Origin of the sequence: Neisseria sp. P0006.S009 (assembly GCF_051962915.1) — a bacterium.
Lineage (GTDB): Bacteria > Pseudomonadota > Gammaproteobacteria > Burkholderiales > Neisseriaceae > Neisseria > Neisseria subflava_E.
This window is the reverse complement of record NZ_JBQCUV010000001.1, coordinates 115343-303722: the sequence shown is the minus strand read 5'-3', so window position 1 is coordinate 303722 and position 188380 is coordinate 115343. Positions and strand designations below refer to the sequence as shown.

Here is a 188380-nt window from a genome sequence, read left to right as displayed (position 1 = left end):
GGGGAGTCGTCAAGCGGTTAAGACACTGGATTTTGATTCCAGCATGCGAAGGTTCGAATCCTTCCTCCCCAGCCAAATAAAAGCGTGTAAGTTTTCTTACACGCTTTTTTACGCTCAGAGCGAAATAACGCTGAAAAACTTTTTTTTACCCGTCTTTACGCGTATAATCGCGTGATTAGTGTCTTAGACATAGGGCGAAGGGAAGCGTAATGTTTTCTGCGCGTAAATCAAATCTAGAATCAGGTGAAGATATGGCTGCTTATGACAGTTTAATGGTGTTTACCGGTAATGCAAATCCGGAATTGGCGCAACGTGTTGTCAAACATTTGGATATTTCACTCGGTGAAGCCACTGTTTCCAAATTCTCTGATGGCGAAGTAGCCATTGAATTGTTGGAAAATGTGCGTGGTCGCGATGTGTTTATTTTGCAACCTACCTGCGCGCCTACCAATGACAACCTGATGGAAATTTTGACTATGGCTGATGCACTCAAACGTGCTTCTGCTGGTCGTATTACTGCCGCGATTCCTTACTTTGGCTATGCGCGTCAAGATCGTCGTCCTCGCTCTGTTCGTGTACCGATTTCTGCTAAATTGGTAGCAAATATGTTGTACTCAGCAGGTATCGACCGCGTATTGACTGTTGACTTACATGCCGACCAAATTCAAGGTTTCTTCGATATTCCGGTAGATAATATTTACGCTACCCCGATTTTATTGAACGATATTAAACAACAGCGCATTGAGAACCTGACTGTTGTCAGCCCTGATATCGGTGGTGTTGTACGTGCACGTGCTGTTGCTAAATCTTTAAATGCTGATTTGGCTATTATCGACAAGCGTCGTCCTAAAGCCAATGTGGCTGAAGTGATGAACATCATTGGCGATATTCAAGGCCGTACTTGCTTGATCGTAGATGATATGATCGATACGGCAAACACCTTGTGTAAAGCGGCTGTTGCCCTGAAAGAGCGCGGTGCAGATCGTGTACTGGCATACGCCAGCCATGCAGTATTCTCCGGCGAAGCAGTGAATCGAATTGCTTCTTCTGAAATTGACCAAGTAGTTGTAACAGATACGATTCCGTTGTCTGAAGCAGCTAAAAAATGTGAACGCATCCGTCAAGTTACCATTGCCGGTTTGCTGGCTGAAACGGTACGCCGTATCAGCAATGAAGAATCCGTCTCATATCTTTTCAATGAAGATGTGATGACTGGCGGCATGTTGCTGCCATAACCCGATGTCGTCTTAAGCTGGTCGCGGCCGATGACGACGATTTTATCTAAATTGGAGTATTAAACATGACTTACGAAATTCAAGCCTCTGTTCGCGAAGCCCAAGGCACTGGTGCGAGCCGCCGCCTGCGTCGCGAAGGCCAAATCCCTGGCATTCTGTACGGTGAAGGTCAAGAGCCTGTTGCTATCGCTGTAGACCACAAAACTGTATTCTACGCATTGGAAAAAGAATCTTTCCATACTGCTTTGATTAAACTGTCTTTGAACGGTGAAACTAAAGACGTTATCGTGCGTGACTTCCAAATGCACCCATTCCGTCGTGAAGTTCAACACATCGACTTCCAAGCTGTAAAAGCTGACCAAGTTGTACGTATCCGTGTTCCTCTGCACATTGTTAACGCTGAAAACTCTCAAGCTGTTAAATTGCAAGGTGGTCGTGTATCTCTGTTGAACACTTCTGTTGAAGTAGTTGCTTTGCCTACAAACATTCCTGCTTTCTTGGAACTGGATTGTGCATCCGTAGTTGCCGGCGACATTCTGCACTTGTCAGATATCAAATTGCCAGAAGGTGTTGAAAGCGTTTCTCTGAAACGTAACGAAAACCTGGCTGTTGCTACTGTTACCGGTAAAAAACGCTAATAGGTAGTTAAGATAAGAAAACCGTATCAGATAAATCTGATACGGTTTTTGTTTTACATATAAAATTATTTGCTATAAAACTTAGGTAAATGTAACAGCAATGTACTTTATAAGATTGAAGCAATCTCATTGCGAAGTTTATTAAGAAAGCGCCCATGCCGCACCCATTGTGCGGCTGATTCATAATCCTGTTGTTCAAATGCTTGTTGCAAATCTTGATATAGGTTGCTTTGTACTTCTTGGATTTCTTGATCCAGTGCCCGGATGGCATCATGGTTTTGTTCCATTTGAGCATCCATCAATGTTTCCCGCCATTCCATCTGCTGCATGAGGAATTCTGGTGAAAACGAAGTGTGTTCAGGTGCATCAGCATCGATATTTTGGCTTTTCAAGAGATAAGCAGCCCGATCAATAGGACTTTTTAATGTACGGTAGGCATCATTAATTGTAGAAGACATCATAACGGCTTGTTTCTGCTCAAAAGCTGAAGCAGAAGCAAATTTATCGGGATGAAATTGGGCAGCTAAAGCTCGATAGGTCTGTTCGAGTGCTTCGGTATCAATATTGAAAGATGGCTCAAGCTGGAAGAGGTTAAAGTATTGAGACATGATATTAAAGGAAAAAATCTAAAGAAGAGGATTGTTTTACGATATAATCCGGAAACTGTTTATACGAAAGGAAAACAATATGACCGGTAAGGTGCAACACAATAAAGGCAAAATACGAGACAATGCCTTAAAAGCCTTAGTCAAATCTGATTTGTTCCGACACAAAGTAGAACGAAAAAGAAAAGGCAAGGGTAGCTATAATAGGCAAGAAGCCAAAAAATGGCGGGATGGTTTTGATACTTTCCCGCCATTTTTTATATTTTAAACGTGGAAGCTCTCGCCGCAGCCGCAAGAGTCTTTGACATTCGGATTTTCAAATTTGAAACCTTCCTGCAAACCTTCTTTGGTGTAATCGACTTGCGTGCCGTCCAGATAAACCAAACTTTTCGGGTCGATATAAACGCGCGCGCCGTGTTCTTCAAAAATCAGGTCATCCTCGTTCACTTCATCGACAAATTCCAGGTTGTATGCCATGCCCGAGCAGCCGCTGGTTTTCACTCCCAAGCGCACGCCTAAGCCTTTGCCGCGTTTGGTCAGGTAGTTATTGATGTGTTTGGCTGCGTTTTCTGTGATGGTAATCATGCTTTTTTCCTCATTTCGCAATCATTTTCTGTTTTGCCTGCTTTTTTATTTCAGACGGCATCTTGATTATCAGGCCGTCTGAAAGCGCTGTTTTGCCCACTCTATCGCGGCGGTAATGGCAGCTTTTGCCTGCGGACTGTTTTTCCAACAGGTCGAGCCGGTCAATTTTGCCCCTAGTTCCAAAACATCGTCCAAATCTGCCGCCGCCAGCTTGGCAACATCATCCAAACCCATTTGCTGCAAACGCTGCAATATGGTTTTACCTATGCCTTTGACAGCAAGTAGGGATTGGATTTCTTTATCGGTAAAAGGCATTTTGCTTCCTTTGATTTTGCAGGTACTGGCGCATTTATATGGCAGTTGGTGCCTATCAAGCCGATTTAGACATTAATGTCTGCAAACTAAGTATCTGGGAAACAAGATTATTTGTTTTCCTGACGTTTACGATAGTCGGCAACGGCTGCTTTTACCGCATCTTCAGCCAAGATGGAGCAGTGGATTTTAACTGGAGGCAATTCCAACTCTTCGGCAATTTCGCTGTTTTTGATTGCCAGTGCATCATCAAGGCTTTTGCCTTTGACCCACTCGGTAATCAGGCTGGAAGAAGCGATGGCAGAACCACAACCGTAAGTTTTGAATTTTGCATCTTCGATAATACCTTCATCGTTAACTTTGATTTGCAGGCGCATGACGTCGCCGCAGGCCGGCGCGCCGACCATGCCGGTGCCGATAGATTCGTCGTTTTTGTCGAAAGTGCCGACGTTGCGGGGGTTTTCATAGTGGTCGATTACTTTATCGCTGTATGCCATGATGTGATTTCCTTTGTGTTTTTAGTGGTGTAAATGGTTTGTTTACGAATATTCAGACGGCCTGAAGTTTAGATTTTGCACGCGCCGCCTTCGCAGCCGTCATCATTCTCTGAATCAACGCCGCCTTCTACGGTAACGTCGTCAAAATCTTCGAGCAGGTTGTCGAGATTGTCGAGGTCGAGTTCTTGTTCGTCCATGGGTTTGTATCCTTAATTAGAAGGTTGTGGCTTTTAGGTCGTTTGAAAAGGTTTTTTTTAAGGTTTCAGACATCCTTTTTAATGTCTAAGTTGATTGCCTATTACAGTTGTTTTATCAGCCATTTATAAAGGCACATTCTAAAATTGTTAGGGGTTTTCCGTTAACATTAATCGGTTTTAGTTTTGCTTGCAGGGTTTCGTATTCTTCTAAAATCAAACTGTATTTTCGAATAGGACGGTATTTTCCTTTTAACACCTTACGTGCCTGTTCCAAAGGTACATCCAACAATAAACGGGTGTAGCTGTAACCTGCGGTTTCTAATTGGAACGTCTGGCTGATATGAACCACAGGCAAGCCATAGTAAGTACCGCTGAGTTTCAAACGGGTTTGATCAAGAATAAACGGTTTCCATCTTCACTAAATTCCGCGCGGTGCAAAGTCATCGGAGGGTGCGCAAGATCGCGGTAAGCCTTTGGCAGCTTGACTCTATTGGGATAATTCAAACGCAGGTTTTGATATTTAGAGTCTTTATCGTTCCAGTCATAGCTTACATCACTAAATGGATCCAACAGGTTTTCCAAATGTTTATCGAATTGGCAGCCATTTTCAAATGATTTGAATATAGTTGACCAATCAGGTTGTGTCTGTGCTGAAACCAGCGGGGCCGAGCATAGAATCAGACAAGAAAGTAAGTGGCGTATTTTATTTTTTATTATCGTCATTTTTAGTATTTTTCTTGATGAGGTCGTCTGAAAAGGTAAAGGCCTTGGGGATTTTTCAGACGACCTTTTCTCTTGATTAATGCGCCGCCCATTCAATCGAGTTCAAATCGATACCTTCTTTAAACATTTCCCACAGCGGCGACAGTTCGCGCAGTTTGCCGATTTTGGATTTGATCAGCTCTGCCGCGAATTGCACTTCTTCTTCGGTGGTCATGCGGCCGAAGGTGATGCGTAGGGAAGAGTGCGCTAATTCGTCATTGCGGCCGAGCGCGCGCAGGACATAGCTTGGCTCAAGGCTTGCGGAAGTACAGGCGGAGCCGCTGGATACGGCGAGTTCTTTCACTGCCATAATCAGGCTTTCGCCTTCGACGAAGTTGAAGCTGACGTTCAGGTTGTTTGGAGCGCGGTGTTCGAGGTCGCCGTTGATGTAGACTTCTTCGATGCCTTCGATACCTTTGAGGAAGATATCGCGCAGTTTCAGGTAGTGCGCAGTGTCTTGTGCTAATTCTTCTTTGGCGATGCGGAAGGCTTCGCCCATACCGACGATTTGATGGGTCGGCAATGTGCCGGAACGGAAACCGCGTTCGTGGCCGCCACCGTGCATTTGGGCTTCGAGGCGGACGCGTGGTTTACGGCGTACATACAGGGCACCGATGCCTTTAGGACCGTATACTTTGTGGCCGGACATAGACAGCAAATCCACTTTGGCTGCTTCAACGTCAACAGGCACTTTGCCGCATGCTTGTGCTGCATCAACGTGGAAAATGATTTTGCGTTCGCGACAGATTTCGCCGATGGCAGGAATATCTTGAACCACGCCGATTTCGTTGTTTACCCACATTACGGAAACGAGGATGGTGTCTTCGCGGATGGCGGCTTTCAGTACGTCTAAATCAACCAAACCGTTTTCTTGTACGTCCAGGTAAGTTACTTCGTAACCTTGGCGTTCGAGTTCGCGCATGGTATCGAGTACGGCTTTGTGCTCGGTTTTTACGGTGATGAGGTGGTTGCCTTTGGATTTGTAGAAGTGTGCCGCGCCTTTGATGGCGAGGTTGTTGGACTCGGTCGCACCGCTGGTAAAAACGATTTCTTTGGAGTCGGCGTTAATCAGGGCTGCGATGTCTGCGCGTGCTTTTTCCACGGCTTCTTCCGCTTCCCAGCCGAAGCTGTGGCTGTTGGAAGCTGGGTTGCCGAAAATATCGGACAGGTAGGGAATCATTTTTTCAGCAACGCGGCGGTCAACGGGAGTGGTGGCGGCGTAGTCGAGGTATACGGGGATTTTGACGGTCATGGTTTGCTCTTTCGTTTGGTCATCTGCCTGCGGTCTTTGCCGCAAGTCGGTTTAATGAATGTGTGTAAAGGTAACGACATGACTGCTGTCGCTGCAGTTTTTTTGTTCAATGATGCTTTGCAGCGTAACGCCGCTGAGGTAATCATTGATGGTTTTGTTTAAGTTTTCCCAAAGGTCGTGGGTCAGGCAGGGGGCGCCGTGGTTGCAGTTTGCTTTGCTGCCGCACTGCGTGGCATCCAGTCGGTCTTCAGCTGCGGAGATGATTTGTGCAATATTGATTTGCTCGGCGGGAGCGGCAAGGATGTAGCCTCCGCCGGGGCCGCGTAGGCTTTCAACCAATCCGGCACGGCGCAGCTTGCTGAATAATTGTTCGAGGTAGGAGAGCGATATGCTTTGTCGTTCGCTGATGGCACTGAGTTTGACAGCACCGGTTTGCGCATTCATCGCCAAATCTATCATGGCGGTTACTGCAAATCGCCCTTTGGTAGTCAGTCTCATGGTGTGGTTGCCTGTGTGGGCGTTTTTATTAGTGGAGGGAATTGTCTAATATCTGAGTGTTTCAGTCAAGTATGTGGCGGCTCGGTTTGATTGTTTGTTTAAATGGTGGCATTGGCTGATTTTTAAATCGGAAAATATTTTCTTTATTTTTCTGTAATTTGGACTTAAGGCCGTCTGAAAAAAGGCTATCAACCCTACAAATATCAGGGTTAAAATGTTTTGATTTAATATTGATACTGATATAGATTATCAAAATTATTCTTAAAATTTAGTTGTTTTGATGGAGTAAAATAATGAGGTGTTTGAAATGTTCAGACGGCCTTGACCATCCATCTTTACCTTAACAGAGGCAATCGACAATGAAATGTGATTTAAGCAAAATAACCTGTATCGAAGACTTGCGCCTTGTTGCCAAACGTAAAATGCCGCGTATGTTTTATGACTATATTGACTCAGGCTCTTGGACGGAAACTACTTATCGTGAAAACACTTCGGATTTCAAAGACATCCGTTTCCGCCAAAAGGTATTGGTTAATATGGAGGGACGCAGTCTCGAAACCAAAATGATTGGGCAGGATGTGAAAATGCCGGTAGCGATTGCGCCGACAGGTTTCACAGGTATGGCGCATGCTGATGGGGAAATCTTGGCGGCGCGGGCGGCGGAAAAATTTGGTATTCCGTTTACGCTGTCAACCATGTCTATTTGTTCGATTGAAGATGTGGCTGAAAACACCAGCTCGCCGTTTTGGTTTCAGCTTTATGTGATGCGCGACCGCGAGTTTATGGAAAACCTGATTAAGCGTGCGAAGGATGCCAAATGTTCGGCTTTGGTATTGACAGCCGATTTGCAGGTTTTGGGTCAACGCCACAAAGACATTAAAAACGGCCTGTCTGCGCCGCCGAAACCAACCATCGCCAATTTAATCAATTTGGCGACCAAACCAGAATGGTGTATGAAAATGCTGAACACGGAACGCCGCACTTTCCGCAATATTGTCGGTCATGCGAAAAACGTGGGTGATTTGTCTTCGCTGTCTTCATGGACTTCCGAACAATTCGACCCGCGTCTGAGCTGGGACGATGTGGCGCGCATTAAAGATTTGTGGGGCGGCAAGCTGATTATCAAAGGCATTATGGAACCTGAAGATGCGGAAAAAGCAGCGAAAAGCGGCGCGGACGCATTGGTCGTTTCCAATCATGGCGGCCGTCAGCTTGACGATACTGTGTCTGCTATTAAGGCTTTACCTGATGTGGTCAGCGCGGTGGGCAGCGACATCGAGGTTTGGATGGACAGCGGCATCCGCAGCGGTCAGGATATTTTGAAGGCTTGGGCTTTGGGTGCGAAAGGTACAATGATTGGCCGGGCGTTCCTGTATGGTTTGGGTGCGTATGGTGAAGAAGGCGTAACCCGTGCGTTGGAAATCTTGTATAAAGAAATGGATATTTCCATGGCGTTTACCGGTCACCGCAATATTCAAGATGTGGATTCCAGCATTTTGCGTTCTACGCGTTGGGCTCAAGATGAATTTTAATTTTTAAACATAAGAAAAGGCCGTCTGAAAATCTGTTTTCAGACGGCCTTTTTATAGACGGCTATTTCTCGTTTTTGCGATACCATTCAATGAATGCATCGGGTTTGACAAAGCCTAATAAGGGTTCGCTATGACTGCCGTCGGCGTGGACCACAAACACGCCCGGAGGGCCGAAGAGGCCGTATTCTTTCAGTAAGGCCTGATGGTCGGGAGTGTTGGCGGTTACGTCGATTTGGAAGAAGCGCTGCATATCGACTGCTTCGTGTACCTGCGGTTGGTTGAGCGTGTAGGCGGCCATTTCTTTGCAGGATACGCACCAGTCAGCGTAGAAATCAATCAGCACGGGCTTGCTTGGATCGGCTTTCAAGGCGGCATCCATAGCGGCTTTGAGTTCGCCGACATCGGTAAACATTTTACCGTGGTCGGTTTCTTGTCCGGCTTCGGATGGCGGAACCAGCGTTAAGAAGTGGTGCAGGGCGGTGGTTTGTTTATTGAAGCTCTGCCAGCCAAACCATGAGCTGCCAATCAGCAGTAAAAAGCCCAATACGGCGGCAACCGTTTTCAGACGGCCTTTTTGTTTGCCGGATTTCGCCAAAAGCATCAGGGCGGGAACAATCATCAGTAAGGTGTAGAGACCGACTACTGCGAAATAAGGCAGATGCGGTGTGGCAAGGTATACGGCAACGGCCAGCAAGATGAAGCCGAATGCATATTTGATGCCGTTCATCCAGTCGCCTGCTTTAGGCAGGATATGGCCGCCGAATGTACCGATGATGATGAGCGGTACGCCGGTGCCGAGTGCCAAGACATAAAGCGCCAGACCGCCCAATACGGCATCGCCGGTCTGACCGATATAGCCCAAAGCAAATGCCAGCGGAGGCGCAACGCAAGGGCCGACAATCAGGGCGGATAAAATACCCATGATGAAGACGGAAATGATTTTGCCGCCGGAGAGTTTGTTGCTTTGGTTTTGGAAATAGGATTGGACGGAGTTGGGCAGCTGGATATTGAAGAGGCCGAACATGGACATTGCCAGTACTACCATCAACGCGGCGGCGGCAAGCACAACCCAAGGCTGTTGCAGCCATACAGTCAACAGCGCACCGGTCAAACCGGCAATCACGCCGACCAAGGTATAGGTCAATGCCAAGCCTTGTACATACACCATCGACAAGGTGAACGCGCGGCCTTTGCCGGCTTTTTTATCACCCACGACAATGCTGGAAACAATCGGCAGGAGCGGATACATACAGGCGGTAAAGCTTAAGCCCAAACCTGCGACAAAAAACGCCAACAGGTTGGCGTTTAAAGTATCCCAAGAGAGCTTGAAGCGGCTGCTGTCGGGATTGTTTGTACTGGGTTGCGTTGGCATTTGGCCGTCTGAAGAGGCGGACGGTTGCAAAAAGCGGTCTTTGGCAGAAACCGGCTCGTCGCTTTGCGGCTGGTAAACCCCGTTGCCTTTTACGTCAAACTCGGTATCCACAGGCGGATAACACACACCGGCTTCGGCACAGCCTTGATAAGTCAGCGTCAGTTTGTATTGCGGCGCGGCTTGTTTGTAAGGCAGGTCAACCTGTGCGGTATGGTGGTAAACCGTTTGTTTGCCGAAGAATTCGTCTTCTTTTTCTTCGCCTTTGCTGAATTTGGGTTCGGCCAAGACTTTGTCAGGATTGGTCGCTGCAACGATTTTGGACTGGTACATATAGTAGCCGTCAGCGATTTTGAACTGCACGCTGATGCCTTGGTCGGATACATTGACTTGAGGTACAAAGGCTTGCTCGGGGGGCAGTAAATCATTGGCATCTACTGCGAATGCGAAGCTGCTCAAGCCTAAAAATGCAATGAGGAAATAAAGGAATTTTTTCATAATATCCACGGATATGCCGTTGAGAAACCGTCATTATAAATGATGGGGAAAACAATCGGCTTAATTTATGTTAAATATTGCGAGAGAAATCTAATGCTTTTGAATTATATCGAAATAGGGTTGCCCATATATGACCGATAGTCTCATGTTATCGTTCAATCTATGCCAAAGGCCGTCTGAAATGTTCAGACGGCCTTTGTTTCTATTCGGCTCGGCTTTTAAGGATAAGCGATATAAGCGTAAGCGGAATGGTTGTGTATCGATTCGAAGTTTTCGCTTTCGACGACGAATGATTCGATGCGTTTGTCTGCAATTAACACCGTGGCCACATCACGAACCATGTCTTCGACAAACTTCGGATTTTCGTATGCTTTTTCCGTTACATACTTTTCGTCAGGGCGTTTGAGCAAACCGTAGAGCTGGCAGCTTGCTTGTGCTTCAACGTAATCGATGATTTCTTCAATGCCTACATCCGCATTCGCAATCAGACTGACCGTCACATGCGAACGTTGGTTGTGCGCGCCGTATTGGGAAATTTCTTTGGAACACGGACACAATGAAGTAACCGGAACCATCACTTTCAGGCTGTGGCTGTATGTACCGTTTTTAATTTCGCCGGTCAGGGTAACATCATAGTCAAGCAGCGATTGGATGCCGGAGACAGGTGCACTTTTCTTGCGGAAAAATGGGAAGGTAACGCTGATTTTGCCGGAATGCGAATCTAGCAGGGCAACCATATCGGCGGTCAGCTTGTGCAGCGTATCGAAATCCAAAGCATCGGTTTGTTTTTCCATCAGAGCGACAAAGCGCGACATATGCGTGCCTTTTTGGTCGGCAGGCAGGAAAACCGTCATGGTCAGGCGGGCGACGGTGGATTGTTCACCCTCTTTGCTTTTGAGCGAGATTGGAAAGCGCAGGTCTTTGATGCCGACCTGATTAATCGGCAGGTTGCGTAAATCGCGGCTGGATTGCACGTCTGCAATGGCGTTCATGCGTGGTATGTCCTTCATGATAGGATTGTTGAGATGCGTGTGGAGGGAATCGGCTCGTGTCGGCCGATTTGCAAATGCGAGATTATATCACTTGCTTTATCCGCCTGCATTGATTGTTTCTATTTTTCAGATAGTGATAAAATCTTCGATTATTCACATCTATGATAGGCAGAGACCAAATGAAATTCGCCACGAAAGCCATCCATTCCAGCTACGATTGCGACGAACACAACCGTGCGCTGATGCCGCCGATTTATCAAAACAGTATGTTTGCGTTGCACGAGATTGGCGAAAATGTGCCTTACCGCTACTCGCGCCTGAGCAACCCGACCCGTCAGGTCTTGGAAGACACTGTTGCCGATTTGGAGCATGGTGCGGCCGGTTTTGCGTTTTCCAGCGGCATGGCGGGGATTGATGCCGTGTGGCGCACTTTCCTGCGCCCGGGCGATACCATTGTCGCAGTCGCCGATATTTACGGCGGCGCTTATGATTTATTGGTCGATGTTTATCAAAAATGGGGTGTAAACGTTGTTTTTGCCGATTTGGGCAATCCGGATAATCTGGACGAGCTGCTCAAAGCACACAATGTCAAACTGGTTTGGCTGGAAACGCCGTCCAATCCGCTTTTGCGCTTGGTAGACATCAAAGCGCTTGCCGCAAAAGCCAAAGCGGCCGGTGCGCTGGTCGGCATCGACAACACCTTTGCCACGCCGTATCTGCAACAGCCGTTGGATATGGGTTGCGATTTTGTATTCCATTCCGCTACCAAATATTTGTGCGGCCATTCCGACGTATTGATGGGTGTAGTCGTTGCCAAAACCAAAGAGCTGGCGCAGCCTTTGCACGACATGATGGTTCATACCGGCGCGATTGCAGGTCCGATGGACTGCTGGCTGGTGTTGCGCGGTATTAAAACGTTGGCCTTGCGCATGAACGCCCATTGCCAAAACACACTCGAAATCGCGCGCCGTTTGGAAGCCCATCCTGCCATTGAAAAAGTGTTCTATCCTGGCCTGCCGTCGCACGAACATTACGAACTCGCCCAAGCACAAATGCCCAAAGGCATCGGCGGCGTGGTTACGGTTTATCTCAAAAACGATACGCGTGAAGCGGCCAATAGCGTGATTAAAAACATGCAACTGGTCAAAATGGCTTCCAGCCTCGGCGGTGTGGAAAGTCTGGTCAACCATTGCTATTCCCAATCCCACAGCGGCGTGCCGCATGATGTGAAAATGGAAATGGGCATCAAAGTCGGCCTGCTGCGTTTCTCTGTCGGTATTGAAGACGTTGACGATATTTGGAACGATATTTCCAAAGCATTGGATACGACTTTGTAAATAAGGCTTAAAGGTCGTCTGAAGATGAATGGTTTTTCAGACGGCCTTTAGCAATAACAAAGGAATAGATATGAAAACATTATTCGGTGCATTGATGAGTATGGTAGTTTTGGCAGCTTGTACATCTCCTTCAGCATCTCAGCCTGAACAAGCCTCTAAAGCGCAGGTACAAACTCAACAAGCTGCGCAACCCACTTTAGCCGCCAAATGGCGTGTTGTTGCTTTCAATAAATTCACCGAAAAAGATTTGGCCGGTACTGATGCCTATCTGGATTTGAGCGAGATGCCTAAGGCGTATGGCAAGATGGGTTGCAACGGTATGATGTTCCAAGCCAATACGATTGGTTCGGACAAAATTGATTTTGGTCATATTGCGGTAAGCATGATGCTGTGTGAAGACATGAAGCTGGAAGATGCGTTTTTGTGCAAACAAAGCGTATGGAACTATCGTTTTGACGGTAAAGATTTGATTTTGGAACAAAAAGGCATCAGCATCCGTTTGCGCCGTGAATAATCTTAAAGGCCGTCTGAAAATAAATATTTCAGACGGCCTTTTGAATCTTTATAATAAGCCCTATTTGAAACTGATACCGAATATCAAGGAAACCTATTATGGCAGCTTCTCCAGAAGCCAAGTTTACCGAAGAAAAAGTCTTGTGGATCAAACACCATACGCCTAAGTTGATGACTTTTGCCATCAGCCGCCCTGAGTCCTACCGTTTTTCGGCAGGGCAGTTTTCTCGCCTTGGTTTCCGTGACGGCGAGGGCTTTATTTGGCGCGCGTATTCTGTCGTGTCTGCCGAATACGCCGATACGCTTGAGTATTTCGCGGTGTTAATCGAAGGCGGCCCGATGTCGGCGCGTTTTGCTGCAATGAAAGAGGGCGATACCATTTTGCTGGATAAAACGGCTACCGGTTTCCTCTTGCCCGAGCGTTTCCTCGATGGCAAAGATTTGGTCATGCTCTGCACGGGTTCAGGCATTGCGCCTTTCCTCTCCATTATCGAGCAGCCTGAAATTTGGCAGCGTTTCGACCGTTTGGTTTTGGCGCATTCCGTCTCTTACGCCGATGAGTTGATTTTCAACCAGCGCCTTGCCGATTTAAAAGAGCATCCGCTGATTGAAGAATATTTCCATAAATTCACTTTTGTTCCGGTTACCACGCGAGAGGAAACGGAAGGCGCATTGAGTGGCAAACGGATTCCTGAATTGCTGAAGAATGGCGGCTTGGAAGAAAAAGTCGGCTTCAAGTTCACCAAGGCCGATACGCGCTTTATGGTCTGTGGCAATCCGGCAATGGTCAAAGATACTTTCCAAGCCCTGATGGATTTGGGCTACGCTATGCACCGCAACCGCATCCCCGGCGAAATCATGATGGAAAATGGTTTTTAACAGGTAAATGGTCAAAGGCCGTCTGAAAGTTTCAGACGGCCTTCAATATTAAATATAAACCGAAAATCAGAGAAAATATGAATATCAAACAATTTATCCAAGCCCTGCCCAAAGCCGAGCTGCACGTCCATATCGAAGGGACGTTTGAGCCGGAATTGATGTTTGAAATCGCCAAGCGTAACCATATAGCGATTCCTTATGAAAATGTCGATGCGGTACGGCAGGCTTATGATTTTCACAATTTGCAGTCGTTTTTGGATATTTATTATGCCGGTGCCGGCGTATTGCTGCACGAGGCGGATTTTTACGATTTGACCCGTGCGTATCTTGAGCGTTGCCGCGAAGACAATGTCGTGCATACGGAAATATTTTTCGATCCGCAAACCCATACTGCGCGGGGCGTAGCGTTTGAAACCGTGATTAACGGCATTGTCCGCGCCTGCCGTGAAGCCGGACAGCAGTGGGGCATAAGTACGCGTTTGATTATGTGTTTTCTGCGTCATTTGTCGGAAGAAAGCGCATTTGAAACCTTAAATCAGGCTTTGCCTTATAAAGAACTCATCATCGGCGTAGGCTTGGATTCGAGCGAATTGGGGCATCCGCCGTCTAAGTTTGAGCGCGTGTTTGCACAGGCGCGGGCGGAGGGTTTGTTGACGGTGGCGCATGCCGGAGAAGAAGGCCCGCCGGAATATGTTTACGAGGCTTTGGACTTACTGCATGTCTGCCGTATCGATCATGGCGTACGGGCGGAAGAAGATGAGGCCTTGATGGCGCGTTTGATTAAAGAACAAATGCCGTTGACCGTTTGCCCATTGAGCAATTTGAAATTAAAAGTGTTCCCTGAGATGGCAAAACACAATTTGCGCCGTATGTTGCAACGCGGCGTGTTGGTAACCGTCAATTCGGACGATCCGGCGTATTTCGGCGGCTATATGAACCGCAATTTTGAAGCGCTTGCCGAGGCTTTGGATTTGAGTGCGGAAGAAATCAAAACCTTGTGCGCCAATTCGTTCCGCGCTTCGTTTTTGAGCGAGGCGGAAACGGAAGAATGGATACGGAAAATTGAAAGTTTTAATGTTGAATAACAATAAAAGGCCGTCTGAAAAAGTTTCAGACGGCCTTTTATCATGACAGTTAATAGTCGACTTTGATTTTAGGCGTTTCCTGCGCGGCTTTGTATTCTTCTTCCAATTCAAAGCGCAGCGGATACAAATTCAATTTTTCCATCAGCAGGCGGTCGCCGTCTTCGTCCGGATTGCCCGTAGTCAGCAGCTTGTCGCCGTAGAAAATCGAGTTTGCGCCAGCCATGAAACACATGGCCTGCATGGATTCAGGCATATTGCTGCGGCCAGCGGACAGGCGGACGTAGCTGTGCGGCATGGTAATGCGCGCGACGGCGATGGTGCGGACAAATTCCGTCCAGTCCAAATCTTCGGCATCGGCCAGCGGCGTGCCTTCTACTTTAACCAACTGGTTAATCGGCACGCTTTCGGGCTGAGGGTCTAGGTTGGCAAGGCTGGCAATCAGGCCGGCGCGTTCGGCACGGGTTTCGTTCATGCCGACGATGCCGCCGCAGCAGACTTTCAAACCGGCATTGCGGACTTTGCCCAAAGTATCCATGCGGTCTTCGTGTTTGCGGGTGTGGATGATGTCGTTGTAGCGTTCGGGGTCGGTGTCGAGGTTGTGGTTGTAGTAGTCCAGGCCGGCTTTTTTGAAGTCTTCAGCCATGCCGTCCTCAAGCATGCCGAATGTGCCGCATACTTCCATGCCCAAGCCTTTCACCGCGCTGATGATTTCGGAAACGACGGCCACGTCTTTGGGCTTAGGGCCGCGCCATGCCGCGCCCATGCAGAAACGGCTGGCGCCACGAGATTGGGCAATTTTGGCTTTTTCGACGATTTCGTCCACATCCATCATCTGCTCTTTGCCTAGATTGGTGTTGTGGTGTGCCGATTGCGGGCAGTAGGCGCAGTCTTCAGGGCAACCGCCGGTTTTGATGGAGAGCAGGGTGGAAAGCTGGATTTCGCGCGGGTTGAAGTTTTGGCGGTGGATTTCGGCGGCTTGGAAAACGAGGTCGAGGAAAGGCAGTCCAAACAAAGCCTCGACATCGCATTTTTTCCAATAACGTGCAGTCGGATGCGGCTTGCGCTCGGTTTGACGGCGCAAGGCTACGGGAGATACGGTCATAGTGTGTTCTTTCGTGTTTACAGCGACGCAGTGTCACTGACGGCTTGACTGACGGCGCAATGACGGCAGCAGCAGGTTTGAAATCAATATAAAAGGCCGTCTGAAACGGCGCAGCAAGTGTAACGCTTTTGATAATGTAGGGCAAATGTTTCAGACGGCCTGAAATATGGTCTGCACGGGTTTGCTATAATTGCATTTTTAATTTTTCCGTTTTCTTATGAACGCGCTCAAAGCCTTCGCCGTACTCGGCCCGACCGCCGGCGGTAAAACCGCACTGGCCTTAAATATTGCCCAATCTTTGCCGGTGGAAATCATCAGTTTGGATTCCGCACTGGTGTATCGCGGCATGGACATCGGCACGGCCAAGCCGACTGCCGAAGAGCTTGCCGCCGTACCGCATCATTTGATTGATATTATCTCGCCGCTGGAAAGTTACAGCGCGGCGGATTTTGTCGGCGACTGCGTGCGCTTGGTGAACGAAATACATGCGCGCGGTTGCTATCCGCTGATTGTCGGCGGTACGATGATGTATTTCCACGCGCTGACGGAAGGTTTGAACGACTTACCTAGCGCGGATGCGGCAGTGCGCGCACAGCTTCAGGCAGAAAAAAACGAACACGGTCTAGCAGGCCTATATCGCCGTTTGCAGGAAGTTGACCCGATTACAGCAGGCCGTCTGAAAGCCAATGACAGCCAGCGTATTGAACGCGCTTTGGAAGTCTATCTTCTGACCGGTAAGCCTTTGAGTGAACATTTTACGGAGCAGAAGCAGGCTGCGCCCTTATTGGATTTATGCACGGTTGCCCTGATTCCCGAAGACCGTCATTTGTTGCATCGCCAAATCGAAAAACGCTTTTTAAATATGCTGGAACACGGTTTCCTTGATGAAATGCACGCCTTACGCCGCGATTATCCGCAACTGCATGCTGATATGCCGTCTATGCGCTGCGTGGGCTACCGTCAGGCTTGGGATTATCTCGAAGGCGAAACCGATTATGACACCTTTGTCGAAAAAGGCATTGTCGCCACGCGCCAGCTTGCCAAACGCCAGTTGACCTGGTTGCGGAAAATTCCTTTGGCGCACACGTTAGATCCTTACGCAGACAGCGATTATGTTCAGACGGCCTTAGCCTTGGCGCGTCAGCATTTTCAGGAATAATCCATGCTGACTACGCCACCACTTGCCCCTAAAACATTGGCCGCGCTAAAAGAATTGGGTATTTGTTCACTGGAAGATTTACAGGAAATCGGCGCAGTCCGCGCATTTCTATTGCTGAAAGCATCTGGTTTGACCGTAACCAAAAGCACCTTGTGGCAACTGGATGCGTTAGTTTCAGGAGTGGATGTCCGGCATATTTCCGAGGAGAGAAAGACGGAGCTGGGCAAGACCTTGAAAAACCATCCGCCTGTTGCCGTTTTTCCTTCGCAAAACGATATGGAAACCTTTATGCGGCTGGCGATAGAACAGGCCAGACAATCGGCGGCATTGGGCGAAGTCCCCGTTGGCGCGGTCATCGTATATCAAGGCAAGGCAATCGCAACGGCACACAATACCTGCATTGGCGACCACAATGTCAGCCATCATGCCGAAATCAATGCGCTTGCCGCTGCCGGCAAAGCCTTACAAAACTACCGTTTGGAAGATTGTGACGTGTACATTACCTTAGAGCCTTGTTCCATGTGCGCATCTGCCTTGATACAGGCACGGGTCGGGCGCGTGATTTATGGTGCAGCCGAAGCTAAAACCGGTGCGGCAGGCAGCGTGGTCGATTTGTTTGCCGACAAACGTTTGAATAAGCATACCGCAATTTTAGGCGGCATATTGGCAGGAGAATGCCAAAGCGTATTGCAGGATTTCTTTGCGGCCAAACGTAAGGCCGTCTGAATTTCAGACGGCCTGTCAGCAAAAACATTTTATTTAAATTTTCGGATTCCCCATGTCAGTCAATCATTACGAAAACTTCCCTGTCGGCTCCATTGTGCTGCCGCGCCGTTTGCGCAAGCCGATTCACGCCGTTTACGCTTTTGCACGGACGGCGGACGATATTGCCGACGAAGGTAATGCCGAAGCAGCCGAACGCCTGCGCCAACTGGATGAGCTGAAGGCAGAGTTAGACCGCATTGCACAAGGCGGGAAACCGCAAACGGCATTGATGCAGCGTTTGTACAACGAAGCGATTGAGCCGTTTCAATTGCCGTTGCAGCCGTTTTATGATTTGCTGGCGGCGTTCAGTCAGGATGTGCTCAAAACCCGTTATGAAAACTTTGGCGAATTGATTGCCTATTGCCGCTTGTCCGCCAATCCGGTGGGGCGCATTATGCTGCATTTGTACGGGCAAACCGATGAAGTGAGCATGGCGCAAAGCGACGGCATTTGTACTGCCTTACAGCTGATTAATTTCTGGCAGGATGTGGCGGTAGATTGGCAGAAAGGTCGCGTGTACATCCCTCAGGAAGATTTGCAGAAGTTCAAAGTCAGCGAAGAGCAGATTGCGGCCGGCAAAGCCGACTTTGCTTTTCAACGACTGATGGCGCACGAGTGCCAACGTGCTTTTCAAATGCTGAAGGCCGGATCGCCGTTGGGCAAAACCCTCAAAGGACGAATCGGTTTTGAGCTGCGCATGATTATTGTCGGCGGTCAGTTGATTTTGCAGAAGCTGGACGGTTGCAAATATGATGTGTTTAACCAGCGGCCGCTGTTGGATAAGAAAGACTGGATGATTATCATCAAACGGGCTTTGATGAAGAAATAAAAAAAGGCCGTCTGAAATGGATGTTTCAGACGGCCTGATATTTTTCGATTAGCGGTTTTTCAAATGGCTGATGCGGTTATCCAAAGAAGGATGGGTACTGAACCAAGAGTCTTTGGCATCGCTGGCAATGCCCATTGCCGTCATGGTTTGCGGCAAATCGCTGGGGTTGCCTTTCAAGCGTTGCAGGGCGGCAATCATTTTCGGCGCGCCCACCAGTTTTGCAGCACCCGCATCGGCGCGGTATTCGCGTTGGCGGCTAAACCACATCACGATGATGCTGGCGAGGAAGCCGAATACGATCTGCAATATCATGCTGACCATGAAATATGTACCTTGCGACGTATTGCCGTCATTGTTGCGCGCCACCATGCTGGAAACAATACGCGCCAAGAAGACAACAAAAGTATTCACAATACCTTGAATCAGTGTCAGCGTTACCATATCGCCGTTGCCGACGTGTGCCATTTCATGCGCCAAAACGGCTTCGACTTCATCGCGGGTCATGTGGTCGAGCAGGCCGGTGCTGACAGCGATGAGCGAGCTGTTTTTGGTCGCGCCGGTTGCAAAGGCATTAGGATCTGGGGAGTCGTAAATGGCTACTTCGGGCGTTTTCAGATTCCATTGGCGGGCTTGCGCTTCAACAGTTGCCAACAGCCAAGCTTCTTCTTCGCTTTGGGGCTGGTCGATGACGACGGCGCCGACCGAATGTTTGGCGATGGTTTTCGACATCAGCAAAGAGACAATCGAGCCGCTGAAGCCGACTACTGCGGAATAAGCCAACAGGCTGCCGACTTGGTCGGTACTGTTGATACCCAAGATGGCCAAAATAATACGGATGACAACCAGAACTGCGATATTGGTTGCGATAAATAAGAAAATGCGTTTCACCGATTATTCCTTTTTAGTGTGGTTTGTGAGGTGATTTTTATATGGGCGCATTGTCTCAAAAACTCTATAGAGATGAAACAGCATGATAGGCAAAGGTATGCAAATTCAAAGCAATTGAAGCAAAGGCCGTCTGAAAAGGTAGTCTCAACCAGTGAGAATCGCTTTTCAGACGGCCTCTTATAGGTAAAACTATCTGCCGGCTTCTTCCAGCCAGTTGCGCGGTATAAGGAATTGATTGAGGCGTGCTTCGGGTGAACCTTCTTCCGGCACATATTGATACTCGAAGCGTACCAAAGGCGGCATGGACATCAAAATGCTTTCCGTACGGCCGCCGCTTTGCAGGCCGAACAGCGTGCCTCTGTCCCAAACCAAGTTAAACTCGACATAGCGTCCGCGACGGTAGAGTTGGAAATCTCGTTCACGTTCTCCATAAGGTGTGTTTTTGCGTTTGGCCACAATCGGCAGATACGCTGCGATATAGCCTTCCCCGACTGCCTTGATAAAGTTCAAGCAGGTATCGAAATCCCAACGGTTTAAATCGTCAAAAAACAGGCCGCCCACGCCGCGTGTTTCGTTACGGTGTTTCAAATAGAAATATTCGTCACACCATTGTTTGAATTCAGGATAAACCGATTCGCCAAATGGCGCGCATACGTCCCGCGCCACTGTGTGCCAATGCACAATATCTTCTTCAAAAGGATAAAACGGCGTCAAATCAAAGCCGCCGCCAAACCACCACACAGGCTCGGCATTTTCAGGATAGGCAATAAAAAAGCGCACATTGGCATGGCTGGTCGGGACATAAGGATTTTTCGGATGAATGACCAGCGACACACCCATGGCTTCAAACGCCGCGCCTGCCAATTCAGGACGATGGGCCGTGGCAGAAGCCGGCATTTTTGTTCCCTTTACATGCGAAAAATTCACACCGGCCTGCTCGAATACTGCGCCGTTTTTCAATACGCGGGTTTCGCCGATGCCCAGTTTCCCCGTCCATGCTTCATGCACAAATTTGGCTTCGCCATCTTCTTGCTCCAGCGCGGCGCAGATTTGGTTTTGCAGGGTTTTGAGGAGGGTGAGAACAGATTCTGTGTGCATGATATATCCTTGATGGTTTCGTACTTACAAAATGACAGGGCGAAAGATGATTTAAGCTTTTAAAACTGAGTGTTATTTTACTATTGCTTTGTTATGGGTAAATTTTTGCATGGGCTTATCTTGTAATCAAGCTTGACTCATCAGCAATAGATTGAAAGGTATCGATGATGTAGCGATACCTTTCAGACGGCCTTGATTTATTCAGTAAAAAAAGTATGCGCACCCAAATAGTTTTTGGCGTAAAACGGAGTGGAAAGTTTTTCAGTTTTGATGGTTTTGCCGCTGCTGGGGGCGTGGATGAATTCGCCGTTGCCGATGTAGAGGCCGACATGGGAATATTTGTGTGCGCCGCCGGTATTGAAAAAGACCAGATCGCCGGCTTTTAATTTGTCATCGGAAATTTTACGGCTGGCTGCGGCCATATCGCGCGCGGTGCGTGGCAGATTGACGTTGAGGGCGTTTTTATAGACGAATTGGATCATGCCGCTGCAGTCAAAGCCTGTGGCTGTGGTGCTGCCGCCCCATTTGTAGGGCGTGCCGATCAGGCCTAGGCTGTGAAGCATCAATTCCTGCGAACCTTGGGTGCGGTCGATATGGGAAATACGGACGGGTTGGACTTTTCTGGCGGTTGTTTGCGGCTTGTGGGATTTGTGTTTGCCGGTGGTGCCGCAAGAGGCCAACAATAGGCAGGTAGTACAAACAAATAGGGTTTTGCAGATGAGTCGAGACATGATGAATTCCTCCGGCCGCATGATTTATGTTTTCAGACGGCCTCTATAATAATCCTTCTATGGGCAGGATGGACAGGATTTTTGAAGTAACCCGTTTCCAGAATTTGGCTTCTGGTTCTTGTGCGTAAGTTCGTTTTTCGCTTGGGTCATACCAGTATAGTTTATTGTAATTGCCAAGCGTTACCTGATAGGCGTAGTTTGGGGTGGTCGTAACGAGGGTTCGCTGCATTTGGCCTGCGATTTCGGGGCTTTCGATGACAACACCCATTTCGGTATTGAGCCGTGCGGAGCGTGGGTCGAGGTTGAATGAGCCGATGAAAATTCGTTTCTCGTCCACGATGAATGTTTTGGCATGCAAGCTGGTGGCGGAGCTACCGGTCAAGCCGCGGTCTTTGGAGGTCGGAACGGCGTGGTTTGGCTGGAGCTCGTATAGTTTGACCCCGGCTTTAAGCAAGGGCTTGCGGTATTTGACGTAGCCGGAATGGACGGCGGCAACGTCGGTCGCCTGGAGGGAGTTGGTCAGGACGGTAACGTCTACGCCGTTGTGAATCAGCTTTTTTATGGCCTTAACGCCCGATTTTGTGGGTACAAAATAGGGCGAGACAAGGTAAACGCTTTTTTCGGGTTGCTTGAGGGCATCTTGCAGGCGTTCGGAAATAGGCGGTTTATGCCGGTCACGGTCTAAGCCTTTGGCCGGGTCGTCGCTGATCAAGCGTGTGCTGACGCTTTGCCATTCCATAAGGTTGCTCTGCATTTTTTGATAGAGGTTGGAGTGTTCGATGCTTTGACGGTAGCGTATAAGCGTTTGGTTTTTATCTTGGTCGGTGTAATCGAGTTCTGCCAATCCTTTTTGCAGGTTTCCTCGTTTGATGATGCTGGTCGCGTTGTAGGCGGAGTGGCTTGCCCAATAGCGGTCGAAGTCTTGGGACACTTCGGTTACGACGCGGCCTGTGGCGAGGATATCGAGGTCGGCAAAAATGGTATCGTCGTTAACCTTAAAATATTCGTCGCCGATATTGCGTCCGCCTAAAATGGTGGCACGGTTGTCGGCGGTAAACGATTTGTTGTGCATTCGGCGGTTAAGCCGCGGAAAGTCGGCAACGTAGCCGAGTGCACGCCATTTTCTGAAAATAAAGGGATTAAACAGACGAACTTCGATATTGGGATGATTGTCGAGTGCCAACAGGAGATCATCCATGCCGTTGGTGTTGTTGTCGTCCAGAAGCAAACGCACACGGACGCCGCGTTCGGCCGCGCGATGAATCAGGTTGAACAAAAGCTTGCCGGAGATGTCGTTGTGCCAGATATAGTACTGCAAATCAAGAGTATGGTCGGCGGATTCAATCAGGGCGGCACGGGCGACAAAGGCTTCATGGGCATCGTTCAGCAGATAGATATGGGAAATATCGGCCTTGGAGGGGGTAGAAGGAATACCTAAGGCACTGTCCAGTCGCGGCGTTGAAGGGATGTCAAGATAACTGCTTTGGGTGCGTTCGTCCAATGATGGCAAAAACGCGGTGCAACCGCCCAATAGCAGGGTATAAAGAAGAGGAAGATGAAATTTCATGGGAAACCGGTGCAAACAATCCCTACCTAAATGACATTTAGGCAGGGATTGAATTGAAATTAGGTTGCTTGAATCAGCTTAGAAGGCAACATAATTTGCCGGATTGACCGGTTTGCCGTTTTGACGGATTTCAAAGTGCAACTGGGTACGAGATGCATCGGTATTACCCATATGCGCAATGGTTTGACCGCGTTTAACGGTTTGGTTTTCATTGACCAGCAGGCGTTGGTTGTGGCCGTATGCGCTCAAGAATGAGGAGTTGTGTTGGATGATGACCAAGTTGCCGTAACCACGCAAGCCTGAGCCTGCGTAAACGACTTTACCGTCTGCCGCTGCAACAACAGGCTGACCTTGCGTACCGGCGATATCCACACCTTTGTTGCTGCCGCCGAAGTTGGCGATAACGTTACCGGTAGTCGGACGCTGCCATGTGATGCCGCTGACGTTGCGGCTGCTGCCGGTAGACACGGTTGGTGTATTGGCAGGAGTGCTTGGAGTCGGAGCAGTAGTTGTTGGCGTAGAAGGTTTGCTTGCAGAAGCTGCAGGTGCAACGTAGCCTTCAGGTTTCACGCGCAGGGTTTGACCAATGCTGATGGTGTTGTCGGCCAAGTTATTCCATGCACGCAGATTGTCTTGGGTAATGTTGTAGCGTTTGGAGATGTTGTAAACGGTATCACCACGAACAACGGTATGTGTCGCTGCATTTATATCAACAGGCGCATAAGAAGGCGTGTAAGTGCCGGTGCTGCCGCTGTTGTACGTTGGAGCAGGTGTACTTGCCGGCGGAGTGTATGGAGCATCTGCCGCTGGGCTGGTGTTGGTATTGTAAGGCGCTGCACCGTAAGGATTGTCAGCGGTAGAGCTTGTTGTTGAACCACCGCTTTGTGTGCCGACGACTACAGGAGCCGGTTGTTGGCTGGCACAGGCTGCAAGTAATAAAACCAAAGCTGCCGATCCGGCATAAGATACACTTTTTTTCAACATGTTAATGACTTTCGTATTCGGGTAATTGTTCTCGTCGGGGCATATCATAATAAAAATATGCTTGTTTCTCAAGTGTTCGGCTGTTAGGGACTGTTAAGGCGCAGGGATTTCTGACCAAAAGGAAGCGGTTTGCTCCATTTGTCCGTAGGCAGTCAAATCGACTTGCAGGGGGGTAATCGTGATGAAGCCGGACGCGCATTCGCCAAAGTCGGTACCTTCTTCGCTGTCGGAAACATCGCCTACCGGCCCAATCCAATAAATTTGTTCGCCACGTGGATTATACATGGGAACAATGCTTTGTTCATGATGACGGCGGCCGAGCCGTGTAATTTTTATGCCTTGGATATCCTCAGGTGCGACGGCTGGGATATTGATATTCCATAAGATGGGTTCGGAAATAGGGCGTTTGAGAAAGTAGGAAAGCAGTATCCAAGCGGCTTTTTCCGCAGTTTCCCAATAACGGCCGCTGGAATCTGCGAGCGAGAAAGCAATAGCGGGAATGCCCATTAAATAGGCTTCCGTCGCGGCGGCAACCGTACCGGAATAAAGCGTATCGTCGCCCATGTTCGCGCCGTTGTTAATGCCGGATAAAACTAAGTCGGGTTTGAAATCGGCAAGGGCGTGTTGGCCGACATGAATACAGTCGGTGGGCGTACCATTCACATAGTAAAACCCGTTTTCCGCCTGTTTCAGTTGTAAAGGACGGTCTAAAGTCAGGGAATTGCTGACGCCGCTACGATCGCGTTCGGGCGCAACCACCCTGACATTGGCAAATTCTGCACACACTCTTGCCAAAACTGCCAAACCGGGCGCAAGATAACCATCGTCGTTTGAGATTAATATGTTCATGTGACAATATTGTGTCTATCGGTAAGATGGGCGGTATTGTACTGGTTTGCTTGAGCGATTGTCCACGAATCGGCAACGTTTGGGCGGAAAGGATAATAATGAAACATTATGAGTTAGACCCCAAAGCTTTATTGGGCGGCGTGATTGCTTCAGACGGCAATCAGGAGATTGTTCAGCTTTCACTGCAGAAGAATAATGAAATTCCGGCATATGAGGCGGATGCGATTATTTTGCTTTTGGTTTTAAACGGCAAAGCTGAAATCAAAACGGTGGACGAAGTTTTGCAAACCGAAGGCTTACAAGTTATCCGTTTTGAGCCGATGGAAGCACACAGCATTCGCGCCTTGGCCGATAACACCAATATTTTGGTTATCAAACAATTGATTCACGAAACCGGTCTCAGCAAACGTTTGAGATTTGGAAGTTGCTGTCTGTAATGGCAATAAAGGCCGTCTGAAAAGTTTCAGACGGCCTTTTTAAAATCAACTAGGTTTATTTCAAACCTTTTTTCACCAAGTCTTCATAACCGCCATGGTTGGTTACGTTGGTGTAGCCGGCTTTTTTCAGCTCAGTCAGCGCGGCTTCTGCACGGCGGCCGCTGCGGCAGTAGAGGTTGACCGGTGCGTTTTTATCCGGGCTAACGGATTTGATGCGGTCAACGATTTGATCGTGCGGAATATTGAGTGCACCTTGCAAATGGCCTTCTTTAAATTCTTCGGCAGAGCGGACATCAATCCAAACGCCTTTTGCTTTTGCAGGTTGTGCCGCGCTTTTTTCAACTTTTAGCATAGAGGCTGCGGAAGCGGCCAAAGGAGTGGCAATAGTGGCGGCAAAAAGTACGGCGGTCAGCAGTTTCTTCATGGTTCAATCTCCTATTAGACAGAAAACAATATGATAACTTTATCAGTTTAGCATTTCATCAGGCCGTCTGAAAGGGGAGTCGGCTTTCAGACGGCCTGATTTTACAAACCGATTAGCGTTGGGTTTCTACTGCTTCCAAAGCGCGTAAAGCGTAGGTATAAGCGGCACCAGCGTTCAGGGCGATAGCAGTGGCCAATGCGCCGGCGATTTCACTTTCGGTTGCCCCAGCTTTGGCTGCGGCGGCTGCATGCACGCTGATGCAGCTTTCGCAACGCGTGGTAATGGCAACGGCAATGGCGATCAGTTCGCGTGTTTTGGCATCCAGTGCTTCGGCAGCGGCTGCTTGATCCAGTGCGCCGTAGGCTTGCAGCATTTTAGGATGGTTTTTGCCCAGTTCGCCGAATGCTTTTTTTACCAAGGCGGTATGTTCAGGCCAGTCTTTAAACATGATATGTCCTTTCTTAATGTGAGTGGATAAGATAAAAAATCCTATCCGTTTGTGTTTGGTGTGTGTATTATTGCAATAATTGGAAGAATAAAATCGTCAAAACATCTCATTTATTGGTAAAAAACACTAACACTATGGATATTTTGGATAGGCTGGTCGAATTGGCGCAGGTAAAAGGCAGTGTGGATGTTCAATGTCTTTTTCGGGGGGAGTGGTATGTGCGGCATGAGCCAAAGCGTGCGCATGGTTTGGTACATATCGTAACTGCCGGTTCAGGTTATATCCAAATTGATGGGGAGCAAGAGGCCAGGCTGCTGAGTGCGGGGGATGTCATTTTTTTCCCGCGCAGCGTAGGGCATACTTTGAGCAGCGACAGCAGTTGTGAAAATTTCAGTGTCAGCGTGCTGACGAGTAAAAAAGGCGCATTTAAAGTCAAGCAGAGTCATGCAGGAGGAGATGCGGCTTTGCATCTTTTCTGCGCGCGGTTTGAATATGAAGCTCAGGCGGATATTATGGCAGGGCTGCCTGACACAGTTTTGCTGAATATCAACGATCCTTCTTTACAGTATTTGGTGGCATTGTTGCAATATGAGAGCGGTCAGGCTTTGTCCGGCTCGGTAGCGGTTGTGAACGCATTGGCTTCGGTGTTGTTGGTATTTCTACTTCGAGCCAGCCTGGAGAAAAATGGGGAAGCGCAATTAAGCGGTTTACTGAATGGTTGGCAGGACAAACGTTTGCGGAATTTGCTTCAGGCAGTAGTGGATAAGCCGGAAGAGGAATGGAATATCGAGAAAATGACCGTGATTGCCAACTTATCTCGCGCCCAGTTGATGCGAGTATTTAAGCAGCAGACGGGAACAAGCCCGCACGCCTTTGTTAACAGTATTCGCTTGCAACATGGGGCATTATTATTGAAACAGACGGCGGATTCGGTTTTATCGGTTGCGCTCTCGGTCGGTTTTCAATCGGAAACGCATTTTGGCAAGGCATTTAAAAAGCAATATGGGATATCGCCGGGGCAATATCGTAAGAATGATCGCGCTGATGAAGCAGCAGTACAAGCGGAAGAAATGCCGATTTACTTTATTTGAACAGATGATAAAAGGCCGTCTGAAAGTGTAAAAATGAAATCTAGGATTTCTAAAACACTTTTCAGACGGCCTTAATTTTAAAATGCGTCAATCAAACAGAATCAGTCCAGTTTTTTGAAATGACGGCGACGTTCCAATTCGCTCAGGTAGCGTTTACGCAGGCGGATGGATTGTGGCGTGATTTCAACCAGTTCGTCATCGTCGATGAACTCAACTGCACCTTCCAAAGTCAATTTGATCGGCGTAGTCAGGCGTACGGCTTCATCTGTACCGCTGGCACGGACGTTGGTCAGTTTTTTACCTTTCAGAGGGTTTACCACCAAGTCGTTGTCACGGCTGTGGATACCGATAATCATACCTTCGTAGACTTTGTCGTTTGGAGAAACGAACATACGGCCGCGGTCTTCCAAGTTCCACAGGGCGTAAGCAACGGCTTCACCTTGCTCTTGAGAAACCAGTACGCCGTTGTGACGGCCGGGCATATCAGGTTTAACCGGAGCATAGTCGTCAAAAACGTGGCTCATCAAGCCGGTACCGCGGGTCAAGGTCATAAATTCACCTTGGAAACCGATCAGACCGCGTGCAGGAATGTGGTATTCCAGACGGGTACGGCCATTACCGTCGCTTTCCATATTGGTCAATTCGCCACGGCGACGGCCAAGTTCTTCCATGACCGCGCCTTGGTTTTCATCCGGCACATCCACAGTCAGATTTTCGTAAGGCTCGCATTTTTGACCGTCAATTTCACGGAATACCACGCGCGGTTTACCGACTGCCAATTCAAAGCCTTCGCGGCGCATGTTTTCCAACAAAATGGTCAGGTGCAATTCGCCACGGCCGGAAACGCGGAATACATCAGCATCGGCTGTATCTTCAACACGCAGGGCAACGTTGGTCAGCAATTCTTTTTGCAGGCGGTCGCGGATTTGGCGGGAAGTCACGAATTTGCCTTCAGTACCGGCCAAAGGAGAAGTGTTAACCATAAAGTCCATGGTCAGGGTCGGCTCGTCCACGCTCAACATAGGCAAGCCTTTAGGATTGTCTTTGTCGGTAATGGTTACGCCGATGCCGATGTCTTCGATACCGGAAATAATCACGATGTCGCCGGCTTCAGCTTCTTCCAAAGGTACGCGTTCCAAGCCTTGGAAACCCAACAGTTGGTTGATACGGCCTTGGGCAACTTGTTCTTCATGATTCATGACGGCAACGACTTGGCCGGGTTTGATGCGGCCGTTCAGAATGCGGCCGATACCGAGGCGGCCGGTGTAGTTGTCGTAGTCCAGTTGGGAAATTTGCAGTTGCAGCGTTTCGTCCGCGCTGCCGCTTGGTGCAGGCGTGTGTTTCAAAATGGTCTCGAACAGAGGACGCATGTCGCTGCTCTCGTCGTTCTCATCTAGTTTGGCAAAGCCGGACAGGCCGGAAGCATAGACGATAGGGAAGTCCAATTGTTCGTCGGTTGCGCCCAAGTTGTCGAACAATTCGAATGTTTGGTCGATAACCCAGCTTGGACGGGCAGACGGTTTGTCGATTTTGTTGATAACAACGATAGGTTTCAGACCCAAAGCCAAGGCTTTTTTGGTCACGAAACGGGTTTGCGGCATAGGGCCTTCTTGTGCGTCAACCAACAGTACGACGCAGTCAACCATGCCCAATACACGTTCCACTTCGCCACCAAAATCGGCGTGTCCCGGGGTATCTACGATGTTGATATGGTAGCCTTCGTATTCGATGGCGGTATTTTTAGCGAGAATGGTAATGCCGCGTTCTTTTTCAAGATCGTTGCTGTCCATGACGCGTTCTTCTACTTGCTGGTTGGAACGGAATGTACCGGACTGGCGCAGCAATTGGTCAACTAATGTGGTTTTGCCATGGTCGACGTGGGCGATGATGGCAATATTGCGGATTTGTTTCATGATAATTTATAAGGTTTAGCTGGTTGCTTAAAAAAAAGATAACTGACAATTATAGCACGATTCGCAAGTGATGACGGAATGGGTGATTCAAAAAAATCAGGCAAAAGCAGTTGAGAATAATTCATAATTAAATTTGATTGATTTTGTTGGATTATTTGCTTTTATTTATGGTTAACGAATGTAAATGTTTTTGAATAATGCAATGGATTCTTAATACCAATGTCAAAAAATTGTTATTAAAAACAGGGGATTAATTTTTCAGACGGCCTTTTAGGCAGGTTAAATTTTTTGATAATTGTTTGTATTTTAAATAGAAAATTTGTCAAAAGTGCTACTTGTGCATACAATTACCTCATTCCATAACAACACACGAATCTTCATTCGTGATTATCAACTTTTAAAAGAAAGAGAAAGAATTATGCAAGGCAACCAAGCAGTTATTGATTACATGAACGAATTATTGTCTGGTGAGTTGGCTGCTCGCGACCAATATTTTATCCACTCTCGCCTGTACTCTGAATGGGGTTACACCAAACTGTTTGAACGTTTGAACCACGAGATGGAAGAAGAAACCACTCACGCCGAAGATTTCATCCGTCGTATCCTGATGTTGGGCGGCACTCCTAAAATGACCCGTGCCGAACTGAACATCGGTACTGACGTAATCTCTTGCCTGAAAGCAGACTTGAACACTGAATACGAAGTACGCGATGCGCTGAAAAAAGGCATCAAATTGTGCGAAGAAGCTCAAGACTACGTTACCCGCGATTTGATGATTGCCCAACTGAAAGACACTGAAGAAGATCACGCTCACTGGTTGGAACAACAACTGCGTCTGATCGAATTGGTCGGCGAAGGCAACTACTACCAAAGCCAACTGTAATCTAGCGTATAACGTATAAGGAGCTGAATATGAAAGGTAATATCTCAGTTATTCGCGAGCTGAACAAAAACTTAGGTTTGTTGCTGATTACCATTAACCAATACTTCCTGCATGCCCGTATTTTGAAAAACTGGGGCTTTGAAGAATTGGGCGAACACTTCTTCAAACAATCCATCCGCGAAATGAAATCCGCAGACGATTTGATCGAGCGTATTTTGTTCTTGGAAGGCCTGCCTAATCTGCAAGAATTGGGCAAACTGTTGATCGGTGAATCTACCGAAGAAATCATTGCTTGCGATCTGAAAAAAGAGTATGAAAAACATGATGCTCTGGTTGCAGCCATCGCTCTTGCAGAAGAGCAACAAGACTATGTCAGCCGTGATTTGTTGGAAAAACAAAAAGACATCAACGAAGAACACATCGACTGGCTTGAAACTCAGCAGGAATTGATTGGCAAAGTCGGTTTGCCAAACTACCTGCAAACAGCGGCGCAAGAGGACTAAAACACAAACCACTGCCAAATATAGCAGTCCCTGCTCCCATCAACGGCATATCTTTACAGATATGCCGTTTTCTTTTGTGGAAATGCTTAAAGGCCGTCTGAATGTTCAGACGGCCTTGATTTTATATCGCTTTCAAACGGTATAGATAAGTAGTTTCCTTGTTTCTGGCAAACGCCAAAGGATCGGATTCATCTATTGCTTTTTTGTGTTGAGGTTTGGTTTTCAGAATATCGACTACATTGAGTGAGGCCGTCTGAAAGCATTGGTTTAGAAAGTCTTTATCGCGCAAATGCAAGTGTTCTGCCAAATCTGAAATAATCAGCCAGGCTTCACCGTTTAGATTTAAGTGCTTGCGTACGCCATTGAGGAACGCAGTCAGCATGGCATGATTGGGGTCGTAAAGGGCAGTCTCAATAGCGGAGGTCGGTTTTGCCGGCAGCCAAGGCGGATTGCAGACGATAAGGTCGGCGTAACTTTTGGGAAATAAATCAATCGATTGGATGTTGACGGCTTTATCCAAGCCTAGGCGTTTGAGGTTTGCTATGGCGCAGGCAATTGCTTTGGGGTTGGTGTCTGTGGCAATGATGTCGGGTATGCCTCGTTTGGCCAAAATAGCGGCAATAACACCTGAGCCGGTGCCGATGTCAAAGGCCGTCTGAATATGGGGAGCGAGTGGGGCTTGTGTGATTAAATCCAAATACTCGCCGCGCAGTGGAGAGAATACGCCGAAAGGAACATGGATTTTTCCATCAAGCTGAGGAATGTCTATGCCTTTTTTGTGCCATTCGTGTGCACCGATAAAACCCAATAATTGATTCAGCGGCAAAAGAAACGGTTTGTCGTTTAGTGTGTCGTAAACATCGCACAAGGCGGCGTAGATGTCGGGTGCGCGTGCATTGTCCAGTTGAAAATTAGGTTGGATTTCGATGGCAAGCATATTGAGCAAACGGCTTTGTTGCGCCTGTTTCATACGGTGGGCATGAAAGGCTGTCTGAATATCGGCAGGTGCGCCTTTCTTTTTTTCAGACGGCCTGCGGATACGTTTTTTCATTGCAGATAAGACTTGCTTGGCATTGTGAAAATCGCCAGTCCAAACAGTTGCAGTTTGCGCGTGGGCATTTTTTAAGATTTCTGTTGCGCCTGCTTCTTGTATGTAAACCGCCTGCTTAGGCAGCTTTTGTGTGCTTTCGTTGCGCCATTCGATGTCGGAGCGGTTGGTAGGGATGGTATGGGGCATAATGTGTTTCAAATCGGGGAAATAGGGGATTAGTTTACTATATTTAGGATGTGTTCGGTTTGAGAGGAGCTTTTAATAGTCCAAATTAGACAAAATGTATAAAAATTTCTCAAGTTTTAAAATTTATACCAATATTTTGATAAAAATAGATTGTCGTTTTGTCTAAAATGAGTATAATGCAAAACCAGAACACAATAATCTTAATCAGATTTGGACAAGGAACATCATGCAATTAGACATTGACCGTTTGGTTGCCTATTTTGGCGGCGTAAACGCGCTGGCCGAAGCCCTGAAACAGCACGACCCGGAAAATGCTGCGACCACAGCGGCTATCTACAAATGGCGTACACGCGGTTCTCTGCCTTTGGCTCAGTTGCAAAAACTGACCGCTTTGGCGGAAGCGCAAGGCAGACCGCTTGATTTGAATGCTTTTTTACAAAAAAATGAATCTCTGGAGAGAACAGAAATGACACAGACCAATCGTGTAATTATTTTCGACACTACCATGCGCGACGGTGAGCAGTCCCCCGGTGCGTCCATGACCAAAGAGGAGAAAATCCGCATTGCCCGCCAGTTGGAGAAAATGGGTGTCGATGTGATTGAGGCGGGTTTTGCCGCCGCCAGTCCGGGCGATTTTGAATCGGTTAATGCGATTGCCAAAATCATTACTAAATCTACAGTTTGCTCATTGGCGCGTGCCGTTGAAAACGATGTGCGCAAAGCAGGCGAAGCTGTTTCCCCTGCGCCGAATAAACGTATTCACACTTTTATCGCCACCAGCCCCATCCACATGGAGCACAAACTGAAAATGAAGCCGCAGCAGGTCATTGATGCGGCGGTCAAAGCGGTAAAAATTGCCAAAGAATACACTGATGATGTGGAATTTTCTGCCGAAGACGCAGTGCGTTCGGATTTAGACTTCCTTGCCAAAATTTTTACGGCGGTTATCGAAGCGGGGGCGACTACTATCAACATTCCCGATACTGTCGGCTACTCCATCCCTTCCGTGTGGTACGAGCGTATCAGCAACATCATCAAAAGCGTGCCCAACGGCGACAAAGTAGTCTGGTCGACCCACTGCCATAATGACTTGGGTATGGCGGTTGCCAACTCGCTGGCCGCTGTTCAGGCAGGCGTGCGTCAGGTGGAATGTACCATCAACGGCTTGGGCGAACGCGCGGGTAATGCCAGCCTTGAAGAAATCGTGATGGCGTTGAAAGTGCGTCATGATTTGTTCGGCTTGGAAACTGGCATCGATACCACGCAAATCGTGCCGGTATCCAAACTTGTGTCCACCATTACCGGCTATCCGATTCAGCCAAATAAAGCAGTAGTTGGTGCAAATGCCTTTGCACACGAATCAGGCATCCACCAAGACGGCGTGTTGAAACACCCTGAAACCTATGAAATCATGACTGCCGAATCAGTTGGCTGGTCAACCAACCGCCTGACTTTGGGTAAACTCTCCGGCCGTAATGCTTTCAAAACCAAGCTGGCAGATTTGGGTATTGAGTTGGAAAGCGAAGAGGCGTTGAATGCGGCATTTGCACGCTTCAAAGAGCTGGCGGATAAGAAACGCGAAATATTTGATGAAGACCTGCACGCTTTGGTGTCTGACGAAATGGGCAATATGAATACCGAAAGCTACAAATTCATTTCCCAAAAAATCAGCACTGAAACCGGCGAAGAACCGCGCGCCGATATTGTGTTCAGTATTCGCGGTGAAGAAAAACACGCTTCCGCTAGCGGCTCAGGCCCTGTTGATGCCATCTTCAAAGCCATTGAAAGCGTAGCACAAAGTGGCGCAACCTTGCAGATTTACTCTGTCAATGCGGTAACTCAAGGTACCGAAAGCCAAGGCGAAACTTCCGTCCGCCTGCAACGTGGCGATCGTGTGGTCAACGGTCAAGGCGCAGATACCGATGTGTTGGTGGCGACTGCCAAAGCCTATTTGTCTGCACTGAGCAAATTGGAATTCGGCCAAGCCAAGCCAAAAGCGCAAGGCAGAGGCATGATTTAACGCTTTGAACAAGTAAAAGGCCGTCTAAAAACGTTGTAATACGTTTTGGACGGCTTTTTTATTAGGCTGAGACCTTTGCAAAATAGCCCTTTTCTCAACAGCCGAAGTCCAAAACAGGATTTCGGCTGTTTTTCGTTCCAAATTCCCCTTTTTTTCTCTTCAGGTACCCGTGATACCTGATAATCAGGCATCCGGCCACCTTTTAGGCAGCAACAGGCGCACTTAGCCTGTTGGCGGCTTTCAAAAGGTTTAAACACATTGCCTTCAGATGGCTTTGTGCACTCACTTTGAGCAGCCCGAAATAGGCTGCCCGGGCGTAGCGGAATTTACGGTGCAGCGTACCGAAGCTTTGTTCGGCCACATAACGGGTCTTCGACAAATATCGGTTGCGTTTGGTTTGCGCTTCCGACAGCGGATGTTTGCGGTGGGCTTTGCGCATAATACCGTCCTGCAGCCGATGCTCTTCCAGATGTTGTCGGTTTTCCTCACTGTCATAGCCTTTGTCGGCATAGACGGTCGTGCCTTCGGCTATACCTTCCAACAAAGGCAACAGGTGTTTGCACTCATGGGTATTGGCGGGAGTGATGTGCAGTTTCTCGATATAGCCTTCCTCATCGGTACGGGTATGTTGTTTGTAACCGAGTCTGTATAACCCGTTTTTCTTTGTCCAGCGGGCATCTTTATCTTTACTCGGTGTGGTTTGGCCGCTGACTTGTCCTTTGTTATCGACTTCTATAGCCTGGCGCTGTTTGCTGCCGGCGGTCTGAATAATGGTGGCGTCAACGACAGCGGCGGATACTTTTTCTATTTTTAGGCCTTTTTCGGTCAGTTGGCGGTTAATCAGTTCCAGCAGTTCGGACAGGGTGTCGTCTTGCGCCAGCCAGTTGCGGTAGCGGCATAAGGTGCTGTAATCGGGGATGCTCAGTTCGTCAAAACGGCAAAACAGGTTGAAATCAATGCGGGTGATGAGGCTGTGTTCTAGTTCGGGATCGGAGAGGCTGTGCCATTGTCCAAGCAGGACGGCTTTGAACATGGACAACAGGGGATAGGCGGGACGGCCGCGGTGGTCTCGAAGGTAACGGGTTCTTTGACAATTCAGGTATTGTTCGATCGGCTGCCAATCAATCACTTGATCCAACTTTAATAGTGGGAAACGGTCGATGTGTTTGGCGATCATGGCTTGTGCGGTTTGCTGGAAGAAGGTGCTCATGAGAAATTCCCTAAATGTCTTGGTGGGAATTTAGGGGATTTTGGGGAATTTTGCAAAGGTCTCAGGCTAAAGAACCAACTCGGTTATTGAAGTTTCAGCAGCCTATCTTGTTCGACGGACAATACGCCGTTTACCTTTTTGAAATAGGCAATGGCATCTTCAATCTTGGTCTTGGAAGATGGACGGATAGCAATACCGTGCAGGTTTTTGTATTCGTAAATCAAAGTTGCACCTGAGGTTTTTACTGCTTTTAGCAATGGCGCGGAACCGGTTTGGGCATCATAGAAGATAATCAGATTGCCGGTTGTATCTTGGGCTTGTTGCTGAGATGGAATGGCAGTTGATTGAGTAGGAATGCTTGGGCTTTGGCAGGCACAAAGCATGGTGGAGAGTAGGACGAATGCTAGGATTTTCATGGCATTAATTCAATTTGATAAAAGAAAAAAGGCCGTCTGAATAATCGTAAAACGAAATCAAAGTTTCTCTTTACAACTTTCAGCCGGCCTTAGTTCCTTATGCTTCAGGCAATTCCATGGCTAGAACGGTTTGTTCTTGTTTGGCACGGAAAGCCGCCAGTTTTTCAGCCAATTCAGGATTTTCGTTGGCCAAAAGTGAAATGGCAAACAGCGCTGCATTGGCCGCACCGGCTTCGCCAATGGCAAATGTGGCAACAGGAACGCCTTTGGGCATTTGTACAATCGAAAGCAGGGAGTCTTCGCCGCGCAGATATTTGCTGGGAACGGGAACACCCAAGACGGGCACCGTGGTTTTGGCAGCGACCATGCCTGGCAAATGCGCTGCGCCGCCCGCGCCGGCAATGATGGCTTTGATGCCGCGTTCGCGTGCGGTTTCTGCGTATTCAAACATCAAATCAGGCGTACGGTGTGCAGAGACGACACGTGCTTCGTATTCAACGCCGAATTCTTTGAGAAATTGTGCTGCCTGCTGCATCACCGGCCAATCGCTGTTGCTGCCCATAATAATGCCGACTTGGATCATGAGGAGTTCCTTTTGCTTGAATGGATTAAGGGTAAAAAAATATTCAGACGGCCTTGGGGATGACAAGGCCGTCTGAACGTTTATCTTTGTTTGAGACTGATGGAAGCGCGTTTTGCCGCTTCGCTGTTGGGGAAGCTTTGTATCAGTTTGCGCCATGTGCTGCGGGCGATGTCTTTTTGTTGCAGTTTGTATTGGCATTGGCCGATGCTGTACATAGCATCGGGAGCTTGCGGGCTGTTGCGGAATCGGTTGGCGTAGCGGTTGCCGATTTCGATAACGGATTCGCAGTTGCCCAGACGCTGTTGGCTTTGCAGAAGTAGATACATATTGCGGCGGGCAATTTCGCTGCCGTTGCCGCCGTCGGCTTCTTTCAAAATGGCTACTGCAGCGGAGAAATTATTGCGCTGATAGTATTTTTGTGCCTGGTTATAAAGGCGCAGCTCGTTTTGTGCGGCTGAGTCTGTTTCAGACGGCACGCCGCCGTCATTGGCCAAATAGTTCATTTTCAGCTTGTGGTCGTCCAAACGCTGGGCTTTGGGTTTGGGAGCCAAAGGGGTTGGGCGTTTGATGGTTCGCTGTTTTTCCAGTGTTTGCAGGCGTTGATTTAATTCTTCAACGGTGCGTTCCAGTCGGGCGATTTGTATGCCCAAGTGGTCAATCTGGGTTTGTTCGTCCAAGCGCGGATAGGGAATATTTTTTTCAGGCAAAGGCTCGCGCGGAATATCCGGCAGGACAAAGTTGGGATTGTCGGCAGGTTGGGGAGGATGGGAAACGGCGCATGATGTGGCCAATAGAGTAAGCGGCAAAAGAAACAGGGAATGTGATAATGTTTTCATCGGATTGTGTCGTTTTATTTTTTTAGTAGCAGTGTCAAACCGTCGCCGATAGGCAGGGTAATGGGAATAATACGTGTATCGTGTGGCAGATTTTGGTTGAAATGGCGCAGGATATCCAAGCTGGGCGGATCGTTTTCGGTAGCTTCATTCATGACACGCCCACCCAGCAAGATATTGTCGATGGCAATCACGCCGCCACTCCGTACCAGTTGCAAACAGCGTTCGAAATATTTCGGCGTAGGCGGTTTGTCGGCATCGATAAGTGCCAAGTCGTAGCTTTCCGATTCGCCTTGAGCAATCAAATCGTCCAAAGTCAGCAAAGCCGGCTGCAGATGAAGCGAGATTTTATGCGCTATGCCTGCTGCCTGCCATGTTTCGCGGGCAATATCGGTAAAGGTTACATTGATGTCGCAAGCCGTGATTTTGCCATCTTCGGGTAGGGCGAGCGCCATGGCAGTGCTGCTGTAACCGGTAAAGACGCCAACTTCCAAATATTTTTTAGCATTCAATAACTTGGCCAACCATACCAACATGGCTGCCTGTTCTTGGGCGATGGCCATCTTCCCCAGACGATGTGATTGGGTACGCCTACGCAATGCGGTCAAAACGGGATGTTCGGATTGACCGATGCTGTTGAGGTAATGTTGTAATGCCGGATCGGTATTATGCGTGTTGGTCGTCATGCCGATACGGGTTAGTCTTGATAGTAGGTGTAGGGTTTTTTGTTGACTTTGGCCGCTTCAAACTCGGCCTGCTCTGTCGGGTTGAGGGTAACATCCCACAGCAAATGGCGGTTTTCGAGGCGTTGCGCTTCCATTTCGGGATTGTCTTCCATGAGTTTGTCGAGGAATTGGGTAGCTTCGGATTTGTAGTGGTACATGATGTTCTGCCTGAATCGTTGTCAGGCTGTCATTATAGCCGATATTTTTTGCCAATACGCTAATTAATCGAACTTCCATAAGGTATAATGGCACGTCTTTTTTAGGCCGTCTGAAGCCTTTGCTCAATGTTTTGCCCCTTCTGCGGCAGAATATTGTGCAAAGGCTTAAGCCAGACAAGTTTCAGACGGCCTTTTTATTGTGAAAAGAGCTGCTTATGTTAAAAAAATGGCTGCATAAGGTGTTGCCTAAAAAACACGTCAAGTCGTTGCCCGAAAAGGAGATTATTCCGCTTGAGCAACACGGTATCCATGCGGATATGTTGAGCTTTGCCGCTGAGAAAATTGCCAAACGCCTGCATGAAGCCGGTTTTCAGGCTTATGTTGTGGGCGGTGCTGTTCGGGATTTGCTGCTCGGGGTCGAGCCCAAAGACTTTGATATTGCAACCGATGCCACGCCGGAGCAAATCCGCAAAGTATTCCGCCGCAGCCGCATTATCGGCCGCCGCTTCCAAATCGTTCATGTGATGATCGGTCCTGAAACCATTGAAGTCACGACGTTCCGCGGTGGCGATAAGGTTCAGCAAAATGCGCAAGGCCGCATTATGAAGGACAATACTTACGGCAGCATTGAAGAAGATGCCATGCGTCGCGACTTTACTTGCAATGCGCTGTATTACGACCCGATTAAAGAGGAGATTTGGGACTTCCATCAGGGCGTGGCTGATGTTGCCGATAAAAAATTGGTGATGATAGGCGATCCTGCCGAACGCTATCAGGAAGATCCTGTCCGTATTCTTCGCGCCGTCCGTTTGTCGGGTAAATTGGGTTTTGAAGTGGAAGAGCAAACGGCTTTGCCGATTGCTGAATATGCAGGCCGTCTGAAAAATGAGCCTGTGGCCCGTCTATTTGATGAAATTTTGAAAATCCTGTTTTCCGGTTATTCTCGTGCCTGTTTGAAACGGTTGAACGAGTTGGGTATTCCCAAAGGCATCCATCCGCTTTTAGATGCCTTGAAAACGGCTGAAGCAGCCGACAAACGTATGATTATGTTGGCCTTGAAAAATACCGATGAGCGCCTTCGTGCGGATAAGTCCGTTTCCGTCGGTTTTGTATTGGCGGCGGTATTGTGGCCGACACTAAACGCCATTTGGCAACGCAATCAAAGCCATGGTCAAAAACCTGTCCCTGCGTTGATGGATGCGATGAACACCATGCGCGATACGGTAGAGAAAGGTTGGGGCGTACCGCAACGATTTTCTGCAACCATGCGTGAAATTTGGCAATTTCAGCCGCAATTCGACAATATGCGCGGCGCACGCCCATATCGTCTGCTATCACAAGCCCGTTTCCGAGCTGCTTATGATTTCCTGATTTTGCGTAGCGAGGTTGGCGAGGTTGATAAAGAGATGGCTTCTTGGTGGACAACTTTCCAACATGCCGATGAGGAAGCACGCCAGCAAATGACTGCGGCTAATGATCACAAACGTCAGAAACAAAGTGGATCAACTGATGGCAAACCCAAACGTCGCCGCCGTCGTCCGAAAAAGAAAACCACTGAGGCTGAATAAATTATCAAAATTAGTTTAAGGCCGTCTGAAACGATTAAATCTTTTGAGATTTGGTTTTCAGACGGCCTTCGTATTTCAAAAAAAACCGCAGGTCTTTCAACCTGCGGTTTGCTTTTATGATTTGTTTTCTTCGCTGTCGAGGAAGCTGCGGAGACGGTCGCTGCGGGTAGGGTGGCGCAGCTTGCGCAGGGCTTTGGCTTCGATTTGACGGATACGTTCACGGGTTACGTCAAATTGTTTGCCGACTTCTTCGAGCGTGTGGTCGGTATTCATATCGATACCGAAACGCATGCGCAACACTTTGGCTTCGCGCGGGGTCAGGCTTTCGAGGATTTCTTTGGTTACTTCGTGCAGGCTGGTGTACATCGCAGCTTCTGCCGGCGCAATGTTGTTGGCATCCTCGATGAAGTCGCCCAAGTGCGAATCGTCGTCATCGCCAATCGGTGTTTCCATGGAAATCGGCTCTTTGGCGATTTTCATGATTTTGCGGATTTTGTCTTCCGGCATTTCCATCAGCTCGGCCAGTTTGGCGGAATCAGGTTCTTCACCGGTTTCTTGCAGGTATTGGCGCGAGATACGGTTCATTTTGTTGATGGTTTCAATCATGTGAACCGGAATACGGATCGTACGCGCTTGGTCGGCGATGGAACGGGTAATCGCTTGGCGGATCCACCATGTGGCGTAAGTCGAGAACTTGTAGCCGCGACGGTATTCGAATTTGTCCACCGCTTTCATCAGACCGATATTGCCTTCTTGAATCAAATCAAGGAACTGTAAGCCGCGGTTGGTGTATTTTTTGGCAATGGAAATAACCAAACGCAAGTTGGCCTGAATCATTTCCTGTTTGGCGGCTGAGGTTTCTTTTTCGCTCAACACCATGTTTTTGTTGATTTCTTTCAACTCTTCGATGGAAATGCGGGTTTCAGCTTCCATGTTTGCCAACTCTGTTTGTTTTTCGAGGATGGCGTGGCGGAAACGATCCAACGCGTTTGCCCATACACGGCCTTTGGCTACTTCTTCTTCTACCCATTCCAAATCGGTAATGGCAGGCAGGAAGTTTTTGATGAAGTAGTCGCGCTCCATACGGACGCGGTCGATACAGATGTCACGGATTTCGCGTTCGAGTTTGCGGATGTTTTCAACGCGGCTGCGCAGGCTGCTGCTCAGGTTTTCGATTTGACGTGTGGCAAAACGGACTTCTAACAGTTTGTTGGCAATGGCATCTCGGTGTTTCAGGTAGTTGGCGTGTTGGCTGCCGTGTTTTTCTAACTGTTTGATCATTTTGCCGTATTCGCTCTCGATAAAGGCGAAGTGTTCTAAAACTTTTTGTTTCAGTTCGGCCAAATGGGCAGCGGATATGGCTTCAGAGTCGCCGCCGGAGTCGTCTTCATCTTCCTCGTCGCCATCTTCATCATCGCTATCGGTTTCGCCTTCTTCGTCATCAGGTTTGGCATTTTCCAAATGACCCAAGCCTAATTCGTTCAATAAGACTTCATTAGGGTCGATGATCGCTTCAACCACTTCATCCACACGGATTTCGTCGTTGCGGACTTGCTCGATCAACGCCAGAATTTCGGCAATCGAACCTGGGCAGGCGGAGATTGCCTGCACCATGTTTTTCAGTGCATTTTCGATTTTTTTGGCGATGATGATTTCGTCTTCACGCGTTAACAGATCGACTTGCCCCATTTCACGCATATACATGCGCACAGGGTCGGTTGTACGGCCGAATTCTGAGTCTGCGCTGGAGAGTGCTGCTTCGGCTTCTTCAACGGCATCGTCGTCAGTCATAGCGGCGGCGTTGTCGCTCAAGAGGATGTCTTCAGCATCGGGGGCTTGTTCGGTTACTTGGATACCCAAGCCGGAAATCATGCTGACGATGTTGTCGATTTGCTCGGCGTCGGACATATCGTCGGGCAGGGCATCGTTAATTTCAGAATAAGTGATGTAGCCGCGTTCTTTACCCATGATAATGAGTTGGCGCAGACGCGCGCGCTGCTCTTCGATACTCAAGGGACGGTTGTCGTCTTGGTCTTGGTATTCTTCGTAGTTTTGGTTTTTAGACATGGATTGCTCTCTAGGTTGATAGGATGCCGACGGTTTACGGTGATGTGGCCGTACCTGAAGGCGGAGCAGAGCTTTTTGTTGTGAAATCAGATTTCACTTTAATACTCTGAGGCCGTCTGAAAATATTACAGATGGAGTGTTCTGCGTGTCATGTTTCGCAGCGTGTGTTTAGATTGTTCAGACGGCCTGAGGGGTTAGTTTTGCTTTGCCGTCAAAAGCGACAGCAAAAGTCTTTTTTCATTTTCGGTCAAACCAGTTTGAATACTTTTTTGCTTTAAAGTTTCGATTTGACTGTATTTTAATTCATTTAACAACTTTTTCATGCCGATTTGGAAACTTTCGCAATCTTCTTCGTTATCCCCTTCCATTTCTTCAGAGTGAAGGGTCGATAAAAAGATTTGATTGACGGTTTCCTCATAGGGTGAACCGCGCATATATTCAAGCACTTGTGCAGTTGCAGGAGTTGTATCGTGATGCTTGATGGTTTCGGCCAAATTGGCAAGGCAGGCAAAATCGCCGCTTAAAGCAAGATAATCGGGCAGGTCTATATATGAAGCCCAAGCCGGATTTATCAAGAGGCTGCGTATCTGTCTTTGAACCAGCGTCAGCATGGTTGGCTGTTTGACAGAAATAGGCGGCAGTTTGTAACTTTTTTGTTTGACGTGCCGTTTTGGCGCTTCTTGTCCGAGTAATTGGGCGAGGTTGTCCGGGTCAATGCCTACGAGCTCGCTGAGTTTTTGTTTCAGAAGATAGCCCAATGCCGGCGCGGTAATCTGAGCCAAGAGCGGAGAACTGGTTTTGACCAATTCTGCTTTGCCTTCTTGCGTATTGAGGTTGAGGCCGTCTGAAAGATGTTCCCAAAAGTATTCCGATAGGGGCTTGCTTTGGTTTAACAAGGCATCTTCAAATTGCGTCTTGCCGTAGGCGCGGATGTAGCTGTCTGGGTCGTGTTCTTCAGGCAGGAATAGAAAATGCAGCGATTTATCGTCTTTTAATTGCGGCAACGCATTTTCCAGCGCGCGCCAAGCCGCTTTACGCCCCGCGCTGTCGCCATCAAAACAAAAATAAATACTGTCTGCCTGACGCATCAGGATTTTGACGTGTTCCGCCGTGGTTGCCGTACCCAAAGCCGCTACGCCGTAGCCGACGCCGAACTGCGCCAATGCGACCACGTCCATGTAGCCTTCGACTACCAAAATTCGTCCAGCCTCTTTTACGGCAGCACGCCCTTCATATAGCCCGTAAAGGTTTTTCCCTTTGTCAAACAAAGGCGTATCGGGCGAGTTCAGGTATTTGGGTTTGGAGTCGTCCAATACGCGACCGCCAAATCCGATAACCTGCCCACGCGGATTACGGATAGGGAACATAATCCGATGGCGAAAGCGGTCGTAATGTTTGCCTTCGTTATCAATGACCATGCCCGTATCTACCAACGCAGTATTCGGATAGGGTTGGAACACTTGTGCCAAAGGTTGCCAACCGTCAGGCGCATAGCCCAAACCATAATGCGCGATGACTTCCGCACTCAAGCCGCGTTTGTCCAAATAAGCCTTTGCTGCCGGATTGAATTTCAACTGTTGCGCATAAAAATCTGCTGCCGCTGCCGTCGTTTCTTCCAAAGTTTGTTGCTTTTTTTTACGTTCGGCACGGATTTCGGGATTGTCTTCCTGCCCGCGAACTTTAGGCACCGTCATACCGACGCGATCAGCCAAAAACTGCACCGCCTCCGGAAACGACAGCCCCTGATGTTCCATCACAAAACCAATCGCCGAACCATGAGCCCCGCAACTGAAGCAATGGTAAAACTGCTTGGTCGGGCTGACCGAAAACGAAGGCGTCTTTTCCTTGTGAAATGGACAGCAGGCCATATAGTTCGCCCCGCCTTTCTTCAGCGGAACCTGCTCGTCGATAATATCGACAATATCGACTTTGGACAAAAGCTCGTCAATGAAATCAGATGGAATCATGGTTCAGCAGAAGAGGATGGACGGAAAACATTTCAGACGGCCTTATAAACAGACAAAGGCCGTCTGAAAATGGAATTTTGGATGAGGGTTGAGATGAGTTTTGTATTATAGCAAATTGTTGTAATACATGTGTCTTATCCTTTTGAGGTAGAGTATTAATCATCGTATTTCATTCATTATTAAGATGGATATAATGTCGTTAAAGCAAAGGCTGTCTGTAAGATATTCAGGCGGCCTTTGCTGTTGGTTTATTTTTCGAATTAGTTGCGCTTTCATGGTATGAATATGATAATGAACACATATTCCAGATTTTAGAAAGCTAGTTTCTTATGAAAGATTTTGCCCGTTTGCTCAATCATCCCGATATTTCCTTTTCTCCGATTCCAGATGCCATTAAAGTTGATAACCCTGCAACAGGTGAGGCTTTGGGTTTTGTCCGTAAGACTGATTCAGACGACCTGAAGCTTTTGATTCAAAAGGCAGAGACGGCACAAAAATTATGGGCGGCAAAAACTGCGTTGGAGCGGGCCGATGTGTTGTGGCGCTGGTATTTTTTGATTAAAGAAAACAAAGAAGAACTGGCGCGTATCATGACGATGGAGCAGGGCAAAAGCCTGACTGAGGCGCGTGGTGAAATTGATTATGCGGCTTCGTTTGTGCGCTGGTTTGCTGAAGAAGCGCGGCGGATTGACGGCGATGTGCTGACAAGCGTGAAAACGTCGCAAAAAATGGTCGTGTTGAAACAGCCCGTCGGCGTTACAGCCGCGATTACGCCTTGGAACTTCCCGTCTGCGATGATTGCACGTAAGGCCGCACCTGCTTTGGCGGTGGGTTGCGCGATGATAGTCAAGCCCGCGTCGCTCACGCCACTGAGCGCGTATGCGCTGGCGCTACTGGCTTACGAAGCTGGCGTGCCACACGATTTGCTTCCCGTCGTCAGCGGTCGCGCTTCGGAAATCAGCCATGAATTTGCCACGAACCCGACCGTGCGCAAAATTAGTTTTACCGGTTCGACCGAAGTCGGCGCGAAAATTTTTGCCGACAGCGCGGCAGACATTAAAAAACTCAGTTTGGAACTGGGCGGCAACGCGCCGTTTATCGTGTTTGACGATGCCGATTTGGACAAAGCCGTCGAAGGCGCGCTGGCGAGCAAGTTCCGCAACAGCGGACAGACCTGCGTCTGCACCAACCGCGTTTACGCTCAATCCGGCATTTACGACGAATTTTGCCGCAAATTAAGTGAAAAAGTAGCCGCGCTCAAATTGGGCAACGGCTTGGAAGATGGCGTAAACCAAGGGCCGTTGATTGAGGAAAAAGCGGTCGAAAAAGTCGAGGAGCACATCGCCGACGCATTGGCTAAAGGCGCAAGTTGCCTGACCGGCGGCAAACGTAGCGCGTTGGGCGGAACGTTTTTTGAGCCGACTGTTTTAAGTGGTGTTACGGCACAAATGGCGGTAGCTCGCGAGGAAACCTTCGGGCCTTTGTGTCCGGTGTTCCGTTTTGAAACCGAAGCCGAAGTCATCGCGGCCGCCAACGATACGGAATACGGTTTGGCGGCCTACCTCTTCACTTCCGACACCGCCCGCCAATGGCGCGTCGGCGAAGCTTTGGAATACGGTATGGTCGGTATCAATACGGGCTTAATCAGCAATGAAGCGGCACCTTTTGGCGGCGTGAAACGCAGCGGTCTGGGACGCGAAGGCAGCAAATATGGCGCGGATGAATATTTGGAATTGAAATATTTGTGCATTGATGTAGCGGAATAAAGCTGCACAGTAAAGGCCGTCTGAAATTTGGTTTTCAGACGGCCTTTTTTAAACGCAGAAAAGGTATTGGATAATTTTCATATTATGAGAACGAGCGCTTTATAAAGAAGCAAAACCATAAGAAACAAAGTTGCAAAAGTTTTGTCACATGTATATAAAATTATTTTGATAATTTTTTTATGTTTTTAATCTTGCAAGGTGCTTATTTCGAGTTTCTAGCAGTGGTTTTTCTTTGAGTGATGGCAGCGGGAATTTTGGATAATACAACCGTGAGCAAGGAAGGATTGTTTTTTGCTCACATAGTGTGGCTCATATCGATAGCGTGGGAACTTTATCCAGGCTGCAATGTTTGAAAAAAAGGTGATGTGAATGTTGAAGAAATTTTTAATTCTGTTTTGCGTAGTTTTCACCGGCGCATGCAGTTCATTTGATGGGGATGGTTTGACAAATGGCTCATATTCTCAAGGAAAACATCTTGATCCGAATTGTGATCATTATGCTGTCGGCGGTAGTGGTGGCGGTTGTACACCGTCAGGTCAATGGCATATTAAAGATAAGCAAGGACAAAGAGTGCCATTCTAGCTTTTAAAAATGATTGTAGAATGGGCATTTAATTATTTAGGCCGTCTGAAATTTGGTTTTCAGACGGCCTTTGTTTTAGAGTAGATCCTGGATGGCTGAACGTTCTTCTTCCAATTCGGCCAGCGTGGCGGCAATACGTTTTTGGCTAAATTCGTCCGACAAATCTAAGCCTTGGACGATGCGGTAGCTGCCTTCGTCACAAATGACGGGGAAGCCGAAAATCAAACCTTCGGGAATGCCGTAAGAGCTGTCGGATGGAACGCCCATGGTTATCCATTTACCGCTGCTGCCGAGCAACCAGTCGCGCAGGTGGTAGATGGCGGCATTGGCGGCGGAAGCTGCGGATGATGAACCGCGTGCGGCGATAATGGCTGCACCGCGTCCGGCGATTTTTGGCATGAAGACTTCGGTGTTCCAGTCGGGTTCGGTAATCATGTCTTGGACGGACTCGCCGTTGCTGGTGGCGTAGCGGTAGTCGGCATACATGGTCGGGCTGTGGTTGCCCCAGACGCACATTTGCTCGATGGAAGTAATCGGGCGGTTGATTTTTTCGGCAATTTGGCTGACGGCGCGGTGATGGTCAAGACGCATCAGGGCGGTGAAATTTTCCGGCGGGATGTCGGGTGCGGATTTCATGGCGATGTAGGCGTTGGTATTGGCCGGATTGCCGACGACGAGGACTTTAACGTTGCGATGGGCAACTTTGTTCAACGCCTCGCCTTGTACTTTGAAAATTTCGCCATTGGCATGCAACAAGTCGGCACGTTCCATGCCTTGCGTGCGCGGACGTGCACCAATCAAGAGGGCGATGTCGGCATCTTTGAAGGCGACTTCGGGGTCGTCTGTGGCGAAGATGTCGGCAAGGAGCGGGAAGGCGCAATCCTGCATTTCCATAATCACACCGCGCAAAGCCTGTTGCGCCTGCGGCAAGTCGAGCAGCTGCAGGATAACGGGTTGGTCGCGTCCGAGCATGATGCCGCCGGCGATACGGAAGAGGGTGGCGTAGGCGATTTGGCCTGCCGCGCCGGTAACGGCGATTCGAACGGGTGGCTTGAGGGTCATATTTTTCCTTTTGAAGTCGTTGTTTTACTTGGTTTTCGGATTATAGCAGTATTATGTGGCAAATGATGTAAGAAGGCCGTCTGAAGTTTGATTTTCAGACGGCCTTGAGTGTTTGAAAAGATTATTCGCCACTTTTCTTTTCAGCTTGTTCTTCTGCTGCTTCATAGGCTTCGACGATTTTCTGTACCAAAGGATGGCGGACGACGTCTTCGCTGGTGAAGGTGTGGAAATACAGGCCTTCTACATCGCGCAGTTTTTCGCGTGCATCTTTCAAGCCGGATTTGATGTTGCGTGGCAGGTCGATCTGGCTGATGTCGCCGGTAATGACTGCTTTGGCACCAAAGCCGATACGGGTCAGGAACATTTTCATTTGTTCGGGCGTGGTGTTTTGCGCTTCGTCCAAAATGACATACGCGCCATTTAAGGTGCGGCCGCGCATATAGGCCAGCGGCGCAATTTCAATCAAACCTTTTTCCATCAGTTTGGTGACGCGGTCGAAACCCATCAAATCATACAGTGCATCGTAAAGCGGTCGCAGGTAGGGATCGACTTTTTGCGCCAAATCGCCCGGCAGGAAGCCTAATTTTTCGCCTGCTTCGACTGCGGGGCGAACCAAAACGATGCGTTCGATTTGATGTTTTTCCATGGCATCGACTGCTGCGGCAACGGCAAGATAGGTCTTACCCGTACCGGCAGGGCCTAAGCCGAACACGACATCGTGGTTGAGCAAGGCACGGATATAGCCATTTTGGCGCGGGGTACGGCCGCCGATGCTGCCGCGTTTGGTGCGGAAATAGTATTGTTGGTCGTGGTGTTTTTCTTCGTGTTTTTCATCTGCGGTTTTTGCTTCAACGGCTGCGAGGCTGATGGCGTTGTCGTCCAAGTCGCCTTTTTCTGCGGCTTCGGCGAGCGACAGCAAGGCACGGCGGCCAGCGTGTGCCAGTTCGCCCATGAAGGTGAAATGTTCGAAGCGGCGGCTGATTTGGATATCAAGGGCTTTGCCTAAGGCTTCGAGATTGCTGTCGAGCGCGCCGCACAGGCGTTGCAACACGGTATTGTCAATTTCTTCAAACTGCAGATGGACGGTGTGGGTCATATTGGTTTCCGTAAATAAATCTAATTTTTCCGTATTATACCCTTGTTCAGACGGCCTGCTTTATAATACGTCGCTTCTTTTTAATAAACCGTTTCAATCAAAATGAATCACACTGCTTCTCCTCAATCGGAATTTCTGCGCGGTATCAAAGAATGTTCCCCCATGCTGATCGGCTTGTTGCCGTGGGCGCTGATTTTGGGCATGCAGGGTGGGCAGAAAGGCATGAGCTGGCTGGAAATGCTGCTGATGACGGGTATGAACTTTGCCGGAGGTTCGGAATTTGCCGCAGTCAATTTGTGGGCAAATCCTTTGCCGATTCTGCTGATTGCAACGGTAACGTTTATGATTAATTCGCGCCATATTCTGATGGGTGCGGCGATTGCGCCGTATATGAGGGATATGCCGCTGAAAAAGGCAATGCCCGCGCTGTTTTTTATGTGTGATGAAAGCTGGGCAATGGCATTTGCTGAAATTCAAAAGCGTAAGGCGGCAGGTTTGCCAGCGTTCAATATGCCGTTTTATGCCGGTGTGTGCTTTATTTTGTATGTAACGTGGATTGGTTTTGCAGCATTTGGTGCAGCAGTCGGCCCAATGTTCGGCGATGTAGCGGCTTGGGGCTTCGGCATGGCGTTTCCTGCGGTGTTTTTGGTGTTGCTGCGCGGGATGTGGAAGAGCTTTGCGGCTTCACGCCCTTGGTTTGTCAGCCTGATTGTGGCGTGCACAACCTATTTGACCGTGGATGGCGCATGGTATGTTCCGGCCGGAACGTTATCGGGTTTGTTGGCGGCGTATGTGTGGGGAGAGCAAAAATGAAGGATTTGTTGTCGCTGCAATCGTTTTTGCTGTTTTTAAGCATGTTGGCCGTTACCTATTCAACCCGATTAATCGGCTTTTTTGCATTGCGCAACCGTACGTTGAGCCGTCGCGCGCAAGTGGTCATGGAGGCTGCGCCGGGCTGCGTGTTGATTTCCGTGATTGCGCCTTATTTTGTGTCGGACAAACCGCATGAGCTGATAGCCATTGCTTTGACGGTATTGGCAGCCAGCCGGTTTTCGATGTTGGTAACGGTATTAATCGGGGTCGGTACTTCGGGTATACTCGGTTATTTGATGAAATAAAAAATTTTCAGACGGCCTTACTTGTTATAATGGCCGTCTGAATTTTTTGATAAAGCAAAAACATGGCAAACCAACGACTCATCTATGGCTTTCACGCCGTCAATGCCCGTTTGTGGCAAAACCCGAAATCGATTACCGAACTCTATATCCAAGAGGGCAAATCCGATGCACGCACCCGCGATGTATTGGATAAAGCGGCCTCTGAAAACGTACGCGTGCATTTTGCCGATGCCGACCGCCTGAATGCCATCAGCAAAGGGGCGCGTCATCAGGGCGTGGTCGGGTTTATCGATGCTTCCAAAAACCATGTTCACTTGGAAGATGTGTTGGAAAACCTGAGCGAACCGCCGTTTTTGCTGGTATTGGACGGCATTACCGATCCGCACAACCTCGGCGCGTGTCTGCGTACTGCCGATGCGATGGGCGTGCATGCCGTGATTGCGCCCAAAGACAAAAGTGCCGGCCTGAATGCGACCGTCAGCAAAGTTGCCTGTGGCGCAGCGGAAACTGTGCCGTATATTACCGTAACCAATCTTGCCCGTACCTTGCGTGAATTGAAAGAATACGGCATTTGGATTGTTGGCACGGACATGGGCGGCGACTCCGACCTTTACCACTGCGACCTGCCCGACAGCGTAGCTTGGGTAATGGGCAACGAAGGCGAAGGCATGCGCCGCCTGACGCGCGAACATTGCGATATGCTGGTATCGATTCCGATGTTTGGCACAGTCGAAAGCATGAACGTTTCCGTCAGCGCGGGCATGGTGTTGAGCGAAACGCGCCGTCAGCGGGTGTTGAAAGCGGAAAAATAGGATTTAGTTTTATGAACGGAAAACGTCGTCTGAAAACCGAATTTCCAGTTTTCAGACGACGTTTTACTTAGAGGCAATTCTATTTACCCGACCAATTCATCGACTTTGCGTTGATAGCTTTTCAACAGCTCCGCCGAGCGGGCAAAGCGTTCGGCTTCGTCGTCTGAAAGTTGCAGGTCGATGATGCGGACCGCGCCTTGGCGGTTGACGACGGTCGGTACGCCGATATACACGCCGTTTTGTCCGAACTCGCCTTCAAGCAGGGTGGAAACAGGCAGCACGACGCCTTGATTGTGCAGGATGGCGTTGGAGATGCGGCTCAAGCCCATGCCGATGCCGTGGCTGGTCGAGCCTTTGGCGGTGATGACTTCGTAGGCGGCATTGCGCACGGTGTTATAGATTTTGTCCATACGCGCCTGCCCGTCTTCTGATTGTTCCAACATCTTCTGAACGGACATACCGGCGATGTTGGCGGTACTCCAAAGCGCAATGATGCTGTCGCCGTGTTCACCGATCATCATGGCATCGACGCTCCAAGGCGCGACGTCGAACTCGTTGCCCAGACAGACGCGGAAACGGGCGGAGTCAAGGATGGTGCCTGAGCCGATAACGCGCTCTTTGGGCAGCCCTGAAAAGCGCAGGACGGCATAAGACAGTACGTCCACAGGATTGGAGGCAACCAAGAAGATGCCGTCAAAGCCGGAAGCCATGACTTTCGAAACGATGTCGCGGAAGATGCGCAGGTTTTTGTCGATTAAGTCCAGACGGGTTTCGCCGGGAGCCTGCGCCGCGCCCGCGCAAATACACACGATGTCCGCATCCGAACAATCATCGTAATCGCCGACGTAAATGCGCGCAGGCGAGGCGGCATAAGGCATTCCGTGGCGGAAGTCGCGCGCTTCGCCTTCCGCGCGCGTGCGGTTGATGTCGATTAAAACCATATCGTCGCACAAGGCTTGGTTGAGCATGGAATAGGCATAGCTGACACCGACCGCGCCCAAGCCCACAACGACCACTTTATTACCAACTTTTTTCATATTTATTCCTGTTTGTTTGTGAATAGGAATTATTAATAACACCAAGGCAGGGTGGCGTCAAATTTCAGACAACCGAGGCCTTGAAATGCTAAAAAAAATGGGCGGAAACAGGCGTGCAAAACGACACTTACTAAACCGTGCAAACCGACCTTATCCAGAAGACAGCGGTTTGGTGCACATCTGGCCATGTAGCAAAAGCCAAATCTTACACCTATTCAACTATTAGGATAATACCTTCAAGCTATTTAGTTTGGATATCGGGCTGCTTGCTGCACCAAGCTTTTGGGATGCAGAGATCCCGTTTGAAAGAAATCATATTCTCACTGAATTCAAAGGCACACCAACTGAACAATGTGTCTTACAAAAACTGATTGATACGATACTAAAGACAATCCAGTCCTATACCAGGAAATCGGAAAAGACACGGTAGAATTGGATTTTGCGCTGCAACACGGGCAAAATGTTGTGTCAAGTGAAGTGGAAAGTAGATGAGAATTTGAAAACAAAGAGCTTGAAAGTTTATGGGAAACAAACAGTTTGCACCCAAAGAGGCATTACACTTTCAATGGCGGATTGTTGTGATTAGGATTGGATGGTAAATATCCATTATATGTTGTGAATTCAATATAATTAATCAAGGAATAATGATGAACTTTTTATTATTAGATAGAAATGAAAGACTTCCTTCTAATGTTAGAAATTTAGTCTGTTTAACTTACGATAATTGGAATGACTATTATTATATTACTATGTTTTTTATGAATTATATCGATGAATATGGAAGTGTTCATCCTATTGGTAATATTAAAATTGGATTTAAAGGTCAAACATCTGAAACTTCTACTTATAAGAAAATCATAGAAATATGCCAGGGGAAAACTTTCAAATCTCTACCTGAAAATTTTTTCTCTTTAGCTGAGGATGTTGAGTTCTACAAATCAATTATGAAACTTCCAAAAGAATCAAGAGAATATATATTAGGAAATTTAAATGATGTTGCTTATAAATCTAAATTATTTGAACAATTTGAGAATGAGGTTGTTTTCCAAACCTCATTAATGAGAGATATAAGAGAAACAACAGTTAAAGAACAATTTAGAAGAGTTTTAAATGGTAAATCACCTTTAACTGATTTTAGGTTTTCTTTCATTCGTCCTGAAAAAGAGAACATGGGAAATATCGAATTAGATTTTAATGTAAGCGCAAACTCAACACCGAGTACCAATATTCATGCGATTATTGCTAGAAATGGTGTAGGAAAAACAACATTATTGAACGGAATGATTAAATCATTCACAAAACAAGATTATGATGATGGTGGATTTTATACTTCAGATTTTTTTAAGAAAAAAATTGACAATGATTATTTTAGCTATTTAGTAGCAGTATCTTTCAGTATTTTTGATCCATTTGTGCCAAATCATGATGATCTAAAATATTATTCTTACATTGGGTTAAAAGAATCAGACACACGATTAAAAACGTCAAGAGAGTATTTTGAAAAGGATTTTTGGAAATCTTTTTATGAATGTAGGAGCTTTTTTGCCAAGAAGGAACGTTGGCTTAATGCTATTAATAATCTTGAGTCGGATGATAATTTCGCAGAAATGCATCTAAGTAATTTAATAGATGAGAAGATCTCTAAAGATAAGGTTTTAAAAACGATTGGAAGAATGAGCTCTGGACATGCATCGGTTTTACTAATTATTACCCAGCTAGTAGCTAAAGTTGAAGAAAAAACATTGGTTCTGCTTGATGAACCTGAAAGCCATCTTCATCCACCGTTATTATCTGCTTTTGTTCGTGCTTTATCCGATTTATTGGATAACCGGAATGGAGTAGCCATTATTGCTACACATTCTCCTGTCGTCTTGCAGGAAATACCGAAATCTTGTGTTTGGAAAATTGAGCGAACAGGAAAAGTTACAAATCCTTATAGACCTAATATTGAAACATTTGGGGAAAATGTTGGTGTTTTAACGAGAGAAGTCTTTAGTTTGGAAGTGATTAAATCAGGCTTTCATAAATTATTAACTGAAATAGTAGCCACAGGAAAATCATATGATGACATAGTATCTGAATTTGGTAACCAGTTGGGAACAGAAGCGAAGATTTTATTAAAAACTTTAGTACGGATTAGAGATGATAGAGATGGAGGGAATCGCCAGTGATTCGCATAAGATTACCTGCTGATCTCCTAAGTTATTCAGAGATAATTGACGTGTGCTGCAGTCGAAATACCCAATACAGAAGTGATGTATTATCTAATAAACAATATCTATTGGATATAGGGAATGATTACGAAGAATATGCACGATTAAATAATTTATACAGTTTTGATACAATTCTTCCTATTGAACCAAATGGACTAATTCATAATACATTGAGTAATTCTCATATGGTTGAATTATATAATTATTGTTTACGTAATACCCGTAGTGGAGATGTATATGATAAGATCCTTGCTTTTGCCCAAAATCCTGAAATAAGATGTCCATTTTGTGGAGGAATTACTGATCCATCAGAAATAGACCATTTTTTACCAAAATCAAGATATGGACATTTTTCGGTATTTCCCTATAACTTAATTCCTATATGTAAAGACTGCAATCAAAAATTTAAAGGTGATTTTTTCCCCACAGTAAAAAATGAGCAATTTATTCATCCTTATTTGGATGAAGATTGTTTTTTTGATGAACAATGGTTGTATGCAGAATATATTGATAATGGGCCCGGTGCTGGGACAGTTCGTTATCTTATTGATCCACCAAATGGATGGTCAAGTGATAAGAAAGGAAAAATTAAATTTCACTTTGAAACATTTCATTTGGCAGATAGATTTTCTGCATATTCAGTCGGAAGTTTGTCTGATATTTTAGTGCAAATGAAAAGCTATAAAGCAAAGGGGGTGTCTATGAAAGATTTTGAAGAATGCAGTATAGATTCTGTTATTGAAAGCGAAAGTAGGGCTAATCATTGGAAAAAGGCACTTTTCCAAGCAGTTAAAGCTAAACTTTTAGTGATTTGGAGAATAATATAAAAAGATTTTCCTTATGATTAAAAATACAGCTCAATGGGTTTAGCTTCAGCACTTTCAAGAAGTGAACTAAGGTCGTCTGAAACCATTTTCAGACGACCTATTTTTAACTTTGCAGCAAAGCCAAAGAATATTTCATCATTTCCTACTGGGAAAATATGTTGTTCATAAATTGAGATTTATTGCTTAATCATTTATCCGTACAATCCGCCTCATCAGATATTAAGGAGGCAACGATGAAAAAATGCCTGTATTATTTGTCGGACATGGCAGTCCGATGAATGTGTTGGATAAGGAAAATCCTTTCAATACCCACTATTTTTATGACTTAGGCAAGATTTTGTCGGGCTGAGACGATTTTGCAAAAGTCTCAGCCCCGATTTATCTTACATTAACTTTTCTTCCGGCGACGTTCGCCAGGCAGCAGCATATCTGCCCATTTGATAATGTTGGCGACTTCTGCCGGATTGAGTTCGTAGAACTGGCCGCGTTTGAGGCGGTTTGGCAGGCCGATGGGGCCGAAGCCTACACGGACGAGACGGCTAACGGTGAGACCTTGGCTTTCAAAAATGCGGCGTACTTCGCGGTTGCGGCCTTCTTTGATGACGACGTTGTACCATTTGTTTGCGCCTTCGCCGCCTTGTTCGTAGATACGTTCGACTTTTGCTAGACCGTCTTCGAGCATCACGCCTTCTTCGGTCAGGACGCGCATTTGTTCGGTGGTCAACTCGCCCAATACGCGCACGGCGTATTCGCGTTCGACTTCAAAGCTAGGGTGGGCAAAGCGTTGAACGAGTTCACCTGAAGTGGTCAGGATCAAAAGGCCGCTGGTATTGATGTCCAAACGGCCGATGGCCACCCAGCGGCTGCTGGCTGCTTGCGGCAGGCGGTCGAAAATGCTGACACGGCCTTGCGGGTCGTCGCGGGAAACGATTTCGCCTTCTTGTTTGTAGTAGAGGATGATGCGTGGCAGGCGGTCTGCCCATTTGAGTTTGATGATGCTGCCTTTGACGGTAACGTGGTCGTCGGGTGTGACTTTTTCACCCAGTTGGGCTACGCGGCCGTTGACCGTTACCCAGCCGTTGCTGATCCATTCTTCCATTTCGCGACGTGAGCCGACGCCGGAGGCGGCTAGGACTTTTTGCAGGCGCTCGGGTTCAAAGCGTGAAAGGTCGCTGCGGCGTTCTTTCAAATCGCGGGCGTGCTCCATGATTTTTTGATTTGGGTTGCGGACAACCAGTTTTTTGGCTTTGGCGGCACGTTGTTTGGGGGCGGTATTTTGAGCTTTGGGACCGTCTGAAACTTTTTGGCCGTAAGGTTTGCCTGATGTTTTGCGTTCGTCGTCTGGACGTTTTTTATTGGCAAAGGATTTGGCCAGTTTGGAAGGTTTTTTGGCGGTAGATGATACGCCGTCGCGCCATTGGCGTTTGCTGGAAGGCTGTTTGGACATGATTTTTCCTAACTCGCTTGAAAAAGCGGTTCTTCTGCGGCATTTGCGGCAGGGGTTGGGTTGGGGGAAAAGGCCGTCTGAAAATCAGATTCAGACGGCCTGCTGATGAAAAGCTGTATTGTAACTCAACCAGTAAATTTTTGTTTGAAAAACCGAAAATTATGGCGAAAGGCGTTCGCGTATCCAGTTGCCGTCAATCAGGCGGTATTGGATGCGGTCGTGCAGGCGGCTGGGGCGGCCTTGCCAGAATTCGATGCGGTCGGGAATAACGAGGTATCCACCCCAATGCGGCGGGCGGGGAACATGTAGGGGGTGTTTGACACCGACGGCCGCGGCCTTGGCCACCAATACGGCTTTGCTGGAAATCACTTCGCTTTGTTCGCTTGCCCATGCGCCGATACGGCTGGTGTAGGGGCGGCTTTCGAAATATTCGTCCGAAGCGGCGGCGTCGAGTTTTTCGATGCGTCCTTCAATGCGCACTTGGCGCTCGAGTTCCGGCCAGAAAAAAGTCATGGCGGCAAAAGGGTGTGCCGTATAGGAGCGGCCTTTGCGGCTGTGGTAATTGGTAAAGAAAACAAAGCCTTTGGGGTTGACTTCTTTCAGCAGCACCATGCGGCTGTTGGGTCTGCCGTCTTCGCCTACGGCGGCAACGTTGACCGCAGTCGGCTCGTTGACTTCGGCGTGAATCGCTTCGTTCAGCCATTGCTCGAATTGGACAATCGGGTTGGCATGGCACTCGGCTTCAGAAAGCTCGCGTTTGCTGTAATCTTCGCGGATATTGTGCAGATCCATGATTTTTCTCCTTAGGTCTGACTGAATCATACTCCGTTTTTTCAGACGGCCTCAAGGGCATTGTGTATAATCGTAGCCCTTTCTAATTTAGAACCATACGGAGTCCTGTCATGCAAACCGAAGTCGAACTGAAAATCTTAAATCCGAAAATGGCCGATTCCCTGCCTGCTTATGCAACGCCCGGTTCTGCCGGTTTGGACTTGCGTGCCTGCTTGGATGAAGCTGTTGTGTTGCAGCCGGGCGATGTGTATCTTGTGCCGACCGGTTTGGCGGTGCATTTGGCCAACCCTGCGTATGCAGCCGTTTTGCTGCCGCGTTCGGGCTTGGGTCATAAACACGGTATTGTTTTGGGTAATTTGGTCGGTTTGATTGACTCGGATTATCAAGGCGAATTGAAGGTTTCTTTGTGGAACCGTGGTAAAGAAGCGTTTACCATCGAGCCGATGGAACGTATCGCGCAAATGGTGATTGTGCCGGTTGTCCAAGCTGCGTTTAAGGTTGTGGACGAGTTTGCCGCCAGCGAGCGCGGTGAAGGCGGATTCGGCAGTACCGGCAAAGCCTGATGATTTAAAAGGCCGTCTGTAACAGGATAAATTAAAATATTTGATTTCGGTTTGCTATTGTTCAGACGGCCTTTCTGTTGTGCCAACCTTTGCATAATCACACACAAGATTGCATTTTTATATCTTGTCTGTATGACCGACGCACCCAATAATACAGGCCGTCTGAAACCTTTACGGAGCGTTGTTATGTCCCGTCCCTCACTTTTTCTGCCTTTATTTTTGATTATCTTTGGCGCGATTTGGTTTTTACGCGCTACGGATATTTTGCCTGCGACATCGACAATGATTGCCGGTGCATTAATTATTTTGGGCTTTGCCGTGTTGATTATGGACGGCATCAACAAACAGTCCATCGTTTCCGGCCCGATGCTGGTTTATATCGGTACAGCCATTTATCTGCACATGAGCTACTGGATTTACCTCTCGCCGTTGCTGGCCATCGGCATGGTTGTGTTGGGTTGCCTGCTGTTGCTCTCGCGCAGCGATATGATTCCTGAGAAACACACAAAATAGAAAGATGAGAGATTTGGGTTTTGCCCTATAAAGGCCGTCTGAACAATGGTATAATCCGCCGATTCAGACGGCCTTTTTTATTGTGGTTTAAATTTGAAATTTACCCTTACGGCCGCACCGTTTTCTTACATTTTGCAAAGTTTCCGCCATGACCCAAGACAAAATCCTTATTCTCGACTTCGGCTCGCAAGTTACCCAGCTGATCGCCCGACGCGTGCGCGAAGCCCATGTTTACTGCGAACTGCATTCTTTTGACATGCCTTTGGAAGAAATCAAAGCCTTCAACCCGAAAGGCATCATCCTCTCCGGCGGCCCTAATTCCGTTTACGAATCCGATTATCAAGCCGATACCGGTATTTTTGATTTGGGCATTCCGGTTTTGGGTATCTGCTATGGCATGCAATTTATGGCGCACCACTTGGGCGGCGAAGTTAGCCCGGGCAACCAACGCGAATTCGGTTATGCGCAAGTTAAAACCATCGACAGCGAGCTGACACGCGGCATTCAAGACGATGCGCCTAATGCGCTCGACGTCTGGATGAGCCATGGCGATAAAGTTTCCAAACTGCCTACCGGCTTCTCTGTCATCGGCGACACCCCGTCTTGCCCGATTGCCATGATGGAAAATGCTGAGAAACAATTCTACGGTATCCAATTCCACCCTGAAGTGACCCACACCAAACAAGGCCGCGCGTTGTTGAACCGCTTTGTCTTGGATATTTGCGGCGCACAACCAAGCTGGACCATGCCGAACTACATCGAAGAAGCCGTTGCCAAAATCCGCGAACAAGTCGGCAGCGACGAAGTGATTTTAGGTTTGTCCGGCGGCGTGGACTCTTCCGTAGCGGCCGCGCTGATTCACCGCGCCATCGGCGACCAACTGACCTGCGTGTTTGTTGACCACGGTTTGTTGCGTTTGAACGAAGGTAAAATGGTGATGGACATGTTTGCCCGCAACTTGGGCGTACGCGTGATTCACGTTGATGCCGAAGAGCAGTTTTTGGCGAAACTTGCCGGCGTGACCGATCCGGAGAAAAAACGCAAAATCATCGGTGCGGAATTTATCGAAGTCTTTGACGCTGAGGAGAAAAAACTCACCAACGCCAAATGGTTGGCGCAAGGTACGATTTACCCTGACGTAATCGAATCTGCAGGTGCAAAAACCAAAAAAGCCCACGCCATCAAATCCCACCATAACGTCGGCGGCCTGCCTGAAAACATGAAGCTCAAGCTGCTTGAGCCTTTACGCGACTTGTTCAAAGACGAAGTGCGAGAATTGGGCGTTGCTTTGGGTCTGCCGCGTGAAATGGTGTACCGTCATCCGTTCCCGGGCCCGGGTTTGGGCGTGCGTATCTTGGGCGAAGTGAAAAAAGAATACGCCGACTTGCTCCGTCAGGCAGACGATATTTTCATTCAAGAATTGCGCAATACTACCGATGAAAACGGCACATCTTGGTACGACCTGACCAGCCAAGCCTTTGCCGTATTCCTGCCTGTGAAATCCGTCGGCGTGATGGGCGACGGCCGTACTTACGATTACGTCGTAGCTTTGCGTGCCGTGATTACCAGCGACTTTATGACTGCGCACTGGGCAGAACTGCCATACTCGCTGCTTGGCCGCGTGTCCAACCGCATCATCAACGAAGTCAAAGGCATCAACCGCGTGGTTTATGATGTCAGCGGTAAACCGCCTGCCACGATTGAATGGGAATAATCCCTAAATAATAAAGGCCGTCTGAAAAGATATTGTTCAGACGGCCTTTATTATTGAGGGATTAAGCCCAATTAAAATTGATTTTTCAATTCACGCAAAGCGGCGAAGACTTCGAGTTCGCTGTTTAATTTTCGTCCGCTCAATTCTTCGGCGCGTGCCTGAACTTGGGGTAGGTGAACGCGTAAAAAAGGGTTGACTTTGCGTTCGTGCGCCAGGCTGACAGGCAGCGTCGGCGTGTGTTCGGCTGCGGCCAAGGCCGTCTGAATGTCGGCATTGTCCGGCTCGATATGCTGAGCAAAGCGTAGATTGGAGGCTGTATATTCGTGCGCCGGATAAAACAGCGTTTCTTCGGGCAGCTGGTTGAATCGGTGGAAACTGTCGTAAAGCTGCTCGATTGTGCCGGTAAATACGCGGCCGCAACCGGCGGAGAACAAGGTATCGCCGCAGAAAACGTGCAGGCCGTCTGAATTTTCCAACAGATAGCTGATGTGGCGGTCGGTATGGCCGGGGGTTGCCCAAACGGTAACCAAGCCTTCGCCAAACGGGAACTGCGTACCTGCGGCGACGGTATGCGTCGCTACGTCGATGTCGCTTTCGCCATAGATTGGGGATTCTAAAAAGCCGTGGAACAAGCTTTTTGCGCCGCCGGTATGGTCGGGGTGTGGATGGGTAATCCATGTTTGCGCCAGCATCAGGCGGTTGTGGACGAGGAATTTCAAAACGGGCGTGGCATCGGACGGATCGACGCAGGCGGCATGGTTGCCTTCTTGAATCATCCAGATGTAGTTGTCGTTTAGGGCTTGGATTGGCGTGATTTTCATATACTTTCTTCTGGTTAGGGGTTTCAGACGGCCTCTAAATAATCTTTGATATTCGGGCTTTGGCCGAATACGGCTTCATGGGCTTGATGGATGCACAGTCGGTTGAACAGCAATCTTTGGGTTTGGTCGCCGTCGATAATCCGCACTTGGCCTTGCAGTTTGGGCGCGTCGTGATGAAAGGTATTTTTAAACGCGTGCCAACGGTCGGTTTGCAGATGGACGACGGCAAACATATCGTGCGAAATATTGACGCCGACGCTGAATAGCTTGGCCGAGGCTTGCAGGCAGAAACTGCTGTCGCCAAACAGGCACAGCCCTGTGTTTTCCGGATAGCGGAACAATTCGATTTTCACTGCTTCGGGTTCGGCAAAGATGTTGCAAAACAGCCGTTCAAACAACGACGGTTGCGCCACGCCTTCGCTCAACATACCGTAAAGCCCGCCCAGCCAATCGACATAGCCGAGAAAGGTGAAACGGTAAGACTGCATAATGGCTTCGATGCGCTTGGGGTCGCGTTTGCTGATCAAGCGGACAAATTCAAAACCGACTTCCGGCAGCCGTGCCCGAAGTGTTTGGTGCAGGCGGTGGGCAAACAGGTTTTTATGGTTGTGCGGATTGCGCAGAATACCGAGGAATTTCAGCCGCAATATCCGCCACAAGACATCCGGTACTTTGACGGTGTCGGCATTTGCCGTAGGTGTTTTCAGACGGCCTGCAGGCAGGGTGCGCAGATGGTTGCAGGCATCTTCGTAGCCGCTTTCATGACGGTTGAACCAGCTTTCCAAATTGTATTGGTTGGCGGAGTCTTCGACAAAGGTCAGCGTATAGAGGTTTTTCGCTGTCAAGTTGCCGATGATGTTGACGCTTATCGCTTCGCTGCGGTTTTGTTCTTTGCCGCGGGCTTTTTCGCCAGTATGGAACATTGACAAGGGCAGCTTGTAAACATTCTGATTCTGCGGGCTGACCTGCGGATTATGCGCATGTTGCCGCTGCTCGGTTTGAGCGATGAAGTGGTGTTCCTTCGTCGGATTCGCGGTCAACAGGGCGTAAGGCTTTTCTCCGCATTCGGAAAATTCGCAATCGCTGAGGATAAAGGCTTGTCGAGTCATAATGTCGGGAAAGGCCGTCTGAATATGTCGATTATAGCTGATGGGGAGCTAAGGGGGATTATGATTATACGGAATGATGCTTCTGCTTGCAGAACACGCTAATGGAATGCCGATAATGGGAATCCAAAAAAACACTTCGCCACCGTCATTCCCGCCTACGCGGGAATGACGATGGTCGGTTTGGTCTTTATATGCAAAAGGACGCAAAAAGGTCGTCTGAAAACAGGTATAGAGTGGTTCGCTAAATCGTTTTCAGACGACCTTAAATCAACAGACTGTTCAACCCATCTATTCTTCTTTTTGGAAGACATGGTTGCGGTGATACTCGAAATATTTTTCGCTTTCCGGTCGAATTTTTAATTTCATATCGGGAGAAATTCCCAACCGCTTTTGATTTTCCGAATCGATTGTCGGGCTGATTTTTATCGTACCGTCGGTATCAAACGTAATCAGTCCATTATCGAATAATCTGTCGATATTGGGTGCGAGCATCAGACCATTGAAGCGACATAAACGCTCGTTATCATCGCACACGCTCCAAGGTTTAATATGGCTGGCAATGAGTAAAGGCTCGATATCTAGACCGGTCAGCGGGCAGCTTGGATACAGTTTGAGTAGTTTTTGTCGGAAACTGCCTTGCCCTTGACGGGCTTTTATCAAAGTCTCAATTTCGGTTCGTTTTGCTGAATTGGTCTCAGATACTAAACATTCTTTGAGTTCGTCTATATCAGATTTTAAGGACAGGGCAGAAGCCGCCTGAAGATTTTTTATTTCTGCGTACCATGCCACTAATAATCCTCTTTTCTTACAGGTTCTGCATGGAGTTAGTTCTTTGTTGTATGTGTTCAAGCTCCATCGTTCAAGTTCTTCGATTGAGTTTGAGCAAACTTTGAAATATTTTTTAGTTGTGCGCCCCGGCCTTTTATTTAGTTGGCCACAATTAGCAAAATGTATTTTGGGATAATCTTTATAAATCTTAGAAGGGTCTTTAGTTTGATCTATATTTAATACAAATCCATTTGAGTTTTCTTCAATCCATTTAATATATTCATCATCATTCGGCTTGTTTTTAAAAATTACTTTGTCAGACATAAGCTTCTCCAAATCTTTCTATAAATTCAATTAAGTTTTTTTGTATATAGGTTCGGGATAAAAAATCTAGGCCGTCTGAAACAGGTTGGAGCGAAGTCCGATGTGCCTATTTCAGACGACCTTTTCTTTAAAGCCGAATCAAATCAGCCTGGTTAACCCAAAGCTTTTCTTGCGCCGGCAAAGAGGCGGTACCAGCCGGACAATTCCGTCCAGTCTTCCGGTTTCCAGCTCATTTGTGCGGCGCGGTACACGCGTTCCGGATGCGGCATCATGATGGTAACGCGGCCGTCGGCGTTGGTCACACCGGCAATACCTTGAGGCGAGCCGTTAGGGTTGAGCGGATAAGTTTGGGTCACTTGGTTTTGACCGTCTACATATTGTAGCGCAATGCCCAAATCGGCAGAAATGTTGCCGCCGTGAAGTGCGAAGTCGGCGCGGCCTTCGCCGTGGCTGACCACGACAGGCAGGCTGGAGCCTTGCATTTCGTTCAGAATCAGCGACGCGGATTTCGGAACATGAACCATACTCAGGCGCGCTTCAAACTGTTCGCTCAAGTTGCGTTTGAACTTCGGCCATGTTTCTGCGCCCGGGATAATTTCGGCAAGGTTGCTGACCATTTGACAGCCGTTGCACACGCCCAATGTCAGCGTGTTCGGATCGGCAAAGAAGGCGGCAAATTGATCGCGCAGAGCAGGGTGGAACAGAATCGATTTCGCCCAGCCTTCGCCTGCACCGAGTACATCGCCGTAGCTGAAGCCGCCGCACGCCGCCAGCATTTTGAAGTCGGCAAGGTGGACGCGGCCTGCCATCAGGTCGGACATATGCACGTCGTAAGCATCGAAACCGGCGCGGGTGAAGGCGGCGGCCATTTCAATTTGCCCGTTTACGCCCTGTTCGCGCAGGATGGCGATTTTGGGTTTCGCGCCGCTGTTGATGAATGGCGCGGCGATATCTTCGTTTACATCAAACTTCACGTCGGCAAACAATGCGCTGCGTTCGTTGTCGTCAATCAGGGCAAACTCGCTGTCGGCGCAGGCAGGGTTGTCGCGCAGGCGTTGGATGGCGTGGCTGGTTTCCTGCCATGCGCGTTGTAGGTCGGCGCGGTTTTGTTCCAATACGATGCCTGCTTGGTTACGGATAACGATTTTCTCGTCAGTACCGATGGTCGCAACGGTATGCAGTGCCAAATCAGCTTCTTTAAACAAGGCTTCTACGGCCGCTACATCTTGTTTGGCAATTTGAATCACTGCGCCCAGCTCTTCATTGAATAATGCGCAAATGCTGGCTTCGTTGGCATCGGCTTGGTTGGTAACCAGCGAGGTCAAATCCACATTGACGCCGATGCGGCCTGCAAACGCCATTTCTACCAAAGCGGCAAACAAGCCGCCGTCGCTGCGGTCATGGTACGCCAAGAGTTTGTCTTCGGCGACAAGCTGTTGAATCACGTTGTAAAACGCTTTCAGACGGCCTGTATCGTCTAAATCAGGCGCGTCGCCGGTCATATTGTTGTAAACCTGACCGAATGCAGAGCCGCCCATGCGCGCTTTGCCGTTGCCCAAGTCAACCAGCAGCAATACGCTGTCTTCGACGTTTTTTAATTCAGGCGTAACAGTCTTGCGTACGTCTTCCACCGGCGCAAACGCCGAAATAATCAGGCTTAAAGGCGAAACCACGGATTTTTGTGCGCCGTTATCCTGCCATACGGTTTTCATCGACAGGCTGTCTTTACCCACCGGAATGCTCAAATCCAATGCCTGACAGGCTTTGGAAACGGCTTCGACGGTGCGGTAGAGTTTTTCGTCTTCGCCTTCGTTACCGCACGCAGCCATCCAGTTGGCGGAGAGTTTGATGTTGCCGATGTCGCCGATATTGACCGCAGCGATGTTGGTGATGGCTTCGCCGACGCACATTCTGCCCGAAGCAGGCGCGTCAAACAGGGCGACGGTTGGTTTTTCGCCCATAGACATCGCTTCGCCGCGATAGGTATTGAAGCCCATCATGGTTACGGCGCAGTCGGCTACGGGGGTTTGGTATTTGCCGACCATTTGGTCGCGGTGGGTCATGCCGCCGACGCTGCGGTCGCCGATGGTAATCAGGAAGTTTTTGGCGGCTACGGTAGGCAGGCGCAAAACGCGGTAGGCGGCTTCGGTAATGTCAATATCGCCGGCGTTAAACGGTTTTTCAGACGGCGTAACTGTTTTGTCGGTACGCGTGGTTTTGGGCGGTTTGCCGAGCAAAACGTTCAACGGCAAATCGACAGGATTGTTGGAGAACAAGTCGTCGCGCACTTTCAAATGGCCGTCGTCGGTCGCCGTGCCGATTACGGCAAACGGGCAGCGTTCGCGTTCGCAGATGGCGCGGAAGGTCTCCAAATCTTTTTCCAAAATCGATAACACATAACGTTCTTGCGATTCGTTACACCAAATCTGCAACGGATTGAGGCCATGTTCTTCCAGCGGTACTTCACGCAGCTTGAATACCGCGCCGCGTCCGGCATCGTTGACGAGCTCGGGGAAGGCGTTGGACAAGCCGCCTGCGCCGACGTCGTGAATGGAGATAATCGGGTTCTTATCGCCGAGCTGCCAGCAGCGGTCGATCACTTCTTGCGCGCGACGTTCGATTTCGGGATTGCCGCGTTGGACGGAGTTGAAGTCCAAAGACGCATCGTTCGTGCCGGTATTCATGGAAGAAGCCGCGCCACCGCCTAAACCGATAAGCATACCCGGGCCGCCCAGTTGGATCAGCAATGCGCCTTCGGGGATTTCGTCTTTGTGTGTTTGCTGCGCCTGAATGCTGCCCAAGCCGCCGGCAATCATAATCGGTTTGTGATAGCCGCGAACCTGACCGTCGAACTTCTCTTCAAAAGTGCGGAAGTAGCCCAAGAGGTTCGGGCGGCCGAATTCGTTGTTGAATGCCGCGCCGCCGATCGGGCCTTCAATCATGATGTCTAAAGGAGAAGCAATATGGCCGGGTTTGCCGTAGGCTTGTTCCCAAGGCTGCTCCAGGCCCGGAATATTCAGGTTGGAGACGGTAAAGCCGGTCAAGCCTGCTTTCGGACGTGAGCCTTTGCCTGTTGCGCCTTCGTCGCGGATTTCGCCGCCCGCGCCCGTCGCCGCACCCGCAAACGGCGCGATGGCGGTCGGGTGGTTGTGTGTTTCCACCTTCATGATGATATGGGTGTCTTCTTCGTGGAAACGGTAGCCTTGGTTTTCCGCCGCATTCGGATAGAAACGCTCGACTTTTGCGCCTTCGATCACGGACGAATTGTCTTTATAGGCAACGACTGTGCCTTCGGGATGCGCATTGTGCGTATCGCGTATCATGCCGAAAAGGGATTTCGGCTGTTTTTCGCCGTTGAGGATGAAGTCGGCGTTGAAGATTTTGTGGCGGCAGTGTTCGCTGTTTGCCTGAGCGAACATCATCAATTCAACATCGGACGGATTGCGGTTTAAAACTTGGTAGTTTTCGACCAGATAATCGATTTCGTCGGCTGAAAGTGCCAAACCCATTTCGGTATTGGCTTTGACCAATGCCTCTTTACCGCCGCCCAATACATCTACGCTGGAGAAGGTTTCCGATTGGATGTGGTGGAACAGTTGCGCCGCTGCATCGATGTCGGTCAACACGCTTTCGGTCATGCGGTCGTGCAATAGGGCTGCCCATTGTTGTTTTTGCCCGTCGGTAAGCGCACCTTCCAACCATACGGCCATGCCGCGTTCAATACGCTCAATGCCTTCCAAACCGCAGTTTTCGGCGATATTGGTCGCCTTGGAAGCCCACGGCGAAATCGTACCCAAACGGGGCGTTACCAAAAATAAATGCAAGCCCTCGCGCGCTTTGGGCGTTTGTTCAACGCTTTGCGCTGCCAGTAAGGCTTGCAGTTTTTCGACTGTCGCGGCATCAAGTGCTTTTTCGCTACCGACAAAATACCAAAATTCGCTGCTTAATTTGACTTCGGGCAGGCCGAGTGCGGCTGCTTTTTGAAAGAGTTTTTCAACACGGAAATCGGAAAGGGCGGTTACACCGCGCAAGGGCAGAACAACAGACATGGATTCAGCTCACAAAATGCAGTTGGGGAATCCATTATTATACCTGAAAAATGCGATTTTGCTTGTGAATTTATACTTCAAGTGTTGACAATTTTTGCTTATAAATTGAAGGGAAATGGAGCAATCGTGTCGCTTGATTTTTTTATTTTGTACCTGATTATTCGATTATTTTTGTTTATTTTTGAAGAATCGGGAGGAATGGGAATAGATGGGCATAAAGGTATAAAGTAAAAAATTATTTTATTGTTGACTTTGACATTTTGCTGACAATAAGGCCGTCTGAAAGGTTGCTTTCAGATGGCCTTGCTTTATCCTTTTCTTTTGTTTCCCAGCATATCCAGCAAACCCGCCAGATTGCTTTTCCCTTCTTCCTTGCTCACAATCGGCTCGCCGCCTTTGCGGCCTAAAATCTTGATGTCTTCCTGCGGCATTTCGTCTATGAAGCGGCTCGGCTCGGGGAACTGCCATGTGCCTTGCTTTTTGCGTTTGAGGCAGTGGGTCAGTGTAAGCTGGCGTTTGGCGCGGGTAATGCCGACGTACATCAGGCGGCGTTCTTCTTCGACATTGTCTTCTTCTATGCTGTCATTATGCGGCAAGATACCTTCTTCGCAACCGACAAGGAAAACGTAGGGGTATTCCAAACCTTTGGAAGCGTGCAGGGTGGAAAGTTTGACGGCATCGACTTCTTCTTCACTTTTGCCTTCCAAAAGCGTCATCAGGGCGATGGTTTGGGCAAGCTCGATGATGTTTTTGCCGTCTTGCTCGCCTTTGCGTTCCAGCCAGCCAGTCAGGTCGGTAACGTTGCGCCATTTGATTTCGCCTGCTTTGCCTTCTTCGTTTGCCAACAGGTGGTTTTCGTAGTCGATTTCTCTCAGCAGGTTATGGATAAGCTCGCCTGCTTCGCTGATTTCGGCTTTGGCGCGGTAGTTTTCAATCATATCCATGAAGGCTTGCAGGTGTTGGCGGTTGGTATTGTTCAACAGGGCAAGCGCTTCTTCGGTCTGCGCGGCTTCATATAGGCTGCATTCGTGTTCGTGCGCGTAGGTGTTGAGTTTGCCCAGCGTGACGTCGCCGATACCGCGTTTGGGCGTGGTCACGGCGCGCAGGAAGGCGGGATCGTCGTTGGGATTGGCAAGCAGGCGCAAATAGGACAAAACGTCTTTGATTTCGGCTTTGTCGAAAAAACTCTGCCCGCCGGAGAGTTGATAAGGAACGCGCGCGCTGCGCAAGGCTTCTTCAAAAATTCGCGCTTGATGGTTGCCACGGTATAACACGGCGAAATCGGCGTATTGGGTTTTGTCGCCGCCGACCAGCTTCTGCTTGACGATTTGGCTGACAACCCAGTCGGCTTCGTGCTGCTCGCTTTGACAGGCAACGACCTTGACGATTTCGCCTTCGCCGAACTGCGACCAAAGTTTTTTGGTGAACAGCTTGGGGTTGTTTTCAATCACTTTGTTGGCGATTTTAAGAATCCGCGCGGTGGAGCGGTAGTTTTGCTCCAGCTTGATGACTTTCATCTGTGGATAGTCTTCCTGCATTTTACGCAGGTTTTCCATGTTTGCGCCGCGCCATGCGTAGATGGACTGGTCGTCATCGCCGACAGCGGTAAACATGCCTTCCGCGCCGGTCAGAAGCTTCATCAGGGTGAATTGGCAGGTGTTAGTGTCTTGGCATTCATCAACCAGCAGATAACGCAGCCGCCACTGCCATTTATTGCGCACTTCGCTGTTTTGCTGCAACAGCACGGCAGGCAGGCGAATTAAGTCGTCGAAGTCCACCGCCTGATAGCTTTGCAGGGTTTCCTGATAGCTCGCATACACGCGCGCTGTTTGCTCTTCCCACACATTAGCGGCCGTCTGAACTACTTCTTCAGGCGTCTTTAAATCGTTTTTCCAAAGGGAAATTTGATGTTGCGCTTTGAATATGGCTTCTTTGCCCGTACCGCCCAAGAGTTCGCCGATGATTTTTGCGCTGTCGGTAGAGTCGAGAATGGAAAAGTTTTTTTTATAACCGATATGGTTCGCTTCTTCGCGCAAAATCTTCATACCCAAAGAGTGGAAGGTGCAAATCGTCAGCCCGCGCGTTTGCGACTTGGGCAGCATTTTAGAGACGCGCTCCTGCATTTCCGTGGCGGCTTTATTGGTAAATGTAATCGCTGCAACGGTATGCGGCAGATAGCCTATATTGACAATCAAATGCTTGATTTTTTGCGTAATCACACCGGTTTTGCCGCTGCCTGCGCCGGCAAGGACGAGCAGGGGGCCGCCTAGATATTTGACCGCGGCTTGCTGTTGGGGGTTGAGTTTCATTGAAGGGGAAGACGGGTAATGTGGGGAGCAATTATACAACAAGGCCGTCTGAAATTTTCAGACGGCCTTGGGCGTTTTTTAGAGTAAACCTTATTCAAAATATTTCAATTTGCCTTTGAAGTCTTCCAGCTTCTCATAGCCTTTTTGCGCCATGATGGCTTTTAATTCAAGGGAAACCCGTTCAAAAATACCGACGCCTTGCTGGTGTAGCGCCGTGCCGATCTGCACCATGCTTGCGCCGCACAAGATGTGTTCAAACGCATCACGGCCGCTGTAAACGCCGCCGGTTCCGATGACTTGGATAGACGGATCCAGTCTTTGATAGAACGCGTGGACATTGGCGAGCGCAGTCGGTTTGATGTATTGGCCTCCAATGCCGCCGAAGCCGTTTTTCGGGCGGATGACGACGGATTCGTCTTCGATATACATGCCGTTGCCGATGGAGTTGACGCAGTTGACGAATTTTAGGGGATAGCGGTTGAACACTTTCGCCGCTTGATCGAAATGGGCAATATCAAAATACGGCGGTAGCTTGATGCCCAATGGCTTGTCGAAGTAGGTAAAGGCATTATCCAAAATCATCTCGGTTGTTTCAAAGTCGTAGGCGATTTGCGGTTTGCCGGGGACGTTTGGGCAGGATAGGTTGAGTTCGGTAATGCCGTTAAACCCGCTATTTTGCACCTTTTCCAACAGGATATGTGTTTCGCCGGGCAACAGACCGACCAGTGATAGGAAAAATGTCCGTTCCGGCTGAGATTCTTGAAGGGTAAGCAGGTAATTCAGATAGTAATCAATGCCTTGATTCGGCAAACCCATCGAATTGATGCTGCCGAGAGGTACGTCCCGATAACGCGGCTCGGGGTTGCCTTGACGAGGGGTAAGCGTTGCGGTCTTGGTAATGAAAGTGCCTGCCGAAGACTGTCTGACTGCTTCCAATTCCTCAACAGTCATACACGACACACCTGCTGCGTTCATCAGACAGTTGTCAAAAGAAAAACCGGCGATTTGGGTTTTCAATGATACCATCTCCTGCTCCTTTTCTTCGTAAAATCAAATTGTTTGCCAAGCGTAACACGAAGAAGCGGTACGATTTTTAACAAACATCAAATGACAAAGCATGTAGGCGGATGTTGTTTTCAATATTGAAAAAAGGCCGTCTGAAAAACTCAAACAGTCTTTCAGACGGCCTTTACTATATGGCATCAATTAGGGAATAAAAGCTGTCGGCTGATTTGGATATTGGGTTTTAAAAATCAGGCCAACCATTCGGCCAAGGCTGCTTCAAAACGTTTCAAGCCTTCAGCCATGTCTTCATCGTTCAGCAGCAGGCTGGGGGCGAAGCGCACGACATTGGCGCCGGCAACCAGTACCATCAGGCCGTGTTTTAAAGCGGCGGCGGTAATTTCTGATGCCTTGCCTGCGTATTCGTCTGCCAATACGCAGCCGAGCAGCAAGCCCATGCCGCGGACTTCTTTAAATACGCCGGTCTTTTCGCCTATTTCACGCAAGGCCGTCTGAAGTTTTTGGCCTTGTTGTTTAACGTGTGCCAATGTTTCGGTCGCATTGATGATGTCAAACGCACGGCTGCCGACCGCACACGCCATCGGATTGCCGCCAAAGGTCGAGCCATGCGTTCCAGGGCCGAAGGTTGGGGCGATTTTATCGGTGGTCAGAATCGCGCCAATCGGGAAGCCGCCGCCCAAGGCTTTGGCGGAGCTGAGGATATCGGGTGTTACGCCGTAATGCTCGTAGGCAAACAGTTTGCCTGTATGCCCCATGCCGGTTTGCACTTCGTCCAAAATCAGCAAGGTGCCGTGTTTGTCGCATAAACGGCGTGCGGCTTGCAGATATTCTTGAGTGGCAGGCAGAATGCCGCTTTCGCCTTGAATCGGCTCGATAATCACGGCGCAGGTTTTGTCGCTGACGGCTGCTTCCAATGCGGCAACATCATTGAAGGGAACGTGGGTAATGCCGGCCGGCAGCGGCGCGTAGTCTTTGCTGTATTTGGGCTGGCCGCCGACGGATACGGTAAACAGGGTGCGGCCGTGGAAGCTGTTGAGGCAGGAGATGATTTCGGTTTTGTGTTCGCCAAAATGATCGCGGCCGTATTTGCGCGCCAGTTTCAGCGCGGCTTCATTGGCCTCTGCGCCGGAGTTGCAGAAAAATACTTTGTCGGCGAAGGTGTTTTCGACCAATTTTTTGGCCAATTCTTGCGCCGGTTGGGTAGTGTAGATATTAGAAATGTGCCAAAGTTTTTGCGACTGTTCGGTCAAGGCTGCGACCAAATCAGGATGGCAATGGCCCAGCGCGTTCACAGCAATACCGCCTGACAGGTCAATGTATTCTCGTCTTTCGGTATCCCAAACCCGGCTGCCGAGCGCGCGTTCTGGAATCATGGGGGTGAATGAGAAATTGGGCGTCAGGTAGTTTTGCATGTTATTTTCCTTTTGATATTGTCAACAATTTCTTCAATTATGCGCCTATTGATTGAGAGATTCAATATGGTAATCAGGCCGTCTGAAAACTGGCTTTCAGACGGCCTGATGCTTATTTATGCTTGATTTCCCAGCATTGATGAATTTTTTTGTTGCGGAAATCGTCGGGAACGGACTGCTTGGAAATGTCTTTGACCGCATATTGTTCCGCGACCGAATCGTCCAACACAAAGCTGCGTAGGTTGTTGGAGAAGTACAAAATACCGTCTGAAGCGAGCAGGTTCATTGCGCCGTCAATCAGCTTTTTATGGTCGCGCTGGATGTCGAGAATGTCGAGCATCTTTTTGCTGTTGGAGAAGCTGGGCGGATCCATGACGATAAGGTCGAACTGTTTGCCTTCGGCAGCGGCGTTTTGCAGGTATTGGAACACGTCGGCGCGGACGATTTTGTGTTGTTCGGTGTCGATGCCGTTGAGTTCGAAATTGCGTTTCGCCCAATCGAGATATGTGTTGGACAAATCGACAGTTTCACTGGATAACGCGCCGCCGGTTGCGGCATAGACGGTAAAGCTGCCTGTGTAGGAAAACAGGTTGAGGAAGCGTTTGCCCTCTGCGGTTTCGCCTACTTTTTTGCGCGTGTTGCGGTGGTCAAGGAAGAGGCCGGTGTCGAGGTATTTGTCGAGGTTGACCCAAAACTTGCGGCCGTTTTCAGTGATGACGAAATCGTCGCCGGTTTTGCCGGTTTTCTCGTATTGTTGTAAACCTTTTTGACGTTCTCGGCGTTTGAGGTGGATTTGTTCGGGTGCAAAACCGGTCACAAAACCGACGGCCTCCAATACATCCGCAAGCCATGTTTCGTATTCTTCGAGCTGCATCAGCCAGCCGGTATCGTATTCCTGAAGATGGATTTGGTCGCCGTAAACATCGACGGCAAAGGGAAATTGGGGAATATCGCGGTCATAAATGCGCCAGGCTTCGATATTATTGCGTTTGGCCCATTTCATAAGATGTTTGATGTTTTTGCCCAAGCGGTTGGCAAAGGGGGTAATGTCGGTCATGGTTTTCAGACGGCCTGAATAAGTATTGGGAAGGGGTTGGATTTTAACGCACTTGATGCCTTTTTGCTTGACTGTTATCCATAAAATCTATATTATCCGCCGTTCGCCTTTTGATACGAAGCCATCGTCATCCAACCTAAACCGCCGTTTCGGGCGCGTTTCTTTTATTGCTTGCATATTTGCAAAGCCTTTTCTGTGCAGGTTGTCGTCGATGTTAACCACAAGCAAGATGCTTGCGACAACCCTGTAACTTCACATTTCCCGTATCGTTACTTTCCTTTGCTTCAGGTCGTCTGAAATTGTTCAGGCGTGCGCGTTGTTGTCTCTTAGGATAGATATGTCTATTAAATTTGCCGATTTGAACCTTGATAAAAACATTTTGTCTGCCGTAAGCAGCGAGGGTTATGAAAGCCCGACCCCGATTCAGGCGCAAGCGATTCCGTTTGCTTTGGACGGCCGCGACATTATGGCTTCGGCACAAACCGGTTCAGGAAAAACCGCAGCCTTCCTGCTGCCGACTTTGCAAAAACTGACCAAGCGCAGCGAAAAACCGGGCAAAGGCCCGCGCGCTTTGGTATTGACCCCGACCCGCGAACTGGCGGCTCAAGTGGAAAAAAACGCGCTGGCGTATGCTAAAAATATGCGTTGGTTCCGTACTGTCAGCATTGTTGGCGGTGCATCTTTCGGCTATCAAACCCGTGCTCTGAGCAAACCGGTTGACCTGATTGTCGCCACTCCGGGCCGTCTGATGGACTTGATGCAGAGCGGCAAAGTTGATTTTGAACGTTTGGAAGTGCTGATTCTGGACGAAGCCGACCGTATGTTGGACATGGGCTTTATCGACGACATCGAAACCATCGTGGAAGCAACGCCGAGCGACCGTCAGACTTTGTTGTTCTCTGCCACTTGGGACGGCGCAGTGGGCAAACTGGCGCGCAAACTGACCAAAGACCCTGAAACCATCGAAGTTGAGCGTGTGGACGATCAAGGCAAAATCGAAGAGCAGCTGTTGTACTGCGACGATATGCGCCATAAAAACCGCCTGCTCGACCACATTTTGCGCGATGCCAATATCGACCAATGCGTGATCTTTACATCCACCAAAGCCATGACCGAAGTCATTGCGGATGAGTTGTACGAAAAAGGTTTTGCCGCCAACTGCCTGCACGGCGATATGCCGCAAGGCTGGCGTAACCGCACGCTGATGGACTTGCGCAAAGGCCGCTGCAAAATTTTGGTTGCCACCGACGTTGCCGCACGCGGTATCGACGTACCAACCATTACCCACGTTATCAACTACGACTTGCCGAAACAGGCTGAAGACTACGTTCACCGTATCGGCCGTACCGGCCGCGCAGGCCGCACCGGTATTGCGATTACTTTTGCCGAAGTGAACGAATACGTCAAAGTACACAAAATTGAAAAATACATCGGCCGTAAATTGCCTGAGCTGACCATCGAAGGCATGGAGCCGACACGCAAACGCAAATCTGCCGGCGCTAAACCGAAAGGCAAAGGCGGCTGGGGCGATCGTAAATCCGGCGGTTGGCGCGGTGATAAAAAACCGGCTAAAGAAGGTTTCGGCGGTAAAGCTCGCAGCGAAGGCCATAAAAAAGACGGTTTCAAGAAAGATGGCTTTAAGAAAGATGGTTTCAAAAAAGCTGACGGTTTCAAAAAAGGCAGCGAAGGCTTTAAAGGCAAGCGCAAGTCTAACGACAGCTTTGGCGGCAAACACAAAAGAGGTTGATTGCTTCAATCTTAAGGCCGTCTGAAATAAGACGAAAGGGCGTGTGAAGACACGCCCTTTTTTATGGTTTAAAGTTTTCGCATATAAAAAAGCGCGGGATTGATCCCACGCTTTTTTCAGACGGCCTCTTACAAAGCGGCCAATACGGCATCGCCCATTTCGGAGCAGGAAACCAGTTTGGTACCTTCTTCGTAAATGTCGCCGGTACGCAAGCCTTGTTGCAGTACTTTTTGTACGGCGTTTTCAACTTGTTGCGCGCGTACTTCGTCGTTCAGGCTGTAACGAAGCAACATGGCAAGAGACAATACGGTTGCCAGCGGATTGGCTTTGTTTTGACCGGCAATGTCGGGAGCAGAGCCATGGGATGGTTCGTACAGGCCTTTGCCGTTTTCGTCCAAAGAAGCGGAAGGCAGCATACCGATGGAACCGGTCAGCATGGAGGCTTCGTCGGAGAGGATATCGCCGAAGATGTTGCCGGTGGCAATCACATCAAATTGTTTGGGCGCACGCACGAGCTGCATGGCGGCGTTGTCGACGTACATATGGGAGAGCTCGACATCAGGGTATTCTTTGCCGATTTCTTCAAAGATTTCGCGCCACAGTTCGGTGGTTTCCAAAACGTTGGCTTTGCCTACGGAGCAGACTTTTTTGCTGCGTTTTTGGGCGGATTGGAAGGCAACGTGGGCAATACGGCGGATTTCGCTTTCGCTGTATTTCATGGTGTTATAACCTTCGCGTTCGCCGTTTTCCAAAACACGGATGCCGCGCGGCTCGCCAAAGTAAATATCGCCGGTCAGTTCGCGTACGATAAGGATGTCGAGGCCGGCTACGATTTCCGGTTTCAAAGTAGAAGCATTGGCTAGCTCTTTATACAAAATGGCAGGGCGCAAATTGGCAAACAGATTCAAGTCTTTACGGATGGCCAACAAGCCGCGCTCAGGGCGCAGCGGACGGTCGAGATTGTCGTATTGAGGAGAACCGACTGCACCAAGCAGTACCGCATCGGCTTTACGGCAAAGGTTTTGCGTGAATTCTGGATAAGGATGGCCGTATTCGTCATAGGCTTCGCCACCCAAAGGTGCGTATTCGTAGCTGACATCCAAACCTTGTTCGATAAGTTTGTCGAGTACACGGACGGTTTCTGCAACGATTTCAGGGCCGATGCCGTCGCCGCGCAAGATAGCGATATGTTTGGTCATTTCGGGTTTCCTTATGGGAAGGTTTTAGGTAAAGGACAGGTCGCCTGTTTTTCAGACGGCCTTAAATCAATTTGCTCTGAAAACGCTGATTGTACCATTATGGTACTGGTAAAGCTGGGTAGAAATCGCGTAGGCAGATTCTTCAAATGCTTGCAGTGCAATATTTGCCATCGCCTGCAAAGCCTCTTCATCGGATGGGCTGCAAACGAGCAGGGCGTTGCGTGCCGGGACTGCAAAAACGGGGTTGGCCGGCAGCATAGGATCATCTTTAAGTACTTCGTCCAAAAGCAAAATTAGGGAAGCATCATAGTCGTTGTCCAAATGAATTTGAGCCAATGACCAACCTTCGGCATGATGAATTTGGACACGTCCATTCATCCGTTGGCGCAAATTATCCATAGCGGTACGATACAAGGCGTCTTCATCTTCAATACCGGCCTCTTTCATATGTTCACGATTGAGCGTATGCATGGATTCTTCCGTATCCACCATATAAAGCAACATGATATCGCCGGCAATCGGTTTGTATACCAGGTAATCGTCAGGTTCGGCTTCGTCCGTATTTGTAATCAGTCTGGCATTTTCCAGATAAATCGTATTTTTAATCGTCGGAAGAATTTGTTGTGCTGAAACACTGGCATCAGTGTCTTGAATCTTATAGATAACCGCTAAATTGGCTGCAACAATAGCCTCCAAGGCCTCGGGATTTTGCAGATAACTTGTGTAATGGTTGCTCAAATATGTGCTGAACGATGCTTCATCGTCTTCGGAAAAATGGACAATGATAGGTGAAGACGCAATAGTTTCGCCCCAGTCGATTTCTGCCTCAAGATCCAATTCTTCTTGAATGCGACGGGCAAAGTATTCGACAAATTCCTGCCAAGTCATTAATTTAGGTTTGGAGCGGAACAACTTGCTGAAAAAAGACATATTGTGTCCTGATAAGGGGATAAGGCCGTCTGAAAAATTATAGACGCTCGGTTTCAACACGAATTTTAAAAACAACTTTGCGTATGTTCGCCCTGTCGCCGACCAATGGGGCATGCGCATCATTCGGGAAAAATAGCGCAAATTCGCCAGGCTCTAAGGTCAGCCAAGTCTCCGGCTCGCAGTTGAAAAACTCAATATCGCGCTTTTCATTGTAGCCTAAACCGTTTTTCAGACGGCCTCTGTCTATCCAGCCATACGTTTCGCTGCCATCAATCGGCGTTTGAATATCAATGTGTTTTAAGTGCGCTTCAGGCTGGGCTTCTTTCTGCGTCCTCATCGGCTCGCTGCCGATAAAAATACGGATATTGGGATTCTCGCATGGCACTTGGCCGTCCGGCAGCTTGGCAAAATCCAAGGTCTGCAACAGATGGAAGGCTTCTGCAAAGTCGGGATGCAAGGCAGCGTAGCGGGTGGCATTGCTTATGGTGTCGGTAATCATGGTGTGGTTAGATAGAAATTAAACTTCAGGATGTGAAGCCAATACGGTTTTCAGGATGCCTTATTTAATTCTGATAACAAGGCCGTCTGAAAGGGCTTTTATGGAGTTGTTTTGTGCAGATCCAAAGTGGAAGCATAATGTTCCGCAATAGGAATACGCTTGCGGCTGACTTGGTTTATATCGCTGCCTTCTTCAGTCCACAAAAACGGAAAGAACGTGTAAACGCTGTCGCCATTCAAATCATGGATTTCTTCGCGCCAATTTTCCCAACGCAGGTTTTCGTAAAACAACTGTAAATCGCCGGTCAATGCCCAATTTAAGAAGTCTCCATAACCTTTACCGCAATCTTCCCATTCCAGTGTATCCGGTGGCAGATAGAAAACATTACCTACTTTGCCATTCAATCCTCCGCCATTAATCGCAAAATAGCCTCCAGCAACATCATCGGCAAACAGATAATAGGGAGCAGGGCCTGCTGGCTCGGATTGTGTGCGGCCTAGATTCCAACTTCCTAAACCACGAGGTAGCTTCGCGTTACCGGAGCCAAGTATCCGCAACCAGCCGTTATCGATAAGGATGCCACCGGTTTCATAAACGACAGCGCCCATAAACGAACGTATTGTTACTTGGGTTTTGACAAGTTCTTCCTTTGCCTTTTTAAGCGTACGTGGCAGAACTTCAATACTGTTTGTCGCTTTCGCAATCCACTCTTGAATCAATGGCCATGCAGGGTCTTGGGTTTGGATTAATTCGTCGAATGATCTCATGGACTATCCCAAAGCATTCAGTAAAGGCCGTCTGAAACACTTAAATTTTTCAGACGGCCTTTTGTATATCAACCGTTAAACAGCCAAGGCTGGCTTTGGCGGCGTTTTTCTTCAAAGGCGTGAATTTCGTCAGCGTGTTGCAGGGTCAGGCCAATTTCGTCCAAGCCGTTTAAGAGGCAGTGTTTGCGGTGTTCGGTAATATCGAATGTGAATGTTTCGCCGCTAGGGGTGGTCAGGGTTTGCTCGGCAAGGTCGATGGAGAGTTGATAGCCTTCGTTGGCTTCGACTTCTTTGAAAAGCTGGTCCACCTGTTCTTCTGTCAAAACAATAGGCAAAAGGCCGTTTTTGTAACAGTTGTTGAAGAAGATGTCGGCAAAGCTGGGGGCGATGACGGCGCGGAAACCGTAGTCGTCCAATGCCCAAGGGGCGTGTTCGCGTGAAGATCCGCAACCGAAGTTTTTACGCGTCAACAGGATTTGTGCGCCTTGATAGCGTGGCTGGTTCAGGGAGAAATCCGGATTCAACGGGCGTTTGCTGTTGTCCATGCCCGGTTCGCCGTGGTCGAGGTAACGCCATTCATCAAAGGCATTGGGGCCGAAGCCGCTGCGTTTGATGGATTTCAAAAATTGTTTGGGAATGATAGCGTCGGTATCGACGTTGCTGCGGTCGAGCGGGGCGACGATGGCGGTAATTTTGGTAAAGGCTTTCATGTCAGATTCTTATAGTAATAATGGGAAATTTTATGGCTATTCTGGTTAGCGTGTGCTGTGCAAACCGATTCGGTTGCCTTCTGTATCTTCGATAAATGCTGCAAAGCCGTTGGCAATGCGGAATTTCTCTTGTAACAGTTTGCCGCCTGCTGCAACGGCTTTTTCTGCTGTTTCGGCACAATCCGGGCAATTGAAGAAAATGGTTGTACCGCCATGGCCGGGCTGGGCGTTGCTGTCGTGCCAAATCATGCCGGCCGTACCGTGTTGGGTGTAATCGGCCGGAAAAATGATGAAACGGAATCCATTGCCGCCAACGTCTTGCAGGGGTTTGCCGAATACGGATTCGTAAAAGGCTTTGGCACGATCCAAATCATGAGCGTGAATACCAAACCAGCTTGACGGATTACTCATTGTTTCTTCCTTTTGCTTGGAATCGTGAAACTGTCTGAACAAGTAATAAAGTATCAGGCCGTCTGAAACGGAGTTTGGAGCTTCAGACGGCCTGATTTACCGAATTATTCGGTAGCGGCTTCAAGTTTTTCGCCGACATGAGTCATGCCCCGACCTACGGCATTGCCGCCTTTTTTAACGGCTTCCTCAGTCTTGTCGGCAACATGTTCAGCGGTTTCTTTGGTTTTATCGGCTACGCGCTCGGCAGTTTCTTTGGTTTTGTCCCAATTGCGGTTGGCATCGTTTTTTGCGCCGGACCAAGTGCTGGAACAAGCTGACAGGATGAGGGCTGCGGCAGCCAATGCAAACAGTTTTTTCATACTAGATTCCTTTCGAGTTATCAATGATTGAGAAGGTTTTCGGACGTTTTGCGCAATAGGAAAACTTACTTGAGCAAGGTATTGTTTCAGACGGCCTGATGAATAAAGGCCGTCTGAAAATATTTTAAGCCATAGTGCGGATGTCGGTAAAGTGGCCGGTAACCGCGGCTGCGGCTGCCATGGCAGGGCTGACGAGGTGGGTGCGTCCGCCGTTGCCTTGACGGCCTTCAAAGTTACGGTTGGAAGTGGATGCGCAACGTTGTCCCGGAGTCAGGCGGTCGGCATTCATGGCGAGGCACATAGAGCAGCCCGGCTCGCGCCATTCAAAACCGGCTTCGATAAATACTTCGTGCAAGCCTTCTTTTTCGGCCTGTTCTTTAACCAAACCGGAGCCGGGAACAATCAATACGCGTTGTACATTGTCCGCTTTTTTACGGCCTTTGGCGATGGCGGCGGCTTCGCGCAAGTCTTCGATACGGCTGTTGGTGCAAGAGCCGATAAAGACGATATCGACAGGGATTTCGTTTAATGGCGTACCGGCTTCCAAGCCCATGTATTCAAGGGCGCGTTCCATGCCGCTACGTTTGACCGGATCGGTTTCTTCGGCAGGATTAGGCACTTTGCCGCTGATGTCCAAAACCATTTCAGGCGAGGTACCCCAAGTTACTTGAGGCTCGATGTCTTCGGCTTTGAAGTGGTATTCTTTATCGAATACGGCGCCTTCGTCAGACACCAGTGTACGCCAGTACTCAACGGCTTTGTCCCACGCTTCGCCTTTAGGTGCGAAAGGTTTGCCTTTTACATAGTCGATGGTGGTTTGATCGACGGCAACCATGCCTGAACGCGCACCGGCTTCGATCGCCATATTGCACAAGGTCATGCGGCCTTCCATAGAAAGGCTGCGGATGGCTTCGCCGCCAAACTCGATGGCGTAGCCTGTACCGCCGGCCGTACCGATTTGGCCGATGATATAAAGCGCCACGTCTTTGGCGGTAACACCAGGTTTCAGACGGCCTTCAACGGCAATCAGCATAGATTTGGATTTTTTCGCAGTAATACATTGGGTCGCCATGGTGTGTTCGACTTCGGAAGTGCCGATACCGTGCGCCAATGCGCCGAATGCGCCGTGGGTAGAAGTGTGCGAGTCGCCGCAGACAACGGTCATGCCGGGCAGGGTAGCACCTTGCTCCGGGCCCATAACGTGTACAATGCCTTGACCTTTATCCATGAACGGGAAGTAGGCGAGTGCGCCAAACTCTTTAATGTTTTTGTCCAAAGTATCGACTTGCAGTTTGGAAATCGGATCTTGGATACCTTTGTCCCAGTCGCCGGTCGGGGTGTTGTGGTCGGCTGTGGAGACTACGCTGTCGATACGCCAGAGTTTGCGGCCGGCCATTTTCAAGCCTTCAAATGCTTGCGGGCTGGTTACTTCGTGAACCAGGTGGCGGTCGATGTAAAGCAGGACAGTGCCGTCTTCTTCTTCGCGGACGACGTGGCTGTTCCAAAGTTTATCGTAAAGGGTTTGTGCGCTCATGATGAGTATTCTTTGCTATTGGTAGGTATGAATGATGGTTTGCGTTTATGGGCGGATTTTAGGCTTTTTATAGGGGCTGCGCAATAGAAATTTGTCCAATTTTTAAAATTTGTTGCAAAGTTTCAAAAACATTTGTCAAAAATTAGACAAATTGTAGAATTGTTGACAAAAAGATTCATCTTATCTGAAAGAATGCTTGTCGAAATGCACTAAAAAGTTCTATCATTCTCACTCAACCCACACTTACCAAGAGGTATAGAGAATGAAATTACCGGTAATGGCTCCTGAGCATCTGACTCAATTACGGGAATTTGAGAAAAAAGTCCTTGCCAATCATGCCAAAATCGAAGCATGGTTCCGTTCGCATTGGAACGAACACCGTCCGCCATTTTATGGTTCGGTTGACATCCGTAATGCCGGTTACAAAATTTCATCTATCGATATGAACCTGTTTCCAGGCGGCTTCAATAATTTGAATCCCAACTTTATCCCGCTGGCGGCGGTTGCCGCGCAAGATGCGGTACAGCGCGCATGTGAAACGGCAAAATCCGTATTGATTATTCCTGAAAACCACACGCGCAACACATTCTATCTGCAAAACGTTTACGCACTCAGCGAGATTTTGCGTTCGGCAGGGTATGAAGTGCGCTTGGGCAGCCTGAATCCGGAAGTGACTGAACCAACCGAGTTTGAAACCGCATTAGGCGACAAAATTTTACTTGAGCCTTTATTGCGTACCCGTGAGCGTGTACATCTCGCAGACGGTTTCTCGCCTTGCGTTGTTTTGTTGAACAATGACTTGTCTGCGGGTGTTCCTGAAATCCTTAAAGATATCAGTCAAACCGTTTTGCCTCCATTGCACGGCGGCTGGACGACTCGCCGTAAAACCGAACATTTCGGCGCGTACAACCAAGTTGCTGCCGACTTTGCCAAGTTGATTGACATCGATGAATGGCAAATCAATCCTTATTTTGAAAAAATCAGCGGTTTGGATTTCCAAGAGCGTGAAGGCGAAGATGCGTTGGCAGACGCGGTAGAGCGCGTATTGGCGAAAATTCAAGCCAAATACGATGAATTGGGTATTACTGACCAGCCTTTCGTTATTGTGAAAGCCGACGCAGGCACTTACGGCATGGGCGTGATGAGCGTTAAATCTGCGGATGAAGTGCGCGGATTGAACCGTAAAAACCGCAATAAAATGGCAAAAGTCAAAGAAGGTTTGGAAGTCAGCGAAGTCATTGTCCAAGAAGGTATTTATACCTACGAAACCATGAACGGTGCCGTGTGCGAACCCGTCGTGTATATGATGGACCGTTTCGTTATCGGCGGTTTCTTCCGTGTACACGAAGGGCGCGGCGCAGACGAAAACCTTAATGCCGGCGGCATGGTATTCGTCCCGCTGTCCAACAGCATCCCCACCGGCAGCGGCGACAACTCCCAAGAAGCGCCTGAAGCGTGCAAACGCGTATTTGAACAATGGGATTCGCTCGGTATGCCTCGCTCTGAAAAAGATTGCGACGTCGACAACGAACACAACCGCCTCTACGTTTACGGCGTAATGGCGCGCCTGTCCTTGCTTGCCGCCGCATTGGAGCTGGAGAAAACCGCGCCTCAAGCCTAATAAAGCGTTGATTGATATTGTCAGGCCGTCTGAAAATCAGTTTTCAGACGGCCTTTTCTGTCTGTACAATTCATTCTAACTAAAAAACATGATTTATTTTTATGAGCAAACCAGCCAATCCAGTTGAGACAACCGACAATCTGCAAGACCAAACCATGCAGCGCAGCAATACCGACAATGCGCCGCGTTCTGCTATCCATCAAACCTTGTATTCCGCCGATACCTTTGCTCAGCATGATTATCTTGCCGGAAAAAACTTGCCCGATATTGCCTGCCCGCAAGAAGGTCAAATCAACTGGCTGCATTTTGTCGGTATCAATGATGTTGTCTTGCTCAAACACGCGCTTGAGCCTTACGGCATCCATGAGCTGGTTATTGAAGACATTCTCAGCCGCAAGCAGCGTCCGAAAATTGAAGACTACGGCAGCTATGTTTTTACTGCCGCACAGGTTTACCACTATACCTCCACAGGCAAGCTCCATTCCGACCAAGTGTATGTGATTATCGGCAAAGATTTTGTGTTGTCTTTCCAACAAAAACCGTTGGGCTTGTTCAGCCATCTTCGCCGGCAGATGCACGAAAATCCGCACAATATTTTGAACAAAAATACGGCGTTTCTTGCTTATTGCCTGCTTGACCGTATTGTGGACGACTATTTCATCGTCCTGGAAGAGTACAACAACCGCGTCGAAGTCATAGACAAGTCCCTGTTTAAAAATGAAAACAGCGATATTCTCAGTAAGATCCACCGCCTCAAGCGCGATGCCGTCCGTCTGCGCCGTACACTTCTGCCATTACGCGATGTGTTTTACCAACTGGCCGTGCGCGGCGATTTTGCTATTTTCAAAGGCGAATCGACCGTCTATCTGCGCGACGTGTACGACCACAATATGCAGCTTATCGAATCGCTTGATGCCTCGCGTGATATGGTGTTGAGCATGATGGACATTTATCTTTCCTTCCAATCCAACCGTATGAACCAGCAAATGCGCGTGTTGACGGTTATTACCATTATCTTTATGCCGCTGACCGTCATCACCGGCATCTACGGCATGAACTTCGACAATATGCCCGAGCTGCATTGGCATTACGGCTATTTCATGGTTTTGGGTGTGATGCTGTGCATTATTATCGGACTGCTGATTTTCTTCTCACGTAGAAAATGGCTGTAAACAGGAAGGCAATGGGTTGAAATTCAACGATTAAAAACGGTAGAATGATTTTGCACACGTGCAGTCTGAAGTTTTCAGACAATTTTAAAATAAATATCAAAAGGAGAATAAACGATGAAACCGGAACGCCAACTACCTTCCCATGAACTGATCATGTCCGAGCTGATGATGCCTTATACGGCAAACTTTAGCGGCAATGTTCACGGCGGCGATCTTCTGCGCCTGCTCGACCAAGTGGCATATTCCTGCGCATGCCGTTACAGCGGAACCTATTGCGTTACTCTGTCTGTTGATAAAGTATTGTTTAAAGAGCCTATTCATGTCGGTGAGTTGGTAACCTTTTACGCCAGTATCAACTACACCGGCCGTACTTCTATGGAAGTCGGTATCCGTGTGGAGGCGCAAAACATCCACACAGGCGAAGTGCGTCATACCAACAGCTGCTACTTCACTATGGTTGCCGTTGAAGACGGTAAGCCGGTTCCTGTACCGCCTTTGGAAATCAATACACAGCGTCAACGCTGCCGTTATGAAAGGGCTAAAAAGCGTAAAGAATTGAGTCTGCAGGCTGCGAACGAAGATTCTGGCTGCAACTAAATTAAATTTATTAAATAATGAAGGCCGTCTGAAATCCTGTTTCAGACGGCCTTCACGCAAAAGCCATAAACCGCTTGTTTTGTGGTAGAATCAACAAGATTTTTGCCATACGAAATTACAGATAATCATGACCGACGCAACCATCCGCAACGACCATAAATTTGCACTTGAAACCCTGCCTGTCAGCCTTGAAGACGAAATGCGCAAGAGCTACCTCGATTACGCCATGAGCGTGATTGTGGGTCGAGCCCTGCCGGATGTCCGCGACGGTCTCAAGCCGGTACACCGTCGCGTGTTGTACGCGATGCACGAGTTGAAAAATAACTGGAATTCCGCCTATAAAAAATCGGCGCGTATCGTCGGCGACGTTATCGGTAAATATCACCCCCACGGTGATACAGCCGTTTACGACACCATCGTCCGCATGGCGCAAGACTTCTCTATGCGTTATGTACTGATCGACGGTCAGGGTAACTTCGGTTCTGTCGACGGCTTGGCCGCAGCAGCCATGCGTTATACCGAAATCCGCATGGAAAAAATTTCCCATGAAATGCTGGCGGATATCGAAGAAGAAACCGTCAATTTCGGTCCCAACTATGACGGCAGCGAACATGAGCCGCTGGTATTACCGACCCGTTTTCCTGCGCTGCTAGTCAATGGTTCGTCCGGTATTGCCGTCGGTATGGCCACCAATATCCCGCCGCACAATTTGGGCGATACCATCAATGCCTGCCTGCGCTTGTTGGATGAGCCTGAAACTGAAATCGACGAGTTGATCAACATTATCCAAGCGCCCGATTTCCCAACAGGCGCAACTATTTACGGCTTAAGCGGCGTTCGCGAAGGCTATAAAACCGGCCGCGGCCGTGTAGTGATGCGCGGTAAAACCCATATTGAGCCTATTGGTAAAAATGGCGAACGCGAAGCCATCGTTATCGATGAAATCCCATATCAAGTAAACAAAGCCAAGCTGGTTGAGAAAATCGGCGAGTTGGTACGCGAAAAAACGTTGGAAGGCGTATCCGACCTGCGCGACGAGTCCGATAAATCCGGTATGCGTGTCGTGATCGAATTGAAACGCAATGAAAATGCCGAAGTCGTTTTGAACCAACTCTACAAACTGACCCAGCTGCAAGACAGCTTCGGTATCAACATGGTGGCCTTGGTTGACGGCCAGCCGCGCTTGCTGAACCTGAAACAAATCCTGTCCGAATTCCTGCGCCACCGTCGCGAAGTCGTTACCCGTCGTACTTTATTCCGCCTGAAAAAAGCGCGTCATGAAGGCCATATTGCCGAAGGTAAAGCAGTTGCCTTGTCTAATATCGACGAAATTATCCGCCTGATTAAGGAATCTGCCAATGCGCCGGAAGCCAAAGAAAAACTGCTGTCCCGCCCATGGCGCAGCAGCTTGGTTGAAGACATGCTCAGCCGTACGGATTTAGACCTGCACATGATGCGCCCTGAAGGCTTGCCAGAGAATTTGGGCCTGCATAGCCAAGGCTATTACCTGAGCGAATTGCAAGCCGATGCCATTTTGCGCATGAGCTTGCGTAACCTGACCGGTCTCGATCAGGAAGAAATTGTCGGCGAATATAAAAACCTGATGAGCAAAATCATTGATTTCGTGGATATTCTTTCCAAACCTGAGCGCGTTACCCAAATCATCCGCGAAGAATTGGCAGACATCAAAGCCAACTTCGGTGATGAGCGTCGCAGCGAAATCAATCCGTTTGGCGGTGATATTGCCGATGAAGACCTGATTCCGCAACGCGAAATGGTCGTTACCCTGACTCATGGCGGCTACATCAAAACCCAGCCGACAACCGATTATCAGGCGCAGCGTCGCGGCGGCCGCGGTAAGCAGGCAGCGGCAACCAAAGACGAAGACTTTATCGAAACCCTGTTTGTTGCAAACACGCATGATTATTTGATGTGCTTCACCAATTTGGGCAAGTGCCATTGGATTAAAGTGTACAAACTACCGGAAGGCGGCCGCAACAGCCGAGGTCGTCCGATTAATAACGTTATCCAATTGGAAGAAGGCGAAAAAGTCAGCGCCATCTTGGCTGTCCGTGAGTTTCCGGAAGACCAATACGTCTTCTTCGCCACCGCACAAGGCATGGTGAAAAAAGTCCAGCTGTCTGCGTTTAAAAACGTCCGCAGCCAAGGCATCAAAGCCATCGCGCTTAAAGAAGGCGATTACTTGGTCGGCGCAGCGCAAACCGGCGGTGCGGACGACATTATGTTGTTCTCCAACTTGGGCAAAGCCATCCGCTTTAACGAATATTGGGAAAAATCCGGTAACGATGAAGCAGAAGATGCAGATATCGAAACCGAAAACGAAGATTCAGACGGCCTGGATGATGAAAATGCCGAAAACGCATTACCAAGCGGCAAACACGGTGTCCGTCCGTCCGGTCGCGGCAGCGGCGGTTTGCGCGGTATGCGCCTGCCAGCCGATGGCAAGATTGTCAGCCTGATTACCTTCGCCCCTGAAGCCGAGCAAAGCGATTTGCAAGTGCTGACCGCTACCGCCAACGGCTATGGCAAACGTACCCCGATTGCCGATTACAGCCGTAAAAACAAAGGCGGACAAGGCAATATCGCCATCAATACCGGCGAGCGCAACGGCGATTTGGTTGCCGCGACTTTGGTCAGCGAAACCGATGATCTGATGCTGATTACCAGCGGCGGCGTTCTGATTCGTACCAAAGTTGAGCAAATCCGTGAGACCGGCCGTGCTGCCGCAGGTGTCCGTCTGATTAATCTGGATGAAGGCGAAACCTTGGTCAGCTTGGAACGCGTAGCTGAAGAGGCTGAAGATGAAGCCGCTTTGGAAAGCGATACAGCTGAAAACCAAGTGGTAGAAGCTGAAGATACTCCATCTCAAGAATCTTAAACGTCAATGAAAAAGGCCGTCTGAAAAGTTTTCAGACGGCCTGCTTATTCCAAAAGAAAATCCCGTGAGCGCAACCGAACCGTTCGATTTACCACTTTTTCTGAAAAATCTGCCCAATCTTCCGGGCGTGTACCGTTTTTTTGACGAAGACAACAATGTTTTGTATGTCGGCAAAGCGGTCAATCTCAAGCGGCGTGTTTCCAGCTATTTCCAAAAAAACGACCATTCGCCGCGCATCGCATTGATGGTAAAACAGGTTCACCATATCGAAACCACCATCACGCGTTCCGAAGCCGAAGCGCTGATTCTCGAAAACAACTTCATCAAAGCCTTGTCGCCGAAATACAATATCCTTTTCCGCGATGACAAAAGCTATCCTTATTTGATGCTCAGCGGCCATCAATATCCGCAAATGGCGTATTACCGCGGCACGCTGAAAAAACCAAATCAATATTTCGGTCCGTATCCCAACAGCAATGCCGTGCGCGACAGCATTCAAGTGTTGCAAAAAGTCTTTATGCTGCGTACCTGTGAGGACAGCGTATTCGAGCATCGCGACCGTCCTTGCCTGCTTTACCAAATCAAACGCTGCACCGCGCCTTGCGTCGGACACATCAGCGAAGAAGATTATCGCGACAGCGTGCGTGAAGCCGCGACTTTCCTCAATGGCAAAACCGATGAACTGACGCGCACCTTGCAACACAAAATGCAAACCGCCGCCGCGAATTTGCAATTTGAAGAAGCTGCCCGTTACCGCGATCAAATTCAAGCGCTCGGCATCATGCAGAGTAATCAGTTTATCGACAGCAAAAATCCGAACAATCCAAACGATATCGATTTGCTTGCGCTGGCGGTTTCAGACGGCCTGGTCTGCGTACACTGGGTCAGCATCCGCGGCGGACGGCATGTCGGCGATAAAAGCTTTTTCCCCGACACTAAAAACGACCCCGAACCAAACGGACAAGATTACGCCGAAGCCTTTGTCGCCCAACATTATTTGGGCAAAAGCAAACCCGACATCATCATCAGCAACTTTCCCGTTCCCGATCCGTTGAAAGAGGCTTTGGAAGGCGAACACGGCAAGCAGATGCAGTTCGTGACCAAAACCATAGGCGAACGTAAAGTCTGGTTGAAAATGGCGGAACAAAACGCACAAATGGCGATTGCCCAACGCCGCCTGCAACAAAGCAGCCAGCAACACCGCATCGACGAACTGGCCAAAATCCTCGGCATGGATTCAGACGGCCTTAACCGCCTTGAATGCTTCGACATCAGCCACACGCAAGGCGAAGCCACGATTGCGTCCTGCGTTGTGTACGATGAGCAAAACATCCAGCCTTCTCAATACCGCCGCTACAACATCACTACCGCCAAACCCGGCGACGACTACGCCGCCATGCGCGAAGTGTTGACGCGCCGTTACGGCAAAATGCAGGAAGCCGAAGCCAACGGCGAAGCCGTCAAATGGCCGGATGTCGTGTTGATTGACGGCGGTAAAGGGCAAATCGGCGTAGCCGTATCGGTATGGGAAGAGCTCGGGCTGAACATTCCTTTGGTTGGTATCGCCAAAGGCCCCGAGCGCAAAGCCGGCATGGAAGAACTCATACTGCCTTTTACCGGAGAAGTTTTCCGCCTGCCGCCCAACAGCCCGGCTTTACATTTATTGCAAACCATACGCGATGAATCGCACCGCTTTGCGATTACAGGCCACCGCAAAAAACGCGACAAAGCGCGCGTTACTTCCTCACTCAGCGAAATCCCCGGTATCGGCAGCAAACGCCGTCAAGCATTGCTTACCCGATTCGGCGGCCTGCGCGGCGTGATTGCGGCCAGCCGCGAGGATTTGGAAAAAGTGGAAGGCATCAGCAAAGCCTTGGCGGAAACCATTTACGATCATCTGCACTGATTGGCTTGAACAGCAAAAAGGAACAATATGAAACCTGTCATCATCAAAAATATCGAGATCGGCAAAGGCCTGCCTAAAATTGCCGTGCCGCTGGTGGCTGCTAATATGCAGGAATTGGCGCAGGCTTTGCACGTATTGAAAGAGACGGCTTTTGACATCATCGAATTTCGTGCGGATTTTTTTCAAGAGGCGCTTGATGCCGAATTTATTGCCGAGCAATTAGGCATTGTTCGACAGGCTTTTCCTGCCAAGCCCCTGCTGTTTACGTTTAGAAGGGCGCAAGAGGGCGGCAATACGCCTTGTTCGGATGACTATTATTTTGAATTATTGGAAAAAATCATCTGTTCCAAACAAGCCGATATTATCGACATCGAGCTTTTTGCCGAGGAGGGCGGCGTCAAAAAAATCATCGCCTTGGCACATGAATATCAAACTGCAGCCTTGCTTTGCAATCACGATTTCCAAGCTACGCCGTCTTTGGTAGATATTACAGGCCGTCTGAAAACAATGGCCGAGTGGGGCGCGGATATCTGCAAAATTGCCGTGATGCCGCAATCGCCGCAAGATGTATTGACTTTATTGCAGGCAACATATGATGTTTCACAAATTATCGACCGCCCGATTATTACTATGTCCATGGGTAAAACCGGAGTTGTCAGCCGCTTGGCCGGCTCGACTTTCGGCTCGGCTGTTACCTTTGGTGCAGCACAAAAAACGTCGGCCCCCGGCCAAATTGATGCCAACGAATTAAGGAAAATCTTGGCAATTTTGGGATAGTTTAATTATTAATATTCAAGGCCGTCTGAAAAATATTTTTCAGACGGCCTGATTTTTTTAAATTTATTTCTTTTAATTTTAAATAAAACCTGTAACAATGGGCTTCCTATTTCTAATAACTAGAGGAGAAATAAAATGACTACTACTAAAGAAAACCTGGTGAACCCAGGTCCTGTCGGCTTGTGCGGCTTTGCATTGACAACTTGGTTGCTCAGTCTGATTAACGGCGGCTTTTTTACTGCTCAAGAGGGTGTCGGCTTAGTTTTGGGCATGGCTCTCGCCTTTGGTGGTATCGCCCAAGTTATTGCCGGTATGTTTGAGTTCAAGAAAGGCAATACGTTCGGCTTTACCGCTTTTATCAGCTATGGCGCCTTCTGGTGGACATGGGCTTTGTTTACCATCTTTTTTAAAGGTGAAACAGCCCCGGCATTTATCGGCTGGTATCTTTGCGCATGGGGTATGTTTTCGCTGATGATGTTTGTGGCCACCTTGACCAAGCCTAAAGTATTGAGCGGTATTTTCTTTTTCTTGACACTGACTTTCTTTGCCCTGGGCATTGGCGATGGCATGGAAAATCATAGCATCGTCCATATCGGCGGTTGCTTAGGCTTGGTAACTGCACTTGGTGCGTTCTACTTGGCCGCCGCGGAAGTCATTAACGAATCTTTCGGCAAAACAGTTTTGCCGGTTGGCGAGCGTAAATAAGCTTTGTCATACAAAATGCCGTCTGAGCAGTGGAAATGAAATCAAAGATTTCGACCGCAATGTTCAGACGGCATTTTTTATTTGTCTTCAAATAAATCGACATCAAATAAATCTGGCTCTTTGATGCGCTCCCGACAATCAAGTTTGATGTCTTCGGTAACCCGACAGCAGCAAGGCAAAATTTCTCCGGGTGCGACAAAAGCGAGCGGAAAATTATCATAAGAGACTTTTCCATCCAAGATTTTGACCCGGCACGAACCGCAATAACCGCTGCGACATTGGTATTCAACCTCGTGTCCGGTGCGCTCCAAACCCTCCAATAAGGTTTCGCCTTGTTGGAGTTGGAAGGTTTTGTCGTGTGTGCTGATGAGTGCCATATGATTTGTTTGGATTGGAAAGGCCGTCTGAAACGGTGTAAAGACGAAATCAAAGATTTCTGCCACACCGTTCAGACGGCCTTAATCATAAAACCGAATGTTCGATTACAGCTCGAAATCGCCCAAATCGTCGGCATTGACTTCCGAATCAATCTGACCAATCAGGTAAGACGAAATTTCCACTTCCTGCGGCGCAACCTGTACATTGTCAGAAGACAGCCATGCGTTAATCCAAGGAATTGGGTTTTGGGTCGCACCTTCGAATCCGGCAGGCAGACCGACCGCCTGCATACGCAGATTGGTAATGTATTCAACGTATTGCGCCAGAATCTCTTTATTCAGACCAATCATTGAGCCGTCTTTAAACAGATAGGCTGCCCATTCTTTTTCCTGCTCGGCTGCTTTTTTGAAGAGGTTGAAACACTCGTCCTGCAATTCATTCGCAATTTCAGCCATTTCAGGATCATCGGCACCGGCGCGCATCAGGTTGAGCATATGCTGGGTGCTGGTCAAATGCAGGGCTTCGTCACGGGCAATCAGCTTGATGATTTTGGCGTTGCCTTCCATCAATTCGCGCTCGGCAAAGGCAAACGAGCAGGCGAATGAAACGTAAAAGCGGATGGCTTCCAATACGTTGACGCACATCAGGCAGAGATAGAGTTTTTTCTTCAACTCGCGCAAAGATACGGTAACGAGCTTGCCGCCGACATTGTGCGTGCCTTCGCCCAACAGGTTGTAATACTGGGTGTATTCAATCAAATCATCGTAATAGCAGGCAATGTCTTCGGCGCGGGCGATGATGTATTCGTTCTGCACGATGTCGTCGAACACGACCGACGGATCGTTGACGATATTGCGAATAATGTGGGTATAGCTGCGCGAGTGGATGGTTTCGCTAAAGCTCCATGTTTCAATCCAAGTTTCCAACTCGGGAATCGACACCAAAGGCAGCAAGGCAACGTTCGGACTGCGACCTTGGATGGAATCGAGCAGGGTTTGGTATTTCAGATTGCTGATGAAAATGTGTTTTTCGTGTTCGGGCAAGTTGGCGTAGTCGATACGGTCGCGAGACACGTCGATTTCTTCCGGCCGCCAAAAGAAAGACAGTTGTTTTTCAATCAGTTTTTCAAATACTTCGTATTTCTGCTGGTCATAACGGGCAACATTTACCGGTTGACCAAAAAACATCGGCTCTTTTAGCGCATCGTTTTTGGTTTTGGAAAAAGTGCTGTATGACATAGTTAAGTGTTCACAAGACATTTATTCTAAATCCTTGTCTTTATATAAATTTTTGACGGTTTTTCGGAAATTTTTATGACACAGAACATCTTTGAGCTGTTTGACTGAATAAATTAATACAATCGCAATCAAATATGTTACGTCTTTATTACGTCCTAAACTATCAATAATTGAAGGAATATCCATAAAATTCATATAGTTATAATGATGAATATCCTCCTCAAGAAGCCTAAATTTTAATTACAGACTTCCTGAAGAAGTTCTGTTAATAAAACTCTAGCCCTTAAATCTTACAAGCCCCACCAGCGCAGCCGTCATCCTGAATATCGGTCTGCGTATCGTCCGCACCGTCGCGGGTGTTGTGGTAGTACAGGGTTTTGACACCGTATTTGTAGGCGGTCAGCAGATCTTTCAGCATTTGTTTCATGGAAACTTTGTTGCCTTCGAATTTACCCGGGTCGTAGGCGGTGTTGGCGGAAATCGCCTGATCGACGAATTTTTGCATCACGCCGACAAGTTTCAGGTAGCCTTCGTTGCCGGGAAGCTGCCACAGGGTTTCGTAGGCATCTTTCAGGGTTTCAAATTCCGGTACGACTTGTTTCAAAATACCGTCTTTTGATGCTTTAACGCTGACCAGGCCGCGTGGAGGCTCGATGCCGTTGGTGGCATTGGCAATTTGCGAGCTGGTTTCAGACGGCATGAGTGCGGTCAGGGTAGAGTTGCGCAGGCCGTATTTGACGATGTCGGCGCGCAGGCTTTCCCAGTCGTAGTGCAAAGGCTCGTTGCACACGGCGTCCAAGTCTTTTTTGTAGGTGTCGATAGGCAGTTTGCCTTGCGAATAAACGGTTTGGTTGAACAGCGGGCATGCGCCGTATTCTTTGGCAAGGTTTACCGATGCTTTGAGCAGGTAATACTGCATTGCTTCAAAGGTGCGGTGGGTCAGACCGAGGGCGGAATCGTCGCTGTAACGTACGCCGTTTTTCGCCAAATAGTAGGCGTAGTTAATGACGCCGATGCCGAGTGTGCGGCGGTTCATGGTCGCGGTGCGTGCGGCTGCAACCGGATAGTCTTGATAATCCAACAGGGCATCAAGTGCGCGTACGGTCAAATCGGCGAGTTCTTCCAGTTCGTCCAAGTTATTTAATGCGCCCAAGTTGAAGGCGGAAAGGGTACACAGGGCAATTTCTCCGTTCGGATCGTTGATGTTGTCCAAAGGTTTGGTCGGCAGAGCGATTTCCATGCATAAGTTGGACTGATGAACAGGCGCAACGCGTGGATCAAACGGGCTGTGCGTGTTGCAGTGGTCAACGTTTTGGATGTAGATACGACCGGTACCGGCGCGCTCCTGCATCAGGGTGGAGAACAGTTCTGTTGCCGGCAAAGTGCGTTTGCGGATGTTTGGATCTTGCTCGTATTGAGTGTAGAGGCGTTCGAATTCGTCTTGGTCGGCAAAAAATGCATCATACAAACCTGGAACTTCATTCGGCGAGAACAGGGTAATGTTGCCGCCTTTGATCAAGCGGGTGTACAGCAGGCGGTTGATTTGTACGCCGTAGTCCAGTTGGCGGATACGGTTGTCTTCTACGCCTCGGTTGTTTTTCAATACCAACAGGCTTTCGGCTTCGATGTGCCACAATGGGTAGAACAAGGTTGCCGCGCCACCGCGTACGCCGCCTTGCGAGCAGGACTTAACGGCCGCTTGGAACATTTTGAAGAATGGGATACAGCCGGTGTGTTGTGCTTCGCCGCCGCGGATTTCGCTGCCCAAGCCGCGGATACGGCCGGCGTTGATGCCGATGCCTGCTCGTTGGGAAACGTATTTCACAATCGCGCTGGTGGTCGCGTTGATGGAGTCGAGGCTGTCGTCGCATTCAATCAATACGCAGCTTGAGAATTGACGGGTAGGCGTACGCACGCCGCTCATGATAGGCGTAGGCAGCGATACTTTGAATGTGGAAACGGCGTCGTAAAATCGTTTGACGTAATCCAAACGGGTCTCTTTCGGATATTTGCTAAAGAGACACATGGCCACCAAAATGTATAAAAACTGCGGCGTTTCATAAATTTGGCGGGTCACGCGGTTTTGAACCAGATATTTGCCTTCGAGCTGTTTCACGGCAGCATAAGAGAAGGTCATGTCGCGGCTATGGTCGATATAGGCATTCAGCTCGTCAAACTCTTCGCGACTGTAATCTGCGATGATGTGGCGGTCGTATTTGCCCGCATCGGTGAGTTTTTTAACGTGGTCGTAGAGGTGGGGCGGTTCGAACTCGCCGTAAGCGATTTTGCGCAAATGGAAAATGGCGAGGCGGGCGGCCAGATATTGATAATCGGGCGTGTCTTGTGAGATCAGGTCGGCTGCGGCCTTGATGATGGTCTCATGGATATCGTCGGTACGGATACCGTTGTAAAACTGAATATGAGATTTGAGCTCGACTTGCGATACGGAGACGTTTTGTAAGCCTTCCGCCGCCCAAGTAACAACACGGTGGATTTTGTCTAAATTGATATCTTCCAAGCGTCCGTCGCGTTTGGTTACTTTAATATTCGTTGCTGCATTCATTATTCAGTCTTCCCATTAAAAAAACACAAGATACGGTATTTGATTGCTTTGAACGGCACAATATAATGTATTTTTCTTTGTTTAACTAGACTTGACAATGCGCTTTTTTCGGGGTGTGGATTAGGGGATGGGAGGCTTAAACTAGATTTTATGTGGCTTTGTGGCGATTTGGTATTATTTTGCGTTTGCATCACATTTGGCCAGACATTGGCTAGAGGCTTATGAAATAAAGAGATTTATATTCAGGTTTTGTCTAAATGGAAGGGTGTGTTAAATTTTGCAAAGCAAGTAGTATGATGTAGTAATTAACCACATTTTTGTCATGTAAAAAATGGGCGTTTTGCCGGTGCCCTGGCGAAACATATAATGGAAAAACTATTTAGAAGGCGAATCATGTTAATGTTGAAAAATTTAGGTTCTGCACTGGCGGCGGTTGCCGTATTGAGCTTGGGTGCTTATTCTGCCGAAGCGGCGGCCAAACCGCATGGCCATCATGTGAGCAAACACCAGCAGGCGAAGAAAAACAAATTGCATCCTGCTTGTAAGAGATACCTTGAGCGCCGTGCTGCTTGGTATCGCTATAAAGGCAACAAGGCCGAATTGAGGGAAAACCGAAAAGCGGCAAAAGCGTTCCGCGGTTTGCCTTATGCCGAGCAAAAAATTCAATGCCAAGCTGCTTATCAGGCATTTGATGATTTTGATCATGGCAAATTCCGCCGCCGTTAATCGTCTGATTTGAACAAAGGCCGTCTGAATGTTTCAGACGGCCTTTGATATTTATTTCTCAACAATGATTTTGTTTTCGGCTTGAGGCTCGTATTGGGTGGATTCATCACCGTAATACAATACGCCCAGCTTGATGGGTATGCGGCCTTGCGATTTGCGGTGGGCATTGGAATCGCGCAGGGAGTAGGCGCAACCGCAGTATTCTTGTTGGTAGAAATGCTCGCGCTTGCTGATTTCAATCATGCGTGCGCTGCCGCCGCCTTTGCGCCAGTTGAAATCCCAATAAACCAAGTCATCGTACGGCTCGGCAGCACGATGGCCGCAGCCATTGATCTGTTTCATGTCTTTCCAGCGTGAAATGCCCAGTGAGCTGGTGAAAACATGGAAGCCGTTTTCATGGGCGTATTGGGCCGCTTTTTCAAAACGCATATCGAAACACATGGTGCAGCGGATACCGCGTTCGGGTTCGAATTCCATGCCTTTGGCTTTGGCAAACCATTCTTTGCGGTCGTTTTCGTAGTCGTCGTCTTTATCGACAAAGGGGATACCGAATTTGTCCGCAAAGCGCATATTTTCTTCTTTGCGCAACATATATTCTTTGTGCGGATGGATATTGGGGTTGTAAAAATAAATGGTGTAGTCGATGCCGCTGGCAAGCATGGCTTCCATCACTTCGCCGGAACATGGGGCGCAGCAAGAATGCAGCAGGACTTTTTTATGGCCGCCTGGCGGAACGAGAATAGGGCGGTCAATATCGGTAACGATAGGCGTGGTTTTTTCGGTCATGGTTGTGTTCTGTTTTTGATATTTTTTCAGACGGCCTTTATCTCTGAGGCCGTCTGAAGGGGTTGAAATCTATTTGTCTATTTTAACAGAGCAATACTTTATGGAACAGATTGTTTCTGTGTTTCTTTTTCATTTAACGGTTTGAAATCTTTAGCGTCCGGCGGCGGTTCGGCAAAGATGGCATCGGGATTGTGGTGCGCTGCAAATTCTGTCAGCAGGTTGCGGTAGTCCAACGATTGCTTCATCAGTTCGGCAGCGGCGGTACGCAGGTTGTCCACATCTTCCGGCGGCAGATAAAAACTAGTCGGAATGTTCAATACTTTTTCCCTCAGCTCGGAAGGAGGGAGGTCTTTGAGGTTGAGGCTGACGAAGGAGAAGCTGATGCCGTCGGTTTGTTTGTCTTTATTCCACTGATCGACGAAGGCACGGAAACGGCGCAGGGATTCTTGCGAGTTTTGGTCAATGGGGATATTGACGATGGAGGAGACGACGTCGCGGAAACCGGGAACGGCCGCGGTTTTGTCTAAATTGCTGCTGACTTGGTTTTGCGCATTGACGTTGATGACGACGATATGGCGGATGTTGTTTTGCAGGATTTTGTTTGTCAGGATTTTTTCCGGGTACATTTCCGTCATATCCAAAAGGCTGCGCATACCCAGATTGTCGGTCAGGCCGCCGTCTATCAGGTGGATGTAGGGTCGGTTTTTCCCGTCTGCGTATTTTTGGAAGCGCTCGTAAAATTCTTTTATGGTGCGGCTTTGTTGTCTGCCTGTTTCGCTGTCGTCTGCATCTTCGATTTTGATCGGCGGCGTGTAGCTGCAGCGTCCGCCGTTGTTGTTTAGGGTAATCGGTGCAAATACCATAGGCACGGAGCTTGAAGCTGCGACGGCGCGGGCAAGTCGCAAGTCGCCCAAGTCGATACACATCGGGTCGAAATATTCCTGCGTGAAATTGAAACGCTCGCCTATGCCCATATCGGTGGCGGAAATGATGGCAAACGGGCCCTTGGCATTTTTTTCCAAATCGCGGAAAGTGGTTTTGCCGAAAAGGTAGTTTTCAAACTGCTCCTGCAACAGATCGCCGCGTCCGTATTCAGGCGAGGCCAGTCGGGGCAGATTGGACATGGAGAATGCCTGTTTGACGACTTGGCGTTGGAAGTTTTGGTGTAGGAAACGTTTATAAAACAAGGGAATGGTTTCTTCGCCCTTGAGTGCAAAATAAGCCGCCAAAACCGAGCCGCCAGATACGCCGACAACGACATCGACGTTGGCCAGCAAGGATTTTCTTTTGCCGCCGATGGTTACCTGCTGCTGGTTGAGCTGTTCTAAAACGCCATAACCCAACGCCGCCGCACGTGTTCCTCCGCCTGAAAACATGACGACAATTAAGGTATCGTCATCGTCTTCCCGCTGGAGTTTGCTGGTTTCAAAGCGGTAGCCTTGCTTCAAATCGACTGCATCAATACCGGCAACGGGTTGGTATTTCACCAAGGAGCAGGCGGATAATAGGGCTGCAGAGAGCAGGGAAAGGGCGGATTTAAAAGGGAATTCGGCATAAACACAGGAAAGTCAGTTATTCATTCAAAACGGATTATAAAGGTTTTCAGACGGCCTTTATAGAAGGTGGACTTTCAGACGGCCTTTTGTGTCGATTTTCCGTTATAATCGACACAATCTTTATCTTTCCAAACCCTTATGGCGCAACCAAACCGCATCAACCACGAACCTATCTTTCTGCTTGCTTCCGCCCCGTGGCGCGAGAGCAGCTTGTGGGTGGAGGCTTTCAGCTGCCGTTATGGGCGGGTGGCTTTATTGGCCAGAAGCGCGCGCAAACGGCAGAGCGAATTGCGCGGCGTGTTGGTGCCGTTTGTGCCGGTGAGCGCGTCTTGGTATGGCTCGCAAGAATTGAAGACCCTGCATCGCGCCGAATGGATAGGAGGTTGGCCTCAGCCGCAGGGCAGAGCTTTGTTCAGCGGATTGTATGTGAACGAGCTGATGCTGAAGTTGACCGTCCGTGAAGACCCATTGCCCGAGCTTTACGATGTTTTGGCGGAAACCATGAAAACCATTTGTTGCGAGGCCAACCACATTGCCGCTTTGCGCCGTTTTGAATGGACGCTACTGACACGCTTGGGCTTTGCCCCCGATTTGTTCCATGACGGCAACGGCAATGAAATCAACGGCGAAGAAACTTATTGGCTCACACCGGAAGAGGCTGTGGTGCCTTTGGCCGAGGCCGACCGTTTCCATCCGCTCAATAAAGGCGTTGCCGTATCGGGTGCGACGTTAATCGATTTGAGGGAAGGCAGTTTCGTTCATCAGGAAAGCCTCGGGCAGGCTTTGAAAGTGACGCGGCTTTTGATTGACAACCTTCTGCCCGAGGGCATTAAGTCTCGGCAGGTTTTGCAGCAGTTACAGCAGTTTGGCTTGGGCAGTTGAATTTTTTTCAGACGGCCTTTGATATGAGAAGGTTCAGGCCGTCTGAAACCTTAAAGAAAGGACATTATTATGTTGTTAGGCGTAAACATCGACCATATTGCCACCGTCCGCAATGCGCGCGGTACGATTTATCCCAGCCCTGTCGAAGCAGCGCTGATTGCGGAAACCCACGGTGCAGATTTGATTACCATGCACTTGCGTGAAGACCGCCGCCATATTAAAGATGCGGACGTGTTCGCCGTTAAAAACGCCATCCGCACGCGCCTGAATTTGGAAATGGCGCTGACGGAAGAAATGCTGGAAAACGCGCTCAACGTCATGCCGGAAGATGTGTGCATCGTGCCTGAAAAACGTCAAGAAGTAACCACCGAAGGCGGTTTGGACGTATTGGCGCAACAGGATAAAGTAGCCGAGTTCACCAAAATCTTGACCGACGCAGGCATCCGCGTGTCCTTGTTTATCGATGCCGACAACGCGCAAATCCAAGCCGCTTATGATGTCGGCGCGCCCGTTATCGAGTTGCACACCGGTGCATATGCCGATGCGCACAGCCATGCCGAACAAATGAAACAATTCGAGCGCATTCAAAACGGCGCGCATTACGCCAGCGATTTGGGTTTGGTCGTTAACGCCGGACACGGCCTGACCATTCACAACGTTACGCCGATTGCTCAAATTCTGGCCATCCGTGAGTTGAACATTGGCCATTCGCTGATTTCCCAAGCACTCTTCCTCGGCTTGCCAGAAGCTGTCCGCCAAATGAAGGAAATCATGTTCAGAGCCAGAATGCTGCCTTAACGGCATCAGTCATACCGACTAAGGCAATTGGCTTTGGCCGGTATCCACACTTTCAGACGGCCTGACTATTTAAACAAGGAGCAGACCCATGATTTACGGAATTGGTACAGACATTGTTTCCCTCAAACGCATTATCCGCCTGAACAAAAAATTCGGACTGGCATTTGCGCAACGCATTCTCAGCCCAGAAGAGCTGTTGGAGTTTCCGCAGGCAGGCAAACCGGTCAACTATCTTGCCAAACGCTTTGCCGCCAAAGAGGCTTTTGCCAAAGCCGTCGGGACGGGCATACGCGGCGTGGTGTCTTTCCGCAATATCGGTGTCGGGCATGATGCACTGGGCAAACCTGAATTGTTTTTTGCACCGGCTTTGACTAAATGGCTGGAGGAACAGGGTATCCGAAGCTGCCATCTCAGTATGAGCGATGAAGAAGATACCGTCATGGCTTTTGTCATTGCGGAAAAATAAGGCCGGATTTAAGTATTCTGAAATAAAGCATCTTTTTCAGACGGCCTGAAGGGTTTGGTATTTATTGAAGGTCGGGCGTATAAGCCCGACATCGTTTTTTTACGCATAAATCGGCAGGTGTCGCCGCCTGCCGCATATAAGAATAAGCTCATGATGACTGAAGACACACGTCCATTGGTGCAAGTGGTTGCCGGAATTTTGCTCGACCAAAACGGCCGCTACCTGCTCAGTTCCCGCCCCGAAGGAAAACCGTATGCCGGCTATTGGGAATTTGCCGGAGGCAAGGTTGAGGCAGGCGAAAGCGATTTTCAAGCCTTGCAACGCGAGTTTGAAGAAGAACTCGGTATCCGTATCCTTGCCGCTACGCCGTGGCTGACCAAAGTCCATTCCTACGAACACGCACATGTACGCCTGCATTTTTTATGGGTGGAAGCCGACCAATGGGCGGGAGAAATCCAATCGAGGGAAGGGCAGAAATGGGCATGGCAAAAGGCAGGGGATTTTACTGTTACGCCGATGTTGCCTGCCAATAGCGCATTATTACGTTCCCTATCCATTCCGCGCCAGCTTCAAGGCCGTCTGAAAAGCGGCTTGAGCGGTCAAAACAGCATGGGCGAATATCATGTTGTGCCGTATCAGTCGGCTCAGCATCAAACCGCATCTGCCGTATTGTTGAATTTTGCCGATTGGCAACAAGGCAAACCGATAGAAGCGCCCAGCGTGTGGCCAATCATTGAAAATGCCGAACAATGGCAGCAGGTGCAAAATGCCGATGCTGTCGTTTGGAAAGTAGCGAATGAAGAGGTAGCCAAGCAAGTTGTCGATATTTTGGCGCAAGGCGTGGCTATGCCGTTGATTGCGGCTGCTCCGGAAAGTATGGTTTCCATTTATCGTGAACAGTGGCAGAGCATGGGTGTGCATGCTGTTTTGATCGATAATGACATTGAGGCCGTCTGAAATGAGAAAAAATCAAAAACTACTGATTGCCGCTGTTTTACTGATTGTGTTTGCAGCGGCCAAACTGCTGCTTTTGGATTGGTGGCAGCGGCAACAGACAAAAGCGAATGTAGTCGAATGTAGTCTGACACAAGGCTGCGTCCTGCCTGACGGTTCAAAAGTGCGTGCGACTTCCATCAATACACACGAGCCGTTTGATATTGTGGTGGAGAATGTGCCGAAGAATACGGGCGCGGTCAGTATCAGTTTCAGTATGAAAAACATGGACATGGGTTTCAACCGCTACAACCTGACGCAACAATCGCCGCAAAGTTGGCAGGCTGCGCAAATCCGCTTGCCGTTTTGCGTCGAAGGCCGCCATGATTACACTGCCGACATTACCATTGGCAAACAGACTTTTCAGACGGCATTTAGTGCAGAGTAGTCATCATGCAAAGGCCGTCTGAAAATTTAAAGGCAAAAATTTTAATTTTTTCAGATGGCATCTTTAAAAGTTCTTTATAAATGAATCAATTATAAATTATTTTTAGACAGATTGTTTACAATTATTCTGACTATCAGCCAAAAACACAAAACGGACAGAAGCTAGGCCACACAAGGGTTTGATGTGGTACAGCCTGTCCGTTTTTTACATTTGTTGCAAAAAAATCGTTTATTAATAACTGAATTTTTTATAATTTTTTTGAAAAAAGTGTTTGACAAGACCGGTTTTATTTTTTAAATTTGTTTCCATAAATAAAAACTACATCGCACTACAAAGGAACATCATCATGAATCTGTATCAAACCACTCTCTCTTGTTATAGATTTTCTCCCGTCTCTGCCGCTCCCGTCGCCGCCAGCTTATTGGCAGTCCCGACGGTCTGAAGGCTCTCAACCCGAATCCAGTTTCCGTATTCCTACAAACGCTTCGGGTTTTAAAACTTCTTTCCCCTGTTGCATTCATATACTGATTAATAATATTTAAAAAACAAACGCCTCCGCTTCAGCCTTATTATATTTATTGGTTTTGATAACTATTTGTTTTTATTAATTTTAAATTTTTAGATGGTTGATAATGGAAATTTTATAGGCCGTCTGAAAACAGTTTTTAGAACGATTGTTTCTTTTTAAACGGTTCGTTTCAAGTTGTGAAAAACTGAGCCGTCCGATTAATACTGAAAAAAGTCTATAAAGGAGAAATATGATGAGCCAACACTCTGCCGGAGCGCGTTTCCGTCAAGCCGTGAAAGAATCGAATCCTCTTGCCGTAGTCGGTTGCGTCAATGCTTACTTTGCACGATTGGCCACCCAAAGCGGTTTCAAGGCGATTTATCTGTCTGGCGGCGGCGTGGCAGCCTGCTCTTGCGGTATCCCTGATTTGGGTATTACCACAATGGAAGACGTGCTGATTGACGCACGACGCATTACGGACAACGTGGATACGCCTCTGCTGGTGGACATCGATGTGGGTTGGGGCGGTGCATTCAATATTGCCCGTACCATTCGCAACTTTGAACGCGCTGGTGTTGCAGCGGTTCACATCGAAGATCAGGTAGCGCAAAAACGCTGCGGCCACCGTCCGAACAAAGCCATCGTTTCTAAAGATGAAATGGTCGACCGTATCAAAGCTGCCGTAGATGCCCGCGTTGATGAGAACTTTGTGATTATGGCGCGTACCGATGCGCTGGCGGTAGAAGGTTTGGATGCCGCTATCGAACGCGCTCAGGCTTGTGTCGAAGCCGGTGCGGACATGATTTTCCCTGAAGCCATGACCGATTTGAAAATGTACCGCCAATTTGCAGATGCAGTGAAAGTACCTGTATTGGCCAACATTACCGAGTTTGGTTCCACTCCGCTTTATACCCAAAGCGAGCTGGCTGAAAACGGCGTGTCACTGGTGCTGTATCCACTGTCGTCATTCCGCGCAGCAAGCAAAGCCGCTCTGAATGTTTATGAAGCGATTATGCGCGATGGAACTCAGGCCGCAGTGGTTGACAGTATGCAAACCCGTGCCGAGCTGTACGAGCATCTGAACTATCATGCCTTCGAGCAAAAACTGGATAAATTGTTTCAAAAATAAGTAACCGCTTTCAGACGGCCTTTCAACAAATCCGCATCGGCCGTCTGAAAAATAAAACCCACAAAAATACAAAGGAGAAATACCATGACTGAAACTACTCAAACCCCGACTTTCAAACCTAAAAAATCCGTTGCGCTTTCTGGCGTTGCGGCCGGTAATACCGAATTGTGTACCGTTGGCCGTACCGGCAACGATTTGAGCTATCGCGGTTACGACATCTTGGATTTGGCACAAAAATGCGAGTTTGAAGAAGTTGCCCACCTGCTGATTCACGGTCATCTGCCCAACAAATTCGAGCTGGCCGCTTATAAAACCAAGCTCAAATCCATGCGCGGCCTGCCTATCCGTGTGATTAAAGTTTTGGAAAGCCTGCCTGCACATACCCATCCGATGGATGTGATGCGTACCGGCGTATCCATGCTGGGCTGCGTTCATCCTGAACGTGAAAGCCATCCGGAAAGTGAAGCGCGCGACATCGCCGACAAACTGATTGCCAGCCTCGGCAGCCTCCTGCTGTACTGGTATCAATATTCGCACAACGGCAAACGCATTGAAGTTGAAAGCGACGAAGAGACCATCGGCGGTCATTTCCTGCACCTGTTGCACGGCAAACGCCCAAGCGAATCACACATCAAAGCCATGCACGTTTCACTGATTCTGTATGCCGAACACGAGTTCAACGCTTCTACCTTCACTGCCCGCGTGATTGCCGGTACAGGCTCTGATATGTACTCCAGCATTACCGGTGCAATCGGCGCGTTGAAAGGTCCGAAACACGGCGGTGCGAACGAGGTGGCTTACGATATTCAAAAACGCTACCGCAATGCCGACGAAGCCGAAGCAGACATCCGCGAACGCATCGGCCGCAAAGAAATCGTGATCGGTTTCGGTCATCCGGTGTACACCATTTCCGACCCTCGCAACGTTGTCATTAAAGAAGTGGCACGCGGTTTGAGCAAAGAAACCGGCGATATGCGCCTCTTTGACATTGCCGAACGCTTGGAGAGCGTGATGTGGGAAGAGAAAAAAATGTTCCCGAATCTGGACTGGTTCTCCGCCGTTTCCTACCAAAAATTGGGCGTACCGACCGCTATGTTCACACCGCTGTTCGTAATTTCCCGTACAACCGGTTGGAGCGCACACGTTCTCGAGCAACGCAAAGACGGCAAAATCATCCGTCCGAGCGCAAACTACACAGGCCCTGAAGATTTGGCATTCGTGGAGATTGAAAACCGCTAATACGCGTAACAGCAGGGTGGGCCGCCAGCCCACCCCATCTCGAAATGCCGTTTGAAAACAATGAATAAATTAAGTTTTCGTTTTTCGACGGCCTAGTGCAGTATGCGAGAGAGAGAGCCGGCCGTTTGGAAAACATGCTGCTCTGCTGTCGTCATTCCCATACAGGCAGAAATTCAAAAGTTGAAATGTTCTGCTGTAAAGAGTGCTGAAAGATTTAAGTTTGGATTTCCGTCTATACGGGAATGATGGTAGCGGAGCAGCAATTTTTTTTCATACCGCGAATAGATTTCAGACAACAAGCAATAAAACAGAATTTATGGTTTCAGACGGCCTTAAGGTCCGAATCAACAGGCCGTCTGAAACCCCAAAACCAAAAAAAGAATAGATTTAGGAGAACCGACATGACTGCCAACCAACGCTACCGCAAAGCTTTGCCCGGTACGGATTTGGAATATTACGACGCGCGTCAGGCGTGTGAAGACATCAAACCAGGCTCTTACGACAAGCTGCCTTATACAAGCCGTATCTTGGCTGAGAACTTGGTCAACCGCGCAGACAAAGTCGACCTGCCTACACTGCAAAGCTGGCTGGGCCAACTGATTGAGGGAAAGCAGGAAATCGACTTCCCTTGGTATCCGGCGCGCGTGGTGTGTCACGATATTCTGGGTCAGACAGCGTTGGTGGATTTGGCGGGCCTGCGTGATGCAATTGCCGAAAAAGGCGGCGATCCTTCCAAAGTGAATCCGGTGGTGCAAACCCAGCTCATCGTCGACCACTCTTTGGCCGTTGAATGCGGCGGTTACGATCCTGATGCCTTCCGCAAAAACCGCGAAATCGAAGACAGACGTAACGAAGACCGTTTCCACTTCATCAACTGGACAAAAACCGCATTTGAAAATGTGGACGTGATTCCTGCGGGCAACGGCATTATGCACCAAATCAATTTGGAAAAAATGTCGCCGGTTGTCCAAGTCAAAAACGGCGTAGCATTCCCTGACACCTGCGTCGGTACTGACTCACATACGCCGCACGTCGATTCATTGGGCGTGATTTCCGTAGGTGTGGGTGGTTTGGAAGCCGAAACCGTAATGTTGGGCCGTGCCTCCATGATGCGTCTGCCTGATATTGTCGGCGTTGAGCTGACCGGCAAACGCCAGCCGGGCATTACTGCCACCGACATCGTGTTGGCACTGACCGAATTCTTGCGTAAAGAGCGCGTGGTTGGTGCATTTGTCGAATTCTTTGGCGAGGGCGCAAGAAGCCTGTCCATCGGCGACCGTGCCACCATTTCCAATATGACCCCTGAGTTCGGCGCGACTGCTGCGATGTTCGCTATTGATGAGCAAACCATTGATTATTTGAAACTGACCGGTCGCGACGATGCGCAAGTGAAATTGGTGGAAACCTACGCCAAAACCGCAGGCTTGTGGGCAGATGCCTTGAAAAACGCCGTTTATCCTCGCGTATTGAAATTTGATTTGAGCAGCGTAACGCGCAATATGGCAGGCCCAAGTAATCCGCATGCCCGTTTTGCGACCGCCGATTTGGCCAGCAAAGGCTTGGCTAAACCTTACGAAGAGCCTTCAGACGGCCAAATGCCTGACGGTGCAGTGATTATTGCCGCGATTACTTCATGTACCAATACTTCCAATCCGCGCAACGTTGTCGCCGCCGCGCTGTTGGCACGCAATGCCAACCGCCTCGGCTTGAAACGCAAACCTTGGGTGAAATCTTCGTTTGCCCCGGGTTCAAAAGTAGCCGAAATCTATTTGAAAGAAGCAGGCCTGCTGCCTGAAATGGAAAAACTCGGCTTCGGTATCGTTGCCTTCGCATGTACCACCTGTAACGGCATGAGCGGCGCGCTGGATCCGAAAATCCAGAAAGAAATCATCGACCGCGATTTGTACGCCACCGCTGTATTGTCAGGCAACCGCAACTTTGACGGCCGTATCCATCCGTATGCGAAACAGGCTTTCCTCGCTTCGCCTCCGTTGGTCGTTGCCTACGCGCTGGCAGGCAGCATCCGTTTCGATATTGAAAACGACGTACTAGGCGTTGCAGACGGCAAAGAAATCCGCCTGAAAGATATCTGGCCGACCGATGAAGAAATCGATGCCATCGTTGCCGAATATGTGAAACCGCAACAATTCCGCGACGTTTATATTCCGATGTTCGATACCGGCACAGCGCAAAAAGCACCAAGCCCGCTGTACGACTGGCGTCCAATGTCCACCTATATCCGCCGCCCACCTTACTGGGAAGGCGCACTGGCAGGGGAGCGCACATTGAGAGGCATGCGTCCGCTGGCGATTTTGCCCGACAACATCACCACCGACCACCTCTCGCCGTCCAATGCGATTTTGGCCAGCAGTGCCGCAGGCGAATATTTGGCGAAAATGGGTTTGCCTGAAGAAGACTTCAACTCTTATGCAACCCACCGCGGCGACCACTTGACCGCCCAACGCGCAACCTTCGCCAATCCGAAACTGTTTAACGAAATGGTGAGAAACGAAGACGGCAGCGTACGCCAAGGTTCGCTGGCACGCGTTGAACCAGAAGGTAAAACCATGCGCATGTGGGAAGCCATCGAAACCTATATGAACCGCAAACAGCCGCTCATCATCATTGCCGGTGCGGACTACGGTCAAGGCTCAAGCCGCGACTGGGCTGCAAAAGGCGTACGCCTCGCCGGCGTGGAAGCGATTGTTGCCGAAGGCTTCGAGCGTATCCACCGCACCAACTTGATCGGTATGGGCGTGTTGCCGCTGCAATTCAAACCGGGTACTAACCGCCACACCCTGAAACTGGACGGTACGGAAACCTACGACGTGGTCGGCGAACGCACACCGCGCTGCGACCTGACTCTCGTGATTCACCGTAAAAACGGCGAAACTGTCAAAGTTCCGGTTACCTGCCGCCTCGATACTGCAGAAGAAGTATTGGTATATGAAGCCGGTGGTGTGTTGCAACGTTTCGCACAAGACTTTTTAGAAGGAAATGCAGCGTAAGGTAAATCGGGCATGATCAAAATGTCCGGGCTACGCTCAAAAAGGTTTTCAGACGGCCTCGAATGTTTGAGAGGCCGTCTGAAAAAACCATACTAGAAATACAAAGGAGAACTCGAAATGCCGCAAATTAAAATTCCAGCCGTTTACTACCGCGGCGGTACATCTAAAGGCATTTTCTTCAAACGCACCGATCTGCCGGCAGCTGCGCAGGAAGCAGGCGAGGCACGCGACAAAATCTTGTTGCGCGTACTCGGCAGTCCCGACCCTTACGGCAAGCAGATAGACGGTTTGGGTAATGCCAGTTCGTCCACCAGCAAGGCGGTGATTTTGGACAAGTCCGAACGTGCCGACCACGACGTTGATTACCTTTTCGGGCAAGTTTCCATCGACAAACCTTTTGTTGATTGGAGCGGCAACTGCGGCAATCTGACCGCCGCCGTGGGCGCATTTGCTATCGAGCAAGGCTTGGTCGATAAATCCAAAATCCCTTCAGACGGCCTGTGTACCGTCAAAATCTGGCAGAAAAACATTGGCAAAACCATCATCGCCCATGTGCCGATGCAAAACGGTGCGGTTTTGGAAACAGGTGATTTTGAGTTGGACGGCGTAACGTTCCCGGCAGCCGAAGTACAAATCGAATTTCTTGATCCGGCCGACGGCGAAGGCAGTATGTTCCCAACCGGCAATTTGGTCGATGAAATTGATGTTCCGAATATAGGCCGTCTGAAAGCCACGCTTATCAATGCCGGTATTCCAACCATTTTCCTGAATGCCGCGGATTTGGGCTACACAGGCAAAGAGTTGCAAGACGACATCAACAACGATGCCGCGGCTCTGGAAAAATTTGAAACCATCCGCGCATATGGCGCGCTGAAAATGGGCTTGATTAACGACGTGTCCGAAGCCGCCGTCCGCGCCCATACTCCGAAAGTCGCTTTTGTCGCCCCTGCAGCCGATTACACCGCGTCAAGCGGCAAAACCGTCAAAGCTGCCGATATCGATTTGTTGGTACGCGCGCTGAGCATGGGCAAATTGCACCACGCCATGATGGGTACCGCTTCAGTTGCCATCGCTACCGCCGCCGCCGTGCCCGGTACGCTGGTCAACCTTGCAGCCGGAGGCGGAGCGCGTAAAGAAGTTCGTTTCGGCCATCCGTCAGGTACGCTGCGTGTCGGTGCCGCCGCCGAATGTCAGGACGGACAATGGACAGCCACCAAAGCGGTTATGAGCCGTAGCGCACGCGTGATTATGGAAGGACAAGTCCGAGTGCCGGAAGATTGCTTTTAAGTTTTCAGACGGCCGCAGCCTTAAACAAGGCCGTCTGAAAACCAAATAAGCAAATTTTAGTCAGGTAGCGATACCTGCAATGGAGATTAGGGTTGGGCATGAAGCCTGACTAAACACCAAACCAAAGGCAATCTGGAAAGCTCTCAAATGTTCGTGCTCTTTTCAGATGGCCTGAAGCCAAAAAAAACAATCAAAAATTCAAAGGAGAAACACCATGTCCAACCAACTCATTCTTGTGCTGAACTGCGGCAGCTCTTCGCTCAAAGGTGCCGTTATCGACCGTAAAAACGGTAAAGTTCTCTTAAGCTGTCTCGGAGAACGTTTGGGTACGCCCGAAGCAGTCATTACGTTCAGCAAAGACGGCAAAAAATGCCAAACAGCCTTGACCGGCCGTAACGATCATGCCGGTGCCGTAGGTATGCTGTTGAAAGAGCTTGAAAAACACGGCCTGCACGACCGCATTAAAGCCATCGGCCACCGCATTGCCCACGGCGGCGAAAAATACAGCGAATCTGTTTTGATCAACCAAGCAGTAATGGACGAACTCAATGCCTGCATTCCGCTCGCTCCGCTGCATAACCCTGCCAATATCAACGGCATTTTGGCTGCGCAAGAGCACTTCCCGGGCCTGCCCAATGTCGGCGTGATGGATACTTCGTTCCACCAAACCATGCCGGAGCGCGCCTACACTTACGCCGTTCCACGCGAATTGCGTAAAAAATACGCTTTCCGCCGCTACGGTTTCCACGGTACCAGCATGCGTTACGTTGCCCCTGAAGCCGCACGCATCTTGGGCAAACCGCTGGAAGACATCCGCATGATTATTGCCCACTTAGGCAACGGCGCATCCATTACCGCCATTAAAAACGGCAAATCCGTTGACACCAGTATGGGCTTCACGCCGATCGAAGGTTTGGTAATGGGTACACGTTGCGGCGACATCGACCCGGGCGTATATAGCTATCTGACTTCACATGCCGGTTTGGATGTTGCCCAAGTTGATGAAATGCTGAACAAAAAATCAGGTTTGCTCGGTATTTCCGAACTCTCCAACGACTGTCGTTCTTTGGAAATCGCGGCGGATGAAGGCCATGAAGGCGCACGTTTGGCTCTGGAAGTAATGACTTACCGCCTTGCCAAATATATTGCTTCTATGGCTGTGGCTTGTGGCGGCGTTGACGCGCTCGTGTTTACCGGCGGTATCGGCGAAAACTCGCGCAACATCCGTGCCAAAACCGTTTCTTATCTTGATTTCTTGGGTCTGCACATCGACACCAAAGCCAATATGGAAAAACGCTACGGCAATTCAGGCATTATCAGTCCGACCGGTTCTTCTCCGGCTGTTTTGGTTGTGCCAACCAATGAAGAGCTGATGATTGCCCACGATACGGCGCAATTGGCCGGCTTTTTGGAAGAAGTAGGCTAGGGCAGTGTAAACAAAAAAGTGCGGATTCATCATCCGCACTTTTTTAATTACATCTCAATCAAGCCACTTGGGTTTGATGTTCGTCGCCGTTGCGCTCACGAATAACGCCCAAACGATAAACGGTTTCGCCTTGTTCGCTCAAGAATGCCTGTACCGCATCGGCATCTTCTTTAGCAATGATAACGACCATGCCGATACCGCAGTTAAATGTACGGTACATCTCTTGGATTTCCACATTGCCTGCTTTTTGCAGCCATTGGAACAGTTTAGGCAATTCCCACGCTTTGGCATCGATTTGTGCGACGGTATTTTCAGGCAAAACGCGAGGTACGTTTTCGGTAATGCCGCCGCCGGTAATATGGGCCATGCCTTTAATGGTGAATTTTTCCAAAGCGGCAAGGATAGGTTTCACATACAGGCGGGTAGGGGCGATGATGGCTTCGCGCAAAGTTTTGCCGTGGTCGAATTCCGCGTCCAAATCGGGATTGTCGCGCTCGATGATTTTGCGTACCAAGGAATAGCCGTTGGAGTGTGCGCCGTTTGAAGCCAAACCTAAAACAACGTCCCCTGCCTGAATGCTGCGGCCGTTAATGACGCGTTCTTTTTCAACCACGCCGACGGCAAAACCGGCCAAGTCGTATTCGCCTTCGGGATACATGCCCGGCATTTCGGCTGTTTCACCACCAATCAAGGCGCAACCGGATTCTTCGCAGCCTTGGGCAATACCTTTAATCACATCAGTCGCGCGGGCAACATCCAGCTTACCGCAAGCGAAATAGTCCAAGAAGAACAAAGGTTCCGCACCTTGAACCAAAATGTCGTTGACGCTCATGGCAACCAAATCGATGCCGACAGTATCGTGTTTATCCCAGTCGAATGCCAGTTTCAGCTTGGTGCCGACGCCATCCGTACCGGAAACCAATACCGGATTTTTGTATTTTTTGCCGATTTCAACCAAAGCGCCGAAACCGCCCAAATCACCCAACACTTCAGGGCGCATAGTACGCTTGGCAAAAGGTTTGATGTTTTCGACCAGTTGATCGCCTGCGTCGATATCCACGCCTGCGTCACGATAGCTCAAAGAAGTGCTCATTGGATTTCCTTATTCGGGTATGGGTAGATTGTCGGAGCGTATTTTATCTTAAATTGGAGGATTCAGGCTGAATTTTTTGGCATTATTGTCAACAATTTTTATTTTATCTTAATAGCCGTCACGCTTTCAGACGGCCTTTGTGAATCTGTTATACTGCTTATTTATTTTGAAAACCTTAAGCATCAACTGGGGAACACCTTTTTATGTATCAAAAGAAAGCGCGCGGCGCAAAACCGTGGATTATTATGGCTTGCGTTATCGCAGCCTTTATTTGGCTTTTATATGCCTTGGGCGATGTTTTGACGCCGTTTATTGTAGCCGCCGTTTTGGCCTATGTTTTGAATCCCTTGGTCGAGTGGCTTCAATTGAAGCGTATCCGCCGCGCGCCGGCCTCTATGATTATTATGGCACTGGCTTTGCTGATATTGCTGTCGTTGGTGCTGATTATCGTACCTATGTTGTTGAACCAGTTTAACAATCTGGCCGAACGCCTGCCGCAAATCGTGGGCTTTGTTCAAAACAAACTGCTGCCGTGGCTCAACAGCGTCAGTGGGGATTATATTCAAATCGATCAAGAATCAATCATCGCATGGTTGCAGTCGCATACTGATGAGTTGAGCAATACGCTCAAAGAATGGATTCCGACCTTGATGCGTCAAAGCGGCAACGTGATCAGCGGCGTCAGCAATTTGGTGTTGTTGCCTTTGTTGCTGTATTACTTCTTGTTGGATTGGAAACGCTGGTCTTCCGGAATCAGCAAACTGGTTCCACGCCGTTTTATCGAGACCTACACGCGTATCAGCGGCAATATGGATGAAGTTTTGGGCGAGTTTCTGCGCGGCCAGCTGATGGTTATGATGATCATGGGCTTGGTCTATGGCTTGGGCTTGATGCTGGTCGGTTTGGATTCCGGCTTTGCCATCGGTATGATTGCCGGTATTTTGGTATTTATTCCGTATTTGGGTGCATTTACCGGCCTTTTGCTGGCAACAGTTGCCGCGCTTTTGCAATATGGCTCATGGCAGGGCTTGTTGATGGTCTGGGCTGTATTCGGTGTCGGACAATTCTTGGAAAGCTTTTTCATTACGCCTAAAATCGTCGGCGACCGCATCGGTTTGTCTCCGTTCTGGGTGATTTTCTCGTTGATGGCTTTCGGACAACTGATGGGTTTTGTCGGTATGCTTGCCGGTCTGCCGCTTGCCGCCGTAACATTGGTTTTATTGCGTGAAGGCGCATCTGCCTATTTCGGCAGCCATTTCTACAAACATAAATAAATCGATAATATTAAGGCCGTCTGAAATCCAAGTTTCAGACGGCCATTGATAACAAAGGAAGTTTATATGTTAGCCATTATCGGCGGCAGCGGTTTGACCAAACTGCCGGAACTCGAAATTACTGAACGAAAAATCGTACGCACTCCATACGGCTTAACCAGCAGCCCTATTTTGTTCGGCAGGTTGGGGCGTTTGGATATTGTTTTTCTTGCCCGACACGGCTTCAGTCATACCATCGCGCCACATGAAATCAACTACCGCGCCAATATTTGGGCGTTACATTCTTTAGGCGTTGAAAACATCATTGCCATTTCTTCAGTCGTCGGTATCAATCCCGATTTTGAAAACGGCAGCTTGGTGTTGCCGGACGATTTGATCGACTATACCTATGGCCGTAAAGATACTTTTTTTGAAGGCCAAGAATGCCCGGTTGTCCATACCGATTTTTTCAACCCTTATTGCAATGAATTGCGACAAAAGTTGTTAAATATCACGAAAGCGCACAATGTGCCGATTTACGACTCCGCCATTTATGGTTGCCTGCAAGGCCCGCGCCGTCCGACCCGCGCAGAAATCGCCCGTTATCGACGTGACGGCGTAGATGTACTCGGTATGACCGGTATGCCCGAAGCCGTTTTGGCCAGGGAGTTAAAAATGGCCTATGCCCACTTTTGCAGCGTCAGCAGCATTGATTGCTTTGATAGCGGAGTAGGGACTGAGGGCTGTGATGAACAGACTTCTATGGCGATGACGAAAATCCGACAATTATTGAATGGTTTGTAACTAATAATGCCGTCTGAAATGATGTTTTCAGACGGCATTGTTTTATTTAAGAAGCTGTTTCACGCGCCCAATGGGGCAGGGAGGCTTTTTGTTTGCGGAACGAGGCAAGTTGCATGCCCCGACATTTTTCAAAAATCAATTCGACCCCGCTTTGCAGCTGTAAAATCAAATTGGTATGCGTTTCCGTTTTAATAAAATCGATATTGCGTTGTACCAAGCGTTGAATGACGGCATATACATCAAGGCAGCCATTTGCAAAAAACCACGGATTCAACTTTACCCAACGGCCGCCGCTTAATGCAGCATCAGGCTGAAAATCAGCACGAATCTGAGTCAGCCGATTGTCGGAGAAATGCAGTTCGATATCGCCATAAAGCCAAATATTCCAGCCTTTTTGTACCAACAAGCCTTTAGGGACGCAATCAGGCGCAGGAAACATCTGCAAAATAGACTCTGCCGATTGTCCGATTTCCAGATAGTCAAACCGGCCGGTATACAAAAAATCATAAATATCAACGGCAATAGGAAAGTGGTAACGCATGGTAACAACCATAGAAAAGCAATTAACCAAGCTATCTTAAACTTAAAATATAATGAAATCAATTCTTATTACTGTTTATTTAATATAGGAAAGGCCGTCTGAAATTCCAGACGGCCTTGTAGCTTTGATTTAAACCGATATTGGTTTACTCAGCCTTTAAATCAGCCACACATTGCCTATCGCGTGCCTCAAAAGCTTCAGCGCCACCCAAGAGTTTGAGTTGCTCCTCAGGGCTGATTTTGCCGAAGTTTCGGATTTGCTCGTCAGAGAGTTTGCTTAAGGGCTGATCCCACATGCAGACACAATAGTCTTGAGCCAATTTCTCGTTTTGCGCATCCAAACCTTTTGCCTTTAAATCAGCTTGCCATTTTTCAGCAAAAGGAATGTTTTTCACACAAGATTCCACCACATTTTGTTTCATCTGCGGCTTGTTCATGGCGCATTGTGAGAGCAGGGCAGTCAGAGCCAGCAAAGACAAAATAACCCATGCCCAAATACGGATGGTACGGATTTTTGCCTTGGCTTTCTTTCTGGCCGCCAGTTGCTCTTCAGACGGTCTTTCCGTTTGTTGCTCAGTCATGCAGGCTTTCCATGCGGATCATAGTGATCGGAGCATCCACGCAGCTCAGTGCCTCAATCGCTGCGATAGCGCGTTTGACATTGTGTTCCACTGTGGTGTGGGTCAGAATCACAATTTCGGCAGTACTTTGATTAATCACGCCTTTTTGAATCAGAGCCTCGATAGAAACATTTTCTTTGGCCAAGAGTGCGGCAATTTGACCCAACGTGCCCGGTTCGTCAGTTGCTTGAACGCGCAGATAATAGCTGCTGGTGATTTCATCCATAGGCAGAATATTTTGCGCTTGAACTTGTGAAGGTTGGAATGCCAAGTGAGGAACACGATGGTCAGTTTCCGCTTCAATCAGGCGGGCAATATCAATGATATCGGCAACTACGGCAGAAGCAGTCGGCAATGCGCCTGCACCTGCACCATAATACAAGGTTTCACCGACCATATCGGCATTGACGCGGACAGCATTCATCACGCCGTTAACGTTAGCCAGCAGACGGCTTTCAGGAATCAGAGTAGGGTGTACACGCAACTCGATGCCTTTGTCGGTTTTACGGGTAATACCCAACAATTTGATACGGTAGCCAAGCTCTTCAGCGTATTTGATATCGCGGCTGTCGAGTTTGCTGATGCCCTCCAGATAGCAGGCAGAAAAGTTCATCGGCGTACCAAATGCCAATGCGCTCATGATGGTGATTTTATGGCCGGCATCATGACCTTCGATATCAAAAGTAGGGTCGGCTTCCGCATAGCCCAAAGCCTGAGCTTCTTTCAATACGTCTGCAAACGCGCTGCCTTTTTCACGCATTTCAGTAAGGATGAAGTTGCTGGTACCATTAATAATGCCGGCGATGCTGCGGATTTGGTTTGCAGCTAAGCCTTCACGCAAAGCCTTGATAATAGGGATACCGCCGGCAACAGCAGCTTCAAACTGTACCATGACATTTTTTTCTTCTGCCAAAGGAAAAATTTCATTGCCGTATTCAGCCAGCAATTTTTTATTGGCAGTAACAATGTGTTTGCCGTTTTCAATCGCTTTCAATACCGCATCTTTGGCAATACCGGTGCCACCAAACAATTCAACAACAACATCAACATCTTGATGTTGAAGCAGCTCAAACGGATCTTTGATAAAAGCAGCATTCGGGCAAATTTGTTTGGCTTTTTCTTCGCTCAAATCACAAACAGCAGAAATACGGACTTCACGTCCCAAGCGGCGGCTGATTTCCGCAGCGTTGTCCTGCAATACAGTGGCCGTACCGCCACCGACTGTACCCAAACCTAAAAGACCGATATTTACTGGCTTCATTGTGTCTCCTTTTGAGCCGATACTTTAAAATAATCACGAAAAACCAAGGCTTGTTATAATCGCTTGCAATCGTAAATTCAGAGCAAAGCATCAATGCACAAGGTTAAACGTTGAATCCTACCTGATATTGCTTGATTTTGCACCTTTTTTTGTAAGTTTCCCAAGGCCGTCTGAAAAATCGTTCTACCATAAAAACAGGAATTGCCATGAAAATCACAGAAAACCATATCGATGAAGCCACAACATTTTTTTCATCCTCACAAGGCATATTGCAAATCGGAGAACAAACATACTCAGAACCCATTTGCTGGCAAGATGGTAAAGTGAGCATCATTCCTCAAACAACCATCGAAGAATTAAATGAACAAATTTTTATATCAGCAATTGAAACAGCAGAAAACCGTCCTGAAGTCATTATCATAGGTACAGGAGCAAAACAACGATTCCTGCATCCCAAAATTGCTGCAGCCTTATCAGCCTACGGAGTCGGCTTCGAATGCATGAACACAGCCTCAGCTTATAGAACTTTAGTTTTACTGCAAGGCGAAGGCAGAAGCACATGGGCTTGGTTATGGCCATAATTTGTAGAAAAGACTATTGCATCATGCTAGTTCAGGTTCGCATAATTTATATTATGTTAAATTCATAATACTAGTATTTTAGCCTGCTAAGTCCTGTTTCTTCTAGTTGTACAATCACTTACATAATTCAAATATAAAAGGCCATCTGAAGAATTTCAGACGGCCTTCTCTTTATCAATATCCATGAAACCAATTCAGATCACAGTTTTATTCCAAAGCATGATTAAATTTCTTTGATAGAATTTTAGATAGCCCTATTCATTGACTACCACCACTTTCCCAAACCCATCCGCGCTTTGCAAAAAACGGTGGGCTTCGGGAACTTGTTCCAATGTAAACACGCGTTCAATTAAGATTTTCACATTAAATTGCCAGATATAGTCAAACATCGCATCCAGCTTGGCTTGCGACACATTGCCCGAATGAAAGGCGGTGAGATAGCTGTTGTTTTTGAGTTCGATAATCGGATCAAAACCGTTTACGTATCATATATTACCTAGCTGCCCTGTATTGCAGACGATGCCGTATTCGTTGATGCGGGTGAAAGAATCACACAAAGTTGCCGGCCCGACCAATTCCAGAATTTTGTCATAGCTTTGGTCGGTTTGTAGTTTGCCATCGGCTTCAGTAATCACTTCGTCAAATCCGACTGCTTGCAGATGGGTAGCTTTGGCAGGATTACGCGTTGAACCGTGTAATACGATATGCGGAAACCGTACTTTAAGAAGCTTTGCAAAGGCTATGCCCACACCGCTGCTGGCACCACGCACCAATACACGATCTTGCGGCGCGATACGAAGCTGCTGTAATGAGCCGAACGCGGTGTAGTAAGTTTCGGGAATTGCGGCAAGGGTTGTCCAATCCAAATCGGTATGTTTGGGGTAAATTTGCTCGTTTGGCAGCAACACATATTCGGCGTAGCTGCCGTCAAAGGCGCGCCCCATTTCTCCCATAATAGAAGACAACCTTTTGTCCAACCGCCAGTGCAGGTGTGGAACTTTGCACCACTTCGCCTACACATTCAATGCCCAAGATGCACGGAAATTGGACAGACGGCGATTTACCTTCACGCGTGAAAATCTCGGAATGGTTGATGCAGAAGCCTTTGATTTTTACGGCTTTCATAATACCTCCCTAAGAATTTGATGCTTTCAGGTAGCCTACTGCCAATTTTACTTTCCTAACAACCCATTTTTCTCTAAATAATTCCGAGCCACGTTTTCCGCGCTTTCGCCTTGCACTTTCACGCGGTAGTTCATCTCGCTCATTTCCTCTTCGCTAATTTTTCCCGCCAGTCGGTTAAGTGCGGTCACAATTTGAGGATTTTTTTCAGCAAATTCTACTTTCATCAGCGGTGCGCCCTGATAGGCGGGGAACAGGGAAATATCATCTTTCAGCAAGCGCAATCGATATTTTTTCAATTCTGCATCAGTGGAAAAGGCTTCCACTAGGTTGATTTTGTCATTCAACAATGCCGTATAGCGTAAGGCAGGTTCCAAGCTAACAATATGTTTTAGCGTGATACCGGCTGCCTGCATGCCTTTATAGCCATCCGCTCGGTCGATAAATTCCAGTGAGAAACCTGCTCGGATATCGGGCGCTACCTGCTTCAAGTCGCTGATTGTCTTCAGTTGGTGCGATGCACCGTAGCTTTCTTTGACCGCCAACGCGTAAGTGTTCTGATAAGACATCGGTGGTAGAAACTCTAGCTGATATTGTTCCGCCAATAATTGTTTGCCCCGTTGATAGGTTTCATCTGGCGACAGATGGCGGTTCTTCTGTTCAGTTGGTACTTGTACTAAGGCTTCCAGCACTGTGCCGGTGAATTCAGGATAAATATCGATTTCGCCACTATTCAGTGCGCTAAACAGGAAAGTAGTTTTGCCAAAATTAGGTTTGACTGTGACTTTCACGTTCGAATTCTCACGTTCAATCAATAATTTATACATGTTAATCAGAATATCCGGCTCACTCCCCATTTTGCCGGCAACCACCACGTTTTTTGTAGCAGGTGTAAATGAAATCTGCGACATACCGAGTGCGCCGAAGCCTACCGCCAATGCAAGAATAATCGGCAACTTGCGTTGCGATTTCTGCAACAGCCCGATAATGCCGCTTACACCGACAGCCAATAACGCGGAGAGCAATGCGCCGGTAAACGTCATTGTCATGTTGTTGCGGTCAATACCGAGCAGAATCAGGTTACCCAAACCGCCTGCGCCAATTAGCGCCGCCAGAGTTGCCGTGCCGACAATCAGCACCGCCGCCGTGCGAATGCCTGAAATCATGGCAGGCAAAGCCATCGGCAGCTCAATCCGCCACAATGATTGCCAGCGCGATAGTCCGAATGCGGTGTACGCATCTTGAATCGATTGGTCGATTTGAGTCAGCCCCAAATAGGTATTTTGAAAAATAGGCAACAGCGCGTATAGCGTGAGCGCAATCAAGACAGGCGGCGAACCGATACCGACAAACGGAATCAGCAAACCCAGCAGCGCCAAAGACGGAATGGTTTGCAATATATTGGTGAACTGCAATACCGCCTCCGCTGCCCGCTGTCTGCGCGCAAACAACACGGCCGCAGGAACTGCAATCGCCACTGCAGCGAGCAAAGCCAGGCCGGAAAGCCATAAATGCGTAAGCAGCATTTGCCAGAGTTCTGCCGGGGTAACGTTTAGGGATGAGAACATAGTTTTAAATTTTATGTTTAGTACGTTGAATAATAGATGTTTATGTTTGCTTTACAGCAAGGTATTAGCGCCTTGAAAGAGGTTTCAGACGACCTTCACCATCATAACACTGCCCTTCTCACAGCTTCCTGTCCCTGTTTATCCAACCGTAAGAATTGGTGGATGATGCGTTCGGCATCGGGTGCATCGGCGGTGGAAAACAGCGATTGCACATAATCATTTGCCGGCTGCTTTTTGATTTCTTCAGGTGTGTCAATTTGTACCAGTTTGCCATTATGCATTACACCGATACGGCAAGCGAGTTTGGCGGCTTCCTGCATATCATGGGTAACGAAAACGATAGTGGTGCCAAATTTTTGGTGAATCATAGCAATTTGGTCTTGCAGCACGGTGCGTACCAGCGGGTCAAGTGCTGAAAACGGTTCGTCCATCAGCAGAACTTGGGGCTTGGCTGCAATGGCTCGCAAAATACCGATGCGCTGCTGTTCACCGCCGGAAAGTTCGTGCGGATAGCGGTCGCGGTAGTGCGCAGGGTCAAGTTCCACCAGCTCCAATAATTCATTCACACGCGTTTTGCGTTCAGCTTTCGGCCAGCCCAGTACGTCAGGCATGAGTTCGATATTTTCCGCGACGGTCATGGTGGGGAAAAGCGCGATTTGCTGCAATACGTAACCAATTTGGTGGCGGAGCTGGCGGATGTCGTAGTCTTTAATCCGTTTCCCGTGCAGATAAACGTTGCCATCGGTCGGTTCAATTAGCGCGTTAATCATGCGTAAAGTGGTGGATTTGCCGCTGCCCGAGCCACCTACCAACACGAAAAATTCACCCTGATAAATGGTCAAATCCAAATCGCGCACAGCATATTTGCCGTCATAATGCTTGCCTGTGCCACGAAACTCGATAAATGGGACAAGATTATTTTGCATATTTTGCCTTTACTACGTCTTCAAAACTAAGCGGTGCTCGTTCCAACAACTGCGACAGGTCGTCTGAAACGGTAGCAAGCTCGCCTTTAGCAATGGCAGTGTAGGTAGAAACCCAGGCTTCAATCTGCCAATCGGGCGTGTCAGGATACTCAGCTTTGCGGCTGGCGAAGGCTTCTTCCACAGTTTCATTGTGGTAGCAGTGCGGTTTGCCGGTGATTTCGGTTAAGACGGCGGCTATTTCAGCGAAGTTTAATGATTGGGAACCGGTCAGCGTGTAGATCTGATTATCATGGTGGTGGTTTCCGCATGCGATGTTGGCGATGATGTTTGCCGCTGCTTGGGCAACATCGCGCTGTGAAACGCAGGCAACGCGCCCGTTGTCAGCTGGGCCTGCGATGATGCCGTCTGCGTTAGCAATTGTTGCCATCATCTCACTGTAAAAATTGTCGCGCAGAAAGGTGTAGCGCATATTTGTTTGCCGGATTGCATTTTCGGTAACCGCATGAGTGCGCGCCAGCGTGAAGGTACTGTCCAACGCCGCTTGAGCAAAAGAGAGATAGACAATATGTTTCACGTCTGCTTCCGAAGCAGCCTGCACCAAAGTCAAATGCTCCTGTTCGCGCATCGGACTTTCGGCGGCAGACACCATAAACAGCACGTCCACCCCATTTAAAGCCTGCTTAGCAAGCTCCAAATCGCCATAGGCAAACCGCCGCGCCTCGCAGTTCGGCAGATCGGGTACTTTGGCGGGGTTGCGCAGTGGCAGAATAAGCGGTAGGTCGCGTGTACTGAGGTGTTGGGCGACCATGCCGCCGATGTTGCCGCTGGAACCAGTGATGGCTAGATTCATGTTGTTTTCCTTATAGAGATAGCTTTGCCGTTTACAGGGTTTCTGTAAAACCATGTGCATGCTGCTTTTTGGGTTTCAGGTAGACTGAATAGATTTAAGGGATGGTTTATTAATGGTTATTTTATTGTAGCAGTTTTCCTGCATACGATAAGCCACGAAAGACTCACTTGATTATTAAGCTGATATTAATAATTAGGTTAGGATATGTGGTCTTTCCGTTTTCAAGTCCCTTATGGCTTAAAACGGACCTCTTTTACTAGTTTTTAGAATTTAGGTGGCATTTACATTACCAAGTATTTGTACTGCATTTCTCTATTCTCAAAGAATTTAAAGAGCTTAGGGTATGTCCCCACGGCCCTATTCCGCTACTAAATAATTAAGTGATAGAGTTATAGCATAATTGAACTGACAAATTTCTTAAAACCTATTGATTTTATACTAAAAATTGTAGTACTATGAGCACACTCTCTAGAGTATCATTAATTCTCATTTGACATATAGGAACAAAACAGCGGAATTTGTAGAAGAATAGGGAAAAGGAAATTAATTTATATTATGTTAAATTATTATAAGTTATAATCATAATTTAGTAATTTAATTAGTATTTTTTAAATTCTTATTCTAAGTCACTTTCAAAGAACAGGATCTTTTGTATCGCTCAGTGGATATCTAAAATTCTAAAAACCATTTGAACTTAAAGATTCAAACGGTTTTTTAGTATCAATTTATTTATATTCCATGCTTCTATATACGGTTAAATTTTAAAATTTAATCCTCCTTCAAATCCAACCGCTTTCATCATAAAGCCCTGCCCGTACTCAAACCTGCCTTGCCATTTTCCCATAAAGTTTTCAGCAATACTTTCCACGCTGACAATTTGGGATCAGGCTGTTTGCCTTGTCCGATTAAATCCATTTGCGTCATGTACCAATTCATTTCCAGCATCGCGCCTGCTTTTTTATCAACCAACGCCACGCCTGTTTGGATGCGGTCGGTTTTCACGGTTTGGTAGGTGCCGTTTTGCATTTTTTTTGCTAAATCAGGCACTAAGGCAAACGGACGAGCGACACCGACCAAATCCAAATGGCCGCTGGATAAGGCGTCTTCCATGGCGTTTTGCGAACGGAAGCCGCCGGTGATAATCAGCGGAGCTTGGCTGACTGCACGGGCTTTTTCGGCGTAATCGATGAAGAAGGCTTCGCGTTTGCGGGTGCTGTCTTTAGCCGCGAGCATTTGCGGGCTTTCGTAGTTGCCACCGGAAACTTCAATAAAATCAATGCCCATTTTCGACAGTTTTTGTACCACCTGCACCGATTCGCTTTCGTCAAATCCGCCTTTTTGGAAATCTGCCGAATTGAGTTTTACTCCCACCAAGAAATCTTTGCACACGGCAGCGCGGATGGCGGTGTAGGTTTCCAAAAGGAAGCGCATACGGTTTTCCAAGCTGCCGCCCCACTGGTCTTGGCGGCGGTTGTGATGCGGCGAAAGGAATTGGCTGATGAGATAGCCGTGCGCAGCGTGAATTTGTACGCCTGAAAACCCTGCCTGTTCGGCAATTTTCGCGGTTTGTACGAATTGCTGAATCAGCCCGTTGATTTCATCGGCAGTCAATTCACGCGGCGGGTTGATAAAGCCGTCCATGCCCACCAACGGCACGGCGCTCGGCGCAAGCGGCGTTTTATTGACCACCGCAGGCGACTGTTTACCCGCATGGTTGATTTGCATGATGAGCAGCGTGTCGTTTTGCGTGCCTGCTTTCGCCCATTTTTTCAGCATCTCAAGGCTGCGGTCGTCTGAAATCACCACATCATTTATCGAACCTTTGCCGCTTTCGGCGACCATCACATTGCCCGTAACCAACACACCTGCACCGCCTTTTGCCCAAGTGTCGTACAGGCGGACGAGTTTTTCAGACGGCTGGTCGTTTTGGGCAAGTTGCTCTTCCATGGCGGATTTGAAGATACGGTTTTTAGTACCCTTTCCGTTTTGAAAAGTGAACGGGGTAAATAACATAATTCTTTCCTTTAAGTTGATAAGTTTAAAAATGTAAACGTATTTGGATAAAAATAAAGGGTTAACAGATAACCCTATTTTGAAAGCGGGCAATTTTGAGCCATCAAATCAGCAAGCTGTCTCAACTTCGCCACCGCATCCGCCATGGCAATACTGTAAAACCGCTCTTTGCCGACCTGTTCCACCGCCACCGCACCGGCTTGCAACATAATTTTCAAATGATGCGACACCGCAGGACGCGACAGATGTAGATGCTCGGTCAGCTCATTCACATTCATCTTGCCGTGTTCCCACAGCACGCGCAGGATTTGATGGCGGTTTTCATCGCTCAACACAGTAAAAATAGGAATGCACTCGCGCATTAAATTCATGGTTTGTTGCGGCATATTCGGTTTCTTGAGTTTATATGTTTAAAAATTTGAACGTATTTTAGAGAGAAAGATGGGGAATGTCAAAGGGAATTTTCAGAAGATGGTTTTAGTGTACAAATCACAGCGTTTCATCAATCATTATCTCAGTCTACAAGCTGTTTCAGACGACCTTTTCGTAATAAAGAGCGGTCAAATTTTTAAGTGTTTTGCAAATCATCTTAAAAACTTGACCACTTGCATCATTATCAAGACCGCAGCCGTCTGAAACATTGATAGACCGGTTACTGATGTTCGCTTTCTGCTACTTTTGTCCATTTTGCCAATGTCTGCTTCATCTGTGCCTGAGGGATGAAGCGGGCCATCCGTTCTACTTCCTTGCCTTGATAAAACAGCAGCCATGCAGGTACGGTCAGCACGTGGAAACGTCCCGCCATTTCGGGTATTTCAGCAATATCAGCTTTTACGGCATACACATTTCCTTCCTCCGCCAAAGCTGAGTCAAGTTGGGCGGCCACGACCGTACAAACACCGCAGATTGGGGCTTTGATGTACAGTGATACTAAAGGGTGTGTGGCGATGGCCTGTTCGATGTCTTTCAAAGTGTGCAGTTGTTGCATGCCATGTCCTCCTTTGAGCGATTAAGCCCTTTTCTAGTTGTCCAGAAAAGGGGCTTTTAACGAAATGAAAACAAGAAAACGTTTTGAGTCGTCTAGATTTTTTCCACAACCACTTTTGCCCGCGCTTTCAGGCTGTTCAACACTGGGGAGGTAGCGGCTGAGCGGTCGGCGAAATTTTGCAGGGTAGGAAGGTCGGCGTCGGCTTTTACTTTTATGGTTAGCACCAGATTATCCAGTCCGCCGTAGCCATCTTCCATGCCGAACAGTTTGGCCATGTCGATACCGCCACTTGCGGATATTTCAAACTGTTCCAGTTTCACGCCTGCCAATGCTGCTTGCAACTCGAAACCTATGGAGCAGCAGCCTGCCGCAGCGCTGATCAGGTATTCCACCGGATTTGGGGCGGCGTTTTCACCGCCCATGTTTTTCGGTTCGTCTGTGGTAAAGGCAGGGAAGCGGCGCACGGAGATTTCATTCTTCGTGCCGGATACCCAGCGCGAATCGGCGCGTAATACTGCCTTGCCTTTTGCATGGTCGTTTTCAACCGCTGCCATGGTAGTTCGGAAACGTTCGATATCTAACCCGTTAATCATGTTTTGTCCTTTCATATGATGAATTGCAGATGGTTTTTCGCTACACTTACACGCCCATTTTCCACGCGGAGATGCGCTTCAAATTATCCACCGTGTCGTGATTGACAATGGCGGCGAACGTGCCGTCCAGTTTGGCAATTTCGGCTTTGTCTTCATCGCTGAGAGCAAAATCAAAGACGTTCAAGTTTTCCGCCATACGTTCGGGTTTGGTGGATTTTGCCAATACAATGATGCCACGTTCCACCAGCCAGCGGGTAATCACTTGCGCCACGGATTTGCCATATTTCGTACCAATTAGCGACTGACAAAATGGTGGGCAAAAGCCCACCGCTTCAAGTTGATGTTTTATTATTAACCGAACACTTTTTTCAAATGTGCTTGGTAGTCTGCGAAGTATTGTTCTACTTGTGGATTTTTAACTACATCGTTACATGTAAATGTCGGTAGACGGGTCAAACCGATAAACTCGTTGAGTTTGTGGAAAGGCATGTACACAGCATCCACATCTTTGCCTTCAAAGAAGTCGCCTTCACGGGTGAACGCTTCAATCGGCGCATTCCACGTAAGCGAAAGCATGTGTTTTTTGCCTTGCAATAAACCACCTGTACCGAAGCCTTCGGTCGGGCTGACACGATGACGGCCATCACTGTGGTAAAGCTTGCCGTGTCCAGCGATAAATACTTCGTCTATGTATTTCTTCACTGTCCAAGGCTCGTGCATCCACCAAACAGGCATCTGCCAAATCACGGCATCCATCCACAAGAATTTTTCGATTTCTGCCTCAATATCATAGCCAGCATCAATCACAGTTTCTTTTACATTGTGTCCAAGTGCGGTCAAAACTTCTTTTGCTTTTTTGTGAAGCGTGTGGTTTAACTCACCATGAGAATGGCCGAAAGCTTTACCACCGTTTAATAATAAAATGTTCATTTTTACTCCTAGAATAAATAATTTATAAAAAAAGGATGTGATGTTTACGGATATTGTCTTCTGTTTACTCTCATGAAGTTGCAGTCATTTTATGATTTGTTTTTATTGAGATAAATAGGGTTTAGCTTTATGATGCAATGAATTAAATTCACTAATAAAAGAGAGTTTAAAGAGAAAATGCAGAACTTTAACGAGCTGAATTATTTTTTAACACTGGCGCAAACACAGAGTTTTGTAAAAGCGGGACAGCTTTTGGGGATTTCTTCTTCGGCGTTGAGCCACAGCATGAAAAATTTAGAAACGCGGCTAAATTTGCGCCTGTTCAACCGCACTACGCGCAATGTGTCGCTGACCGAAGCGGGGCAGCAGCTTTTCGACCAACTTTCCCCACTTTATCAAGCCATAAACCAAGAAGTCGATGCATTAAATGATTTTTTGAATACGCCATCGGGATTGATTCGCATCAACGCCCCGGCGATGGCAGCGGAAGCCGTGTTGTATCCAAAATTAAAGCCGATTTTGAACCAATACCCGAAAATCCGCTTGGAAATCGTGGTGGACGATCGTTGGGCAGATATTGTGAAAGAAGGATTTGATATGGGCGTTCGGTTAGGTAACAAGGTAGCGAAAGAGATGATTGCGGTGCCAATTTCCGCACCGCTCAAAATGGTATTGGTTGCCTCGCCCGATTATTTGGCGCAACACGGTTCACCGAAAAATATTGATGATCTGCAGCAACACCGCCTTATCGGCATAAAACTCTCCGCTGAACACGGCACGGAGATACAGTGGGAATTCAAATACAAAAAAGAGCTGATTACGTTCACGCCAAAATCGCAGTTTTCCATCAACAATCATCTGCGTCTGCAAGCCGTTTCAGACGGCCTTGGCATTGCGTGGATAGCACATATGAGCGTAGCGGATGCACTCAATTCGGGGCACCTGGTCGAGCTGTTGCCTGAGTATGCTATGACTTACGAACCGCTTTACCTCTATTACCCCAGCCGCCGCGGGCATTCGAATGTATTTAAGTTGATTGTGGATACGCTGCGGGTGGAGGTCGTCTGAAAATGTAAAAGCAGCCTGACTTCTTTGCATGGATTTCAGACTGCTTTTTGCTTTCAGGTAGCCTTATAGCTTCTAGGAGACCTTATTCATATACCGCCTGCCACATTGCGTCCTGCACCGCCTGTACCCAGTTTTCAGGCTGCTTGGTCGCTACACCGTCCTTGACCGCCTGTTTGGCAACAGCAACAGCAACAGTAGCAGACGATGCACGCAGGTTATTCACCGATGGCAGGAGCGACGCGCCTTCGTCCTGCGGATTGACTTGCGAGGCGACTGCTTCAGCTGCAGCCAGCAGCATCCCGTCAGTAACGTGTTTCGCACCGGAAACGATAACCCCCAGCCCCAACCCTGGGTAAAGCATGGCGTTGTTAGCTTGACCGATTTCGTAGTTCACGCCTTTATACGGCACGGGTGGCACGGGGATGCCGACAGAAATGAGTGCTTTGCCATCCGACCATTTTATAGCCTCATTCGGCATCACTTCGATTTTCTCGGTCGGGTTAGATAACGGCAGCAGAATTGGGCGCTCCACGCCCGCACATAGGGCTTTGACTACGTCTTCAGTGAATGCGCCGTGATCGGTGGATGTGCCAATCAAGATAGTCGGTTTTACTTGTTTTACAACTTCGAGCAAGCCGATTTTACCGTCCGTTTTCGCCCAGTCGGCAACTTCGGTGGCGGGTCGGGCATATTCCTGCTGGTAATCAGGCAAGCCGTCCATGTCGTCAGTAACCAGTCCGTTGATGTCAATCAGCCATACGCGTTGTTTCGCTTCTTCGCGACTCAGGCCTTCGCGCTCCATCGCCGCACTGATTTGGTCGGCCATACCCGTACCTGCGGTGCCTGCACCGTACACCACCAACCGCTGTTCGGCAAAGGTCTGTTTGGTCACTTTTAGGCCAGAGAATACGGCAGCCATCACAATCGCGCCAGTTCCCTGCATATCGTCGTTGAAAATACGATATTGTCGGCGGTTCTCCACCAAAATGCGGCGGGCATTGGACGGACCGAAGTCTTCAAAGTGCAAAAGCGCATTGGGGAACATTTCAGCAGCAGTTTTCAGGTAGTTTGCAATCAATGCGTCGTAGCGTTCACCACGTACGCGGGCATGGCGATTGCCCAAATAAGTGGGATCATTGAGCAGGGCTTCATTATCTGTACCCACATCTAGATTCACAGCAATGGTGCGGCTGGGATGAATGCCTGCAGCAGCAGTATAAACTGCCAGTTTGCCGACGGAAATATCCGTGCCGTTCACACCCCAGTCGCCGATACCCAAAATCTCTTCCGCATCGGAAACCACAATCAAATCTACATCATTTGCACCCAAGCCCAGCGTTTCAAACGATGCACGGATGTTTTCAGGATGGTTTACATCCAGATAGATAGCTCGCGAACGGCGGTAGTCGCGGCTCCATTTTTTAATTGCTTCGCCGACAGTGGGGTCGTAAACGACGGGTAGCATTTCGGCTAGATGGTCAATCAGGAGTTTGTAGTACAGTACTTCGTTGCGGTTGTGCAGTTGATCAAGAAAGATATATTTTTCAATATTTTTTTCATAGGATGAAAACTGGCGGTAAGCACGCGTGGCCTGTTGTTCGAGCGTTTCTACAACGACAGGTAGGCGGCCGGTCAGGCCATATTTTGCTCGCTCTTCCAATGTGAAAGCGGTATCTTTGTTGGTGAGAGGGTTCTGTAGGATGGTGGGGGTGTTGCTCATATTGTGTCTCCTGTGAAGATTAGGAAAAGCTCGTCCGAAAAATGGACTGTTATATTGTACTTAAAAAATATGAATTAAAAGTTAATTTAACAACCTAGAAAGTCCTTAAAAGTTAATGATTAGCCTTTTAAAGACTACTAACAGACGTGTCACAATGAAACTGAATCTAAACCACACTGTTTCAGGCTACCTGAAACAGTGCAGGCTGCCATTGGTCTGATTTTTTGAATGCGTGCCTACGATGCTGCACCCCTATCCTGTTTTTCAGACGTTTTTTTTCATAACAAAGAGCGGTCAGTTTTTTAGGTATTTTTGTAAATCATCTTCAAAATCTAACCGCTTGTATTTTAAGATTATTTTCCTTTCTTCTGATTCATCAACCAATCACGGGCAGGTTCGAGTAAATAGGCGTAATCAAATGAGTACATATGCTCTGCACCTTTGTGGGTTGAGTTTTCCGGAATTACGGTATTTGGTGTGAAACGGATGAAGTTAATACGTTTGCCTTGGGCAAGCATTTGTTGGACTTTTGCGTCTTGTTCGGTCTGCGGTAATTTGGCAGAGAACTCAGTTTCGGCGTAGCTGACTTTATCTTGTTTCAGCATTTTTCCAACTTGAGCCATGCCTGCAGAGGCTTTTGGATCGGCAGCCGAAACGGTATAAATAAACTTCGCTTTCTCCAATGGTTTTAAAACATTGATATCCCATTGACTGCCGACAAACATAGAAGCCGCAAAGAAGTTAGGATCGATACTATTTAGGTAGAATGAAATCATACCGCCCATGGATTGACCCGTGGTATAAACACGATTGGTATCAATCGCTTTTTCGGCGATCAGATTTTTGACAAGGCGTAAGGTCATGGGGACTTCTTCAGTTGTTTCCCATTTATCGTTGACTGCCGTTTTGGTGTAAGACGGTACAAGGACAAAGGCTGGGTATTTCGCCTGCGCTTCATCGGTTGCCCAGATGATGCCGCCGTAGCCTTGCATTAGTGGGGCTTTTACGCCTTTTCCTGCTGTGCTGGCATCTGCGATAAACATGACTAACGGATATTTGCGACCTGGCTCAAGATTTTTCGGGATGTACAGGTTGTACTGCATTTCTTTGCCTGTTTTGGGATCTTTAAACGTTAACACTTCAAAACGAGGTGCAATTTGTTCACGCAAGGCAAGCAAGCGACTATCGTAGGATTTATCCGCGCCGCCGTATTGTTTGTCCCAAGCTGTATTTTGCATGTTTTGAGTCGTCATTGCTTTTTCAGTCGCATTTGGGGTGGTATTGCAAGCGGCAAGTAACAAGCTTGCAGCAATCATCGTTACGGTTTTCTTCATCGTGGAAACTCCTTAAATTTTGCGGGAAATCATTAATTTTTTTCGATGCCTAAACGGTTCAACGCATCAATAGCTGGCTGGGAAATATGGTCGCCTCGTTTAGCAGACTCTTGATACCAATGTACGGCTTTGGTCATGTCTTTTGCCGTGCCGATGCCGTTTTCGTAGCAATGGCCGAGCCAGTATTGCCCGGTGATGTCGCCCTCTTCTGCCGCTTGCATGAAGTAGGTAAAAGCGGTTTTCGCATTCTTGGTGATACCTTCACCGTTCAGATACATCAGCCCCAGATAACGCGGCGCTTTCATATGCCCAGCCTGTTGAGCTTGCTCAAAGTAGGGCATTGCATGTTGGTAATCCTGTTTTTGATACAAGGCGATGCCTTCGTCCAACAGGGCTTTCGCCTGCTCATTATGTTGCGGAACGGTGGAACAGGCGGCGAGAAGGGTTGTAGCGACGAGCGCGGATAGTTTGGACTTCATAAATCACTCCCTAACATGTATCGCGAATTGAAATAATAGTACAAAGTTTCGTTAAAGTGCGGTCAGATTTCAAGGCTTTTTATTTATCCCTTCACCAAAACAACGCATTAAGCAATCCAATACGGTGCGTACTTTTGCTGATTGGGTGCGATGTGCGGTGGTGGCATAAAGGGTGCTGGTGGGGAGTTTGTGCAAATAGTCTGGGGAAGCACAAATCAAGGTTTGCCATTGTGCCAATGGGCGCGAGATGCTGTCGGCGTGAGGCTGCGTGTGGTGCGGTTAAGCAATTTGACGCCGTAATAATTTTCCAGCTTGCGAATGACTTGACTGATTGCGCTGGCAGTCATGCACAAATTCGCCACATCCGGTATTTGTCTTGAACTTCCCGGCTGTTTGGACTATTGTAGAACCGTATTTGAATAACAAATAATGAAAGGAAAAAAAATGCTTAAATTATTTACTTTACCCGGTGAAGGTAAAATTCGCAGTTCATCACCTTTCGCTTGGAAAACTGAAGCGATGCTGCGTTTATCCGGCTTAGATTTCGAAAAAGAATATGTTGCCGATCTCAGCAAAATGCCTAAAGGCAAAGTTCCGGTATTGCAGGATGGCGAGAAGTTGATCCCTGATAGCTCTCTCATTCAGCGTTATCTAACCGAAACCTACGGCATTGATTTAGATAAACATTTAACGCCTGAACAAAAAGCGATTGCTGAAGCCTTTCGCCGTATGACAGAAGAACATTTATATTGGATGGTCGTATATAACCGTTTCGTCGATCCTCTCAGCAAACCATTTATGATGAAGGCAATGTTTGATGGCATGCCGACCGAACAAGCCGAAGCGATTTTTGCTGTGTTACAGGAAAACGCGAAAAAAGAAATGTACGGACATGGTATCGGAAGACACACGCAATCCGATATTTACGCCTTCGGAAAAGGAGATTTAGATGCCATTAGCAACTACTTAGGCACAAAATCCTACTTTTTCGGCGAAGAATTAACCTCCGTTGATGTGTCCATCGTGCCTGTTGTTGCAAACCTGATTCTTACCCCCATCGACACTGAAATTGCGCTATATGCAAGAACCAAAGCAAATTTAGTCGCCTATATTGAACGTTTCGATCGGGCAGTATTTGGAGAATAAAGCAAGAAATAAAAGGCCGTCTGAAATTTTTCAGACGGCCTTTTATTTATATCTCCCAGCCTTTTCTCAGCAAATCCTTTATTGTTTGATCGGCTGCTAATCAATTACCTACTCCAACTTTAACAATGGAAAGTGGACAATATATTCAATCCGGTTATGCCGCACCAACGCTATACGTTTCGCCCTTGCTGTCCGCTTGGCCGACAATGGTAGCAACGGCAGCGGCCAAGCCGTTGCGCGTCATGTATTTTTGCGGAATTTCTTGGGCATTTTGTGTCAAGGTATAGGCATTATCTTCGCCATCGGCAAGGCCGCAGGGGCGCAAGATGGTCCAATTCAAACTGCTTTGTTTGAGATAGATTTCGGCTTCTGTTTTGGCTCGGACGGCTTCGCCGAGTGCCTGTTTGAACGGCTCGCTCATCATGTCCCATTGTTCACCGCAGCCCATGCTGGTAATCAATACAAAGCGGGCTTGCGGATTGGCGGCTTTCGTCGCGGCAATGATGTTGATATTGCCCAGCGCATCGCTGCGGATACCCTCTTCGTTTTTACCGCCGACAAAACTGATCACGGTATCGGGACGATATTGTGCCAACGCTTTATCGAGCGCGTCGGCATCAAGCGCATCGGCGACGACGATTTGAATATTGTGTTCGGCAAAAAAGCTGTCTTCAGACGGCTTTCTTAATACGGCGACGGTATCGGCTGAGTCAGTCAATGTGCGGATATAGGCGCGACCGGACGGCCCGTTGGCTCCGAAGATGAGTTGCATGTTTGGGGTCCTTTGTATGGTAGATGTTTATTGTTAGAAAATCCGCTCCTCTATGTAACAAGGAACGGATTATCAGGCCGTCTGAAACCGTTTAAGCGGCATCAAACAGTTTGCGCATGGCTTCGATTTGATGTTGTTTCAACTCGCCTGCTTCATCGCGACCGACAAAAATTTTAAACATGGCGCCACCATTGCGGTTGATAAAGTTGAGCGAGCAAGTGGCTTTGCCCATGAACGGGCGTTCCAAAAGGTAGATGGAGGCGCAGTTTTCGTAATAGATATGACCGTGTACGCCGCCGTCAGTTTCGGGATGATCAAAGTTGTAGAAACCGCGGCCGACTTTGCCGTTAGGCAGTTTGCCGCTGACTTCGACGATGGCATCGGGGGTGTGGGCGATGAAGGTAACGGATTCATCCCATGCGGCGATGGCTTGGAGAATTTCGACAATGCGGCTGCCTTCGGTTTGGCGCACGTTCTCTTCAGGCAGGCAGCGGATAACGTCTTCAAAACTGCATTGGTTTTGCGCGGCCAGCATTTCCAGCACTTGGCCGGGATTTTTTTCTAATGATTGGCGCAACATGGTTTGTTGTTCGGCTGAAAGTTTTTGCATGGTTTGATCCTTTTCTTGAGTCGGAAGAGTGAGCATGAGTTTGCGGATAAGGGTGGGCGACCAATAACGGCCGCTGGTATTCAAACGGATCAGGCCGTCTGAATCGGGTTCTTTAAAAAGCTGCATTTCCTGCCATTGAGCAATCAGCTTTTGCGCTGCTTTGTTGCCGTCGAACAATAATGGATTCAGACGGCCTGTTTCAATATCGTGCTGGACTTTGCTGAGAAGTGCTTTATTTGGACTATGGCCGCTCATAAATGCGATGTTTTTCTCGCCTTTCGGCGTGGCGAGATAGCTTTCCAAATCGCCCTGCACCTGATAGCTGAAACCGCCGAAGTTACCGCCTGCGCCGGAGCCGAACGCCAAACAGGAAATATCGGATTTGATCAGGGTATTGTAGCGGTTGCGCTCGCCACGGCCGGGATAGGCGAAGTGGCTGTTGCTGACCTGTTCCCAGCCTTTTTCCAGCAGTGTTTCAACCGTGTAGGCATATTGGTCTGCCTGAATATCGAAACCTGGCGGTGTCGGAAATGCGCCTTTTTCAATCATGCGGTTGATGGGCAGCATGGGATAAAGGTTGAACGCGTACGTATCCAAACCAGACAGCGGCAGCTCGGTGGCGCGGGCGATATCGTTTTGCCAAACTTCATCGGTTTGATTGGGTAGGCCGAACATCAAATCGGCCACAATCACGGCATCGAGTTTGCACAATTTTGCCAAATATTCAAACGCCTCGTCGCCGCTGTGTTTGCGGCCGAGACGGCGGCGGATGGCGGTATTGAAGGTTTGCACGCCGATGGAAATGCGGTTGGCCCCTGCTTCGAGACAAGCCTGTGCTTTTTCTAAATCGAAATGGCTCATGCGCCCTTCAATGGTGAACTCGCAATCTTCGGCAAGCGGCAGATATTGGTAGCAGGCACGAATCAGACGGACGAGGTCTTCCGTAAGCAACGCGGTCGGCGTACCGCCCCCGAAATAAACGGCTCGGATTTTGCCCTTGCCTGTACGGACTTCGGCTTCAGCGGCCATTTCTTCGATAATTTTGTCGGTGTACACGCTGCTTTGGCTGTCCTTCCACGCATTACGGTAGAAGCCGCAAAAAACGCAATGGTTGGCGCAAAATGGAATATGCAGATAAGCAAGCGCATCCACATCGGTGGCATGGGGAAGCTTTTTCTTCCAAATGTTCTGCCACTGGGGACGCGGCATTGGAACACCGCCCCAAACTGGCATCAATGCCTGACGTTCGGGAAATGCCTTGGGCGCGGATTGTTTCGGAGTCCAAACAAGCTGCTGTACCATGATAATGATTAATAAAAGTTATTAATAAGATTTATATATTAAATAACCATCATCATTTTCTTGTCAATATTTTTGCGTAATTAAAAATTAGTATTATTTTAAAATATTGTATTCTATAAATAATAAAATGTATTTCTATTTGATGAAAATCGGCATTTTACTTGTGAAATGCACAAAATTTGGTTCTTCAAGTCGGGAACATCCTCCCATCTCGTTTTATTTTTGAACGATAAAATAAATTTTCTTTATCGTTTTTCAGACGGCCTGTTGGCGCTCAGCTTCTGAAATAAAACCCTGCTTCATCTTCGCAACGGCGTATCTGCCAACCGTAAACCGATTCAAGCAAGTCGGGGCGCATCACTTCGCCCACCTTGCCTGATGCAACGACTTTTCCCTTATTCATCAAAATAATATGTTCCGCATAACGCGCGGCGAGGTTTAAATCGTGTAATACCATTATTGATGAGGCACGGCTTGAATGCCCGACCAAATACTGCATCAGGCGGTGTTGGTGGCGGATATCGAGATGGTTGCACGGTTCGTCCAAAAGCAAGACCGGCGCGTTTTGCAACAGGGCGCGGATGATGTTGGCGCGTTGTTGCTCGCCGCCTGAGAGCTTGCCGATGCGTTTATCCGCCAATACCGTCAAATCAAAATAATCGAGCAACTCGTCCGCCCATTCATGGTTCAGACGGCCTTTTTGTACGAATGACGCCAACGCAATGTATTCGCGTACGGTCATCGGCATATTGTAACGGCCATGCTGCCCGACCCATGCCACCCTGCCCGTGCGGATTTGCGGCGCAACGGCCTCACCGAAAAGCGTGATTCCCCCCTGCCCTGTTTGCCCGATTAAGGCCCGCAGCAAAGTAGATTTGCCCGCACCATTCGGGCCGATAATGACGGTCATGCCCGAAGGTATATCCAGTTGATCGATTTCAAGCAGGGTTTTGTCTTGGACGCGGACGGAAAGATTACAGATTTGAAATAAGGTGTGCATAGAAAAGATATGGGGCAATAAAGTTTCAGACGGCCTGTTTAGGCATTAACGGCTTTTCAAAGGCTTGATAAACAAATACATAAAAAACGGTCCGCCCAATAAGGCAATCACGATCCCGACCGGCAGATCGACAGGGTATGTCAGCCAGCGCGCCGCGCCGTCCACCACCATCAAAAATACCGCGCCCAACCAAGCCGACAGCGCAATCAGTTTGCGGCGGCTGCCGCCGACGGTTTGCGCCAGCACATTGGGGATCATCATGCCGAGAAAACCGATGATGCCCGAAAGCGATACCGCCGCTCCCGTCATCAATGCCGCGCCGATTACGGTTTGCACACGCAATGCCCCGACCGACACCCCCATACTGGCAGCCGTGTCTTCCCCTGTCATCAAAACGTCCAGCCGCCTGCCTGCCGACAACAAAATCAGAAAACCGGGCAACATGACCGAAATTGCCGCAACAGGCGATGAGAAACCGGCTTCGGCAAGGCTGCCCGACAGCCATGTGGTCGCGCTGCGCAATACCAAATCGTCAGACAAAAACAAAATCATGCTGACCACCGCGCCCGAAAACGCGCTCAACACAAAACCCAACACCAGCAACCCCAAAGTACCGCCGCCGAGCAGTTTGTGCACCGCCAAAATCAGCAGGCACACACCCAATGCGCCGAGAAAAGCCGCCGCCGGCACACCCATCGCGCCGCCGCCCAGAGCCAATAACACAATCACGCCCAAGGCCGCCCCGCCCGATGTCCCGATCAAACTCGGATCGGCCAACGGATTCTCAAATAAAGCCTGCAATGCTGCCCCCGAAGCGGACAAACCGGCCCCGACCAAAAGCGCGGTATAGATGCGCGGTAAACGAATTTGGCGGACGGTTTCATCCATCGCCAACGGCGACTCCCACGCGCCAAAACCGATGCCGCAGCACAAATAAACGGCGGCGGCAGTAAGCAATAGGCAGAGGGTAAGGATATGCGGTTTCATGACATCATGCGGTTTAAGCGGATTGAGGAACGGTTTCAGACAGCATTTTTAAGACAACCGTTTTGCTTCCTCCTCAACAAGAAGGAACAAATCAAGGCCGTCTGGAAACAAAAATCGGGCAGAGTTTTCAAAACAGGTGCGTTTATTTCGCCAAACCATGCAAACGCTGAATCACTTGCGGCGTATCCAGACCATAACGGAACATATCGTTGGCCTTCCACAAATAAATCTTGCCGTTTTTCGCGGCAGGCGAGCCGGAGATTTCGGGACGTGCGGCAAAGGTTTTGACGTTGCCTATCATGGCGGTGTTGTGGTCGGCAATAATGATGATGTCGGGTTTGGCCGCAATCCATGCCTCACGCGTCATCGGTTTGAGGCCGTCAATGGCGGCTGCGGCATTGATACCGCCGGCGCGGCGGATGATTTCGTCGGCGGCAGTATTTTTGCCCGATACGATGCGCCCGTCGTAGCTGAAGAGGTAGCGTTTGCCGCTGGAAGGCTGCTGTTTCATATCCGCCTGCCACTTGCTTGCCAACTTGTCCGCCTGCGCGCTTTTGCCGATAAGCTGACCGATGTTGCGGATACTTTGCGGATAGGCGGCAATGCTGTCGTCGGGCGCAACATTGACGGCTTTAATGCCTGCTTTTTGCAGGTGGGCAAAAATATCGGCAGGCTGCGCCATCCATGAACCGATGGCAATGTCGGGTTTGGCGGCCACAATCGGCTCAACCGTCAGACGGCGATGAATGCCGATACTGGGCTTGTTTTTCAATGCCGGATTTTGAACGGTCTGATCGCGGCCGACGATTTCGTCCAATGCGCCGAGCGCGGCAACAATGTCTGCCGTATCGGGGGTCAACACGACGATGCGTTGCGCGTGTGCAGTGCCGGCCAACGAAATAAGTGCGGAAAGCAGGAGGAGTTTGAGTTTCATTGATTTTCCTTGTCGAATGCTTTCAGACGGCCTGCTCGCTTTCTCAGGCCGTCTGAAAACGGTTGAATCACATTAGAACTTCAGTTGTATGGTTGCGGCGAAATTGCGGCCGCTTTCGGTGTACAAGTCCATCACACTGGTACGGCTCATGCCGGCAACGTCTGCGTGCTGCCAGTATTTTTTGTTGCCGACGTTGTAAATGTTTGCGCCGATTTCAAGGTTTTTAAACGGCTTGTACCACGCGCCGACATCCCATACGCCGTAGCCCGGCGCTTGGAAAACAGTGTCGCTGCTGACGCGGCTGTGTTTTTTCGACCAGCGCAGCTTGGTGCCGACACCCCATTTTTCCTGCGTGTAATCCAAACCCAAAACGCCGTTAAGCGGATAAGCGGAATCCAACGGTTTGCCGTCCTGCTGCTCACCGCGCATCCAAGCGATGCTGCCGGAGACTTGCCAGCCCGGCAGGAATTTGTAGGCGGCGGAAGCTTCGGCACCGTAGGTTTTAACGTGATCGAGGTTTTGATATTGGTACTGGATAATCGGGCGTCTGCCAACGGTGGAGGTACCGATTTCAGTGCGGTTGATGAAATTGCGGTAACGGTTGTAGAACGCGGTAACTTGCGCACGGGCGCGTTCGTTTTTAAATTTCATCCCCAATTCAAAGCTGTTGGAGCGTTCGGATTTGAGGTTGGCATTGGGAATGACCGCATAGCCGTAGGTCGTATTGGCAAACGCCATGGTTGCACTGTCAAACGGCGGCGTACGGAAGCCTTGGGAATAAGTAGCGAAACCGGTGAACTGCTCACCCATCGGCACACTCAGGCGCAGGCTGGGTGTGAGCGCGGAATCGTTGAAGCGCGTCGCCGTTCCGCTGGGATTGGCGTTGAGATAGGCTTGATCGGTCGACGTGTTCAGCTTGTCTTTTTCGTAACGCAAGGCCGGGGTCAGGACGATGCCGTCGCCGAAGGTCAGGCTGTCTTGTGCGTAAACGCTGAACGTTTTGCGCTTGCTATCGGGGAAAGTTTTATTCGGATAGGTGCTGCCTGCATAAACTTTGCTGACGGCGCCGGTCAGATTGTCCACTGTCAGACTGTCGCGCGGACGGGCGGTCTCGGTGTGTTTGTATTCGGCGCCGGCAACGACGGTTTGTTTGACCGCGCCGTCAAATTCCCACACGCCGCGCCCATTCAGTCCGCGTATGGTCTGATTGAAACCGTAGTCGGAATAACGGGTCGAGTTACCTAATTGGCGCGCGCCCATACGCGTCATGCTGACATCGACGGCATCGTCTTCCGTACGCAGTTTTTGCTGATAGGCAGTCAGGTTGGCTTCTTTCAGACGGCCTTCGCCAGTGTAGCGGTAGCCCGCTTCGATACGTTGACGGCGGATACGGTCGCGGGCGTTGCTCTCAGATGTTGCGATGGTTACCGGCCCGCGCGATTGCGAACCCAAGCCGTTTGCCAATACGGTATCGTTGGCGTGGTAATACTGTTCGTACAAAGTTTCCAAGCGGTGGCGTTCATTGCCGATATTGCCTTTCGCCAAGATATTGTAGGCATTGTTTTTCTGTGGATTGGTGGCAGTACGCGCAGTCGAGTAGCTGGTATCGTTGCCCATGTTTTCGGTTTCATGACCTTGGCGGCGCGTCAGCATCAGCAGACCTTCGGCGTTTTCATGGAAACCTGCTACAGTCGCCGTCACGCCGTGGCTGCGGTCGCGGCTGCGGTAGCCGTGTTTCAAACCGAAATGCCCGCGTTTGCCCGCATCGACGAAATCACTCGGTGAGAGCGTCACCATGTTCACTACGCCACCGAGCGCATCGCTGCCGTACAGCGCGGAATAAGGGCCTTTGACAATATCGACCTGCTTGAGCGTATCGCTTTCGACCATATCACGTCCCGAAATCGCGCCGTTGGAGCCGCCGCCTGCATAAGATTCGGGAATGCGCACGCCGTCCACCATCATCAGAATGCGGTTGCCGTCTATGCCTCGGATATTGATACCGGCATGACCGCGGCGGTTGTTGTCTGACGGCACGCTGACGCCGGGCTCATACATCACGATATCGTCCAAATTCTGCGCCGAGGCTTGATTCAAGGTTTTGCGTCCGATAACCGACACATTCGGAGCGGCTTTATCCAAGGTTTGCGCATTGCGGTCGGCCGTAACCACCACAGGTTCTATTTCTGCCTGAGCCACCGGCATCTGAGCCGCATATAACTGTCCGGAAAAAACCGCCCCTACCACACAGGCAATCGATTTCTTTTTCATTACATGACCCTATTATTTGAATAAAAATGGTTTTCATTTATAAAACAAATAGGCAGTTTTTGCAAGTTTAGGAACCACAAGATAGCACTAAAAACCACTTCAAAAACGCAAAATATAGTATGACGTAGCTGGATAAATAATTCATGGATCAGAGGCAAAGTGCCCGACCGCGTCGGCATAGAAAACAGACCTGCCGTTGTCGACCAAAAATCCCGCATCGGCAATTAGGAGGCCGACACCATCATCGACAATGATCGAGAAGTACATCGCAGAGGAAAACATTTAGCCACGAAACGCCAAGTGTTTTATTCTTGAATCTGTTCCAACCACTGGTATTCGGATGTTGCATTTGGAATCCGAATCCAAGCCTGTCTGAAATATTCAAACAAGTTTTTATTTGTTCCTCTTATTTCTCACCCTTCTATTTACCTCAAACTCAAAAAACATTTCCATATTATTAAAATTAGTTAGAATTTCATAAAATTATAAATAATAATCAAACTTATTTGTATTATTTTAGTCAGAGTGTAATCGCATCTATTTCCGGTCTGTCTTGTTCAGACGGCCTTACCAATCAAGTTATATGGATACATTCTATGCAACCGATCAAAGTCACCACCCTCTCCGCCTGCATCGCCGCCATTGGTTTCGTCCCTGCCGTTTATGCTGCAGATAATTCGACAGTTATTCTCGATACCATAACTGTCAAAGGCACACGCAATAAAGACGAAATCGGTAAAAACCGCGTCTATACCCGCGAAATCGTCAATCTTTACAAGAGCAAAAACGAAGTCGAAACCTTCAAGGGCAACACCGTATCCGACCTTTTGAGCGGTATGTCCGGCGTGTACAGCGGTGACGCGCGCAACAGCGGCGCGCTGGATCCCAATATACGCGGCGTGCAGGGGCAGGGGCGGATTCCTGTTACCATCGACGGCACGGAGCAGGCGATTACCGTCTGGCGCGGCTACGCAGGCGCAAACAACCGCAACTACGTCGACCCCAACATCATCAGCAGCGTTTCCATCGAAAAAGGCCCCTCGTTCAGCCGTGATATGAAAAGCGGCATAGGCGGCTCCGTCGCCCTGAAAACCATCGATGCCGACGATATTGTCCCCGAAGGGCAGAAATACGGCTTTGAAGTGAAGGCGGAAGCTGCCAATAATTCTATCAAGCAGCGTACCAATGTCTATGAAAAATCAGTTGATTATCGGACATTGGATGCACCTGCTGTCGCGCTTGGCGGTATTTGGCGGGCGATGTTGAATGATACCGACCGCGTCAATCAACGTTTCAGCGGACGCAATAGATTTGGGGAGGATAAAGCCTACCGCATTGCCGCCGCCACCAAGCAGGACAATTTCGATGCCATGCTCGCCTATGCCTACCGCAGTAAAGGCAATTATTTTTCCGGCAAAAAAGAGGCGGAGCGCTACGGCTATATCGGTCCTTGGACAATGGAAACGGTCAATGAATTAAACAGGCAGATTGCAGATGCCGCTGCAAGAGGCGAAAAATTTTACGGTAGTGAAGCCATGCTGGGTGCACCCGATATTGCCCGTATCGGACTTTTTTATCATCCGGGCGGAGAGGTAACCAATACTTCGCTGGAAAATAAATCATGGCTGGGTAAAACCACCTTCCGCCTGCCGAACCGCCAAACGCTCAAATTCGGCCTGCGCCATACCGACTCCACTTTCGGCGAAATCATGCCTTCCCGCGTCATCGGCCCGATTTTCAGTACGCCCGACAATTTAAATAAAATTGCGGAGTGGCCGAGGGCATGGGTGAAACAGCGTTCCTACAATATCGACTATTCATGGAAGCCCGAAGGCAGCCGTTGGATAGATTTCGATGCGTCATTGTGGACGACCCGTACCAAATCCAAAACCAATACTGCAGGCGGTTCGCCCGGCGACGCCCTGTATGAAGACAGGGTGGACAATTTAATGATGTGGAAAACTGTGATGAGTCGCTGGAATACCTACAATGAAGAAACCAAGCGCATGTATGAGGCATTGGGTTACACGAAAAAACCGAATGTCGTCGAACAGCTTCCGAATACCAACGGACGCTTCAATACCATAGAGGGCAATGCCTACTATGCTAACAATACCCGTAACGGTTTCAATTTTTCCAACCGCATGAAGCTGCATGACAAGCTGACGTTGACTCTGATAGGTGACTTCCAGAATGAAAAATTGAGATCGCGCAATGAGTTTTCAGAAGAATTGAGCCATGACGGCTTGGACAAATACAGGGAGGAAATAGAAGCAAAGCAATTGGTTACCAATACCGAGCTGACAAGATTCGGCGAGCCGAGAAACGGTAGGCGCAGAGAATGGAATTTTGGTTTCAATTTCCGCTACCAGCCGATGAGCTGGCTGACTCTGACGGCAGGAGCGCGCTATACCAACTTCAAGATACAGGACGACAACGAGCGGTTAAAAACCGGATTTGACAAATACAACAATCCCTTACAAGTCAATCGAGGTCAGGTATTTCAGTTTACCCGTGTAGCAACCGAGCAGGAATATCGTGATTATCTGAATGCGGTTAACAATGACGAATTCAATGCGGCAAGAGACAGTATCGTAATAGATGATAGAGGGGTGGCAATATTAAATCTTACTCCCTTTCATGACGAAAACAGACCAAGGCTGGATAAGCTGAAATACTATTGGCTGAAAGACGACAAAGGTCGTCTGAATCCTGCCAATCATCCTTGGTTTGCTATTCCCGAGTTGCATAGTCAAGCCGTCAATCCTGCTTATGATCCAAGCAATCCCGACAGTCCGCGCGTAGTTCAAAAATATATACCTAATTATGACATTCTAAGAATGTATAGGGCTCCTATTACACCTAACGAACTGCAGCGCGCCCACAAACAGGGTGGCAGCGGATGGGCTCCTGCATTCTCAGCCGCCGTCAATTTTACCGATAATGCCCGAGCCTATCTGCGCTATACCGAATCCCTACGTTTCCCCAGCATATTTGAGGGGACTTATGGCTTCTCGACTGCTGCGGGTTCATTTGCACGAATGGGATACGGTTGGCAGCCCGAACACGCCAAAAACTGGGAAGTCGGCTACATTCATGATTTAACTGGACTGTTTCCAAAAATGAAAAATGCGGATTTCCGCATCAACTACTTCCGCAACAAAACCAAAAATATCATCGACAGGGACGAGAATTTTGAATTCGAGCAATTCGACAAACAAATCCGTACCGGCGTGGAGTTACAGGCACGCTTCGACAGCGGCAGGTTTTTTGGAGGAGTCGGCGTATTGCGTACGCTCAAAAACAAAGTTTGCGACAAATCTTTTTCCGTTTCCAGTGTACATGATTCCAGTTACTTGACTGGCGGCGGATTTATTCCCGCGCCCGAATGCAATTACGGCGGTTTGACCGATAACGGTTATCTTGCCAGTATGGTTCAACCGCGCTGGTCGATTGATGCTGATTTGGGCGGACGCTTCTTCCGTAACAAGCTGGAAAGCGGCATCCGCTTCCATTATCACAGCCGTGTGTATCGAAACCGCCGTACGGTATGGCAGGCATATTACGATCAATTAAACCGTATCAATGACTATAATCTTCAAGCGGATACAGATACCATGCGTTGGCAGCCTGTCGCCATATGGGACGCCTATTTGCGCTACAAAATCGGCAAAAATCTGACCGCCGAGCTTGTGGGCAGCAACCTGACCAACCGCTACTACCTCGACCCGATGAGCCGCTCCTATATGCCCGCACCGGGCAGGACAATCCGTATTGGGATAACTGGAAAATGGTAATGATCAATTAATCATTTTGGGAGTAAAAAGCCGTCTGAACATTGGGTTTCAGACGGCTTTTTTCATGATGGCTTAGTTATGCCCTACTCTTTTATGTTATATGAAAGTTGAAGCTAACCTGCATAATTTTTATATCTTCTGCTTTGGAAGCAAAAAGGCTGCTTGAAAATGAAACGTCTATATTTCAGACGGCCTTTGCTTTATAGCAAACTCGAAATTTAAGCCACGAAATCCAATCCTATATCCAACGAATGGCTGCTGTGGGTCAGATAACCGAGGGCGATGCCGTCCACGCCGGTTTGCGCTACGCTCCATAAGCGATCGAAGCCGATGCCGCCCGATGCTTCGCAATAGACGGTGTGTGGGTGGGCGGTTTGCGTGTGGCAGCGGTTTGCCGCTTCTTTCAGGGTTTCGTCGTCCATGTTGTCCAGCAAAATCCGTTCCGCGCCCGCTGCGATGGCTTCGTCCAGTTGTGCCAACGTGTCCACTTCGATTTCCACGCAGGTCAACGGTCCGACAGCCTGTTTTGCCTGCTGCACGGCTTGGGCGATGCTGCCGCAATAGGCGAGGTGGTTGTCTTTGATGAGCACGGCGTCGTCCAAGCCCATGCGGTGGTTCACGCCGCCGCCTGCCCTGACGGCGTATTTTTGCAGGACGCGAAGCAGTGGGATGGTTTTGCGGCTGCACACGATGTCTGTGCCGTATTCAGCGACTTCGGCAACGGCACGTGCGGTGGCGGTGGCGATGCCGCTTAAGTGCGTGAGGTAGTTGAGCGCGGTGCGTTCAGCGGCGAGCAGCGCGCGGGCGTTGCCTTCGACGGCGGCAAGCGTCTGACCTGCGCGAACGGCTTGCCCGTCTTGAATTTCAGCTTGGAAACGGACGGACGGATTCATCGTCTGAAAGGCAAGACGCGCCAAGTCCATGCCTGCGATTATGCCGTCCTCACGACTGTTCAGGAAAAGTTTGGCAGTTTTATCGGGAGCGATGACAGCTGCGGACGTAATATCTCCTCGCCTGCCCAGATCTTCGCTCAAGGCTTGTTCTACCATGGGGCGCAACAGGGTATCGGGTAGAGGTAGAAGACTATTCTCAGACGACATGAAGGTTCCTTTGTTGAAAAATATTGATATTGCCCGATGGGGCAAAATTTAATTTGAGGCCGTCTGAAAATCAGTTAGCGACTGCCCAGCGGCAGTCCGATATCAGAAATCAGCTGATCGGGCAGGACATCGTCGCGGAATCGGTAAAGCTGTGCAGGACGGCCTTTACTGCCTGATACGCCGGTATCCGACGGCTCGATGAGGTTTTGCTGCTGAATCTGGCGGCGGAAGTTTTGCTTATGCAACAATCTGCCGCTGATGGCTTCGACGCTGTTTTGCAGTTGCAGCAGTGTAAATTCGGGCGGCATCAGTTCAAAAATCACGGGACGGTATTTGATTTTGGCGCGTAGGCGGGATAAGGCTGTCGCCAGTACACGACGGTGGTCGTGGCGCATGGGCTGCCCCGTGAGTGCGAAGTCGAAGTTTTCCTGAAGCTCGGTGGCTTCCGCTATCAGGCCGCTTTCATACAGCATTTCATAGCGTTGCAAAACGTATTCTTCCGACCAGTTTTCAGGTTCTACCCCCCAGCACAAATGAATGCGCTTGAGCCGCTTCTGGCGCACTTCCTCCGTATCCGCCGAGTTTGCCCAAATGCGCAGGCGGCTGACGATGGCGTCGCGCTGCCCGCCGTCAGCACGCAAATCTTCCCACGGAAAATAGCAGTAGCAGTCCTGCCATTTCGCATCGGGATGAAGAATGCTGTCGGCCGCTTCGCGCACCAGTCCCAAATAGCTGACGTATAAGACAGGCAGGCCTTGCTCGTTTTGGCGGCGCGTATCGACAAACGTATAAAGCTGTTCTACATAACCCATAGGCTGAGATGTCTGCTTGGCGACCCACATCCTGACCCCTGCCTGCAAGGAGTGGCGAAGTGGTGCAAGCAAGCCATTGGGTAATAGCTCTCCTTGGGCAACTGTCAAAACCCTCAAGCTGCCATTTGTAATGGCGATCAGTACAGGAACAAGCTCGACGATACTTTGCGGATTGGCCGCTGTTTCAGGATAGGCATCCATGCGTGGCTTTCATTCAATAGAAAACCTTATTGTAAACCAAAGCGGTTTTCAGACGATCTTGCATATTATACTCAAGTTGAGCATAATATAAAAACTATTTCAAAATATAAACGGCAAACCTTCATGCCGTCTGAAAAACCAGCCATAAGGAAGTCTCATGCAAACCGCCGCCCGCCGCTCGTTCGATTACGATATGCCCCTCATCCAAACGCCGACTTCCGCCTGCCAAATCCGTCAGGCGTGGGCGAAGGTTGCCGACACGCCCGACCGCGAGACGGCAGGCCGTCTGAAAGATGAAATCAAGGCTTTGTTGAAGGAGAAAAACGCGGTCTTGGTAGCGCATTATTACGTTGATCCGCTGATTCAGGATTTGGCTTTGGAAACGGGCGGATGCGTGGGCGATTCGTTGGAGATGGCGCGTTTCGGCGCGGAACACGAAGCCGACACGCTGGTGGTGGCGGGCGTGCGCTTCATGGGCGAGAGCGCGAAAATCCTCTGCCCTGAAAAAACAGTGCTGATGCCTGATTTGGAAGCGGAATGTTCTTTGGATTTGGGTTGTCCCGAAGAAGCGTTTTCAGCGTTTTGCGACCAACACCCCGACCGTACGGTCGTAGTGTACGCCAACACTTCCGCCGCCGTAAAAGCGCGTGCCGACTGGGTGGTAACCTCTTCGGTGGCGTTGGAAATCGTGTCGTATCTGAAATCGCGCGGCGAGAAGCTGATTTGGGGACCCGACCGCCACCTCGGCGACTACATCCGCCGCGAAACGGGCGCGGATATGCTGCTGTGGCAGGGTTCGTGCATCGTCCACAACGAATTCAAGGGGCAGGAGCTGGCGGCGTTGAAAGCGGAACATTCCGACGCCGTGGTGCTGGTTCATCCCGAATCGCCGCAAAGCGTCATCGAACTGGGCGATGTGGTCGGCTCGACCAGCAAACTGCTCAAAGCCGCCGTATCGCGCCCCGAAAAAAAATTCATCGTGGCGACCGATTTGGGCATCCTGCACGAAATGCAAAAGCAGGCACCCGACAAAGAATTCATCGCCGCGCCGACGGCAGGCAACGGCGGAAGCTGCAAAAGCTGCGCGTTCTGCCCGTGGATGGCGATGAATTCGCTGGGCGGCATCAAATACGCCCTGACAAGCAGACACAACGAAATTCTGTTGGACAGAAAGCTGGGCGAAGCCGCCAAACTGCCTTTGCAGCGTATGCTCGACTTCGCGGCAGGACTGAAGAAAAAAGATGTGTTCAACGGCATGGGTCCCGCCTGATTTGCCGTCAATATTGCCGTTTCAGACGACCTCTCAAACAAGGACAACACCATGCAAACCGATTGCGACGTATTGATTGCCGGAAACGGGCTGGCGGCACTGACGCTCGCCCTGTCGCTGCCTAAATCGTTCCGCATCGTCATTTTGTGCAAAAACCGGCTGGACGACACCGCAAGCCGTCATGCGCAAGGCGGGATTGCGGCGGCGTGGTCGGGAGAGGACAACATCGAAAAACACGTCGCCGATACTTTGGAAGCGGGTGCAGGTTTGTGCGACGAAGCCGCCGTCCGTACCATCTTATCGCAGGGCAAACCGGCAATCGAATGGCTGCTGGCGCAGGGTGTGGCGTTCGACCAAAATAATAACGACCTGCACCTGACGCGCGAAGGTGGGCATACCTGCCGCCGAATCGCCCACGTCGCCGACTACACAGGTGAAGCCGTCATGCAGAGCCTGATTGCCCAAATACGTTGCCGCCCGAACATCCGCATTTGCGAGCGGCAGATGGCGTTGGACATCCAAACCGAATCAGGCGCGGCGTGCGGATTGACCGTCCTCGACTGCCGAACGCAAGAAACCTACCGCATCCGCGCCCGCCATACCGTACTCGCGGGCGGCGGCTTGGGACAGATTTACGCCGCCACCACCACGCCGCCCGAATGCACGGGCGACGCCATCGCCATGGCAATACGCGCAGGCTGCGCAGTCGAAAACCTCGAATTTATCCAATTCCACCCCACAGGCTTGGCAAGGCCGTCTGAAAACGGCCGCACCTTCCTGATTTCCGAAGCCGTGCGCGGCGAAGGCGGCATCCTGACCAACCAATCGGGCGAACGGTTTATGCCGCATTACGACCGCCGCGCCGAACTCGCGCCGCGTGACATCGTTGCCCGCGCCATCGCCGCCGAAATCGCCAAGCAAACGCAAGACTTCGTCTCGCTCGACATCAGCCGCCAACCCGCAGCGTTCGTCCGCCAGCATTTCCCGTCCATCCATCGGCACTGCCTGTCCCAATGCGGCTTGGACATCACGCGCCAAGCCATCCCCGTCCGCCCCGTGCAACACTATACCTGCGGCGGCATCCAAACCGACCCCAGCGGCAGAACCTCCCTGCCACAGCTCTATGCCTTAGGCGAAACAGCCTGCACCGGCTTGCACGGAGCCAACCGCCTCGCCAGCAACTCCCTGCTCGAATGCGTCGTTACCGCAAGGCTTGCCGCCCAAACCATCGCGGACGGACAAGCATCCCAAACTGCACCGTCCCAAAGGTCGTCTGAAAACCCCACCGCCGAAGCAGGCATCTTTTCAGACGGCCTCCAAAACACATTCAGCCGCCCCGTCCTGCAGACGTTCAACCAACGTCATCTGGGTATCCTACGCAACGATACCGGCCTGCGCCATGCTATCGCCCAACTTCGGCTTTGGAAGCAAAACCTGGCCAAACCACACACCGCGTCTGAATACGAAAACCGTAACCTACTCGAATGTAGCCTCGCCGTCGCCCAAGCCGCATACGCTAGACGGCAAAATATTGGCGCGCATTTTAATAGTGATTGTTAAGGCTGATAGTGAAAACTTTTCTCCAATAAATAACGTCATTGACTGAAAAAGAAAAGGTTCTCACATGATTAAGGAAAGATTGAAAAAAGTAGGAGAACCGGTGGAAACTAAAATGCAGGGATTGACAGTAGTTATAAGTGATAATAACTAATTGTAGAGAGAAAAAAGATAGAATTAATGAAAATAAGACCATCTAATCGGTTTTGAATAAGTTTAAACAAAGTTGGCACAATTCACTATCTTTGCCCTACTCTATTTCATCAGGCTACAATTAGTGCTGACCCTTACCTTGGAAACTTGGGATTTGGCATAACCGATTGCGTATTCAAGGGCGCCTTTGGCGGAATTTCCTCGGGTAAAACGGATACTGTATCTAGTGCTTGTCTGCCACATAGTAATGTCGGCATCGTAAGCATAAAGATTCAGACGGCGCTGACCACGAATAAATTGGGTGTTCTTGGCATATTCGGGAATGTAACTGCGGTCAATAAGGCCGTCTGAAAAATCCATAGCCTTCACCGCTCCCGCAGCCAGCCATTGCAGATTTTTTATATTCGTAGTCGGTATGAGCCGCCTTTTTACAGCAGTTGCTTTTTCAGCCGACATCCCCGTTACGGCATCCTCTGTCAATATAGCTATATCGCCAACCTTAATACCAGAATCAAATTGGTTGCTCACAATTTTAACCATATCGGCAATATCCCCTTTTTCTGTCGGCATAATGGTTTTAACTGTTACCGTATTGTCAGTGGTATCGGCATGGACACCCATTACCAGTGCAGTATTGATAACGGTAAACTGAATAAGGTCAGTCGTATTGCTACCTTTCCGGGCATAAAACTTGATGATTTCGCCTTCACGATAAGTCAAATTGGTTGTTAAATCATAGGCAGCAGCCGTCAAATTACACCCAGAACCATGCCACATTTTTTGGGCCCTTCAATCTGAGACCACCTTCAAGCCATAACATTCTTTCGCCACCGACTACTAGTTCTTTACTGTTTTCTCTGTCGATGACGTCTCCCCCCCCTATAAGCGACAACAATCTCATTGGTACAGACATCTAACTAAGGTTTTATTAGAGAGTAACCACATGGTTTTCATAGGAATCTTGGGCAAGGTCGGCATGTTCTTGTTTGCTTAGTTGGGTCATGGTTTAATTTCCTCTAAAGTAACGGTAATACTAAAAAAATCATTGACATTATGAGGTCCCGGTCCATAACCTTCCAAAGTATTTTCCCCAAAATCAGGGGCTATTCTTTCATCTGGTAAACCATCTTCATTTTTATCATACGGATACCCTCGCTTCCAATAATATTTGGTCAGTGTTTTTTCTTTTTCAAGATTTTCCATTACATCGCTGATATTGAATTCAGTTTCTTCCTTTTTACCAGTCGCCTTAAATGAAGCTCCAAAATTTTCAGGCTTCCACTGGCAGACACCTTCTCCGAAATAATCTTCATCCAGTACAGCATCAGCATAGAAGAGTACTTCGTATTCATCATGTCCGACCAAATTCATTTTGATTGGAATATTTTTTTCAGGAGATGCCTTCGCACCTGCCAACCGACTAATGGTATAAGAACAATTTCTTGCTGCATAACCAATATACATATCGTTTATAGGTTTCATCGGCCCCGGTGCATTATTAATCTTAACCTTAATCCTGTATGGTTGTTTCGGCTCGGGGTTCAATTTGAAACGTGCTTCTGTTTGTTCTTGGACACTCATATTATTTCTATCCGTACAAGCATTTAGGCTAAAAGTTGACAATAAAGCTGCAGATAGCAGCAGGATAAAAGGTTTCATCAGTAAAGTCCTTATTCAATATCATGAGCAAATTAAATATTACTTTAAGATAACTTGATCAGGATACATTCATGTTCGTTGATTGTCTGATGCTTCAACGTATTTACACGTTACTCTAAATTGTGGTTTATAACAATATTCAGACATCTTAACTAAGATGATACTGATGGTAAATAGATAGTGATTAATGGGGAAAATACAGTCTGAATGGTAATATTTAAGAAATATTGGAAATTCTACTTTACCTTATCCTACTCATCGTTTTTTCTATTTCTTCTTCCTTCTTCTAAATTTCAATAACTTGTTTTAAAGTATTCAGGTCCATGAATATTTTAGGAGTGTTGACAATCTAAAAGACCGTCTGAAACGTAATTTCAGACGGCCTATTTAATATCAGATGATAAAACTGATTTATCCAGGCAACAAACAGTTTGATTTAGATTTTTACAATAGGTATATTTCTTTTCATCTGATTTGGATAACCGACAACATCATGAAACCTGCTTTTTGCCTCCCAATATTGTTTTTACTTTCAGCGTGCCGTCCTGAAGCTGAGACAGTCGATACGGCTGCACCAACGGCGCGTAAGCCTTCTTATTACGAGTCTGAAAAGCGTCAAACTGCAGTCACTCCAGTTAAAACACAAGTTCCTGCGTTATCTGCAATCAAAAGCCAGGCTGATTTTGACTTACTTTCGCGTATCTATGAACAAGGTAGTGAATATGAAATTCCTCATATCCTTTTCCTCATCGATCGTGAAGATAATAACCGTACCGACTACATCAATACTCCCAAATTTCGGCTGCATGAGCACTATCTGGCTACTATCTTGAAACCCATGCTGTCAAAAACTGAATTGAATCAACAATACCGTAGTCCTAACCGGCGTTATCTGTTTGGTACGATCAGTTGGCAGAATAGTACTCAGGAATATGTTTATGAGTTTTGGGAAGGAGACAAAATCACGCCTGAATTGTTGAAATTGGCGGCAGGCCGTCTGAAAAACAGTTTCTACGCTCCGTTGCGTTATAAAACCAATTCTTTATGGCAGGAAACCGTTGCCGAGCAAAGCAAAGTTCCTTTTATTACCCAAGAAAGTTTGATTAAAAATTTCCCCTACCTGCCTCTAAACCAAGGTAAAGCGATAGGCACATTACGCGTTATTGCCAAAGAAGATGATCTTTATAATGTCGGTGCCGATGATATTATTATTTTGAAAGAGGTTCCCCTAGAGCTGCCACCTGTGGTGGGGATTATTAGTGAGAAACCATCTACTGCACTATCGCATGTGAATGTATTGGCACGCGGCTGGGGGATTCCCAATATTTACCTTAAAGACGCAGAAAAAATCCTAGCCCCATATATTGGCCATCGTATTGAATTTGAAGCGACTGCTAAGCAATACCGAATTGTCCAAACCAACCGGAACACTACCAGCAAAAGCTTTTCAGACGGCCTTACCCTGCCCCAACCCGATGTTTCCGATTACAGCCTTCGGGCTTTGACAAACCTGCGCCATGATGACAGCCGTTACTGCGGCAGTAAGGCTGCCAACCTCGGCCATATCCGCGCCCATATTGCAGGCAGTAATGTACCTGACGGATTCTGCATTCCCTTTGCCTACTATCAAGCCATGATGGATAGGCTGGGTATTAACGCGACGATACTGGCACAAATCGAAACGCAAAGTGATGGAGACAACCGCAAGCGCCGCACTGCTTTACTCACGCTGCAGAAAAAAATTACCGATGCCGAAATCCCGTTGGAATGGAAACATAGATGGGCTGAAAAATGGCGCAATCAATTAAACAGCAAAGGCGTGTTTGTCCGCAGCTCCTCTAATTCCGAAGACCTGCCCAATTTCAGCGGCGCAGGGCTGTACACCACCGTGCCAAATGTGACCGATGAAAACGCGTTGGTCGAAGCGGTGAAGCAATCTTGGGCTTCCGTCTTCAATTACAGCGCATACGAAGCCCGCCGTATTGCCGGACTGCCTCACGATAGCGTGAAAATGAGTGTCTTTGTGCAACAAAGCATCAATGCAGATCTCTCAGGCGTGTTGGTTACCATCAATCCCTATGATACTGCTCAGAAAAACAGCTCCTACATTGCCGCCAAACGCGGGTTGGGTATTCGTGTCGTTGAAGGCAAACGGGTAGCCGAACAGGTGGTCTATAACCGTCGCAATGATTCTGTACAACGTCTCAGCTCCTCTAATGAAACCACAGCGTTGCAACTGGATAAAAACGGTGGAGTACGGGAGGTGCCTGTAACCAGTGGCAACGTGATGAATCAAGAACAAATACGTCGCCTTGACCAAACCGGCCAACGAATCAAACAGCTATTTGCTAATGGCGAGCAGGATATCGAATGGGCGTTTGACAATGGTAAGCTTGTTATCCTCCAGGCACGACCGTATCTAAACGGCACACGTTAAAGTAAAAAGGCCGTCTGAAATTATCGTTTCAGACGGCCTTTGCATCATAAGTTAGTTATACCCTATACTTCCCGTTCTCCAAGGAATTATGATGTCAAAACAGCTCACATTTTATTTTATTCGCCATGGCCGTACCCAATGGAACGAACAGGGGCTTTTGCAGGGATCCGGTAATTCACCACTGACCGAACAAGGGATTGCAGGAGCTCAGAAAACCGGGGCGGCGCTACAACAAGTAGAATTTACCGCTGCTTATTCCAGTATTTTACAACGCGCCATTGATACGGCTGGCCATATTATCGGTCAGCGTCCTATTCCTCTTTTTCAGCACTGTGGACTAAATGAGCAATCTTTTGGAAGTTGGGAAGGTATGCAGATCGCTGACCTGCGGAAGTTAACCGAATTCAGACAACTGACCAATGACCCGGCATCTTATAAAGCATTAAGCAATGGTGGCGAAACCTTTGAACAATTAGCAGTACGTGCAATGGCCGCTATTTACGATATCATTAAGGTACATCAATCGGGAGCCAATATTTTAGTGGTATCGCATGGCCATACCTTGCGGCTTTTATTATCCTTACTAGACGGAGCGACTTGGGAAAACCATCGTGATGAGGGTAAATCCGTGTCATTGTTGAATACTTCGATCAGTATTGTGAAATACGATAGTGAAAGCGGTTTTCATATTGAGCAACTTAATGATGTGGCTCATTTACAATGATCACAACTATTCAACGATAATAAAAAAGGTGGGCATTTTTACCCACCTTTTTTGCCATTAGCCGAACACTTTTTCCAAGTGTGCTTGGTAATCGGATAAGTATTGTTCTACTTGTGGATTTTTGATCACATCGTTACATAAGAATGTCGGCAGACGGGTCAAACCGATGAACTCATTGAGTTTGTGGAAGTGCATGTATAAAGCATCCACGCCTTTACCTTCGAAGAAATCGCCTTCGCGGGTGAAAGCTTCAATCGGCGCATTCCAAGTAAGTGAAAGCATGTGTTTTTTGCCTTGCAACAAGCCACCTGTGCCGTAGCCTTCAGTCGGATTGACACGATGGCGACCATCACTATGGTAAAGCTTGCCGTGTCCGGCGGTTAATACTTCGTCTATGTATTTTTTCACTGTCCAAGGTTCGTGCATCCACCAGCCTGGCATCTGCCAAATCACTGCATCTATCCATAAGAATTTTTCAATTTCTGCTTCAACATCATAGCCGGCATCAATCACGGTTTCTTTTACATTGTGTCCAAGTGCGGCCAAAACTTCTTTCGCTTTTTTATGAAGCGTGTGGTTCAACTCGCCATGTGAATGGCCGAAATTTTTACCGCCATCCAATAATAAAATATTCATCTTTTTGCTCCTACAACAAATAATTCTGAAAAATGAGGTCTTAAATTATGCCTTTTTACTGCATATTTTAAAAGTGCATTCACCTACACGTTATTTACAGACCATAAAGGAAAATTTCTCATATCTATAATTAGCATTCATTATTTCTCTTCAACCAAACAAGCCTCTTCTATCAACTCTCTAACCCAGCGATATGCAGGATCTTTATGTGTCCGTTCGTGCCAAATAAGGGTTTTGGTGAAGCCTTGAATTTCAAGGGGCGGTTCAAAGTGTTTGAAATTGTTTAAATGAATAATCAAGCGCTCAGGCACGACTACCAATAAATCGCTTTGTTCTAGTAATTCAGGCAAAACAATAAAGTTTTGTACCGATAGGCTGACATTTCTTTGTAGCCACATCGCTTTCAGGGCTTGGTCAATAACACCGCTGAAGCTGCCGCCATGATAGGAAATTAAGGCTTGCTCTCACTCACAAAATTGCTCAAGGGTAAGTTCTGTTTGTTGGGCTATTGGGTAATCGCGGCGAACGGCACAGATGTAGCGTTCATCATACAAATTTTTTGCGTGAATATCCGGTGCTTGGAAGTCTGGTGTCACCAGTGCAAAGTCAATTTACTGCTGTTCAAGCTGATTTTGTACGATGCTTTCGTTAATCGCCAGCACCACCACTTTAATTTTCGGCGCTTGGATTTTAGAAAGCCTGCCTAACAACCGCGTGCGTGTATTAACCGAAGAAAGCCAAATCGGCAAACTCGCCAAAGGCTTGGCAGAAACTGTGCCAAATCCAATGGTAAACGGCCATCAAGCATGGTTGGACGGTTTAACAAAAGCAGCGAAAAAATAAAGCAGCCTGCACTTTGAAAAACAAGGTGCAGGCTGCTTAGGGTAATGTGTCGTTTATCAATCCAGTTTCACGATTTCTCCGTCTTCCGGAACGTTCACACGGCTTTCAATGCCTTGACCGCGTATAAATTTACGCATATCGGCGCGGCTGACGGCGGTATGATTCACGGTATCCATGTGTACGGTGATGATTTTGGCTTTAGGCATGACTTGGCTGGCTTTTAATACATCAGCCGTCCCCATAATAATGCCGTCTGAAATGCCTGAAATCAGCGCGTAGCCCGTGTTCATAATCAGATAATCGGGTTTGTAGCGGTTCAATGCTTTGTTTACATCTGCCGTCCACACAGTATCACCCATAATATAAGCGGTTTTGTGTCCGCTGCTTTGGAATACTACACCCATTGCATCACCTAAGATTTCGGCTAGCTGAGGGTTGGCATACATTGCCTCTGTGCCATGTACGCCGCCGGTTTTGCTGATGGTTACGCCGTTGAAGACAGTGCTGCCGTTCAACACGCGTACATCAGTAAAGCCTTGGCTGCGGATTTTTGCCGCGTCGGCTTGGTGCTGCACATATACGGGCAGTTTTTTCGGAATGGAACGTGCGGCGGTTTCGTCCCAATGGTCTTCGTGAGTATGGGTAACGATAACTGCATCCACACCGTCCAAAATTTTATTCACACTCATTGGCAGCCCGACCAGCGGCATTTTGGCTTGGTTATTGAACGTGCCGGCAAAGCCGTTCATGGAATGCTTGGGGGCGAAAAAAGGGTCAATCAAAAACGTCTGTCCTGCGTATTCGACTTTGGCAGTAGCGTTACGGATATGTTGGTATGAATCGTCTGCCCAAGCGGAAAAGGCTGTCGCGCCCAAAACAGTGGCAAGAATAAATTGCTTGAATTTCATGATGTTGCTCCTTAAAAAATCATGGAGCGTATTTTAAGCAGCAGGTGCATCGGCTAAAATAGGCAATATTGCCAATAAACGTAAGGATAGTGCCAAAATATCGTCTGAAAACGAGCATAACGAGTTTCGCCAAAATCAAACTGTCCCAAAAATCGTGCTATATGCTCAATCGGGCATGAATGATTTTGTCTTCAACATTCCCTTTTCTGTTTTTCAGACGGCCTATCGGGACAATCCACTCTTTGACCTGAAAATCTGTTCCGACGACGGCCAAGACGTTATCACGGCACTGGGCGTAAGCATTCCCGTACACGGCGGATTGGATTTGACGGAAGAAGCCGACATCATCGTCATCGCAGGCTGGCGCAATATTGAAGAAACCCCGACGCCGGAACTGGCTGAGAATTTACAGCGGGCAGCGAAACGTGGTGCGCATATCACCGCCCTATGTTACGGCACTTACGCCCTTGCCTACACAGGACTTTTAGACGGCAGAACCGCCGCGACCCACTGGCTTGCCGAAGACGACTTTGTCCGCCGTTTCCCCAAAATTCATCTGGATACCAACCGCCTTTATGCGGAAGACGGCAACTTCTTAACATCGGCAGGTGCGGCGGGCGGGCTGGATTGTTGCCTGTACCTCATCCGCAAAATCCACGGTGCAACCGTTGCCAACGACCTTGCCCGTACCTTGGTTGCGGCACCACACCGCGAAGGCGGGCAGGCACAGTTTATCCACCGACCTGTCGAACGTCGTACCGCCGATGACAAAATCAATCACTTATTGGACGAACTGCGCCAAAACCTTGCCACCTCATACCGCTTGGACGATTTGGCAAAAAAATTAGCCGTTTCCCGCCGAACCTTTATCCGCCATTTTTCTCAAGCCACAGGCATGAATTTCGGTGAGTGGCTCACCACAGAGCGGCTATGGCAGGTACAGGACTTATTGGAAAATACGGATTTACCGATAGAACGCATCGCCGAACAAAGCGGCTTCGGCAGTGCGGCAAACCTACGTTTGCAGTTCAAAGCCAAGTTTAAAATCAATCCGAATGCCTGGCGGAAAGTATTTGGCAGATAGCTCGCGTTAGTCAATCCAAAATACCTGAGTACAGGCTGCTCTGGAGGTCGTCTGAAAACCCAAAAAGCAGCCTGTACTTTTCAGACGGCCTCAACAGGTAAACCTTTACCCACACCAATAATTTCCATCTAATTTTCCCCACATACAATCCCCGCAAACGGCAGGCCGCTTCATATTCCCATCCATAAGGAACAACCAAAATGAGAAATCTCAAACTGACCTTAGCCATCTTTTTCGGCGGCATATTCGCTTTATGGCTGTTTGCCGCGCCATTTCCAGACAAGTGGGTGTATTTCCCATACGCAACCTATTATTACAGTTCACCAGTAGCATCAGCATACTGGCCATGAGTGCTTGTATGATTCTTGCAGTACATCCCAAAATGTTGGAAGGACTATTTGGCGGATTGGATAAAATGTACCGCCTGCATAAATGGTTGGGCATAATTGCCCTTTCAGGCAGTATCCTGCATTGGACCAGTAAGCAATTTCCCAAATGGCTGGTAAAACTCGGACTGTTTGACGGCAAAAAGCCGCCGCGCCCGCCGATGCAGGAAGTCTTGACTTTAAAAGATTGGTTGGTTACCCAGCGTCATTTTGCTGAAGAAGTGGGTGAGATTGCTTTTTACGTTGCAGTCGTCTTATTGGTTATCGCACTGATCCAACTTATTCCCTACCGTTGGTTTGCCAAACGTCACATCTTAATTGTCCCAGTCTATCTTGCACTTGTATGGCACACCATTGTATTGGCAAACTTTACTTACTGGGCTCAGCCACTTGGCTGGTTGCTGGCTACCGCCCTATTCTTCGGTAGTATTTGTTCGCTCCCCGCCCTCTTTAAACGCATTGGTAAACCGCAAACGGCAACAGTAACTGCCATGAACCAAAACGGCTCCCTGCTTTCACTTACCCTGAATGCGCAAAAATGGCAAGGCACCAGCCGGTCAATTCCTCTTTTTACCTGCACATGGAGAAAGCCACCCATTTACCATCGCTTCCAACTGGAATCCTGAAAATCAACAAATCAATCTTATTATCAAAGACTTGGGAGACTACACCCATCGTCTGCCTCAACGTTTGAACATCAGCGATACCATTCAAATTGATGGTGCATATGGCCGCTTCAATTTTTCAGATAAAAATGAACAAATTTGGGTGAGTAACAGTATTGGTTTTACGCCTTTCAAACGATTGACTGGTTCCATGCCGATAGAAATTTATCTGCAGAAATAATCGACCAATGGAAAGATTTAGCTCAACAAGCGAATGTTACGTTCTACTATATTCCTTCTGAAACTCAAAGATTGTCCACTGATCATATTGCACAAGGCGTTCAGAATAGTAAAACTCGCAGCCTATGGCTTTGTGGTAGTCATAATTGCAGGAAGTCTTAAGACACTCTCATTGCATCAAGAGCTGTTTGAATTCCGCTAAATGAACCTGATGGTTTTAAGTAGTAAAGCATTAAGGCCGTCTGAAAGATTTTCAGACGGCCTTTAAGCCACAACCTTAACAACATAAACCTACGGTTGCTTTTTATGTTTCACACATTCTGTATCATCCAAATGATATATTGCTTCAATTGCATCATGTTCAATATCAAGTTTTGATAGGATTAAAATCAATACCCGTAATATAACGTTGTCCAGCATGAGCTTTAATGTGCACAACAATATCAATGGTCTGTCTAAGCAGGTTTTTAATAACTTCAAACTCCAGACCACTTCCTTCTGGTGAAGCTTTTACCATTAATGCTAATTGATCCCATGTTTGTTCCGTGCTACCAGCATGGCAACTTGTAATAGATCCCGGGTGTCCAGATGCACAATTTCGAATAAAATAAAATGATTCGTCACCACGTAGCTCTGCTAGAATAATTCTATCTGGCTTCATACGCAGACAGGATTCCATACAACTTTTTGCCGTAATATTTGAACTACCTTGTCCACCTTTTGAGTAAAGTAAATGAACTACATTTTCATGAGGAATAAATAGCTCCCTAGCATCCTCAATGCTGATTAGTCGCTCACTTAAAGGAATGTGATTAACCAATGCTTTCATGAAAGTAGTCTTACCGCTACCAGTTGCACCTGAAACGACTATATTCTTTTTATATTCAACGGCTTTTTTAAAAAATTCTTCGTAGTTCCGATTGTTCTTCAGTTCTACTAATTCCTTATCTTGAGGAGATAATTCTCCATTTAACTCAATAATCTGACTAAAGAAACCATCTTTACTATACTGACTTAAGCTCTTTGTGTGTTTTGATGGCAAACGGATCGTAATTGAAGCTTTTCCTGCATCACAGGCAGGAGGAATCACAAATTGGGCACGTTGTCCTGTTGGGAATGTCAACGATACCATCGGCTCTGCCTCTGTAATTCGTTGACCAGTATTACTTTCATTAACAACAGCTGTACAGAACTGACGTGCCCTATCAAAGTTTAGCGTATCTACTTCTACCTTTTTCCAACCTCGAGAAGTCTCAAGAAATACCTCTCCCGGCCTATTAATACAAATTTCTGTAACATCAGGATCTTTCAGGAAAGAGGTAATTCCCAATACTTCGTATTGATAATCTAAGAAATCTGCTGAAATTGTTGAGTTTAATTCATCCATGTTTAAAATAAGTTTATTCAAAAATTTAATTACAATAATACTTGAACCTTAGGTGTATTTTTCATTTTAGCCTAAGAAATACTCAGCCATCTGGCTTGTGTTAACTGCTTTTGTTGTGTTTCTAATTCAAATTGCTGAGTTGTTGTTTGTACTTTGATAATACTCTCCTCTATCGGAGTAACCGCAGCTTTCTGCATATCCACAGAAGCAGTTCTTAATTCAGGAGCTTTATCACCAATAAGAATATGTCCATTTTCTTTGATATTAATAAGAGATGCACCTCTCATCTTGTTTGCGTACCCTTCAGCAGCCAGTGCCATAGCAATATTATCTAGGCTTCTTTCATCGTAGATAATATCTTTTTTATTACAGAATTCAGTAAAAATTTTTTTACTCTGCTGATAGATATTTAGGGCATTTTGCGGGATTGCTTCCAAATTCAAAGGCTGATTAGTGTACATATCATCCCCATTGCTAGGAGCTGAAGTATGAGCCATGTTGGTATTCCGAGGTTGACGCAAAATCTTAATACCATCTATTCCCGTAGCAGAATGTACTCTAACAACATCATTATATTGGCCTGTTTTTTGGCCTGTTTTTTGTTCTTTTAAATGAATTCCTAAATCACCATTTTTGAAATTTTCAATTTTAAGACCATTTACATCTAATGTCCCTGTATTTCTATCCCATTCATATACCATTCTAGCACTACGGTAAACGAAACGGTTTGGTTGAGATAAATCACGTACACCACCCTGTAATATATGGCCATTTAATGACACTTCACCCTTGCCGTCTGAATCTCGGATAATATCTAAATTATCAGCACGATATTTGTCATGTCCTTTACCACCAAATAATTTATCTCTTCCGGAATTACCGGCTAAAACATCATTACCATTACCACCAATTAATACATCATTACCACTACCGCCTAATAAAATGTCATTTTGATTAGTACCTTTTAGAATATCATCACCGGCATCTCCATACATATATGCACCACTTTTTAAGAAAGTCTTAGATCTGCCTATTAATAAACTATCACGGCTATATGATCCATCAGCAACGACTTTATTGTTACCCTTATTTCCAAAAGTGTCATAATTTGCCATATGTTTAACAAATACTTGTTTATCTTCCGGCCTTAAGAATGCCTCAGAAAAGTCTTTGGTAAAATTGGTACGGGTATTCAGAAAGTAATAAATATCCTTTTCATAATAACTCAATTTAATCGATTCATTTTCTTCTGAATTTGGACGCATACCATACATATTTTGGCGAGCAATCAAATCCTTAACTTGCTCAAAAGATTTACCCTTGATATAAGGATAAAGATCACCGCTAATTTGAGTACTATAGGCACTTCCATTATTTCGCTCTTCATAAGCAATCATACGTGCTTCATTAAAGATTGCCTCTGCTTCTCCATAGCCTCGTGCTTGAGCATAAGCTTTAGCAGTATTATAATAACTCGCTGATTTAGCCTGATATTTACCCAATGCATGTCCTATTTCATGGGCTACTGCTGTAGCAGTAGTATACTTTGAACCTGGTAGAAAATAGATATTTCTATCTTTAGAGTTATAGTATGCATTACTCTTGCTATCTTTAGCTTCGAAAAAACCTTGTCCGTTACTGCTAAACTGATTAATTTGTCTAACCAGCTCATAATCTGCCTTTATCCTGTCCAATTCTGACATAGTGGAGTTGAACCGTTTATTATGAAAACCTAATATTCTTAATTGAGTTTCTGCTTTTTCGTTTAATTTAGTCATTATATATTAGTCTCTGTATCAATAACCCATCGGACTCATTTCTGTATTACTATAAAAAGTAAATGATGTGATTGCTCCAGAACCGTTGTTTGCTGCAATTATTTCACGACCATTTTCACGCCAGTAGTAATCAACCAGCTCTTTAATCGGGTCAGTTCCACGTCGTGGATAATAATCTCCATACTCAGGAGGCATTTCTTTCTCCTTAGGCTTTGGTAAAAAATCAGGAAATCTGTTTTCAGGAAAAATACTTATTTTTTCTTTGAAATATTGTTTGGTCGGTAAAATAATGAAACTGGTTTTATATGAGGTATGACGTACTGCCACATATAATCCAATAGGGGAAGTAAAATTTTCGAAATGATTATTAACATGTCCTTCAACAACTGGAATTTGCCAAATATCTTCTAATTCTAGCGCATACATTGCATACAGGCAGTCATCTTTAAAAGCCGTATCATACATCTGCTTGATTAGATCATCCCGATTTTCCACTTTGTGCAACATACTTCGGCAACGATTGCGCACTTGTTCCATAGTTATTTCTTTTTCTATATTCTGCATCTTGGAAGAATCCTTAATATTTTTATTACTAATCTGCGGAGTACAGGAAGTCATCAAGCATACAGTTAATATGGCTGTAATTGCCAATAGCTTCATATAAATTCCTTTTTAGTCATTTTGCAAATTTCATTTTCAGACGGCCTCGAACTTTCATTACTATTACCGTTTTCCTTTTAACGAGGCGACCTTTACTGACCCCATCAATCGTTTAGTAAATGTCCCATCTTGGTAATAACGGATTTTCCCCACTTGCGCCGGATGTGACATACCTTCGTAAAGGATAATTTCCTTATCTTGGCTCATTGCCTTTAACTCTTGCGGCAACATCAGTGCGCGGCGCTCTTCGCTTTCCGAGACACTACGTTCACGACCACGGCTGATATTTTTTCTTTTCACTGTAGTATAGCCCAACATTTCAGAGTATTCATTTGCATCCTGCTGTTCTCTAGGTGTATAGATGATTTGCAAAGCATGGTTAGTGATAATAGTACGTGCATATTCTTTGCCATAAACAGCATCCAGCTGGGCAACTGATTGTATAATCGGAAATAGGCGAATGTTGTAACCTGCCATATAGCTGACAGAATGAGCAATAATTTCAACTTTACCGATACTTGTGAATTCGTCCATTAACAACATACATTGGTGTTTTAAATCTGGATTATCCTGAGGTAGCTCTTTCGTATTTTGGTTGATAAGTTGAGAGAAAAAGAGGTTAACAATGACTCTTGATTCAGCAAGTTTGTTAGGAAGAATGCCGATATAAACAGTCATTTTCTTTTTACGTACGTCAGTCAACAGAAAATCATCAGCGGAAGTGGCGGCATCAATGACGGGATTAATCCATGGGTTGAGAGGTTCTTTAAACGTACCCATGATAGAACCAAAGGTTTCTTTTTCCTGAGAGATTAAACCGGAAAAAGCAGTTTTTGTAGCCTCGCTGAGATATGGTTGTTGTGATAAAGATGTAAAATACTCCTTGAGCTCTGTTCCATTACCTGATGAAAGGCGATATATTTTCCCTAATGTACAAGCTGGCTCATTTTCTTTGCCCTCCACAGAAAAGTCAGCCATTGCTTCATGCTCATCAAAACAATAAAGTGAAAACGCCAAAAACGCATTTCTTGCCTGCGCTACCCAGAACTTATCACGGCTATCTCCATCAGGATATAGCATTGCAGCTATCGACATTAAATCCGATACTCGCTGGTCAGGATCAGAAGAAACGTAGGTAAACGGATTCCAACGGTGTGTCCTTCCATCTTCGGCAAACGGGTTGAACAAATAGACTTCCTGACCTAATACTTCTTTGCGGTAGCCGCTAGTTAAATTGAAGTTCTCCTGTTTGATGTCCAAAACAACTACCGATCCTTTATAACTTAACAGGTTCGGAATAACGATACCGACACCTTTACCTGAACGTGTCGGCGCTGCCAACAATGCGAATTGCTGGCCATTGTAATGTAACAATTTGCCGTTGTATTTACCGACGACAATTGAAGTATCTGTTTGTTTGAAAAATCCTGCTTTTGTCAAATCAGCCATCCCTGCAAATCGTGCTTCCCCATGAAGACTTTGGGAGGCAGTGCGCCAAATAGGAATTAAACCAAGCAGGGCAATCAGAAAAGTAAAACCAAATCCAACAATTCCTGATGTTTTAATTTGCAGTGAATATTTAGCAACCTGAGGAATATCCGACGTATTATAGTATTTGAACCATGTTGTAAGTAGTAAGGGCGTTTTATCTAAGCCTAACCATTGCAGCAGGATAAAGCCTGAAAGGTAACAGCCTAATATGAAAGAAATTAATAGTAAAACTACCGTAATAATAGATTTGTTTTTTAGAGTCATTTCAATACCTGTAAGTCAAAGGAATAGATTGTTTTAGATTTCTAGTGAAGATATTAGTTTTCAGACAGCCTAAGGTAATAATGGAAAGCTCAGTTAGTTCTACTAATGTGTATTATGAAATTTATCACTCTCTTTTAGTACTATCCTTGGCAGTTTCACTGTATGTTTGAACTAAATATTTTTTGCTATTTTGATAATACTCATGCACACCGCTCTATACAAACTCTTAGGACTACAGTTGGTAATAGAACTATAGATAATAGTAGGACAAGAGGCTTCATCAGCAATTATTCTTTATGATAAACGCATAATAATTAGGCCGTCTGAAAAAACAGACGGCCCTTAAAATTACTGCATAACCGAACTGAAATCAATGTCCTGGGCAGTATAAATATTAATCAAGGTCCCTTGATTGATCGTTACTGTATTGGGACGAGCATTATTTCGCTCAAGTTGATTGATAGCCTGTTGCTTCAATGTATTGGCTGTATCACTCTGGTAAGGATTAGTGGTAGTTGATGTGTTGGTTGTAACCGTTTGTCCTTGTGGGCCATATTCAGTAGCAGCATATTTAAAAGCATCAGAAATCATACTAATCAATAAAGCTGATGCCAAACGTGATCCCCAATGAGACTTAAATTTACCAACATGGCCAGCTGCACCAAGATTATCTACTCCAGGAGATTCCAGTGTTACATCAACGCCTTCTGGTGTTATGATTCGATTCCAAATAACCTCCATTCGCGGACCAGTAGGATTACTGGAACCATATTGTCCCATTACTTTCGAACCTTTCGGTAACAAGAGATATTTTCCACTGGCAGAATATACAGGCTCAGTGATAATACAAGATGTAAATCCTTTTACTTCAGAAACAATTTTAGTTTCTAATACGCAGCGTAAATAAGTACCCTGTAAAAGTAATTTATCCCTGTTATGCATATAACGAACAGCATTAGCTTGAGCTATGCTTGCTCCCGACTCTTTCTGAGCAGCCTCCCCATCTTCAACAAATTTAGAATCCGTGTTGGCAGACATATCCACAGGCTGCACGGGAATATTAGGAATTATAGGCGGAGGGGTCTCTACTATCGGTGGAGATGATATTTCTATTGGTGGCTTAACAGATTCGGTAGTTTTAGAACTCTCTGGATCAGGCTTCTGCTCTTCCACTAAGTCAACTGGAGGTATCTCAGTAACTTGAGGCTCCGGAGCAGGTAAATCTGGTACAGTAACTACCTGAGGACGTTCTGGAGGGGGAGCTTCATCAGAACCACTAAATTGATGATAGGCAAATGCCCCTAGCCCAGCTAACCCAAAACCTGCAGCTACAATAAACGCAATAGCTTTTTTGTTGACTGTGCGATCAACAGGAGCATTTAGTTGAGGAGCATTCTCCTCAAGTCCCGCCAATTGTTCTTGTTCGTATTGGCTTGAATATAAATTTTGTGATGATTCACTATCTTTGTGATGTTCATTATTTAGCTTATCAGACATTCTTAATTCCTTTTTAATCCAACCACATCATTTCCATGTCTCAAAACTAAGAATGGATAAGTCCCATGGACAATAACTACATTACCTTCAACATTACTGTTTAAGACAAACTCAGCTCCTTTCTCTGATTTTCTGCCATAAACAGCAGGAAAATCACCTGTGAACTTGCCCTTATTCAAGTGGACATAGGTAAATCTGCCATCATCATAGACTTTTAAAGGAACTAGCCAACGAGATTTTTCATTTGCAGCCACATCATAATTAGTATTATAGATTTTAGAAGAATCATATTTCAGGCTATAACCAGCCAAAGTACTAGCACGAAGACTGAAATCCGTAGAATCGGGATATCTGAATTTAACTTGATAATTCACCCCTTTGTCTGAAGCTTCTGCTAAATTACCAACAACATTTTTCATAACCTTAAGCTCAAAAATATATTGGTGAGCCTGAGTACGAACAATAAGATTAGTATCAACTGCATCAGCCTTTGGACGCAGATAAAACACATTTTCTCTACGTACCAAATCCCATCCACCACTTAGGCCCGCACCAAAATCTTTAACCTTTTCACGAGAGTCAAGTTCAATTTGTGTGACTACGCCTTGTGCCGTATGAACGGGATAAGTTGTATTTTCTTGAAACGTATACTCTTGAATAGCTGCAGCATAGACGCTTCCTTGCAACAAACACGATGCTGCTGTTGCTAAAAACATTTTTCTTAACATTATTGATTTCCACTTTCAACAGATATAGGAGAAGCATTAGGAACATCATTATCTACAGATGTAGGAGCTTCTAACTGGGGCTGAGGTACACTTTGTACTTGTTGCTGAGCTTGGCTTTCAGATGATGTTCCTGCTGAAAGATAATCTGAAGATAAATCTTGAACAGGTGATTCACTAGCATCAGGATCAACACGATAAGACAATACCTGGAATCCCAGGGGATTTTTTAACCTATACTTTTCATCCATCTTCAAATTGCTATTATAAGTATAGGTCAGAGTAGCAACATTGCTATCCATAAATCTTGATATGCCAGTACCCTTATTTAATAAAAATCTTTGGAATCTTACTGTTGCGCTAGCATCGCGACCATCGGCCTTTCCACTATTATTAAGGACGATACTCAAAATCTTAACGCGAATTGACTGAGCAGACCCATAAAGATTAAATGGGCTATTCGGGTTACTTTTATTCATCAGATTGCGATAGCTGTCAGATACCCCTGCAACCGACATAGAATAAACTGTAGCCCAGTCATTATCATAAATAATCTGACTATCAAAAGATTCTCTAGCAATAATAAAGTGGGAAATATTACTCTTATTTACTGCTTCATTTTTAGTAATATCTAAATTATTCCAATCGCCGGCTAGTTTAGCAACAGTAGCTTGTCCCGTATAGACATCAGCCATAACAAGATAAGGTTCTTTTTCTTTCAGCGGCAAAATATAAAATAATCCGCCAAGCAGACACAAAGAAGAGAAGGTAGAAATACCGGCAACAATCCATGCCCTTTTCTCACTTTTTTTGCGGATATCAACCAAGGTCGTTTCAAAATCCAAAGATCTTTTTACAGCCTTTTGGATATTACCATCAGTAGTATTTTTACTTGATTTGAACATATGTTTCCATTTTAATCTTGAGTTTTTACATCAGCTTTTGCTGATCTCTCATGTTTTTTCTTTCCACTGTTTTTCACAGCAACATCCATTCTCTTATGCGCCATAATGACACCATTTTGAACATAGAAAACCATCCCTTTATCTTCATAAAGTTTAGATAATTCACTTAAGGCATTATCAAGATCGGTATTTCGTATTGTTGATACTTTCTTATACAAAGTAAAATCAAGCGTATAGTCATAAACAACAGGCATCTTCGCCTCTTCTCCCCAACGCTCCAACAAACCTTTTACAGTTGTATCAAGTCGTGTCACTTGATAAACATGAGGTTTGACAAGAGGAATCTCAGTTACCTGATCAGGTAGTTCATTTAATGGCTTCCATGAACTTGGGAAATCTGGAGCAGACTGATTTGCACAACCTGCCATTAGCGCGCCCACACTAGCAGACAGCAACAGCGTTCTTAAAAGAAACATACATAGCACCTTATAAAACAACTTAAGTTACAACCAAAGCGTCTTAATTAAAAATGAAGAAAAGACAATTCATGTTTGGTTATTTTTATTGGTTAAAATCTTGTTAATTATTTTAATCTGTGCTAAATTTCACGTCAATACAAATTCATATTTTCATCTCAACATCATGTTTTTTTCCTGCGCCGACTTAGCTGTTCCGCATGATATTATGCATCATGTCGTGAGAGTTGAATCCTCAGGCAACCCATACGCTATAGGTGTTGTAGGCGGACGCTTACAAAGACAGCCTAAAAATTTGGCTGAAGCAGTCGCTACTGCTAGAATGTTGGAACAAAAAGGATTTAACTTCTCCTTAGGATTAGCTCAAGTTAACCGATACAATTTAAAAAAATACGGGTTGCATTCCTACGAACATGCATTCCAAGTGTGCCCAAACGTCAAGGCAGGCTCGCACATATTGCGAGAATGCTACAATCGTGCAAAAGACTGGGGTAAATCTTTCAGCTGTTATTATTCCGGTAACTTTGTAACCGGTTATAAGCATGGATATGTGCAAAAAATTTTTTCATCCATGGGGAAAGGGAGAGCAATCCCACAAAATGCCATTCCTGTCATCAGCAATACTGTGAATACCCCTCGCCCTATGGGCCAAATACCAGCACAACAAGCTAACCGCCCAAATTTGACAGTTACCGCTAATCCACAACCATACTCTGCCACTGTCTCTAAAAACCAACACTCCTTGCAAGATAATAGTACCGCACAAGCGAAAAGCAATACATATAAAGATAGCGCAGCAGTCTTTTAGATAGTTTTTTTCCACATCAACCTGTAATAAACATAGGAATTTTCAAATGAAAAACACTCAGATTCAAAAAAAATCCCGCTTTACTGCTGAAAATGTTGCAACAGCAGCTTTTGTTGCTGCAGCATTTTTGGCACCGACAGTAGGTCTGGCAGAAGATGATTTTACTGCTGTTGGTGGTGGTGCCTGTACATTCATCAGAAATATTCACACCGTATTAAATCTGATGTCTGTCGCAGTTGTAACCATCGCCATCATTTTTGCTGGCTATCAAATTGCTTTTGCGCACAAACGTATTTCCGATGTTGCTCCTATTTTGATTGGTGGTGTATTGATTGGCGCAGCAGGTCAAATTGCAAGAATGCTGGTTGGCAATGCGGATTCTTGTTCTGCTAAAACAGCATCAATCATGATGCAAGCAATGCAATTTTTTGCATAATTAACACCATGCAGAAGAACATCGTTTTTCGAGGATGTACACGTCCGGCTACTTTTCTAGGCGTCCCTTATGTGCCATTTTTTATAGGGGCCGGTTCAGGATTATTGATGGGAATGTACTTCAATATGTTTTTTTTATTGACTATTCCCTTCATCATCCTGATTATGAGGCAGATGGCCAAGCGGGATGATATGATTTTTCGTTTTCTAGGTTTACGTCTGAAATTTAGACTTAAAGCCAGAAACCGAGAGGAGTTTCCTGATACATGGTGCTTCTCGCCTAACGAATACCGCAACAATCCTCCCAAACAATGACAACAAAACATCCGGCAGACATTTTTGTCTGTCGGACGATTTCAACACAAAAAACAAATAAAATGTTTACTCCTGACGCATCAATCAGTCAATTCGTATCCCTCTCCACCCATGTTTCCCCAACCATTGTCAAAACCACTGGGGGGGATTACCTGACAACATGGCACCTATCCGGCCTTCCTTTTGTAGGTCGAGAAGAATGGGAGCTCGAACACAAACACAACACATTTAATCGTTTACTCCAATCCTTGCGCGCTCCGGACTATGTCAATGTTGCCTTCTGGGTACATGACATTCGCCGCCACCGCGGCATTGATTTGCGCCCAAAATTTCAAGAGTCTTTCAATCAAAGCCTCTCCGACCGCTATTTTTCCCGACTTTCTAAAGAAAAGCTCATGAACAACGAGCTTTACTTGACCATGATTTATCGCCCAGTTGTTGACGGCAAAAAGTTTGTTGATAAATCAGGTAATATCGATCGTCTGAAGGCCGAACAGGAGCAAGCTATCGGTATGCTAAATGAATTAGCAACCAACCTTGAGGCTGTTCTCAAAGACTACCATCCATACCGACTTGGTATGTATGAAGGTAAAAATGGGACTGTATTCTCTGAAACCCTCGAACTTTTCGGTTACATCCTTAACCGCGTTAACGAGCCAGTTCCCGTACTTCCAGCCCCAGTTTACAACTACTTACCCCTTAGTCGACATCTCTTTTCTTCCAAAACCGGCGACTATATCGTCCGTACTCCTGAGGGTAAAAACCACTACGGTGCCATACTCAACCTTAAAGAATACCCTGACGGCACCTATCCCGGCGTGCTTAACGGGCTCAAATATTTGGATGTTGAATACGTCATCACCCATAGTTTCAGCCCAATGAGCCGATACGATGCTATGAAAACCCTCGAGCGCACTCGTGGCATGATGATCTCTTCCGGCGACAAATCCTTTACCCAAATTGCAGAACTCGACCATGCAATGGATCAGCTCGCATCCGGCAATTTCGTTCTTGGCGGCTACCATTTTAGCCTTGCTATCTACGCCGACAGCCAAGAGCAACTTTCCCAAAACATTGCCTCTGCCCGAGCCGAGCTTTCCAATGCAGGCTTCGTAACGACCAAAGAAGACTTGGCCGTCTGCGCTGCATATTATGCCCAGCTTCCAGGTAACTGGAACTACCGCACTCGTATTGCCAATCTCTCATCGTTAAATTTCTTGGGCCTTTGTCCTCTTCACAACTTTGCCGCTGGTAAACGTGAAGGCAATCCATGGGGGCAATGCGTTACCGTTCTTCAGACGACCAATGGCCAGCCCTACTATTTCAACTTCCATGCAACCCTCGAAGGTGAAGATTCCGAAGGAGAAAAAGCCATTGCCAATACTATGGTTATTGGTAAGTCTGGTACCGGTAAAACAGCACTTATCAACTTCCTCCTCAGCCAGGTACAAAAATACGATCCCAAACCCACTATCTTCTTCTTCGATAAAGACCGTGGTGCCGAAATCTTCGTCAGAGCCTGTGGTGGTGCCTATATGGCGCTGGAAAGCGGTCAGCCGACCGGCTTCAACCCCTTCCAATGCGAAAATACAGAGGCAAATGTCCAATTCCTCTGTGGCCTTATGAAGCAATTAGGTGGCAAGGCGCACTATTCAGCAGCAGAAGACGACGATATCCTGCGCGCCGTTCGAGCCATGCTTGATACCCCAATGGCACTGCGCAGTATTTCTAACTTCCAAAAATCGCTGCCCAATACCGGCGACGATTCCCTCTATGCCAATATCCGCAAATGGACTAGAGGAAACAGTCTCGGCTGGGTCTTTGATAACCCTCAGGACAAAATCGACTTCAGTGGTGCCAACATCATCGGCTTCGACTACACCGACGTGATTGAAAACCCACAGGTACGCGATCCAGTCATCGGTTATCTTATCCATCGAATGGAAGAGCTTATCGATGGTCGCCGCTTCATCTACATCATGGATGAATTCTGGAAAATCCTTGATGGCGAAGGCGGCTTGAAAGAGTTTGCCAAAAACAAACAAAAAACCATCCGTAAGCAAAACGGTATGGGTATCTTTGCCACCCAGTCTCCGGAAGACGCCCTCAAAAGCGATATTTCTGCAGCACTGATTGAGCAGACAGCTACCATGATACTGCTGCCAAATCCGAATGCAGATAAAAAAGACTACATCGATGGACTGAAGCTGACCGACTCAGAGTTCCAAGTGATTAAAAGCCTGGACGAGCGCAGCCGCTGTTTCTTAGTCAAACAGGGCCATGCTTCCGCAGTATGCCAGCTCAACCTGCGCGGATTTGACGACGAATTGGCTGTTATCTCCGCCAGTACCGACAACATCGACATCATGGACGTCATCATCAAGAAAACGGCCGAACGTCTTGGTGTCGGCATTGATGCGGTAAGACCGGAGGATTGGTTACAGACCTTCTACGATGAACGTAAGGGTTCTGGTAAGAAAGCAAGCGCCAATGTGATGCGCAACGCGGATTAGTCGTATAGACGAATAAACCCAAAGGCCGTCTGAAAGCAGCAAGTATTTCAGATGATCCTTACTGAAAAACAAAAAACTTGGATACGTTTAAATAATTTAATTTAATTTAAGAAAGATTGTAAGCAAATGAAAAACACAATGAGAAAACTGTCTGCAGTTTTAGTGTGCGCAGGAATGCTGGGAAATACATCCGTAACAGCAACAGGTATTCCTGTATTTGATGGAGCAGCGATGACCAATGCCTTCCAGCAGCTGATGAACTGGCAGGCTCAATTATCCGCTCTCACTCGTGGGGGGTTGGACAAATTAAAAGGCGCAGATACAAATGTTCGAGAATCTTCTCAAGTAAAAAGAATGTTTGAACGACGCAAGAAAAAATGTAGGGCAATACAACGTGACAACCCTGCTTCGGGTGCGATTTGTCTAAAAATTACAGAATTAGAACAAAATAAATATGACCTTTTGATTGAAATAGATGACGATCTTAAAAAAGATTTTGACAGAATCAATGGCTTAGTAAAATCCCAAGGCACATCAGCAAGTTCAATGGCTGCTGCAACCCCTTTGTCTAAAGACACGAAAGGTTTTAATTACTCGAATCAGGCAGGTAAAGCTGAAACTGCCGAAAACAATGTACAGATACAAGTAAATGCCGTAATTGCCAAGTACAATCAGTACAAGAACAAAATTGAATTTTTAGACAGCCAGATTGCATATTACAACTCAATGCGCAAAATGCTGACCAAAGAACAGCTGACCGGCAGCAGTTTGAACAAAAACATCACTAAAGGAGTTACATACGGCAAACTGACTGAAGCTACGGATCGCTTTAGAGAAAGAACAAATAGGGAAGTTGAAAAGAGGGGAAAAATCGAAAACAAAATCAAACCGATTTATAAACCAAATTGAGTATAAGGCCGTCTGAACCGGATCGGTTTCAGACGGCCCAGACAAATCGATCATCTCATCGTTTTACAAAAATTAATCGAAAGCTCTTCTCATTATGATGGATTTACTCCTTTATACTGGCATTCGCGACTATCTTTATGCGCGAATCGGCTACTTTACCGAAGTAGTCTTATCTAAAAACTTAAACCTCGCCCTTACAATGGTTTTGGCATTGCTGACATTATGGATTATGATTCAGGGCTATCTGATCGTAACAGGCCGGAGTCAGGAAGGTCTCAAAGGATTTATTTTCAGCCTTGGTAAAAACTATGTTGTTATTGCCATTGCGCTTGGAGTTTCCTTAGGCAGTGGCTTTAGCGTCCGTGTATTGACTGATAATCTTGCCAATGGCATCAGTCAAATTATGCATGGCAATAACGATTTCGGCAGCGAGTGTCTGACCGAACAGACCTCCTATATTACCGGCTGTAAAATCGACTTAAACCTGAAAACAACTCAACTTGTCCTATCTAGCCTTTCTGCCATCGATACCGCAGATGATGATCATCTGGAAGATAAGCTTTCCGAAGCCAAATGGTTTGCCGGAGTAGGTACGGCAGGTCCTGCCGTCGTGGCAGGCACCATGCTCATCATGTACCGTATCGCGATTTCCCTGTTTGTCGGTTTCGCGCCCATCTTTATTTTATGCCTCCTGTTCAAAAGAACCGCTCCGCTGTTCCAAAAATGGCTATACTTCGGATTAGCTACTATCTTCTCCAGCGTCTTGCTCGGCGTCATGGCGGAGATTTCCATGGACTTGGTGGGCCACTTATTCGGCGGCGCGGCAGCCGGCAAATTTGTGGCAACCGTCATCGGTGAAGGCGGCACAACCGGCATTATGGAAACCGTTACCCAACAGCTGGGCTTGGGTCTGATGCTCTCTACCCTGCTGATTACCGTACCGCCTATGGCAGGCATGTGGTTTAACGGTATCATGGCATCCTACTCCGGATACAATGCAATGCAGGGCTGGGGAAACGGTCAGCCTGCTACGCCACCGGGGATGAATAGTCAACAAGCGCAGGCTAGTCATAATGTGCAGAATTTCTCCCATGAGTCCAAAAATAGTCAGCCAAACATCAATTACCACGAGACGTGGACAACAGGTGGGAGTCAGACAGGAAATACGACTACCGATGCTATGAAACAACCTGAACAACATGGCAAAAGGAATAAACTATCCTAGCATTGCTACATTTAAATATTAAAAATATTCATATTCATAAAACAGAAGATTGGACTGTGTAATGAACAAATTTCTTTTTATACTGTTAGGACTGACTAGTCTAAATATTTATGCCAACGGTTGTGGCGGCGAATACCAACCGGCAACTGGAACCTGTCGTATTATTGACAGCTCGGGCCGACAAATTCTGTATAACGTTGGTAAGCCTCAATCTTCCAATAGTAATTCTCCTCAGAGTCAAACAGAAGTTATCAATGTACCTTCAAAATATGGGGCGTGGGCAGTCAACCTTAAAACAGGTATTTCAGCTGGTGCCATTGAAATGGATTCACTTGCTGCTGCCAAGAAACTAGCTATTAAAACTTGTGAGCAAGGTGGGCGTAACGCACCATGTGTAATTGGAGTGTCTGTTAGGAACGGCTGTATCGCCGTTGCTCAAGGAAAATCTGGCAAAAAACTGAAAACATTCTATGGAACAGAACCCTCTATTGGTCAAGCAGAACCGACAGCCTTAAGGAAATGTCAGGCTTCGGGAGCTGTACAATGTAGAATTACTACGCCTGAGGGCTGCTCACTACCTAAATTCTAATAGACTCAAAGCCGTCTGTTGTTTAGAAGACCTTTGATATCCTCCTCTAATTACCAATTTAATTTTAACGAGTACGACACGATGAAACACTTATCTATTTTTGTTTTAACAGCGGCTCTGCTACCGTTTTCTACCTCTGCCGTCAATGCTTCAGATATTGCCGGCAAGCTGCTGACTGGCGATAAAAAATATGCCTGTGAGGCCATTACCTGCCTGACTTCTCCGGGTACGCCGCCTAAAGAATGCAACCCTTCACTGCACAGGTTCTATTCCATTCACCACAAATACGCGCAAGACACCATCAGCGCACGCCGCCGCTTCCTCCAGCAGTGTCCTGCTTCTCGTGACAAAGAGATTGCACCCATTATCGAAATAGTCGTACATAGATAATCTATCTACAAAAGGCCGTCTGATATTCAGACGGCCTTTTGTAAATAGTCGGTTTCGCGCCTATCTTTATTTTGTGCCTCCTATTCAAAAGAACCGCTCCGCTGTTCCAAAAATGGCTATACTTCGGATTGGCTACCATCTTCTCCAGCGTCTTGCTCGGCGTCATGGCGGAGATTTCCATGGACTTGGTGGGCCACTTATTCGGCGGCGCGGCAGCCGGCAAATTTGTGGCAACCGTCATCGGTGAAGGCGGCACTACCGGCATTATGGAAACCGTTACCCAACAACTGGGCTTGGGTCTGATGCTCTCCACCTTACTGATTACCGTACCGCCTATGGCAGGCATGTGGTTTAACGGTATCATGGCATCCTACTCCGGATACAATGCAATGCAGGGCTGGGGAAACGGTCAGCCTGCTACGCCACCGGGGATGAATAGTCAATCACAAGTAGAACAGAGAGCTAATCAGGTTAGTGAAAAAATGATTCAAAATTCTAATCACTCGACTAATTTTACACCATATACAATGGCGGAATATGGGAATTCTTTGCAACCTACAAATACTAATATTATAAAAACTCAAGAACAGACACAAATTGGATTAGCTAATAGAAAAACAACCAAAGAAGGAGACTCGTAATGAAGAAACTGATTCTAATTATATTAAGTTTAACAAGCTTAAATATATATGCTAATGGTTGTGGTGGCGAATATCAGCCTGCAACTGGAACTTGTCGTATTATTGATAGCTCTGGTCGGCAAATTTTATATAATGTTCCACAATCAAAAGTAGCTAAGCCACAAAAGAAAATAGAATATGTAGATGTACACGTCCCATCTAGGTTCGGAGCTATAGCAATCAGTAAAAAGGCTGGTCATATTACAGGTTCTTTAAACCATAGGTCATTAGCAGAAGCAAGAAGTGAAGCAATTAAACGTTGTAAGAAAGGTAGTAAAGGAGCTTCTTGTGAAATTCTTAAATGGGTTAGAAATGGTTGCATTGCTGCGGCCGTAGGAAATTTAAAAGGTACTCCTATAATTATTGGCGGTGCTGCTGAGCAAGGAGTTTCCGAACAAACAGCTATGGAAAATTGTACTAATACAGGCGCAAAAGAATGTAGAATCTTAATGCCAGAGGGTTGCTCTTTACCCTAATTCTTATACGCTATACTTTCCCCTAATCTCTCCGTTCTATTTTAACGAGTACGACATGATGAAAAATTTATCTATTTTTGTTTTAACCGCAGCCCTGATGCCGTTTTCTGCCTCTGCCGTCAACGCTTCAGATATTGCCGGCAAGCTGCTGACAGGCGATAAAAAATATGCCTGCGAGGCCATTACCTGCCTGACTTCTCCGGGTACGCCACCTAAAGAATGCAACCCTGCACTGCACCGGTTCTATTCCATTCACCACAAATACGCGCAAGATACCATCAGCGCACGCCGCCGCTTCCTCCAGCAGTGTCCTGCTTCTCGTGACAAAGAGATTGCACCTATTATCGAAATAGTCGTACATCGATAATCTATCGACACAAAGGCCGTCTGAAATTCAGACGGCCTTTTGTAAATAGTCGGTTTCGCGCCCATCTTTATTTTATGCCTCCTGTTCAAAAGAACCGCTCCGCTGTTCCAAAAATGGCTATACTTCGGATTGGCTACTATCTTCTCCAGTGTCCTGCTCGGCGTCATGGCGGAGATTTCCATGGACTTGGTGGGCCACTTATTCGGCGGCGCGGCAGCCGGCAAATTTGTGGCAACCGTCATCGGCGAAGGAGGCACAACCGGCATTATGGAAACCGTTACCCAGCAGCTGGGCTTGGGTTTGATGCTCTCCGCCTATGGCAGGTATGTGGTTTAACGGTGTGATGGGTAGCTTCAGCGCCTACTCAGTTATCGGCAATGGAAATGGAAATCGCCAAGAAGTTCCGCCGCATTTGGATGGTGGTGCTAGCAGGCAAGCTAATTATAATGTTCAGAATGCAGCTGGTAATTCGTCCGATAATGCAACTGTTGGCTTAGATCAACGCTATAAGTGGACAACTGGTGACAGCCAGACAGGAAGTACAACTACCGATACCATGAAACAACCCGGACAACCCGGCAAAGGAAGTAAACCATCCTAGTATTTCTACATTTAAATATTAAAAATATTTAAAAAAAATAAAAGATTGGATTCATAATGAAAAAATTGCTTTTTGTATTGTTAGGACTGACAAGCCTGAATATTTATGCTGCTGACCCCGTAACTAGAGGAGCATTGCAAAACAATCCGGCGCTGTGTCAATATGGCTATAATCCCAACTGTACGTCGTCTCGTCAATATCAACAAAATCAACCTACGGAAATTATTAATATCGAGGTTCCTTCAAAATATATGGCACTGGCCATGAACATGAAAACAGGTATGTCAGGTGGTGCACTCGATATGGATTCCCGAGCTGCTGCGGAGAGAGAAGCCATCAGAACTTGTGAACGTGGTGGAAGTAATGCACCATGTAAAATACTTGCATGGGCAAGAAATGGTTGTATTGCCAGTGCACAGGGAGATGAAGGCAGGAGATCAAGACTATTCACAGTTGCAGCAGAACCAGGACTTACCGAAACAAAAGCTTTAAGAAGATGCCAGAATGCTGGTGCTCATGGATGTAAGATTTTTCTCCCTGAAACTTGCTCTCTGCCTAAATTCTAATAAACCCAAAGCTGTCTGTTGTTCAGACGGTCTTTGATGCCCTCCTCTAATCCCAATTCTATTTTAACGAGTACGACACGATGAAAAATTTATCCATTTTTGTTTTAACCGCAGCCCTGCTGCCGTTTTCTATGCCTGTAGTCAACGCTTCAGATATTGCCGGAAAACTGCTGACAGGCGATAAAAAATATGCCTGCGAGGCCATTACCTGCCTGACTTCTCCAGGTACGCCGCCTAAAGAATGCAACCCTGCACTGCACAGGTTCTATTCCATTCACCACAAATACGCGCAAGATACCATCAGCGCACGCCGCCGCTTCCTCCAGCAGTGTCCTGCTTCCCGTGATAAAGAGATTGCCCCTATTATCGAAATAGTCGTACATCGATAATCTATCTGCACAAAGGCCGTCTGAAATTCAGACGGCCTTTTATAAATAGTCGTTTTCGCACCTATTTTTATTTTGTGCCTCCTGTTTAAAAGAACCGCTCCGCTGTTCCAAAAATGGCTATACTTCGGATTAGCTACTATCTTCTCCAGCGTCTTGCTCGGCGTTATGGCGGAGATTTCCATGGACTTGGTGGGCCACTTATTCGGCGGCGCGGCAGCCGGCAAATTTGTGGCAACCGTCATCGGTGAAGGCGGCACAACCGGCATTATGGAAACCGTTACCCAGCAGCTGGGCTTGGGTTTGATGCTCTCCACCCTGCTGATTACCGTACCGCCTATGGCAGGCATGTGGTTTAACGGTATCATGGCATCCTACTCCGGATACAATGCAATGCAGGGTTGGGGAAATGGTCAGCCTGCAACACCGCCGGGTATGAATAGCCAACAGCAGCAGACTAATCATAATGTTCAGAATCGAGATGGCAATTCAGTCAATAATGATAATTATGATTCAAATTCACGAAATACATGGACAACTGGTGGTATCCAGCAGACAGGAAGTACATCTACCGATGCCATGAAACAACCCAGCCAAGTAAATAAACCATCCTAGTATTTCTACATTCAAATATTAAATTTGAAAAAATAAAAGATTGGATTTGTAATGAAAAAATTGCTTTTAGTACTATTAGGGCTAGTTAGCCTGAATATTTATGCTAACGGTTGTGGCGGAGAATATCAGCCTGCAACAGGTACCTGTCGCATTATCGATAGTTCGGGTCGACAGATTCTATATAACGTAGGAAGACCACAATCTTCGAATAACGGTTACACTCAGAGCCAACCAAGTGTTGTCAATATCAATGTTCCTTCAAAATACGGAGCATGGGCAATCAATCCTAAAACAGGTATTTCAGGTGGCGCACTTGAGATGGATTCACTTGAGGCTGCAAAAAAGCTGGCCATTAAAACCTGCGAAGAAGGTGGAACAAATAAACCGTGTAAAGTTAGAGCCTGGGTTCGTAATGGCTGTATCGCTGTTGCTCAAGCAAAAGATGGTTCAGCTTTTTTTGCCGTAACCCCCCCCGGGTATGGCTGAAGCGGAGGCATTAAGAAAATGTCAAAAACGTGGAGCTTTACAATGCAGAATTATTACCCCTGAAGGCTGCTCTATGCCAAAATTCTAATAGACCAAAAGCTGTCTGTTGTTCAGACGGTCTTTGATGCCCTCCTCTAATCCCAATTCTATTTTAACGAGTACGACACAATGAAAAATTTATCCATTTTTGTTTTAACCACAGCCCTGCTGCCGTTTTCTATGCCTGTAGTCAACGCTTCAGATATTGCCGGCAAGCTGCTGACAGGCGATAAAAAATATGCCTGCGAGGCCATTACCTGCCTGACTTCTCCGGGTACGCCGCCTAAAGAATGCAACCCTGCACTGCACAGGTTCTATTCCATTCAGCACAAATACGCGCAAGACACCATCAGCGCCCGCCGCCGCTTCCTCCAGCAGTGTCCTGCTTCCCGTGACAAAGAGATTGCGCCCATTATCGAAATAGTCGTACATCGATAATCTATCTACACAAAGGCCGTCTGAAATTCAGACGGCCTTTTCTCTTCTCAAAATGGGTTAAATTTTAAAATTTTTCAAATACAACCTCATATTCTGTTCAAATTATTTATATTCTAAACTTACAGGCTTAATTTCATCTTTACTGATATAGGTTAAGGCTTTTATATAGATATAAAATGCCGTCTGAAATAATTCGGCACCATCTGCAAAGTAGCTCGAACAAATACAGAATAGTTTGTTTTGTTCTGATTCTTCCCTTTTTATCCCACCAAAACCGACGTCATGCTGAGCGATCCTGCAATCAACTTATCGTTGAAAAATGTAATCTTGTCTTGCGGTTCGCGTAATGCCATGATGTACAGCAACGGTAAGTAATGATCCGGCGTTGGTACAGAAAGCTCGGCCTTTTCGCCCAGCTGCTCATAATGCACCAGAGTTTCATTATCTTGTACCGCAATCGCCTGATTGACCGTTTCACGGAAAGCAAACGCCCAGTCATATCCTGCACCGATTTGATCGATATGTTCCCAGCTTATCGCCCTCAGATTATGCACAATATTGCCGCTGCCGATAATCAACACGCCTTGTTCGCGTAAAGCAGATAATTTTTTCGCCAAGTTGAAATGCCATTCCGCCGATTGCAAACGGTTAAGGCTCAGTTGCACTACGGGAATATCGGCATCGGGATAGAGAAATTTCAACACCGCCCATGCGCCATGATCAAAACCACGCGTTGGGTTCAACTCGACATTTTCCGGCTGTAATAATGACTTCACTTGCTCCGCCAACTCGGGCGAACCGGGCGCGGGATATTGCATTTGGCTGAGCTCTTCAGGAAAGCCGTAGAAATCGTAAATCATTTCAGGGTGTTTACCTGATGTCACCTGCAAACGGCTGCTGTACCAATGCGCTGAAATCATCAAAATGGCTTTTGGTTTGGCAAACTTTTGCGTAATTAGGCTGAAATTCTGATTGAACGGGTTTTCTTTATCTAACACATTCATCGGGCTGCCATGCCCAACAAACAATACAGGCATTTTTTTCATGATTTACTCCTCGTTATCGGATACAGCGGATTGTACGGATAAATTTTTATTCAAAAAATACCGGTTTACGAACAACATCTTTTACTGATAAGAAATCATGACTGATAGGGGCTTGAGCTTCTGAGAGAATATGTAGGATAAGGATTTATATAAAAGGCCGTCTGAACATTTTATTTCAGACGGCCAAAAATTTCTTTATTTCTGTATTGACAGAAATAAAAGATAAAAATAGAATACCATCACTATGAAACTGAATCCGACCACTGAAAAATTTATCCTCCATTGGGGTGAAATGGGTACCAAATGGGGTGTCAATCGTACCGTTGCACAAATCCATGCCCTGCTCTACATCTTAGGCAGACCGATGAACGCCGAAGAAATTACCGAAACGCTCGGCGTAGCGCGCTCCAATGTCAGCAACAGCATCAAAGAGCTGCAAAACCTGAGACTGGTGCATAACGTGCATATCCTGGGCGATAGGCGCGATCATTTTGAAACTTCGGATGATGTCTGGACTTTGTTCCGTACCATTGCAGAAGTGCGTATGCAGCGTGAAATCGAACCGACGCGGCAATTTTTGCAAAGCCTGATCGACAGCCCTGAATTTAGTCAGGAAAATGAAACTGCCAAGCAGCGAATCCGACAAACCCATGATTTCATCAGTACGCTGACCATGTGGGCAAATGAAATGCTGAAGCTTTCTACTTCAACCATGGTAAAAATTTTGAAAATAGGCGCTGGAATACAAAAATTTTTCCGATGATGGCAATGGACTTGTTCTCAATAAACATAGCCAATGCTATTTAGGATATGGAAACATGCTCATGGCAGCCTTGCATGGGCATGTTTATCTGAAGCTTGATATTCTTTGGTAGATTTTGAATCACTGGATATGGATTTCCCTCCTAAGGAAACAATCTAGAAACCTATCTAAAATTTTTTACCCTATAATTTCTCTTTTAACAGAAATTTTAGAAATAACAGACTAAAATATAAACAAACCAAAATGAAATTAGGAAACCAATATGTCCGGCAACACTACACACACAACTCCCGCCTACCTGCCTTACTCAATGGGGCTGCTATGGCTCTGGAGCGGTACCCAACCTCTGTTTTTCATGCCTGAAATGTCATTGGATTTGCTACATTCGGTCGGTATTCCCAATCCGTTGCAATGGCCTACATTAATCGCCGCTTCTCTGCTGGACATTGGTTTTGCTTTTTTATGCTTCAGCCGCCTTCGTTCCCATTCATCAGTATGGCTGCTGCAATTGATAACCGTCGCGGAATACAGCCTGATTATCGCCTTCGGGCTGCCCGAAATGTGGGCACATCCATTTGCGCCTTTGGTAAAAAACCTGCCGATTATGGCTACTTTATTTTTCTTGTATCAATCCGTAGGAGATAAAAAATGAATACCTATTTAATCGTTAAAACCCTGCACATCATCTCGGCTACCTTAATGGTCGGTACCGGTTTTGGTACAGCGTTTTACCTCTTTTGGGCAAACCGCAGCGGTTCGGTTGCCGCGCAGTCGGTCGTCTCACATTGGGTCATCAAAGCAGATTGGTGGTTTACAACCCCCGCCGTCATTTTCCAACCCTTATCTGGCTTATGGATGCTGTATGAACGAGGCTACACTGTTGCCACCATGCTGGAACAAAATTGGGTATGGATGACGCTGGCCTTATACATTTTTTCAGGCATTTGCTGGCTGCCTGTTGTTTGGCTGCAAATCCGCATGGCAAAAATTGCCGAAAAAGCGCACAAAGAAAACGCAGACACCATTCCGGAGCCCTACTGGCGTTACGCCAGACGCTGGGAATTGCTCGGCTACCCTGCCTTTTGCGCCACTATCGTGATTTACTTCCTGATGGTGATGAAACCGATTTAAAGGTTTTCAGACGGCCTTATTAACAATATAAAGAAAAGCATATGAACATCATTATTTTCGGAGGCAGCGGCTTTATTGGCAGCCGTACCGTTCAAATCCTCAAAGAACAAGGTCACCAAGTTTGCACGCCCGACCGCCGCGCCTTCGACTTTCTTCATCCCAACGAAACCGCCGCACGCCGTTTATTGGAAGGGCAAGATGTCCTCATCAACTGCATCGGTATCATGAGCCGTCATGCCGAAATACTCGAAACCGTACACCACCACACGCCCAAACGGCTCGCCGCATGGGCAAAAGCAGCAGGTATAAAACGCTGGGTGCAACTATCCGCACTGGGTGCCGATCCATCTCAATCCATCAACTTTGTCGGCAGCAAAGGGCGTGGAGATGATGCCATCGCCCAAAGCGGCATACCGATTGCCATAGCCAGACCATCCGTCGTTTACGGACGAGGAGGAACCAGTTGCGAGCTATTCATCAAACTAGCCCGCCTCCCTTTACTTCCCTTACCGGAAGCCGGTCGCTTTCATTTACAGCCTGTACACCTTGCCGATGTTGCCGAAGGTTTAGCCAAACTTGCCATCCAAACCGACACCGACTATAGCATCATCAATATGACCGGCAGCAAAACACTGACTTTGGCGGAATACCTGACCACCATCCGCCAAACCCTGAACCATAAACCGCCACAACGTATTCTGTCCGTTCCCCTACGCCTGCTTGAGCCAGCGCTGCCGTTGGCAAACATCCTCAGCAACGGCATTATCAGCCGAAACAGCTTTGCCCTACTCAAGCAAGGCTCATGCGCTGACTATTCTGATTTTGCAGCTTTACTAGGCAGGGAACCATTGGCAACAGAAAACTTTGCTGGTTGCCTATAATTCATTTAACTTTAAAATGACAAAACAAAGGCCGTCTGTTGTTCAGACGGCCTAAAGCTTTTATAAAATACTTTATTGCAAAACAATTCAGTTCATCAGAAGCTTATTGCTTCTACCTACCCAGCTACAAAGGCTGGGCCAAATCGTTTTCCGTGTTGTAGCTGATAAAATCCTGCTCATGAGGGAAATGGACAACCCGCGCGCGCTGTTGTTGCAACCAGCCGCGGATGCTGCGCATTCCTGAATAAAGGTATGGCACGGTGCTTTGCAGGATTTGCGGACGGATAAACATCACGCTGTAATGCGGTCTGGACGGGGTTTCAACGTAAAATGCATTGCACAACGGCGTGCGTTTGGCGATGGTCTCAAACTGGGAAACCAAGTTTTCAGGCAGGCGAGGCATATCGCAGGAGACGATAAGCAGCCAATCGGCAGTGGCAATTTGTAAATCGTTGGCGGCAGTACATAAGGCGGCTAAAGGACCGTAATGTTGCCATTGACGCGCATCGGAGAAAACGTGTGCGCTGCGTTGGGCGTAGGATTCGAGATTGCGGTTGGCACTGATGGCGATATGGCTGACTTGCGGGCGGATTTTTTCGATAACGTGGTCTATCAAGGCTTTGTTGTGCCATTGCACCAACCCTTTATCGACACCTCCCATCCGGCTTCCCTGCCCGCCGGCCAATATCAGTGCAAAAATTTTCATTTTGGTAGTCCTTTGCAAAGCAGAGTGTGTAAGTGTTATTCGCGATGTTGTATTTATGGAATAAGTTTTTAAGGCTTCAGGCCGTCTGAAACCTGATTTTGTGATTTAATTCACTTAAGATGAATTTTATCATAACATGATTTTACATTAAACCCCTGTTTTTTCTTATCATAACCATACAATTATTTTAGACAGGTTGTTTATAGGCCGAAAGAATGATATTTTTATAAGATTATCGGATTAGTCTTCCTGCGTGCTTTATGCATTTATTCTCCGGATCTTCAGACGGCCTGAGCCTGTCCTCGCGTTTAAAACTACTGACTGTGTTATGGGTCGGCTCGGCTTTTTTGTCGATTGCCTTTACCCTGCTGCTTTCTTGGCGTTTGGAAAGCGCGGCCAAAACGATTGAAGATGCGGGCAGCTTGAAAATGCAGGTATATCGTTTGGCTTATATGGCAAGCGTCCGTACGCCCAATGCGCAAATTGACAACCAAATCAAAGAATTTGAACGTACGCTGGCCAATGTAACGCAAAGCGATGCCATTCATCCGCTGATTCCGTCACAAATGCCGCTGGCTTACGATTTGATCCAATCGATGCTGTTGATTGATTGGGAATCCAACATCAAGCCTTCTTTGCAACATTACGAGCGGCCGACCCAAATCGGCCTATACCGTTTTGCCGGCAATATCGAGCTGTTTTTACAAGCGATGGAAAACGCCAACGAGCAAAATACTTTGTGGCTGCGCCGTTTTCAAATGGCGATGATGTTGATGATTTTAGTGGCTGCCGGCTTGATGATTGTTTGGCATTATTCGTGGATCATCCGGCCGCTGGAAAAATTGCGCGACGGGGTAGAAACCATCAGCGAAGGTCGTTTCGGGGTACAAATCGATACAGACCAAATTCGTGAATTCGCCCAAGTCAGCAAGGGCTTCAACCAAATGAGCCGCCGTCTGAAAACGCTTTATACGGATTTAGAAGGACAGGTTGCCCAACAAACCCAAGACTTGGCCCGGCAAAACCGTGACTTGACCCTGCTCTACCAGACTACGCGCAACCTGCACCAAACCTTTACGCCGCAACAGGCCGCAGAAGAATTTTTGGCTCAGATTCTGCCGGCGTTTTCCGCTTTGGGCGGTACAGTATATCTTTCCGATGAAGAACGCAAACGCTCTGACTTGGCGGCAAGTGTCGGTGAAACCGAAGAGGGAAATCGTGTAGAATTTCCGATCGTTTATCAAGACGAACAGCTCGGCGTACTGACCCTGTATTTTTCAGACGGCCATATGCCTGATGAGCAAGACGAAAAATTGTTGCAGACTTTAAGCGGGCAGCTGGGGATTTCCATCGCCAACAACCGCATGGAACAAGAACGCCGCCTGCTTGCTGTCTTGCAAGAACGCAACTTGATTGCACAAGGTTTGCATGACAGCATTGCACAAGCCCTGACCTTTTTGAATTTGCAGGTGCAAATGTTGGAAAGCGCGTTTGCTTCAAACCAACGCGAGCAGGCAGAAGAAAATATCGGCTTCATTAAAGACGGCGTGCAGGAATGCTACGAAGACGTACGCGAACTTCTGATGAATTTCCGCACCAAAATCAGTAATAAAGATTTCCCTGAAGCGGTAGAATCGCTGCTGGCGCGTTTTGAACGACAAACCGGTATTCCAGTTGATTTAAAATGGCAGGACGACGGGCAGGCTTTGAATTATGATGAGCATTTGCAAATCATCTTCATCTTGCAGGAAAGCCTGTCCAATATCCGGAAGCACGCGCGTGCGCAACATGTCAGCGTCGAAATTGCTAACCACGGCGATTTTGTCATGACGATTCGGGACGACGGCGCAGGCTTTAATAAAGAACACCTATCAAACCGGCCTTCAGGCGAACATGTCGGCTTGGGCATTATGCAGGAACGGGCCCAACGGATTAACGCAGAATTGGCCATTACATCGCAGATTGGGCAAGGTACGGCGGTTATGCTGACTTTGCCGCAACAAATGAGAACAGCATCATGACGATTAAAATTACCCTTATTGACGACCACACCCTATTTCGCAGCGGTATCAAGGCTTTGCTTTCGCGCCAGCCTGATTTTGAAGTCGTCGGCGAAGCTTCAGACGGCCTGGCCGGCGTAAAAATGGTTGAGCAGCTCAAGCCTGATGTGGTTTTGCTGGACTTAGATATGCCGGTCATGAACGGCCGCGAAGCATTGGCTCAAATTCTGAGCATCAATCCGCAACTGACCGTCATCATGCTGACTGTTTCCGAAGACAGTGACGACTTGACCGAATGTATGCGTATGGGCGCAAAAGGCTTTTTGCTGAAAAACATCAATGCCGACTTCCTGTTGGAAAGCATTCGCAAAGCCGTCGATGGCGACAATGTCTTCTCTCCGGAAATGACCAGCCGCTTGGTGCAATCGCTGATTTCTCCATCTCCTTCCCGCTCAGACCATCTGCTGGAGCAACTGACCCCGCGCGAAATGGAAATCTTGGGCTATCTTGCCGCCGGACACAGCAACAAAATCATTGCCCGTCATTTGAACTTGGCAGAGTCAACCGTCAAAGTGCATGTGCAAAACCTGTTGCGCAAGTTGAACCTAAGCAGCCGCGTTCAAGCAGCGGTTTATGCGGTGCAACACAAAGTACCGCAACCGGTATTGTCTTAATCAGGCCGTCTGAAACCTTCTTTTTAAAAGGTTTCAGGAAAAGTGTTTATTCGCTATAATCACGCCGATTTATATGCAGGGTTGTCTGATTCTTTCAGACGGCCTTTTTATTTGATTTCCCACTGATTTAAAACAACATGTCCGAAAATATTCCAGAAAATACACCCGAAAATACCGTTCCAGAAGAACACAAACGCAGTATCCGCAGTTTTGTCTTGCGCCAAGGCCATATGACCGCGGCCCAACAGCGCGCCATTGATACGATGTGGCCGCAATTCGGTGTGGACTTCCAAGAAGCCCCTTTAGATTTGAACCGCACTTTTGGACGGGACAACCCTAAAGTTTTGGAAATCGGTTTCGGTATGGGTGTCGCAACGGTGGAAATCGCCAAACGTCTGCCCAATACCGACTTTTTAGCGATTGATGTTCACGGCCCGGGCGTGGGCAATATCTTGAAACTGATTGAGGAAGAACACATTTCCAACATCCGCGTAATGCGTCATGATGCGGTGGAAGTAGTGGAAAAGATGCTGGAAGACGGTTCTTTAGACGGCATTCATATTTTCTTCCCTGACCCTTGGCACAAAAAGCGCCACAACAAACGCCGCTTGGTACAAGTGCCGTTTGTTGAAAAGCTGCTGCCCAAACTCAAAAGCGGCGGCTATGTCCATATGGCGACCGACTGGGAAGAATACGCCGTGCAAATGCTGGAGGTTTTGAGCAGTTTCGACGCTTTGCAAAACACGGCTGCCGATTACGCCCCTACGCCTGATTATCGTCCTGAAACCAAATTTGAAGCCCGAGGCAAGCGGTTGGGTCATGGCGTTTGGGACTTGGTATTCCGTAAGAAATAAAGCCAAACATAAAACACAAGGCCGTCTGAAAAATTTCAGACGGCCTTTTATCTTACTGATTAAGCCAAGAAAAGTTTATAGGCCGGATTGTCGGTTTCCTCTTTATAGACATAACCCAAGCTATCCAAGAAGTCGGCAAAAGCCTCATTGTCGCTTTCAGGTACATCGATACCGACCAAAATACGGCCGTAGTCCGCACCATGATTGCGATAATGGAACAAGGTAATATTCCATTCGGCACGCATATGGTTCAAGAAACGGGACAACGCACCCGGGCGTTCAGGAAATTCAAAGCTGACCAAACGTTCGTTGGCTACTTTTTCCGTACGGCCGCCGACCATGTAACGGATATGGATTTTGGCGATTTCATCATTGGTCAAATCGACATTGGGCAGGCCTGCTTCAGTCAGTTGTTCACTGATGACGGCCAAGTCTTGCGCACCGGCGGTTTGCAAGCCGACAAAAATATGCGCATTTTTATCGCTGCCGTAGCGATAGTTGAACTCAGTAATGTTCCGGCTTCCCAACAAATTGATAAACTTGAGGAAGCTGCCCTTTTCTTCGGGAATGGTAACGGCGAAAATGCCTTCGTTACCCTCGCCCAGCTCACTGCGCTCTGAAACGTGGCGTAAACGGTGGAAGTTCATGTTGGCGCCGCTGGTGACGGCAACCAGGTTTTGACCTTGGATATTGTTTTTCGCAACGTAAGCCTTCAAGCCGGCAAGCGCCAATGCGCCTGCAGGTTCGGTAATGCTGCGCGTATCGTCAAAAATATCTTTAATCGCGCCGCACAACATATCCGTATTGACCGTAATAATTTCGTCCAACAGCTCTTTACATAGGCGGAAGGTTTCCTCGCCCACTACTTTAACAGCCGTGCCGTCTGAAAACAGGCCGACATCTTTCAAATGTACGATTTCTCCAGCCTCGACCGATTGCTTCATACAGCAAGAATCATCGGTTTGCACGCCAATGACTTTAATCTCAGGACAAACCTGTTTGATAAATGCCGCTACGCCTGCTGCCAAACCGCCGCCGCCAATCGGAACAAAAATCGCATTGATATTGCGGTGTTGACGGAGGATTTCCATGCCGATGGTTCCCTGACCGGCAATTACGTCAGGATCATCAAATGGCGCGATATAGGTCAGTTTTTCCTTTTCTGCCAACTCCATCGCATAATCATAGGCATCGTTGTAAGACACGCCTTTCAATACCACTTCGCCGCCTCGGCTCTTTACCGCGTCAATTTTGATTTTAGGCGTTGTTTCCGGCATCACGATGACGGCGCGGCAACCCAAATACTGCGCCGATAAAGCCACACCCTGCGCATGGTTGCCCGCGCTGGCAGCAATCACGCCACAATCCAAGGCTTCTTTAGGCAGCTTCGCCATTTTGTTGTACGCACCACGGATTTTGAACGAAAACACCGGCTGCAAATCTTCACGTTTGAGCAAAACCTGATTGTTCAGACGACCTGACAGACTGCGTGCCAAATCTAAAGGCGTTTCTACGGCCACATCATAAACGGAAGCGGTCAAAATACGGGTTAGATAATCGGAAAGAGGAAGAGGATGGTTCATGGTATTCAGTGTTCGAAAATAAATTGTCATTCGACCGAATCGGCCTGAGGAAAAAGTTAAAACCATACCCCTGAGGCCGTCTGAAGGCAAGAAAAATCTTAGCAAAGCCTAAATGAGACGGTATAATGTCCGCTTAATATCTATTTAATATGCCAAACTGTTTGCTTCATAACAGTATCCACTCATATTCAAATCCACAAATAATGATGAAAAAAACGCTACTTAGCTTAATTTTTGCTGCCCTCTTGAATACTCCTGCCCTCGCTGCCGACCCGGTTGCATCTGCACCTGCCGTACAAAGCGAGGCTCAAACGCAGCCGCTGCTGCACAGCATAAACAGCCCGACAACGCCGCCGGAAATTGCGGCGACGGCCTATATCGTTACCGACCTGCACAGCAAGCAAACCTTGGCATCCAATAATGCCGATACACCTATCGAGCCAGCCGCGTTGACGCAAATGATGACCGCCTACCTTGCCTTTAAAGCACTGGAAAACGGTACACTTGAAGCAAGCCAAATGCTGACCGTTTCCAATGCCGCATGGAAAGTCGAAGGTTCGCGCATGTTCCTTGATCCGAAAGTTCCTGTCAGCGTCAGCTCCTTGATTAAGGGTACAACCATCCAATCGGCCAACGATGCCGCCATTACCCTTGCAGAAGCCATCGGCAACGGCTCTATCGACGAATTCGTCAAACAAATGAATGAAGAAGCAAAACGCTTGGGCATGAAGCACACCCACTTCAACAACCCGACCGGTATTTCTTCTAACGGCCATGTTTCAACCGTTGGCGACCTTGCCATCTTGGCAGCCGCGCTCATTAATGACTATCCGAAATATTATCCTTTATTTGCAAATAAATCTTTCAAATACAATAATATCGAGCAGCCCAACCGCAATCTTCTGCTCTATCGCGACAGCAGTATCGACGGTTTGAAAACCGGCTATTCTGAAGGCGCAGGCTACCATCTCGCCGCTTCCAGCAAACGCAACAACCGCCGTATTGTTTCCATCCTTGCCGGTGCCGAATCTACCGAAGCGCGCGCCAGTGAAAGCAGCAAACTGCTCAACTGGGCGTTACAGGCATTTGATACACCCAAACTTTATAACGGCGGAGAAGTAATTTCCCAAGTCAAAGTTTACAAAGGCAGCACCAAAGCCGTAGACATCGGTTTCTTGGACGATGTTTACATTACCATCCCCCACGATACCGGCAAAAACGTCAAACCTATCTTAGAAACACTTCAGCCTGTCCTCGCCCCAATTGAAAAAGGCCAAGTATTGGGCAAACTGAAAGTCATGAAAGACGGCAAAGTCATTGCCGAAAAAGACGTCGTCGCCCTAACCGGCGTGGAAGAAGGCAGCTGGTTGCGCCGTATGTGGGACGCGATTGTGTTGTGGTTTAAAGGTTTATTCAGTTAATCCTCTTTCTATCAAAACATAAATAAAGGCCGTCTGAAACCTATTTTCTAGATTTCAGACGGCCTTTATTCAGCCTAAAAGACAGCTAATTAGATAATTCCAGCGTTGGCGGTAGATGCTGTGTCATCGTGAACATCAACCGTATCGACAGACGAGTAGCTCATGCGGTCAGTATGCGTATTGACGTCTGACAAATTACTGATATTGCCATTACCTGACAACCTACCCATCAACTCTTGCAGGCTCAATGTACCTTCATCGAAA

The 188380-nt window shown here is 47.7% G+C and carries 184 protein-coding genes, 1 tRNA gene and 4 pseudogenes (1 of these 189 only partly in view); 87 read left to right on the top strand and 102 right to left on the bottom strand.

Translation table 11 applies throughout. The features are described 5' to 3' along the window. The 3 genes from ACTHTK_RS01450 to ACTHTK_RS01440 all read left to right on the top strand — a co-directional run bounded on the left by ACTHTK_RS01450 (window position 1) and on the right by ACTHTK_RS01440 (window position 1873). Window positions 1-75, top strand: a tRNA-Gln gene (locus tag ACTHTK_RS01450). A 176-nt stretch (window positions 76-251) separates the two neighbouring features. Continuing rightward, window positions 252-1235, top strand: coding sequence for a ribose-phosphate pyrophosphokinase (locus ACTHTK_RS01445; RefSeq protein WP_107723665.1), 984 nt, complete (start codon window positions 252-254; stop codon window positions 1233-1235). 65 nt (window positions 1236-1300) lie between these two features. Then, a complete protein-coding gene (locus ACTHTK_RS01440) occupies window positions 1301-1873 on the top strand; it encodes a 50S ribosomal protein L25/general stress protein Ctc (protein WP_440378250.1) in 573 nt (190 codons plus the stop codon). Between the two features lie 107 nt (window positions 1874-1980). On the opposite strand, the gene hscB is transcribed toward ACTHTK_RS01440, so the two are convergent. Beyond that, window positions 1981-2481, bottom strand: coding sequence for a Fe-S protein assembly co-chaperone HscB (gene hscB, locus ACTHTK_RS01435; RefSeq protein ID WP_070814220.1), 501 nt, complete (start codon window positions 2479-2481; stop codon window positions 1981-1983). Between the two features lie 79 nt (window positions 2482-2560). Between hscB and ACTHTK_RS01430 the strand changes: the two are divergent. Next, window positions 2561-2783: pseudogene (locus ACTHTK_RS01430) on the top strand (alternative ribosome-rescue factor A). Here the strand turns inward: ACTHTK_RS01430 and iscA are convergent. The 7 genes from iscA to iscR all read right to left on the bottom strand — a co-directional run bounded on the left by iscA (window position 2743) and on the right by iscR (window position 6581). Further along, window positions 2743-3063: an iron-sulfur cluster assembly protein IscA gene (gene iscA / locus ACTHTK_RS01425; RefSeq protein WP_049330777.1), complete on the bottom strand. Its 321-nt coding sequence runs from the start codon at window positions 3061-3063 to the stop codon at window positions 2743-2745. The pseudogene ACTHTK_RS01430 and the gene iscA sit on opposite strands and share 41 nt — an antisense overlap. Before the next feature lie 69 nt (window positions 3064-3132). Further along, window positions 3133-3378, bottom strand: coding sequence for a recombinase RecA (locus ACTHTK_RS01420; protein WP_049330780.1), 246 nt, complete (start codon window positions 3376-3378; stop codon window positions 3133-3135). Between the two features lie 107 nt (window positions 3379-3485). Continuing rightward, window positions 3486-3872 (bottom strand): Fe-S cluster assembly scaffold IscU, encoded by a 387-nt coding sequence (gene iscU / locus ACTHTK_RS01415; protein ID WP_371459244.1) that lies wholly within the window; start codon window positions 3870-3872, stop codon window positions 3486-3488. 68 nt (window positions 3873-3940) lie between these two features. Beyond that, window positions 3941-4069, bottom strand: a complete 129-nt coding sequence (locus ACTHTK_RS01410; RefSeq protein ID WP_371459243.1) for a hypothetical protein — start codon at window positions 4067-4069, stop codon at window positions 3941-3943. Between the two features lie 115 nt (window positions 4070-4184). Continuing rightward, window positions 4185-4451: a hypothetical protein gene (locus ACTHTK_RS01405; protein WP_371459242.1), complete on the bottom strand. Its 267-nt coding sequence runs from the start codon at window positions 4449-4451 to the stop codon at window positions 4185-4187. Between the two features lie 417 nt (window positions 4452-4868). Then, window positions 4869-6083 (bottom strand): IscS subfamily cysteine desulfurase, encoded by a 1215-nt coding sequence (locus ACTHTK_RS01400; RefSeq protein WP_371459241.1) that lies wholly within the window; start codon window positions 6081-6083, stop codon window positions 4869-4871. A gap of 51 nt (window positions 6084-6134) precedes the next feature. Further along, window positions 6135-6581 carry a Fe-S cluster assembly transcriptional regulator IscR gene (gene iscR / locus ACTHTK_RS01395; protein WP_003680774.1) on the bottom strand — a complete coding sequence of 149 codons (447 nt, stop codon included), beginning with the start codon at window positions 6579-6581 and terminating at the stop codon, window positions 6135-6137. A gap of 359 nt (window positions 6582-6940) precedes the next feature. Here iscR and ACTHTK_RS01390 point away from each other — a divergent pair, with 359 nt between their 5' ends. Beyond that, window positions 6941-8113 carry an alpha-hydroxy acid oxidase gene (locus ACTHTK_RS01390; RefSeq protein ID WP_070608875.1) on the top strand — a complete coding sequence of 391 codons (1173 nt, stop codon included), beginning with the start codon at window positions 6941-6943 and terminating at the stop codon, window positions 8111-8113. Between the two features lie 61 nt (window positions 8114-8174). Here ACTHTK_RS01390 and dsbD read toward each other — a convergent pair whose 3' ends face one another. Further along, window positions 8175-9980 (bottom strand): protein-disulfide reductase DsbD, encoded by a 1806-nt coding sequence (gene dsbD, locus ACTHTK_RS01385; protein ID WP_107723351.1) that lies wholly within the window; start codon window positions 9978-9980, stop codon window positions 8175-8177. Between the two features lie 218 nt (window positions 9981-10198). Continuing rightward, on the bottom strand, window positions 10199-10972 hold the full coding sequence (gene folE2, locus ACTHTK_RS01380) for a GTP cyclohydrolase FolE2 (protein ID WP_004519889.1): 774 nt from the start codon (window positions 10970-10972) through the stop codon (window positions 10199-10201). A gap of 179 nt (window positions 10973-11151) precedes the next feature. Between folE2 and ACTHTK_RS01375 the strand changes: the two genes are divergently transcribed. The 4 genes from ACTHTK_RS01375 (at window position 11152) to ACTHTK_RS01360 (ending at window position 14786) form a co-directional block, all read left to right on the top strand. Next, window positions 11152-12309, top strand: a complete 1158-nt coding sequence (locus ACTHTK_RS01375) for a trans-sulfuration enzyme family protein (protein WP_107723350.1) — start codon at window positions 11152-11154, stop codon at window positions 12307-12309. A gap of 70 nt (window positions 12310-12379) precedes the next feature. Then, window positions 12380-12823 carry an META domain-containing protein gene (locus ACTHTK_RS01370; protein ID WP_107723349.1) on the top strand — a complete coding sequence of 148 codons (444 nt, stop codon included), beginning with the start codon at window positions 12380-12382 and terminating at the stop codon, window positions 12821-12823. 98 nt (window positions 12824-12921) lie between these two features. Further along, window positions 12922-13701, top strand: a complete 780-nt coding sequence (locus ACTHTK_RS01365; RefSeq protein WP_107723348.1) for a ferredoxin--NADP reductase — start codon at window positions 12922-12924, stop codon at window positions 13699-13701. A 77-nt stretch (window positions 13702-13778) separates the two neighbouring features. Next, the gene (locus tag ACTHTK_RS01360; RefSeq protein ID WP_107723347.1) at window positions 13779-14786 is read left to right on the top strand and encodes an adenosine deaminase; all 1008 of its coding nucleotides are present in this window, start codon (window positions 13779-13781) and stop codon (window positions 14784-14786) included. A 49-nt stretch (window positions 14787-14835) separates the two neighbouring features. Here ACTHTK_RS01360 and bioB read toward each other — a convergent pair whose 3' ends face one another. Then, window positions 14836-15888, bottom strand: a complete 1053-nt coding sequence (gene bioB / locus ACTHTK_RS01355) for a biotin synthase BioB (RefSeq protein ID WP_004519884.1) — start codon at window positions 15886-15888, stop codon at window positions 14836-14838. Between the two features lie 217 nt (window positions 15889-16105). On the opposite strand from bioB, the gene miaA reads away from it, so the two are divergent. The 3 genes from miaA to hpnC are packed head-to-tail and all read left to right on the top strand — an operon-like array spanning window position 16106 to window position 18641. Next, complete coding sequence (miaA, locus tag ACTHTK_RS01350; protein WP_107723346.1) at window positions 16106-17047, top strand: tRNA (adenosine(37)-N6)-dimethylallyltransferase MiaA; 942 nt, start codon at window positions 16106-16108, stop codon at window positions 17045-17047. Between the two features lie 3 nt (window positions 17048-17050). Then, window positions 17051-17773, top strand: coding sequence for a tRNA adenosine(34) deaminase TadA (gene tadA, locus ACTHTK_RS01345; protein WP_107723345.1), 723 nt, complete (start codon window positions 17051-17053; stop codon window positions 17771-17773). Window positions 17774-17825: 52 nt separating this feature from the next. After that, entirely contained in the window at window positions 17826-18641 is an 816-nt protein-coding gene (gene hpnC / locus ACTHTK_RS01340; RefSeq protein ID WP_107723344.1) for a squalene synthase HpnC, read from the top strand. Window positions 18642-18689: 48 nt separating this feature from the next. On the opposite strand, the gene htpX is transcribed toward hpnC, so the two are convergent. The 6 genes from htpX to surE all read right to left on the bottom strand — a co-directional run bounded on the left by htpX (window position 18690) and on the right by surE (window position 24758). Continuing rightward, window positions 18690-19529: a protease HtpX gene (htpX, locus tag ACTHTK_RS01335; protein ID WP_107723343.1), complete on the bottom strand. Its 840-nt coding sequence runs from the start codon at window positions 19527-19529 to the stop codon at window positions 18690-18692. Between the two features lie 189 nt (window positions 19530-19718). Then, the gene (gene hemF / locus ACTHTK_RS01330; RefSeq protein ID WP_107723342.1) at window positions 19719-20627 is read right to left on the bottom strand and encodes an oxygen-dependent coproporphyrinogen oxidase; all 909 of its coding nucleotides are present in this window, start codon (window positions 20625-20627) and stop codon (window positions 19719-19721) included. A 197-nt stretch (window positions 20628-20824) separates the two neighbouring features. After that, window positions 20825-21358 carry a C40 family peptidase gene (locus tag ACTHTK_RS01325; RefSeq protein WP_107723664.1) on the bottom strand — a complete coding sequence of 178 codons (534 nt, stop codon included), beginning with the start codon at window positions 21356-21358 and terminating at the stop codon, window positions 20825-20827. A 43-nt stretch (window positions 21359-21401) separates the two neighbouring features. Next, entirely contained in the window at window positions 21402-22925 is a 1524-nt protein-coding gene (locus ACTHTK_RS01320; protein ID WP_107723341.1) for a phospholipase D family protein, read from the bottom strand. Between the two features lie 78 nt (window positions 22926-23003). Then, the gene (locus ACTHTK_RS01315) at window positions 23004-23909 is read right to left on the bottom strand and encodes a peptidoglycan DD-metalloendopeptidase family protein (RefSeq protein WP_107723340.1); all 906 of its coding nucleotides are present in this window, start codon (window positions 23907-23909) and stop codon (window positions 23004-23006) included. A gap of 93 nt (window positions 23910-24002) precedes the next feature. Continuing rightward, the gene (gene surE / locus ACTHTK_RS01310) at window positions 24003-24758 is read right to left on the bottom strand and encodes a 5'/3'-nucleotidase SurE (protein ID WP_003686460.1); all 756 of its coding nucleotides are present in this window, start codon (window positions 24756-24758) and stop codon (window positions 24003-24005) included. A gap of 98 nt (window positions 24759-24856) precedes the next feature. On the opposite strand from surE, the gene ACTHTK_RS01305 reads away from it, so the two are divergent. After that, the gene (locus ACTHTK_RS01305) at window positions 24857-25195 is read left to right on the top strand and encodes a hypothetical protein (RefSeq protein ID WP_107723339.1); all 339 of its coding nucleotides are present in this window, start codon (window positions 24857-24859) and stop codon (window positions 25193-25195) included. A 55-nt stretch (window positions 25196-25250) separates the two neighbouring features. Here the strand turns inward: ACTHTK_RS01305 and ACTHTK_RS01300 are convergent, their stop codons facing one another. Together ACTHTK_RS01300 and ACTHTK_RS01295 are read right to left on the bottom strand one after the other, a co-directional pair. Then, window positions 25251-25619, bottom strand: a complete 369-nt coding sequence (locus ACTHTK_RS01300; protein ID WP_107723338.1) for a rhodanese-like domain-containing protein — start codon at window positions 25617-25619, stop codon at window positions 25251-25253. A gap of 112 nt (window positions 25620-25731) precedes the next feature. Beyond that, window positions 25732-26067 (bottom strand): carboxymuconolactone decarboxylase family protein, encoded by a 336-nt coding sequence (locus ACTHTK_RS01295; RefSeq protein ID WP_003686488.1) that lies wholly within the window; start codon window positions 26065-26067, stop codon window positions 25732-25734. Window positions 26068-26201: 134 nt separating this feature from the next. Here ACTHTK_RS01295 and ACTHTK_RS01290 point away from each other — a divergent pair, with 134 nt between their 5' ends. After that, window positions 26202-27158, top strand: a complete 957-nt coding sequence (locus tag ACTHTK_RS01290) for a cupin domain-containing protein (RefSeq protein ID WP_440378249.1) — start codon at window positions 26202-26204, stop codon at window positions 27156-27158. A gap of 101 nt (window positions 27159-27259) precedes the next feature. On the opposite strand, the gene typA is transcribed toward ACTHTK_RS01290, so the two are convergent. After that, the gene (gene typA, locus ACTHTK_RS01285; protein ID WP_107723336.1) at window positions 27260-29071 is read right to left on the bottom strand and encodes a translational GTPase TypA; all 1812 of its coding nucleotides are present in this window, start codon (window positions 29069-29071) and stop codon (window positions 27260-27262) included. A 418-nt stretch (window positions 29072-29489) separates the two neighbouring features. Here typA and bfr (ACTHTK_RS01280) point away from each other — a divergent pair, with 418 nt between their 5' ends. Further along, complete coding sequence (bfr, locus tag ACTHTK_RS01280) at window positions 29490-29954, top strand: bacterioferritin (protein WP_004520304.1); 465 nt, start codon at window positions 29490-29492, stop codon at window positions 29952-29954. A gap of 29 nt (window positions 29955-29983) precedes the next feature. Further along, window positions 29984-30457, top strand: a complete 474-nt coding sequence (gene bfr, locus ACTHTK_RS01275) for a bacterioferritin (protein WP_107696846.1) — start codon at window positions 29984-29986, stop codon at window positions 30455-30457. Window positions 30458-30578: 121 nt separating this feature from the next. On the opposite strand, the gene ACTHTK_RS01270 is transcribed toward bfr (ACTHTK_RS01275), so the two are convergent. Then, window positions 30579-31694, bottom strand: coding sequence for a methyltransferase (locus ACTHTK_RS01270; protein WP_440378248.1), 1116 nt, complete (start codon window positions 31692-31694; stop codon window positions 30579-30581). A gap of 226 nt (window positions 31695-31920) precedes the next feature. Between ACTHTK_RS01270 and ACTHTK_RS01265 the strand changes: the two genes are divergently transcribed. After that, window positions 31921-33714: a 2-isopropylmalate synthase gene (locus tag ACTHTK_RS01265; protein ID WP_101755233.1), complete on the top strand. Its 1794-nt coding sequence runs from the start codon at window positions 31921-31923 to the stop codon at window positions 33712-33714. Between the two features lie 202 nt (window positions 33715-33916). Here the strand turns inward: ACTHTK_RS01265 and ACTHTK_RS01260 are convergent, their stop codons facing one another. The 6 genes from ACTHTK_RS01260 to ACTHTK_RS01235 all read right to left on the bottom strand — a co-directional run bounded on the left by ACTHTK_RS01260 (window position 33917) and on the right by ACTHTK_RS01235 (window position 37639). Beyond that, window positions 33917-34924, bottom strand: a complete 1008-nt coding sequence (locus tag ACTHTK_RS01260) for an IS5 family transposase (RefSeq protein WP_107723333.1) — start codon at window positions 34922-34924, stop codon at window positions 33917-33919. A gap of 83 nt (window positions 34925-35007) precedes the next feature. Next, a complete protein-coding gene (locus ACTHTK_RS01255; protein ID WP_107723332.1) occupies window positions 35008-35340 on the bottom strand; it encodes a hypothetical protein in 333 nt (110 codons plus the stop codon). Between the two features lie 97 nt (window positions 35341-35437). Further along, entirely contained in the window at window positions 35438-35923 is a 486-nt protein-coding gene (gene purE, locus ACTHTK_RS01250) for a 5-(carboxyamino)imidazole ribonucleotide mutase (RefSeq protein WP_003686478.1), read from the bottom strand. A gap of 80 nt (window positions 35924-36003) precedes the next feature. After that, a complete protein-coding gene (locus ACTHTK_RS01245; protein WP_107723331.1) occupies window positions 36004-36759 on the bottom strand; it encodes a tetratricopeptide repeat protein in 756 nt (251 codons plus the stop codon). Between the two features lie 14 nt (window positions 36760-36773). Further along, a complete protein-coding gene (locus tag ACTHTK_RS01240; RefSeq protein ID WP_107723330.1) occupies window positions 36774-37442 on the bottom strand; it encodes a class I SAM-dependent methyltransferase in 669 nt (222 codons plus the stop codon). 11 nt (window positions 37443-37453) lie between these two features. Beyond that, entirely contained in the window at window positions 37454-37639 is a 186-nt protein-coding gene (locus ACTHTK_RS01235; protein ID WP_003680728.1) for a DUF3460 family protein, read from the bottom strand. A gap of 215 nt (window positions 37640-37854) precedes the next feature. On the opposite strand from ACTHTK_RS01235, the gene ACTHTK_RS01230 reads away from it, so the two are divergent. Next, a complete protein-coding gene (locus ACTHTK_RS01230; RefSeq protein WP_107723329.1) occupies window positions 37855-39207 on the top strand; it encodes a polynucleotide adenylyltransferase PcnB in 1353 nt (450 codons plus the stop codon). Between the two features lie 114 nt (window positions 39208-39321). On the opposite strand, the gene rpoD is transcribed toward ACTHTK_RS01230, so the two are convergent. Both rpoD and dnaG read right to left on the bottom strand, forming a co-directional pair. Then, a complete protein-coding gene (gene rpoD / locus ACTHTK_RS01225; RefSeq protein ID WP_107723328.1) occupies window positions 39322-41274 on the bottom strand; it encodes an RNA polymerase sigma factor RpoD in 1953 nt (650 codons plus the stop codon). Between the two features lie 194 nt (window positions 41275-41468). Beyond that, window positions 41469-43241, bottom strand: a complete 1773-nt coding sequence (dnaG, locus tag ACTHTK_RS01220; protein WP_107723327.1) for a DNA primase — start codon at window positions 43239-43241, stop codon at window positions 41469-41471. Window positions 43242-43570: 329 nt separating this feature from the next. On the opposite strand from dnaG, the gene ACTHTK_RS01215 reads away from it, so the two are divergent. Further along, on the top strand, window positions 43571-45007 hold the full coding sequence (locus ACTHTK_RS01215; protein WP_107723326.1) for an NAD-dependent succinate-semialdehyde dehydrogenase: 1437 nt from the start codon (window positions 43571-43573) through the stop codon (window positions 45005-45007). Between the two features lie 369 nt (window positions 45008-45376). Beyond that, window positions 45377-45589: a hypothetical protein gene (locus ACTHTK_RS01210; RefSeq protein ID WP_159068465.1), complete on the top strand. Its 213-nt coding sequence runs from the start codon at window positions 45377-45379 to the stop codon at window positions 45587-45589. Between the two features lie 75 nt (window positions 45590-45664). Here the strand turns inward: ACTHTK_RS01210 and ACTHTK_RS01205 are convergent, their stop codons facing one another. Both ACTHTK_RS01205 and ACTHTK_RS01200 read right to left on the bottom strand, forming a co-directional pair. Next, on the bottom strand, window positions 45665-46651 hold the full coding sequence (locus ACTHTK_RS01205) for a malate dehydrogenase (RefSeq protein WP_107723325.1): 987 nt from the start codon (window positions 46649-46651) through the stop codon (window positions 45665-45667). 121 nt (window positions 46652-46772) lie between these two features. Next, window positions 46773-47747 carry a PhoH family protein gene (locus ACTHTK_RS01200; RefSeq protein ID WP_070590856.1) on the bottom strand — a complete coding sequence of 325 codons (975 nt, stop codon included), beginning with the start codon at window positions 47745-47747 and terminating at the stop codon, window positions 46773-46775. A 102-nt stretch (window positions 47748-47849) separates the two neighbouring features. Between ACTHTK_RS01200 and ACTHTK_RS01195 the strand changes: the two genes are divergently transcribed. The 3 genes from ACTHTK_RS01195 (at window position 47850) to rlmB (ending at window position 49677) form a co-directional block, all read left to right on the top strand. Continuing rightward, complete coding sequence (locus ACTHTK_RS01195; protein WP_440378247.1) at window positions 47850-48560, top strand: AzlC family ABC transporter permease; 711 nt, start codon at window positions 47850-47852, stop codon at window positions 48558-48560. After that, the gene (locus ACTHTK_RS01190; RefSeq protein WP_003680717.1) at window positions 48557-48865 is read left to right on the top strand and encodes an AzlD family protein; all 309 of its coding nucleotides are present in this window, start codon (window positions 48557-48559) and stop codon (window positions 48863-48865) included. The genes ACTHTK_RS01195 and ACTHTK_RS01190 overlap by 4 nt, the downstream gene beginning before the upstream one ends. A 62-nt stretch (window positions 48866-48927) precedes the next feature. Next, window positions 48928-49677 (top strand): 23S rRNA (guanosine(2251)-2'-O)-methyltransferase RlmB, encoded by a 750-nt coding sequence (gene rlmB / locus ACTHTK_RS01185; protein WP_049322071.1) that lies wholly within the window; start codon window positions 48928-48930, stop codon window positions 49675-49677. A gap of 83 nt (window positions 49678-49760) precedes the next feature. Here the strand turns inward: rlmB and ACTHTK_RS01180 are convergent, their stop codons facing one another. Then, complete coding sequence (locus ACTHTK_RS01180; RefSeq protein WP_440378246.1) at window positions 49761-50714, bottom strand: L-lactate dehydrogenase; 954 nt, start codon at window positions 50712-50714, stop codon at window positions 49761-49763. 647 nt (window positions 50715-51361) lie between these two features. Here ACTHTK_RS01180 and ACTHTK_RS01175 point away from each other — a divergent pair. The 3 genes and pseudogenes from ACTHTK_RS01175 to ACTHTK_RS01165 form a co-directional block, all read left to right on the top strand. Continuing rightward, window positions 51362-52885, top strand: coding sequence for an AAA family ATPase (locus ACTHTK_RS01175; protein ID WP_440378245.1), 1524 nt, complete (start codon window positions 51362-51364; stop codon window positions 52883-52885). Next, the gene (locus ACTHTK_RS01170; RefSeq protein WP_440378244.1) at window positions 52882-53754 is read left to right on the top strand and encodes an HNH endonuclease; all 873 of its coding nucleotides are present in this window, start codon (window positions 52882-52884) and stop codon (window positions 53752-53754) included. Before ACTHTK_RS01175 ends, ACTHTK_RS01170 begins: the two co-directional genes overlap by 4 nt. Window positions 53755-53995: 241 nt before the next feature. Next, a pseudogene (locus tag ACTHTK_RS01165) lies at window positions 53996-54061 on the top strand (dioxygenase); the annotation flags it as partial. 81 nt (window positions 54062-54142) lie between these two features. On the opposite strand, the gene ACTHTK_RS01160 reads toward ACTHTK_RS01165, so the two are convergent. Further along, window positions 54143-55201, bottom strand: coding sequence for a pseudouridine synthase (locus ACTHTK_RS01160; RefSeq protein ID WP_440378243.1), 1059 nt, complete (start codon window positions 55199-55201; stop codon window positions 54143-54145). Window positions 55202-55360: 159 nt separating this feature from the next. After that, window positions 55361-55993 carry a pyridoxamine 5'-phosphate oxidase gene (gene pdxH / locus ACTHTK_RS01155; protein ID WP_440378242.1) on the bottom strand — a complete coding sequence of 211 codons (633 nt, stop codon included), beginning with the start codon at window positions 55991-55993 and terminating at the stop codon, window positions 55361-55363. 110 nt (window positions 55994-56103) lie between these two features. Here pdxH and dut point away from each other — a divergent pair, with 110 nt between their 5' ends. The 3 genes from dut (at window position 56104) to guaA (ending at window position 58783) form a co-directional block, all read left to right on the top strand. Beyond that, window positions 56104-56556, top strand: coding sequence for a dUTP diphosphatase (dut, locus tag ACTHTK_RS01150; protein ID WP_003680707.1), 453 nt, complete (start codon window positions 56104-56106; stop codon window positions 56554-56556). Between the two features lie 186 nt (window positions 56557-56742). After that, complete coding sequence (locus ACTHTK_RS01145; protein ID WP_039862324.1) at window positions 56743-57069, top strand: hypothetical protein; 327 nt, start codon at window positions 56743-56745, stop codon at window positions 57067-57069. A gap of 148 nt (window positions 57070-57217) precedes the next feature. Then, entirely contained in the window at window positions 57218-58783 is a 1566-nt protein-coding gene (guaA, locus tag ACTHTK_RS01140) for a glutamine-hydrolyzing GMP synthase (RefSeq protein ID WP_440378241.1), read from the top strand. A gap of 71 nt (window positions 58784-58854) precedes the next feature. Here guaA and gloB read toward each other — a convergent pair whose 3' ends face one another. The 8 genes from gloB to ACTHTK_RS01100 all read right to left on the bottom strand — a co-directional run bounded on the left by gloB (window position 58855) and on the right by ACTHTK_RS01100 (window position 71655). Then, entirely contained in the window at window positions 58855-59604 is a 750-nt protein-coding gene (gene gloB / locus ACTHTK_RS01135; RefSeq protein ID WP_440378240.1) for a hydroxyacylglutathione hydrolase, read from the bottom strand. A gap of 23 nt (window positions 59605-59627) precedes the next feature. Then, window positions 59628-60713: a hypothetical protein gene (locus tag ACTHTK_RS01130; protein WP_440378239.1), complete on the bottom strand. Its 1086-nt coding sequence runs from the start codon at window positions 60711-60713 to the stop codon at window positions 59628-59630. 288 nt (window positions 60714-61001) lie between these two features. Further along, entirely contained in the window at window positions 61002-61805 is an 804-nt protein-coding gene (locus ACTHTK_RS01125) for an HNH endonuclease (protein ID WP_070695622.1), read from the bottom strand. A gap of 152 nt (window positions 61806-61957) precedes the next feature. Further along, complete coding sequence (gene purL, locus ACTHTK_RS01120; RefSeq protein WP_107723314.1) at window positions 61958-65854, bottom strand: phosphoribosylformylglycinamidine synthase; 3897 nt, start codon at window positions 65852-65854, stop codon at window positions 61958-61960. A gap of 308 nt (window positions 65855-66162) precedes the next feature. Then, window positions 66163-68163 (bottom strand): DNA helicase Rep, encoded by a 2001-nt coding sequence (gene rep, locus ACTHTK_RS01115; protein WP_440378238.1) that lies wholly within the window; start codon window positions 68161-68163, stop codon window positions 66163-66165. A 90-nt stretch (window positions 68164-68253) separates the two neighbouring features. After that, window positions 68254-69189 carry a dihydroorotate oxidase gene (locus tag ACTHTK_RS01110; protein WP_440378237.1) on the bottom strand — a complete coding sequence of 312 codons (936 nt, stop codon included), beginning with the start codon at window positions 69187-69189 and terminating at the stop codon, window positions 68254-68256. A 227-nt stretch (window positions 69190-69416) separates the two neighbouring features. Continuing rightward, window positions 69417-70598 carry an aspartate aminotransferase family protein gene (locus ACTHTK_RS01105; RefSeq protein WP_440378236.1) on the bottom strand — a complete coding sequence of 394 codons (1182 nt, stop codon included), beginning with the start codon at window positions 70596-70598 and terminating at the stop codon, window positions 69417-69419. A 112-nt stretch (window positions 70599-70710) separates the two neighbouring features. After that, a complete protein-coding gene (locus ACTHTK_RS01100; RefSeq protein WP_107723310.1) occupies window positions 70711-71655 on the bottom strand; it encodes a class I SAM-dependent methyltransferase in 945 nt (314 codons plus the stop codon). 337 nt (window positions 71656-71992) lie between these two features. Between ACTHTK_RS01100 and ACTHTK_RS01095 the strand changes: the two genes are divergently transcribed. Beyond that, the gene (locus tag ACTHTK_RS01095) at window positions 71993-73402 is read left to right on the top strand and encodes a DEAD/DEAH box helicase (protein WP_371459217.1); all 1410 of its coding nucleotides are present in this window, start codon (window positions 71993-71995) and stop codon (window positions 73400-73402) included. Between the two features lie 128 nt (window positions 73403-73530). On the opposite strand, the gene leuB is transcribed toward ACTHTK_RS01095, so the two are convergent. The 8 genes from leuB to leuC form a co-directional block, all read right to left on the bottom strand. Further along, on the bottom strand, window positions 73531-74601 hold the full coding sequence (gene leuB / locus ACTHTK_RS01090) for a 3-isopropylmalate dehydrogenase (RefSeq protein WP_371459216.1): 1071 nt from the start codon (window positions 74599-74601) through the stop codon (window positions 73531-73533). Window positions 74602-74667: 66 nt separating this feature from the next. Then, the gene (locus ACTHTK_RS01085) at window positions 74668-75531 is read right to left on the bottom strand and encodes a DUF1444 family protein (protein ID WP_371459215.1); all 864 of its coding nucleotides are present in this window, start codon (window positions 75529-75531) and stop codon (window positions 74668-74670) included. 37 nt (window positions 75532-75568) lie between these two features. Next, entirely contained in the window at window positions 75569-76030 is a 462-nt protein-coding gene (locus ACTHTK_RS01080; RefSeq protein WP_440378235.1) for a YhcH/YjgK/YiaL family protein, read from the bottom strand. A gap of 98 nt (window positions 76031-76128) precedes the next feature. Then, complete coding sequence (locus tag ACTHTK_RS01075) at window positions 76129-76797, bottom strand: DUF2625 domain-containing protein (protein ID WP_440378234.1); 669 nt, start codon at window positions 76795-76797, stop codon at window positions 76129-76131. A 68-nt stretch (window positions 76798-76865) separates the two neighbouring features. Then, window positions 76866-77507: a 3-isopropylmalate dehydratase small subunit gene (gene leuD / locus ACTHTK_RS01070; protein ID WP_003677355.1), complete on the bottom strand. Its 642-nt coding sequence runs from the start codon at window positions 77505-77507 to the stop codon at window positions 76866-76868. Between the two features lie 45 nt (window positions 77508-77552). After that, complete coding sequence (locus ACTHTK_RS01065) at window positions 77553-77918, bottom strand: VOC family protein (protein WP_049331002.1); 366 nt, start codon at window positions 77916-77918, stop codon at window positions 77553-77555. Window positions 77919-78022: 104 nt separating this feature from the next. Next, the gene (locus tag ACTHTK_RS01060) at window positions 78023-78277 is read right to left on the bottom strand and encodes a hypothetical protein (RefSeq protein ID WP_254342292.1); all 255 of its coding nucleotides are present in this window, start codon (window positions 78275-78277) and stop codon (window positions 78023-78025) included. Window positions 78278-78401: 124 nt separating this feature from the next. Further along, entirely contained in the window at window positions 78402-79811 is a 1410-nt protein-coding gene (gene leuC / locus ACTHTK_RS01055; protein ID WP_063075787.1) for a 3-isopropylmalate dehydratase large subunit, read from the bottom strand. A 262-nt stretch (window positions 79812-80073) separates the two neighbouring features. Between leuC and gshA the strand changes: the two genes are divergently transcribed. From gshA to ACTHTK_RS01020, 7 genes are all read left to right on the top strand, one after another. Further along, window positions 80074-81432 (top strand): glutamate--cysteine ligase, encoded by a 1359-nt coding sequence (gene gshA, locus ACTHTK_RS01050; protein ID WP_440378233.1) that lies wholly within the window; start codon window positions 80074-80076, stop codon window positions 81430-81432. A 101-nt stretch (window positions 81433-81533) separates the two neighbouring features. Then, window positions 81534-82604, top strand: a complete 1071-nt coding sequence (gene corA, locus ACTHTK_RS01045; RefSeq protein ID WP_440378232.1) for a magnesium/cobalt transporter CorA — start codon at window positions 81534-81536, stop codon at window positions 82602-82604. Window positions 82605-82718: 114 nt separating this feature from the next. Further along, complete coding sequence (locus ACTHTK_RS01040; RefSeq protein ID WP_003686444.1) at window positions 82719-83201, top strand: acyl-CoA thioesterase; 483 nt, start codon at window positions 82719-82721, stop codon at window positions 83199-83201. 127 nt (window positions 83202-83328) lie between these two features. Beyond that, on the top strand, window positions 83329-86100 hold the full coding sequence (gene gyrA, locus ACTHTK_RS01035) for a DNA gyrase subunit A (RefSeq protein ID WP_440378231.1): 2772 nt from the start codon (window positions 83329-83331) through the stop codon (window positions 86098-86100). Between the two features lie 64 nt (window positions 86101-86164). Then, window positions 86165-88006, top strand: coding sequence for an excinuclease ABC subunit UvrC (gene uvrC, locus ACTHTK_RS01030; RefSeq protein ID WP_440378230.1), 1842 nt, complete (start codon window positions 86165-86167; stop codon window positions 88004-88006). 27 nt (window positions 88007-88033) lie between these two features. Continuing rightward, entirely contained in the window at window positions 88034-88783 is a 750-nt protein-coding gene (gene aroD, locus ACTHTK_RS01025) for a type I 3-dehydroquinate dehydratase (protein WP_440378229.1), read from the top strand. 135 nt (window positions 88784-88918) lie between these two features. Beyond that, complete coding sequence (locus tag ACTHTK_RS01020) at window positions 88919-89488, top strand: acetate uptake transporter (RefSeq protein ID WP_440378228.1); 570 nt, start codon at window positions 88919-88921, stop codon at window positions 89486-89488. 77 nt (window positions 89489-89565) lie between these two features. On the opposite strand, the gene yfaE is transcribed toward ACTHTK_RS01020, so the two are convergent. The 4 genes from yfaE to nrdA form a co-directional block, all read right to left on the bottom strand. After that, the gene (gene yfaE / locus ACTHTK_RS01015) at window positions 89566-89865 is read right to left on the bottom strand and encodes a class I ribonucleotide reductase maintenance protein YfaE (RefSeq protein ID WP_003686421.1); all 300 of its coding nucleotides are present in this window, start codon (window positions 89863-89865) and stop codon (window positions 89566-89568) included. Between the two features lie 105 nt (window positions 89866-89970). Continuing rightward, entirely contained in the window at window positions 89971-91104 is a 1134-nt protein-coding gene (gene nrdB, locus ACTHTK_RS01010; protein ID WP_440378227.1) for a class Ia ribonucleoside-diphosphate reductase subunit beta, read from the bottom strand. Window positions 91105-91125: 21 nt separating this feature from the next. Further along, the gene (locus tag ACTHTK_RS01005) at window positions 91126-91290 is read right to left on the bottom strand and encodes a hypothetical protein (RefSeq protein WP_161799802.1); all 165 of its coding nucleotides are present in this window, start codon (window positions 91288-91290) and stop codon (window positions 91126-91128) included. A gap of 97 nt (window positions 91291-91387) precedes the next feature. Continuing rightward, complete coding sequence (gene nrdA / locus ACTHTK_RS01000) at window positions 91388-93667, bottom strand: class 1a ribonucleoside-diphosphate reductase subunit alpha (protein WP_440378226.1); 2280 nt, start codon at window positions 93665-93667, stop codon at window positions 91388-91390. 393 nt (window positions 93668-94060) lie between these two features. On the opposite strand from nrdA, the gene ACTHTK_RS00995 reads away from it, so the two are divergent. After that, on the top strand, window positions 94061-94393 hold the full coding sequence (locus ACTHTK_RS00995) for a stress response protein (RefSeq protein ID WP_314460756.1): 333 nt from the start codon (window positions 94061-94063) through the stop codon (window positions 94391-94393). A 51-nt stretch (window positions 94394-94444) separates the two neighbouring features. On the opposite strand, the gene ACTHTK_RS00990 is transcribed toward ACTHTK_RS00995, so the two are convergent. Together ACTHTK_RS00990 and ACTHTK_RS00985 are read right to left on the bottom strand one after the other, a co-directional pair. Next, window positions 94445-95179 (bottom strand): epoxyqueuosine reductase QueH, encoded by a 735-nt coding sequence (locus ACTHTK_RS00990; RefSeq protein WP_101756277.1) that lies wholly within the window; start codon window positions 95177-95179, stop codon window positions 94445-94447. Window positions 95180-95277: 98 nt separating this feature from the next. Then, window positions 95278-96669 carry a patatin-like phospholipase family protein gene (locus tag ACTHTK_RS00985; protein ID WP_440378225.1) on the bottom strand — a complete coding sequence of 464 codons (1392 nt, stop codon included), beginning with the start codon at window positions 96667-96669 and terminating at the stop codon, window positions 95278-95280. Between the two features lie 204 nt (window positions 96670-96873). Here ACTHTK_RS00985 and recO point away from each other — a divergent pair, with 204 nt between their 5' ends. From recO to ACTHTK_RS00935, 10 genes are all read left to right on the top strand, one after another. Then, a complete protein-coding gene (gene recO / locus ACTHTK_RS00980) occupies window positions 96874-97617 on the top strand; it encodes a DNA repair protein RecO (RefSeq protein ID WP_070588490.1) in 744 nt (247 codons plus the stop codon). Between the two features lie 69 nt (window positions 97618-97686). Further along, window positions 97687-98415 (top strand): pyridoxine 5'-phosphate synthase, encoded by a 729-nt coding sequence (pdxJ, locus tag ACTHTK_RS00975; protein WP_107723296.1) that lies wholly within the window; start codon window positions 97687-97689, stop codon window positions 98413-98415. A gap of 88 nt (window positions 98416-98503) precedes the next feature. Continuing rightward, window positions 98504-98881 (top strand): holo-ACP synthase, encoded by a 378-nt coding sequence (gene acpS / locus ACTHTK_RS00970; protein ID WP_003686416.1) that lies wholly within the window; start codon window positions 98504-98506, stop codon window positions 98879-98881. A gap of 153 nt (window positions 98882-99034) precedes the next feature. Next, a complete protein-coding gene (locus tag ACTHTK_RS00965; RefSeq protein WP_234394592.1) occupies window positions 99035-99838 on the top strand; it encodes an NUDIX domain-containing protein in 804 nt (267 codons plus the stop codon). 1 nt (window position 99839) lies between these two features. After that, complete coding sequence (locus tag ACTHTK_RS00960) at window positions 99840-100262, top strand: hypothetical protein (RefSeq protein ID WP_107723294.1); 423 nt, start codon at window positions 99840-99842, stop codon at window positions 100260-100262. A 761-nt stretch (window positions 100263-101023) separates the two neighbouring features. Beyond that, a complete protein-coding gene (gene prpB, locus ACTHTK_RS00955; protein ID WP_039862334.1) occupies window positions 101024-101899 on the top strand; it encodes a methylisocitrate lyase in 876 nt (291 codons plus the stop codon). An 84-nt stretch (window positions 101900-101983) separates the two neighbouring features. Continuing rightward, on the top strand, window positions 101984-103138 hold the full coding sequence (gene prpC, locus ACTHTK_RS00950; RefSeq protein WP_063075771.1) for a bifunctional 2-methylcitrate synthase/citrate synthase: 1155 nt from the start codon (window positions 101984-101986) through the stop codon (window positions 103136-103138). 401 nt (window positions 103139-103539) lie between these two features. Next, window positions 103540-106146, top strand: coding sequence for a Fe/S-dependent 2-methylisocitrate dehydratase AcnD (gene acnD / locus ACTHTK_RS00945; RefSeq protein WP_049335194.1), 2607 nt, complete (start codon window positions 103540-103542; stop codon window positions 106144-106146). Between the two features lie 117 nt (window positions 106147-106263). Continuing rightward, a complete protein-coding gene (gene prpF, locus ACTHTK_RS00940; RefSeq protein ID WP_314058908.1) occupies window positions 106264-107433 on the top strand; it encodes a 2-methylaconitate cis-trans isomerase PrpF in 1170 nt (389 codons plus the stop codon). Window positions 107434-107647: 214 nt separating this feature from the next. After that, on the top strand, window positions 107648-108859 hold the full coding sequence (locus ACTHTK_RS00935; protein WP_440378224.1) for an acetate kinase: 1212 nt from the start codon (window positions 107648-107650) through the stop codon (window positions 108857-108859). Between the two features lie 58 nt (window positions 108860-108917). Here the strand turns inward: ACTHTK_RS00935 and purM are convergent, their stop codons facing one another. Next, entirely contained in the window at window positions 108918-109952 is a 1035-nt protein-coding gene (purM, locus tag ACTHTK_RS00930; RefSeq protein WP_314058909.1) for a phosphoribosylformylglycinamidine cyclo-ligase, read from the bottom strand. Between the two features lie 203 nt (window positions 109953-110155). On the opposite strand from purM, the gene ACTHTK_RS00925 reads away from it, so the two are divergent. Together ACTHTK_RS00925 and ACTHTK_RS00920 are read left to right on the top strand one after the other, a co-directional pair. After that, entirely contained in the window at window positions 110156-111226 is a 1071-nt protein-coding gene (locus tag ACTHTK_RS00925; protein ID WP_070625529.1) for an AI-2E family transporter, read from the top strand. A gap of 66 nt (window positions 111227-111292) precedes the next feature. Then, window positions 111293-112009 carry an S-methyl-5'-thioinosine phosphorylase gene (locus ACTHTK_RS00920; RefSeq protein WP_107723291.1) on the top strand — a complete coding sequence of 239 codons (717 nt, stop codon included), beginning with the start codon at window positions 111293-111295 and terminating at the stop codon, window positions 112007-112009. Between the two features lie 46 nt (window positions 112010-112055). Here the strand turns inward: ACTHTK_RS00920 and ACTHTK_RS00915 are convergent, their stop codons facing one another. The 3 genes from ACTHTK_RS00915 to ACTHTK_RS00905 all read right to left on the bottom strand — a co-directional run bounded on the left by ACTHTK_RS00915 (window position 112056) and on the right by ACTHTK_RS00905 (window position 114430). Further along, window positions 112056-112550, bottom strand: coding sequence for a hypothetical protein (locus ACTHTK_RS00915; protein ID WP_049328665.1), 495 nt, complete (start codon window positions 112548-112550; stop codon window positions 112056-112058). A gap of 145 nt (window positions 112551-112695) precedes the next feature. After that, window positions 112696-113130: a hypothetical protein gene (locus ACTHTK_RS00910; protein WP_107723289.1), complete on the bottom strand. Its 435-nt coding sequence runs from the start codon at window positions 113128-113130 to the stop codon at window positions 112696-112698. Then, window positions 113123-114430: a homoserine dehydrogenase gene (locus ACTHTK_RS00905; protein ID WP_107723288.1), complete on the bottom strand. Its 1308-nt coding sequence runs from the start codon at window positions 114428-114430 to the stop codon at window positions 113123-113125. The genes ACTHTK_RS00910 and ACTHTK_RS00905 overlap by 8 nt, the downstream gene beginning before the upstream one ends. A gap of 206 nt (window positions 114431-114636) precedes the next feature. On the opposite strand from ACTHTK_RS00905, the gene ACTHTK_RS00900 reads away from it, so the two are divergent. Continuing rightward, a complete protein-coding gene (locus ACTHTK_RS00900; RefSeq protein WP_440378223.1) occupies window positions 114637-115011 on the top strand; it encodes an Mth938-like domain-containing protein in 375 nt (124 codons plus the stop codon). Window positions 115012-115265: 254 nt separating this feature from the next. Here ACTHTK_RS00900 and ACTHTK_RS00895 read toward each other — a convergent pair whose 3' ends face one another. From ACTHTK_RS00895 to ACTHTK_RS00840, 12 genes are all read right to left on the bottom strand, one after another. Beyond that, complete coding sequence (locus tag ACTHTK_RS00895) at window positions 115266-115400, bottom strand: zinc-binding dehydrogenase (RefSeq protein ID WP_234394578.1); 135 nt, start codon at window positions 115398-115400, stop codon at window positions 115266-115268. Window positions 115401-115496: 96 nt separating this feature from the next. Next, a complete protein-coding gene (locus ACTHTK_RS00890) occupies window positions 115497-115964 on the bottom strand; it encodes a hypothetical protein (protein ID WP_199903846.1) in 468 nt (155 codons plus the stop codon). Then, window positions 115939-116136, bottom strand: a complete 198-nt coding sequence (locus ACTHTK_RS00885; protein ID WP_079453972.1) for an alcohol dehydrogenase catalytic domain-containing protein — start codon at window positions 116134-116136, stop codon at window positions 115939-115941. Before ACTHTK_RS00885 ends, ACTHTK_RS00890 begins: the two co-directional genes overlap by 26 nt. Before the next feature lie 47 nt (window positions 116137-116183). After that, window positions 116184-117701, bottom strand: coding sequence for an ABC transporter permease/substrate-binding protein (locus ACTHTK_RS00880; RefSeq protein WP_107723286.1), 1518 nt, complete (start codon window positions 117699-117701; stop codon window positions 116184-116186). 101 nt (window positions 117702-117802) lie between these two features. Then, window positions 117803-118627, bottom strand: a complete 825-nt coding sequence (locus ACTHTK_RS00875) for an ABC transporter ATP-binding protein (RefSeq protein WP_107723285.1) — start codon at window positions 118625-118627, stop codon at window positions 117803-117805. Continuing rightward, window positions 118617-119477 carry an SDR family oxidoreductase gene (locus ACTHTK_RS00870; RefSeq protein WP_440378222.1) on the bottom strand — a complete coding sequence of 287 codons (861 nt, stop codon included), beginning with the start codon at window positions 119475-119477 and terminating at the stop codon, window positions 118617-118619. The genes ACTHTK_RS00875 and ACTHTK_RS00870 overlap by 11 nt, the downstream gene beginning before the upstream one ends. 798 nt (window positions 119478-120275) lie before the next feature. Continuing rightward, window positions 120276-121490 carry an NADH:flavin oxidoreductase/NADH oxidase family protein gene (locus ACTHTK_RS00865; RefSeq protein ID WP_107723283.1) on the bottom strand — a complete coding sequence of 405 codons (1215 nt, stop codon included), beginning with the start codon at window positions 121488-121490 and terminating at the stop codon, window positions 120276-120278. A gap of 74 nt (window positions 121491-121564) precedes the next feature. Next, window positions 121565-121876 carry an ArsR/SmtB family transcription factor gene (locus ACTHTK_RS00860; protein ID WP_107723282.1) on the bottom strand — a complete coding sequence of 104 codons (312 nt, stop codon included), beginning with the start codon at window positions 121874-121876 and terminating at the stop codon, window positions 121565-121567. A 266-nt stretch (window positions 121877-122142) separates the two neighbouring features. After that, a complete protein-coding gene (locus tag ACTHTK_RS00855) occupies window positions 122143-122478 on the bottom strand; it encodes a thioredoxin family protein (protein WP_107723280.1) in 336 nt (111 codons plus the stop codon). A gap of 92 nt (window positions 122479-122570) precedes the next feature. Next, on the bottom strand, window positions 122571-123071 hold the full coding sequence (locus ACTHTK_RS00850) for an OsmC family protein (RefSeq protein ID WP_224783358.1): 501 nt from the start codon (window positions 123069-123071) through the stop codon (window positions 122571-122573). A gap of 46 nt (window positions 123072-123117) precedes the next feature. Then, window positions 123118-123342 carry an aldo/keto reductase gene (locus ACTHTK_RS00845; RefSeq protein WP_234394577.1) on the bottom strand — a complete coding sequence of 75 codons (225 nt, stop codon included), beginning with the start codon at window positions 123340-123342 and terminating at the stop codon, window positions 123118-123120. An 80-nt stretch (window positions 123343-123422) separates the two neighbouring features. Continuing rightward, entirely contained in the window at window positions 123423-124001 is a 579-nt protein-coding gene (locus ACTHTK_RS00840) for an NAD(P)H-dependent oxidoreductase (protein WP_107723279.1), read from the bottom strand. Window positions 124002-124178: 177 nt separating this feature from the next. Between ACTHTK_RS00840 and ACTHTK_RS00835 the strand changes: the two genes are divergently transcribed. After that, window positions 124179-125069, top strand: a complete 891-nt coding sequence (locus ACTHTK_RS00835) for a LysR family transcriptional regulator (protein WP_107723278.1) — start codon at window positions 124179-124181, stop codon at window positions 125067-125069. A gap of 82 nt (window positions 125070-125151) precedes the next feature. On the opposite strand, the gene ACTHTK_RS00830 is transcribed toward ACTHTK_RS00835, so the two are convergent. The 4 genes and pseudogenes from ACTHTK_RS00830 to ACTHTK_RS00815 form a co-directional block, all read right to left on the bottom strand. Further along, window positions 125152-126789, bottom strand: a complete 1638-nt coding sequence (locus tag ACTHTK_RS00830) for an NAD-dependent malic enzyme (protein ID WP_107723277.1) — start codon at window positions 126787-126789, stop codon at window positions 125152-125154. Window positions 126790-127142: 353 nt separating this feature from the next. Continuing rightward, complete coding sequence (locus ACTHTK_RS00825; RefSeq protein ID WP_107723276.1) at window positions 127143-128123, bottom strand: pyrroline-5-carboxylate reductase; 981 nt, start codon at window positions 128121-128123, stop codon at window positions 127143-127145. A gap of 32 nt (window positions 128124-128155) precedes the next feature. Then, on the bottom strand, window positions 128156-128602 hold the full coding sequence (locus ACTHTK_RS00820) for a tetratricopeptide repeat protein (RefSeq protein ID WP_107723275.1): 447 nt from the start codon (window positions 128600-128602) through the stop codon (window positions 128156-128158). A gap of 239 nt (window positions 128603-128841) precedes the next feature. Continuing rightward, window positions 128842-128961, bottom strand: a pseudogene (locus ACTHTK_RS00815) (LysR family transcriptional regulator); the annotation flags it as partial. A gap of 85 nt (window positions 128962-129046) precedes the next feature. Between ACTHTK_RS00815 and ACTHTK_RS00810 the strand changes: the two are divergent. Then, the gene (locus tag ACTHTK_RS00810) at window positions 129047-129748 is read left to right on the top strand and encodes a glutathione S-transferase family protein (protein WP_159068464.1); all 702 of its coding nucleotides are present in this window, start codon (window positions 129047-129049) and stop codon (window positions 129746-129748) included. A 154-nt stretch (window positions 129749-129902) separates the two neighbouring features. Here the strand turns inward: ACTHTK_RS00810 and ACTHTK_RS00805 are convergent, their stop codons facing one another. The 6 genes from ACTHTK_RS00805 to ACTHTK_RS00780 form a co-directional block, all read right to left on the bottom strand. After that, entirely contained in the window at window positions 129903-130520 is a 618-nt protein-coding gene (locus ACTHTK_RS00805) for an NAD(P)H-binding protein (RefSeq protein WP_107723272.1), read from the bottom strand. Between the two features lie 91 nt (window positions 130521-130611). Then, window positions 130612-132432, bottom strand: coding sequence for a heme anaerobic degradation radical SAM methyltransferase ChuW/HutW (hutW, locus tag ACTHTK_RS00800; protein ID WP_440378221.1), 1821 nt, complete (start codon window positions 132430-132432; stop codon window positions 130612-130614). A 274-nt stretch (window positions 132433-132706) separates the two neighbouring features. Beyond that, complete coding sequence (locus tag ACTHTK_RS00795; RefSeq protein ID WP_107792248.1) at window positions 132707-133432, bottom strand: ABC transporter ATP-binding protein; 726 nt, start codon at window positions 133430-133432, stop codon at window positions 132707-132709. Between the two features lie 45 nt (window positions 133433-133477). Next, the gene (locus tag ACTHTK_RS00790) at window positions 133478-134419 is read right to left on the bottom strand and encodes a FecCD family ABC transporter permease (RefSeq protein WP_440378220.1); all 942 of its coding nucleotides are present in this window, start codon (window positions 134417-134419) and stop codon (window positions 133478-133480) included. A 142-nt stretch (window positions 134420-134561) separates the two neighbouring features. Further along, complete coding sequence (locus ACTHTK_RS00785) at window positions 134562-135353, bottom strand: heme/hemin ABC transporter substrate-binding protein (RefSeq protein WP_107792250.1); 792 nt, start codon at window positions 135351-135353, stop codon at window positions 134562-134564. 72 nt (window positions 135354-135425) lie between these two features. After that, window positions 135426-137624 carry a TonB-dependent hemoglobin/transferrin/lactoferrin family receptor gene (locus ACTHTK_RS00780; protein WP_440378219.1) on the bottom strand — a complete coding sequence of 733 codons (2199 nt, stop codon included), beginning with the start codon at window positions 137622-137624 and terminating at the stop codon, window positions 135426-135428. A gap of 596 nt (window positions 137625-138220) precedes the next feature. Here ACTHTK_RS00780 and ACTHTK_RS00775 point away from each other — a divergent pair. Beyond that, a complete protein-coding gene (locus ACTHTK_RS00775) occupies window positions 138221-141421 on the top strand; it encodes a TonB-dependent receptor domain-containing protein (RefSeq protein ID WP_107723266.1) in 3201 nt (1066 codons plus the stop codon). 218 nt (window positions 141422-141639) lie between these two features. Here ACTHTK_RS00775 and nadC read toward each other — a convergent pair whose 3' ends face one another. Continuing rightward, window positions 141640-142521 (bottom strand): carboxylating nicotinate-nucleotide diphosphorylase, encoded by an 882-nt coding sequence (gene nadC / locus ACTHTK_RS00770; RefSeq protein WP_107723265.1) that lies wholly within the window; start codon window positions 142519-142521, stop codon window positions 141640-141642. A 74-nt stretch (window positions 142522-142595) separates the two neighbouring features. Next, window positions 142596-143534, bottom strand: a complete 939-nt coding sequence (locus tag ACTHTK_RS00765; RefSeq protein ID WP_107723264.1) for an NUDIX hydrolase — start codon at window positions 143532-143534, stop codon at window positions 142596-142598. A gap of 157 nt (window positions 143535-143691) precedes the next feature. On the opposite strand from ACTHTK_RS00765, the gene nadA reads away from it, so the two are divergent. Both nadA and nadB read left to right on the top strand, forming a co-directional pair. Continuing rightward, window positions 143692-144804, top strand: coding sequence for a quinolinate synthase NadA (nadA, locus tag ACTHTK_RS00760; protein ID WP_107723263.1), 1113 nt, complete (start codon window positions 143692-143694; stop codon window positions 144802-144804). 51 nt (window positions 144805-144855) lie between these two features. Then, entirely contained in the window at window positions 144856-146364 is a 1509-nt protein-coding gene (gene nadB / locus ACTHTK_RS00755) for an L-aspartate oxidase (RefSeq protein ID WP_440378218.1), read from the top strand. 252 nt (window positions 146365-146616) lie between these two features. Here the strand turns inward: nadB and ACTHTK_RS00750 are convergent, their stop codons facing one another. Continuing rightward, window positions 146617-147291 (bottom strand): hypothetical protein, encoded by a 675-nt coding sequence (locus ACTHTK_RS00750; protein ID WP_107723261.1) that lies wholly within the window; start codon window positions 147289-147291, stop codon window positions 146617-146619. 222 nt (window positions 147292-147513) lie between these two features. After that, on the bottom strand, window positions 147514-148173 hold the full coding sequence (locus tag ACTHTK_RS00745) for a hypothetical protein (protein WP_234394576.1): 660 nt from the start codon (window positions 148171-148173) through the stop codon (window positions 147514-147516). A gap of 493 nt (window positions 148174-148666) precedes the next feature. Here ACTHTK_RS00745 and ACTHTK_RS00740 point away from each other — a divergent pair, with 493 nt between their 5' ends. Then, window positions 148667-150610 (top strand): PEP/pyruvate-binding domain-containing protein, encoded by a 1944-nt coding sequence (locus ACTHTK_RS00740; protein WP_107723662.1) that lies wholly within the window; start codon window positions 148667-148669, stop codon window positions 150608-150610. A gap of 91 nt (window positions 150611-150701) precedes the next feature. Then, window positions 150702-151334, top strand: a complete 633-nt coding sequence (locus tag ACTHTK_RS00735; RefSeq protein WP_107723260.1) for a histidine phosphatase family protein — start codon at window positions 150702-150704, stop codon at window positions 151332-151334. Between the two features lie 57 nt (window positions 151335-151391). Here the strand turns inward: ACTHTK_RS00735 and ACTHTK_RS00730 are convergent, their stop codons facing one another. From ACTHTK_RS00730 to ACTHTK_RS00720, 3 genes are all read right to left on the bottom strand, one after another. Beyond that, the gene (locus ACTHTK_RS00730) at window positions 151392-151970 is read right to left on the bottom strand and encodes an NAD(P)H-dependent oxidoreductase (RefSeq protein WP_107723259.1); all 579 of its coding nucleotides are present in this window, start codon (window positions 151968-151970) and stop codon (window positions 151392-151394) included. 140 nt (window positions 151971-152110) lie between these two features. Next, window positions 152111-152368 (bottom strand): hypothetical protein, encoded by a 258-nt coding sequence (locus ACTHTK_RS00725; protein WP_234394575.1) that lies wholly within the window; start codon window positions 152366-152368, stop codon window positions 152111-152113. A gap of 66 nt (window positions 152369-152434) precedes the next feature. Further along, on the bottom strand, window positions 152435-152569 hold the full coding sequence (locus ACTHTK_RS00720; protein ID WP_293203256.1) for a hypothetical protein: 135 nt from the start codon (window positions 152567-152569) through the stop codon (window positions 152435-152437). A 40-nt stretch (window positions 152570-152609) separates the two neighbouring features. Here ACTHTK_RS00720 and ACTHTK_RS00715 point away from each other — a divergent pair, with 40 nt between their 5' ends. Further along, window positions 152610-152813, top strand: a complete 204-nt coding sequence (locus ACTHTK_RS00715) for a hypothetical protein (protein WP_107723258.1) — start codon at window positions 152610-152612, stop codon at window positions 152811-152813. Between the two features lie 56 nt (window positions 152814-152869). On the opposite strand, the gene ACTHTK_RS00710 is transcribed toward ACTHTK_RS00715, so the two are convergent. Further along, window positions 152870-153721, bottom strand: a complete 852-nt coding sequence (locus ACTHTK_RS00710; RefSeq protein ID WP_107723257.1) for an MBL fold metallo-hydrolase — start codon at window positions 153719-153721, stop codon at window positions 152870-152872. Window positions 153722-153875: 154 nt separating this feature from the next. Here ACTHTK_RS00710 and ACTHTK_RS00705 point away from each other — a divergent pair, with 154 nt between their 5' ends. From ACTHTK_RS00705 to ACTHTK_RS00695, 3 genes are all read left to right on the top strand, one after another. After that, window positions 153876-154805: a GlxA family transcriptional regulator gene (locus tag ACTHTK_RS00705; RefSeq protein WP_283122211.1), complete on the top strand. Its 930-nt coding sequence runs from the start codon at window positions 153876-153878 to the stop codon at window positions 154803-154805. 253 nt (window positions 154806-155058) lie between these two features. Beyond that, entirely contained in the window at window positions 155059-155817 is a 759-nt protein-coding gene (locus tag ACTHTK_RS00700) for a ferric reductase-like transmembrane domain-containing protein (RefSeq protein WP_234394572.1), read from the top strand. Beyond that, on the top strand, window positions 155720-156037 hold the full coding sequence (locus tag ACTHTK_RS00695) for an FAD-binding oxidoreductase (protein WP_234394571.1): 318 nt from the start codon (window positions 155720-155722) through the stop codon (window positions 156035-156037). The genes ACTHTK_RS00700 and ACTHTK_RS00695 overlap by 98 nt, the downstream gene beginning before the upstream one ends. 366 nt (window positions 156038-156403) lie before the next feature. On the opposite strand, the gene virB11 is transcribed toward ACTHTK_RS00695, so the two are convergent. From virB11 to ACTHTK_RS00655, 8 genes are all read right to left on the bottom strand, one after another. Beyond that, entirely contained in the window at window positions 156404-157444 is a 1041-nt protein-coding gene (gene virB11 / locus ACTHTK_RS00690; protein ID WP_314058949.1) for a P-type DNA transfer ATPase VirB11, read from the bottom strand. 50 nt (window positions 157445-157494) lie between these two features. Beyond that, the gene (locus tag ACTHTK_RS00685; protein ID WP_107723255.1) at window positions 157495-159201 is read right to left on the bottom strand and encodes a calcium-binding protein; all 1707 of its coding nucleotides are present in this window, start codon (window positions 159199-159201) and stop codon (window positions 157495-157497) included. An 18-nt stretch (window positions 159202-159219) separates the two neighbouring features. Continuing rightward, complete coding sequence (locus tag ACTHTK_RS00680; RefSeq protein WP_234394570.1) at window positions 159220-159861, bottom strand: hypothetical protein; 642 nt, start codon at window positions 159859-159861, stop codon at window positions 159220-159222. A 63-nt stretch (window positions 159862-159924) separates the two neighbouring features. After that, the gene (locus ACTHTK_RS00675; protein ID WP_107723254.1) at window positions 159925-161616 is read right to left on the bottom strand and encodes a type IV secretory system conjugative DNA transfer family protein; all 1692 of its coding nucleotides are present in this window, start codon (window positions 161614-161616) and stop codon (window positions 159925-159927) included. Window positions 161617-161964: 348 nt separating this feature from the next. Continuing rightward, the gene (locus ACTHTK_RS00670) at window positions 161965-163113 is read right to left on the bottom strand and encodes a TrbI/VirB10 family protein (protein ID WP_107723253.1); all 1149 of its coding nucleotides are present in this window, start codon (window positions 163111-163113) and stop codon (window positions 161965-161967) included. Window positions 163114-163115: 2 nt separating this feature from the next. Continuing rightward, complete coding sequence (locus ACTHTK_RS00665; RefSeq protein ID WP_063068979.1) at window positions 163116-163841, bottom strand: TrbG/VirB9 family P-type conjugative transfer protein; 726 nt, start codon at window positions 163839-163841, stop codon at window positions 163116-163118. Then, window positions 163841-164743, bottom strand: a complete 903-nt coding sequence (locus tag ACTHTK_RS00660; protein WP_107723252.1) for a virB8 family protein — start codon at window positions 164741-164743, stop codon at window positions 163841-163843. The genes ACTHTK_RS00665 and ACTHTK_RS00660 overlap by 1 nt, the downstream gene beginning before the upstream one ends. Before the next feature lie 11 nt (window positions 164744-164754). Beyond that, window positions 164755-165219, bottom strand: coding sequence for a hypothetical protein (locus ACTHTK_RS00655; protein ID WP_063075750.1), 465 nt, complete (start codon window positions 165217-165219; stop codon window positions 164755-164757). A 100-nt stretch (window positions 165220-165319) separates the two neighbouring features. Between ACTHTK_RS00655 and ACTHTK_RS00650 the strand changes: the two genes are divergently transcribed. The 17 genes and pseudogenes from ACTHTK_RS00650 to ACTHTK_RS00570 all read left to right on the top strand — a co-directional run bounded on the left by ACTHTK_RS00650 (window position 165320) and on the right by ACTHTK_RS00570 (window position 177057). Further along, the gene (locus ACTHTK_RS00650; protein WP_440378217.1) at window positions 165320-166027 is read left to right on the top strand and encodes a lytic transglycosylase domain-containing protein; all 708 of its coding nucleotides are present in this window, start codon (window positions 165320-165322) and stop codon (window positions 166025-166027) included. A gap of 46 nt (window positions 166028-166073) precedes the next feature. Further along, window positions 166074-166463: a TrbC/VirB2 family protein gene (locus tag ACTHTK_RS00645; RefSeq protein WP_107723251.1), complete on the top strand. Its 390-nt coding sequence runs from the start codon at window positions 166074-166076 to the stop codon at window positions 166461-166463. A gap of 8 nt (window positions 166464-166471) precedes the next feature. Next, on the top strand, window positions 166472-166777 hold the full coding sequence (locus ACTHTK_RS00640) for a type IV secretion system protein VirB3 (protein ID WP_107723250.1): 306 nt from the start codon (window positions 166472-166474) through the stop codon (window positions 166775-166777). Continuing rightward, entirely contained in the window at window positions 166774-169290 is a 2517-nt protein-coding gene (locus ACTHTK_RS00635) for a VirB4 family type IV secretion/conjugal transfer ATPase (protein WP_440379741.1), read from the top strand. Before ACTHTK_RS00640 ends, ACTHTK_RS00635 begins: the two co-directional genes overlap by 4 nt. 126 nt (window positions 169291-169416) lie before the next feature. Beyond that, window positions 169417-170199, top strand: a complete 783-nt coding sequence (locus tag ACTHTK_RS00630; RefSeq protein ID WP_107723248.1) for a hypothetical protein — start codon at window positions 169417-169419, stop codon at window positions 170197-170199. Window positions 170200-170293: 94 nt separating this feature from the next. Then, a complete protein-coding gene (locus tag ACTHTK_RS00625; RefSeq protein ID WP_107723247.1) occupies window positions 170294-171424 on the top strand; it encodes a type IV secretion system protein in 1131 nt (376 codons plus the stop codon). A 61-nt stretch (window positions 171425-171485) separates the two neighbouring features. Next, window positions 171486-172013 (top strand): DUF4189 domain-containing protein, encoded by a 528-nt coding sequence (locus tag ACTHTK_RS00620; protein WP_107723246.1) that lies wholly within the window; start codon window positions 171486-171488, stop codon window positions 172011-172013. A gap of 81 nt (window positions 172014-172094) precedes the next feature. Further along, on the top strand, window positions 172095-172403 hold the full coding sequence (locus ACTHTK_RS00615) for a TrbM/KikA/MpfK family conjugal transfer protein (protein ID WP_107723245.1): 309 nt from the start codon (window positions 172095-172097) through the stop codon (window positions 172401-172403). 44 nt (window positions 172404-172447) lie between these two features. After that, window positions 172448-173044, top strand: coding sequence for a type IV secretion system protein (locus tag ACTHTK_RS00610; protein WP_107723244.1), 597 nt, complete (start codon window positions 172448-172450; stop codon window positions 173042-173044). Beyond that, a complete protein-coding gene (locus ACTHTK_RS00605) occupies window positions 173044-173559 on the top strand; it encodes a DUF4189 domain-containing protein (RefSeq protein WP_107723243.1) in 516 nt (171 codons plus the stop codon). The genes ACTHTK_RS00610 and ACTHTK_RS00605 overlap by 1 nt, the downstream gene beginning before the upstream one ends. Window positions 173560-173614: 55 nt before the next feature. Continuing rightward, window positions 173615-173926, top strand: a complete 312-nt coding sequence (locus ACTHTK_RS00600; protein WP_107723242.1) for a TrbM/KikA/MpfK family conjugal transfer protein — start codon at window positions 173615-173617, stop codon at window positions 173924-173926. A 45-nt stretch (window positions 173927-173971) separates the two neighbouring features. Continuing rightward, on the top strand, window positions 173972-174262 hold the full coding sequence (locus tag ACTHTK_RS00595; protein ID WP_107723241.1) for a type IV secretion system protein: 291 nt from the start codon (window positions 173972-173974) through the stop codon (window positions 174260-174262). Window positions 174263-174583: 321 nt separating this feature from the next. Continuing rightward, the gene (locus tag ACTHTK_RS00590) at window positions 174584-175093 is read left to right on the top strand and encodes a DUF4189 domain-containing protein (RefSeq protein WP_107723240.1); all 510 of its coding nucleotides are present in this window, start codon (window positions 174584-174586) and stop codon (window positions 175091-175093) included. Window positions 175094-175173: 80 nt separating this feature from the next. Continuing rightward, complete coding sequence (locus ACTHTK_RS00585; protein ID WP_107723239.1) at window positions 175174-175482, top strand: TrbM/KikA/MpfK family conjugal transfer protein; 309 nt, start codon at window positions 175174-175176, stop codon at window positions 175480-175482. A gap of 45 nt (window positions 175483-175527) precedes the next feature. Continuing rightward, entirely contained in the window at window positions 175528-176094 is a 567-nt protein-coding gene (locus ACTHTK_RS00580) for a type IV secretion system protein (RefSeq protein WP_107723238.1), read from the top strand. A 51-nt stretch (window positions 176095-176145) separates the two neighbouring features. Continuing rightward, window positions 176146-176668 (top strand): annotated as a pseudogene (locus ACTHTK_RS00575) (DUF4189 domain-containing protein). 80 nt (window positions 176669-176748) lie between these two features. After that, window positions 176749-177057, top strand: coding sequence for a TrbM/KikA/MpfK family conjugal transfer protein (locus ACTHTK_RS00570; RefSeq protein WP_107723236.1), 309 nt, complete (start codon window positions 176749-176751; stop codon window positions 177055-177057). Between the two features lie 260 nt (window positions 177058-177317). Here the strand turns inward: ACTHTK_RS00570 and ygiD are convergent, their stop codons facing one another. Beyond that, complete coding sequence (gene ygiD, locus ACTHTK_RS00565; protein ID WP_107723235.1) at window positions 177318-178103, bottom strand: 4,5-DOPA dioxygenase extradiol; 786 nt, start codon at window positions 178101-178103, stop codon at window positions 177318-177320. Window positions 178104-178347: 244 nt separating this feature from the next. On the opposite strand from ygiD, the gene ACTHTK_RS00560 reads away from it, so the two are divergent. The 4 genes from ACTHTK_RS00560 to ACTHTK_RS00545 all read left to right on the top strand — a co-directional run bounded on the left by ACTHTK_RS00560 (window position 178348) and on the right by ACTHTK_RS00545 (window position 180878). Beyond that, complete coding sequence (locus tag ACTHTK_RS00560) at window positions 178348-178866, top strand: GbsR/MarR family transcriptional regulator (protein WP_107723234.1); 519 nt, start codon at window positions 178348-178350, stop codon at window positions 178864-178866. Window positions 178867-179128: 262 nt separating this feature from the next. Next, the gene (locus ACTHTK_RS00555; RefSeq protein WP_107723233.1) at window positions 179129-179518 is read left to right on the top strand and encodes a DoxX-like family protein; all 390 of its coding nucleotides are present in this window, start codon (window positions 179129-179131) and stop codon (window positions 179516-179518) included. Beyond that, the gene (locus tag ACTHTK_RS00550; protein WP_063075737.1) at window positions 179515-179997 is read left to right on the top strand and encodes a DUF2269 family protein; all 483 of its coding nucleotides are present in this window, start codon (window positions 179515-179517) and stop codon (window positions 179995-179997) included. Before ACTHTK_RS00555 ends, ACTHTK_RS00550 begins: the two co-directional genes overlap by 4 nt. 41 nt (window positions 179998-180038) lie before the next feature. Continuing rightward, the gene (locus ACTHTK_RS00545; protein ID WP_107723232.1) at window positions 180039-180878 is read left to right on the top strand and encodes an NAD-dependent epimerase/dehydratase family protein; all 840 of its coding nucleotides are present in this window, start codon (window positions 180039-180041) and stop codon (window positions 180876-180878) included. 124 nt (window positions 180879-181002) lie between these two features. On the opposite strand, the gene mobA is transcribed toward ACTHTK_RS00545, so the two are convergent. After that, the gene (mobA, locus tag ACTHTK_RS00540) at window positions 181003-181584 is read right to left on the bottom strand and encodes a molybdenum cofactor guanylyltransferase MobA (RefSeq protein WP_063068994.1); all 582 of its coding nucleotides are present in this window, start codon (window positions 181582-181584) and stop codon (window positions 181003-181005) included. Between the two features lie 260 nt (window positions 181585-181844). Here mobA and ACTHTK_RS00535 point away from each other — a divergent pair, with 260 nt between their 5' ends. The 3 genes from ACTHTK_RS00535 to trmB all read left to right on the top strand — a co-directional run bounded on the left by ACTHTK_RS00535 (window position 181845) and on the right by trmB (window position 185112). Continuing rightward, on the top strand, window positions 181845-183605 hold the full coding sequence (locus ACTHTK_RS00535; RefSeq protein ID WP_107723231.1) for a histidine kinase: 1761 nt from the start codon (window positions 181845-181847) through the stop codon (window positions 183603-183605). Then, window positions 183602-184258, top strand: coding sequence for a response regulator (locus tag ACTHTK_RS00530; protein WP_003680203.1), 657 nt, complete (start codon window positions 183602-183604; stop codon window positions 184256-184258). Before ACTHTK_RS00535 ends, ACTHTK_RS00530 begins: the two co-directional genes overlap by 4 nt. Window positions 184259-184395: 137 nt before the next feature. Continuing rightward, the gene (gene trmB, locus ACTHTK_RS00525; protein ID WP_107723230.1) at window positions 184396-185112 is read left to right on the top strand and encodes a tRNA (guanosine(46)-N7)-methyltransferase TrmB; all 717 of its coding nucleotides are present in this window, start codon (window positions 184396-184398) and stop codon (window positions 185110-185112) included. Window positions 185113-185171: 59 nt separating this feature from the next. Here the strand turns inward: trmB and ilvA are convergent, their stop codons facing one another. Next, the gene (gene ilvA, locus ACTHTK_RS00520; protein ID WP_107723229.1) at window positions 185172-186695 is read right to left on the bottom strand and encodes a threonine ammonia-lyase, biosynthetic; all 1524 of its coding nucleotides are present in this window, start codon (window positions 186693-186695) and stop codon (window positions 185172-185174) included. A 203-nt stretch (window positions 186696-186898) separates the two neighbouring features. Here ilvA and ACTHTK_RS00515 point away from each other — a divergent pair, with 203 nt between their 5' ends. Further along, window positions 186899-188116 (top strand): D-alanyl-D-alanine carboxypeptidase family protein, encoded by a 1218-nt coding sequence (locus ACTHTK_RS00515; protein ID WP_107723228.1) that lies wholly within the window; start codon window positions 186899-186901, stop codon window positions 188114-188116. 89 nt (window positions 188117-188205) lie between these two features. On the opposite strand, the gene ACTHTK_RS00510 is transcribed toward ACTHTK_RS00515, so the two are convergent. Further along, a protein-coding gene (locus tag ACTHTK_RS00510) for a calcium-binding protein (protein ID WP_107723227.1) crosses the window boundary here: on the bottom strand, window positions 188206-188380 show its final stretch. The gene runs 2294 nt beyond the window's last position; only the last 175 of its 2469 coding nucleotides appear in the window; the start codon falls outside the window, past its right edge — the gene reads right to left on this strand; the stop codon is at window positions 188206-188208.

Excerpts from the sequence above, each read along its gene's own strand:
- ACTHTK_RS01445 (WP_107723665.1), top strand. The coding sequence starts at position 252 with ATGGCTGCTTATGACAGTTTAATGGTGTTTACCGGTAATGCAAATCCG.
- ACTHTK_RS01440 (WP_440378250.1), top strand. The coding sequence starts at position 1,301 with ATGACTTACGAAATTCAAGCCTCTGTTCGCGAAGCCCAAGGCACTGGT.
- hscB (WP_070814220.1), bottom strand. The coding sequence starts at position 2,481 with ATGTCTCAATACTTTAACCTCTTCCAGCTTGAGCCATCTTTCAATATT.
- iscA (WP_049330777.1), bottom strand. The coding sequence starts at position 3,063 with ATGATTACCATCACAGAAAACGCAGCCAAACACATCAATAACTACCTG.
- ACTHTK_RS01420 (WP_049330780.1), bottom strand. The coding sequence starts at position 3,378 with ATGCCTTTTACCGATAAAGAAATCCAATCCCTACTTGCTGTCAAAGGC.
- iscU (WP_371459244.1), bottom strand. The coding sequence starts at position 3,872 with ATGGCATACAGCGATAAAGTAATCGACCACTATGAAAACCCCCGCAAC.
- ACTHTK_RS01410 (WP_371459243.1), bottom strand. The coding sequence starts at position 4,069 with ATGGACGAACAAGAACTCGACCTCGACAATCTCGACAACCTGCTCGAA.
- ACTHTK_RS01400 (WP_371459241.1), bottom strand. The coding sequence starts at position 6,083 with ATGACCGTCAAAATCCCCGTATACCTCGACTACGCCGCCACCACTCCC.
- iscR (WP_003680774.1), bottom strand. The coding sequence starts at position 6,581 with ATGAGACTGACTACCAAAGGGCGATTTGCAGTAACCGCCATGATAGAT.
- ACTHTK_RS01390 (WP_070608875.1), top strand. The coding sequence starts at position 6,941 with ATGAAATGTGATTTAAGCAAAATAACCTGTATCGAAGACTTGCGCCTT.
- dsbD (WP_107723351.1), bottom strand. The coding sequence starts at position 9,980 with ATGAAAAAATTCCTTTATTTCCTCATTGCATTTTTAGGCTTGAGCAGC.
- folE2 (WP_004519889.1), bottom strand. The coding sequence starts at position 10,972 with ATGAACGCCATTGCAGACGTGCAATCCAGCCGCGATTTACGCAACCTG.
- ACTHTK_RS01375 (WP_107723350.1), top strand. The coding sequence starts at position 11,152 with ATGAAATTCGCCACGAAAGCCATCCATTCCAGCTACGATTGCGACGAA.
- ACTHTK_RS01370 (WP_107723349.1), top strand. The coding sequence starts at position 12,380 with ATGAAAACATTATTCGGTGCATTGATGAGTATGGTAGTTTTGGCAGCT.
- ACTHTK_RS01365 (WP_107723348.1), top strand. The coding sequence starts at position 12,922 with ATGGCAGCTTCTCCAGAAGCCAAGTTTACCGAAGAAAAAGTCTTGTGG.
- ACTHTK_RS01360 (WP_107723347.1), top strand. The coding sequence starts at position 13,779 with ATGAATATCAAACAATTTATCCAAGCCCTGCCCAAAGCCGAGCTGCAC.
- bioB (WP_004519884.1), bottom strand. The coding sequence starts at position 15,888 with ATGACCGTATCTCCCGTAGCCTTGCGCCGTCAAACCGAGCGCAAGCCG.
- miaA (WP_107723346.1), top strand. The coding sequence starts at position 16,106 with ATGAACGCGCTCAAAGCCTTCGCCGTACTCGGCCCGACCGCCGGCGGT.
- tadA (WP_107723345.1), top strand. The coding sequence starts at position 17,051 with ATGCTGACTACGCCACCACTTGCCCCTAAAACATTGGCCGCGCTAAAA.
- hpnC (WP_107723344.1), top strand. The coding sequence starts at position 17,826 with ATGTCAGTCAATCATTACGAAAACTTCCCTGTCGGCTCCATTGTGCTG.
- hemF (WP_107723342.1), bottom strand. The coding sequence starts at position 20,627 with ATGCACACAGAATCTGTTCTCACCCTCCTCAAAACCCTGCAAAACCAA.
- ACTHTK_RS01325 (WP_107723664.1), bottom strand. The coding sequence starts at position 21,358 with ATGTCTCGACTCATCTGCAAAACCCTATTTGTTTGTACTACCTGCCTA.
- ACTHTK_RS01320 (WP_107723341.1), bottom strand. The coding sequence starts at position 22,925 with ATGAAATTTCATCTTCCTCTTCTTTATACCCTGCTATTGGGCGGTTGC.
- ACTHTK_RS01315 (WP_107723340.1), bottom strand. The coding sequence starts at position 23,909 with ATGTTGAAAAAAAGTGTATCTTATGCCGGATCGGCAGCTTTGGTTTTA.
- surE (WP_003686460.1), bottom strand. The coding sequence starts at position 24,758 with ATGAACATATTAATCTCAAACGACGATGGTTATCTTGCGCCCGGTTTG.
- ACTHTK_RS01305 (WP_107723339.1), top strand. The coding sequence starts at position 24,857 with ATGAAACATTATGAGTTAGACCCCAAAGCTTTATTGGGCGGCGTGATT.
- ACTHTK_RS01300 (WP_107723338.1), bottom strand. The coding sequence starts at position 25,619 with ATGAAGAAACTGCTGACCGCCGTACTTTTTGCCGCCACTATTGCCACT.
- ACTHTK_RS01295 (WP_003686488.1), bottom strand. The coding sequence starts at position 26,067 with ATGTTTAAAGACTGGCCTGAACATACCGCCTTGGTAAAAAAAGCATTC.
- ACTHTK_RS01290 (WP_440378249.1), top strand. The coding sequence starts at position 26,202 with ATGGATATTTTGGATAGGCTGGTCGAATTGGCGCAGGTAAAAGGCAGT.
- typA (WP_107723336.1), bottom strand. The coding sequence starts at position 29,071 with ATGAAACAAATCCGCAATATTGCCATCATCGCCCACGTCGACCATGGC.
- bfr (WP_004520304.1), top strand. The coding sequence starts at position 29,490 with ATGCAAGGCAACCAAGCAGTTATTGATTACATGAACGAATTATTGTCT.
- bfr (WP_107696846.1), top strand. The coding sequence starts at position 29,984 with ATGAAAGGTAATATCTCAGTTATTCGCGAGCTGAACAAAAACTTAGGT.
- ACTHTK_RS01270 (WP_440378248.1), bottom strand. The coding sequence starts at position 31,694 with ATGCCCCATACCATCCCTACCAACCGCTCCGACATCGAATGGCGCAAC.
- ACTHTK_RS01265 (WP_101755233.1), top strand. The coding sequence starts at position 31,921 with ATGCAATTAGACATTGACCGTTTGGTTGCCTATTTTGGCGGCGTAAAC.
- ACTHTK_RS01260 (WP_107723333.1), bottom strand. The coding sequence starts at position 34,924 with ATGAGCACCTTCTTCCAGCAAACCGCACAAGCCATGATCGCCAAACAC.
- ACTHTK_RS01255 (WP_107723332.1), bottom strand. The coding sequence starts at position 35,340 with ATGAAAATCCTAGCATTCGTCCTACTCTCCACCATGCTTTGTGCCTGC.
- purE (WP_003686478.1), bottom strand. The coding sequence starts at position 35,923 with ATGATCCAAGTCGGCATTATTATGGGCAGCAACAGCGATTGGCCGGTG.
- ACTHTK_RS01245 (WP_107723331.1), bottom strand. The coding sequence starts at position 36,759 with ATGAAAACATTATCACATTCCCTGTTTCTTTTGCCGCTTACTCTATTG.
- ACTHTK_RS01240 (WP_107723330.1), bottom strand. The coding sequence starts at position 37,442 with ATGACGACCAACACGCATAATACCGATCCGGCATTACAACATTACCTC.
- ACTHTK_RS01235 (WP_003680728.1), bottom strand. The coding sequence starts at position 37,639 with ATGTACCACTACAAATCCGAAGCTACCCAATTCCTCGACAAACTCATG.
- ACTHTK_RS01230 (WP_107723329.1), top strand. The coding sequence starts at position 37,855 with ATGTTAAAAAAATGGCTGCATAAGGTGTTGCCTAAAAAACACGTCAAG.
- rpoD (WP_107723328.1), bottom strand. The coding sequence starts at position 41,274 with ATGTCTAAAAACCAAAACTACGAAGAATACCAAGACCAAGACGACAAC.
- dnaG (WP_107723327.1), bottom strand. The coding sequence starts at position 43,241 with ATGATTCCATCTGATTTCATTGACGAGCTTTTGTCCAAAGTCGATATT.
- ACTHTK_RS01215 (WP_107723326.1), top strand. The coding sequence starts at position 43,571 with ATGAAAGATTTTGCCCGTTTGCTCAATCATCCCGATATTTCCTTTTCT.
- ACTHTK_RS01210 (WP_159068465.1), top strand. The coding sequence starts at position 45,377 with ATGTTGAAGAAATTTTTAATTCTGTTTTGCGTAGTTTTCACCGGCGCA.
- ACTHTK_RS01205 (WP_107723325.1), bottom strand. The coding sequence starts at position 46,651 with ATGACCCTCAAGCCACCCGTTCGAATCGCCGTTACCGGCGCGGCAGGC.
- ACTHTK_RS01200 (WP_070590856.1), bottom strand. The coding sequence starts at position 47,747 with ATGACCCACACCGTCCATCTGCAGTTTGAAGAAATTGACAATACCGTG.
- ACTHTK_RS01195 (WP_440378247.1), top strand. The coding sequence starts at position 47,850 with ATGAATCACACTGCTTCTCCTCAATCGGAATTTCTGCGCGGTATCAAA.
- ACTHTK_RS01190 (WP_003680717.1), top strand. The coding sequence starts at position 48,557 with ATGAAGGATTTGTTGTCGCTGCAATCGTTTTTGCTGTTTTTAAGCATG.
- rlmB (WP_049322071.1), top strand. The coding sequence starts at position 48,928 with ATGGCAAACCAACGACTCATCTATGGCTTTCACGCCGTCAATGCCCGT.
- ACTHTK_RS01180 (WP_440378246.1), bottom strand. The coding sequence starts at position 50,714 with ATGAAAAAAGTTGGTAATAAAGTGGTCGTTGTGGGCTTGGGCGCGGTC.
- ACTHTK_RS01175 (WP_440378245.1), top strand. The coding sequence starts at position 51,362 with ATGAACTTTTTATTATTAGATAGAAATGAAAGACTTCCTTCTAATGTT.
- ACTHTK_RS01160 (WP_440378243.1), bottom strand. The coding sequence starts at position 55,201 with ATGTCCAAACAGCCTTCCAGCAAACGCCAATGGCGCGACGGCGTATCA.
- pdxH (WP_440378242.1), bottom strand. The coding sequence starts at position 55,993 with ATGGATCTGCACAATATCCGCGAAGATTACAGCAAACGCGAGCTTTCT.
- dut (WP_003680707.1), top strand. The coding sequence starts at position 56,104 with ATGCAAACCGAAGTCGAACTGAAAATCTTAAATCCGAAAATGGCCGAT.
- ACTHTK_RS01145 (WP_039862324.1), top strand. The coding sequence starts at position 56,743 with ATGTCCCGTCCCTCACTTTTTCTGCCTTTATTTTTGATTATCTTTGGC.
- guaA (WP_440378241.1), top strand. The coding sequence starts at position 57,218 with ATGACCCAAGACAAAATCCTTATTCTCGACTTCGGCTCGCAAGTTACC.
- gloB (WP_440378240.1), bottom strand. The coding sequence starts at position 59,604 with ATGAAAATCACGCCAATCCAAGCCCTAAACGACAACTACATCTGGATG.
- ACTHTK_RS01130 (WP_440378239.1), bottom strand. The coding sequence starts at position 60,713 with ATGACTCGACAAGCCTTTATCCTCAGCGATTGCGAATTTTCCGAATGC.
- ACTHTK_RS01125 (WP_070695622.1), bottom strand. The coding sequence starts at position 61,805 with ATGTCTGACAAAGTAATTTTTAAAAACAAGCCGAATGATGATGAATAT.
- purL (WP_107723314.1), bottom strand. The coding sequence starts at position 65,854 with ATGTCTGTTGTTCTGCCCTTGCGCGGTGTAACCGCCCTTTCCGATTTC.
- rep (WP_440378238.1), bottom strand. The coding sequence starts at position 68,163 with ATGAAACTCAACCCCCAACAGCAAGCCGCGGTCAAATATCTAGGCGGC.
- ACTHTK_RS01110 (WP_440378237.1), bottom strand. The coding sequence starts at position 69,189 with ATGGTATCATTGAAAACCCAAATCGCCGGTTTTTCTTTTGACAACTGT.
- ACTHTK_RS01105 (WP_440378236.1), bottom strand. The coding sequence starts at position 70,598 with ATGCAAAACTACCTGACGCCCAATTTCTCATTCACCCCCATGATTCCA.
- ACTHTK_RS01100 (WP_107723310.1), bottom strand. The coding sequence starts at position 71,655 with ATGACCGACATTACCCCCTTTGCCAACCGCTTGGGCAAAAACATCAAA.
- ACTHTK_RS01095 (WP_371459217.1), top strand. The coding sequence starts at position 71,993 with ATGTCTATTAAATTTGCCGATTTGAACCTTGATAAAAACATTTTGTCT.
- leuB (WP_371459216.1), bottom strand. The coding sequence starts at position 74,601 with ATGACCAAACATATCGCTATCTTGCGCGGCGACGGCATCGGCCCTGAA.
- ACTHTK_RS01085 (WP_371459215.1), bottom strand. The coding sequence starts at position 75,531 with ATGTCTTTTTTCAGCAAGTTGTTCCGCTCCAAACCTAAATTAATGACT.
- ACTHTK_RS01080 (WP_440378235.1), bottom strand. The coding sequence starts at position 76,030 with ATGATTACCGACACCATAAGCAATGCCACCCGCTACGCTGCCTTGCAT.
- ACTHTK_RS01075 (WP_440378234.1), bottom strand. The coding sequence starts at position 76,797 with ATGAGATCATTCGACGAATTAATCCAAACCCAAGACCCTGCATGGCCA.
- leuD (WP_003677355.1), bottom strand. The coding sequence starts at position 77,507 with ATGAAAGCCTTTACCAAAATTACCGCCATCGTCGCCCCGCTCGACCGC.
- ACTHTK_RS01065 (WP_049331002.1), bottom strand. The coding sequence starts at position 77,918 with ATGAGTAATCCGTCAAGCTGGTTTGGTATTCACGCTCATGATTTGGAT.
- ACTHTK_RS01060 (WP_254342292.1), bottom strand. The coding sequence starts at position 78,277 with ATGAAAAAACTGTTTGCATTGGCTGCCGCAGCCCTCATCCTGTCAGCT.
- leuC (WP_063075787.1), bottom strand. The coding sequence starts at position 79,811 with ATGAGCGCACAAACCCTTTACGATAAACTTTGGAACAGCCACGTCGTC.
- gshA (WP_440378233.1), top strand. The coding sequence starts at position 80,074 with ATGAAATTACCGGTAATGGCTCCTGAGCATCTGACTCAATTACGGGAA.
- corA (WP_440378232.1), top strand. The coding sequence starts at position 81,534 with ATGAGCAAACCAGCCAATCCAGTTGAGACAACCGACAATCTGCAAGAC.
- ACTHTK_RS01040 (WP_003686444.1), top strand. The coding sequence starts at position 82,719 with ATGAAACCGGAACGCCAACTACCTTCCCATGAACTGATCATGTCCGAG.
- gyrA (WP_440378231.1), top strand. The coding sequence starts at position 83,329 with ATGACCGACGCAACCATCCGCAACGACCATAAATTTGCACTTGAAACC.
- aroD (WP_440378229.1), top strand. The coding sequence starts at position 88,034 with ATGAAACCTGTCATCATCAAAAATATCGAGATCGGCAAAGGCCTGCCT.
- ACTHTK_RS01020 (WP_440378228.1), top strand. The coding sequence starts at position 88,919 with ATGACTACTACTAAAGAAAACCTGGTGAACCCAGGTCCTGTCGGCTTG.
- yfaE (WP_003686421.1), bottom strand. The coding sequence starts at position 89,865 with ATGGCACTCATCAGCACACACGACAAAACCTTCCAACTCCAACAAGGC.
- nrdB (WP_440378227.1), bottom strand. The coding sequence starts at position 91,104 with ATGTCATACAGCACTTTTTCCAAAACCAAAAACGATGCGCTAAAAGAG.
- ACTHTK_RS01005 (WP_161799802.1), bottom strand. The coding sequence starts at position 91,290 with ATGGATATTCCTTCAATTATTGATAGTTTAGGACGTAATAAAGACGTA.
- nrdA (WP_440378226.1), bottom strand. The coding sequence starts at position 93,667 with ATGAATGCAGCAACGAATATTAAAGTAACCAAACGCGACGGACGCTTG.
- ACTHTK_RS00995 (WP_314460756.1), top strand. The coding sequence starts at position 94,061 with ATGTTAATGTTGAAAAATTTAGGTTCTGCACTGGCGGCGGTTGCCGTA.
- ACTHTK_RS00990 (WP_101756277.1), bottom strand. The coding sequence starts at position 95,179 with ATGACCGAAAAAACCACGCCTATCGTTACCGATATTGACCGCCCTATT.
- recO (WP_070588490.1), top strand. The coding sequence starts at position 96,874 with ATGGCGCAACCAAACCGCATCAACCACGAACCTATCTTTCTGCTTGCT.
- pdxJ (WP_107723296.1), top strand. The coding sequence starts at position 97,687 with ATGTTGTTAGGCGTAAACATCGACCATATTGCCACCGTCCGCAATGCG.
- acpS (WP_003686416.1), top strand. The coding sequence starts at position 98,504 with ATGATTTACGGAATTGGTACAGACATTGTTTCCCTCAAACGCATTATC.
- ACTHTK_RS00965 (WP_234394592.1), top strand. The coding sequence starts at position 99,035 with ATGACTGAAGACACACGTCCATTGGTGCAAGTGGTTGCCGGAATTTTG.
- ACTHTK_RS00960 (WP_107723294.1), top strand. The coding sequence starts at position 99,840 with ATGAGAAAAAATCAAAAACTACTGATTGCCGCTGTTTTACTGATTGTG.
- prpB (WP_039862334.1), top strand. The coding sequence starts at position 101,024 with ATGAGCCAACACTCTGCCGGAGCGCGTTTCCGTCAAGCCGTGAAAGAA.
- prpC (WP_063075771.1), top strand. The coding sequence starts at position 101,984 with ATGACTGAAACTACTCAAACCCCGACTTTCAAACCTAAAAAATCCGTT.
- acnD (WP_049335194.1), top strand. The coding sequence starts at position 103,540 with ATGACTGCCAACCAACGCTACCGCAAAGCTTTGCCCGGTACGGATTTG.
- prpF (WP_314058908.1), top strand. The coding sequence starts at position 106,264 with ATGCCGCAAATTAAAATTCCAGCCGTTTACTACCGCGGCGGTACATCT.
- ACTHTK_RS00935 (WP_440378224.1), top strand. The coding sequence starts at position 107,648 with ATGTCCAACCAACTCATTCTTGTGCTGAACTGCGGCAGCTCTTCGCTC.
- purM (WP_314058909.1), bottom strand. The coding sequence starts at position 109,952 with ATGAGCACTTCTTTGAGCTATCGTGACGCAGGCGTGGATATCGACGCA.
- ACTHTK_RS00925 (WP_070625529.1), top strand. The coding sequence starts at position 110,156 with ATGTATCAAAAGAAAGCGCGCGGCGCAAAACCGTGGATTATTATGGCT.
- ACTHTK_RS00920 (WP_107723291.1), top strand. The coding sequence starts at position 111,293 with ATGTTAGCCATTATCGGCGGCAGCGGTTTGACCAAACTGCCGGAACTC.
- ACTHTK_RS00915 (WP_049328665.1), bottom strand. The coding sequence starts at position 112,550 with ATGCGTTACCACTTTCCTATTGCCGTTGATATTTATGATTTTTTGTAT.
- ACTHTK_RS00910 (WP_107723289.1), bottom strand. The coding sequence starts at position 113,130 with ATGACTGAGCAACAAACGGAAAGACCGTCTGAAGAGCAACTGGCGGCC.
- ACTHTK_RS00905 (WP_107723288.1), bottom strand. The coding sequence starts at position 114,430 with ATGAAGCCAGTAAATATCGGTCTTTTAGGTTTGGGTACAGTCGGTGGC.
- ACTHTK_RS00900 (WP_440378223.1), top strand. The coding sequence starts at position 114,637 with ATGAAAATCACAGAAAACCATATCGATGAAGCCACAACATTTTTTTCA.
- ACTHTK_RS00895 (WP_234394578.1), bottom strand. The coding sequence starts at position 115,400 with ATGTTTGACTATATCTGGCAATTTAATGTGAAAATCTTAATTGAACGC.
- ACTHTK_RS00890 (WP_199903846.1), bottom strand. The coding sequence starts at position 115,964 with ATGGGAGAAATGGGGCGCGCCTTTGACGGCAGCTACGCCGAATATGTG.
- ACTHTK_RS00885 (WP_079453972.1), bottom strand. The coding sequence starts at position 116,136 with ATGAAAGCCGTAAAAATCAAAGGCTTCTGCATCAACCATTCCGAGATT.
- ACTHTK_RS00880 (WP_107723286.1), bottom strand. The coding sequence starts at position 117,701 with ATGTTCTCATCCCTAAACGTTACCCCGGCAGAACTCTGGCAAATGCTG.
- ACTHTK_RS00875 (WP_107723285.1), bottom strand. The coding sequence starts at position 118,627 with ATGCAAAATAATCTTGTCCCATTTATCGAGTTTCGTGGCACAGGCAAG.
- ACTHTK_RS00870 (WP_440378222.1), bottom strand. The coding sequence starts at position 119,477 with ATGAATCTAGCCATCACTGGTTCCAGCGGCAACATCGGCGGCATGGTC.
- ACTHTK_RS00865 (WP_107723283.1), bottom strand. The coding sequence starts at position 121,490 with ATGTTATTTACCCCGTTCACTTTTCAAAACGGAAAGGGTACTAAAAAC.
- ACTHTK_RS00860 (WP_107723282.1), bottom strand. The coding sequence starts at position 121,876 with ATGCCGCAACAAACCATGAATTTAATGCGCGAGTGCATTCCTATTTTT.
- ACTHTK_RS00855 (WP_107723280.1), bottom strand. The coding sequence starts at position 122,478 with ATGCAACAACTGCACACTTTGAAAGACATCGAACAGGCCATCGCCACA.
- ACTHTK_RS00850 (WP_224783358.1), bottom strand. The coding sequence starts at position 123,071 with ATGATTAACGGGTTAGATATCGAACGTTTCCGAACTACCATGGCAGCG.
- ACTHTK_RS00840 (WP_107723279.1), bottom strand. The coding sequence starts at position 124,001 with ATGAACATTTTATTATTAAACGGTGGTAAAGCTTTCGGCCATTCTCAT.
- ACTHTK_RS00835 (WP_107723278.1), top strand. The coding sequence starts at position 124,179 with ATGCAGAACTTTAACGAGCTGAATTATTTTTTAACACTGGCGCAAACA.
- ACTHTK_RS00830 (WP_107723277.1), bottom strand. The coding sequence starts at position 126,789 with ATGAGCAACACCCCCACCATCCTACAGAACCCTCTCACCAACAAAGAT.
- ACTHTK_RS00825 (WP_107723276.1), bottom strand. The coding sequence starts at position 128,123 with ATGAAGAAAACCGTAACGATGATTGCTGCAAGCTTGTTACTTGCCGCT.
- ACTHTK_RS00820 (WP_107723275.1), bottom strand. The coding sequence starts at position 128,602 with ATGAAGTCCAAACTATCCGCGCTCGTCGCTACAACCCTTCTCGCCGCC.
- ACTHTK_RS00810 (WP_159068464.1), top strand. The coding sequence starts at position 129,047 with ATGCTTAAATTATTTACTTTACCCGGTGAAGGTAAAATTCGCAGTTCA.
- ACTHTK_RS00805 (WP_107723272.1), bottom strand. The coding sequence starts at position 130,520 with ATGCAACTCATCTTCGGAGCCAACGGGCCGTCCGGTCGCGCCTATATC.
- hutW (WP_440378221.1), bottom strand. The coding sequence starts at position 132,432 with ATGGTACAGCAGCTTGTTTGGACTCCGAAACAATCCGCGCCCAAGGCA.
- ACTHTK_RS00795 (WP_107792248.1), bottom strand. The coding sequence starts at position 133,432 with ATGCACACCTTATTTCAAATCTGTAATCTTTCCGTCCGCGTCCAAGAC.
- ACTHTK_RS00790 (WP_440378220.1), bottom strand. The coding sequence starts at position 134,419 with ATGAAACCGCATATCCTTACCCTCTGCCTATTGCTTACTGCCGCCGCC.
- ACTHTK_RS00785 (WP_107792250.1), bottom strand. The coding sequence starts at position 135,353 with ATGAAACTCAAACTCCTCCTGCTTTCCGCACTTATTTCGTTGGCCGGC.
- ACTHTK_RS00780 (WP_440378219.1), bottom strand. The coding sequence starts at position 137,624 with ATGAAAAAGAAATCGATTGCCTGTGTGGTAGGGGCGGTTTTTTCCGGA.
- ACTHTK_RS00775 (WP_107723266.1), top strand. The coding sequence starts at position 138,221 with ATGCAACCGATCAAAGTCACCACCCTCTCCGCCTGCATCGCCGCCATT.
- nadC (WP_107723265.1), bottom strand. The coding sequence starts at position 142,521 with ATGTCGTCTGAGAATAGTCTTCTACCTCTACCCGATACCCTGTTGCGC.
- ACTHTK_RS00765 (WP_107723264.1), bottom strand. The coding sequence starts at position 143,534 with ATGGATGCCTATCCTGAAACAGCGGCCAATCCGCAAAGTATCGTCGAG.
- nadA (WP_107723263.1), top strand. The coding sequence starts at position 143,692 with ATGCAAACCGCCGCCCGCCGCTCGTTCGATTACGATATGCCCCTCATC.
- nadB (WP_440378218.1), top strand. The coding sequence starts at position 144,856 with ATGCAAACCGATTGCGACGTATTGATTGCCGGAAACGGGCTGGCGGCA.
- ACTHTK_RS00750 (WP_107723261.1), bottom strand. The coding sequence starts at position 147,291 with ATGTGGCATGGTTCTGGGTGTAATTTGACGGCTGCTGCCTATGATTTA.
- ACTHTK_RS00745 (WP_234394576.1), bottom strand. The coding sequence starts at position 148,173 with ATGAAACCTTTTATCCTGCTGCTATCTGCAGCTTTATTGTCAACTTTT.
- ACTHTK_RS00740 (WP_107723662.1), top strand. The coding sequence starts at position 148,667 with ATGAAACCTGCTTTTTGCCTCCCAATATTGTTTTTACTTTCAGCGTGC.
- ACTHTK_RS00735 (WP_107723260.1), top strand. The coding sequence starts at position 150,702 with ATGTCAAAACAGCTCACATTTTATTTTATTCGCCATGGCCGTACCCAA.
- ACTHTK_RS00730 (WP_107723259.1), bottom strand. The coding sequence starts at position 151,970 with ATGAATATTTTATTATTGGATGGCGGTAAAAATTTCGGCCATTCACAT.
- ACTHTK_RS00725 (WP_234394575.1), bottom strand. The coding sequence starts at position 152,368 with ATGTGGCTACAAAGAAATGTCAGCCTATCGGTACAAAACTTTATTGTT.
- ACTHTK_RS00715 (WP_107723258.1), top strand. The coding sequence starts at position 152,610 with ATGCTTTCGTTAATCGCCAGCACCACCACTTTAATTTTCGGCGCTTGG.
- ACTHTK_RS00710 (WP_107723257.1), bottom strand. The coding sequence starts at position 153,721 with ATGAAATTCAAGCAATTTATTCTTGCCACTGTTTTGGGCGCGACAGCC.
- ACTHTK_RS00700 (WP_234394572.1), top strand. The coding sequence starts at position 155,059 with ATGGCTGTTTGCCGCGCCATTTCCAGACAAGTGGGTGTATTTCCCATA.
- ACTHTK_RS00695 (WP_234394571.1), top strand. The coding sequence starts at position 155,720 with ATGCGCAAAAATGGCAAGGCACCAGCCGGTCAATTCCTCTTTTTACCT.
- ACTHTK_RS00685 (WP_107723255.1), bottom strand. The coding sequence starts at position 159,201 with ATGACTAAATTAAACGAAAAAGCAGAAACTCAATTAAGAATATTAGGT.
- ACTHTK_RS00680 (WP_234394570.1), bottom strand. The coding sequence starts at position 159,861 with ATGAAGCTATTGGCAATTACAGCCATATTAACTGTATGCTTGATGACT.
- ACTHTK_RS00675 (WP_107723254.1), bottom strand. The coding sequence starts at position 161,616 with ATGACTCTAAAAAACAAATCTATTATTACGGTAGTTTTACTATTAATT.
- ACTHTK_RS00670 (WP_107723253.1), bottom strand. The coding sequence starts at position 163,113 with ATGTCTGATAAGCTAAATAATGAACATCACAAAGATAGTGAATCATCA.
- ACTHTK_RS00665 (WP_063068979.1), bottom strand. The coding sequence starts at position 163,841 with ATGTTAAGAAAAATGTTTTTAGCAACAGCAGCATCGTGTTTGTTGCAA.
- ACTHTK_RS00660 (WP_107723252.1), bottom strand. The coding sequence starts at position 164,743 with ATGTTCAAATCAAGTAAAAATACTACTGATGGTAATATCCAAAAGGCT.
- ACTHTK_RS00655 (WP_063075750.1), bottom strand. The coding sequence starts at position 165,219 with ATGTTTCTTTTAAGAACGCTGTTGCTGTCTGCTAGTGTGGGCGCGCTA.
- ACTHTK_RS00645 (WP_107723251.1), top strand. The coding sequence starts at position 166,074 with ATGAAAAACACTCAGATTCAAAAAAAATCCCGCTTTACTGCTGAAAAT.
- ACTHTK_RS00640 (WP_107723250.1), top strand. The coding sequence starts at position 166,472 with ATGCAGAAGAACATCGTTTTTCGAGGATGTACACGTCCGGCTACTTTT.
- ACTHTK_RS00635 (WP_440379741.1), top strand. The coding sequence starts at position 166,774 with ATGACAACAAAACATCCGGCAGACATTTTTGTCTGTCGGACGATTTCA.
- ACTHTK_RS00630 (WP_107723248.1), top strand. The coding sequence starts at position 169,417 with ATGAAAAACACAATGAGAAAACTGTCTGCAGTTTTAGTGTGCGCAGGA.
- ACTHTK_RS00625 (WP_107723247.1), top strand. The coding sequence starts at position 170,294 with ATGATGGATTTACTCCTTTATACTGGCATTCGCGACTATCTTTATGCG.
- ACTHTK_RS00620 (WP_107723246.1), top strand. The coding sequence starts at position 171,486 with ATGAACAAATTTCTTTTTATACTGTTAGGACTGACTAGTCTAAATATT.
- ACTHTK_RS00615 (WP_107723245.1), top strand. The coding sequence starts at position 172,095 with ATGAAACACTTATCTATTTTTGTTTTAACAGCGGCTCTGCTACCGTTT.
- ACTHTK_RS00605 (WP_107723243.1), top strand. The coding sequence starts at position 173,044 with ATGAAGAAACTGATTCTAATTATATTAAGTTTAACAAGCTTAAATATA.
- ACTHTK_RS00600 (WP_107723242.1), top strand. The coding sequence starts at position 173,615 with ATGATGAAAAATTTATCTATTTTTGTTTTAACCGCAGCCCTGATGCCG.
- ACTHTK_RS00590 (WP_107723240.1), top strand. The coding sequence starts at position 174,584 with ATGAAAAAATTGCTTTTTGTATTGTTAGGACTGACAAGCCTGAATATT.
- ACTHTK_RS00585 (WP_107723239.1), top strand. The coding sequence starts at position 175,174 with ATGAAAAATTTATCCATTTTTGTTTTAACCGCAGCCCTGCTGCCGTTT.
- ACTHTK_RS00570 (WP_107723236.1), top strand. The coding sequence starts at position 176,749 with ATGAAAAATTTATCCATTTTTGTTTTAACCACAGCCCTGCTGCCGTTT.
- ygiD (WP_107723235.1), bottom strand. The coding sequence starts at position 178,103 with ATGAAAAAAATGCCTGTATTGTTTGTTGGGCATGGCAGCCCGATGAAT.
- ACTHTK_RS00560 (WP_107723234.1), top strand. The coding sequence starts at position 178,348 with ATGAAACTGAATCCGACCACTGAAAAATTTATCCTCCATTGGGGTGAA.
- ACTHTK_RS00555 (WP_107723233.1), top strand. The coding sequence starts at position 179,129 with ATGTCCGGCAACACTACACACACAACTCCCGCCTACCTGCCTTACTCA.
- ACTHTK_RS00550 (WP_063075737.1), top strand. The coding sequence starts at position 179,515 with ATGAATACCTATTTAATCGTTAAAACCCTGCACATCATCTCGGCTACC.
- ACTHTK_RS00545 (WP_107723232.1), top strand. The coding sequence starts at position 180,039 with ATGAACATCATTATTTTCGGAGGCAGCGGCTTTATTGGCAGCCGTACC.
- mobA (WP_063068994.1), bottom strand. The coding sequence starts at position 181,584 with ATGAAAATTTTTGCACTGATATTGGCCGGCGGGCAGGGAAGCCGGATG.
- ACTHTK_RS00535 (WP_107723231.1), top strand. The coding sequence starts at position 181,845 with ATGCATTTATTCTCCGGATCTTCAGACGGCCTGAGCCTGTCCTCGCGT.
- ACTHTK_RS00530 (WP_003680203.1), top strand. The coding sequence starts at position 183,602 with ATGACGATTAAAATTACCCTTATTGACGACCACACCCTATTTCGCAGC.
- trmB (WP_107723230.1), top strand. The coding sequence starts at position 184,396 with ATGTCCGAAAATATTCCAGAAAATACACCCGAAAATACCGTTCCAGAA.
- ilvA (WP_107723229.1), bottom strand. The coding sequence starts at position 186,695 with ATGAACCATCCTCTTCCTCTTTCCGATTATCTAACCCGTATTTTGACC.
- ACTHTK_RS00515 (WP_107723228.1), top strand. The coding sequence starts at position 186,899 with ATGATGAAAAAAACGCTACTTAGCTTAATTTTTGCTGCCCTCTTGAAT.